Origin of the sequence: Erwinia sp. 198 (assembly GCF_003937915.1) — a bacterium.
GTDB lineage: Bacteria > Pseudomonadota > Gammaproteobacteria > Enterobacterales > Enterobacteriaceae > Erwinia > Erwinia aeris.
This window is the reverse complement of sequence record NZ_RHUM01000003.1, coordinates 9985-240670: the sequence shown is the minus strand read 5'-3', so window position 1 is coordinate 240670 and position 230686 is coordinate 9985. Positions and strand designations below refer to the sequence as shown.

General features: G+C 55.2%; 203 protein-coding genes, 4 tRNA genes, 3 pseudogenes, 1 riboswitch and 1 other annotated feature (1 of these 212 cut by a window edge). Of the genes and pseudogenes, 106 read left to right on the top strand and 104 right to left on the bottom strand.

What is annotated here, in order from left to right; translation table 11 throughout:
• From EGK14_RS06110 to EGK14_RS06095, 4 genes are all read right to left on the bottom strand, one after another.
• On the bottom strand, positions 1 to 1282 hold the 5' portion of the coding sequence (locus EGK14_RS06110; protein ID WP_125288198.1) for a cyclic di-GMP phosphodiesterase. Its footprint begins 293 nt before the window's first position; only the first 1282 of its 1575 coding nucleotides appear in the window; its start codon is at positions 1280 to 1282; its stop codon lies beyond the left edge, outside the window.
• A gap of 449 nt (positions 1283 to 1731) precedes the next feature.
• Entirely contained in the window at positions 1732 to 2307 is a 576-nt protein-coding gene (gene mepS / locus EGK14_RS06105; protein ID WP_125288197.1) for a bifunctional murein DD-endopeptidase/murein LD-carboxypeptidase, read from the bottom strand.
• Between the two features lie 513 nt (positions 2308 to 2820).
• The gene (locus EGK14_RS06100) at positions 2821 to 3528 is read right to left on the bottom strand and encodes a phosphatase PAP2 family protein (RefSeq protein WP_125288196.1); all 708 of its coding nucleotides are present in this window, start codon (positions 3526 to 3528) and stop codon (positions 2821 to 2823) included.
• A 38-nt stretch (positions 3529 to 3566) separates the two neighbouring features.
• Positions 3567 to 4547, bottom strand: a complete 981-nt coding sequence (locus tag EGK14_RS06095; RefSeq protein WP_125288195.1) for a GTP-binding protein — start codon at positions 4545 to 4547, stop codon at positions 3567 to 3569.
• Positions 4548 to 4644: 97 nt separating this feature from the next.
• On the opposite strand from EGK14_RS06095, the gene EGK14_RS06090 reads away from it, so the two are divergent.
• Positions 4645 to 4944 (top strand): type 1 fimbrial protein, encoded by a 300-nt coding sequence (locus EGK14_RS06090; protein WP_125288194.1) that lies wholly within the window; start codon positions 4645 to 4647, stop codon positions 4942 to 4944.
• Positions 4945 to 5037: 93 nt separating this feature from the next.
• On the opposite strand, the gene yeiP is transcribed toward EGK14_RS06090, so the two are convergent.
• Positions 5038 to 5610: an elongation factor P-like protein YeiP gene (yeiP, locus tag EGK14_RS06085; RefSeq protein ID WP_125288193.1), complete on the bottom strand. Its 573-nt coding sequence runs from the start codon at positions 5608 to 5610 to the stop codon at positions 5038 to 5040.
• 159 nt (positions 5611 to 5769) lie between these two features.
• Here yeiP and EGK14_RS06080 point away from each other — a divergent pair, with 159 nt between their 5' ends.
• From EGK14_RS06080 to fruA, 4 genes are all read left to right on the top strand, one after another.
• The gene (locus EGK14_RS06080; RefSeq protein WP_125288192.1) at positions 5770 to 6027 is read left to right on the top strand and encodes a YkgJ family cysteine cluster protein; all 258 of its coding nucleotides are present in this window, start codon (positions 5770 to 5772) and stop codon (positions 6025 to 6027) included.
• 252 nt (positions 6028 to 6279) lie between these two features.
• Positions 6280 to 7413, top strand: coding sequence for a fused PTS fructose transporter subunit IIA/HPr protein (gene fruB, locus EGK14_RS06075; protein WP_125288191.1), 1134 nt, complete (start codon positions 6280 to 6282; stop codon positions 7411 to 7413).
• Entirely contained in the window at positions 7410 to 8348 is a 939-nt protein-coding gene (gene fruK, locus EGK14_RS06070; RefSeq protein ID WP_125288190.1) for a 1-phosphofructokinase, read from the top strand. The genes fruB and fruK overlap by 4 nt, the downstream gene beginning before the upstream one ends.
• A 16-nt stretch (positions 8349 to 8364) precedes the next feature.
• Positions 8365 to 10071: a PTS fructose transporter subunit IIBC gene (fruA, locus tag EGK14_RS06065; RefSeq protein ID WP_125288189.1), complete on the top strand. Its 1707-nt coding sequence runs from the start codon at positions 8365 to 8367 to the stop codon at positions 10069 to 10071.
• A 56-nt stretch (positions 10072 to 10127) separates the two neighbouring features.
• On the opposite strand, the gene nfo is transcribed toward fruA, so the two are convergent.
• Together nfo and EGK14_RS06055 are read right to left on the bottom strand one after the other, a co-directional pair.
• Positions 10128 to 10970, bottom strand: a complete 843-nt coding sequence (gene nfo, locus EGK14_RS06060; RefSeq protein ID WP_125288188.1) for a deoxyribonuclease IV — start codon at positions 10968 to 10970, stop codon at positions 10128 to 10130.
• A 60-nt stretch (positions 10971 to 11030) separates the two neighbouring features.
• The gene (locus tag EGK14_RS06055) at positions 11031 to 12071 is read right to left on the bottom strand and encodes a YeiH family protein (RefSeq protein ID WP_125288187.1); all 1041 of its coding nucleotides are present in this window, start codon (positions 12069 to 12071) and stop codon (positions 11031 to 11033) included.
• Positions 12072 to 12176: 105 nt separating this feature from the next.
• On the opposite strand from EGK14_RS06055, the gene EGK14_RS06050 reads away from it, so the two are divergent.
• The 6 genes from EGK14_RS06050 to EGK14_RS06025 all read left to right on the top strand — a co-directional run bounded on the left by EGK14_RS06050 (position 12177) and on the right by EGK14_RS06025 (position 17476).
• Positions 12177 to 12548, top strand: a complete 372-nt coding sequence (locus tag EGK14_RS06050) for a YkvA family protein (RefSeq protein ID WP_125288186.1) — start codon at positions 12177 to 12179, stop codon at positions 12546 to 12548.
• A gap of 9 nt (positions 12549 to 12557) precedes the next feature.
• Positions 12558 to 13424, top strand: a complete 867-nt coding sequence (gene yieE / locus EGK14_RS06045; protein ID WP_125288185.1) for a DNA-binding transcriptional regulator YeiE — start codon at positions 12558 to 12560, stop codon at positions 13422 to 13424.
• Between the two features lie 154 nt (positions 13425 to 13578).
• Positions 13579 to 15045, top strand: a complete 1467-nt coding sequence (locus tag EGK14_RS06040; protein WP_125288184.1) for an amino acid permease — start codon at positions 13579 to 13581, stop codon at positions 15043 to 15045.
• A 173-nt stretch (positions 15046 to 15218) separates the two neighbouring features.
• Positions 15219 to 16301, top strand: a complete 1083-nt coding sequence (locus EGK14_RS06035) for an iron ABC transporter permease (protein WP_125288183.1) — start codon at positions 15219 to 15221, stop codon at positions 16299 to 16301.
• On the top strand, positions 16298 to 17086 hold the full coding sequence (locus EGK14_RS06030) for an ABC transporter ATP-binding protein (RefSeq protein ID WP_125288182.1): 789 nt from the start codon (positions 16298 to 16300) through the stop codon (positions 17084 to 17086). Before EGK14_RS06035 ends, EGK14_RS06030 begins: the two co-directional genes overlap by 4 nt.
• On the top strand, positions 17087 to 17476 hold the full coding sequence (locus tag EGK14_RS06025) for a hypothetical protein (RefSeq protein ID WP_125288181.1): 390 nt from the start codon (positions 17087 to 17089) through the stop codon (positions 17474 to 17476).
• Positions 17477 to 17620: 144 nt separating this feature from the next.
• Here the strand turns inward: EGK14_RS06025 and fghA are convergent, their stop codons facing one another.
• From fghA to EGK14_RS06010, 3 genes are all read right to left on the bottom strand, one after another.
• Positions 17621 to 18463: an S-formylglutathione hydrolase gene (gene fghA, locus EGK14_RS06020; RefSeq protein ID WP_125288180.1), complete on the bottom strand. Its 843-nt coding sequence runs from the start codon at positions 18461 to 18463 to the stop codon at positions 17621 to 17623.
• Between the two features lie 10 nt (positions 18464 to 18473).
• Positions 18474 to 19598 carry an S-(hydroxymethyl)glutathione dehydrogenase/class III alcohol dehydrogenase gene (locus EGK14_RS06015; RefSeq protein WP_125288179.1) on the bottom strand — a complete coding sequence of 375 codons (1125 nt, stop codon included), beginning with the start codon at positions 19596 to 19598 and terminating at the stop codon, positions 18474 to 18476.
• A 75-nt stretch (positions 19599 to 19673) separates the two neighbouring features.
• Positions 19674 to 20555, bottom strand: a complete 882-nt coding sequence (locus EGK14_RS06010; protein WP_125288178.1) for a LysR family transcriptional regulator — start codon at positions 20553 to 20555, stop codon at positions 19674 to 19676.
• Between the two features lie 115 nt (positions 20556 to 20670).
• Here EGK14_RS06010 and EGK14_RS06005 point away from each other — a divergent pair, with 115 nt between their 5' ends.
• From EGK14_RS06005 to mglC, 7 genes are all read left to right on the top strand, one after another.
• Positions 20671 to 21807, top strand: coding sequence for a YbfB/YjiJ family MFS transporter (locus EGK14_RS06005; RefSeq protein ID WP_125288177.1), 1137 nt, complete (start codon positions 20671 to 20673; stop codon positions 21805 to 21807).
• Between the two features lie 125 nt (positions 21808 to 21932).
• A complete protein-coding gene (folE, locus tag EGK14_RS06000) occupies positions 21933 to 22598 on the top strand; it encodes a GTP cyclohydrolase I FolE (RefSeq protein ID WP_125288176.1) in 666 nt (221 codons plus the stop codon).
• Between the two features lie 56 nt (positions 22599 to 22654).
• The gene (yeiB, locus tag EGK14_RS05995; RefSeq protein WP_125288175.1) at positions 22655 to 23806 is read left to right on the top strand and encodes a DUF418 domain-containing protein YeiB; all 1152 of its coding nucleotides are present in this window, start codon (positions 22655 to 22657) and stop codon (positions 23804 to 23806) included.
• A 151-nt stretch (positions 23807 to 23957) separates the two neighbouring features.
• Positions 23958 to 24998, top strand: coding sequence for an HTH-type transcriptional regulator GalS (galS, locus tag EGK14_RS05990; RefSeq protein ID WP_125288174.1), 1041 nt, complete (start codon positions 23958 to 23960; stop codon positions 24996 to 24998).
• Positions 24999 to 25133: 135 nt separating this feature from the next.
• Entirely contained in the window at positions 25134 to 26126 is a 993-nt protein-coding gene (mglB, locus tag EGK14_RS05985; RefSeq protein ID WP_125288173.1) for a galactose/glucose ABC transporter substrate-binding protein MglB, read from the top strand.
• Between the two features lie 81 nt (positions 26127 to 26207).
• Entirely contained in the window at positions 26208 to 27716 is a 1509-nt protein-coding gene (mglA, locus tag EGK14_RS05980; protein ID WP_125288172.1) for a galactose/methyl galactoside ABC transporter ATP-binding protein MglA, read from the top strand.
• 17 nt (positions 27717 to 27733) lie between these two features.
• On the top strand, positions 27734 to 28744 hold the full coding sequence (mglC, locus tag EGK14_RS05975) for a galactose/methyl galactoside ABC transporter permease MglC (protein WP_125288171.1): 1011 nt from the start codon (positions 27734 to 27736) through the stop codon (positions 28742 to 28744).
• A 46-nt stretch (positions 28745 to 28790) separates the two neighbouring features.
• Here mglC and EGK14_RS05970 read toward each other — a convergent pair whose 3' ends face one another.
• From EGK14_RS05970 to metG, 7 genes are all read right to left on the bottom strand, one after another.
• Complete coding sequence (locus EGK14_RS05970) at positions 28791 to 29543, bottom strand: SDR family NAD(P)-dependent oxidoreductase (protein ID WP_125288170.1); 753 nt, start codon at positions 29541 to 29543, stop codon at positions 28791 to 28793.
• Positions 29544 to 29639: 96 nt separating this feature from the next.
• Complete coding sequence (gene sanA, locus EGK14_RS05965) at positions 29640 to 30377, bottom strand: outer membrane permeability protein SanA (RefSeq protein WP_125288168.1); 738 nt, start codon at positions 30375 to 30377, stop codon at positions 29640 to 29642.
• A gap of 164 nt (positions 30378 to 30541) precedes the next feature.
• On the bottom strand, positions 30542 to 32239 hold the full coding sequence (locus tag EGK14_RS05960) for an NAD-dependent malic enzyme (protein ID WP_125288166.1): 1698 nt from the start codon (positions 32237 to 32239) through the stop codon (positions 30542 to 30544).
• 162 nt (positions 32240 to 32401) lie between these two features.
• Positions 32402 to 33283, bottom strand: coding sequence for a cytidine deaminase (gene cdd / locus EGK14_RS05955; protein ID WP_125288164.1), 882 nt, complete (start codon positions 33281 to 33283; stop codon positions 32402 to 32404).
• A 126-nt stretch (positions 33284 to 33409) separates the two neighbouring features.
• Entirely contained in the window at positions 33410 to 34102 is a 693-nt protein-coding gene (locus EGK14_RS05950; RefSeq protein WP_125288162.1) for a CidB/LrgB family autolysis modulator, read from the bottom strand.
• Positions 34095 to 34475: a CidA/LrgA family protein gene (locus EGK14_RS05945; RefSeq protein ID WP_125288160.1), complete on the bottom strand. Its 381-nt coding sequence runs from the start codon at positions 34473 to 34475 to the stop codon at positions 34095 to 34097. Before EGK14_RS05945 ends, EGK14_RS05950 begins: the two co-directional genes overlap by 8 nt.
• 111 nt (positions 34476 to 34586) lie before the next feature.
• Positions 34587 to 36620: a methionine--tRNA ligase gene (gene metG, locus EGK14_RS05940; protein WP_125288159.1), complete on the bottom strand. Its 2034-nt coding sequence runs from the start codon at positions 36618 to 36620 to the stop codon at positions 34587 to 34589.
• Between the two features lie 163 nt (positions 36621 to 36783).
• Here metG and apbC point away from each other — a divergent pair, with 163 nt between their 5' ends.
• The gene (apbC, locus tag EGK14_RS05935; protein WP_125288158.1) at positions 36784 to 37890 is read left to right on the top strand and encodes an iron-sulfur cluster carrier protein ApbC; all 1107 of its coding nucleotides are present in this window, start codon (positions 36784 to 36786) and stop codon (positions 37888 to 37890) included.
• 42 nt (positions 37891 to 37932) lie between these two features.
• Here apbC and EGK14_RS05930 read toward each other — a convergent pair whose 3' ends face one another.
• From EGK14_RS05930 to EGK14_RS05920, 3 genes are all read right to left on the bottom strand, one after another.
• Positions 37933 to 38355 (bottom strand): GNAT family N-acetyltransferase, encoded by a 423-nt coding sequence (locus tag EGK14_RS05930; protein WP_125288156.1) that lies wholly within the window; start codon positions 38353 to 38355, stop codon positions 37933 to 37935.
• A complete protein-coding gene (locus EGK14_RS05925; protein ID WP_125288154.1) occupies positions 38352 to 38612 on the bottom strand; it encodes a hypothetical protein in 261 nt (86 codons plus the stop codon). Before EGK14_RS05925 ends, EGK14_RS05930 begins: the two co-directional genes overlap by 4 nt.
• A gap of 127 nt (positions 38613 to 38739) precedes the next feature.
• Positions 38740 to 42714, bottom strand: coding sequence for a S6 family peptidase (locus EGK14_RS05920; RefSeq protein WP_125288153.1), 3975 nt, complete (start codon positions 42712 to 42714; stop codon positions 38740 to 38742).
• Positions 42715 to 43390: 676 nt separating this feature from the next.
• Positions 43391 to 43487, top strand: a riboswitch (TPP riboswitch).
• Between the two features lie 32 nt (positions 43488 to 43519).
• Between EGK14_RS05920 and thiM the strand changes: the two genes are divergently transcribed.
• Positions 43520 to 44305: a hydroxyethylthiazole kinase gene (gene thiM / locus EGK14_RS05915; protein ID WP_125288152.1), complete on the top strand. Its 786-nt coding sequence runs from the start codon at positions 43520 to 43522 to the stop codon at positions 44303 to 44305.
• Entirely contained in the window at positions 44302 to 45099 is a 798-nt protein-coding gene (gene thiD, locus EGK14_RS05910; protein WP_125288151.1) for a bifunctional hydroxymethylpyrimidine kinase/phosphomethylpyrimidine kinase, read from the top strand. Before thiM ends, thiD begins: the two co-directional genes overlap by 4 nt.
• Positions 45100 to 45341: 242 nt before the next feature.
• Here thiD and EGK14_RS05905 read toward each other — a convergent pair whose 3' ends face one another.
• The 13 genes and pseudogenes from EGK14_RS05905 to EGK14_RS05845 all read right to left on the bottom strand — a co-directional run bounded on the left by EGK14_RS05905 (position 45342) and on the right by EGK14_RS05845 (position 64084).
• Complete coding sequence (locus EGK14_RS05905) at positions 45342 to 46028, bottom strand: GntR family transcriptional regulator (RefSeq protein ID WP_125288150.1); 687 nt, start codon at positions 46026 to 46028, stop codon at positions 45342 to 45344.
• Between the two features lie 105 nt (positions 46029 to 46133).
• Positions 46134 to 47591, bottom strand: a complete 1458-nt coding sequence (locus EGK14_RS05900; protein WP_125288149.1) for a mannitol dehydrogenase family protein — start codon at positions 47589 to 47591, stop codon at positions 46134 to 46136.
• A 40-nt stretch (positions 47592 to 47631) separates the two neighbouring features.
• Positions 47632 to 48915, bottom strand: coding sequence for an MFS transporter (locus tag EGK14_RS05895; protein ID WP_125288148.1), 1284 nt, complete (start codon positions 48913 to 48915; stop codon positions 47632 to 47634).
• Between the two features lie 117 nt (positions 48916 to 49032).
• A complete protein-coding gene (locus tag EGK14_RS05890) occupies positions 49033 to 50043 on the bottom strand; it encodes a Zn-dependent oxidoreductase (RefSeq protein WP_125288147.1) in 1011 nt (336 codons plus the stop codon).
• 10 nt (positions 50044 to 50053) lie between these two features.
• Positions 50054 to 51268 carry a D-mannonate dehydratase ManD gene (gene manD / locus EGK14_RS05885; protein WP_125288146.1) on the bottom strand — a complete coding sequence of 405 codons (1215 nt, stop codon included), beginning with the start codon at positions 51266 to 51268 and terminating at the stop codon, positions 50054 to 50056.
• A gap of 389 nt (positions 51269 to 51657) precedes the next feature.
• Positions 51658 to 52560: a lipid kinase YegS gene (gene yegS / locus EGK14_RS05880; protein ID WP_125288145.1), complete on the bottom strand. Its 903-nt coding sequence runs from the start codon at positions 52558 to 52560 to the stop codon at positions 51658 to 51660.
• Positions 52561 to 52805: 245 nt separating this feature from the next.
• Positions 52806 to 54146 carry a tRNA 5-hydroxyuridine modification protein YegQ gene (gene yegQ / locus EGK14_RS05875; protein ID WP_125288144.1) on the bottom strand — a complete coding sequence of 447 codons (1341 nt, stop codon included), beginning with the start codon at positions 54144 to 54146 and terminating at the stop codon, positions 52806 to 52808.
• An 88-nt stretch (positions 54147 to 54234) separates the two neighbouring features.
• Entirely contained in the window at positions 54235 to 54942 is a 708-nt protein-coding gene (gene baeR / locus EGK14_RS05870) for a two-component system response regulator BaeR (RefSeq protein WP_125288143.1), read from the bottom strand.
• 26 nt (positions 54943 to 54968) lie between these two features.
• Positions 54969 to 56360, bottom strand: coding sequence for a two-component system sensor histidine kinase BaeS (gene baeS, locus EGK14_RS05865; RefSeq protein WP_125288142.1), 1392 nt, complete (start codon positions 56358 to 56360; stop codon positions 54969 to 54971).
• 95 nt (positions 56361 to 56455) lie between these two features.
• Positions 56456 to 56677, bottom strand: a pseudogene (locus EGK14_RS05860) (multidrug transporter subunit MdtD); the annotation flags it as partial.
• Positions 56677 to 59754: a multidrug efflux RND transporter permease subunit MdtC gene (gene mdtC / locus EGK14_RS05855; protein ID WP_125288141.1), complete on the bottom strand. Its 3078-nt coding sequence runs from the start codon at positions 59752 to 59754 to the stop codon at positions 56677 to 56679. The pseudogene EGK14_RS05860 and the gene mdtC, both read right to left, overlap by 1 nt.
• Positions 59751 to 62870 (bottom strand): MdtB/MuxB family multidrug efflux RND transporter permease subunit, encoded by a 3120-nt coding sequence (locus EGK14_RS05850; protein WP_125288140.1) that lies wholly within the window; start codon positions 62868 to 62870, stop codon positions 59751 to 59753. Before EGK14_RS05850 ends, mdtC begins: the two co-directional genes overlap by 4 nt.
• Entirely contained in the window at positions 62870 to 64084 is a 1215-nt protein-coding gene (locus EGK14_RS05845) for an MdtA/MuxA family multidrug efflux RND transporter periplasmic adaptor subunit (protein WP_125288139.1), read from the bottom strand. The genes EGK14_RS05850 and EGK14_RS05845 overlap by 1 nt, the downstream gene beginning before the upstream one ends.
• Positions 64085 to 64366: 282 nt before the next feature.
• Between EGK14_RS05845 and EGK14_RS05840 the strand changes: the two genes are divergently transcribed.
• Entirely contained in the window at positions 64367 to 65326 is a 960-nt protein-coding gene (locus tag EGK14_RS05840) for an aldo/keto reductase (protein WP_125288138.1), read from the top strand.
• Here the strand turns inward: EGK14_RS05840 and yegD are convergent, their stop codons facing one another.
• From yegD to EGK14_RS05825, 3 genes are all read right to left on the bottom strand, one after another.
• Entirely contained in the window at positions 65327 to 66679 is a 1353-nt protein-coding gene (gene yegD / locus EGK14_RS05835; RefSeq protein WP_125288137.1) for a molecular chaperone, read from the bottom strand.
• Positions 66680 to 66826: 147 nt separating this feature from the next.
• Positions 66827 to 69457: a diguanylate cyclase gene (locus EGK14_RS05830; protein ID WP_125288136.1), complete on the bottom strand. Its 2631-nt coding sequence runs from the start codon at positions 69455 to 69457 to the stop codon at positions 66827 to 66829.
• Positions 69458 to 69604: 147 nt separating this feature from the next.
• Positions 69605 to 70234, bottom strand: a complete 630-nt coding sequence (locus EGK14_RS05825) for a phosphatase PAP2 family protein (protein ID WP_125288135.1) — start codon at positions 70232 to 70234, stop codon at positions 69605 to 69607.
• A 241-nt stretch (positions 70235 to 70475) separates the two neighbouring features.
• On the opposite strand from EGK14_RS05825, the gene udk reads away from it, so the two are divergent.
• From udk to asmA, 3 genes are all read left to right on the top strand, one after another.
• Complete coding sequence (udk, locus tag EGK14_RS05820) at positions 70476 to 71117, top strand: uridine kinase (RefSeq protein WP_125288134.1); 642 nt, start codon at positions 70476 to 70478, stop codon at positions 71115 to 71117.
• 98 nt (positions 71118 to 71215) lie between these two features.
• A complete protein-coding gene (dcd, locus tag EGK14_RS05815; RefSeq protein WP_125288326.1) occupies positions 71216 to 71809 on the top strand; it encodes a dCTP deaminase in 594 nt (197 codons plus the stop codon).
• A gap of 64 nt (positions 71810 to 71873) precedes the next feature.
• Entirely contained in the window at positions 71874 to 73706 is a 1833-nt protein-coding gene (gene asmA, locus EGK14_RS05810) for an outer membrane assembly protein AsmA (protein WP_125288133.1), read from the top strand.
• 43 nt (positions 73707 to 73749) lie between these two features.
• Here asmA and EGK14_RS05805 read toward each other — a convergent pair whose 3' ends face one another.
• Positions 73750 to 75321, bottom strand: a complete 1572-nt coding sequence (locus EGK14_RS05805; RefSeq protein WP_125288325.1) for a TerC family protein — start codon at positions 75319 to 75321, stop codon at positions 73750 to 73752.
• Between the two features lie 788 nt (positions 75322 to 76109).
• On the opposite strand from EGK14_RS05805, the gene wbaP reads away from it, so the two are divergent.
• From wbaP to galE, 12 genes are all read left to right on the top strand, one after another.
• On the top strand, positions 76110 to 77543 hold the full coding sequence (wbaP, locus tag EGK14_RS05800) for an undecaprenyl-phosphate galactose phosphotransferase WbaP (RefSeq protein WP_125288132.1): 1434 nt from the start codon (positions 76110 to 76112) through the stop codon (positions 77541 to 77543).
• Positions 77544 to 77793: 250 nt separating this feature from the next.
• On the top strand, positions 77794 to 78936 hold the full coding sequence (locus EGK14_RS05795; RefSeq protein ID WP_125288131.1) for a polysaccharide export protein: 1143 nt from the start codon (positions 77794 to 77796) through the stop codon (positions 78934 to 78936).
• Between the two features lie 12 nt (positions 78937 to 78948).
• Positions 78949 to 79383, top strand: a complete 435-nt coding sequence (locus EGK14_RS05790; RefSeq protein WP_125288324.1) for a protein tyrosine phosphatase — start codon at positions 78949 to 78951, stop codon at positions 79381 to 79383.
• A 12-nt stretch (positions 79384 to 79395) separates the two neighbouring features.
• Positions 79396 to 81564: a tyrosine-protein kinase Wzc gene (wzc, locus tag EGK14_RS05785; RefSeq protein WP_125288130.1), complete on the top strand. Its 2169-nt coding sequence runs from the start codon at positions 79396 to 79398 to the stop codon at positions 81562 to 81564.
• Between the two features lie 96 nt (positions 81565 to 81660).
• The gene (locus EGK14_RS05780) at positions 81661 to 82566 is read left to right on the top strand and encodes a glycosyltransferase family 2 protein (RefSeq protein ID WP_125288129.1); all 906 of its coding nucleotides are present in this window, start codon (positions 81661 to 81663) and stop codon (positions 82564 to 82566) included.
• Between the two features lie 33 nt (positions 82567 to 82599).
• Positions 82600 to 83730: an EpsG family protein gene (locus EGK14_RS05775; protein WP_125288128.1), complete on the top strand. Its 1131-nt coding sequence runs from the start codon at positions 82600 to 82602 to the stop codon at positions 83728 to 83730.
• 48 nt (positions 83731 to 83778) lie between these two features.
• A complete protein-coding gene (locus tag EGK14_RS05770; protein WP_125288127.1) occupies positions 83779 to 84834 on the top strand; it encodes a glycosyltransferase family 4 protein in 1056 nt (351 codons plus the stop codon).
• 11 nt (positions 84835 to 84845) lie between these two features.
• Positions 84846 to 85646, top strand: coding sequence for a glycosyltransferase (locus EGK14_RS05765; RefSeq protein WP_125288126.1), 801 nt, complete (start codon positions 84846 to 84848; stop codon positions 85644 to 85646).
• A 69-nt stretch (positions 85647 to 85715) separates the two neighbouring features.
• Positions 85716 to 87932 (top strand): phage tailspike protein, encoded by a 2217-nt coding sequence (locus tag EGK14_RS05760; RefSeq protein WP_125288125.1) that lies wholly within the window; start codon positions 85716 to 85718, stop codon positions 87930 to 87932.
• 292 nt (positions 87933 to 88224) lie between these two features.
• On the top strand, positions 88225 to 89454 hold the full coding sequence (locus EGK14_RS05755) for a glycosyltransferase (protein WP_125288124.1): 1230 nt from the start codon (positions 88225 to 88227) through the stop codon (positions 89452 to 89454).
• Positions 89455 to 89879: 425 nt separating this feature from the next.
• Positions 89880 to 90776 carry a UTP--glucose-1-phosphate uridylyltransferase GalF gene (galF, locus tag EGK14_RS05750; protein ID WP_125288123.1) on the top strand — a complete coding sequence of 299 codons (897 nt, stop codon included), beginning with the start codon at positions 89880 to 89882 and terminating at the stop codon, positions 90774 to 90776.
• A gap of 48 nt (positions 90777 to 90824) precedes the next feature.
• Positions 90825 to 91838: a UDP-glucose 4-epimerase GalE gene (gene galE / locus EGK14_RS05745; protein WP_125288122.1), complete on the top strand. Its 1014-nt coding sequence runs from the start codon at positions 90825 to 90827 to the stop codon at positions 91836 to 91838.
• A 63-nt stretch (positions 91839 to 91901) separates the two neighbouring features.
• On the opposite strand, the gene rfbA is transcribed toward galE, so the two are convergent.
• Positions 91902 to 92774 carry a glucose-1-phosphate thymidylyltransferase RfbA gene (gene rfbA / locus EGK14_RS05740; RefSeq protein WP_125288121.1) on the bottom strand — a complete coding sequence of 291 codons (873 nt, stop codon included), beginning with the start codon at positions 92772 to 92774 and terminating at the stop codon, positions 91902 to 91904.
• Between the two features lie 10 nt (positions 92775 to 92784).
• A complete protein-coding gene (rfbB, locus tag EGK14_RS05735; protein WP_125288120.1) occupies positions 92785 to 93849 on the bottom strand; it encodes a dTDP-glucose 4,6-dehydratase in 1065 nt (354 codons plus the stop codon).
• A 477-nt stretch (positions 93850 to 94326) separates the two neighbouring features.
• Here rfbB and rfbC point away from each other — a divergent pair, with 477 nt between their 5' ends.
• From rfbC to gndA, 8 genes are all read left to right on the top strand, one after another.
• Positions 94327 to 94863 carry a dTDP-4-dehydrorhamnose 3,5-epimerase gene (rfbC, locus tag EGK14_RS05730; protein ID WP_125288119.1) on the top strand — a complete coding sequence of 179 codons (537 nt, stop codon included), beginning with the start codon at positions 94327 to 94329 and terminating at the stop codon, positions 94861 to 94863.
• Positions 94860 to 95738, top strand: a complete 879-nt coding sequence (gene rfbD, locus EGK14_RS05725; protein WP_125288118.1) for a dTDP-4-dehydrorhamnose reductase — start codon at positions 94860 to 94862, stop codon at positions 95736 to 95738. Before rfbC ends, rfbD begins: the two co-directional genes overlap by 4 nt.
• A gap of 82 nt (positions 95739 to 95820) precedes the next feature.
• Entirely contained in the window at positions 95821 to 96651 is an 831-nt protein-coding gene (locus EGK14_RS05720) for a glycosyltransferase (protein ID WP_125288117.1), read from the top strand.
• A gap of 67 nt (positions 96652 to 96718) precedes the next feature.
• The gene (locus tag EGK14_RS05715) at positions 96719 to 97552 is read left to right on the top strand and encodes an ABC transporter permease (RefSeq protein WP_125288116.1); all 834 of its coding nucleotides are present in this window, start codon (positions 96719 to 96721) and stop codon (positions 97550 to 97552) included.
• Positions 97542 to 98879, top strand: a complete 1338-nt coding sequence (locus EGK14_RS05710) for an ABC transporter ATP-binding protein (protein WP_125288115.1) — start codon at positions 97542 to 97544, stop codon at positions 98877 to 98879. The genes EGK14_RS05715 and EGK14_RS05710 overlap by 11 nt, the downstream gene beginning before the upstream one ends.
• On the top strand, positions 98876 to 100012 hold the full coding sequence (locus tag EGK14_RS05705) for a hypothetical protein (protein WP_125288114.1): 1137 nt from the start codon (positions 98876 to 98878) through the stop codon (positions 100010 to 100012). The genes EGK14_RS05710 and EGK14_RS05705 overlap by 4 nt, the downstream gene beginning before the upstream one ends.
• A complete protein-coding gene (locus EGK14_RS05700) occupies positions 100009 to 102528 on the top strand; it encodes a glycosyltransferase (protein ID WP_125288113.1) in 2520 nt (839 codons plus the stop codon). The genes EGK14_RS05705 and EGK14_RS05700 overlap by 4 nt, the downstream gene beginning before the upstream one ends.
• A gap of 269 nt (positions 102529 to 102797) precedes the next feature.
• On the top strand, positions 102798 to 104204 hold the full coding sequence (gene gndA, locus EGK14_RS05695) for an NADP-dependent phosphogluconate dehydrogenase (RefSeq protein ID WP_125288112.1): 1407 nt from the start codon (positions 102798 to 102800) through the stop codon (positions 104202 to 104204).
• A gap of 90 nt (positions 104205 to 104294) precedes the next feature.
• On the opposite strand, the gene EGK14_RS05690 is transcribed toward gndA, so the two are convergent.
• The 10 genes from EGK14_RS05690 to hisL form a co-directional block, all read right to left on the bottom strand.
• Positions 104295 to 104774 (bottom strand): YbaK/prolyl-tRNA synthetase associated domain-containing protein, encoded by a 480-nt coding sequence (locus EGK14_RS05690; protein ID WP_125288111.1) that lies wholly within the window; start codon positions 104772 to 104774, stop codon positions 104295 to 104297.
• A gap of 65 nt (positions 104775 to 104839) precedes the next feature.
• A complete protein-coding gene (hisIE, locus tag EGK14_RS05685; RefSeq protein ID WP_125288110.1) occupies positions 104840 to 105451 on the bottom strand; it encodes a bifunctional phosphoribosyl-AMP cyclohydrolase/phosphoribosyl-ATP diphosphatase HisIE in 612 nt (203 codons plus the stop codon).
• A complete protein-coding gene (gene hisF / locus EGK14_RS05680; RefSeq protein ID WP_125288109.1) occupies positions 105445 to 106221 on the bottom strand; it encodes an imidazole glycerol phosphate synthase subunit HisF in 777 nt (258 codons plus the stop codon). The genes hisIE and hisF overlap by 7 nt, the downstream gene beginning before the upstream one ends.
• Positions 106203 to 106940 carry a 1-(5-phosphoribosyl)-5-[(5-phosphoribosylamino)methylideneamino]imidazole-4-carboxamide isomerase gene (gene hisA / locus EGK14_RS05675; RefSeq protein WP_125288108.1) on the bottom strand — a complete coding sequence of 246 codons (738 nt, stop codon included), beginning with the start codon at positions 106938 to 106940 and terminating at the stop codon, positions 106203 to 106205. The genes hisF and hisA overlap by 19 nt, the downstream gene beginning before the upstream one ends.
• A complete protein-coding gene (gene hisH / locus EGK14_RS05670; protein WP_125288107.1) occupies positions 106941 to 107531 on the bottom strand; it encodes an imidazole glycerol phosphate synthase subunit HisH in 591 nt (196 codons plus the stop codon).
• Entirely contained in the window at positions 107531 to 108598 is a 1068-nt protein-coding gene (gene hisB / locus EGK14_RS05665) for a bifunctional histidinol-phosphatase/imidazoleglycerol-phosphate dehydratase HisB (protein WP_125288106.1), read from the bottom strand. Before hisB ends, hisH begins: the two co-directional genes overlap by 1 nt.
• Positions 108595 to 109683: a histidinol-phosphate transaminase gene (gene hisC / locus EGK14_RS05660; protein ID WP_125288105.1), complete on the bottom strand. Its 1089-nt coding sequence runs from the start codon at positions 109681 to 109683 to the stop codon at positions 108595 to 108597. Before hisC ends, hisB begins: the two co-directional genes overlap by 4 nt.
• The gene (gene hisD / locus EGK14_RS05655) at positions 109680 to 110978 is read right to left on the bottom strand and encodes a histidinol dehydrogenase (RefSeq protein ID WP_125288104.1); all 1299 of its coding nucleotides are present in this window, start codon (positions 110976 to 110978) and stop codon (positions 109680 to 109682) included. The genes hisC and hisD overlap by 4 nt, the downstream gene beginning before the upstream one ends.
• Before the next feature lie 3 nt (positions 110979 to 110981).
• Complete coding sequence (gene hisG / locus EGK14_RS05650) at positions 110982 to 111881, bottom strand: ATP phosphoribosyltransferase (protein WP_125288103.1); 900 nt, start codon at positions 111879 to 111881, stop codon at positions 110982 to 110984.
• A gap of 79 nt (positions 111882 to 111960) precedes the next feature.
• Positions 111961 to 112082, bottom strand: a sequence feature (His leader region).
• Complete coding sequence (hisL, locus tag EGK14_RS05645; protein WP_100396937.1) at positions 112058 to 112105, bottom strand: his operon leader peptide; 48 nt, start codon at positions 112103 to 112105, stop codon at positions 112058 to 112060. (Overlaps the previous feature by 25 nt.)
• A 176-nt stretch (positions 112106 to 112281) precedes the next feature.
• Here hisL and EGK14_RS05640 point away from each other — a divergent pair, with 176 nt between their 5' ends.
• Both EGK14_RS05640 and EGK14_RS05635 read left to right on the top strand, forming a co-directional pair.
• Positions 112282 to 113109, top strand: a complete 828-nt coding sequence (locus EGK14_RS05640; RefSeq protein ID WP_125288102.1) for an SDR family oxidoreductase — start codon at positions 112282 to 112284, stop codon at positions 113107 to 113109.
• Between the two features lie 352 nt (positions 113110 to 113461).
• Positions 113462 to 113749 (top strand): hypothetical protein, encoded by a 288-nt coding sequence (locus EGK14_RS05635; protein ID WP_125288101.1) that lies wholly within the window; start codon positions 113462 to 113464, stop codon positions 113747 to 113749.
• Positions 113750 to 114843: 1094 nt separating this feature from the next.
• Here the strand turns inward: EGK14_RS05635 and EGK14_RS05630 are convergent.
• The 5 genes from EGK14_RS05630 to puuR all read right to left on the bottom strand — a co-directional run bounded on the left by EGK14_RS05630 (position 114844) and on the right by puuR (position 119645).
• Positions 114844 to 116355, bottom strand: a complete 1512-nt coding sequence (locus EGK14_RS05630) for a glucosyltransferase domain-containing protein (RefSeq protein ID WP_125288100.1) — start codon at positions 116353 to 116355, stop codon at positions 114844 to 114846.
• A 2-nt stretch (positions 116356 to 116357) separates the two neighbouring features.
• Entirely contained in the window at positions 116358 to 117272 is a 915-nt protein-coding gene (locus EGK14_RS05625; protein WP_125288099.1) for a glycosyltransferase family 2 protein, read from the bottom strand.
• 121 nt (positions 117273 to 117393) lie between these two features.
• Positions 117394 to 117627, bottom strand: coding sequence for a GtrA family protein (locus tag EGK14_RS05620; protein WP_125288098.1), 234 nt, complete (start codon positions 117625 to 117627; stop codon positions 117394 to 117396).
• Positions 117628 to 117770: 143 nt separating this feature from the next.
• A complete protein-coding gene (locus EGK14_RS05615) occupies positions 117771 to 119048 on the bottom strand; it encodes an FAD-binding oxidoreductase (RefSeq protein ID WP_125288097.1) in 1278 nt (425 codons plus the stop codon).
• A gap of 42 nt (positions 119049 to 119090) precedes the next feature.
• A complete protein-coding gene (gene puuR / locus EGK14_RS05610) occupies positions 119091 to 119645 on the bottom strand; it encodes an HTH-type transcriptional regulator PuuR (RefSeq protein ID WP_125288096.1) in 555 nt (184 codons plus the stop codon).
• 418 nt (positions 119646 to 120063) lie between these two features.
• Here puuR and EGK14_RS05605 point away from each other — a divergent pair, with 418 nt between their 5' ends.
• Together EGK14_RS05605 and EGK14_RS05595 are read left to right on the top strand one after the other, a co-directional pair.
• Positions 120064 to 121476 carry a glutamine synthetase family protein gene (locus EGK14_RS05605; RefSeq protein ID WP_199746386.1) on the top strand — a complete coding sequence of 471 codons (1413 nt, stop codon included), beginning with the start codon at positions 120064 to 120066 and terminating at the stop codon, positions 121474 to 121476.
• 379 nt (positions 121477 to 121855) lie between these two features.
• Positions 121856 to 123217, top strand: a complete 1362-nt coding sequence (locus EGK14_RS05595) for an APC family permease (RefSeq protein WP_125288093.1) — start codon at positions 121856 to 121858, stop codon at positions 123215 to 123217.
• A gap of 94 nt (positions 123218 to 123311) precedes the next feature.
• Here the strand turns inward: EGK14_RS05595 and sbcB are convergent, their stop codons facing one another.
• From sbcB to EGK14_RS05560, 6 genes and pseudogenes are all read right to left on the bottom strand, one after another.
• Positions 123312 to 124739, bottom strand: a complete 1428-nt coding sequence (gene sbcB / locus EGK14_RS05590; protein WP_125288092.1) for an exodeoxyribonuclease I — start codon at positions 124737 to 124739, stop codon at positions 123312 to 123314.
• A gap of 613 nt (positions 124740 to 125352) precedes the next feature.
• Positions 125353 to 126432, bottom strand: coding sequence for an acyltransferase (locus tag EGK14_RS05580; RefSeq protein ID WP_125288090.1), 1080 nt, complete (start codon positions 126430 to 126432; stop codon positions 125353 to 125355).
• An 882-nt stretch (positions 126433 to 127314) separates the two neighbouring features.
• Positions 127315 to 128550, bottom strand: a complete 1236-nt coding sequence (locus tag EGK14_RS05575; protein ID WP_125288089.1) for a hypothetical protein — start codon at positions 128548 to 128550, stop codon at positions 127315 to 127317.
• The gene (locus tag EGK14_RS05570) at positions 128525 to 128977 is read right to left on the bottom strand and encodes a hypothetical protein (protein WP_125288088.1); all 453 of its coding nucleotides are present in this window, start codon (positions 128975 to 128977) and stop codon (positions 128525 to 128527) included. Before EGK14_RS05570 ends, EGK14_RS05575 begins: the two co-directional genes overlap by 26 nt.
• Positions 128967 to 129903: pseudogene (locus EGK14_RS05565) on the bottom strand (glycosyltransferase family 2 protein). Before EGK14_RS05565 ends, EGK14_RS05570 begins: the two are co-directional and overlap by 11 nt.
• Positions 129900 to 130262 (bottom strand): GtrA family protein, encoded by a 363-nt coding sequence (locus tag EGK14_RS05560; protein WP_125288087.1) that lies wholly within the window; start codon positions 130260 to 130262, stop codon positions 129900 to 129902. The pseudogene EGK14_RS05565 and the gene EGK14_RS05560 overlap by 4 nt, the downstream one beginning before the upstream one ends.
• Before the next feature lie 393 nt (positions 130263 to 130655).
• Between EGK14_RS05560 and dacD the strand changes: the two genes are divergently transcribed.
• The 18 genes from dacD to EGK14_RS05470 all read left to right on the top strand — a co-directional run bounded on the left by dacD (position 130656) and on the right by EGK14_RS05470 (position 152456).
• Positions 130656 to 131825, top strand: a complete 1170-nt coding sequence (dacD, locus tag EGK14_RS05555) for a serine-type D-Ala-D-Ala carboxypeptidase DacD (RefSeq protein ID WP_125288086.1) — start codon at positions 130656 to 130658, stop codon at positions 131823 to 131825.
• 156 nt (positions 131826 to 131981) lie between these two features.
• On the top strand, positions 131982 to 133040 hold the full coding sequence (locus EGK14_RS05550; RefSeq protein ID WP_125288085.1) for an FUSC family protein: 1059 nt from the start codon (positions 131982 to 131984) through the stop codon (positions 133038 to 133040).
• 153 nt (positions 133041 to 133193) lie between these two features.
• Positions 133194 to 133514 (top strand): DUF496 family protein, encoded by a 321-nt coding sequence (locus EGK14_RS05545; RefSeq protein WP_125288084.1) that lies wholly within the window; start codon positions 133194 to 133196, stop codon positions 133512 to 133514.
• Positions 133515 to 133681: 167 nt separating this feature from the next.
• The gene (locus EGK14_RS05540; RefSeq protein WP_125288083.1) at positions 133682 to 135139 is read left to right on the top strand and encodes an EmmdR/YeeO family multidrug/toxin efflux MATE transporter; all 1458 of its coding nucleotides are present in this window, start codon (positions 133682 to 133684) and stop codon (positions 135137 to 135139) included.
• Between the two features lie 12 nt (positions 135140 to 135151).
• A complete protein-coding gene (locus EGK14_RS05535; RefSeq protein ID WP_125288082.1) occupies positions 135152 to 136393 on the top strand; it encodes an MFS transporter in 1242 nt (413 codons plus the stop codon).
• 280 nt (positions 136394 to 136673) lie between these two features.
• A complete protein-coding gene (gene fes / locus EGK14_RS05530; protein WP_125288081.1) occupies positions 136674 to 137918 on the top strand; it encodes an enterochelin esterase in 1245 nt (414 codons plus the stop codon).
• Positions 137905 to 138114 carry an MbtH family protein gene (locus tag EGK14_RS05525; protein WP_125288080.1) on the top strand — a complete coding sequence of 70 codons (210 nt, stop codon included), beginning with the start codon at positions 137905 to 137907 and terminating at the stop codon, positions 138112 to 138114. Before fes ends, EGK14_RS05525 begins: the two co-directional genes overlap by 14 nt.
• An 8-nt stretch (positions 138115 to 138122) precedes the next feature.
• A complete protein-coding gene (locus EGK14_RS05520; protein WP_125288323.1) occupies positions 138123 to 142046 on the top strand; it encodes an enterobactin synthase subunit F in 3924 nt (1307 codons plus the stop codon).
• Positions 142043 to 143299: an enterobactin transporter EntS gene (entS, locus tag EGK14_RS05515; protein WP_125288079.1), complete on the top strand. Its 1257-nt coding sequence runs from the start codon at positions 142043 to 142045 to the stop codon at positions 143297 to 143299. Before EGK14_RS05520 ends, entS begins: the two co-directional genes overlap by 4 nt.
• Positions 143300 to 143521: 222 nt before the next feature.
• Positions 143522 to 144700, top strand: coding sequence for an isochorismate synthase (locus EGK14_RS05510; RefSeq protein ID WP_125288078.1), 1179 nt, complete (start codon positions 143522 to 143524; stop codon positions 144698 to 144700).
• A 9-nt stretch (positions 144701 to 144709) separates the two neighbouring features.
• On the top strand, positions 144710 to 146323 hold the full coding sequence (locus tag EGK14_RS05505) for a (2,3-dihydroxybenzoyl)adenylate synthase (protein WP_125288077.1): 1614 nt from the start codon (positions 144710 to 144712) through the stop codon (positions 146321 to 146323).
• A gap of 14 nt (positions 146324 to 146337) precedes the next feature.
• Complete coding sequence (locus EGK14_RS05500) at positions 146338 to 147189, top strand: isochorismatase (protein WP_125288076.1); 852 nt, start codon at positions 146338 to 146340, stop codon at positions 147187 to 147189.
• A complete protein-coding gene (gene dhbA, locus EGK14_RS05495; protein ID WP_125288075.1) occupies positions 147186 to 147938 on the top strand; it encodes a 2,3-dihydro-2,3-dihydroxybenzoate dehydrogenase in 753 nt (250 codons plus the stop codon). Before EGK14_RS05500 ends, dhbA begins: the two co-directional genes overlap by 4 nt.
• A complete protein-coding gene (locus EGK14_RS05490; protein WP_125288074.1) occupies positions 147938 to 148360 on the top strand; it encodes a hotdog fold thioesterase in 423 nt (140 codons plus the stop codon). The genes dhbA and EGK14_RS05490 overlap by 1 nt, the downstream gene beginning before the upstream one ends.
• 54 nt (positions 148361 to 148414) lie before the next feature.
• Complete coding sequence (locus tag EGK14_RS05485; protein ID WP_125288073.1) at positions 148415 to 149461, top strand: YncE family protein; 1047 nt, start codon at positions 148415 to 148417, stop codon at positions 149459 to 149461.
• A 120-nt stretch (positions 149462 to 149581) separates the two neighbouring features.
• Entirely contained in the window at positions 149582 to 150256 is a 675-nt protein-coding gene (locus EGK14_RS05480) for an antitoxin Xre/MbcA/ParS toxin-binding domain-containing protein (RefSeq protein ID WP_125288072.1), read from the top strand.
• Positions 150249 to 150914, top strand: coding sequence for an RES family NAD+ phosphorylase (locus EGK14_RS05475; protein ID WP_199746378.1), 666 nt, complete (start codon positions 150249 to 150251; stop codon positions 150912 to 150914). Before EGK14_RS05480 ends, EGK14_RS05475 begins: the two co-directional genes overlap by 8 nt.
• Before the next feature lie 108 nt (positions 150915 to 151022).
• Positions 151023 to 152456 carry a glycoside hydrolase family 1 protein gene (locus EGK14_RS05470; protein ID WP_125288070.1) on the top strand — a complete coding sequence of 478 codons (1434 nt, stop codon included), beginning with the start codon at positions 151023 to 151025 and terminating at the stop codon, positions 152454 to 152456.
• Here EGK14_RS05470 and EGK14_RS05465 read toward each other — a convergent pair.
• A pseudogene (locus tag EGK14_RS05465) lies at positions 152449 to 152637 on the bottom strand (GntR family transcriptional regulator); the annotation flags it as partial. The gene EGK14_RS05470 and the pseudogene EGK14_RS05465 overlap by 8 nt on opposite strands.
• Before the next feature lie 103 nt (positions 152638 to 152740).
• Positions 152741 to 152816, bottom strand: a tRNA-Asn gene (locus tag EGK14_RS05460).
• 290 nt (positions 152817 to 153106) lie between these two features.
• Here EGK14_RS05460 and EGK14_RS05455 point away from each other — a divergent pair.
• Entirely contained in the window at positions 153107 to 154246 is a 1140-nt protein-coding gene (locus EGK14_RS05455; RefSeq protein ID WP_125288069.1) for a Gfo/Idh/MocA family protein, read from the top strand.
• Between the two features lie 37 nt (positions 154247 to 154283).
• On the opposite strand, the gene EGK14_RS05450 is transcribed toward EGK14_RS05455, so the two are convergent.
• On the bottom strand, positions 154284 to 155738 hold the full coding sequence (locus tag EGK14_RS05450; protein WP_125288068.1) for an AMP nucleosidase: 1455 nt from the start codon (positions 155736 to 155738) through the stop codon (positions 154284 to 154286).
• Between the two features lie 145 nt (positions 155739 to 155883).
• Between EGK14_RS05450 and EGK14_RS05445 the strand changes: the two genes are divergently transcribed.
• A complete protein-coding gene (locus tag EGK14_RS05445) occupies positions 155884 to 156543 on the top strand; it encodes an NTP transferase domain-containing protein (RefSeq protein ID WP_125288067.1) in 660 nt (219 codons plus the stop codon).
• Complete coding sequence (locus EGK14_RS05440) at positions 156518 to 156670, top strand: XdhC family protein (RefSeq protein ID WP_233598453.1); 153 nt, start codon at positions 156518 to 156520, stop codon at positions 156668 to 156670. The genes EGK14_RS05445 and EGK14_RS05440 overlap by 26 nt, the downstream gene beginning before the upstream one ends.
• 83 nt (positions 156671 to 156753) lie before the next feature.
• On the opposite strand, the gene EGK14_RS05435 is transcribed toward EGK14_RS05440, so the two are convergent.
• Genes EGK14_RS05435 through EGK14_RS05425 form a run of 3 tightly spaced genes read right to left on the bottom strand, consistent with a single transcriptional unit; the run spans position 156754 to position 160519 of the window.
• Positions 156754 to 159036 carry a xanthine dehydrogenase family protein molybdopterin-binding subunit gene (locus tag EGK14_RS05435; RefSeq protein ID WP_125288065.1) on the bottom strand — a complete coding sequence of 761 codons (2283 nt, stop codon included), beginning with the start codon at positions 159034 to 159036 and terminating at the stop codon, positions 156754 to 156756.
• Positions 159033 to 160031, bottom strand: a complete 999-nt coding sequence (locus EGK14_RS05430) for a xanthine dehydrogenase family protein subunit M (RefSeq protein ID WP_125288064.1) — start codon at positions 160029 to 160031, stop codon at positions 159033 to 159035. Before EGK14_RS05430 ends, EGK14_RS05435 begins: the two co-directional genes overlap by 4 nt.
• Positions 160028 to 160519: a (2Fe-2S)-binding protein gene (locus tag EGK14_RS05425; RefSeq protein WP_125288063.1), complete on the bottom strand. Its 492-nt coding sequence runs from the start codon at positions 160517 to 160519 to the stop codon at positions 160028 to 160030. Before EGK14_RS05425 ends, EGK14_RS05430 begins: the two co-directional genes overlap by 4 nt.
• Before the next feature lie 275 nt (positions 160520 to 160794).
• Between EGK14_RS05425 and EGK14_RS05420 the strand changes: the two genes are divergently transcribed.
• Positions 160795 to 161295: a hypothetical protein gene (locus EGK14_RS05420; RefSeq protein WP_125288062.1), complete on the top strand. Its 501-nt coding sequence runs from the start codon at positions 160795 to 160797 to the stop codon at positions 161293 to 161295.
• A gap of 45 nt (positions 161296 to 161340) precedes the next feature.
• Here the strand turns inward: EGK14_RS05420 and EGK14_RS05415 are convergent, their stop codons facing one another.
• Positions 161341 to 161784: a type II toxin-antitoxin system RatA family toxin gene (locus tag EGK14_RS05415; RefSeq protein WP_158616031.1), complete on the bottom strand. Its 444-nt coding sequence runs from the start codon at positions 161782 to 161784 to the stop codon at positions 161341 to 161343.
• A 302-nt stretch (positions 161785 to 162086) separates the two neighbouring features.
• Here EGK14_RS05415 and EGK14_RS05410 point away from each other — a divergent pair, with 302 nt between their 5' ends.
• From EGK14_RS05410 to EGK14_RS05395, 4 genes are all read left to right on the top strand, one after another.
• A complete protein-coding gene (locus EGK14_RS05410) occupies positions 162087 to 162449 on the top strand; it encodes a type II toxin-antitoxin system RelE/ParE family toxin (RefSeq protein ID WP_125288060.1) in 363 nt (120 codons plus the stop codon).
• Positions 162437 to 162736 (top strand): XRE family transcriptional regulator, encoded by a 300-nt coding sequence (locus tag EGK14_RS05405; protein WP_125288059.1) that lies wholly within the window; start codon positions 162437 to 162439, stop codon positions 162734 to 162736. Before EGK14_RS05410 ends, EGK14_RS05405 begins: the two co-directional genes overlap by 13 nt.
• Before the next feature lie 236 nt (positions 162737 to 162972).
• Positions 162973 to 164184 (top strand): MFS transporter, encoded by a 1212-nt coding sequence (locus tag EGK14_RS05400; RefSeq protein WP_125288058.1) that lies wholly within the window; start codon positions 162973 to 162975, stop codon positions 164182 to 164184.
• 323 nt (positions 164185 to 164507) lie between these two features.
• Positions 164508 to 164936, top strand: coding sequence for a hypothetical protein (locus EGK14_RS05395; RefSeq protein ID WP_125288057.1), 429 nt, complete (start codon positions 164508 to 164510; stop codon positions 164934 to 164936).
• Positions 164937 to 164961: 25 nt separating this feature from the next.
• Here EGK14_RS05395 and xylE read toward each other — a convergent pair whose 3' ends face one another.
• On the bottom strand, positions 164962 to 166452 hold the full coding sequence (gene xylE / locus EGK14_RS05390) for a D-xylose transporter XylE (protein ID WP_233598452.1): 1491 nt from the start codon (positions 166450 to 166452) through the stop codon (positions 164962 to 164964).
• 360 nt (positions 166453 to 166812) lie between these two features.
• Between xylE and xylA the strand changes: the two genes are divergently transcribed.
• The 4 genes from xylA (at position 166813) to EGK14_RS05370 (ending at position 172897) form a co-directional block, all read left to right on the top strand.
• Positions 166813 to 168132, top strand: a complete 1320-nt coding sequence (gene xylA / locus EGK14_RS05385; protein WP_125288056.1) for a xylose isomerase — start codon at positions 166813 to 166815, stop codon at positions 168130 to 168132.
• Between the two features lie 33 nt (positions 168133 to 168165).
• A complete protein-coding gene (gene xylB / locus EGK14_RS05380; protein WP_125288055.1) occupies positions 168166 to 169617 on the top strand; it encodes a xylulokinase in 1452 nt (483 codons plus the stop codon).
• A 217-nt stretch (positions 169618 to 169834) separates the two neighbouring features.
• Positions 169835 to 171031: a XylR family transcriptional regulator gene (locus EGK14_RS05375; RefSeq protein ID WP_125288054.1), complete on the top strand. Its 1197-nt coding sequence runs from the start codon at positions 169835 to 169837 to the stop codon at positions 171029 to 171031.
• Positions 171032 to 171103: 72 nt separating this feature from the next.
• A complete protein-coding gene (locus EGK14_RS05370; RefSeq protein ID WP_233598451.1) occupies positions 171104 to 172897 on the top strand; it encodes a DNA/RNA non-specific endonuclease in 1794 nt (597 codons plus the stop codon).
• A 64-nt stretch (positions 172898 to 172961) separates the two neighbouring features.
• Here EGK14_RS05370 and EGK14_RS05365 read toward each other — a convergent pair whose 3' ends face one another.
• The gene (locus tag EGK14_RS05365; protein WP_125288052.1) at positions 172962 to 173522 is read right to left on the bottom strand and encodes a TetR/AcrR family transcriptional regulator; all 561 of its coding nucleotides are present in this window, start codon (positions 173520 to 173522) and stop codon (positions 172962 to 172964) included.
• 257 nt (positions 173523 to 173779) lie between these two features.
• On the opposite strand from EGK14_RS05365, the gene EGK14_RS05360 reads away from it, so the two are divergent.
• Positions 173780 to 174562: an SDR family oxidoreductase gene (locus EGK14_RS05360; RefSeq protein WP_125288051.1), complete on the top strand. Its 783-nt coding sequence runs from the start codon at positions 173780 to 173782 to the stop codon at positions 174560 to 174562.
• Positions 174563 to 174834: 272 nt separating this feature from the next.
• On the opposite strand, the gene EGK14_RS05355 is transcribed toward EGK14_RS05360, so the two are convergent.
• The 3 genes from EGK14_RS05355 to EGK14_RS05345 all read right to left on the bottom strand — a co-directional run bounded on the left by EGK14_RS05355 (position 174835) and on the right by EGK14_RS05345 (position 176588).
• Positions 174835 to 174910, bottom strand: a tRNA-Asn gene (locus tag EGK14_RS05355).
• Between the two features lie 287 nt (positions 174911 to 175197).
• Complete coding sequence (locus EGK14_RS05350; protein ID WP_125288050.1) at positions 175198 to 176157, bottom strand: hypothetical protein; 960 nt, start codon at positions 176155 to 176157, stop codon at positions 175198 to 175200.
• 2 nt (positions 176158 to 176159) lie between these two features.
• Positions 176160 to 176588, bottom strand: a complete 429-nt coding sequence (locus tag EGK14_RS05345) for a CesT family type III secretion system chaperone (protein WP_125288049.1) — start codon at positions 176586 to 176588, stop codon at positions 176160 to 176162.
• Positions 176589 to 177335: 747 nt separating this feature from the next.
• Between EGK14_RS05345 and EGK14_RS05340 the strand changes: the two genes are divergently transcribed.
• Entirely contained in the window at positions 177336 to 177956 is a 621-nt protein-coding gene (locus EGK14_RS05340; RefSeq protein ID WP_125288048.1) for a hypothetical protein, read from the top strand.
• A 122-nt stretch (positions 177957 to 178078) separates the two neighbouring features.
• Here the strand turns inward: EGK14_RS05340 and EGK14_RS05335 are convergent.
• Positions 178079 to 178154: transfer RNA gene (locus tag EGK14_RS05335), tRNA-Asn, on the bottom strand.
• Positions 178155 to 178651: 497 nt separating this feature from the next.
• On the opposite strand from EGK14_RS05335, the gene EGK14_RS05330 reads away from it, so the two are divergent.
• The 7 genes from EGK14_RS05330 to EGK14_RS05300 all read left to right on the top strand — a co-directional run bounded on the left by EGK14_RS05330 (position 178652) and on the right by EGK14_RS05300 (position 185823).
• The gene (locus tag EGK14_RS05330; protein ID WP_125288047.1) at positions 178652 to 179569 is read left to right on the top strand and encodes a sugar ABC transporter substrate-binding protein; all 918 of its coding nucleotides are present in this window, start codon (positions 178652 to 178654) and stop codon (positions 179567 to 179569) included.
• Positions 179570 to 179581: 12 nt separating this feature from the next.
• A complete protein-coding gene (locus tag EGK14_RS05325) occupies positions 179582 to 181066 on the top strand; it encodes a sugar ABC transporter ATP-binding protein (protein WP_125288046.1) in 1485 nt (494 codons plus the stop codon).
• A gap of 26 nt (positions 181067 to 181092) precedes the next feature.
• Positions 181093 to 182106, top strand: a complete 1014-nt coding sequence (locus EGK14_RS05320; RefSeq protein ID WP_370256043.1) for an ABC transporter permease — start codon at positions 181093 to 181095, stop codon at positions 182104 to 182106.
• Positions 182107 to 182423: 317 nt separating this feature from the next.
• Positions 182424 to 183341 carry a nitrogen assimilation transcriptional regulator NAC gene (gene nac, locus EGK14_RS05315; protein WP_125288044.1) on the top strand — a complete coding sequence of 306 codons (918 nt, stop codon included), beginning with the start codon at positions 182424 to 182426 and terminating at the stop codon, positions 183339 to 183341.
• A 140-nt stretch (positions 183342 to 183481) separates the two neighbouring features.
• Positions 183482 to 184441, top strand: a complete 960-nt coding sequence (gene cbl / locus EGK14_RS05310) for an HTH-type transcriptional regulator Cbl (protein WP_125288043.1) — start codon at positions 183482 to 183484, stop codon at positions 184439 to 184441.
• A gap of 47 nt (positions 184442 to 184488) precedes the next feature.
• Positions 184489 to 184674 carry a DUF3313 family protein gene (locus EGK14_RS05305; protein ID WP_233598450.1) on the top strand — a complete coding sequence of 62 codons (186 nt, stop codon included), beginning with the start codon at positions 184489 to 184491 and terminating at the stop codon, positions 184672 to 184674.
• A 315-nt stretch (positions 184675 to 184989) separates the two neighbouring features.
• On the top strand, positions 184990 to 185823 hold the full coding sequence (locus EGK14_RS05300; protein ID WP_233598449.1) for a GNAT family N-acetyltransferase: 834 nt from the start codon (positions 184990 to 184992) through the stop codon (positions 185821 to 185823).
• A gap of 640 nt (positions 185824 to 186463) precedes the next feature.
• On the opposite strand, the gene EGK14_RS05290 is transcribed toward EGK14_RS05300, so the two are convergent.
• Positions 186464 to 187342: a LysR family transcriptional regulator gene (locus EGK14_RS05290; RefSeq protein WP_125288041.1), complete on the bottom strand. Its 879-nt coding sequence runs from the start codon at positions 187340 to 187342 to the stop codon at positions 186464 to 186466.
• A gap of 398 nt (positions 187343 to 187740) precedes the next feature.
• On the opposite strand from EGK14_RS05290, the gene EGK14_RS05285 reads away from it, so the two are divergent.
• The 4 genes from EGK14_RS05285 to phnH all read left to right on the top strand — a co-directional run bounded on the left by EGK14_RS05285 (position 187741) and on the right by phnH (position 193991).
• Entirely contained in the window at positions 187741 to 189579 is a 1839-nt protein-coding gene (locus EGK14_RS05285; RefSeq protein WP_148101247.1) for a hypothetical protein, read from the top strand.
• A 507-nt stretch (positions 189580 to 190086) separates the two neighbouring features.
• Entirely contained in the window at positions 190087 to 192690 is a 2604-nt protein-coding gene (locus tag EGK14_RS21545) for a lytic polysaccharide monooxygenase (protein ID WP_233598448.1), read from the top strand.
• 137 nt (positions 192691 to 192827) lie between these two features.
• Positions 192828 to 193280 carry a lysozyme gene (locus tag EGK14_RS05270; protein WP_125288039.1) on the top strand — a complete coding sequence of 151 codons (453 nt, stop codon included), beginning with the start codon at positions 192828 to 192830 and terminating at the stop codon, positions 193278 to 193280.
• A gap of 153 nt (positions 193281 to 193433) precedes the next feature.
• A complete protein-coding gene (phnH, locus tag EGK14_RS05265; RefSeq protein ID WP_125288038.1) occupies positions 193434 to 193991 on the top strand; it encodes a phosphonate C-P lyase system protein PhnH in 558 nt (185 codons plus the stop codon).
• Here the strand turns inward: phnH and EGK14_RS05260 are convergent.
• The 3 genes from EGK14_RS05260 to EGK14_RS05250 form a co-directional block, all read right to left on the bottom strand.
• Positions 193988 to 194806, bottom strand: coding sequence for a glycosyltransferase family 8 protein (locus EGK14_RS05260; RefSeq protein ID WP_125288037.1), 819 nt, complete (start codon positions 194804 to 194806; stop codon positions 193988 to 193990). The genes phnH and EGK14_RS05260 overlap by 4 nt on opposite strands.
• 15 nt (positions 194807 to 194821) lie before the next feature.
• Entirely contained in the window at positions 194822 to 196198 is a 1377-nt protein-coding gene (locus EGK14_RS05255) for a D-arabinono-1,4-lactone oxidase (protein ID WP_125288036.1), read from the bottom strand.
• Positions 196199 to 196344: 146 nt separating this feature from the next.
• The gene (locus EGK14_RS05250; RefSeq protein ID WP_125288035.1) at positions 196345 to 196986 is read right to left on the bottom strand and encodes a TetR family transcriptional regulator; all 642 of its coding nucleotides are present in this window, start codon (positions 196984 to 196986) and stop codon (positions 196345 to 196347) included.
• 171 nt (positions 196987 to 197157) lie between these two features.
• Here EGK14_RS05250 and EGK14_RS21255 point away from each other — a divergent pair, with 171 nt between their 5' ends.
• A complete protein-coding gene (locus EGK14_RS21255; protein WP_158616030.1) occupies positions 197158 to 197328 on the top strand; it encodes a hypothetical protein in 171 nt (56 codons plus the stop codon).
• Positions 197329 to 197418: 90 nt separating this feature from the next.
• Here EGK14_RS21255 and EGK14_RS05245 read toward each other — a convergent pair whose 3' ends face one another.
• The 4 genes from EGK14_RS05245 to EGK14_RS05230 all read right to left on the bottom strand — a co-directional run bounded on the left by EGK14_RS05245 (position 197419) and on the right by EGK14_RS05230 (position 200163).
• On the bottom strand, positions 197419 to 197973 hold the full coding sequence (locus EGK14_RS05245) for a UPF0149 family protein (protein WP_125288034.1): 555 nt from the start codon (positions 197971 to 197973) through the stop codon (positions 197419 to 197421).
• Positions 197974 to 198362: 389 nt separating this feature from the next.
• Positions 198363 to 198438: transfer RNA gene (locus tag EGK14_RS05240), tRNA-Asn, on the bottom strand.
• A 101-nt stretch (positions 198439 to 198539) separates the two neighbouring features.
• Positions 198540 to 199307 (bottom strand): DgsA anti-repressor MtfA, encoded by a 768-nt coding sequence (gene mtfA / locus EGK14_RS05235; RefSeq protein WP_125288033.1) that lies wholly within the window; start codon positions 199305 to 199307, stop codon positions 198540 to 198542.
• Positions 199308 to 199503: 196 nt separating this feature from the next.
• Complete coding sequence (locus EGK14_RS05230; protein ID WP_125288032.1) at positions 199504 to 200163, bottom strand: hypothetical protein; 660 nt, start codon at positions 200161 to 200163, stop codon at positions 199504 to 199506.
• Between the two features lie 581 nt (positions 200164 to 200744).
• Between EGK14_RS05230 and EGK14_RS05225 the strand changes: the two genes are divergently transcribed.
• Both EGK14_RS05225 and EGK14_RS05220 read left to right on the top strand, forming a co-directional pair.
• Entirely contained in the window at positions 200745 to 201449 is a 705-nt protein-coding gene (locus tag EGK14_RS05225; RefSeq protein ID WP_125288031.1) for a phosphohydrolase, read from the top strand.
• Positions 201450 to 201522: 73 nt separating this feature from the next.
• A complete protein-coding gene (locus tag EGK14_RS05220; RefSeq protein ID WP_125288030.1) occupies positions 201523 to 201771 on the top strand; it encodes a hypothetical protein in 249 nt (82 codons plus the stop codon).
• 138 nt (positions 201772 to 201909) lie between these two features.
• Here EGK14_RS05220 and EGK14_RS05215 read toward each other — a convergent pair whose 3' ends face one another.
• Positions 201910 to 202566, bottom strand: coding sequence for an epoxyqueuosine reductase QueH (locus EGK14_RS05215; RefSeq protein ID WP_125288319.1), 657 nt, complete (start codon positions 202564 to 202566; stop codon positions 201910 to 201912).
• 146 nt (positions 202567 to 202712) lie between these two features.
• On the opposite strand from EGK14_RS05215, the gene EGK14_RS05210 reads away from it, so the two are divergent.
• Positions 202713 to 204089, top strand: coding sequence for a DNA cytosine methyltransferase (locus tag EGK14_RS05210; protein ID WP_125288029.1), 1377 nt, complete (start codon positions 202713 to 202715; stop codon positions 204087 to 204089).
• A 51-nt stretch (positions 204090 to 204140) separates the two neighbouring features.
• Positions 204141 to 204623 (top strand): very short patch repair endonuclease, encoded by a 483-nt coding sequence (locus EGK14_RS05205; RefSeq protein WP_125288028.1) that lies wholly within the window; start codon positions 204141 to 204143, stop codon positions 204621 to 204623.
• A 4-nt stretch (positions 204624 to 204627) separates the two neighbouring features.
• On the opposite strand, the gene yedA is transcribed toward EGK14_RS05205, so the two are convergent.
• Positions 204628 to 205545: a drug/metabolite exporter YedA gene (gene yedA, locus EGK14_RS05200; protein ID WP_125288027.1), complete on the bottom strand. Its 918-nt coding sequence runs from the start codon at positions 205543 to 205545 to the stop codon at positions 204628 to 204630.
• Between the two features lie 235 nt (positions 205546 to 205780).
• Entirely contained in the window at positions 205781 to 205864 is an 84-nt protein-coding gene (locus EGK14_RS21840; protein WP_370256041.1) for a Vmc-like lipoprotein signal peptide domain-containing protein, read from the bottom strand.
• 139 nt (positions 205865 to 206003) lie between these two features.
• Here EGK14_RS21840 and EGK14_RS05190 point away from each other — a divergent pair, with 139 nt between their 5' ends.
• From EGK14_RS05190 to EGK14_RS05185, 3 genes are all read left to right on the top strand, one after another.
• Positions 206004 to 206903 carry a DUF808 family protein gene (locus EGK14_RS05190; RefSeq protein WP_125288025.1) on the top strand — a complete coding sequence of 300 codons (900 nt, stop codon included), beginning with the start codon at positions 206004 to 206006 and terminating at the stop codon, positions 206901 to 206903.
• Positions 206904 to 206942: 39 nt separating this feature from the next.
• A complete protein-coding gene (locus EGK14_RS21730; RefSeq protein ID WP_255416512.1) occupies positions 206943 to 207074 on the top strand; it encodes a hypothetical protein in 132 nt (43 codons plus the stop codon).
• 168 nt (positions 207075 to 207242) lie between these two features.
• A complete protein-coding gene (locus tag EGK14_RS05185) occupies positions 207243 to 207422 on the top strand; it encodes a YodC family protein (protein WP_125288024.1) in 180 nt (59 codons plus the stop codon).
• Between the two features lie 311 nt (positions 207423 to 207733).
• On the opposite strand, the gene EGK14_RS05180 is transcribed toward EGK14_RS05185, so the two are convergent.
• Positions 207734 to 208954 (bottom strand): glycosyl transferase, encoded by a 1221-nt coding sequence (locus EGK14_RS05180; protein ID WP_125288023.1) that lies wholly within the window; start codon positions 208952 to 208954, stop codon positions 207734 to 207736.
• A gap of 52 nt (positions 208955 to 209006) precedes the next feature.
• Positions 209007 to 209801, bottom strand: coding sequence for a mannosyl-3-phosphoglycerate phosphatase-related protein (locus EGK14_RS05175; RefSeq protein ID WP_125288022.1), 795 nt, complete (start codon positions 209799 to 209801; stop codon positions 209007 to 209009).
• A gap of 607 nt (positions 209802 to 210408) precedes the next feature.
• Between EGK14_RS05175 and EGK14_RS05170 the strand changes: the two genes are divergently transcribed.
• Positions 210409 to 210567 (top strand): YqaE/Pmp3 family membrane protein, encoded by a 159-nt coding sequence (locus EGK14_RS05170; RefSeq protein WP_039385165.1) that lies wholly within the window; start codon positions 210409 to 210411, stop codon positions 210565 to 210567.
• Positions 210568 to 210629: 62 nt separating this feature from the next.
• Complete coding sequence (dsrB, locus tag EGK14_RS05165) at positions 210630 to 210821, top strand: protein DsrB (protein WP_125288021.1); 192 nt, start codon at positions 210630 to 210632, stop codon at positions 210819 to 210821.
• 50 nt (positions 210822 to 210871) lie between these two features.
• Here the strand turns inward: dsrB and EGK14_RS05160 are convergent, their stop codons facing one another.
• The 15 genes from EGK14_RS05160 to fliF all read right to left on the bottom strand — a co-directional run bounded on the left by EGK14_RS05160 (position 210872) and on the right by fliF (position 224878).
• Positions 210872 to 212557, bottom strand: coding sequence for a methyl-accepting chemotaxis protein (locus EGK14_RS05160; RefSeq protein ID WP_125288020.1), 1686 nt, complete (start codon positions 212555 to 212557; stop codon positions 210872 to 210874).
• Between the two features lie 152 nt (positions 212558 to 212709).
• Complete coding sequence (rcsA, locus tag EGK14_RS05155; protein WP_125288019.1) at positions 212710 to 213345, bottom strand: transcriptional regulator RcsA; 636 nt, start codon at positions 213343 to 213345, stop codon at positions 212710 to 212712.
• Between the two features lie 643 nt (positions 213346 to 213988).
• Positions 213989 to 214774 (bottom strand): flagellar biosynthetic protein FliR, encoded by a 786-nt coding sequence (gene fliR / locus EGK14_RS05150; protein WP_125288018.1) that lies wholly within the window; start codon positions 214772 to 214774, stop codon positions 213989 to 213991.
• Positions 214775 to 215044 carry a flagellar biosynthesis protein FliQ gene (fliQ, locus tag EGK14_RS05145; RefSeq protein ID WP_125288017.1) on the bottom strand — a complete coding sequence of 90 codons (270 nt, stop codon included), beginning with the start codon at positions 215042 to 215044 and terminating at the stop codon, positions 214775 to 214777.
• A gap of 83 nt (positions 215045 to 215127) precedes the next feature.
• A complete protein-coding gene (gene fliP / locus EGK14_RS05140; RefSeq protein ID WP_125288016.1) occupies positions 215128 to 215862 on the bottom strand; it encodes a flagellar type III secretion system pore protein FliP in 735 nt (244 codons plus the stop codon).
• On the bottom strand, positions 215859 to 216290 hold the full coding sequence (gene fliO, locus EGK14_RS05135) for a flagellar biosynthetic protein FliO (RefSeq protein ID WP_125288318.1): 432 nt from the start codon (positions 216288 to 216290) through the stop codon (positions 215859 to 215861). The genes fliP and fliO overlap by 4 nt, the downstream gene beginning before the upstream one ends.
• Positions 216291 to 216328: 38 nt before the next feature.
• A complete protein-coding gene (gene fliN, locus EGK14_RS05130; protein ID WP_125288015.1) occupies positions 216329 to 216736 on the bottom strand; it encodes a flagellar motor switch protein FliN in 408 nt (135 codons plus the stop codon).
• A complete protein-coding gene (fliM, locus tag EGK14_RS05125) occupies positions 216729 to 217736 on the bottom strand; it encodes a flagellar motor switch protein FliM (RefSeq protein ID WP_125288014.1) in 1008 nt (335 codons plus the stop codon). Before fliM ends, fliN begins: the two co-directional genes overlap by 8 nt.
• Before the next feature lie 6 nt (positions 217737 to 217742).
• Positions 217743 to 218222 (bottom strand): flagellar basal body-associated protein FliL, encoded by a 480-nt coding sequence (gene fliL / locus EGK14_RS05120; RefSeq protein WP_125288013.1) that lies wholly within the window; start codon positions 218220 to 218222, stop codon positions 217743 to 217745.
• Between the two features lie 144 nt (positions 218223 to 218366).
• Positions 218367 to 219674, bottom strand: a complete 1308-nt coding sequence (locus tag EGK14_RS05115; protein ID WP_125288012.1) for a flagellar hook-length control protein FliK — start codon at positions 219672 to 219674, stop codon at positions 218367 to 218369.
• Positions 219671 to 220117, bottom strand: a complete 447-nt coding sequence (gene fliJ / locus EGK14_RS05110; RefSeq protein WP_125288011.1) for a flagellar export protein FliJ — start codon at positions 220115 to 220117, stop codon at positions 219671 to 219673. Before fliJ ends, EGK14_RS05115 begins: the two co-directional genes overlap by 4 nt.
• Positions 220118 to 220127: 10 nt before the next feature.
• Positions 220128 to 221492, bottom strand: a complete 1365-nt coding sequence (gene fliI / locus EGK14_RS05105) for a flagellar protein export ATPase FliI (protein ID WP_125288010.1) — start codon at positions 221490 to 221492, stop codon at positions 220128 to 220130.
• Complete coding sequence (fliH, locus tag EGK14_RS05100; protein ID WP_125288009.1) at positions 221492 to 222196, bottom strand: flagellar assembly protein FliH; 705 nt, start codon at positions 222194 to 222196, stop codon at positions 221492 to 221494. Before fliH ends, fliI begins: the two co-directional genes overlap by 1 nt.
• Positions 222189 to 223181 carry a flagellar motor switch protein FliG gene (fliG, locus tag EGK14_RS05095; protein WP_125288008.1) on the bottom strand — a complete coding sequence of 331 codons (993 nt, stop codon included), beginning with the start codon at positions 223179 to 223181 and terminating at the stop codon, positions 222189 to 222191. The genes fliH and fliG overlap by 8 nt, the downstream gene beginning before the upstream one ends.
• Complete coding sequence (gene fliF / locus EGK14_RS05090) at positions 223178 to 224878, bottom strand: flagellar basal-body MS-ring/collar protein FliF (RefSeq protein ID WP_125288007.1); 1701 nt, start codon at positions 224876 to 224878, stop codon at positions 223178 to 223180. Before fliF ends, fliG begins: the two co-directional genes overlap by 4 nt.
• 244 nt (positions 224879 to 225122) lie before the next feature.
• Between fliF and fliE the strand changes: the two genes are divergently transcribed.
• Entirely contained in the window at positions 225123 to 225434 is a 312-nt protein-coding gene (gene fliE, locus EGK14_RS05085; protein WP_125288006.1) for a flagellar hook-basal body complex protein FliE, read from the top strand.
• 181 nt (positions 225435 to 225615) lie between these two features.
• On the opposite strand, the gene EGK14_RS05080 is transcribed toward fliE, so the two are convergent.
• The 3 genes from EGK14_RS05080 to EGK14_RS05070 all read right to left on the bottom strand — a co-directional run bounded on the left by EGK14_RS05080 (position 225616) and on the right by EGK14_RS05070 (position 228276).
• Positions 225616 to 225867: a hypothetical protein gene (locus EGK14_RS05080; RefSeq protein ID WP_125288005.1), complete on the bottom strand. Its 252-nt coding sequence runs from the start codon at positions 225865 to 225867 to the stop codon at positions 225616 to 225618.
• Positions 225868 to 227064: 1197 nt separating this feature from the next.
• Entirely contained in the window at positions 227065 to 227238 is a 174-nt protein-coding gene (locus EGK14_RS21250) for a hypothetical protein (RefSeq protein WP_158616029.1), read from the bottom strand.
• A 399-nt stretch (positions 227239 to 227637) separates the two neighbouring features.
• Positions 227638 to 228276: a LexA family transcriptional regulator gene (locus EGK14_RS05070; protein WP_233598447.1), complete on the bottom strand. Its 639-nt coding sequence runs from the start codon at positions 228274 to 228276 to the stop codon at positions 227638 to 227640.
• A gap of 288 nt (positions 228277 to 228564) precedes the next feature.
• Here EGK14_RS05070 and EGK14_RS05065 point away from each other — a divergent pair, with 288 nt between their 5' ends.
• The 3 genes from EGK14_RS05065 to EGK14_RS21835 all read left to right on the top strand — a co-directional run.
• Positions 228565 to 228930, top strand: coding sequence for an antiterminator Q family protein (locus tag EGK14_RS05065; protein ID WP_125288003.1), 366 nt, complete (start codon positions 228565 to 228567; stop codon positions 228928 to 228930).
• Between the two features lie 236 nt (positions 228931 to 229166).
• A complete protein-coding gene (locus EGK14_RS05060) occupies positions 229167 to 229634 on the top strand; it encodes a lysozyme (RefSeq protein ID WP_125288002.1) in 468 nt (155 codons plus the stop codon).
• A partial coding sequence (locus EGK14_RS21835; RefSeq protein ID WP_370255995.1) for a hypothetical protein occupies positions 229631 to 230686 on the top strand: 1056 nt, incomplete at its 3' end. The genes EGK14_RS05060 and EGK14_RS21835, both read left to right, overlap by 4 nt.

Genomic DNA, 230686 nt, shown 5'->3' with positions numbered 1-230686 from the left:
AGGCACTGTGCCCGGTGCCGAAATCATCCAGCGCGATACGAATATTTTGGCTGCGCAGCCAGTCGAACACCGACTGGGCGTTGCGGGTTTCTACCATAGTCCGTTCGGTAATTTCAAAAACGTAGCTGAAGTGATCCTGAGGCATCGCTTCCAGCCACGCTAAAACGTCCTGACAAAAGGTTTTATCACCAAGGTGAGCAGGCGAAAGGTTCAGGTTGAGATTGATGCCGGCCGGCACGGCATGTTGCAGCGTATGGCAATCACGCGCCACCAGTTCGAACAGATGCCGGGTTAAGGGCACAATCAGATTTTTATTTTCGGCGTAGCGGATAAAAACGTCGGGCGGAATGGCGCCAGCTTCGGGATGCGTCCAGCGCAGCAGCGCTTCCAGACCGCAGGCCTGGCCGGTCGCCGCGGCAATAACCGGCTGGTACTCTACGTGAAATTCGCCGCGCCGAATGCCCTGCAGGATCTCCTTGCCCGGCCGGATAAAGAGCGTGAGCAGGGCATAGCAGGCAAAGCCGCCGGTAAGACTCAGCAACAAACCGGCCAGCAGCACCAGCGTAATATCGTCCGTATTCAGCCTGCCGCCATAAAGCTTTAGCTGTAAAGGATAGCCGGGTAGCGTCAGGGTTTTTGACGGATCGTCGGGCAGCGAACTGGTTGCCGTTACGCGCTGTTCCCAGCTGGTTAACGCCCGCTTGCCGGTCACGATAGCTATACCTGACATCTCATGCTGCCGCTCGGTATACAGTAGCCAGGGCGTCAGATTAATCTTTAGCGTGACCAGCAGCCCGTTGCCTGCTTCGCCATTCTGCAACCAGAGGTGAAGGACCGGTTTATCAGGCGTCAGCGGCGCGGCGGCAAGCTGAATATCAAGCGGCTTGCGGGTGTCCGTCGTGGGGGAAAACTGGCGCATATCGATTTGGGTTTCTCCGGCCAGCGAAGAGCACCATGCCCGATTGTGCGTAACCATCAGGATAGCCTGAATATTATCATCCAGGGCGGCGCGCTCAATCAGGTCATTTTTTATGGCGGGGCAGGCAGGGCGAGGCGACGTTTGTAGCGGCAACAGTTTCCGCTTCAGGTCATCGAGCATCGTCAGCACATAGGCCTGGGTATTTTTGGCCATTTCATCGTGATTGTCCGCCCGGCGATGAAGCATAACGGCCAGCGCGATAATGATAAATGCCAGAAAAAGAAATAAGCCGAGGGTCGCGCTGAAGCAGGCAATCTTGCGAGGATTGAGAAGTGGCCGCGTAAGGCTTGATGAGAGTGGCATGGGGTTTATCTCCCGAAAGTGCCGGTTAAGTCATTGCGCTGTCCTGCACAACAGACGCCGTTTCAATCCGGCAGGATATACCGGGAAAGTGCCGTTTGTCTTCTTATTATTATGATTAGCTTCGGTTTTTTAACGCATTATGTCAGTTATTTCGCCTGTACGCGCGGCGAGGACGCAATTAAACAAACCACCAGAACGGTCGGTTTTGCCAAAAAGCTTTTGAATATAAATATTTGTGCGTCTGTAATTAGCAACAAGTTAGCGCCAGTTAATATTAAAGCCAGGCGTGTCAGGCTCAACGGAAAACAGGTTACTTTGTGTTGGCCTTTTTGGCGTTTTCCAACGGGCCAGGTGAAGAAGGAGAAGAGCCCGGGAGCAGCCAGCCTTTACCCATAAAAAACCCCGCTTATAGCGGGGTTCAGAACCGTTTTGCACAGACTTCAGGGGGATCAGCTTTGCGTTCGGCTTAGTACCCGGCGACCTTCGCGGTAGCGATTTTTCCAGTAGGCGTCGTTGAGATTGGAAATCATCACGCCGCTGCTGGTAGATGCATGCACGAAATTATCATTTCCCAGGTAGATGCCCACATGGCGTCCGGTGGAGCCGGCGCGGAACAGCACTAAATCACCCGGGCGCAGTTTACCGCGCTGGATGCTCTTGCCCGTGTCTTCCTGTTCGTAGGTTGAGCGGGGCAGATCCAGGCCAAACTGTTCGCGAAAGGTGGTCTGCACAAAGGCAGAACAGTCAATGCCGCGTTTACTGGTACCGCCAAGACGGTAACGAACGCCCTTCCAGTCCGAATATTGATCCATCAGGCGGGATTTAATATCCACATTCTGAACCATCTGTTCGAATTCATCCTGAGACGCCTGAAGTAAAAAGCCGTTATGGCCATTAACTGCATGCGTATCAGTTTGTGCATTGCTGTTGGTATTCGTCGAGCTACAGGCTGAAAGCAGCGTGGCTAAAGCCACTGCGGGCAATACCCGCCATATATATCTCAGAATCGGTTGAGACTTGACCATTATGTTTGTGATCCCTTGAAGTCCTTAACGACAAAAGTCGCTAGCCAGGCGAAACGGAACGAGATTAATTAGCGCACACGGGCAAAACAATTCCACAAAATTCAAATTGTGCGAAAGCGCACAGTTTAAAATGTAAATAATGGAAATATCTTACAGCTTTGTCCTAATCGGAAATGAGATTACCCGATTAACTGCGTGCTGGCGAGGGGTTTTCACGACTTTTTTATTGATTTTTGTCATAAGAAACAGAGAGGTCGTAGTCTGGCCACTTTATCGGCATAAACGCTGGAAACCTGAGGCGTGAAAGGCTAAAAGAGCGTTAAAAAATGCGTGTTACCCACAATTCAGTTTAATCCCGCTGTACCTTTCTTAAAGTCAGAAGATTCCGCTGGTGGTCAAACATCATGGCAGCTGTAGCATAAAGCGGGATTTTGAGAGCTACATCGCATAAAAAAGCAACGAAAGTGGCGTAAGCCGCTTTTCGCTGCTCTCTGAAAACGGTAAAAAAGTGTGTTAATTAGTCGGCTTATATTTACCTGGTAAAGCACGATATAAAATATTCACCAGCCAGTCGCTGCCCGGCGTAATTAACCACCAGCTCGTCCCTACCAGCACCACGGAAAGCGAGCCTACCGCGACATCGGTAAACCAGTGCGCGCCAATCATAATGCGCGGCGTAGCGAATATCAGCACAATTCCCACGGCAATTAAAAAAGCACGAACGCCAAAGTAGCGCAGCATAAAGCTGGCAAAAATCATCAGCATCATACCGTGATCGCCAGGAAAACTATCCGAAGAGGCATCTTTGGTAGGAATGCCGGTTAATGTCGTCACGTGATTAACGCCCGGGAAATATTTGGTCGGGCTGGGATGCGAAACCGGGATCAGATGACCAAGCTGGTTTAGCACGACCGCCGTCAGCAGCATAGCAATGCCGATCGCGAGCAGCCGCCTGCGCCCCTGGGGCGTTTCACGCCGCCAGAAACGGTAATAAAGCGCGCCCATCGCCAGCAGCGACACCGCGTCAAAAGGGCGAAAGTTGGTAATAGCAACCAGCCATAACAGCGCTTTATTGGTTGCCAGCCGCTCGTTAAACCAATAAAAAAGGTTTTTATCGAGCGTAAACCAGGCGCCGTGATTCTCCGGCAAATACCAGGAAAAAAAGAGCGCCAGTCCCAGCGCGTTAAGCACCAGGATAGTGATCAGTTGATTAGCACGCATTTTATTAAGATTAAGTTAAGAAGAAGTGACGGCGTACATTATACAACAGCAGTTAAACGAAGTTTCAACAAAGATGCCTGGAGGCTGTTCCAGTCGGCTTCTTCTTCATGAATAATTTCGATCCGGCTGTCTGGCGGCGCAGCCTGACGCGTTTCGATATTAAGATCCTCGCCCTGACGATTCACGCTTAGCAGGCCTTCCTGAATGCGCACCACGCCTTTTACCCGGCTAACCGGAGCGAGCCGCGCCCACTCCAACAGGCCAACCGTATCGAACACGGTTTCTGCATCAAACACCCAGCCGCAGGAATAGTAGCCCTGGCCCTGATTCAGCGAACGCCGCCAGCGCGTATTCTGCACGGGCGCCAGCGCCGCCAGTCGCGAAGCGGGCCTGGCATGATGGTGTGCCGCCTGCGGCAGCGGCTGCTGATTCAAACGTGGACGCGTCAGCAGTTCGCCAGCGATCTGGCCGAAACGCGCTGGAATAATGGGGCGCTGTAAAGCGTCCTGCGCGCGCCAGTCTTGCAGCGCTGCCAGCGTGGCCTCATCCCAGCGATCCTCTTTATTGGCCACGATAATATCGGCGGCGGCGAGCTGATCGCGGAAGTTTTCATTAGCCGTAATGCGGGCATCGCCTAGCTGACGTGGATCGAGCAGGCAGAGCGTGGCATCCAGCGTCAGCCAGGGCTGATAAACTTCCGCAGACAGCAGATCGAGGATCTGTTTGGGATGACCAAGGCCGGTCGGCTCAATCAGCAGACGGTCGGGCCTGGTTTGCTTCAGCAGCATATTCAGGCCCACCTGCATCGGCAGGCCGTTAACGCAGCACATGCAGCCGCCGGGGATCTCTTTTAGCACCGCGCCGCTTTCCGCCAGCAGCGCGCCGTCTATACCTACCTCGCCGAACTCATTAACCAGCACCGCCCACTTTTCTCCCTGTGGTTTCTGCGCCAGCAGATGCAGCAGCGTAGTGGTTTTGCCGCTGCCCAGAAAACCGGTAATCAGGTTTACGCGAGTCATTCTTTTCTCCTTGAGTTGTGGCCGGTTGTGCTTATCGGCTATCGGAAAGCGTATTGCCGACTATGTTAATTAAGAGACGCTAATAAATGAGGTAAGTATGAGCAAACTTAACTTTTCGCTGGCCCTTTTTTTGATGGTTCCGGCAGGTAGCGCGCTGGCAACGGTAGCCGCAGGCACCGGCGTTATCACTTTTTCCGGCGCGATCACGGAGCCGGGTTGCGCTGTGCAACAGGAACAGAATCAAATCAGCGCTACCTGTTACCGCGACGGCCAGCTAAAAGTATCGCCGATCTCGCTACAGACCCACGGCACGCAGCCGTCCGGCATCGCCCGTATCGGCGTTGAATGGCTGGACCAGGCGCGCCAACAGGGCGTGCTGACCATTAACTATCGGTAGTAGTGTAATGATATAACAATAACGGCGAGGCGTGGCGCGCTCGCCGTTTTATTATTCCGCGCGGCCCATAAGGGCAGGCGCGATTGCCTTTTATTAGTCTGCGCGACCCATATAGCGACGTTCAGCAATATGGATGCGGATGCGCTCGCCGCTGCTGAGGTATTCCGGCACCTGGATCACCAGGCCGGTACTCATGGTGGCAGGCTTGGTACGCGCGCTGGCGGAAGCGCCTTTAATGCCCGGCGTGGTTTCGATAATTTCCATATCCAGCGTTTGCGGCAGCTCAAGCGCCAGAATTTGACCGTCCATCGTCAGCACCTGAATGCCCGGAATGCCGCCTTCCGGGATAAACAGCAGCTCTTCTTCGATCTGATCTTTTTTGAAGACGTAAGGCGTGTAGTCCTCGTCATCCATAAAGACGTATTCGTCACCGTCTACGTAAGAGAAGGTAACCTGACGACGGCTCAGCGAGATCGCTTCCAGGATATCATCACCCTTAAAGCGCTCCTCGACTTTCATGCCGCTGCGAATATCGGTAAAACGCATTTTATAGAGGGTAGAAGCCCCGCGCGCGCTGGGGCTTTGGACATCAATGTCTTTGACTAACAGCAGCTTACCGTTATGGCTGACGGCCATGCCTTTTTTGATTTCGTTTGCTCTTGGCATTGTGTTATCTCGATGAAAGGGGCAATGAAAATGTTCGCGACAAATTACTCTTGCTGACGGCTTCAGGCAAGTGCTGAACGAGGAAGAAAAGCGGGGATGGCGGCCATAGTATTCCCGCGGCGCGCCTGCTATTGTCGCGTCTCTTAAAGGGGATAACCAATGCAATGTCGAGCTTCCTGCGGCGCCTGCTGTACCGCGCCGTCTATTTCCACACCAATCCCCGGAATGCCCGACGGCAAACCGGCCAACACCCCCTGCGTTCAGCTGGATGAGCAGCAGCGCTGCAAAATCTTTACCTCGCCGCTGCGGCCGTCGGTCTGCGGCAGCCTGAAACCCGATGCTGAAATGTGCCGTAACAGTCGGGAAGAGGCGATGGTCTGGCTACTGGATCTGGAAAAACAGACCGCCTGGTGTTAATAGCCTGTTGGCAAAACGTAAGGCATCAGCCATCCATCAGCTTATTGAGACCTTTTTCCCAAAAAGAAAAGTCGAAGTGTGCGTCGCTTCAAAAATCTGCTATGCCGTTGGCAGTAAAACTTGCCATAAGCGCGGGAACGGAGTCAAAATCATTGAAACGTTTCAGCGTCGTCTGCACAGGCGGTTAGCGGCCTGAAAGCTTGTTTTTTCGTCCGTCAGCTGAAACGATTCAATGAAGCAGTGAGGAGAACTATGTTCCAGCTTGAACTGAATGCAATCCACCCCGGCGCCAGGGCCGGAGATAAAGAAGAGGCCATCCGCCAGGTGGCAGCCGCTTTAACCTCAGCCGGCAACGTGGGTGAAGGATATGTTAACGGTATGCTGGCCCGCGAGCAGCAAACCTCGACCTATCTGGGTAACGGCATCGCTATTCCCCATGGCACGACCGACACGCGCGATCTGGTGTTGAAAACCGGCGTGCAGGTTTATCAGTTTCCGCAGGGTATCGCCTGGGGCGAAGACCAGACCGCCTATGTGGTGATCGGCATCGCCGCTAAATCGGACGAGCATCTGGCGCTGCTGCGTCAGCTGACGCACGTGCTGAGCGATGACAGCGTGGCGGAACAGCTGAAAACCACGGACTCCGCAGAAACGCTGCGCGGTTTGCTGATGGGGGAAAAGCAGGGAACGGAATTTAAATTCGACACCTCGCTGATTACAGTCGACGTGGCGGCCAGCGATCTGATGACGCTCCAGGCGCTGAACGCCGGTCGTCTGCAGCAGGCTGGCGCGGTAGATGCCCGCTTTGTCAGTCGCGTTATCGCTTCGCGTCCGCTGAATTTAGGGCAGGGCGTCTGGCTGAGCGACAGCACCGAAGGCAACCTGGGCAGCGCCGTCGCCGTAAGCCGCAGCGCGACGCCTTTTGAAGCAGACGGCGAAAAAGCCGCGCTGCTGGTGACGGTCGCCGTAGCCGACGAGCAGCCGCTGAACGTGCTGAACTATTTAAGCGATCTGCTGGTTAAGCAGAAAGCGGATCGCCTGCTGAGCGCCGATGCCGCAGGGATCCTGGCGCTGCTGACCAGCGAAGTCTCCGAACAGGCCGATACGCTGACGGAAGAATTTACTATTCGTAACGAGCACGGCCTGCATGCCCGTCCGGGCACGGCGCTGGTCAGCGTCATTAAAAAATTCAACTGCGACGTCACGGTGACCAATCTCGACGGCAGCGGCAAGCCGGCTAACGGCCGCAGCCTGATGAAAGTAGTGGCGCTGGGCGTGAAAAAAGGTCACCGCCTGCGCTTCACCGCCAGCGGCGAAGATGCCCGCGCGGCGCTGGATGCGATTGGCGAGGCTATCAGCGCTGGTTTAGGCGAGGGGGCGGCATGAGCAGACGCGTAGCAACCATCACGCTAAACCCCGCTTACGATCTGGTGGGCTATACGCCAGAAATCGAGCGCGGCGAAGTCAACCTGGTGAAAACCACCGGCCTGCACGCCGCCGGGAAAGGCATCAACGTTGCCAAAGTGCTGAAAGATTTGGGCATCGATGTCACCGTTGGCGGCTTCCTGGGCAAAGAGAATCAGGATGGCTTTCAGCATCTGTTCAGCGATCTGGGCATTGCTAACCGTTTTCAGGTGGTCGAAGGCCGCACCCGCATCAACGTTAAGCTGACTGAAAAAGATGGCGAGGTCACCGATCTTAACTTTTCCGGTTTTGACGTCACCCCGCAGGACTGGGAGCGCTTCACCACGGATTCTCTGACGTGGCTGGGCCAGTTCGATATGGTCTGCGTCAGCGGCAGCCTGCCCGCAGGCGTCAATCCCGATGCCTTTACAGAGTGGATGAGCGCGCTGCGCACGCACTGCCCGTGCATTATTTTCGACAGCAGCCGCGAAGCGCTGGTGGCGGGCCTGAAAGCCGCGCCCTGGCTGGTTAAGCCAAACCGTCGCGAGCTGGAAATCTGGGCCGGGCGCAAGCTGCCGACCCTGCAGGATGTGATTGAGGCGGCGCATGCGCTGCGTGAACAGGGGATCGCCCACGTGGTGATTTCGCTGGGCGCAGAAGGCGCGCTGTGGGTTAACGCTTCAGGCGAATGGATCGCCAAACCGCCGGCCTGTGAGGTGGTGAGTACCGTGGGGGCCGGAGATTCGATGGTGGGCGGGCTGATTTACGGCCTGCTGATGCGCGAATCCAGCGAGCATACCCTACGCCTGGCTACCGCCGTAGCAGCCCTGGCCGTAAGCCAGAGCAATGTGGGCGTAAGCGATCGTACCCAGTTGGCCGCGATGATGGCGCGCGTCGACCTGAAACCTTTTAACTGACAGCAGGAGAGGCATAATGAAAACGCTGCTGATACTTGATCCTTCGCTGGGACTGGCTACCGGTCATCTGGCAAAAAATATCACCAGAGCGAGCGCGGCCGCAAAAGGGCTGACGCTAACGGAAAATCTGGCCGAAGCGGACCAGGTGATCCTGGTGGGCGACACGCTGCCCGCCAACATCGACCTGACGGGTAAAACCGTTTATCAGACCACGGCGGAGCAGCTGCTGCGCCAGCCGGATGCAGAGCTGGCCCGCGCGCAAACCGAGGCGAAAGCCTGGCAGGCGCCTGCCGCCGTAGCTAAACCTGCCGCGGTGAACACGGCCGACGCGGTTGCCAGCGGGCCAAAACGCATTGTCGCCATCACCGCCTGTCCAACCGGCGTGGCGCACACCTTTATGGCGGCCGAAGCCATTGACGCCGAAGCGAAAAAACGCGGCTGGTGGGTGAAAGTCGAAACGCGCGGCTCTGTAGGCGCGGGCAATGCCATTACGCCGGAAGAAGTCGCCCAGGCTGACCTGGTTATCGTGGCGGCGGATATTGAAGTCGATCTGGCTAAGTTTGCCGGTAAGCCGATGTATCGCACCTCGACCGGCCTGGCGCTAAAGAAAACCGCACAGGAGTTTGATAAGGCGTTGGCGCAGGCCAAACCTTATCAGCCGCAGGGCGGCGGTCAGCCAGCGGCGCAGGGCGAGAAAAAAGAGGGCGCAGGTGCCTATCGTCATCTGCTGACCGGCGTTTCCTATATGCTGCCGATGGTGGTGGCGGGCGGCCTGAGCATCGCGCTCTCTTTCGCCTTCGGCATTACCGCTTTTAAAGAGCAGGGCACGCTGGCGGCGGCGCTGATGGAAATCGGCGGCGGCAGCGCCTTCAAACTGATGGTGCCGGTGCTGGCGGGCTTTATCGCTTTCTCGATTGCCGATCGTCCTGGCCTGACGCCTGGCCTGATTGGCGGCTGGCTGGCCAGCACCATCAACGCCGGTTTCCTTGGCGGCATTATCGCTGGTTTTATTGCCGGTTACGCCGCGAAGTTTATCAGCGCTAAGCTTAAGCTTCCGCAGAGTATGGAGGCGTTAAAACCGATCCTGATTATTCCGCTGGTCGCCAGTCTGATCACCGGCCTGCTGATGATTTATGTGGTTGGCGGCCCGGTTGCCCAGATTATGGCGGGGCTGACCCACTGGCTGAGCAATATGGGTACGGGTAACGCTGTTCTGCTGGGCGCGGTGCTGGGCGGCATGATGTGTACCGATATGGGCGGCCCGGTGAACAAAGTGGCCTATGCGTTTGGCGTCGGCCTGCTCAGTTCGCAAACCTACGCGCCGATGGCGGCCATTATGGCGGGCGGCATGGTGCCTCCGTTGGCGATGGGCGTTGCTACGCTGGTGGCGCGCCGGAAATTCAACAAAGGACAGCAGGAAGGTGGCAAAGCAGCGCTGGTGCTGGGCCTGTGCTTTATTTCCGAAGGCGCTATTCCGTTTGCGGCTCGTGACCCGATGCGCGTCCTGCCATGCTGTATCGTTGGCGGCGCGCTGACCGGCGCTATCTCTATGTGGGTAGGTGCGAAGCTGATGGCGCCGCACGGCGGGCTGTTTGTGCTGCTGATCCCTGGCGCTATTACGCCGGTGCTGGGCTATCTGATAGCGATTATCGTCGGCACGCTGGTTGCCGGACTCTCTTACGCGGTGCTGAAGCGCCCGGAAGCGGAAATGGCTAAAGCCTGATCCAGGCGGGCATAATAAAAAAGCGCGGGCAACCGCGCTTTTTTTACGTCTCGGGATCAGACCTGCTGAGACTTAAGCCAGGCGATTTCATCTTTCCAGATATCAGGATTGATGGTTTCCAGGATCAGCGGAATACCGTCGAAGCGAGCATCCTTCATCAGCCAGCTGAACACCGTTTTGCCGATATTGCCTTCGCCCAGGCTGTGATGACGGTCAACGCGGCTGGCAAATGCGCTTTTGGCATCGTTAAGATGCATCCCGCGCAGATACTCAAAGCCCACCACGCGACCAAACTCCTCAAAGGTTTTCACGCAATCTTCTTCAGTACGCAGATCGTAACCGCCCGCAAAGGCGTGGCAGGTGTCAATACAGACGCCGACGCGCGACTTATCCTCTACGCCATCGATAATCGCCGCCAGGTGCTCAAAGCGGAAGCCCAGATTGCTGCCCTGGCCGGCGGTATTTTCAATCACCGCGGTGACGCCCTGGGTTTTATCCAGCGCGACGTTAACCGATTCGGCGATGCGCTTCAGACAGGCATCCTCGTCAATCTGCTGCAAATGGCTGCCGGGATGGAAGTTCAACAGCGTCAGGCCCAGCTGCTCACAGCGCTGTAGTTCGTCGATAAACGCGGCGCGGGATTTCTCCAGCGCCTCTTCCTGTGGATGGCCCAGGTTAATTAAAAAGCTGTCGTGCGGCAGGATCTGGGCGGCGCTGTAGTGATATTTTTCGCAGGCGTTGCGGAAAGCGGCAATCACCTCTTTGCTCAGCGGGGCCGCGCGCCACTGACGCTGATTTTTAGTGAAAAGCGCAAAGGCCGTTGCCTCGATTTCATGGGCGCGAAGCACCGCCTGATCCACGCCGCCGGATGCGCTGACGTGGGCGCCGATATATTTCATGCCTGCTCTCCTGTTGGTTTTACTGTAAAGCGGGCCATGATAACCGGAAACGGCGCGGATTTATGCCAGCAAATGCTGGATAGCCAGGTTTATCGCGCCGCCGCCCAGCAGCAGCCAGACGAATAACAGCAGGCCCAGCAGTAATGGCCTTAGTCCCGCCTTTTTCAACAGGCTGAACTGCGTGGTTAAACCCAGCGCCGCCATCGCCACGGCCAGTAAAAAATTGTCCAGCTCGTTCAGGCCGCTAACCAGCGACGGCGGCAGCAGATGCAGCGAGTTAAACAGCGCCACGCCGATAAAACCCAGCGCGAACCAGGGAAAGCTTACCTCGCCGCCGCCGCTGTCGTCGGCACGCACGAAGCGGCTGAGCAGCAGCAGGAAGGGTGCCAGCATCATCACGCGCAGCATTTTAGTAATGACCGCCGCGTTCTCCGTTTCCGCGCTCACGGCGTGCCCGGCCGCCACTACCTGTGCCACTTCATGCAGCGTAGAGCCGGTAAAGATCCCCCATTGCGTCGGCGTCAGGCCCGGCAGCAGAGCGGCCAGCTCATGCCATAGCAGTGGATAAAGAAAGATGCCGAGCGTGCCGAACAGCACCACGGTAGCCACCGCTACCGCCACTTTTTGCGGCTCCGCTTTAATTACCGGCTCCGTCGCCATAATCGCCGCCGCGCCGCAAATGCTGCTGCCTGCGCCAATCAGCCAGGCGGTATCGCGATCCAGATGCAGCACGCGACGGCCCAGCCAGCAGGCCAGCAGAAAAGTGGAGGTCAGCAGCAGCAGATCGGTCAGCACGCCGCTTAAACCGATATCGGCAAGTTGCTGAAAGGTCAGGCGAAAACCGTACAGCATGATGCCAAGCCGCAGCAGCTGCTGTTTGGCAAAGTGTACGCCTGCGCCGCAGCGCGCAGCCAGGCGGCCATAAACCGTATTGCCTGCTACGATCCCCAACAGCATCGCCAGCGTTAAGGTGCCCAGCCCGGCCGTTTTCAGCACGGGCAGGTTGCCAGCCTGAAGGGCAACAGCGGCCAGCAGCATTGCCAGCCCGAGGCCTGCGCCATAGCGCAGCGGACGAGAAGAAGGAAATGCCAGTTCAGCCATATCAGCCTCCTTAGTTGACAGACGCAGCATGGCGCAGGCTGGCTTAAAAGAGAAATTGATTATATATTTATAATTAACCAGAATAAGTGATATGAGAGGGCCGGAATGTTCAGGCGATTAACAAGATGGGTAAGCGTAATCAGAAAGGATGGCGTCACGCTGTGGTATGCCTGTCGCGATCCGCGTACGCCGCTGTGGCAAAAGGGCATGGCCATCCTGCTGGCGGTTTATGCGCTAAGCCCCGTTGACTTTATTCCCGATGTTATTCCCTTTGTTGGGCTGCTGGACGACGCTATTATCGTGCCGTCGGGCATGATGTTGCTGCTGCGCCTGCTGCCGGCGGAGGTCAGGGTCGCCAGCCAACAGCGAACCGCCCGGCAGGCCCACAGGAAAAAGAAAATCGGCGGCTGGCTGGCGATAGTGCTGCTGGTATGGCTGGCGATTATTATCTGGCTGGTGAAGACATGGAGTCAGTGAGGAAGAACAATGCATATCACATTAAGGCAGCTTGAGGTCTTTGCCGAAGTGCTGAAAAGCGGCTCGACAACCCAGGCCTCGCAGGTGCTGTCGCTGTCGCAGTCAGCGGTCAGCGCGGCGCTGGCGGATCTGGAAAATCAGCTGGGCGTTCAGCTGTTCGACAGGGTCGGAAAACGGCTGGTGGTTAACGAGCACGGCCGCCTGCTTTTTCCACGGGCGGTGGCGCTGCTGGAGCAAACCACGGAAATTGAACAGCTGTTTCGCGAGGATAACGGCGCGCTGCGGGTCTACGCCAGCAGCACCATTGGTAACTACCTGTTGCCGGGCATGATTGCCGGCTGGCGGCGCGACTTTCCCGAGCTGCCGCTGGAGCTGAGCGTGGGCAACAGCCAGGATGTGATTAACGCCGTGGCCGATTTTCGCGTTGATGTGGGCTTTATCGAAGGGCCGTGCCACGTTAGCGAGCTGGTTGGCGAACCCTGGCTGGAAGACGAGCTGGTGGTTTTTGCCGCCGCCGACGCGGCTATTCTGCGGCAGCCGGTGACGCTGGAAAGCCTGGCGGCCGCATCGTGGATCCTGCGCGAACACGGCTCTGGCACGCGCGAAATCGTCGATTATCTGCTGCTTTCGCATCTGCCGCAGTTTAGCCTGGCGCTGGAGCTGGGCAACTCAGAGGCGATCAAGCATGCCGTGCGCCACGGAATGGGCATCAGCTGTCTGTCGCGGCGGGTTATTGCGGAACAGCTGGCGGTGGGCACGTTAAAAGAAGTGCCAATCCCGCTGCCCAAACTCAAACGCACGCTGTACCGTATTCATCATCGGCAGAAGCATCTCTCGAAGGCACTGCTGCGTTTTCTGAGCTACTGCGCTGAATAAAGCAGGGCGGTCAGAACAGAAAACAGGGCTTAATCAGGCGCTAATAATTCGCCGCAGATCATGAAGCTATCTTATAACGTCGCGGAATGACTTCTTCTGGCGAAGGAGTTTGTTACAATCGCGCCTCATTTTAGCCAGAGCACAGCATTTACCAATGGATCATGACACAAAAACAACACAACAGCCTGAATTACAGCGCAAACTAAAGGCGCGTCATTTGACGATGATCGCCATCGGCGGTTCCATAGGCACCGGCCTGTTTGTCGCTTCCGGCGCGACTATCTCCCAGGCAGGCCCGGGCGGCGCGCTGCTTTCCTATGCCCTGATCGGCCTGATGGTCTATTTCCTGATGACCAGTCTCGGCGAACTGGCTGCCTTTATGCCGGTATCCGGCTCCTTTTCCACCTACGGCTCCAACTTCGTTGAAGAAGGCTTCGGCTTTGCGCTGGGCTGGAACTACTGGTACAACTGGGCCGTGACCGTGGCGATTGAACTGGTTGCCGCGCAGCTGGTGATGACCTACTGGTTCCCCGATACCCCCGGCTGGATCTGGAGCGTACTCTTTCTGAGCGTTATCTTCCTGCTCAACTACATCTCGGTAAAGGGCTTTGGTGAGGCAGAATACTGGTTCTCCCTGATCAAAGTGGTCACAGTAGTGATTTTTATCGTAGTGGGCGTGATGATGATCCTCGGCATTCTGCGCGGCGACCAGCCTGTCGCGGGCTGGGGTAACTGGCAGATCGGCGATGCGCCTTTCTCCGGCGGTTTTTCCGCCATGATCGGCGTGGCGATGATTGCCGGCTTCTCCTTCCAGGGAACGGAACTGATTGGTATCGCCGCAGGTGAATCGGAAGATCCGGCCAAAAATATTCCGCGCTCGGTTCGTCAGGTCTTTTGGCGCATCCTGCTGTTTTATATCCTGGCGATCCTGGTGATCAGCCTGATTATTCCTTACACCGATCCAAGCCTGCTGCGCAACGACGTGAAAGACATCAGCGTCAGTCCGTTCACGCTGGTGTTTAAACATGCCGGGCTGCTTTCGGCGGCGGCGATCATGAACGCCGTGATCCTTACCGCTATCCTCTCGGCAGGCAACTCCGGCATGTATGCCTCGACCCGTATGCTGTTTACGCTGGCGCGCGAAGGCAAAGCGCCGCGTATGTTTGGCAAGCTGTCAAAAGGCGGCGTGCCGCGCAATGCGCTGTATGCCACCACCGTGGTTGCCGCGCTCTGTTTCCTGACCTCAATGTTCGGCAACCAGACGGTCTATCTCTGGCTGCTGAATACTTCCGGCATGACCGGCTTTATCGCCTGGCTGGGGATAGCCATCAGCCATTACCGTTTCCGTCGCGGCTTTGTCTCGCAGGGCTACGATATTAACGATCTGCCGTACCGCTCTAAGTTCTTCCCGCTGGGGCCGATCTTTGCTTTCGTGCTCTGCCTGATCATCACCCTGGGGCAAAACTACCAGGCGTTCCTGGCGGATCGCATTGACTGGTACGGTGCGGCGGCAACCTATATCGGCATCCCGCTGTTTCTGATTATCTGGTTCGGCTACAAGCTGACGAAGCGCACGCGCTTTGTGAAATACAGCGAAATGCAGTTCCCCAAATTTAAATAGAGATGAGGCAGATCAAGGCGCGGTTTCCGCGCCTTTTTCTTTGACATACTCTGTTACACATATGATTGATAACTATTATCATTTCCTTTATTGTTAGCGCCGTACGTTTTCCGCTTTGCTAATTTTCAGGGTTTGCAGCCGGCCTGGTGCGAACTCAATGACAGGTAGAAACCATGAGCGTGACCCACAACACCGACCGCTACGCCAGCGTCCAACAGCACGAAGGCGCGATGGATCGTTATCATCATCTGCTGCGCCGCCGCCTGTTTTTTATGGGCGTGCTGGTGTTGGCCATCCTCGCTTCGCTGCTGTTCGACTTTACTTTAGGCCCGTCGGGCCTGTCGCTGGAAACGCTGTGGCAGACGCTGCTGTCGCCGCAGAGCGTGGATGCCGGTTCGCGCGTTATTGTCTGGGATATTCGTTTACCTTACGCGCTGATGGCGGTGGTAGTCGGGCTGGCGCTGGGGCTGGCGGGGGCGGAAATGCAGACTATCCTGAATAACCCGCTGGCCAGTCCGTTTACGCTGGGCGTCTCTTCCGCCGCCGCCTTTGGCGCCGCGCTGGCTATCGTGCTGGGCATCGGTTTACCCGGTATCCCGGATCAGTGGTTTATCTCGGCTAACGCCTTTATTTTTGCGCTGCTGGCCGCGCTGATGCTGGACGGCGTTACCCGCTGGACGCGCGTAGCGACCTCCGGCGTGGTGCTGTTCGGCATCGCGCTGGTCTTTACCTTTAACGCGCTGGTATCCATGATGCAGTTTATCGCCAGCGAAGATACGCTGCAGGGCCTGGTGTTCTGGACGATGGGCAGCCTGGCGCGCGCTTCCTGGGAGAAACTGGGCGTGCTGACGCTGGCGCTGCTGTTGGTTCTGCCGTTCTCCATGATGAGCACCTGGAAGCTTACCGCGCTGCGCCTGGGGGAAGATCGCGCCGTCAGTTTTGGTATTGACGTACGCCGCCTGCGGCTGGGTACGCTGCTGCGTATCAGCGTGCTTTCCGCGCTGGCGGTGGCTTTTGTCGGCCCAATCGGGTTTATCGGCCTGGTGGCGCCGCATATCGCTCGCCTGATCTTTGGCGAGGATCACCGCTTTTACCTGCCAGCCAGTGCGCTGACCGGCGCGCTGGTGCTGTCAATGGCGTCGGTGGTGTCGAAAAACCTGGTGCCCGGCGTGATTATCCCGGTCGGCATCGTCACTTCTCTGGTCGGCGTACCGTTCTTCCTGAGCATTATTCTGCGTCATCGGGGGAGCGTCTGATGGACGGTTTAGTTATCAAAGATTTTCACGCCGGTTATCCTAAGCGTAAGATTATCGACGGCCTGAACGTGCCACTGCTGCCGCGAGGCAAAATCACCGTGCTGCTGGGACCGAACGGCTGCGGAAAATCCACGCTGCTGCGCTCGATGGCCGGACTGAATCAGGCGCAGGGCGAGCTGTGGCTGAACGGCACGGAGCTGCTGAGCCAGCCGTTTGCCCGCCGGGCGGAGAAAGTGGTGTATCTGCCGCAGTCGCTGCCCGCCGGCGTACATCTGCACGTGCTTGAATCCATTATCGTCGCCCAGCGCGCTTCCGGCGCACGCGGTAGCGCGACGAGCGAGGCGGAAGTAATGGCGCTGCTGGAAAGGTTGGGCATCGCGCATCTGGCGCTGAGCTATCTCGATCAGCTTTCCGGCGGCCAGAAGCAGCTGGTTGGCCTGGCGCAGTCGCTGATCCGTCGCCCGGAGCTGCTGCTGCTGGACGAACCGTTAAGCGCACTGGATCTTAACTATCAGTTCCACGTTATGGATTTAGTACGCCGTGAAACCAGCAAGCGGAATATCGTTACCGTGGTTGTGGTACACGATATCAATATCGCTCTGCGTCACGGTCAGCACGTGCTGATGCTGCAAAACGGCAGCCCGATCGCTGACGGCCTGCCGGAAGAGGTGATTACGCCGGAAAGCCTGGCGAAGGTATACGGCGTGCGGGGCCGTATTGAGCGCTGCTCGCAGGGGACGCCGCAGGTGCTGATTGACGGCCTGGTCAGCGAGCCGGTTTCCTGAATGGACGAGTCGGTTTTTTCCGGCTCTCTTTTGCATTCTTCCCTTTCTCTCTGGCGCATCATTGTTAACGCTCAGGCGCAGTTGTACGCTATTTGCACAGCTTGCTTTGTTACTGCGATGGGAGCAAACATGCCAACAAAATTAATTAATCTGGCGAAGGTTAATGAATTTTCCGCTTATCTCAATCAAAGCGAAGACAAGGCGGCGCTTTATTCTGCCCTGGCAAATGGTCAGGCTGTCCGGGTTAAAGGCGTGGCGCTTTCTCCGGGTTATCGCCTTATTCGTGTTGATGGTCGTCTTTTCCATTGCCTCAGCCAAAATCACCGTGAGCTGGCCTTAATCAATGATGTCTCAGAGGATGCCGCTTACTACAACCGTGCCCTGATCTAATCTGATGCCTTCCCTGTCATAACCATGACGGCTTTATTGCAAACGGTTGTGGCCATGTCGACAGAGGATATATTGCCATTGCCCGGGCGGGTTGTGAGGGGAGCGTAAGACAAAAAAGGCCGGGAAGATCCCGGCCATGAAGGGCTACGCCAGCAGATAGCGGGCATGGAAGCGCAAATGATCTTCCACAAAGCTGGCGATAAAGTAGTAGCTGTGATCGTAACCGGGCTGAATACGCACGGTCAGCGGATAGTTTTTCTCGCGGGCCACCGCTTCCAGCCGTTCCGGGCGCAGCTGATCGGCCAGAAACTGATCGCTGTCGCCCTGATCCAGCAGCATCGGTAGCGAATGCGTCGCCTGCTGCATCAGCAGACAGCTGTCCCAGGCATCCCACTGCGCGCGATCCTCGCCCAGATAGGCGGTAAAGGCTTTTTCGCCCCAGGGCACCTGCGTTGGATTAACGATCGGCGCAAAGGCGGAGGCCGAAACATAGCGCTGCGGATTACGCAGCGCCAGCATCAGCGCGCCGTGACCGCCCATAGAATGACCCATAATCGCCTGCTTATCACTGACGTTGAAGCTGCCGGCAATCAGCGCGGGCAGCTCTTCCGTCAGGTAGTCGTACATACGAAAATGCGCATCCCACGGCGCCCGGATCGCGTTCAGATAGAATCCGGCACCCTGGCCCAGATCGTAGGCTTCATCATTCGGCACCACTTCGCCGCGCGGGCTGGTATCCGGCATCACCAGCACCAGACCCAGCTCCGCCGCCACGCGCTGCGCGCCTGCTTTGGTCGAGAAATTCTCGTCGCTACAGGTCAGCCCGGCCAGAAACCAGAGCACCGGCGGGGCGGTATCGCCTTTCGGACCCGGCAAAAAAATGCTGAAGGTCATCGAGCAGTTCAGCGTGGTCGACTGATGGCGATAGCGCTGCTGCCAGCCGCCAAACATGCGGTGTTCTTCCAGTAACTCCAGGGTGGATACCATCCTTGTCTCCTTATTTAGAAAAATGCACCACGGAACGGATCGATTTCCCTTCGTGCATCAGATCGAACGCGTCGTTGATCTCTTCCAGCGGCATATTGTGGGTTATGAAATCATTCAGCTGGAATTCGCCGTCAAGGTAGCGCTGGACGATCCCCGGCAGCTCCGAGCGGCCTTTCACACCGCCAAACGCGGAGCCGCGCCAGACGCGTCCGGTCACCAGTTGGAACGGGCGGGTAGAAATTTCTTCGCCTGCGCCAGCCACGCCGATAATCACGGACTCGCCCCAGCCTTTGTGGCAGCACTCCAGCGCGGAACGCATCACGTTAACGTTGCCGATGCACTCAAAGGAGTAATCGACGCCGCCATCGGTCATTTCAACAATAACGTCCTGAATGGGCTTATCGTAATCTTTTGGATTAACCAGGTCGGTGGCACCCAGCTTTCTGGCGAGATCGAACTTGCTGGTGTTGAGATCGATACCGATAATCCGGCCCGCTTTCGCCATTTTCGCGCCAATAATTGCCGAAAGGCCGATGCCGCCTAAACCGAAGATCGCCACGGTATCGCCTTCTTTTACCTTGGCCGTGTTCATCACCGCGCCCATACCGGTGGTGACGCCGCAGCCCAGCAGGCAAACTTCTTCCAGCGGCGCTTCCTTACTGATTTTCGCCAGTGAAATTTCCGGAATTACGGTGTACTCAGAGAAGGTCGAGGTGCCCATATAGTGGAAAATCGGCTTGCCGTCCTTAAAGAAACGGGTGGTGCCGTCCGGCATTAACCCCTTGCCCTGGGTGGCGCGGATAGCCTGGCACAGGTTGGTTTTGCCGGAGAGGCAGAACTTACATTTGCCGCATTCCGGCGTGTACAGCGGAATAACGTGATCGCCGACCGCCACGCTGGTGACGCCTTCACCAACCGCTTCCACAATACCGCCCCCTTCGTGGCCCAGAATAGCCGGGAACACGCCCTCAGGATCTTTTCCTGAAAGGGTATAGGCATCGGTGTGGCAGACGCCGGTCGCGACGATGCGTACCAGCACTTCGCCTTTCTGCGGCGGCATCAGGTCGACTTCTTCAATCGACAGCGGCTCGCCGGCGGCCCAGGCCACGGCGGCGCGAGTTTTAATCATCTGCATATCAGTTTATTCCTTGTAAAGGTTGCCATTTGGCAGGGATCTGGCGAGCGGCCTGACGCCGCTCAAACCATTTAATTATGGCTGAATTTCATCGTTCGGCGATTGCTCTATAATCAGGTACTTCAGCGCCTTGACGTTAGGGGTGAACGCATCCCGACGCCACACCAGATAAGTAGTGGTCTCGCTGATATCCGCAGGCAGCGCATGTTTTTGCACCTGGCCCGGCGCGGCAATCCTTTCCAGCACCGATTCCGGCAGTATCGCCAGCCCGGCGCCGCTGGCTACGCAGGCCAGCATGGCGTGATAGGACTGGATCTCCATAAACGGGCCGGGAGAAATCCCCGCCTGACGAAACCAGTTTTCTAAACGCAGGCGGTAAGAGCAGCCCGGACGGAAGGCGAACAGCGTATCGCCTGCGGCATCTTCAGGACGCTGAATGGGCGCATGGTGCAGGTTGCTGATCAGCACCATGCGCTCGCTAAAGGTTTTGCAGCTGTTGAGCTCGTCGGCCACGACCGGGCCTTCGGCCAGCGCGGCGGCCAGCGTGCCTTTCCGCACCTGCTCGATAATTTCGCCTGAGGTACCGGTGGCCAGCGACAGCGTAACCTCAGGATAGCGCTGATGGTAGGTCGATAATAAAGAGGGCAGGTGGACGGCGGCGGTGCTCTCCATCGAGCCCAGCGCAAATATGCCGCCAGGCTCGCCGTTGTGCGTCATTGCCAGCGCTTCCTCGCTGAGCGCCAGGATCCGCTGCGCATAGCATAAAAAGTTGTGGCCCATCGGCGACAGCCGCAGGCGCTGCTTTTCGCGGATAAAAAGATCGATGCCCGTTTCCTGCTCCAGCTGACGCAGCCTGGTCGTCAGGTTGGACGGCACGCGATGCAGCTGTTCGGCGGCGCGCACCAGCGAACCGGTCTCCGCTACCGCGCAGAACATTTTAAGCTGGGTCAGATCCATTTATTCTCTTTTCGTAAGCAAGTTTGTTTGTATTATTCACTTTTTGTAAGTCTATCCATGATGCAGACTGACTGCAACACTTTATCAAGCCGGATAAAGCCGGAAGGGAGAACAAATGGCAATACGGGTAGCGCTAAGCGCTTTTATTTCGCTGATTGTCGCGATGGGCATCGGGCGATTTACTTTTACGCCGCAGGTGCCGTTGATGATTACGGAGCATCAGCTGACGCTGACCGGCGCGGCGGTGGTCGCGGCCTTCAACTATCTGGGCTACCTCTGCGGCTCCTGGAACGCGATGCGGACGACCACGTACGTGGAGGCCAGGCTTAAGGCAGGCATCGGCGGCGCGGTGCTCCTGACGCTGCTTTCCGCCTGCGTGTCCGACGCCTGGCTGCATGGCGTGGTGCGCTTTGCGATCGGCTGGGCCAGCGGCTGGGCGATGGTGCTGGTAGCGGCATGGAGTAACGAGCAGCTGCATAAGTATGGCCGTCCGGGCTTAAGCGCCGCCGTCTTCGCCGGGCCGGGCATGGGCATCTTTCTGAGCGGGCTGCTGGCCGTGTTTCTTCACGCACGTCAGGTCAGCGCCGCTCAGGCCTGGTGCGCCTATGGCGTGCTGGCGTTGGTGCTGGCTTCTCTAATTTTTCGTTTCCTGCCGCGCAAGGGTGAGCTGCACCGGCCCGAAACCACGCCGGAACCGCTGGTGCTGACCAGCGGGCTGAAAAAGTTGGTCTTGAGCTACAGCCTGGCAGGCTTTGGCTATATCATTCCCGCCACGTTTCTGTCGCAGATGGCGGCGGCCCGTTTTCCTGCCAGCGCTTTTGCGCAGTTTGTCTGGCCCATTTTCGGCGGCACGGCGGTGTTAGGCGTCGGGCTGGGCATTGTTATGCGGCATATCGGCTCCTCTAACACCCGGCTGGCGTGCAATTTATGGGCACAGGCGCTGGGTGTGCTGTGTGCCGCCGTAGTGCCGGGTTTGAGCGGGCTGGTGGTCGGTTCGATACTGATGGGCATCGGCTTTCTTAACCTGGTGTCGCTTTCCCTGCAATATGCCCGCGAGATGGCGCCGCGCCATAGCCGCTATATGGCGGGCCTGCTGACCACCGGTTACGCTATCGGCCAACTGGCCGGGCCGTTGGTTTCCGCACTTTCCACCACTTTTACGCATCGCCTTGAGCCAGCGCTTTACGTCGCGGGCGCGGGACTGCTGGTAGCCGGACTGTTGGTCTGGCGGCGCGATCCCGGCGCTGCATGAAACAGTTTCAGGGTGGTTTGGCTTGATTCGCTGGATTAACGACGCGTTGTGTACCAAAATACGCCCTCTGAAATTGTACCGGTCCCGTCGGGACTGGCGTCACACCTGCTGGAGAAAAGATCGCCATGGCTACGTTAAGTCAGGAAGCCACACTTGTTCACGAAGCGCTGCTTGCGCGTGGACTGGAAACCCCCCTACGCTCGCCTGCGCGTGATATGGATGACGAAACCCGCAGACGGTTGATCGCCGGTCACATGACTGAAGTCATGCAGCTGCTTAATCTTGATTTAGAAGATGACAGCCTGATGGAAACGCCGCATCGCATCGCTAAGATGTATGTAAATGAGGTGTTCTCCGGCCTGGACTACGCCAACTTTCCGAAAATCACCCTGATTGAAAACAAAATGAAGGTGGACGAAATGGTGACGGTACGCGATATCACGCTGACCAGCACCTGCGAGCACCACTTTGTGATCATCGATGGCAAAGCGACGGTGGCCTATATCCCGAAAGACAAAGTGATTGGCCTGTCGAAAATTAACCGCATCGTGCAGTTTTTCTCTTCCCGTCCACAGGTACAGGAAAGGCTGACCCAGCAGATCCTGGTTGCGCTGCAAACGCTGCTTGGCACCAATAACGTCGCGGTTTCTATCGACGCGGTGCACTATTGCGTAAAAGCGCGCGGCATCCGCGATGCGACCAGCGCCACCACCACCACTTCACTGGGCGGCCTGTTCAAATCCAGCCAGAACACCCGTCAGGAGTTTCTGCGCGCCGTTCGCCACAGCTAAGCCGCGGCGTGCCGTCGTAGCCAGCTGTTATCCTTTACCACAGTCAGGGCCTGCCGATGCCTCGTATTCAGACGCTGGATTTTATTCGGGGCATCGCCATTATGGGGATCCTGCTGCTCAACATTAACGCCTTCGGTCTGCCGGGCGCCGCCTATCTGAACCCGGCGTGGCAGGGCAGCGTTACGCCGGGCGATGCCTGGACGTGGGCGCTGATCGATTTCTTCGCCCAGCTGAAATTCCTCGCGCTATTTGCGCTGCTGTTCGGCGGCGGCTTGCAGCTGCTGCTTTCGCGCGGCAAGCGCTGGCTACAGGCACGCCTGAGCTGGCTGCTGCTGCTCGGTTTTGTGCACTGTCTGCTGTTCTGGGAAGGGGATATTCTGCTGGATTACGGGCTGATTGGGCTGGTAGCCTGGCGGATGATCCGCGATGTTTCATCGACGCGGCAGCTGTTTAATACCGGCGTGATGCTTTATATCGTGGGCTGCGGCGTGCTACTGGTGTTTGGCCTGCTGTCGGGCCATCAGCCTAATAATTCCTGGCTGGCGGGGGCGGCGGATATTCAGTATGAAACCTTCTGGAAAACCCACGGCGGCTGGGAAGCGGTGCGCAACCGTCTCGATCTGTTCTCGTCAGGCCTGCTGTCGCTTGCCGCGCAGTACGGCTGGCAGCTGGCCGGCCTGATGCTGATTGGCGGCGCCTTAATGCGCAGCGGCTGGCTACAGGGCCGCTGGAGCCTGACCCACTACCGGCGCACCGCGCTGATCCTGCTGGTGCTGGCGGCTATCATCGAAATACCGGGAATTTATCTGCAGTGGGCCTGCGGCTGGGCATTTTATCCGTCAGCGTTCTATTTACAGCTGCCGCGCGAGCTGAGCGCGCCGCTTCAGGCTATCGGCTATGCCGCACTCTGCTTTGGTTTCTGGCCTACGCTGGCCCGTTTTACTCTCACGCGGGCCATCAGCAGCGTAGGGCGGATGGCGCTGAGCAACTATTTACTGCAAACGCTTCTTTGCACTACGCTCTTTAACCATTTCGGCTGGTTCAACCGGCTCGATCGGCCGCAGCTGCTGGCGGTTGTGCTGCTGGTCTGGCTGATAAATCTCTTCTTTTCGCTGTGCTGGCTGCGCTATTTCCGCCAGGGGCCGGTTGAATGGTGCTGGCGTCAGCTCACCCGCCTGAGCAGCCGCGAGGTAATGTTACAAAAATGATAAGCGTCACAAATGTGACGGAAAGGGATGTAACCGTTTTCATCAGTGTGACCTGATTCACGCAGTCTTGCCTTGCCCTTTGTCAGAATAGCCCCGCAAACAACGCATCCGGGAGGGCTATGCAAACCTTATCTTCCACAGGCAGTCAGCCATGATCACCATTCGCGATGTAGCCCGTGAGGCTGGCGTGTCGGTGGCGACGGTTTCACGCGTGCTTAACCACAGCGCGGCGGTCACACAGGAAACGCGGGAAAAGGTGCTGGGCATCGTCGGCCAGCTGGGCTACCGACCCAACGCCAACGCGCAGGCGCTGGCTTCCCAGGTCAGCGATACCATCGGCGTGGTGGTAATGGACGTCTCCGATCCCTTCTTCGGCGCGCTGGTCAAAGCGGTGGATACCGTCGCTCAGCGTATGCAAAAACACGTACTTATCAACAACTCCTATCATCAGGCGGACAAAGAGCGGCACGCTATCGAGGTGCTGATCCGTCAGCGTTGCGGCGCGCTGATCGTTCATGCCAAAGCGCTGGCGGACGACGAGCTGGCTTCGCTGATGGATCAGGTGCCCGGCATGGTGCTGATCAACCGCGTCGTACCGGGCTACGCACACCGCTGCGTCTGCCTGGACAACGTCAGCGGCGCGCTGATGGCAATGCGCATGTTGCAACAGCAGGGCCACCGGCGCATTGGCTATCTGGGGTCGAGCCACACTATCGAAGATACCGATCAGCGACGCGCGGGCTGGCGGCAGGCGCTGGCCGAGCAGGCTACCCAGCCTGCCGAAAGCTGGATCGCCAGCGCCGAGCCGGATATGCAGGGCGGAGAGGCGGCGATGGTGGAACTGCTGGGGCGTAACCTCCAGCTCAGCGCCGTTTTCGCCTATAACGACAGCATGGCCGCCGGGGCGCTGACCGCGCTGAAAGATAACGGTATTGCGGTACCGCAGCAGCTGTCGGTGATTGGCTTCGACGATATCCCCATTTCCCGCTATACCGACCCGCAGCTGACGACCGTTCGCTATCCTATTGTTTCCATGGCTAAACTGGCCACCGAGCTGGCGCTGAAAGGCGCGGCGGGCCTGCTGGACGAGTCAACCGCACACTGCTTTATGCCAACGCTGGTGAGACGTCACTCCGTCGCGCCCTGCCAAAGTGTGGCGGCGATCACTATACGCAACGATACCGCCATGTAACCGTTTTCAATCCGTGAGTAAGTTCACAGTTAATTAACATTCGCTTCACTAAGATGGCCGTGCCTGGCCGGGACAGAATAACAACACGGTCCGGCCGCACACGCATACCGACCCTACAAAGAACCGGAGAGAACAATGAAGAAGGCATTCACCCTCACAGCCCTGGTTGCCAGCATGATGTTTGGCGCAACGGCGCAGGCGGCCGATACCCGCATTGGCGTAACCATTTATAAATATGACGATAACTTTATGTCCGTGGTGCGCAAGGATATCGAGAAAGAAGCGAAAAATAGCAGCGGCATTCAGCTGCTGATGAACGATTCGCAGAACAGCCAGTCAACGCAAAACGATCAGATTGACGTGATGGTGGCGAAGGGCGTGAAGGCGCTGGCGATTAACCTTGTCGATCCGGCGGCGGCGGCGGTGGTCATCAGTAAAGCCAAAGCCAACGATATTCCGATTGTCTTCTTCAACAAAGAGCCTTCTGCCAAAGCGCTGGCCAGCTACGACAAGGCTTACTATGTCGGTACCGATTCTAAAGAGTCCGGCGTCAAACAGGGCGAGCTGATTGAGAAACACTGGAAAGCCAATGCCAACTGGGATCTGAACAAAGACGGCGTGGTGCAGTTTGTGCTGCTGAAAGGCGAGCCGGGCCACCCGGATGCCGAAGCGCGTACCAAATACGTGATCGACACCCTGAATAAAGACGGCCTGAAAACGCAGCAGCTGCATCTGGATACCGCCATGTGGGATACCGCGCAGGCAAAAGACAAGATGGACGCGTGGCTCTCCGGCCCGAACGGCAACAAAATCGAAGTGGTGATCGCCAATAACGATGCGATGGCGATGGGCGCGGTAGAAGCGCTGAAAGCGCATAACAAAACGTCCGTACCGGTCTTTGGCGTGGATGCGTTGCCGGAAGCGATGGCGATGGTGAAATCCGGCGCGATGGAAGGCACCGTGCTGAACGATGCGGAAAACCAGGCCAGAGCCACTTTTGAAATGGCGAAAAACCTGGCGGCGGGCAAACCGGCGACCGAAGGCACCAACTACAAGCTGGAAGGCAAAGTGGTGCGCGTGGCCTATGTGCCGGTTGATAAAGAGAACCTCGCTCAGTTCAGTAAATAAGTCTTTCCGGGCGCACTCGCGTCCGTTACCGGGCCCGTGGCAGAACGGGCCCGATCGTAAAACGATCCGCCAGGTAGAATTATGAGCAGCGATCAGGGGCAGTATCTGCTGGAAATGACTAACGTCAGCAAGTCCTTTCCGGGCGTAAAGGCGTTAGATAACGTTAATTTAAAAATTCGTCCCCATTCGGTTCATGCGCTGATGGGAGAAAACGGCGCGGGCAAATCGACTTTATTAAAATGCCTGTTTGGTATTTATAGCAAAGACACGGGAAGCATTCTTTTTCAGGGCAAAGAAATCGACTTTAAAAGCTCCAAAGAGGCGCTGGAAAACGGCGTATCTATGGTGCATCAGGAATTAAACCTGGTTTTACAGCGCACGGTCATGGATAACATGTGGCTGGGCCGCTATCCGCGAAAAGGCTTTTTCGTCGACCAGGATAAAATGTATCGCGATACCAAAGCCATTTTTGAAGAGCTGGATATTGATATCGATCCGCGCGACAAGGTCATTAACCTTTCCGTTTCGCAGATGCAGATGATAGAGATTGCCAAAGCATTCTCTTACGATGCCAAAATCGTCATTATGGACGAGCCGACCTCTTCATTAACGGAAAAAGAAGTGAACCACCTGTTCACTATTATCCGTAAATTAAAAGATCGCGGCTGCGGCATAGTTTATATCTCCCACAAGATGGAAGAGATTTTCCAGCTGTGCGACGAAATTACCATTCTGCGCGACGGCCAGTGGATCGCTACCCAGCCGCTGGAAGGGCTGGATATGGATAAGATCATCGCCATGATGGTAGGGCGCTCGCTGAACCAGCGCTTCCCGGATAAGTCCAACGTGCCGGGCGAAACTATTCTGGAGGTACGTAACCTTACCTCGCTGCGCCAGCCGTCTATTCGCGATATTTCGTTCGATCTGCGCAAGGGCGAAATCCTTGGCGTGGCCGGGCTGGTGGGGGCTAAACGTACCGATATCGTGGAAACGCTGTTCGGCATCCGCGAAAAGTCCGGCGGCACCATTAAGCTGCACGGCAAAAAAATCAATAATAACTCGGCTAACGAAGCGATCAATCACGGCTTTGCGCTGGTGACGGAAGAGCGTCGCGCCACGGGGATTTATGCGTTTCTGGATATCGGTTTTAACTCGCTGATTTCAAATATTCGCAAATATAAAAACTCGATTGGCCTGCTGGATAATAACCGGATGAAAAGCGATACCCAATGGGTTATCGATGCCATGCGGGTAAAAACGCCGGGACACGCGACCTCCATCGGCTCGCTTTCGGGCGGCAACCAGCAGAAAGTCATTATTGGCCGCTGGCTGTTAACCCAGCCGGAAATATTAATGCTGGACGAACCGACGCGCGGCATTGACGTCGGCGCAAAGTTTGAAATTTACCAGCTGATTTCCGATCTGGCGAAAAAAGAGAAGGGCATAATTATTATCTCTTCCGAAATGCCGGAGCTGCTGGGCATTACCGACAGGATCCTGGTCATGAGCAACGGCATGGTCGCAGGTATTGTCGAAACCAAAACTACCACGCAAAACGAAATATTACGTTTAGCATCCAAGCACCTTTAATGAGGTAAGGGCTGTCCATGAATGCTGTGAATAAGAAGAATGCGCTCACCTGGCTGAAAGAAGGTGGCATCTATGTTGTGTTGCTGGTTCTGCTGGCAATTATTATTTTCCAGGATCCGACATTTTTAAGCCTGATGAACCTGAGTAATATCCTGACTCAGTCCTCCGTGCGCATTATTATTGCGCTTGGTGTGGCCGGGCTGATTGTGACCCAGGGCACCGATCTTTCCGCCGGTCGTCAGGTTGGTCTGGCAGCGGTAGTGGCGGCAACGCTGCTTCAGGCGATGGACAACGCCAACAAGGTGTTTCCACATATGGATACCGTACCGATCCCGCTGGTTATCCTGATTGTCTGCGTTGTCGGCGGCCTGATTGGCCTGATCAACGGTGTGATTATCGCCTATCTGAAGGTGACGCCTTTTATCACCACGCTGGGTACGATGATTATCGTTTACGGCATTAACTCGCTCTATTACGACTATGTAGGCGCTTCGCCGATCGCCGGGTTTGACGAGAAATTTTCGACTTTTGCACAGGGCTTTATTCGCCTGGGCGACTTCAAGCTCTCCTACATCACCTTCTATGCGGCTATTGCCATCTTCTTTGTCTGGATTTTGTGGAACAAGACCCGCTTCGGCAAAAACATCTTTGCTATCGGCGGCAACCCGGAAGCGGCAAAAGTGTCGGGCGTGAACGTTAACTTCAACCTGATCCTGATTTATGCGCTTTCCGGCGTGTTCTACGCCTTCGGCGGGATGCTGGAAGCGGGGCGTATCGGCTCAGCAACCAATAATCTGGGCTTTATGTACGAGCTGGATGCAATTGCGGCCTGTGTGGTGGGCGGCGTCTCCTTCGCTGGCGGCGTGGGCACCGTAGCCGGTGTGGTGACGGGCGTGTTGATTTTCACCGTTATCAACTACGGCCTGACCTATATCGGCGTCAACCCTTACTGGCAGTATATTATCAAAGGCGGCATCATTATTTTTGCCGTGGCGCTCGACTCCCTGAAATACGCCCGCAAGAAATAGTTTTCTCCTGTAGAGAAAGGCCAGCCCGGCCTTTCTCTTTCCTCTGTCAGAACTGCACGCCTTTAGTCAGCCCGCCGTCCACCAGCAGATTAGTGCCGGTGGTGAAACTGGCCGCCTCGCTGGCAAGGAAGACCGTGGCTTTCGCTACTTCCTGCGGCGTCGCCATTCTTCCCAGCGGATTCGCCGCCAGGCATTGAGCAAAGGTTTCCGGCTGGTTGCGTTCAATATCGCCCCATACGCCTTCACTGAAATAAACGTTGCCCGGCGAAACGGTATTCACGCGGATGCCATCTGCGGCGTGGCGTTCCGATAAGGTTTTGCCGTAATGGATCAGCGCCGCTTTCATGATGCCGTACGGCTCGGCAAACATATCGACCTCGCGTCCCGCCACGCTGGAGATCAGCACGATGGACGCCGCAGGGGATTTTTTCAGGTAAGGAAGGGCCGCCTGCACCATCGTTACGGTGCCCATCAGGTCGGTGTCGAACGCTTTACGCCACACGTCCGGATCGCTGCCTGCCGCCAGCGCGCTGACGTTAGGCACGATAATATCCAGCCCGCCAAGCCGGTTCGCTGCTTCCTGAATCCATGTTTGCATCCGATCTGGAGAGGTGACATCGACCGCCGTGCCGTTTGCGCGTGAACCCAGCACCTGTTGCGCTTCCTGCACGCCTTCAGGGCTGCGGGCGCAAAACTCCACCCGTGCGCCTTCGGCAAGAAAGCATTCCACAATTGCTCGTCCAATGCCGCGCGAGCCGCCGCTGACCAGTACGCGACGATCCTTCAAGTTCAGATCCATGTTTCTCTCCCGTTAACGTTTAGCGATCTATTCGGGAGACAGACTGACAGAAGAAGCGGGCAGGTTCATAACAATCAGTGCGTTAACGGCGGCATTTCACGCTGGCGGACGAGCGTCCGCCTTCATCTTTTGTTCCAGCTCCAGCAGCTGTTCAGGCGTGACCGCCGGATAGCTCTGCGCATCTTCCGGGACTTCGTGACGCGCCGGGATCGGCACCAGCGGCCCTAAAAAGCGCGGTTCGCGCTTCATCAGATACAGATCGGCCAGCGCGCCCAGGCGAGCCGCCACTTCCCTGATGCGGATATTCAGCATGTTTTTCGGCGAGGGTACCGCATAACACTGCGCCTGAATGCCCATATGCAGCGCAATAAACAGCGCGCGCTCGCAGTGGAAACGCTGGGTGATGATAATGAAATCATTGGTGTCGAATACCTTGCGCGTGCGCACGATAGAATCCAGCGTACGGAAACCGGCGTAATCCAGCACGATATCGGCAGGCGCCACGCCGGCAGCAATCAGATCCCGCCGCATGGTCATCGGCTCATTGTAGCTTTGTTGCGCATTATCGCCGCTCAGCAGCAGATAGTTAACCTTGCCGCTGTTATAGGCGTTGAGCGCGCCCTGCATCCGATAAAGGTAATACTGATTAATGACGCCGGTACGATAATATTTTGCCGTGCCCAGTACGACACCGACCTGACGATGGGGCAGGGATTTGAGGTTATCGTAGACGTAAGGCGCAGTTTTGACGCTTATCCAGCGATCCAGGCCGAGCGCGGTTATTACCATCAGGGTAACGATGATAATCAGGCCGTAGATCAAGCGTTTTATCATGCCGTACGGTACTCAGACTGAAGCCGAAAAGGTGGCTCAAGGCTACTGTACCCGACGAGGTGAAGCAAGCGGTAGCGCACCGGCTGGCGGCTTTTTGTACAAAATCGTCAGGCGCGGCGGAAAGGGAATAAAAACCGGGCGCACGGCGCGCCCGATCGGCATTATTAAATAGAAGTGCGCCGATAGTTACGGTACTGCGGCAGCCAGAAATTGGCGGCAATCGCTTTGGACAGCACATCTTCTGAGGTGACCACCGCCACGCCGGCCAGCTGCGCCGCCTTACCCACGGCCATCGCAATCACCTTCGATACGCCCTGGATATCTTTGACTTCCGGCAGCACCGGGCCAACGCCGTCGTTGACCAGCGGCGAACAGTCGGCCAGCGCGCGGCTGGCGGCCATCAGCATACTGTCGGTCACGCGGGTGGCGCCCGAAGCGATCACGCCCAGGCCAATGCCGGGAAAGATATAGGAGTTGTTGCACTGCGCGATCGGGAACGTCTGCTCTTTCCAGGTTACCGGCGCGAACGGGCTGCCGGTCGCGACCAGCGCGGCACCGTCGGTCCACGCCATAATATCCTGCGGCGTTGCTTCCACGCGGGAGGTCGGGTTGGAGAGCGGCATGACGATTGGGCGCGCGCAGTGCTTGTGCATCTCGCGGATAATCTCTTCGCTGAACAGACCGGGCTGGCCGGAAACGCCGATCAGAATATCCGGGCGCGCGTTACGCACCACATCCAGCAGCGACAGGGAATCGGAGCTGGAATCCCAGCCGGCCAGATCCTCGCTCTTCTGCACCAGCTTGCTCTGGAAGCTGAGCAGGTTTGGCTGCTTGTCGGTGAGCAGTCCGAAGCGATCCACCATAAAGACGCGCGCGCGGGCTTCTTCGTCGCTCAGGCCTTCCGATTTCATCTGCGCGATAATCTGCTCGGCGATGCCACAGCCGGCAGAGCCGGCGCCCAGGAACACTACTTTCTGCTCGCTCATTTTGCTGCCTGCCGCGCGGCTGGCGGCGATCAGCGTACCCAGCGTGACGGCGGCGGTACCCTGAATATCGTCGTTAAAGCAGCAGACTTCATCGCGGTAGCGCTCCAACAGCGGCATGGCGTTTTTCTGCGCGAAATCCTCAAACTGCAGCAGCACGTTTGGCCAGCGGCTTTTCACCGCCTGGATAAATTCATTAACGAAGTTATCGTATTCTTCACCGGTGATACGCGGATGACGCCAGCCCATATAGAGCGGATCGTTCAGCAGCTGCTGGTTGTTGGTGCCGACATCCAATACAACCGGAAGCGTATAGGCCGGGCTGATGCCGCCACAGGCGGTATACAGCGACAGCTTGCCGATAGGAATGCCCATGCCGCCGATACCCTGGTCACCCAGGCCAAGAATACGCTCGCCGTCGGTGACTACGATTACCTTCACGTTCTGCTTGGTGGCGTTTTGCAGCATATCTTCAATGCTGGCGCGGTTCGGATAGGAGATAAACAGCCCGCGCGCGCGGCGATAAATTTCAGAAAAGTGTTCACAGGCTGCGCCAACGGTCGGGGTATAGATAATCGGCATCATCTCTTCAAGATGATTATCCAGCAGGCGGTAGAACAGCGTTTCGTTGGTGTCCTGAATGTTGCGCAGGTAAACGTGCTTGTCGTTGGCGTTTTTGAAATCCTGAAACTGACGCCAGGCGCGCTGGGCCTGCTCTTCGATGGTTTCCACCGTCTCGGGCAGCAGGCCGTTCAGGTTAAAGTCATTGCGTTCTTCTATAGAGAAGGCGCTGCCCTTATTCAACAGCGGAAATTCCAGCAGGATAGGGCCAGCGTAGGGAATGTAGAGAGGGCGTTTACTTTCGTAGTCGAGTTCCATGTAATCAATACTCACTGGGATCGGTAGTGGCCCAATCCTAAAATAATTCATCCGAAAGTACAGCATTTGTTAACAGCTTATAACAAATGCGGGCACTTTTTTGGCAATAAAAAGCCAGCCGGCAGCGGGACTTGCGGGCTGGCGAAACGGCAACGAAGCGGATCAGCGCAGCGGCACGGTTTGCAAAGTCGCGCAGCCCAGTGCCTGCAGCGTCGCGGCGGTTGCCTGCCGCTGGATAAGGCGGGCATCGGGCGCTTCCGCCAGCACGGCGCGCTGAATTTGCAGCACGTCGTAGCCTGCAAGGTTTAACAGGATCAGCGCGGCCTGCAGCGGCGGCAGGCTTGGGTTAAAGGCGGCGTTTTCCGCATAGCTGCCGGCAAAAATTGCGCCGTCGGCCATTTGCAGCGCCACGCCGCTTAACGCCTGCGAGTAAGGTGCATGGCTGCGGTTAGCCGCCTCAAGCGCGGCCCTGACCAGCGCGTCGCCGGTGATGGTCAGGCCGTGATCGACCTCGTCCAGCAGCAGCGTCTCAATCGCTAAATCGCGCGGGCCGAACGCATCCGGCAGGTAATCGCCCAGCGTTGCCGGTTCGCGTCCCGGCAGATGAATGCGCAGCGCGGTGCCGCTGTTCAGCTCGTTCATAAACTGGCGGCAGTGGCCGCAGGGCGTGTAGTTGACGGTAATTGCCTCAAGGCCTTTTTCGCCGCGCAGCCAGGCGTGGGTGACTGCGCTTTGCTCGGCGTGGACGGTCTGCTGCATGGTCGCGCCGGAAAACTCCATGTTCGCGCCAAAATAGAGATGGCCGCTGCGGCCCAGCGCCAGCGCGCCAACGTTGAAGCGGGAAAGCGGCACCACGGCGCAGGCCGCCGCCAGCGGCAGCAGCGCAAAAGCCAGCTCGCGATTGTCCAGGCCGGTTTCGGTACGCACGGCGGCCAGTTGCTCAGGAGTGAAAAAAGCAGGAAAGGTGTCGGTCAGCAAAGGCTGCAGCGCCGCCTGCAGCGGGGAAGGCAGCGCGGCGAAAGCCGCTTGAAAACGTGGTTGCATAGTGGCTTCTCTTGCATAAGTGGCCGCTTATTCTGGCGGGCAGCCAGGCTAATGTATGTGATTATAATCACACAGATTATGCAATTTATGAAAGAGAACCACAAAATGCGCGACGCATCGCAAGTTTTAGCGCCAGAAATGCATCAGTAGCGGAAACAGAAACGGCGCCAGCAGCGAAGTGATAATGCCGCAGATCACCAGCGCCAGCGAGCTGTAGGCGCCTTCCTGGTAATCCAGCTCCGAGCAGCGCGCCGTACCCAGCGCGTGAGAAGCGTTGCCGATCGCCAGGCCGCGCGAGGCCTTGCTGCGGATTTTCAGCAGGTTAAGCAGCATATGACCGAAAACCGCGCCGAGTACGCCCGCAATCAGCACGCAAATGGCGCTGATGGCCGGAATGCCCCCCAGCGTGGCGGAAACCGCCATGGCAATCGGCGTGGTCACGGATTTGGGCATAATAGTTGCTGCTATCTGCGGCGTGGCGCCCATCCACAGCGCGATAGCCGTGCCGGAGATCATTGCCGTCATGCTGCCGATAAAGCAGACGCCGATAATTGACTTCCAGCGCGCACGGATCTGATGCATCTGTTCATACAGCGGCAGCGCCAGCGCCACCACGGCGGGCTGTAACAGCTGGTTCAGGATCGCGCTGCCCTGAAAATAGCGGGCGTAGGGCATTTGCATCAGCAGCAGCAGCGGAATGATGACCGCCATGGAGATCAGCAACGGATTGAGCAGGGAAATTTTCACCCTCGCCGCCACCCGGCGAGCGCCGAAAAAGACCAGCATGGTCAGCGGCAGAGACCACCAGATATCACTCATCGCCCGTTCCTTTGCCGTGCAGCTGGTGCGATGCCAGCCCCACGGTCAGTAAAACAATAAAGGTGCTGACCACGCAGGAAACCACTATCGGACCGAACTGCGCGCTGAGCAGGTCGGTATAGCCCATCACGCCGACGCTTATCGGCACAAACAGCAGCGCCATATAGCGGATCAGCAGCAGGCTGCCGGGCCTGATCCAGTCGGGCGGAACCAGTTGAAAAGCCAGCAGAAAAAACAGGATCAGCATACCGATAATGCTGCCCGGAATAGTGACCAGCAGCAGCAGCGCCAGCGCGTTTCCGGCATAGAGGCAGAGATAGATAATCAGGAAGGCGCGCAGATAGCGCCAGATGACCAACAGTACGGTACGCATGATAAGCTCCGGTTTTGCAACGCATTAATCATACGATCCACAAGAGATTTGTGCCAGAGATCACAGTGGGCCACAAAAAAACGGGCGAATCGCTTCGCCCGTCTCCGTCGCTTATTTTACCTGCATTCCCGGCTGAGCGCCGCTGTCCGGCGACAGCAGGAAAATCTCTTTGCCGCCGGGGCCAGCGGCCATCACCATGCCTTCCGACATGCCAAAGCGCATCTTGCGCGGCGCAAGGTTAGCTACCATCATGGTCAGTCGGCCTACCAGCACCGACGGATCCGGATAGGCGGTGCGAATGCCGGAGAAAATGTTGCGGGTTTCGCCGCCCAGATCCAGCGTCAGGCGCAGCAGCTTATCGGATCCTTCGACAAACTCGGCGTTCTGGATCAGCGCGATACGCATATCCACTTTGGCAAAGTCGTCAAAGGTGATGGTTTCCTGAATCGGATCGTCCGCCAGCGGGCCGGTCAGCGCCGGTTTGTTCGCCGCCGCCGCGTCCTCTTTCGAGGCCTCGATCAGCGCGTTGACCTTGTCCATCTCGACGCGGTTATATAGCGCTTTAAAGGTGGAAAGCGTGTGATCGCGCAGCGGCTGCGCAATACCGTCCCAGCTCAGCTCCTGGTTCAGGAAGGCTTCGGCGCGCTCGCTCAACGAAGGCAGCACCGGCTTCAGCCAGGTCATCAGTACGCGGAACATATTGATGCCCATTGAGCAGATCGCCTGCAGATCAGCATCACGGCCTTCCTGCTTCGCTACTACCCACGGGGCCTGCTCGTCAACGTAGCGGTTCGCCACGTCCGCCATCGCCATGATTTCACGCACCGCACGACCAAATTCGCGGCTCTGCCAGGCTTCCGCAATGCTGGCTGAGGCATCGACAAAGGATTGATACAGCGCCGGATCGGCCAGCTCGCCGGACAGCTTGCCGCCAAAGCGCTTGTTGATAAACCCGGCGTTACGGGAAGCCAGGTTAACCACTTTATTAACGATATCCGCATTCACGCGCTGGACGAAATCTTCCAGATTCAGGTCGATATCATCAATGCGAGAAGAGAGCTTGGCGGCATAGTAATAGCGCAGGCTGTCGGCATCCAGGTGCTGTAGCCAGGTGCTGGCCTTGATAAAGGTGCCGCGAGACTTGGACATTTTCGCGCCGTTAACCGTCACATAACCGTGTACAAACAGGTTGTTTGGCTTACGGAAGTTGCTGCCTTCCAGCATGGCTGGCCAGAACAGGCTGTGGAAATAGACGATGTCCTTGCCGATAAAGTGATACAGCTCGGCCTCAGAGTCTTTTTGCCAGAAGGCATCGAAATCAATGTCGCCGCGTTTGTCGCAGAGATTTTTAAACGAGCCCATATAGCCGATAGGCGCATCCAGCCAGACGTAGAAATATTTGCCCGGCGCGCCCGGAATTTCAAAGCCGAAGTAGGGCGCGTCGCGGGAGATATCCCACTGTTGCAGCCCCGACTCGAACCACTCCTGCATCTTATTGGCGACCTGCTCCTGCAGGGCGCCGGAACGGGTCCATGCCTGAAGCATGGCGCTGAACTCCGGCAGATCGAAGAAGAAGTGCTCGGAGTCGCGCAGCACCGGCGTCGCGCCGGATACCACGGATTTAGGATCGATCAGCTCGGTCGGGCTATAGGTGGCGCTGCACACTTCGCAGTTGTCGCCATACTGATCCGGCGATTTACATTTCGGGCAGGTGCCTTTAACAAAGCGATCCGGCAGGAACATGCCTTTTTCCGGGTCGTAAAGCTGCGAAATAGTCCGGTTCTTGATAAAACCGTTTTCTTTCAAACGGGTATAAATCAGCTCCGACAGCTCGCGGTTTTCATCGCTGTGCGTGGAGTGGTAGTTATCGTAGCTGATATTGAAACCGGCGAAGTCATTCTGATGTTCCTGACTCATCTCGGCAATCATCTGCTCGGGGGCAATGCCCATCTGCTGAGCTTTCAGCATGATCGGCGTACCGTGCGCATCGTCGGCGCAGATGAAGTAAACCTCGTTGCCGCGCATTCGCTGGTAACGGACCCAAATATCCGCCTGGATATGCTCGAGCATGTGGCCGAGATGAATAGAACCGTTGGCGTAAGGGAGTGCGCACGTTACCAATATTTTTTTCGCGACTTGAGTCATAGTGAGACTTGCTATACCTGTTTAAAATAGGGGGTTCCGATGTTACCCGAAAGGCCCGGCCTGCGTAAACAACGCCGCGCCGACCGTGCCGTTTTTTACTGCCTGCCGCCGACAGCCTTATCTGATATGCTCTGAATAACGTCACAGAAAAAAAGGAGCCGGGATGATGCCTCAATCCCAACATTCACCTGAAGCGCTGCGCGCGATAGTGATGGGCGTTTTAACCACGTTTGAACATCCGACGCTACAGCGTAACCTCACCGCGCTGAAGGCGCTGCACCATTGCGCAATGCTGGACAACACCCTGCATATTGAACTGCTGCTGCCTTTCGCCTGGCATAGCGGCTTTGAAGCCTTAAAGGAGAGCGCCAGTGCGGAGCTGCTGCGCCTGACTAACGCTACCGCCATCAGCTGGAAGCTGAACCTGGATATCTCCACCCTGAAAAGGGTGAAGAACCAGCCTGGCGTAAAGGGCGTAAAAAATATTGTTGCCGTCAGCTCCGGCAAGGGCGGCGTCGGCAAATCCAGCACGGCGGTCAACCTGGCGCTGGCGCTGATGGCCGAAGGCGCGAAAGTCGGCCTGCTGGATGCGGATATCTATGGCCCGTCGATCCCCGATATGCTCGGGACGCAAAACGAACGGCCTGGTTCGCCGGACGGCACGCATATGACACCTATTATGGCGCACGGGCTGGCGACCAACTCTATCGGCTATCTGGTGACCGACGACAACGCGATGGTGTGGCGCGGGCCAATGGCCAGCAAGGCGCTGATGCAGCTGCTGAATGAAACGCTGTGGCCGGATCTGGACTACCTGATCCTGGATATGCCGCCGGGCACGGGCGATATTCAGCTGACGCTGGCGCAAAACGTGCCGGTGACCGGCGCGCTGGTGGTGACCACGCCGCAGGATATCGCGCTGATCGACGCCCGTAAGGGTATCGTGATGTTTGAAAAGGTCAGCGTGCCGGTACTGGGCATCGTCGAAAACATGAGCGTGCACGTCTGCAGCAACTGCGGCCATCACGAACCGATTTTCGGCAGCGGCGGCGCGCTGGCGCTGGCGGAACAGTATCACACGCGCCTGCTGAGCCAGCTGCCGCTGCACATCACGCTGCGCGAAGATCTGGACGACGGGATGCCGACGGTTGTGCGCCGTCCCGACAGCGAGTTTACCGCGCTGTATCGCCAGCTGGCAGGCCAGGTTGCCGCACAGCTCTACTGGGATGGCGAGGTGATCCCGGACGATATTGCTTTCCGCGTCGTCTGACGGCAAATGTGTGATACGGGCGCACCTGGCGCCCGTTTTCTTTTACAGCACGTAGTGCAGCAGCAGATATTCTCCCTGGTCGCCTTCACCGCTGCTGATAACTTGCCAGCCGTGACGCTGATAAAAAGCCAGCGCCCGTTGGTTTGCCTTAAGACACTTTAGCGCGCCGGTCGACGTGAAGCCTGCCTGCACCACTTCCAGCAGCTCGCTGCCAATACCCTGACCCTGACACGCCGGGTCGACAAATAAACTGTGCAAAAAATTATCGGCGGGCAGCAGCGCGGCAAAGCCCGTGCGGTGGCCGTCGTGCTCGGCGACCAGAATGCGTTCGCCCAGCGTTACGCGGTCGAAATCCTCCAGCTGCCAGTCGCTGCCGTCAAGCCAGTGCCAGTTCGCCCTGCGGGCAGCCAAAAACAGCGTGCGCAGAAAAGGGCGGTCGGCTTCGGTAAAGGCGCGTACCGTCATCTGTTTTCTCCCCAGACGGGCTTTACGTGTCTTTCGCTCTCAATGCCCGTGCCGCGATAGTCATAATCGATTTTACCCGCTTCAAACAGCTGATCCAGCAGGCGGAAATTGTCCGGGGGCGTAACGTTACAGCGGCTGTTCAGCACGGTATCCCGAATGGTAAAGGCACGATCGCCGCGCGCTATCTGTTGCAGATAGTGCAGCATTTGCAGCGCCGCGACGCTGATGCCGTATTGTTCATTAAGCGGTCTTGTCATCTTACTTCTCGTCAGGACAGGGATGGCGTTCAGATTAGCGGATGGGCGGACTTTATCAAAAGTCGCTACGGGAGCGGAGAGTATGACGCAAAAAATCCGGGCGGCAAAAGAAGCCGCCGGAAAATAATCAGAAATTCACCGTCAAGCCGCCGGCCAGCAGCCAGTCGTTGGCGCCTTCCTGTTGCAGCCTGCGCTGATGGTTGAGGCGGGTAGAGAAAGAGATGTTGTCGGTAACGGCCAGCCTGGCCTCTGTTTGCACAGCCAGCGCATCGCCGCCGTTGCCGGTCCGAAAGGCGTCACGGTGGCGACCCTCGCTGACGGTTACTTTGCCCTGGCCTGCCGGACGATGCAGCCAGTGCACATCCATGCCCAGGTGCAGGGTGCCAGGGACTACCGGCAGCGTGTAATTCCAGGCCAGGCCACTAATCAATGCGCTACGCCGCTGCTGCTGATAGCTGACGCTGGCGCGATCGCTGTCGGTAAATTCCCTGACCTTCAGCTGCTGGTGGCGATAACCGAGATAGGGACGAAGCTGGTGCGCGCTGAAGCTCAGCGTTTTTCCCGCTTCGATTTCGCCAAAAATTTGCCTGGCGTGCGGCGAAGCGACGTTGCCGCGCGGGCGCGTGGCGATATTGCCCTTCAGCCAGCTATAGCCCGAAAGCAGGTTCAGATAATAATCATCAACGTGCCAGGCCAGCATCAGGTTCAGGGCGTTGCCGTCAAAGCTGCCCTGACTGTAACCATCTGCGGCAGCGGGTTTGAAGGTAAGATCGCCCCGCGACCATGCGCCACTGAGACTTAGCGACTGCTGATCGGTACGCCATGAGGCCAGCTTCGCGCCCAGCATCCAGCCTTGATAACGGCTTTTATAGCTGTAGCCGTAGTCAAGAAAACCGTTGGCCGAGCGGTAACGCTCTTCGCCGCGATAGCCGAACAGAAAGAAACCGGCGCTCTCTGCCCGGGCGCTTTGCAGCGCGCTTTCTTTAAACAACCCGGTGCGCTGTTCTTCAGCACGGAACAGGGCTGAGGGTAAAGAGATATACGCCGGGACCTGCGGCGTAACCGCACGGCGCACGGGGGCGGCTGGTGTTGAAGGCAGCGGTGGTTTCTCTTCTGGCGCGGCAGGCTGTTCGGCTGCGTTCTTGTCCGTCGCTTCAGAATCGGGTGCCGGCGCCGGAGCTTCATCGGCTGGCGCTTCAGGTGCTGGCGCCGGAACTTCATCAGCTGGCGCTTCGGGTGCCGGCGCCGGAGCTTCATCGGCTGGCGCTTCAGGTGCTGGCGCCGGAGCTTCATCGGCTGGCGCTTCAGGTGCTGGCGCCGGAGCTTCATCAGCTGGCGCTTCGGGTGCTGGCGCCGGGGATTCATCGGCTGGCGCTTCGGGTGCTGGCACCGGAGCTTCATCAGCTGGCGCTTCGGGTGCTGGCGCCGGAGCTTCATCAGTGGGCGCGTCAGGTGTCGGAACCGGATCTTCGTCGGCAGGAACTTCGGGGGCCGGGATCTCGTTGTTACCCGATTCGGATAATAAAATATTTTGCAGACGATAATCCCAGAACTCATTGCCGGAACCGCTGACCTCGCGCTCGCTTTCTGCTGCCTTACCCGGTGCAAAAGCGTAAAGGCCGTAAGCCCAGGCACCCTGGGCCACGTAGTCGCCCGCAAGACGGAAGCTGTTCTTTGTCGCCTGGCCGCCAACCTGAATAATCGACACGCCCTCTGTATTGTCAGCGCTGCCGTTTTGATTGCTGTCACTGTCCATCCACGCACTTTGGCTGTTCACGGTTACCAGCACAGGCTCGCTCTCACTGATATCGCCGTCTATTAACAGCTTATCGGTAGCGCCGGGGCGGAAGGCGCTGTTCAGCGACAGGCCGACCATCCCCGTGGTGGTTAGCGAACCCAGGCGTAGCGTGGCGTAATCTGCGCTATCGGTCAGCAGCGCGCCGGGATAGATGGTCGAACCGCTGGCCGCCTTTAGCGATTGCAGCATACCGTTACCCGCCAGCACCGTTTCGCTGGCTATCGTGACCGGGGAGGTGACGTTGCCGTTCAGCGCCAGCGTGCCCGCCAGAAGTTCGGTAACGCCGGTAGTGGTGATATCGCCATCTACCTGCAAAATGCCCGTGCCGTTTTTTATCAGCTGGCCTTTACCGCTGATGTCCGCCGTAACCGTCGAAAAAAGCCCCGGCACGCTGCTTGCTCGTTCGGAAATGTCCGCCTGTAGCAGGCTGTTTTCAGCCAGCTCGACGCTGCCCGACAGTAAGGTATGCGCGTACAGATCCAGCGTGGCCTGTTCCGCTACGGTTATCTCACCTTTGAGAACCGCGTGATCGCTTACCGTCAGCGTCGTGCCGGACTGCACCTCTACCGTTTCAGCCCGGTAAATTTGCTCGCGCCAGTCGTCGCTGTAGAGTGCACCGCCCGCGTGGGGCGTTTGCTCGCCCGACAGCACCAGTTCGCCGCGTTTAACTTTTAAAGCGGAAATATCGGCTCCGCCCGAGAGCGTTGCACAATAGGTGCTGTCGGAAGCGTAATAGCTCAGATTGAGGCGACCGCTGTCCTGCTCGCCAAAATGACCAGCGAAATTAAAACCGTTGCCGTACAGCGTCACCGTTCCGGTTTTACCCGCGTTGCGGTTTACAACTGTCGCGCCGCTGTCGTTATGCTCGATTTCGCGAAAACTCAGGCTGTTGCCATTGATATCCAGCGTGCCGCCGCGGTAGCCAAAGCGGATATTTTTCGTCGCTACCTGGGCCGCGTCCGCCAGCTTTACCACCGGGCGGCCGCTGACCAGCGTTACGGTAGAGAAAGCCTGTTTTAAGCCGTTTTCGTCGGCCTGCTGATCGAGAACAACCGTACCGTCGCCTACGTTAAGATCGCCCTCATTGAGGCCGGCAGCGTTAACATACAGCGTTCCTTCGCCGATTTTATGCAGCGCATCGCCCGCCAGGCCGTTCACCTGCCACAGCACTGATTTGCCCGCATCCACCTCGATGCCGCCGCCTGTCCAGGTATATTGCTGATTATCAGCCGATTTAATCTGATAATTATTAGAAAATTGCAGTTTACCCGCGCCCAGGTTAACCGACTGGTTAAGTACTAACGTGCCGCCTTCGCCGTTAAAGCGCAGATCCCTGCTACTGTCCAGTTCGGCATTGGTTGCGGCGGCAGGCGTCGACGCCTCAACGCCATGCCAGCTCCAGCGTTCTTCGCCCTGAATAATCGCCTCTTTATTCCAGTAAAGCGTGCCATTATTTTCAACGTCAGTGATCTCGGGATCGCTGCTGGCCGCCATTACCTGCGCGACGAAATTATCCTGAATAAAGAGAATATAGGAGCGCAGGGAGTAGGGGGCCGAGCCGGCGCCAGAGGTCAGAACGCCCGCCAGTTTCCAGATTTTTTCTTCATTATCGTAAACCAGCATCGGACTGCCGCTGTCTCCTCCCCGGGAGGCGCTGTCAAGCGGCTGTATGGCCGGATTGTCCGGGCTGTAGTTATACCAGCGCAGCCGCCAGTTTTCGAAGGTAGGATTAGTCATAGTGCCGCCCGATTTCCAGCTGTAGGCACCGGCAAGCTGGATGAGCGTCTGCGTGTCGGCATCGACCTGATATTGTGTGCCTGCGCCTGCACGCGCATACCAGGTATAACGTTCCGGATTAGCGCGCAGCTCGGTGCCGACTACCGAAGGCACGGGAGCGGCTTCGGTAACGACCTTATTTAAGCGAGGTAAATGGAAATCCTGCGCATCATATTCATTACGGTTAATTAATTTATAAATAGTTTTGTATTTTGCGTTGTTGCCAAAATTTACAGATTGATAGCCACCATTATGCTTGACGCTGGCAAGAAAGGAGGGGGAAAACAGCGTCGCATAGCCGCCTGACACCACGGCACCGAAATCAGGTATGGGGAAATTAAGTACGCCAGCCAGCGTGCCGTCCGTTTTATAGACCGAAACGTTTTCTTTCCCGATGCCATATTTCCCCAGGTTTTCAGCGAAATCCCGATAGTCCTGAACCGGGACATCCTCACGCATCACGCCTGCAAATAAAGATGGCGTTAAACAAAAATAGAAACATAAAAATGCATTTATTTTAAATTTCATCGATATCTCTTGTGGCTTATTATTGTCGTGTTTGTTTAATAGCAGAATATTGTTATATTTTTTTAACCAGCCCGTTACCCATGCCGCTGTTTTTAATGGGTTATCTGGTATAATAACAATAAATTATTATTGCAAAGGTTATTTTTAGGCCCGATTGGCAGAATGAGGCATAAGGTTGATCCTGATCAATTGATATTGCATGGCTCATTAGCTTTTTTCAAATTGCTGTTTATATCAATTAATCAGCTTTATCGTTTCATATGAAATATAATTAATATGAGGGGGTTAAATTATATATTGGCTCGGGCGGAGGGGCAGGTAGAGCGGCGGAGCTGCTGCGCTGGATGATTATTTATAATTATTGAAAAAATAAATGCGTAATTATCAATCGTTCGTTAAATGCTGTTGCAGGTATAGCTGCGGGCGTCTGCCTTTGTGGATCTTTCTGATGCCCAACTATCAACGTTATTATTGAATATTCCGCTTTAAACCCGACAGCCTGTTATATATTTTCGCTACGTCAAGGAAGCTATGCTGCGGGGCGGCAAGCAACCCGTACGCTGGAAACCATGATGGCGAATGCCTGACGCTGGCGGCAGAATAATCCTCAGGGCTATCTGCGTGAGCAAGCCGTGCCGCGCTTGCGTAAAACGGCGTGTTTCCCTATGCTGGCAAACACTACGACTCGGGGTGCCCTTCCTTGTGAAGGCTGAGAAATACCCGTTGAACCTGAACTGGATAATGCCAGCGGAGGGAAGTCAGATGCTTTATCGCATCGCCTTCTTGATCGCCGGTTGGGAGCGCTATGATCCAACCTACTCACTATACGGCCAGTCCGGCCGCGTCTCTTACTCTGTTCCGCCAGCGGTCGCCGCTGGTTCACTGCCTGACCAATGATGTGGTACAAAGCCTGACGGCTAACGTGCTGCTGGCGCTGGACGCGTCACCCGCGATGGTGACTGAACCTGCGGAAGCGGCACAGTTCAGCGCTATTGCGGATGCCGTGCTGATCAACGTCGGCACGCTGACCGCTGCGCGTAGCAAAGCGATGCTGGCCGCGGTGGAAGGCGCGACGGCGGCAGGCCGACCATGGACGCTGGATCCGGTTGCCGTTGGCGCGCTGACTTTTCGCAGCGATTTTTGCCAGCGGCTGTTGGCATTCCGCCCTGCTGCCGTTCGCGGCAACGCTTCTGAAATTATGGCGCTGGCCCGCCGGGCGGTTTCCGGTCGCGGCGTCGACAGCCAGCACGATCCTGCAGCCGCGCTGGAGGCCGCTATTCAGCTGGCGCAGTCCAGCGGCGCGGTGGTTGCCGTAACGGGCGAAACGGATTACGTCACCGATGGACGGCGGCTGCTGGCAGTGTCGGGCGGTTCGCCGCTGATGACGCGCGTGGTCGGCACGGGCTGCGCGCTCTCCGCCGTGGTGGCCGCATTTTGCGCACTGCCGGGCGACAGGCTGCTACATATCGCTGCCGCCTGTCGGGTAATGAGCCAGGCGGGTGAGCAGGCCGCGGCGGCGGCCAACGGGCCGGGCACCTTTGAACCACTGTTTCTTGATGCGCTCTACCGTCTGTACAAGGAGGCGGTATGAGAGTCAACGCATTGACCATCGCCGGCACGGATCCCAGCGGTGGCGCCGGGATCCAGGCCGATCTGAAAACGTTCTCTGCGCTTGAAGCCTACGGAACCAGCGTGATCACCGCGCTTGTGGCGCAGAACACCTGTGGCGTGCAGGCCGTCTACCCCGTGGCGGCCGATTTTGTTTCGGCTCAGCTAGCCTCGGTGTTAAGCGACGTGCGCATCGACAGCGTCAAAATCGGTATGTTGCAGGACAGCGATATTGTGGAGGCGGTAGCAGAAGGGCTGGCGACGGCAGCTATCCCCTGGCGAGTACTGGATACGGTAATGCTGGCGAAAAGCGGCGATCCGCTGCTTTCCAGGCGGGCCGTGGCGACGCTGCGGGAAAAACTGCTGCCGCAGGTTTCTATTATCACGCCGAATCTACCGGAAGCCGCTGCGCTGCTGGACTGCTCGCCGGCTCGCAACGAGCACGAAATGCTGCAACAGGGCAGGGCGCTGCTGGCGCTGGGCTGTCAGGCGGTGCTGATGAAAGGCGGCCACCTGAGCGACAGCGAAAGCCCGGACTGGCTGTTGACCCCGGAAGGGGAAGAGCGCTTTACCGCACCGCGCGTACCGACTAAAAATACACACGGCACCGGCTGCACGCTTTCTTCCGCGCTGGCTGCGCTGCGTCCACGTCATACCAGCTGGCAGAGTACGGTAAGCACAGCGAAACAGTGGCTGCAGGGCGCATTGCAGCACGCAGATACGCTGGAAGTGGGTAAAGGTATTGGCCCGGTGCACCATTTCTACCGCTGGTGGTAGACACGGTACGCTACCAACTTACAAAATGTTACAGGGGCAGACAGGGTTGATTCACTTCGGCCATGCACCGAGAGCGAAAACGTTACGGCTGAACCGGCGCCTGAAGCTTTCAGGATATCGCTGAAAAGGGGGTGGCGTTAATTTGTATCGTGCGGCATATGGCGCTAACTGATGCGGTGCGAGCCTGCGCTGCTCTGAGGCATGGCGCTGGCGACCGGATCGCGATCGCCAGCCCGGCAGGGTCACTCCTGTTCAAACCACGCGCCGTTTTGCTCTGCGATCGGCGTAATGGAAAAAATCATCTCCTGTAAATGATGCCGCAGCGCCCGTTCAGCGGCGTCGGCGTCTTTCGCCAGCAGCGCCTGCAGGATCTCTCCATGCTGATCGATCAGGCTTTCCGGCGGAGAAACCTTGCTGAGGGTCAGGAAGCGCACGCGATCCATCGTCGCCTTGATATTTTCTACCGTTTCCCATGCCAGCTCACAGTTGATGCTCTGAGCGATAAGGCGGTGGAACTCATCGTCCAGCAGCAGAAACGCCTGGCTGTCGTTGCGCTCCGCGGACAGCTTTTGCAGGCGCAAATTATGCTCCAGCCGCGCCAGCGCCTCTGCGGTCGCTTCCGTCGCCGCTCGCCGTATTACCGCCGTTTCAACCGCTTCCCGAATAAAACGGCCGTCGGCAACGCGTCGCGCGGAGATCTTGCGCACAAAGGTGCCACGCTGCGGCAGAATTTGTACCAGGCCAGCCTCGGCCAGCTTAATAAAGGCCTCGCGCACCGGCTGACGCGAGACGCTGAAGCGGGCAGAGACCTCTTTTTCAGACAATAAGGCGCCCGGTGAAATCACGCAGGTCACAATATCCTGGCGTAAAAAGCGATAGATTTGCTGATTAACGGGTTCGCTGGCGGTAATGATATAGGCAATAGACATGCGGCAATTTTCATTTCATTAGGGCGTCGTCAAGCCTGACGCCGGAAGCAGCCAGTCTAATCAGCCTGCTGCGCCAGCGCCAGCTCTTTTGCCATGAAACGGCGTTCAGCCAATAGTCTCTCTGACCGCGGCTTTTGCGCCTGCCCTCAATAACAGTCGATAGCAGTGGCTGACCTTTTCGCGGAACAGCGAGTTATTGGGCAGATCCTCGCCAAAAACAGCCCGCAGCGAGAGCAGAGCGGCAACGCGCTCATCGCCTTCCTGACTGTCGTTTACCCGCTGCGCCAGCTCCGCTGACAGCGGATCGTTAATGATGACTGGCTTGCCCTGCTCATCCACGCCGCCGACAAAGCGTATCCAGCCCGCCACGCCCAGCGCCAGCAGTGTAAAATCACTGCCGTTAGCCAGAAGCCAGCGGATGCTGTCCAGCCAGCGCTGCGGCAGTTTTTGCGTGCCGTCGGTTGCGATCTGATAAGTGCGGTGCCTGATCGCCCGGTTGCGATAACGAGCGATCAGCGAATCCGCATAGGCTGCCAGATCCACATTTTTAATGCTCAGGGTGGGCGCCTGTTCTTCCAGCATCAGGCTGCGGGCAGCCTTAAGATAGTAAGGATCGTCCATGCAGTCGCTGATATGTTCATAGCCGGCAAGGTAGCCGAGGTAAGCCAGCAGCGAATGGCTGCCGTTCAGCATCCGCAGCTTCATCTCTTCAAACGGCAGCACGTCCGCCACCAGTTCCGCGCCCGCTTTTTCCCATGCCGGGCGACCATTTACAAAATTATCTTCAATGACCCACTGGAAAAAAGGCTCGCATTCGACGCCCACAGGATCGGCGCAGCCCAGCTTGCGGCTCAGCTCGTCAAAGGCTTCCGGCGTCATGGCGGGCACGATACGGTCCACCATAGTGGAAGGGAAGGTAAGGTGTTTACTGATATAGTCGGCCAGCGCTGGCTCCTGCTGCTGCGCCAGCTGCGTAATGACGTTGCGCGTTACCCGCCCGTTTTCCGGCATATTGTCGCAGGACATCACGCTGAAGGGCGGCAGGCCGAGCACGCGCCGGCGTCTGATGGCCGCCAGCACGATCCCTGGAAAAGAAACAGGTTGCTCAGGATGGGCCAGGTCATGCGCAATCGATGGATGCGTCAGATTTAGCTCGCCGTTGGCAGGATGGTAGCAGTAGCCTTTTTCCGTGATAGTGGCGGAGACAATCGCCACGTCCGGCTGGCAGAGCGCAGCGATAACGCGCTCCACGCCGTCTTCGCGCGCAAAGAGCGCCTCTTTGACCACGCCAACCACGCGGGTGCGCAGCTCGTCAGCGGTTTTTTCCGTCACGCTGTAGAGACAATCCTGCTCGCGCAGCGCTTTAATCAGCTCGCCGCTGTTAAGCTGGCATTCGCAATAGCCCCAGTCGCTTTGCTGCTCAGCGGCCAGCCTGTCGGTACACACGGCCTGATGAGCGCGATGGAAAGCGCCGAAGCCAAAATGCACGATACGCGTACGCAGCGCGCTACGATCGTAACGCGGGAGGATCGTGCCTGCGGGCAACACATCGACAAGTAACATGATAAATCCTTATCAAACAAAAGGCGCCGCAATGCGCCAGTCAGACGGAAACTCGCGCCGCCGCGTTTTTCGGGCTTTTGATCACCAGCAGCACCAGCACAGCGCCCACGGCGGCAATCACGCCAGCCAGTACGAAAGCGCTGTCGAACTTGCCGGTGTGGTGCACGATATAGCCGGTAACGATGGGACCGATAATGCCGGAAAGGCTGCCGATCAGGTGGATAAAGCCACTGATGCTGCCGACGCGGCTTTTATGCACCACATCCTGAATAATTGCCCAGTAGATAGCCCCGGTGATATAGAGGAAGAAGATAGAGACCGACATCAGGATAACGGCGGGATAAACCCCTTTTACCGAGCCGGCGAAAGCGACGCAGATAGCGGCGGCCAGCAGCGACACCACCAGCACAATTTTTCTGGAGAGCAGGAGCTTACCGGTGATCTTAAAGATTTTGTCGGAGATCAAGCCGCCCAGCGCCAGCCCGACGAAGCCCACCACCCAGGGGATCACCGTAGTCATACTCATCGATTTGATATCCAGGCTGTGCGCCTGCACCAGATAGGCCGGAAACCAGCTCAGGAAGAAAAACAGAATATAGTTGTAGCAGAAGAAGGCGAAGGCGGTCACCAGGATAATCGGCTGACGCAGATAGTAGCCCAGTCCGTGCGACGCCTGCGCCAGCTCTTCGTCCGGCGTGGTTTGCTCCGCTTTCAGACTGGCGATCAGCTCACGCTCACGCGCGCTGACGAGGCGGCTTTTTAACGGGTTATCCGCGGCGATAAAGAACCATGCCACCATCCAGACAATACCAATAGAGCAGATAATCATAAACGCCGGCCGCCAGCCGAAGGCCAGCGCCAGATAGCCGATAATCGGGCCGGCTACCGCGCCGCCCAGTGGTGAACCGGCGCTGAGAAAGCCCATTGCGGTCGCGGCCTGCTTTTTAGGAAACCAGCCGTTGATCGCCTTATTCGCCGAGGCGCAGATCGGCCCTTCGGCCATTCCAAACAGCACCCGCAGGATCAGCATCGACCAGAAGCCGGTAGCCAGCGCGGTAAAGCCGCAGAACAGCGACCACAGGCCGACGGCAATCCCCAGCACCAGCGTCGGGCCATATTTGTCGGTGGCCAGGCCGCCAACAAAGTTGAAAATGGCATAGCCAAAGAAAAAGCTGCCGAAAATCAAACCAAACTGTTCGGCGTTCAGCAACAGATCTTTTTCAATCATCGGCACGGTCAGAGAGAGCGCCACACGATCGAGATAGTTGATCATGTAGACCAGAAACAGCAGGAGTACGATAGTCCAGCGGAGATGCTTGAACATATAAAATCCTTATTTCTTATGGTTTTAAGTAAGTCTCTTTACGACTCAGGGAGCCTGGTAACGGGAGGATGGCCCTCCCTTACCGACTACCGCCCTGACCGTTAAGCCCGGCGTTCGTTAACTGACTTTAAGGACAACTTTGCAGCAGCTGCGAGGATCTTTTTCAAACAGCGTCATCGCTGCTTCCACCTCGTTTAGCGGCAGATAATGCGTGACCAGCCTTTCTGGCTGGATCAGACGTTTTTCCATCCATTCGATCACCTGAGGGAAACGGTGGCTGTTAAGCCTTGAGGTAAACAGGGAAAGCTCTTTGCTGGTCAGGCTTTGCTGCGTCACGGTGCAGGGCTCGCCGGAAAAACCCAGCAGCCCAATGCGCGCCGCCGGCGAAGCCAGCGCGACGGCTTCGGCCAGAATAGCGGGATGGCAGGCGGCATCGATAATCAGCGTTGGCTTAACCCCTTCCAGCTGGGCAGCCAGTGGCACAGTACTGTTATCCAGCACGGTATCCGCGCCGTTTTCTTTTGCCATGGTCAGCCTTTCCGGCAGCCTGTCCGCGACGATAACGTTGCGCACGTTAAACACGCCTTTCAGCGCCTGGATAGCGGTCAAGCCCATTGGACCGGCCCCGAAGATCAGCGCGACATCGTCCGGCACGGGCTTCAGGAAAGCACAGATATTGGCGGCAATGGTAAAAGGCTCGATCAGGCTGGCGAGCTTATCGGGGATCGATGACGGCACCACGTAAGCGTTGCGCGCCGGCACCACGGCATAGTCGCTAAAGCCGCCATCGCGGTGGACACCGATCACCTGTAGCTCGCTACAAACGTTGGGGCGGCCAACGGAGCAGGGATAGCAGTGGCCGCAGCTGACCACCGGATCGACCGCCACGCGCTCGCCAACGCGCGGATCCTCTACGCCCGGGCCTGTCGCATCGACCACGCCAAAAAATTCGTGGCCGATTACGCGCGGATAGCGGGCGAAAGGATTGTGGCCGTGCCAGATATGCACGTCTGAGCCGCAAATGCTGGCATAGGCTATTTTTACCCTTACTTCGCCAGCGGCTGGCTGCGGTAAGGCGCGCTCCTCAATTACCAGCTCGCCTGGTTTAGCAATAACAACGCTTTTCATTTTATCTTCCTCACCAGTTCCATAAGGTACCGTCTTCAAGACGGGCTACCGGCAGGTAGGCAGGCTCATAGGGGTATTTCGCCGCCAGCTTCTCGTCAAACTCAATGCCCAGACCCGGCTTATCGCCCGGATGCATATAGCCGTCTTCAAAAGTCCAGCTGTGACGGAAGACTTCCATCATCTGTTCGGAATAGCCCATATATTCCTGTACGCCGAAGTTGGGCACCCAAAGGTCGAAATGCAGCGCGGCCGCCATGCAGACTGGCGACAGATCGGACGGGCCGTGCGAACCGGTACGCACCTGATAAAGCGAGGCGAAGTCGGCGATGCGGCGCATCCCGGTAATGCCCCCCGCATGGGTGATGGTGGTGCGGATATAGTCGATCAGCTGCTCTTCTATCAGCTGCTTGCAGTCCCAGATGCTGTTGAAGACTTCACCTACCGCAATCGGCGTGACGGTATGCTGACGGATCAGGCGGAAACACGCCTGATTTTCGGCAGGCGTCGGATCCTCCATCCAGAACAGACGGTAATCTTCAACGCTTTTACCGAAGCGGGCCGCTTCAATCGGCGTCAGGCGATGGTGCATGTCGTGCAGCAGATGCTCATTAAAACCAAACCTGTCGCGAATGGCGGCAAACAGTTTAGGGGTAAAATCGAGGTATTTTTCCGTAGACCAGAGCTGCTCTTCCGGCCAGTCGCCTTTGGTGGCAGGCTCGTAGGCCAGGCCTTTGCCTTTGGCCATCCCGTAGGTGGTTTTCATGCCCGGCACGCCACACTGCGCGCGGATAGCCTTAAAGCCCATCTCTTTATGCTTCGCGTAGTCGTCCATCACTTCATCAATGCTGTGACCGGTGGTATGACAGTAAACCATCACGCCCTCGCGCGAGGCGCCGCCCAGCAGCTGGTAGACCGGCATATTGGCCGCTTTGCCTTTGATGTCCCACAGCGCCTGATCGACCGCGGAAATCGCGGACATGGTCACCGGGCCGCGACGCCAGTAGGCGCCTTTATAGAAATACTGCCAGATGTCCTCGATCTGATGCGCGTTGCGACCGATCAGCTGCGGGCAAACGTGATCTTTCAAATAGGAGGCGACGGGCAGCTCGCGGCCGTTCAGCGTGGCGTCGCCGATGCCGGTCAGCCCCTGATCCGTGGTGATCTTAACCGTAACGAAGTTCCTACCGGGGCAGGTAACAAAGACTTCCGCTTTTACAATTTTCATTCTTGTCGTCCTGGTGAAGAGAATGAGGAGAAAATACGTTCTGGCGTACTACCATACAAGTTGCAGGCGACGAAACTCCGATAGCGATCACACTTGTGAAAGCATTGTTATGAGCAGAGAGGCATTTTTGCTGGCGAAAGCCGGGACCGGATCCACAGGCTGTGCGCTTTTCAGCATCAGGACGGAAGCGGCGCCGCTATGCGGCAGAAGATAAGTTCAGTAACGGCGGAAGAGGGCGCAAGCCGGTTCGCTCTGTACGCCAGGACTGACGGTCAGCGCCGGTTCGCCCTGAATGCTAAGGCTGGCGTCCTGCGGCGGGACAAGGCTAAAAGCGTTCCTTCGCCTTTATTCATCCGTGACCTAAATCGGGGCGCGATGGCCCCGGTCGGTCAGGCCAGAAGCTCGCAGGAAGGTGGCAGGCGACAGGCCAGCGCGGCGGGCAAAACTTCAATACGGAACGTGGTGCCGCGTAGCGGTTCGCCATCAAGATTAAAGGCCATCTCGTTTGGCGAAGTAATTTCCAGCCACGGCAGCGAGGCGCGAATGATGTTTGGATTTTCATCATCGCCGCCGGTCAGCGAGTTAAACAGCGTCGGCAAAATTTCTTTTGAGGTGACAATCGTCAGCTCCAGCCGGCCGTCGTTGATCAGCGCGGTAGGACAGAGCCGCTGGCCGCCGCCCGCCTGGCGTCCGTTGCCGATGCCGATCACCAGCGCGTCGCCCTGCCAGCTAAAGTCCGGGCCGCGCAGTTCGCAGCTGTCCGCCTTAAGCGTATCCATACGCAGCAGGCCATGGATCAGATAAGAGACGCCGCCCAGCGCTGATTTCAGCTTCTCTGGCGTTTCGGTAGTTATACGCGTGCCGAAACCGCCCGTCGCCATATTGATAAAGTAGCGATCCTGATTAACCCGCGCCAGATCGACAGAGGTGGCCTTGCCGACAATAGCCAGCCGCAGCGCGTGCTCCATCTCTTCAGGTATGCCCGCGCTGGTGGCGAAATCGTTGGCGGTGCCGAGGGGAATTATCCCCAATACCGGACGTAGCGGCGCATCCACGCCCGCCAGCGCGGTAGCGATTTCGTTAATCGTGCCGTCGCCACCGCCCGCAACCACGGTCGCGGCGCGCAGATCGACCGCCTCTTTGACGAAGCGTTCGCCATCGCCGTGTTCCCAGGTAACGCGGACTTCAATCTGCAGTCCTTCCTCGCGCAGCGACAGAATAGCTTCGCGCAGTTCCTCATTACCTGCACCTTTACCATTAAGGATTACCAGCGTAAGCGATTGTTGGTCCATCTTCTTTTCCTGTCAAAATGGCCTTAGCCAGACGAGCTTCTGTTATAGCACATCCGACCATCGGTGGAAAAAACCGTGGGCTAAAAGAAAGGCCCGCTCGGCGAGCCGGGCGGGCCAGGAGGTGGTTTTAAAAACCGCTATTTAGAATTTTTCATTCGAGGCCCGTGCATCATAACCGGAAACGGCGCGTCGGAATGTGATGGCATTCTAAAAGTCACGTCAGGAAACTTTCGGCGTCCTGAACGTTATGCCGACTCAGGAAAATTGCGCATCAGCAACGCGAAAGCAAGGTCGATCGCTTCCGGCACCGGCATCCAGACAAAGTGGCCGTTGCCCGGCGCAACGCTGGTCGGTTGGCCTTTTTGGTTTTCCATTTGCTCCAGGCGGAAATTGACGTTACCCGCCGGCGTCATCAGCTCCAGGCTGTCGCCCAGGCTGAACTTGTTTTTTACTTCGACCAGCGCCATATCGCCACGGCGTTCGCCGGTAAACTCGCCGACAAACTGCTGGCGCTCGGAAGCGGAGAAGCTGCGGTCGTAAGTCTGATAGCTGTCATGCGTGTGGCGGCGTAAAAAGCCTTCCGTATAGCCGCGATGAGCCAGGCCCTCCAGCGTTTCCAGCAGGGAAGGATCGAAAGGTTTGCCAGCGGCGGCGTCGTCGATGGCGCGACGATAAACCTGCGCGGTGCGGGCGCAGTAATAATGCGATTTGGTACGGCCTTCAATCTTCAGCGAGTGTACGCCCATTCTCGTCAGCTGCTCTACGTGTGCTACCGCGCGCAGATCTTTGGAGTTCATAATATAGGTGCCGTGCTCATCCTCAAAAGCGGTCATATACTCGCCGGGACGCATGGCTTCCTCAATCATAAAGACTTTATCGGTTGGCTGGCCCACGCCCAGCGTCGGCTCGACGTTTTTTACCGGAATGGGTTGATACTGGTGCACGATATTGCCGACTTCATCCTCTTTACCTTCCTGCACCTTATATTCCCAGCGGCAGGCGTTGGTGCAGGTACCCTGATTCGGGTCGCGCTTGTTGATATAGCCGGAAAGCAGACAGCGGCCGGAATAGGCCATGCAGAGCGCGCCGTGCACGAAAATTTCCAGTTCCATTTCCGGCACGCGCTCGCGGATTTCGGCAATCTCTTCCAGCGACAGCTCGCGCGAGAGGATAACGCGCGTCAGCCCCATCTGCTGCCAGAACTTAACCGTGGCCCAGTTGACCGCGTTGGCCTGTACGGAAAGGTGAACGTCCATCTCCGGGAAGGCATCGCGCACCATCATAATTAAACCGGGATCGGACATAATCAGCGCGTCCGGCCCCATCGCCACGACGGGCGTCAGATCGCGGATAAAGGTTTTCAGCTTGGCGTTATGCGGCGCGATATTCACCACGACGTAGAATCGCTTTCCCTGCGCGTGCGCTTCGCTGATGCCGATAGCCAGATTTTCGTGGTTAAACTCATTGTTGCGCACGCGCAGGCTGTAGCGAGGCTGACCGGCATAGACGGCGTCCGCGCCATAGGCAAAGGCGTAGCGCATGTTTTTCAACGAGCCGGCGGGAGAAAGCAGTTCTGGTTTAAACATAGAGGTCTCAATCCTGGCATAAGGCCGTATGACGGCCTTACAAAATGTGCGGGGATTGTAAAAGCTGGCGGCAGGAATGTAAATTGCGCTAGATCAACCGGCACACGTCCGCTTCCCAACGGTAGCCCATGCCGTAGACCGCGCGAATAAAGGGTTGATCGGCATCCAGCGCCTCCAGCTTACGGCGCAGATTCTTGATATGGCTGTCGATGGTGCGATCGGTCACGACGCGATAATCGTCATACAGATGGTTCAGCAGCATCTCGCGCGAAAAGACTTTGCCTGGCTCATGCGCCAGCGTTTTCAGCAGGCGAAACTCGGCGGGCGTCAGCTCCAGCGGCGTGCCGTTCCAGCTGGCCTGAAAACGCGCTTCATCCACTACCAGCAGCGACGCTTTTTGCGCCTCTTCCGGCGTGCGTTTACAGCGCTTGAGGATAGTTTTCACCCGGGCGACCACTTCACGCGGGCTGAAGGGCTTGCAGATATAGTCGTCGGCGCCAATCTCCAGCCCCAGCAGCCGGTCAATTTCTTCCGTTCTGGCCGTGACCATAATCACCGGCAGCTCGGTGAAGCGGCGCAGCTCGCGGCATAGCGTCAGGCCATCCACGCCCGGCAGCATTAAATCCAGCAGCATCAGATCCGGCGGCGACTGCTTAACCCACTCCAGCACCTCGTCGCCGCGCAGCAGGTGATGCGTACGGTAATTGGCGGCCTGCAAATAATCGACCAGCAGCTGGCCGAGCTTGGGTTCATCCTCAACCACCAGGATCAGTGGGCTAAGCGGTTCCTGATTCATGACACTCTTCTTTGCAAGAAGGCGAATTACGCCCGGGTTAGTCTTGCGGGTAAGTGTACCGTAATTTTAAGGCCACCGGCAGCAGAGTGATCCGCTTTGATAACGCCTTCGTGCGCCTCCACGATATTCTGACAGATGGCCAGCCCCAGCCCGGAGCCACCGCTGGCCCGGTTGCGCGAGCTTTCCGCCCGGTAGAAACGCTCAAAGATTTGCTCGCGCTGCTCGTCGGTAATGCCCGGCGCGCTGTCCTCAAAATCGATGATTTGCTGGCCCTGTTCCGCGCGCAGCGTCACCACCAGACCGCCGCCCGCATCGGTATAGCGCAGGCTGTTTTCCATCAGGTTGGTGAACAGCTGCATCAGGCGATCCGGATCGCCAAACAGCGGCGCGGAGTCGGGCAGGCGAAGCTGCAAAGTCAGATGTCGGCTCTGATAACGTCCCGCAAAATTCGCGGCGACCATGTCCAGCAGCGGCACCAGATCGATATCGCTGCGGCGATAGGCCAGCGCGCCTTCGTCAGAGAGTGAAAGCTGATGCACGTCATCCACCAGCTTGGTCAGCGTCGCGACTTCACCCTGTAGAGAGACAATCGACTCCGGCGTTAGTTTACGCACGCCGTCCTGAATGGCCTCCAGCTCGCCGCGCAGGATCGCCAGCGGCGTGCGCAGCTCGTGCGAGATATCCGCCATAAAAGCGCGCCGCATACGCTCGTTTTTCTCCAGCGTGCTGGCCAGACGGTTAAAATCCTGGCCGAGGCGGCCCAGTTCGTCGCGGCTGTCGGCCTTGACGCGCGTGGCGAAATCGCCGGCGGCCAGGTGATGCGTGCCCTCGACCAGCCTCTTTACCGGCGCGAGCAGGCCGCGCGACATCAGCCAGGTCACCAGCGCCGCCAGCAGCATGGTCAGGCCGACAATCATCCAGCTGGTGCGCTTCTGCTGCTGATCGAAATTAATATCCGCGCTGCGCGTCAGCCTTTCCGGCGGCGAGCCGATCACCCAGCCCACGATATGGCCGCTGCTGGTGGTAATGCTGCGGCGGCTGCCTTCCGGCGGCACCGGCGCGCGCGGCCCTATCATCACGCGATATTGCTGATCGATGACCCAAAACTGCGTGCGCCAGCCGTGCGGCGGCAGCTGATTATTCGCCTCCGGGTTTTGCTCCAGCGAATGCAGGATCTGAAACACCAGCTTGTTGTTATGGCGCAGAAAGTCCCAGTTGCCGTGCTGCTCGTACTGATCGGCCAGCGCGTCGCTCAGCAGCACCAGCCGCTGCTCATTGCCCTTTTTGATATAGTCGATAAAGCCGTGCTCAAAGCTGAGGCGCACGCCCCAGTGCATGGTGATCAGCACCAGCATACAGGTGGAAAAAATAGCGATAAACAGCTTGGCGGTGATGCCGATACGTAATTTTGCAAACATTCAGGGCTTTCTCCGACGACTCAGCACCACGTTTTTGTTAACGTCAGGCGGCACGTGGCGAAATACCAGCGCGGGCAGAACAACCACCGCCGCCATACAGATATGGGTTGATATAAAGGCCTGCTGACCGGCAGCATTACCGCCACGGTCAGCACACAGGAAACCCCCACCGAATACATCTGTAGCGGATCCTGATGCAGGCTGTGCGCCATCGCGGGCAGCGCGGCGTTGACGATAGTGGTGTCCAGCGTCTGCCTAAAGAAGCCGAACGCCACAATCCACAGCGGCCAGCGCGCGCTGGCCGAAAGCGTCTCCATCAGCCGGTTGCCTCTGCGCGTCTGCGCGCGGCCGGTTTTCTGCGTAGTTTATCCATATACAGATAAACCACCGGGGTGGTGTAGAGCGTCAGCAGCTGGCTCATCACCAGGCCACCGACGATGGTGATCCCCAGCGGCTGGCGCAGCTCCGCACCGTCGCCCGTGGTCAGCACCAGCGGCAGCGCGCCCAGCAGCGCCGCCAGCGTGGTCATCATAATAGGACGGAAGCGCAGCAGGCTGGCCTGGAAGATCGCCTCGCGCGCGCTCAGATTGCCGTTTCGCTGCGCGTCCAGCGCGAAGTCAACCATCATGATAGCGTTCTTTTTCACGATGCCGATCAGCAGCAAAATGCCGATCAGGGCAATCAGGCTAAAGGGCGCGCCAAACAGCTCCAGCGCCAGCAGCGCGCCCACGCCCGCAGAGGGCAGGGTGGAAAGGATTGTCAGCGGATGCACATAGCTCTCGTAAAGGATCCCCAGCACGATATAGACGGTGGCGATGGCGGCCAGCATCAGCCACAGCTGGCTGCTTTGCGTCTCCTGAAAGATCTGCGCCGTGCCGGCAAAGCTGCCGCGCACGCTGGACGGCACGCCCAGCGCGGTCATGCTGCGCTCGATAGCCTCGGATGCCTGAGAAAGCGAGACGCCTTCCGGTAGGTTAAACGACACCGTAGAGGCGGCAGAAAGCCCCTGATGATTCACCGACAGCGGCGCGTTGGCGGGCTGCCACTTCGCAAAGCCGGAAAGCGGGATCGCCTTGCCGTCGTTGTTGATCACGTACATCAAGTCCAGCGAGCTGACGTCCTGGGTATAGCGCGGGTCGACTTCCATGACCACCTTATACTGATTCAGCGGCTGGTAAATGGTAGAGATCTGCCGCTGGCCGAAAGCGTTATTCAGTAGGCTATTGGCGTCGGCGACGTTGATGCCCAGCTGCGCCATGCGGGTGCGATCGTAAACCAGCGCCATCTCGGCGCCTTTATCCTGCTGATCGGAGTTCACGTCCGCCAGCTCGGGCAGCTTAGAAAAAGCCTGGCGAATTTTCGGCTCCCAGCTGCGCAGATCGTCCAGATCGTCCGACAGTAGCGTGTACTGATAGCCTGCGTTCGACTCGCGCCCGCCCACCCTTAAATCCTGTACCGCCATTAAAAACAGGCTTGCGCCCGGTTCTTTCGCCAGCTTGCCGCGTAGCCGGGCGATCACCGCCTGGGCGCTGTCGCTGCGTTCACTGAGCGGCTTAAGCGAAATAAACATCGAGCCGCTGTTGGTGCGCGAGCCGCCGGTAAAGCCGACCACGCTTTCCACCGCCGGATCGTCGCGAACGATTTTCATAAAATCTTCCAGCTTGCCGCGCATCGACTGGAAAGAGATGCTTTGATCCGCCTGGATAAAGCCCATCAGCCGCCCGGTATCCTGTTCCGGCATAAAGGTTTTCGGCACCACAACGTACAGGTACATGGTCAGGCCGATAGTGGCGATAAACACCAGCAGCGTCCAGCGCGAGTGGTTCAGCACCCAGTTCAGCGAGCGGCCGTAGCCCTGCTGAATACCGGTCAGCACCCGGCCAAAACCGCGCAGGCGCGGCTGCTCGCGGCGGGGATGCGCTTTCAGCAGGCGGCCGCACATCATCGGCGTCAGCGTCACCGAGATCAGCAGCGAAATGATGATAGAAACGGAGAGGGTCACGGCGAACTCGCGGAAAAAGCGGCCAATCAGCCCGCCGAGCATCAGCAGCGGCAGGAATACCGCCACCAGCGACAGGCTCATTGACAGCACGGTAAAGCCCACCTCGCGGGTTCCCTGCAGCGCGGCCTGAATCGGCTTCATGCCCGCTTCTACGTGGCGGGAAATGTTTTCCAGCACCACGATGGCGTCATCCACCACAAACCCGGTCGCCACCGTCAGCGCCATCAGCGACAGGTTGTTGAGGCTGAAGCCGCAGAGATACATGGCGGCAAAGGTGCCGATCAGCGACACCGGTACGGCAACGGCGGGGATCAGCGTGGCGCGGCCCGAACGCAAAAAGGCGAATACCACCAGGATCACCAGCCCGACGGAAATTATCAGCGACTGTTCCACTTCGGCCAGCGAGGCGCGAATAGTCGGCGAGCGATCCTGCGCGACATCCAGCTGGATAGAGGCGGGAATGCTGTTGCGCAGCTCCGGCACCGCCGCACGAATACGATCGACGGTATCGATAATATTGGCTTCGGGCAGCTTGCGTACCAGCAGCAAAATCGCCGGTTTAGCGTTCGCCATCCCGGCGTTACGCACGTCCTGCACCGAGTCGGTGACGTTGGCGACATCCTGAAGCCGCACCGCCGCGCCGTTGCTGTAGTGTACGATCAGCGGCTGATACTCCGCCGCCGTTTTCAGCTCGTCGTTGGTTTTTATCTGCCAGCGTTGATGGCTGTCTTCAATCGCGCCCTGCGGCCTGCGCTGGTTAGCGTTGCTGATGGCCGTGCGCACCGCGTCCAGCGACACGCCCTGGTTAAACAGCGCCTGCGGATTCAGATCCACGCGCACCGCTGGCAGCGAGCTGCCGCCCACGGAGACGTCGCCCACGCCCTCGATCTGCGCCAGCTTCTGCGCCAGCTGGGTAGAGGCGTAGTCGTACAGATCGCCCTGCGACCAGGCGTCCGACGTCAGCGTCATAATCATAATCGGCGCGTCGGAGGGGTTGATTTTGCGCCAGGTTGGACGGCTCGGCATCCCGGTCGGCAGCAGGCTTTGCGCCGCGTTGATCGCACCCTGCACGTCGCGCGCCGCGCCGTTGATATCGCGATCGTAATCAAAAACCAGAATGATGCGTGTGCTGCCCAGCGAGCTGGTGGAAGTCATTTCGCTGACGCCCGCGATGCGCCCCAGCGACCGCTCCAGCGGCGTGGCCACTGACGAAGCCATTGTCTCCGGCGACGCGCCGGGCAGCGAAGCGGAGATTAAAATCACCGGGAAATCGACCTGCGGCAGCGGCGCGACGGGCAGCAGGCGAAAGCTCAGCGCGCCCGCCAGCGCGATGGCGATGGTCAACAGAATAGTGGCCACCGGACGGTGAATAAACAGCGCAAAAAATTTCACTGCGCCTCCTTCGACGGCAGACGACGACGGGCTGCCTGCGCCAGGCGGTCGAACAGCAGATAAATCACCGGCGTGGTGAACAGCGTCAGCACCTGGCTGACGATCAGGCCGCCTACCATCGCCACGCCCAGCGGATGCCGCAGCTCGGCACCGACGCCGGTGCTTAGCATCAGCGGCAGCGCGCCCAGCAGCGCCGCCAGCGTGGTCATCAGGATCGGTCGGAAGCGCAGCAGGCAGGCCTGATAGATCGCGTTATAAGGCGTCATGCCCTGTTCGCGCTCCGCCGCCAGCGCAAAGTCAATCATCATAATGGCGTTTTTCTTCACGATGCCGATCAGCAGGATAATGCCGATAATGGCGATCACATCCAGCTCGTTGCCGCTGAGCATCAGCGCCAGCAGCGCGCCGACGCCTGCCGTGGGCAGCGTGGAAAGAATGGTGATCGGATGGATAAAGCTTTCATACAGCACGCCCAGCACGATATACATCGCCACCACGGCGGCCACGATCAGCCAGACGGTGCTGGAGAGCGCCGCCTGAAACGCCAGCGTGCTGCCCTGGAACTTCGTGACGATCCCGGCAGGCATCGCCATAGCCTGCTCGGCCTGAGTAATGGCGTTCACCGCCTCTTCCAGCGAATAGCCGTCGCGGACGTTAAACGAGAAGGTGGTCGAAGGGAACTGATCCAGATGATTGATGCTTAACGCGCCGTGACGCTGCTCAACGCTGGCGATGGCGCTAAGCGGCACGCTGCCGCCGTCGGTGCTGGTCAGGCGAATGGACTCCAGCGCGGCCAGGCCCGGGGTGGCGGAAATATCGTTTTCCAGCACCACGCGATACTGGCTGGCCTGGGTATAAATAGTAGAGATTAGCCTTTGGCCAAAAGCGTTATAGAGCGCGTTATCCACGTCCGCCATGCTGATGCCGAGACGGCTGGCGTTATCGCGATCCACCTTGATGTAGGCTTCCAGCCCGCGATCTTGCCAGTCGCTGCTGACATCTTTCAGCTGCGGCAGCTGCTTCAGCGCCTCGGTGAGCTTCGGCACCCACAGGCTCAGCGAATCCAGCGAGCCGGTTTGCAGCGTAAACTGATACTGTGTGCGGCTAAGCTGGGTATCAATGGTGAGATCCTGCACCGGCTGGAGATAAAGATCGATGCCGGGCACAGCGGCGACCGCCTGCTGTAAACGGGTAATTACCGCCGGAATGCGATCCTCACGCTCGTCCAGCGGCTTGAGGTTGATTTGCAGCCGTCCGCTGTTCAGCGCCGGATTGGTGCCGTCCACGCCGACAAAGGAGGTCAGGCTTTGCACCGCCGGATCTTTCATAATAATCGATGCGACCTGCTGCTGGCGCTGCGCCATGCTGGCCCAGGAAACCGACTGCGGCGCCTGCACCGTGCCCTGGATAATGCCGTTATCCTGCAGCGGGAAAAAGCCTTTCGGGATTGCTACCCACAGCAGCACGGTAATGGCCAGCGTGCCGAGCGCCACGCCGAGCGTCAGCCACTGATGATCCAGCGCGCGCTTGAGAAAGCGGCCGTAGCCGGCGATGACGCGATCGAACATCGCCTCGCTGGCGCGCGAAAAGCGGTTCTGCTTGCGCAATGATTCCACGCTGAGCATCCGCGCGCACATCATTGGCGTCAGCGTCAGCGATACCACGGCGGAAATCAGGATCGAGACTGCCAGCGTAACGGCAAACTCGCGGAACAGCCTGCCGACGATATCGCCCATAAACAGCAGCGGGATCAGCACCGCTATCAGCGAGAAGGTCAGTGAGATAATGGTAAAGCCGATCTCGCCCGCGCCCTTCAGCGCCGCGTCCAGCGGCTTTTCGCCTTTTTCGATATAGCGGGAGATATTTTCAATCACCACGATAGCGTCATCGACCACAAAGCCGGTGGCGATGGTCAACGCCATCAGCGTCAGGTTATTGACGGAGAAGCCAAGGAAGTAGATTACGGCAAAGGTGCCGACCAGCGACAGCGGCACCGCGACCGCCGGAATAATCGTCGCCGGCACGTTGCGCAGAAACAGATAGATGATCATCACCACCAGCGCGATAGCCAGCATCAGCTCGAACTGCACGTCGTTGACCGAGGCGCGGATATTGGTGGTGCGGTCGGTCAGCACTTTGACCTCGACCGACTTCGGCAGCGAAGCGGTCAGCGCTGGCAGCATCTGGCGAATGCTGTCGGCAGTGGTGATAATGTTTGCGCCCGGCTGCCGCTGAATATTAAGCACGATAGCCTGCTGGCGGTTAGCCCAGGCGCCCAGCCAGCTGTTTTCCGCTCCCTGTTCCACGGTGGCGACGTCGCGCAGGCGCACTGGCGCACCGTTCTGCCAGCTGATAATCAGCTGACGATAGTCTTCCGCCGACTTCATCTGATCGTTGGCGGAAAGCGTAATCGAGCGCTCCGGGCCGTCCAGGCTGCCTTTAGCCGAATTGACGTTGGCGCTGCTGATAGCGGTGCGCACCGTTTCGCTGGTCAGTCCGAGCGAGGCCAGCGCCTGCGCGTTGAGCTTCACCCGCACCGCCGGCCGCTGGCCGCCGGCGAGCGTCACCAGCCCCACGCCGGAAACCTGCGAAATCTTCTGCGCCACGCGCGTTTCCACCATATCCTGCACCTGGGTCATTGGCATACTGGTAGTGGTAACGGCCAGCGTCATGATCGGCGGATCGGCGGGGTTCACCTTGCTGTAAACCGGCGGATTCGGCAGGTCGGACGGCAGCAGATTGGTCGCGGCGTTGATGGCGGCCTGCACTTCCTGCTCGGCCACGTCCAGCGGCAGCGTTAGCTGAAACTGCAGCGTCACCACCGACGCGCCGCCGGAACTCTGCGAAGCCATCTGCTTTAAGCCCGACATCTGGCCGAACTGGCGCTCCAGCGGTGCGGTAACGGCCGAGGTCATCACGTCCGGACTGGCGCCCGGATAGAGCGTCACCACCTGAATGGTGGGATAGTCAACCTCCGGCAGCGCCGAAACGGGTAGCGAGCGGTAGCCCAGAATACCGGCCAGCAGGATAGCGACCATCAGCAGCGTGGTCGCCACCGGACGCATAATAAACTGGCGGGAAGGGCCGCCGCCGGGGTTAGAAGGCATCACCTGCATTACTGGCGCGCTCCCTTAGCGGGCGGCGTACCGGTGCCCGCCAGCGGCATGGCCTGCGGCGCCACCACTTCTACCGTGGCGCCTTCCGTCAGCCGATCGATACCGTCGGTGACAACTTTTTCGCCTTCGTCCAGCCCGGCGTCCACAATCGCCTTCTCGCTGTCCTGCACGCTGACGGTGATAGTTTTTTTACTGACCTTGCCGTCGCTGTTAACCACCCAGACAAAATGCCCCTCGTTGCCCATTTGCAGCGCCGCTACCGGGATAACAATGGCGTCGTGCAGCGTGTTGACCTGTAAACGCGCGTTAACAAACTGATTAGGAAACAGGCGGTCGTCCTGATTAGTGAACTGCGCTTTGACTTTAATCGTACCGGTCGTGACGTCGATCTGATTATCCATGCTCAGCAGCGAACCGGTCGCCAGCAGCGTTTTGTTGCTGCGATCCCAGGCTTCTACCGGTACCGGCTGCCCGGCCTTTTGCGCCTTCATCAGGGTTTCGATCTGGTTTTCCGGCAGGCTGAACACCAGCTCGACCGGATGCGTTTGGGTGATCACCACGATGCCGTTGGTGTCGCCGCTGCTGATATAGTTGCCAATATCTACCTGACGCAGCCCGACGCGGCCGGAAACAGGCGAGATGATGCGGCTGTAGGTCAGGTTCAGCTGCGCGCTGGCAACGCTGCCCTCATCCGCCTGGATCGTTCCCAGGGTTTCACTGACCAGCGCACGCTGTGTATCCAGCTCCTGCTGCGAGACCAGGTTGGTTTTCACCAGCTTCTCCAGCCGCGCCAGATCGCGACGCGCGTTGGCAAGCGTCGCCCGATCTTTTGCCAGCTGGCCCTGCGCCTGCGTCAGCGCGACCTGAAAGGGACGAGGATCGATTTCCGCCAGCAGCTGGCCCGCCCTGACTTGCTGGCCTTCGGTAAAGTGAAGCGCCATCAGATCGCCATCGACGCGGCTGCGCAGCGTGACGGTATTGGCGGCGGCGACGGTGCCCAGCCCGGTAAGGTATTGCGGTACGCTCTGGCGCGCGGCGGCAGCAGCCTGCACCGGCGCCAGCGGCCCGCCTGCGGCTTTACGACCGCCGCCGGAAGCGTGCGGGCGCTCGGCGGTTTTTTGCTGCTCGCCGTGGCTGTGCCACCAGTAAAGTCCGCCCGCTGCGATAGCCGCGAGCACCACAAGTATGATTTTAAAACGGCGCCGGGTGTTCATCCTGTTATCAGCTCTCCAAAGGCAAAAGTTAGCGTCGGTAAAGCAATCTCGCCGGACGGGAAGGCTGGCTGCTTTCCTGAGGCCGGCGAGACTGAAGACGCTTAATATTTCAATTTTAACGGATTTATCAATTATAAAAATGAAGGAATTAAGAATAACCGTTCAGCAAGTGTAAGTATTCTCGCGTCGACGTGCCTGTACCGTTAATCAACAAACGTCTTGTATGGATATTTGCTACGCTAATAGTCACGTCAGAAACCCTTCCAATACAGGAGTATAAAGATGATCCAAACGCATCGCGAGCTGGGCCGTACCGGTATTCAGGTTCCCACGCTGACTTTTGGCGGCAACGTTTTCGGCTGGACGGTCGATCGGCAAACTTCTTTTTCTCTGCTGGACGCGCTGGTGGAAAAAGGCCTCTTCTTTATTGATACCGCCGACTGCTATTCGCGCTGGGCGCCGGGCAACAAGGGCGGTGAATCAGAAACCATTATCGGCGACTGGCTGAAGAAAACCGGCAAGCGCAACCAGATCGTGTTGGCCACCAAGGTCGGCATGGAAATGGGCGAAGGCAAAACCGGCCTGTCGCCTGCTTATATTCGCCAGGCGGTAGAGGCCTCGCTAAGCCGTCTGCAAACCGACTATATCGATCTCTATCAGGCGCACCGCGACGACAGCGACACCCCTTTGCAGCAGACGCTGGCGACCTTCGACGCGCTGATTAAAGAAGGCAAGGTGCGGGCTATCGGCGCCTCTAACTACGGTGCGGAAAGGCTGCAGGAAGCGCTGGATATCAGCAAAGAGCAGGGCCTGGCCCGCTATGAAACACTACAGCCGGAATACAATCTTTATGACCGCCAGGGTTACGAAAGCGGTCTGGAGCAGGTAGCGCGGGAACATGACCTGGGCGTAATCAACTACTATTCGCTGGCCAGCGGCTTTTTAAGCGGCAAATATCGCAGCAAGGCCGACGCGAATAAAAGCAAGCGCGGCGAAGGCGTGGTCGAGAAATACCTCAACGAGCGCGGCCTGCGCATTCTGAAAGCGTTAGACGAGGCGGCGGAAGAGAGCCAGGCCACGCCGACGCAGGTTGCGCTGGCGTGGCAGATTGCCCGTCCAGGCATCACCGCGCCGATTGTCAGTGTGACCTCGCTTCCTCAGCTGGAAGAGCTGAGCAAGGCTGCCAGCCTTCAGCTCAGCGAGGAAGCGACAGGCAAGCTTACCGAAGCGAGCCGCTATTAATTAGCGAAACAGCACCTGCGCCCAGCGCGCCAGGCCGGCGGTGACGGAACCAAAGTCATCGCCGCTGGCGAGCGGGATGTCGGGCAGCTGCTTTTGCAGCGCCTCGCGCAGCACCGGCGAGCGGGCGCTGCCTCCCGTCAGATAGATCACGTCCGGTCGGGTGCCGCTGCCGTCCAGCGCCAGCTTCACCTGTTCCTGAATGCGCTCCAGCGGCTGGGCGATAGCGCTTTTCAGCGCGTCCACGCTGATATCGGTCGCCAGCGACGGCTCAATAAAATCCAGCGTCGAGGTGGCCGAAGGCCGATCGGAAAGGGCGATTTTGCTCTCTTCCGCCGCGCGTACCAGCCGGTAGCCCAGCCGCTGCTGCCAGACTTTCAGCAGGCGCTGCACTTTTTCCGGCTCGCGGGCGTCGCGGATCAAATCCTGAAGCTGTTTGCGGCTGGCCGTGGCGTAAAAGTCGCTTTGCGCAGGCACGTCGTTGATAGCGATAGCGTTCCACCACGGCAGCGCAGGCAGCGCAATGCCTTTGTGCGTCTGGCCGCCGCTGCCCAGCAGCGGCATCAGCTCTTTAAAGGCCAGCATAATGTCCAGGTCGTTACCGCCGACGCGGCAGCCGCTGTGGCCCAGCAGGCTCTCCTGACGCTCGGCTCTGTCGTGCCATTGCGGGCCCATCAGCAGCACGGAGCAGTCGGTGGTGCCGCCGCCGATATCCACAATCAGCACGCGCGTTTCTTTTTTCAGCGTCGCTTCAAATTCCAGACCGGCCGCGACCGGCTCGAACTGGAACTCAACCTCTTTGAAACCGGCGCGGCTGGCGGCGCGCGCCAGTATGCCCTGTGCCTGACGGTTGGCCTCTTCGCCGCCCAGCCCCTGGAAGTTGACCGGACGGCCAATCACCGCCTGGGTAATGCTTTCCTGCGTCTGGGTTTCGGCCTGCTGGCGGATATGCAGCATCATCGCGCATACCAGATCTTCAAAGAAGGCGACCTGCTGCGGCTTCAGGCCGCTCGCGCCCAGGAAGGATTTGGGCGATTTAACAAACCAGGTATCTTCCGGCTCGGCCATATACTGCGCCAGCGAGGCCAGACCGAACTGCACGCTGGCGGGCGTGACTTCGATATCTTCTTCACGGTTGAACGCGAGGGCGCGCCGTAAAATCGCCTGATTTTCGGCTTCGGGCGTTGGCACCTGGTGATGGCGAAACAGCCATTCGCTGACCGTATCGCGCGTCGGCGCGCAGAGCATTGAGGGTAGCAGGCTGGAACCGTTTTCCAGCGGCAGCAGCGTGGGTACGCCCTCTTTCATGATGGCGACCGAGCAGTTTGCCGTCCCGTAATCAAAGCCGATAAACATTCCTTCCCTCCGCTAATAAAAAAAGGGGGCGACTTTAGCCCAGGGGCGGCAGGAGAGCAAGCGCCGGGTAAGCTTTAATTGCTGCTCGCGGCGCTGGTTGTGTACTAAGGCGGCCGAACGCCACCGCAGCGGGCCGCCGATATTGCCTTAAGAAGAGAGCTGCTGCGGTAAAATTTGTTGGTTTTCGCGCTGTGACAGCACGGGTTTAAGCGTATCTATCAGCTTTGCTTCATAAATGGAATACTGGCCGCGGCCGTTGTGCTTGGCGTTGTAGCAGGCCAAGTCGGCCTGAGCCATCACGTCGCTGGCGGAAGCGTTGTCCTTGCTGAGCTGGGTGATACCCGCGCTGGCGCCAATACGGTGCAGCTGGCCTTCCCACAGAAAAGGGTAATGATTTACCGCCTCCACCAGGCACTGCGCGATATCGCGCGCCTCACCAGGCGCGCAGTCCGGCAGCAGCACGCCAAACTCATCGCCGCCCAGGCGCGCCAGAAAATCGCCGCTGCGTAAATGCTGTTTCATCTGGCCCGATATCTCCCGCAGCAGCGCATCGCCGGCGGCATGACCGGCGCTGTCGTTGACCGCCTTAAAGCGATCGAGATCGATAAAGATCAGCGCGTGCTGACGCTGCTGCTGGCTGGCGCTGTGCAGCAGCTGTTTCAGACGCTGCTCGAAGCTGACGCGGTTAGGCAGGCGGGTCAGCATATCGTGCGAGGCGCCGTAGCTCAGCCGCCGCATCATCTCCCGCGATTCGCTGACGTCCTGGATCACCATCACGCTGCCGATATAGCCGCCTTCCAGCGTTTTCAGCGGCGTAATGCTGTAGTGAATATCAAAACAGTCGCCGGATCGGTTATGCAGCACCAGCTCTTCGGCCAGTTCCGGCGCCGATTTGCTGTGCGGCAGCCCGCATAACAGCAGGTTTTCCATTTCCGGGCCGTCGCTGCCGTGAGTGATGCGCAGCAGATCGCTGAGCCGTTTTCCTGCCGCCTCTTCCTGCGTCCAGCCGCTCATCACTTCCGCTACCGGGTTCATAAACGTCACCCGCATCTCTTCATCCGTACTGATCACCGCCTCGCCGATTGCGTCCAGCGTAATATGCATCCGCTCTTTTTCCTGGTAGAGCGCGTCGGTCAGCTGACGCATCGCGGTCACGTCCTGATTGATGCCAAGCATTCTTTCAACGTTGCCGTCGTCGCCAAAAACCAGCGTCGACTGACTGTGAATAAAGCGAATGCCGTCATCCGTAGCGATACGGAACACGATATCTACCGGCAGGGATTCTTTAATGCCCTTATCAAAGGCGTCGATGGCCATTTGACGATCGGCAGGCAGCAGGCTGTTAACCCACGTCAGATAGGTCGCCTGGCCTTCTTCCTTCAACCCGTAGAGCTGAAACATGCGCTTGTCCCAGTTCATTTTGCCGGTCTTCAGGCTCAGATCCCAGACGCCGATGCCGGCCGCCTCATTAGCCAGCGTAATACGCTGCATCAGGCGGCGGTTGGCGGCTTCGGTCTGCTTCAGATCGGAAATATCTTCAATTTGAGAAATAAAGTAGAGCGGTCGCCGCTCGCTGTCGCGTACCAGCGAGGTCGCCAGCAGCGCCCAGACGATCCTCCCGTCTTTGCGCAGATAGCGTTTTTCATGACTGTAGGTTTCGATCTCGCCTGCCAGCAGCTCGTTAAACTTGCTTTCATCAACCGCCAGGTCGTCAGGGTGCGTCAGCACCTGAAAGGTCATGGTGACCAGCTCGGTCTGAGCGTAGCCCAGCAGCCGACAAAGCGATTGATTCACCTGTAGAAAACGGCCTTCCGGTGACACCAGCGCCATGCCTATCACCGAATACTCCATGGCATGACGAAACCTGGCCTCGCTCTGGGAGATATGCTTTTTTTCCTCCCGGAACGAGTGCATCACCTGCGCCATAATATGGCTGGGGATGATCGCCAGCAAAAACGGCAGCCAGGGCGCGCTGTTCACGATAGTCACCGCGTTGGTATATTGCACCAGCTGGTTTAGCGCCAGCAGCAGGCTCATCATCAGCAGCGTGGCGAAAAAAACAATAAAGGCAGACAGGCGCGGCAGGCGCACGGCGCTGTAGAACAGCACCACCATCACAAAGGTAAAAGACCACGGCAGATAGCGTAACGCGCAGTAGCTCAGTGCCAGCGTAACGATCAGCGTCAACAACGTTTCCACCAGCGCGTGTGGGCTAAGGGATTTGCGCAGCTCTTCAGGTCGCCATAGCAGGCAGACCGGACCGAGCGCCAGCATCCCGATAGTTTCCGAAACCGTCCAGGTCGTAAAAAAATGGAAGTTGGCCTGCCCGGTAAAGTTCAGCGACCAGCAGGCGAGCAGCGCGCCGAGCAGCGGCGTAAAAATGCCGACCGATACCACCATCTTGCTCCAGCCGAGCAGCGAATCCAGCGGCGCTTCTCTGTCCAGCAGCCTGCGCAACAGCGCGCCGCCCAGCAGCGCCTGAAGCAAATTGATTAGCGGAAACGTCAACACGACGACGGCTGTGCCGACCATCAGCGTGTTGGCGGCGATAATGCCAATCATACAGCCGCCCAGCAGTCCCGGCAGCCTGCGCGGCGGATAGTGGAACACCAGCAGAGTCATCAAAGCGGTGGGCAGCCAAAGCGAAGAGATTTGAATGCTGACCTTAATCAGTTCCAGACAAAACAGCGTCAGAACAAAAGAAAGCACGCCAAACATCGCTCCCCTGAGCCAGGGGAGAGAGGAGCGGTCAGCGGGGGAAAACGTATCAGTCGTCATAAAAATCCAGCGAGGCAACGGAGAACGGTCAGCTCGAACCAGGTAACTTAAGGCATGCTAACACATTCGTTTTTGAATGCCTGCGCTAATTCAAAAGATCGCTTTATTCGGGCGATTGACCGCCGCGCGCCGCTGGTGGAAAGGGAATTACTGCCTGAGCTTCAGCAAATCGGCACGTGTCCAGGGATGGTCAATGCCCGCAATCTGTACGGAAAGACGCTGCAAAAACTGTTGCGTGGTGGCAAGACGACCGTGGCTCAGCAGCAGCAGAGGCAGCAGGAGCGCAATGCAAAGCTGCAGCGTGGAAAATCCCTGTACTCTGGCGCGCCGCTGGCTGACCAGGAAAGCCGTACTCAGGGTAAAGCCCAGGATCAGACCGGTAATCACTTCGCTGGTGGAGTGGTAGCTAAGCAGCAGTCGCGAGACGCCGACCAGAATGGGGATCAGGTAGCCGATACCGACGGCAAACAGGCGGCCCTTGTCCGACAGGCGGCCGCTGAGCAGCCAGAGCATCACCGGCCACAGCGTCGCCGACATGGCGGTGTGGCCGCTGAAGCCGGTAAAGTTCAGATGCGCGCTGCCAAGGCCAAAGCCCATAAAAGCCACTTTAGAGAGGCTGACCACGGCGCCGGCGGTGCAGAAAGCCAGTGCCCAATACCAGGCCGCGCGCCGATCGCTGTTTTTCCAGCTAATCAGTCCGGCCATCACGATAGCCGTAGGAATAAGCAACATGCTGTCGCCAAAATAGGTCAAAAAATGCAATGTACGCCAGTACACGGTGTTTCCTTATTATGCTGTGATAACCCGCTACGCTGTTGCAACAGGGTGCCCGCAACGGCCGGGCCGACATTGTGAATCTGACAGCCAACAGTTTAGCGAGCGCGACAGCAGAGGTATAACGGGAAAGTCTTAAAAGCCTTCCGCCGGTTTTTTCTGGCATCAACACCCCGAAATCCCTATAATTACGCGCGAATTCATCCTCTCCATCTGTCTCAGACACAAATCAGGTCTTTAATTTATGACTGACAAGTCGCATCAGTGCGTCATCGTAGGTATCGCCGGCGCATCTGCCTCGGGAAAAAGTCTTATCGCCAGTACGCTCTATCGTGAAGTTCGCGATCGGGTCGGCGATGAAAATATTGGTGTTATCCCTGAGGATGCTTATTACAAAGACCAAAGCCATCTGACCATGGATGAACGGGTTAAAACAAACTATGACCACCCCAGCGCCATGGATCATAACCTGCTGCTGCAGCATCTGCAGATGCTGAAAGCAGGGGAGGCGATCGATCTGCCGGTTTACAGCTATGTAGAACATACCCGTACCGCGCAGACTATTGAGCTGAAACCGAAGAAAGTCATTATCCTGGAAGGGATCCTGCTGCTGACGGACGCGCGGCTGCGCGCTGAAATGAACTTTTCGATCTTCGTGGATACGCCGCTGGATATCTGCCTGATGCGCCGCATGAAGCGCGACGTCAACGAACGAGGCCGCTCAATGGACTCCGTGATGGCGCAGTATCAGAAAACCGTGCGTCCGATGTTCCTGCAGTTTATCGAACCCTCCAAACAGTACGCTGACATTATTGTGCCTCGCGGCGGTAAAAACCGTATCGCGATCGATATCCTGAAGGCGAAGATAAATCAGTTCTTCGAGTAAACCTGACCCGGCGCCCCAAAGGGCCGGCCGGGTAGCCCGCGCAGGGAGCGCTCATGCTCCCGCCGCTCAGCCTGTTATTAATTTGGGAGTATCTGTCCATGCGTTTATGCGACCGTGATATAGAAGCCTGGCTCGACAGCGGCCAGCTTGATATCTCTCCGCGTCCACCGGTAGAGCGCATCAACGGTGCCACCGTTGACGTCCGCCTCGGCAATCAGTTCCGCACTTTCCGCGGCCATACCGCTGCCTTTATCGATCTCAGCGGCCCGAAAGACGAGGTCAGCGCGGCGCTTGACCGCGTGATGAGCGACGAAATCGTGCTGCCGGAAGGCGAAGCGTTCTTTTTACACCCTGGCGAGCTGGCGCTGGCGGTGACGTTTGAATCCGTGACCATTCCTGATAACCTGGTCGGCTGGCTGGACGGGCGGTCGTCGCTGGCCCGGCTGGGACTGATGGTGCACGTTACCGCGCACCGTATCGATCCGGGCTGGCAGGGACGTATCGTGCTGGAGTTCTATAATTCTGGTAAGCTGCCGCTGGCGTTACGGCCGGGGATGCTGATTGGCGCGCTGAGCTTTGAACCGCTTTCCGGGCCTGCAGCTCGTCCTTATAACCGCCGTCAGGATGCCAAATATAAAGGGCAACAGGGCGCGGACGCCAGCCGTATCGATAAAGATCAGGACGACGTATAGCGGCGGCGGGGCAGGGCCTGAGTCTGCGGCGTGCGTCAGGAAGTGGAAGCTATAAGGGGAAGGCATGAAAAGGTTTATCACCACGCTGGCCATTTTGCTGGTGGTTATCGTGGCCGGCATGACGGCGCTGGTTTTGCTGGTCAATCCCAATGATTTTCGCGCCTATATGGCCAGACAGGTCGAACAGCGCAGCGGCTATCAGCTGGCGCTGAACGGCGACTTGCGCTGGCACGTCTGGCCGCAGCTCAGCATTCTTTCCGGCCCGATGACCCTGACTGCGCCCGGCGCGCAGCAGCCTTTCGTCAGCGCCAGCAATATGCGGCTTGACGTCAAGCTCTTTCCTTTGCTTTCTCATCAGCTGGCGGTCAAACAGGTTCTGCTGAAAGGGGCGGTGATCCGCCTGACCCCGGACAGCGCGGCGCAGCGTCCGGCCAATGCGCCGCAGGGCCCGGCGGATACCGCACCGCCGCCGCCGCTGACCCAGCGCTGGACCTTTGATATCGACAACTTGCAGGTTGCCGACAGCCTGCTGATTTGGCAACAGAACAGCGGCGAGCAGCTTAACGTTCGCGATCTTAACCTGCAGCTGTCGCAGAACGCGCAGCGCCATGCCCATATTGAATTTGGCAGCCGCGTCAGCCGCGACCAGCGTGAACTGTTGGTGAATCTGAATGCGGATGTGGATCTCAGCCACTATCCACAGCATCTTGCAGCAACGGTAAATCAGCTGGATTACCAGCTGAGCGGCGCCGATCTGCCGCGTGAAGGCGTCAAAGGACGGGCGAGCCTGCAGGCGGAGTGGCGCGACAGCGATGCTTTCAGTCTGAAAAATCTGGCGCTGAGCCTTAACGACAGCCAGCTGAACGGTAGCGCCAGCGGGACGCTGGGTGACCGCCCGCAAATCGCACTGGATCTGCATGCCTCCGTGCTGAATCTGGATCCGCTGCTGGGGCTGGAAACCGAGGTCAACAGCGAAGGCCAGAATATCCAGACCCAGCGCGGCGGCCCTGCGCCCGTTATTGCTCAGCCTGCCCAGGATAACGCCAGCTCGCCGTTTAACCAGATGGACGGGCAGCTGGCGCTGTCGGCAGATAAGCTTAACTGGCGCGGTATGACTTTTGACGGGGTGAAGCTACAGGGCCACAGCAGTAATGGCCTGGTGACGCTGTCGACGCTGACTGGAAAAACGGGCAGCGGACAGTTTTCCCTGCCGGGCAGCCTTGATTTCCGCCATGCACAGACGCAGATCGCGCTGACGCCTTCCTTGCAGAATATCGCCGTGGCACCGTTGCTTAAAGCCTTTGAGCTGCCTGCTTCGCTGAGCGGCGATCTGACGCTGAACGGCAGCTTCAGCGGCGCAGGCCTGAGCGTGCCCGCCTTTAAACATGCCTGGCAGGGCAGTGCCGAAATCAGCCTGAACAATGCGCTGCTGTCCGGGCTGAACTTTCAGCGTATGATCCAGCGCGCCGTAGAGCGAAGCAGCAGTCGCATTCACGCCGCCGCCGGGCCGGAGAACGACTTCCAGCAAATCACGGGCAAGATGTCGCTGCAAAAAGGCCTGCTGGCTTTCGTCGACCTTCACGGACGCGCCTCAATGCTTAACTATATCGGTAAGGGCACGGTGAACATGGCGGACAAGCAGGCGGATATGAACTTTGGCGTAACGGTCACCGAGGGCTGGCAGGGCGACAGCGAGCTGATCGGACGGCTCCAGCAGACGCCGGTGCCGTTAAGGATCTATGGCCCGTGGGACGGCCTGAACTATTCGCTGCAAATCGATCAGGTACTGCGCCAGCAGCTACAGGATGAAGCGAAGAAGCGTCTGAAAGCGTGGTCGGAGAAAAATCCGCAAAGTGGTAAAAGCAGCTCGGTACAGAAACTGATTAACGATCTTTGACGGACGGCGCTGATAAAGCAGGATCGCTTTATCAGCGCCGGTGTTACCAGTCTTCTTCTTCCGTGACCAGAGGAATAATTTGCACTTTCTGCACGCGGTGGCTTTCCACTTTAAGCGTGCGGAACAGGCAGTCGTTAATCTGGATCTCTTCGCCTTCCTGTGGCACCCGCTGCATATGCTCCATCAGCAGTCCCGCCAGCGTGTGATACTCCCTTTTTTCGTCCAGCGGCAGCGGTACGTACATAATCAGGTCATCGAGCGGCATATGTCCGTTGGCCGTCCAGCTACCGTCTGCGTTTTGCTGGATATCGTAGCGGGGATCGATAGCTTCGCCTTCGTTAGGCAGGTTGCCCGCAATGGTTTCCATCACGTCGCTGAGCGTGACCACGCCTTCTACCGACCCAAATTCATCCACTACAAAGGCAAAATGCGTGCGCGCATTGCGGAACTGCTCCAGCGCCGGTAACAGCGACAGCTGCTCGGGGAAGACCAGCGGCTGACGGATCAGCGCGCGGATGTCCAGGCTGTCGCCGTGCAGCGCCTGCTTCAGCAGGTCGATAACGTGTACCACGCCGAGCGGATCCTCGCTGTTTTCCGTGACCACCAGCCGCGTATGCTGGTTCTGATCGAGCATCGCCATAATTTCCGTCGGCGACTCGCTGAGATCCACAGCAGCGATGTCCTGACGGGAGGTCATAATGCTGCTGACCGTGCGCTGCCCCATGCCAAGCACGCGCGCAATCATCATGCGCTCCTGCTTGTTAAATATTGCCTGGCTGCTGCTGTCGGCAACCAGTGAAGAGGTTTCCGCATCCAGCTCCGCCTGCTCGTGGCTGCCGCGCAGCAGGCGCAGCACGGCTTCGGCGGTACGTTTACGCAGGGGGGCTTTGGAAGAGAGGAAGCGGCGTCGGTTAAAATGCGCCAGCTGATTCAGCGCTTCGATAATCACCGAGAAGCCGATAGCGGCGTAAAGATAGCCTTTAGGAATATGATAGCCAAAGCCGTCCGCCACCAGGCTGAAACCAATCATCAGCAGGAAGCTCAGACAGAGGATAACGATCGTCGGGTGTTGATTAACGAAACGCGTCAGCGGCTTGCTGGCCAGCAACATTAAGCAAATTGCGATAATAACGGCCGCCATCATTACGGCCAGGTGGTCCACCATCCCCACGGCCGTGATCACGGAATCCAGGGAAAAGACAGCGTCCAGCACCACAATCTGCGCTACCACCGGCCAGAATTTAGCCCCACGCTTTTGTGGATTTTCATCCTCATCTTTACCTTCCAGCCGTTCGTTCAGCTCCACTGTCGCTTTAAACAACAGAAAAACGCCGCCCAATAGCATGATCACGTCGCGCGCGCTGAAGGCGTGTCCACCAACCGAGAAGAGGGCAGAGGTCAGCGAAGAGAGCCAGGAGATAGAGGCCAGCAGCAGCAGGCGCATAATCAGCGCCAGCGCCAGGCCCGTGACGCGGGCGCGGTCACGCTGCGCGGGCGGCAGCTTTTCCGCCAGGATAGCGATGAAGACAAGATTATCAATGCCCAGCACCAGTTCCAGCACGATCAGGGTGACAAGGCCAGCCCAGATTGACGGATCGACGATCCATTCAAACATCAGAAGTTCACTCATACAGATTAAGGAAATGCCATGATGATAGTGAACGTCGCCTGATTCAACAAATAATCCCCTGAAAGTCGCCGCAAGGTCGATAAACAGCCGAATAAATCGCCACTCATTCCTGGAATTGCCCGCGCAAAATTTGGCATACGGTTAAAAGGTTTTCAGGAATATTCGCATAGGTCTGCCTGTTGAAATAAGGGATACTTAAGGAATGAAGTAAAGTCAGACAGGAATATTCTGACTGTGACAGTAAAGCTAATCTGAATTTATCGTGAGGATAAAGATGAAAGGTATGGTTTAGCATGGCGCTGAAGGTAGTCTTAATCCTAAAAGCGCGCATGGGTAGCGGCAGGCTCTTGTAAACAGGCCAGTAATAACTAGTATAGCAATGTGTTAGTAAATGGCTGCGTTAATGTAGCAATTAGCACGGTCGCGTCTTAACGTTCTTTTTTATGTTCGGCTTTATGTAGACGCGCCAGTTAGTGCCTTTAGATGGCAGGATAAAACCAACACTTCAGGGCAAAATACAGCGCATTGGCAGCTACAAGCCAGGGGCGGTAGCGTGTCCGAAGCGGTGAAAAGACCACGCCTTTTGGCGATAAAATCACCGCAGTTGTTGATTTTACATGTCATTCTCTGATTGTACTGCCAGTTACCATGAGCTTTTACACAATTTCTGAATACGTCTCCTGTGTAATAAAGAGCGTGTCGATAAGATACGCAATCCTTAGCGGTGGGAATTATTAAATCACAGGCTTTTGAAGAAAAAATAAGAGTTAACTATGCGCGATATAGAATTTACATTTAAAGGACTGTTAATAAAAATATCACTGGCACTTTCAGATCTTATTTTCTTTAACGCCTCCTTATTTATTGCTGTTCTGCTGATGAAAACTTTTCCAAACAGTTTGTTGGAAAATATGTCAGAGCAGGATCTGCAATTAAAAATAAGTACACACATCATTCTCTCTGTGATTTGTATCGGCTGGTTCTGGGTTCGCCTGCGCCACTATACCTATCGCAAACCGTTCTGGTTTGAATTAAAAGAAATCTTCCGCAGCGTGCTGATCTTCTCCGTTATTGACCTGTCGATTACGGCACTGTCAAAATGGGAAATGTCCCGCTGGGTGTGGATTATTACCTGGCTGCTGGCGCTGATCCTTATTCCGGTCGGCCGCGCCATCGTTAAGCGCGTGCTGAACCGTAACGGCCTGTGGAAAAAGCAATCCATTATTATCGGCAGCGGTAAAAATGCGGAAGAAGCCTGGCTGGCGCTGCAAAGCGAAGAGGTAATGGGCTTTGACGTGGTGGCTTTCTACGATGTGGATGGCACTACGCCCGCGCCTGCGCTGTTCGGCATTCCGGTCATTCGTGACGAAACGTCGCTCTGGCAGCTGGTCAACAGCGAAACGCAATTTATTGTTGCCGTAGAATTTGAACAGAGTCAGTATCGTGACCTCTGGCTGAAAAATCTGGCAAAGCATAATTGCCGTTCCGTTTCCGTTATTCCTTCTCTGCGTGGCGTACCGCTATACGGTACTGATATGGCTTATATCTTCAGTCATGAAGTTATGATCCTGCGCGTCAGTAATAATTTGGCGAAGCGCACCTCGCGTTTCCTTAAGCGCACCTTCGATATTGTCGGCGCCTTAAGTATTATCACCATGCTGATGCCAGCACTGGCCTTCCTGATCTTTATGGTCGCTCGCGACGGCGGCAATCCTATTTATGGGCATGAGCGGGTAGGGCGCAACGGACGCAAATTTAAATGCCTTAAGTTCCGTTCAATGGTGGTGAATTCCAAAGAGGTGCTGGAAGAAGTGCTGCGCACCGATCCGGTAGCGCGTGCGGAATGGGATAAAGACTTCAAGCTAAAGAACGATCCGCGCATCACCCGCATCGGTCACTTTATCCGTAAAACCAGCCTTGATGAGCTGCCGCAGCTGTGGAACGTGGTTCGCGGCGAGATGAGCCTGGTTGGCCCGCGTCCGGTAATTGAAGACGAGCTGGAGCGCTATGCGGGCGACGTTGACTACTACTTTATGGCTAAGCCAGGGATGACCGGCCTGTGGCAGGTAAGCGGGCGTAACGATGTTGATTATGAAACCCGCGTCTATTTTGACTCCTGGTACGTAAAAAACTGGTCATTGTGGAACGATATCGCCATCCTGTTCAAAACCATCGGGGTGGTGCTTAAGCGCGACGGCGCCTATTAATTCGAGCTTTCGACGCGCTCTTCGGAGCGCGTCGCTGTTATAGCGTAGTTTGACTGTAACCGTCATGGACTCACGCGCTCACCACTTTCTTTGTTAAGCGTCGGTTCACAGCGAGCCGGCAAGGCATTAAAAAAGGATAGGGATCGGACGATAATGACTGACAGTTACAGCGATTGAAACGCTTATCTTTACTTTTGCAAGACGCTACACAGCGGCGGATCCGCCACTATCAATCAAATTACTGATAGCGATGAAACAGATGATTACAATCAAAACGAAGTTACTGCCCTTGTTGATATCGGCTACCCTCCTTTCCGGATGTACGGTAGTTCCGGGTTCAAAGCTTTCCACCAGCGGAAAAGACGTAATTAAGCAGCAGGACAACGATTTTGACATTGATAAATACGTCAATGTCTTCCCGATGACCCCAAGCCTGGTTGACCGTATGCGTCCAGCGCCCGTTGTGGCGCGCCAGAACGTCCAGCTACAAAATGAACTGCAAAACTATGAGTATCGTATCGGCGTCGGCGATGTGCTGACCGTTATCGTCTGGGATCACCCGGAGCTGACCACGCCAGCGGGCCAGTACCGTAGCGCCAGCGACACCGGTAACTGGGTTCACTCCGACGGCACCATTTTTTATCCTTATATCGGCCGCGTTCGCGTAGCCGGTCGTACCGTGCAGGAAGTACGTACCGAAGTTGCTGGCCGCCTGGCACAGTATATCGAAAGCCCTCAGGTTGACGTCAGCGTCGCCTCGTTCAAGTCGCAGAAAGCGTACGTGACGGGCGAAGTGACCACGTCTGGCCAGCAGCCGATTACCAACGTGCCGCTGACTATTCTGGATGCGATTAACGCCGCAGGCGGCCTGACCGCCAATGCCGACTGGCGCAACGTGGTGCTGACCCACAACGGCAGCGAAGTGCCGGTTTCTCTGCAGGCGCTGATGCAAAACGGCGATCTGTCGCAGAACCACCTGCTTTATCCGGGCGATATCCTGTTTGTACCGCGCAACGACGATCTGAAAGTCTTCGTGATGGGCGAAGTCAGACAGCAGACCACGCTGAAAATGGATCGCAGCGGCATGACGCTTTCTGAAGCACTGGGCAGCGCTCAGGGCATGGATCAGACCGCCTCTGACGCGACGGGCGTATTTGTTATCCGTCCAATCAAAGGGAAAAACCGCACCAAGATCGCCAACATTTATCAGCTTAACCTGAAGGATGCGTCGGCGATGGTGATGGGCTCCGAATTCCAGCTGGAACCGTATGACATTGTTTATGTAACCTCAACGCCGCTGACGCGTTGGAACCGTGTTATTTCGCAGCTGACCCCAACTATCACCGGTATCTATAACGCGAGCGAAAACGCACAGATCATTCACAGATGGTAACGGCGGGGCATGATGATTAATTCAATCTTAGTGGTCTGCGTCGGCAATATCTGCCGCTCTCCTACGGGAGAGCGGCTGCTGAAACAGGCGCTACCGGATAAAAAGATCGCCTCGGCGGGGCTGAGCGCGCTGGTCGACCATCCGGCCGACGAAACTGCCGGCAGCGTCGCCAGCGAACATGGGGTTTCGCTGGCGGGCCATCAGGCACGACAGCTGACCTCCGGCATGTGCCGGGATTACGATCTCATCCTGGTGATGGAAAAAAGGCATGTCGATCTGGTCAACCGCATTAACCCCTCCGTACGTGGCAAGACCATGTTATTTGGCCACTGGCTCAACCAGCAGGAAATAGCGGATCCCTATAAGAAAAGCCGCGATGCCTTTGAAGCCGTGTACGGATTACTCGAAAAAGCTGCCCAGAAATGGGTCACCGCATTAAGCCGATAGTTGGGATACTCGATGAATATGAAAAGTAAGGCGCCGACCGCGTCGAAAGAGGAAGCTGGCGGGTGGGATTTAGCGCACCTTGTCGGACAGCTGGTTGATCATCGCTGGATTATTGTGGCCGTTACGGCCTTCTTCCTGCTGCTCGGCACGCTCTATTCGCTGTTCGCCACGCCTATCTACAGTGCGGACGCGCTGGTGCAGGTAGAGCAGAAAAGCCCTAACACCGTGCTGACCGATCTGACCGAGGCGCCGGTGGAGCCCGCTTCCGCCACGGAGATCCAGATCATCCAGTCCCGTATGGTGATTGGCAAAACGGTAGACGATTTGGGCCTGAACATTCAGGTTGAGCAAAATCACTTCCCCTTAGTGGGTAAGGGCTTTGCACGCCTGCTGGGCGAAAAGCCGGCCAAAATCGCGGTATCCCGTCTTGAGATGCCGAAAAGCTGGAAAGATGCCAGCGTAAAGGTTGAGATCACCGGCGCCGACAGCTACACCGTCTCGAAAGACGGCGACGATCTGTTCAAAGGTAAAATCGGCCAGTTCCAGCAGCAGCATGGCGTATCAATGCTGGTCAGCGGCATTGACGCTGAGCCGGGCACCACTTTTACCGTCTCTAAGCTGTCCACGCTGGCGGCGATTGGCATGGTCACTAATAACCTTGCCGTGGCCGATAAGGGTAAAGATACCGGCGTGATGGGTCTGACCTATACCGGTGAAGATCCTGAGCTGATTAGCCAGGTACTGGATCGGGTCATGAGTAACTACCTGATGCAGAACGTGGAGCGTAAATCCGCTGAAGCGCAGAAGAGCCTGGAGTTCCTGCAGCATCAGCTGCCGCAGGTGCGCAGCAAGCTGGACGAAGCGGAAGACAAGCTTAACACCTATCGTCGCAATAACGATTCGGTCGATATGTCGCTGGAAGCCAAATCGGCGCTGGACTCCTCTGTCAGCGTACAGAGTCAGCTAAACGAGCTGACCTTCCGTGAAGCAGAAGTTTCCCAGCTGTTTACCAAGGATCACCCGACCTATCGCGCATTGCTGGAAAAACGTAAAACGCTGGAAGACGAGCAGAAAAAACTGAACCAGAAAATCGGTCAGATGCCGCAGACCCAGCAGGAAATTTTACGTCTGACCCGCGACGTGCAGGCCGGTCAGGAAATCTACATGCAGCTGCTCAACCGTCAGCAGGAGCTGAGCATCAGCAAAGCCAGTACGGTTGGCGACGTGCGCATCATCGACCATGCGGAAACCGCCTCCAAGCCTGTTGCGCCGAAGAAAATGCTGATTATGCTGGCCAGCCTGATTGCAGGTCTGGTGATCTCCGTTGGCATCATCCTGCTGAAAGCGCTGTTCCACCACGGCATCACCGCGCCGGACCAGCTGGAAGAAGCCGGCATGAACGTTTATGCCAGCGTGCCGCTTTCCGAATGGCAGCGTAAGAAAGACGTCGAGGCGCTGAACAAGCGCGGCGTGAAGGTCGATCCGCACAACAGCCTGCTGGCGTTGGGCAACCCGACCGACCTCTCTATTGAAGCGATCCGTAGCCTGCGTACCAGCCTGCACTTCGCGATGATGGAAGCCCGTAACAACGTGCTAATGATCACCGGCGCCAGCCCTGGCATTGGTAAAACCTTTATCAGCGCCAACCTGGCGACGCTGGTTGCGCAGGCGGGGCAGAAAGTGCTGTTTATCGATGGCGATATGCGCCGTGGCTATACGCACGAACTGCTGGGCGCGGCCAATAAGTCCGGGCTGTCTACCATCCTGTCGGGCAAAACCGCCTTCACGCAGGATCTGATCCAGCGCGGCGAATACGGCTTTGACTTTATTCCGCGCGGGCAGGTGCCACCAAATCCTTCCGAGCTGTTGATGCACAGCCGCATGAACGAGCTGCTGGAATGGGCGAGCAAAAATTACGATCTGGTGCTGATCGATACGCCGCCGGTGCTGGCCGTGACCGACGCAACCATTATCGGCAAGCTGGCTGGCACCGCGCTGATGGTAGCGCGCTTTGAAACCAACACGCTGAAAGAAGTAGAGTTCAGCTACAAGCGCTTTGCGCAAAACGGTATCGATATTAAAGGCGTCATTCTTAACGCCGTCGTGCGGAAAGCCGCCAATGCGTACGGCTACGGCTACGACTATTACGATTACAGCTACAAAGGCAACGCAAAAAGCTAACGCTTAAAAGGATCCGCCGCGAGGCGGATCCTTTCGCCTCTGGAATCAGGCCTGTTTCCGGCTGTTTTATGTATAACGTTTAAAAGGTGCCTTGTGATGAAGGATATTTTCTTCTCGATCGTTATCCCTGCCTATAACGCCTCCGAATCGATCGTCACCACGCTGGACTGCGTTAAAGCGCAAAGCTATAAGCATTTTGAAGTGATTATCGTCGACGACAAATCGGCCGATGCGGCAAAGCTGGCCGAGGTCGTTAACAGCGCTCGCTACAGCGACCTGAAAATTAATCTGGTGCTGTCAGAGGTTAAACTCAACGGCGCGGGCGCACGCAACCGGGGCATTGACCTGGCGACGGGCGACTATGTCTGCTTCCTGGACGCCGACGATGAGTGGCATGAAGACAAGCTGCTGGAAAACGTCAAAAAAATCCAGGAGCTGACCGCCAGAGGCAAAGACCGCTTTGTGATCTACAGCCAGGTCAACATTATTCAGGACGGCGCCTTTTTAAAGGTTATGCCGATCAATTTGCCTGCGCACAATGAAAGCATCGCCGAATATCTGTTTGGCTGCTACGGCTTTATCCAGACCAGTACTATTGTGCTGAAGCGCGAGCACGCGGCGGAAATTAAGTTTGATGAGCGGTTTATCCGTCATCAGGACTACGACTTCTGCATTCGCGCGGATAAAAACGATTTTGAATTCGTGATGATTGCGAAACCGCTGGCTAACTACCATATGGTGAGCAAATTCAACTCCAGCCATAAAGGCGAGTCCGTAAAGTACTCCACCTTCTGGCTGAAAAGCATGAGCCCGTATCTGAGCAAGCGGGATGTTTATACCTATAAAGCGTATAAGCTGCCGATCCGCTATAAAATGGATGGCAAGGTGCTGCATGCCAGCCTGAGCTTCGCGCAATATTTCTTTTTAACCAACAAAGGCAATCGCGATTATTTTCTCGGCCGTTTAAAACAGAAGTTCTCAGAACGTATTGCAAAAAAATAGCCCTGATTAAAATAATAAGACGGCGGAACAACAATGGCCATATATTGGATAATCAGTTACAGCATTCTGGCGTGCTGTATTTTTGAGTTGGCAGCAATCAACCAGCTTAACGACCCCAGGATTAAACGCGTCATTATGTGGCTGGCGTTTATCTGCACGATGGCGCTGATCTGTTTCGGCGGCTCGCGCGGTCTGCACTCCGGCATGGATGACAGCCAGTACCTGGACTTTTTCGCGGATTTTTCGGCACAGCTTCACGTCAATACCTATGACGCGATCACCGACACCTATCGCTATGAAAAACTCTTTATGCTGCTGGCCTGGCTGTTTTCACTGGTCACCAGCCAGAGCTACTATTTTCTCTTTTTTATCTGCTTTATTGCGGTTTCGACTAACGCTTACTGCTACAAAAAGTATTCTCCGCTGATCCTCTGTTCGCTTTGTTTATATTCAACTCACCTGTTTATCAACAAAGATATGAACCAGATCCGCTTTGGTTTATCCAGCGCCTTTGCTATCGCCTTTATCTGCTCGCTGGCGACAAAGCGAAACGTGCTGGCACTGGTGTTTCTGGTGCTCAGTACGCAGTCGCACGCCACGGGTTATACCATCCTGCTGGCGGTGCCGTTCTTTTTCCTGCGCGAGCGCAAGTATCTGCCGCTGATTATCGTCTTCGCCTGTATTCCGTTGGGAATTATCGGGGGGAAAAAGCTCTTTCTCGACTCGTTGGGCATCGTGCCTGGCCTGGGTGAACGAGCGGCGGGCTATAGCGGCACCGACTTCGATACCGCCTCGCCGGTGTTTGGCCTGGCAAACCTGAAAAATATCTTCTTTATTGCCGCCTTTACCCTTTATTACTTCCGTAACGGCATCCAGAAAGGCGATCGCCTGGTTTATATCCTGCTGGTTTCGTACGCGGTTGGCGCGGGCGTGCGCATTACGTTCTCCGACTTCAGTATCTTTGGCGGCAGGGTGGGCAACCTGTTCCTTCACGCCGAACCGATACTTTTCTCTTTCTTGCTGCTGCGAATACGCAATCTGCTGGTAAACGTCGCCTTGTTAGCGGGGATCTGTTCTTACTACCTCGCCTATAACACGATACTTTCCGCGCAGTCGATTACCGGCTATAGCGTAGCGCCACTGTTCCGTATGTTCAGCGGCTAGGCGGCTCAGAGCCGCGCTTTTTGCTCAATTTCAACAGGATGATTGAATATGTACAAATTGCTGATCCTTATTGACGGCATTTCCAACAGCGGCGGTACGGATCGCGTTGCCAGCACCTTATCCAGCCTGCTCAGCAATAATGATTACGACGTCACGCTCTATTCGTTGAACAAAGGCGATCCTTACTATCCGACCGATGCGAAGGTTAAAATTCGCTACCCCGAAGCGACCGCGCGCCTGCTTAAGATCCGCGAGTTTATCCGCTTCGCGAAATCGCAGCCTTTTGACGGCATTATGATTATCTCTATGGGCAAGCTTTCCGTGCAGGCGCTGCTGGCCATGAAGCTGTTCGGCGTGAAGTCAAAAATTATCTGCTGCGATCACGTCTCGATTGAAACCTTTAAGACCCCGATCCGCCGCCTGAAAGTGTTCTGTTACGGCCTGGCAGATAAAATTGCCGTGCTCACCGATCACGACAAAAGCTACCTGGAAAAAAATTACGGCGTAAAAAACGTGCACGTAATGCGAAATATCTCGCCTTTCCACGCGGAAAGCAGCGCCAGCAGCTTTGATGAGGTTTTTGCCGGCAAGCAGAATCGGGTACTGGCCGTAGGGCGTCTGACCTACCAGAAAAATTTCGATCGGATGCTCGACGTCTGGCAACGCGTGGATAAGCAGGGCTGGACGCTGCAAATCGTCGGCGACGGCGAAGACAAACCCGCGCTGCTGGCAAAAATTAAAAGCTACGGCATGGAAGCGAGCACGGAAATCATCACGCCCAGCAAAAAGATCAACGATTACTACCGCGCCGCCGGCATCATCATCATGACCTCCCGTTATGAAGGCCTGCCGATGGTGCTGATCGAGGCGAAAAACTTTGCGCTGCCCGCCGTCGCCTTCGACTGCAAAACCGGCCCGGCGGAAATTATCAAAGACGACGGGTTCGTTATCGATTACGACAACGACGACGCCTTTGTGGCGCAGCTCAACATGCTGATCGCCGACGAGCAAAAGCGCAAAATCTTTGCCCACGCGGCCTGGCGCAACGCCGAAAACTACGGGCCGACGCTGATCTTACAAAAGTGGAATGAACTTCTGAATTAACGGGTGATGTTATGTTTTCAGTTCTTATGTCTCTCTATCACAGAGAGAAACCGGAAAATGTTGAGCAGTGTATGCAGAGCCTGTACGAGCAGACGCTGCCTGCTGACGAGATCGTGCTGGTCTACGATGGCCCGCTGGGCGACGATCTGAAAGCTGCGGTCAACAACTGGATGGACAAGCTGCCGATCGTTATCGTGCCGCTGGAAAAAAACGTCGGTCTGGGCAAGGCGCTTAACGCGGGTCTGGATCGCTGCTCGCATAATATCGTGGCGCGCATGGACACCGACGATATCTGCCTGCCGGAGCGCTTTGAAAAACAGATCCCCTATATGGAAGCGCATCCTGATATGGCGCTGCTGGGCGCGGCGGTAATTGAATTTGATGAATTTGGCAACGAACGTCTGAAGCGCCTGCCGCTGAACAACGCAGAGATCCGCCATTTCGCCCGCATGAAGAACCCGTTCAACCATATGTGCGTGGTGTTCCGCAAGGATAAGGTGTTGGCGGCGGGCAGCTACCAGCACCACCTGTTTATGGAAGACTACAATTTGTGGCTGCGTATGCTCTCGCAGGGCTATGACGTTGCCAACCTGCACGATGTGCTGATGCGCGTGCGCTCGGGCAGCGAGATGGTCAGCAAGCGCCGCGGCATGACCTATATCAAAAGCGAGGTGCAGCTGTGGTCGTTAAAGAACCGCCTGCGCCAGACCAACTTCGTGAACGGCACGCTCTATTTTCTGATCCGCACCTCAACGCGGGTGATGCCGGTAAGCGTAATGAAGTTCCTGTACGAGCGGGATCGCAAAGGATAAAAAAGCCTGCACCGGACTATACCTCTGGATGAAACAGCATCGACACTTACCTGATTAACGGAATTTTGTATGAAGCGCAGAGAATTAATCCGAACAGCATTTTCCTCTATCGTGGCAACCGCAGCACTGAGTTCGCTACCCGCAGCCGCCCGCAGTGAAGAAGCGGGCCTTAAGCTGAAGAAAGTGCCGGCCGATGCCATTCCCAAAAATGACGTTCCGATTTTTTCGCCTGACGACGTCTTCACCATGCCCGCCGAATTCTGGCATGACTTTAACGGCAAGCTCTATATCGGCAAGGCGGGTACCGACCCCGCTCAGCACCCGATCGACGTTTTTGTTAAAAGCGCTAACGGCGAGGTTTCGCTGCTGTCGCAGCCCGTGTCGCTGAACAGCGATACCTTAAAACGCTTTGTGGCGGCCAAAGGCGCGCTGTGGTCAAACAGCGAATATTCGATGGCGCTCTATAACGATCGCGACGAGCAGCTGTTCTACGTGCCGGACGTGAAAAACAGCGGCGCTTCCGAATTCAGCCGCCGCCTGGCGCAGCCTTCCGGCTACCAGCTGATTGGTGAAATCGGCTCTTACGAGGAATTACGCCACACGCGACCGCTGTTCAACGGCGCAAAAGTGCGGCTTAAGGGGTGGCACGCCGGGACGGAAACGGGCGGCGGTGCCTTTGTCGGTGAGCTGACCAAAGCACAGGATGACGGTGGCTATATCGCCTCGTCCGGTCAGGATTACCACTGGCGTCGCATCTCTGACGATCTGAACGCGCTGACCATCTTTGACTTTGGCGCGGTGGCCGACGGCCGCACCGACTCGCTGCCCGCCATTCAGGCAATGTTCCACTGGGCGCAGGATAACAACAGAATGTTGTCCGTGCAGTTCCCGGCCGGGCGCTTTTTCGTCTCCTCGTTTGATATTTCCGCTAACTACGTCAGCTATTTCCGCGTATCGGGCGCGCCAATCAACTTTGGCTATTTCCCCTCGACCACGATTGTCTCCGATGGCAAATCGGACTTTGCCTTTAAGGTGAACGCGCGTTGGGTAGAGATCAGCAACCTGAGCTTTGAAGGCCGCAATAAAGAGCTGCCGAATACGCAGGGCTTTTATCACAATGCGTGTCCGGCGGGGCAGTACTTCCGCGGTTCCTGCCTGCGCTTTATCGGCGTTGGCGGCACGTCGCTGAGCCTGGTTGATACGCTGGATTGTAAAATCGACCAGTGGTATGCCAATAACTGTACCGGCGATGTGATCAAAGCGACCTGGTCCTGGACTAAAAAAGGCAACTGGGACCACAGCACCGCTATCGAACTGTCGAACTTCAACGTGCAGCACTGCTCTAAAGGCATGGCGCTGAACCTGCCGCGCTGTACGCAGTCGATTATTCACAACGGCTGGATTGAGCATACCGAGTTCCCGGGCGATCTCTCCAACGGTCAGTGGATCGTTGACGCGTTAAGCATTGAAACCTGCCCGAACCCGCTGATTGCCCACCACTCGCGGCTGAATATGCGGCAAATCAACCTGCAGGCGAAAAGCTGGATTGATAACTCGTTGCAGGGCGATGAGTGGCTTGGCCCTTACGAGCGCGGTTCCACTCGCGTAGAGTCTTACGGTATCGCCGCCGACGGCAGCATGAAGTACAACTATCTGACTTCACGCTTTCGTATTCAGAACAACAGCAACCAGGAAAAATGGTATTTGTTGGGCAACATCCATACGCCGGATGTGGGTGACAGCTGGGAAATTGAGATCCTCGGGCAGTCGCAGTTCAGCAACGGCACTACGTCGGAGCCGCTGCATAATCTGCTGAACGATCGCAACACCGGCGGTAAAGCCGTTATCACCCTGCAACGCAAGGTTCACGGTTTTGAAGGAAGCTGGCACATTGAGGGCAGCAGCCCGATTGTTGACGTGATGTATACCACTACGCACGATGCCGATACGCAGGTCTTTGTGAAGCTGGCTGGCTGGGTAGGCTCGTCCGGCGTGATGATGAAAACCACGGCGCGCGATCGCTTCCTGACCGGCCAGTGCGCCCGCTTCGATGCAGAGATGGATTTCAAAAATCCACCGCAGGGCGCGCGTCAGGCCGTGCGTCGCTTCTCGCTGCATAATGGTAAAGCGGGGGTGGGCGCCAACGAGCAGGGCGATCTGCTGGTGCAGTCGCGGCAGCTGGATGCGGCCGAGGTCGACACCACTAAACCCGGCGGTTTTGTTTCCATGGTAATCAACGGTCAGCAGGTTGCGGTGCCCTGGTATGCGCTAAAAAATCAGGGTTAACGGCTGCTTTCGGCGGCCAGCCCGCTTTTAATCGTAAAAAAGCAGGCTAGCCGGTTGATTTTTAGGATAATTACGCTTGTCTACCCGCACAGGTTAGCTGCTAGTATTAGATAAATTGATCGAGCTGTTCGGGGCAGGGCGAAACGTTCCTGCCTCGCTGCTAAAACCGCCTCTTGGTGGATACGACGCTGCGAATATTATGTCTTTCGCCCCGGGCGATCCGCCAGTCTGCGCAGGAGCGCGTTCCCGGGACTTACTACCGAAGACGTCGTCAGTATTTTAGGGTAAATCGATGAAACTAACTTTTTTCACCATGCGTTTTCCGGTAGCGTCAGAAACCTTTGTGCTCAACCAGGTAACCCATTTTATTGATAGTGGGTATGACGTAGAGATCATCTCGGTTTTTCCGGGCGATCATGTTAACCGACACGCGGCTTTCGATCGCTACAACCTGGCGGAACGTATTCATTACCTGCTGCCGGAAGAGCAAAAAAGCAATGCGGAAAAGCTGAAGCAGCGCCTGAAAATGATCCTGCCGAAGCTCTTCAAGCCTGGGGTTATTAAAGCCATGAACGTGGGGCGCTATGGCGATCAGTCCATGAAGCTGCTGCTGCCGGCTATCGTCGCCTGGGCCAAAAAACCTATTACGTCAGATGTGTTTCTGGTGCATTTCGGCTATGCGGGCGCGCTGGCTAACAAGCTGCGCGAGCTGAACGTGCTGCGCGGCAAACAGGCGACGGTTTTTCACGGTGCGGATATTTCCCGTCGCTTTATCCTCAACGAGCACCGTAAAGATTATCCCATCCTTTTCCGCGATACCGAGCTGCTGCTGCCTATCAGCCATCTGTGGGAAAGAAAGCTGATTGCCATGGGCTGCCCGCCGGAGAAAATCCAGGTCACGCGGATGGGTATTGAACCTGAAAAATTCAATATGAAAGCGCGTGAAGCGCTGCATCAGCCGTTACGGATCCTTACCGTGGCGCGTCTGACCGAGAAAAAAGGGCTGGGCGTGGCGGTAGAAGCCTGTAAGTATCTGAAAGAGAAAGGCGCTAATTTCCAGTACACCATTATCGGCAATGGCGATATGGAAGATCAGATGCGTGACACCATTCGGCAGGCCCGGCTGGAAGACTGCGTGCAGATGGTCGGCTTTAAGCCTCAGGAAGAGATTAAGCGTTACCTGGACGAAGCCGACATCTTCCTGCTGCCTTCGCTGACTGCCGCCGATGGCGATATGGAAGGTATTCCCGTCGCGCTGATGGAAGCCATGGCCGTAGGGCTACCGGTGGTTTCCAGCGATCACAGTGGCATTCCGGAGCTGATTGAAAACAATGTGTCCGGCTGGCTGGCACCGGAAGGCGACGCGCAGGCGCTGAGCGATATCCTGTTCCGGTTGTCCAAAGGCGATGTGGACGTCGCGCCCGTGGTCGCCGCCGCCCGCCAAAAAGTGGAAACGGAGTTTAACCAGCATATTGCCTATCAGGAACTGGCGGAAACGCTGGAAAAGCTGGCTAAGCGTTAATAAATCGCACTATTAGTTTCAGATAATCTTTATTAAAGCGGCAGAGTAAATTTGCCGCTGAGTGCAGCGTAATTATATTTTTGTGCGGACTTATCGAATAGCCCACAATTAATTCAGCGCTAAGCTAAAACAGGTAAAGGCGATTGCTGCGGCAATGGCCTTTTTTTATTTAAGCCCGATAAGTTACCGAAACTGAACGCGTTCAGTGCAAAGTCTGGCAAAGCCGCGCCGCCTGCGTTTGCAGGCCCGCAGCACAAGGGCCGTTTGCCGCGTGCATTTATGAAAAGTCTTGAGCTGAGCATTAAAATGCCGCGCCCTTATATGGGCCAGCCGCAGCTAAATTTTCAGATTAAGATTATACTTGCTGAATATCACTTTAATGCATACTTGCTGAACGTTTTTTACTTCATTTATATGGAAAAAATATGACCAAGCTTAAAGCAGTTATCCCCGTTGCGGGTCTGGGTATGCACATGCTCCCTGCTACAAAAGCCATTCCTAAAGAGATGCTGCCCGTTGTCGACAAGCCGATGATCCAGTACATCATCGACGAGTGCGTAGCGGCAGGCATCAAGGAAATTGTTCTGGTCACCCACGCGTCCAAGAATGCGGTTGAAAACCATTTCGATACCTCTTATGAGCTGGAAGCCCTGCTGGAAGCGCGCGTGAAGCGTTCGCTGCTGAGTGAAGTGCAGTCAATCTGTCCGCCAGGCGTGACCATCATGAACGTGCGTCAGCCACAGCCGCTGGGCCTGGCTAACTCTATTCTGTGCGCTCGTCCTATGCTGCACGACGAAGCTTTTGTGGTCGTCCTGCCGGACGTGCTGCTGGACGATTCTACTGCCGATCCGCTGCGCTATAACCTGGCCGCGATGGTTGCGCGTTTTGAAGAAACCGGCCACAGCCAGGTGTTGGCGCACCATATGCCTGAAGCCGACCTTTCCGAATACTCCGTGATTAAAACAAAAGAAGTCATGGATAACCCGGGCCAGACCAGCCAGATCCTGGAGTTCGTCGAGAAACCGGATCAGCCGCAGACGCTGCAATCCGATCTGGCTGCGGTAGGCCGCTACGTGCTGTCCGCCGATATCTGGGCCGAGCTGGAAAATCTGGAACCGGGCGCATGGGGCCGCTACCAGCTGACTGACGCTATTGCCAGCCTGGCGAAAAAGCAGCGTGTTGACGCACAACAGCTGACCGGTACCAGCTTCGACTGCGGCCGTAAATTAGGCTACATGAAAGCTTTTGTCTCCTGGGGACTGAGAAACAACGCGCAGGGCCGCGAGTTCCGCGAAGAAATCAAAAAGATCCTGGCTAAGTAATTTCCCATTATTTAATGGTCGCGCCAGCGCGGCCATAAAGGAGTCAATATGGCTATTTTGGTAACGGGCGGAGCGGGCTACATCGGTTCGCACACGGTGCTGACGCTTCTGGAGCGCGGCGACGACGTGGTGGTTCTGGATAACCTGAGCAACGCTTCCCGCGAATCTATCGTTCGGGTAGAAAAGCTGACCGGTAAAAAGGCCGTTTTTTGCGAAGGCGATATCCTGGATCGCGCCTGTCTGCGCGACCTTTTCGCTCAGCACAATATCACTGCGGTTATTCACTTTGCTGGTCTGAAGGCGGTGGGGGAATCTACCCGTATGCCGCTGGAGTATTATCAGAATAATGTGACCGGCACGCTGGTGCTGTTGGAAGAGATGCGCGCTGCCGGCGTAAATCAGTTTATTTTCAGCTCTTCCGCCACCGTTTACGGCGCGGATGCGCCGGTACCTTACGTTGAGACTACGCCAATCGGCGGCACGACCAGCCCTTACGGCACCTCTAAGCTGATGGTTGAACTGATCCTGCGTGACTATGCCAAAGCCAATCCGGAGCTGAAAGCCATCGCGCTGCGTTACTTTAACCCGGTAGGCGCGCATGAATCCGGCCAGATTGGCGAGGATCCAAACGGTATCCCTAACAACCTGCTGCCTTATATCGCGCAGGTTGCGATTGGCCGCCTGGAGAAGCTGGGGATCTTCGGCGACGACTATCCGACTAAAGACGGTACCGGCGTACGTGACTATATTCACGTGATGGATCTGGCAGAAGGCCACCTGAAAGCGCTGGATCATCTGTCGGCTATCAACGGTTATAAAGCTTATAACCTGGGCGCGGGCGAAGGCTATTCCGTACTGGAAATGGTGAAGGCGTTCGAGAAGGCTTCCGGACGCCCGGTGCCTTATCAGGTCTCGCCTCGTCGCGATGGCGATCTGGCGGCGTTCTGGGCCGACGCCTCGCTGGCGGACAAAGAGCTGAACTGGCGCGTCTCACGCGGCATCGATGAGATGATGCGCGACACCTGGAACTGGCAGAGCAATAACCCTAACGGTTATAAGTAAAAAAAAGCACAGCGAAAGCTGTGCTTCAGGTAGGACGTCGAGCACAGCTTCCGCTGTGCTTTTTTAAATCTTTTCGTCGATCAGATTTTGCAAATACTGACCATAGGAAGTTTTTGACAGCAGTTTTGCCTGTACTGCTACTTCCTCATAATTCAGCCAGCCTTTACGCCAGGCTATCTCTTCCAGACAGGCAACCTTCATGCCCTGACGTTTCTCGATAGTATGGATAAACTGCGACGCTTCAATAAGGCTGTCGTGCGTGCCCGTATCCAGCCAGGCGAAGCCGCGCCCCAGCAGTTCAACGTTCAGCTGACCTTTTTCCATATACATTTCGTTCAGCGTGGTGATTTCAAGCTCTCCACGATGGGAAGGTTTAACCTGCTTAGCCATTTCTACTACGCTGTTATCGTAGAAATAGAGGCCGGTGACGGCCCAATGCGATTTCGGCTTCAACGGTTTTTCTTCAATAGAAAGCGCTCGGAAGTTTTCATCGAATTCCACTACGCCAAAACGTTCCGGATCCATTACCTGGTAACCAAACACGGTCGCGCCGCTTTTTAACTGCGCGGCGGTTTCCAGTTTTTTCCCAAAACTCTGACCAAAGAAAATATTGTCGCCCAGCACCAGCGCGCAGGAATCACCAGCGATAAATTCCTCACCGATAATAAAAGCCTGTGCCAGACCATCCGGAGAAGGCTGGACCGCATATTCCAGCTGAATGCCAAACTGGCTGCCGTCACCCAGCAAACGCTGAAAAGAGGGCATATCGTCTGGCGTGGTGATAATCAAAATTTCTTTGATCCCTGACAGCATGAGCACGGAAAGCGGATGATAGATCATCGGCTTATCGTAAATGGGCAGCAGCTGTTTTGAAATGCCGCGAGTGATAGGGTACAGACGCGTTCCGGAGCCTCCGGCTAAAACGATGCCTTTCATAAAATACCTTTTATTTATTTAAACCCAGACGTTCGCCTGCATAGGCGCCGCTCTGCACACGCTGCCACCATTCGCTATTATTCAGATACCACTCAACGGTTTTACGAATACCGGTTTCAAAAGTTTCCTGCGGCTTCCAACCCAGCTCGCGCGCGATTTTGCCGGCATCAATGGCGTAGCGCATATCATGGCCAGGGCGATCGGTAACGTGCGTGATTAGCTCGGCAAAGTGGGTGACACCGTTCGGTTTATCAGCGATCAGCTCATCCAGGATCGTACAAATAGTTTTTACCACTTCAATATTTTTACGCTCGTTGTGGCCGCCAATATTGTAGGTTTCGCCCACTTCACCTTCTGAGACGACTTTATACAACGCGCGCGCGTGATCTTCGACATAGAGCCAGTCGCGGATCTGTAGCCCTTCGCCGTAAACGGGCAGCGGCTTACCGGCCAGCGCGTTCAGGATCACCAGAGGGATCAGTTTTTCTGGAAAGTGATAAGGACCATAGTTATTTGAACAATTGGTAATAATGACCGGTAGGCCGTAGGTACGGTGCCACGCGCGCACCAGATGATCGCTGGAAGCTTTAGAGGCAGAGTAAGGGCTGCTTGGCGCATAAGGTGTGGTTTCCACAAAAAGGTCGTTCGTACCGTGCAGGTCGCCATAAACTTCATCGGTGGAGATATGGTGGAAACGGAAAGCGGCCTTTTTTTCAGCGCCAAGCGCAGACCAGTAAGCACGAGCCGCTTCTAACAGTGTATAGGTGCCTACAATGTTGGTTTCGATAAATGCAGCAGGCCCATCGATAGAGCGGTCAACATGACTTTCTGCTGCCAGATGCATCACGGCATCCGGTTGGAATTCAGTAAAGGCTTTTTCCATGGCGGCCGCATCGCAAATGTCAGCCTGCATAAACTGATAGCCTGAATTTTGTGACACGACAGCTAAAGATTCCAGATTTCCAGCATAGGTCAGGCTATCCACCACCAGTACCGTCGCCTGAATATCATTAATCAGATGCCTGACGACGGCTGAACCGATAAAACCCGCACCGCCTGTTACAAGAATTTTCATGAATTAAAGCTCACTCATTTGCTATCGCGAAGTTATCCAGCATATTAAGCCGCAGGATCAGAGAGATAACCAGACCACAGGTTAAGAAAGCAAATTATACCTGTAACCACAATCGCCTCAACCATAGAAGAGCAAAAAACACGCAGTCAGCAACAGTTTTTTCTGATATCACTCTTATTTATAATTTTCAATTGAAGCTACAAAAAACGTCTGAAGGGAAAGGTGCCAGCTTCAGGGAACCATCAAGTTTGTTACGGTTAAAGTTATTGTAAGTCAAGATAGACTGTGTTTTTTTTACGAAAATCCTTTCCAAATGCATATGTGGAATTGGAAAAAGAATTACCGGTACAGGGTTCAGCGACTATCGAGTTAATGTTAAGATCGGACTTTTGAAACTGTAGGCTTCGACTTTATTAAATGGCTTGACAGTACGAGCCCGCGTTCGAAGCAAGTTTTAACAGATGAAACGGTGTGCGAATGAAAGTAACTGAGACGCGTGTACAGGGTGTAAAACTCATTGAACCGAAGGTTTTTGGCGATGAGCGAGGTTTTTTCCTCGAAACTTTCCAGAAAGAGCGTTATCAAACGCTACTGGACATAGATTTAGATTTTGTACAGGACAATCACTCTCGTTCGTCTCAGGGCGTTTTAAGAGGCCTACATTTTCAGACCTCAAAGCCGCAGGGCAAGCTGGTACGCGTTGTACGTGGCGAAGTTTTTGATGTGGCAGTAGATATTCGCCCGCAGTCGCCTACGTTTGGTCAGTGGACTGGGGTATATCTCTCTGAAACAAATAAAAATCAATTCTGGGTTCCGCCCGGTCTGGCGCACGGGTTCGTCGTAATTTCAGAATTTGCCGATTTTGAATACAAATGTACTGATTACTATGACCCGCAAAACGAAGGTTGCCTGTTGTGGAACGATCCGGATCTGAGTATCGAGTGGCCTGTCGCTGAGCCATTACTGTCCGGTAAAGATGCCCAAGGCAAACTGTTCAGAGAGCTGTTTAAATGAAAGTGCTGCTAACGGGCGCATCCGGGCAGGTTGGCTCCTGCTTTCAGGATCTTGCCAAAGAGAAATTCCCCCAGGTTGAATTGCTGGCGACCGATCGTTCACAGCTTGATATCACTGATGCGGCGGCGGTCGATCGTCTTGTCGCTCAGTTTCAGCCGAACGTCATTTTTAATGCCGCTGCTTATACCGCGGTCGATCGCGCTGAATCCGATCCCGAGGGTGCCTGGAATGTAAACGTGCAGGCCGTGGAAAACATTGCGCTCGCCGCTCAGCGCTACCATGCGTTTTTTGTCCATATTTCCACCGATTACGTCTTTAATGGCGAGTCAGACACGCCCTGGCTTGAAGATCACCCCTGCGATCCACAAAGCGTTTATGGGTCGACCAAGCTGGCTGGTGAAAAAGCTGCATTGTCCTGTGAACAGTCCATAGTGCTGAGAACATCCTGGGTATTCAGTGAGTATGGAAATAACTTCCTGAAAACGATGCTGCGTCTGGGTAAAGAACGGCCTGGCCTGAGCATTATTGACGATCAGCGCGGCTGTCCTACCTACGCAGGCGATATAGCCAGTGCCGTAATGGAGATAATATTCGCCGTCTCGCGGCCTACAGGTATTTATCATTACAGCGGCGTGGGCGAAGTAAGCTGGTATGGGTTCGCAAACGCTATTTTTCAAAAGGCTTTCACTATTGGACTGCTGGAAAAAATGCCTGAGCTGTCGCCTATTCCTACGGCTCAGTTTCCTACACCAGCGAAAAGGCCAAAGTATTCAGTTATGTCTACAGATAAAATCGCTGCCGCAGGTATTAAGCCCGTTAGCTGGCCGCCGCGCGTTGATTACGTATTGCAAAAGCTGAAGACCAGTCTAACCTGAAAAACCTGACGTTCACGCAACATGCAAATCAGAACAACGGACCGGCACCCGGGACGGGTGCTAATTTCAGACAGGTTTAACGATGGATGATAACCCATATATGCAAATAGTCGCCTCAATCGTTCTGTATCGTCATACTCAGACAGACATTGAGCCAACGCTGGCTTCTCTGTTAAGCGAGGAAACGATAGAAAAGATCGTGTTGGTGGACAATGGCGGTGCTGATTGGGCTGCAAAGTTGCATCATCCGCGAGTCGACTATATCCGGGCTGGAAGCAACCGTGGGTTTGGCGCGGGACACAACATTGCAATAAAAAAATATCTCAAACAGTCTGAGTATTTTTTAATCTGCAATCCTGATATACGCTTTCATGAAGGATCTGTTTCCGCCTTATATCACGTAGCCAAACAGAAGAAATATAAATTTGTTTCTCCCTCGATTGTTTATTCGGACGGATCAAAACAGTTTAGCTGCCGGCTGTTACCTACGCCGGTAAACCTGTTTGCTCGTCGGTTTATCCCGGCACTGGCAAAAGATCTCGATAATAAATATGAGCTGCGAAACGCAGATTTTTCGAAAATTTTCACCGTACCTTCAGTGTCCGGCTGTTTTATGTTTTTAGAATCCGAACTACTTGCCAAACTGGAAGGTTTTGATGACAGATACTTTATGTATATGGAAGATATTGATCTTTGCCGCCGAGCCTTAAAGTATACTGATATTATTTACTATTCAGATGTCACTATTACACATCTTTTTAAGAAAGGATCTTATAAAAGCAAATACCTCTTATTGCAACATATTTTATCATCGATAAGATATTTCAATAAATGGGGCTGGTTTTTCGATCCGCTAAGACGTTCAAAAAATAAAGAGTGTTTGAAGTCGGTACCCACCAGGGTCGATACATAAATACTGTTTGAGGTATTAATAATATGTTCAAAGGATTTATTATGGCAGGTTCAGAGAGGGGAGAGAAATGAGCAACCCTCATTTAAAGCAGCGCATTTCCGTCAGGGCGATGCTGGCTTCAATTTTTCGTCATAAACAGTTGATTTATCAAATGACCAAGCGAGAAGTTGTTGGCCGTTATAAAGGGTCCAGTATGGGGCTGGCCTGGTCTTTTCTGAATCCTTTATTTATGCTCGCGGTTTATACCTTTGTCTTTTCCGTGGCGTTTAAAGCCCGCTGGTCCGTGGGCGGTGATGAAAGTAAAACGCAATTTGCATTGATACTGTTTGTGGGCATGATTGTGCATGGTCTGTTTGCCGAGGTGGTAAATAAAGCCCCAACAATTATTTTGGGCAATATCAACTATGTCAAAAAAGTTGTTTATCCTCTCGAAACATTATCCGTTATCAGTCTACTTTCCGCTATTTTTCATAGCGTAATTAGCCTGTTTGTTCTAATGCTCGCTTTCTTTACTTTTAACGGCTATTTGCACTGGACAAGCGTCTTTCTACCTGCTGTGTTTATACCTTTGATAATTTTTTGCCTGGGCTTATCCTGGATCCTTTCTTCACTAGGTGTATATATCCGTGATGTAGGGCAAACCACCATGATCATTACTACCATCATGATGTTTCTCTCTCCGGTATTCTTCCCCATTACGGCTATTCCTGAAAAGTTCCGTATCTGGATTATGCTTAATCCTCTCACTTTTATCATTGAGCAAGCACGTGAAGTTCTAATTTGGGGGCATGTACCAAACTGGAAAGGATTATTAATCTACACTGGCTGTGCCTCTGTTATTGCCTGGCTCGGCTTTGCTTTCTTCCAGAAAACCAGAAAGGGATTCGCTGATGTCCTCTAATGAATTTGCTGTCCGCATTGAAGGGCTGAGTAAGTGCTATCATATCTACGATCGTCCAAGGGATCGCCTGAAACAATTCGTCCTTCCGCACGCGCGCCGCTTCGCGGGGAAAAGTACCCAAAATTATTTTAAAGAGTTTTGGGCGTTAAGGAATGTTTCTTTTACTATTAACCGTGGTGAAACCGTAGGCATTATTGGCCGCAACGGCGCAGGAAAATCGACGCTGCTACAGATGATCTGTGGGACATTGTCGCCTACTGCAGGGAACGTAGAAATCAATGGACGCGTTGCCGCTCTGCTGGAACTGGGCGCAGGATTTAATCCCGAATTCACCGGACGCGAAAATGTCTACCTCAACGCCAGTGTATTAGGCATGAGTAGAAGCGAAACTGACGCTAAGCTTGACGAAATTTTAAGCTTTGCCGATATCGGTAACTTTATCGACCAGCCCGTAAAGACTTATTCCAGCGGCATGTATGTGCGACTTGCTTTTGCTGTGCAGGCCTGTGTAGATCCAGAAATATTGATTGTCGACGAAGCCCTGGCGGTAGGCGACATTGGATTCCAATATAAATGTTTTAAACGTATGGAAGCCTTGAAGAAAAAAGGCACAACCATCCTGATGGTGACCCATTCGACCGGCAGTATCCTGGAATATGCCGATCGCTGCATCGTGATGAAAAACGGCGAGCTTATTGCCGACACTACGGATGTACTGGCCGCCGTACTTGCCTACGAAAAAGGGATGATTCTTTCACAAGCGGAAGCGGTGGAAAACATTAAGCCACAGAATGAAAACCATGCTGTTACGGATTTCAGCGTAGCTGACCTGCAGCGCATTCAGCAGGGTGGTATCCATCGTGAAGTTGACGAAAAACGCTTCGGCAGCGCTCGCGCCATTATAGAAAAAATGACCGTCATCAAATCCGATGGTACGCCTCTGGAAGAGAAGCCGATGGTAAAAGCCGGTGAAGCGCTTACTTTTAGCTTTACCTTACTGGTTGCAGAGGAAATCAAAGAAGCGGTATTGGGTATTTCTCTGTCCAGATCGCAGGGTGGGGACGTATGGGGTGATAATAATATTGCAGCGGGTCAGCCTTTTCACCTTAAACCAGGTAAATATTTTGTTGACTATAAAGTGACCCTACCGCTCAATGCAGGTGACTATTTAATCCATTGTGGCCTGGCTTCACTGGATAAAGGACAGCGTGAAGAATTGGATCAACGCCGCCCGATGCACAAAATTAAATATTGGGCTCCCCGTGAACAGGGGGGGGTACTTTACGCTCCGGTAAAAGTTTCCTTTAATGGGGGAGTCGACAAATGATTGTCGCTTTTTTCCCTTCTTTTCCATTCAGGGGACGATCGGCCCCCTATCTATGGATATTTTATAAACTTTTAACAACATATGGCGACAAGCTACATTTTCTGACTGACGATCTGTATCGCAGAGATATCGACGTCTGGCGTCAGTACGATCGTTGGGAGCTGCTGGAAGATTCGCAAGCGCGACAGGGGTATCGTCTTCCGACCTCGGCTGAATTGGCCTCCATGAGTTTTACTCCTTTCAATAGCGACTTTTTCGTGCGGAAGTTAGCTGAACATGACGGTAATCCTACTCGTGCTTTCCACGACTACCTCACTACGGAAGATGCTTCGCTCGAAAAAGATTTTTATGATGCTATTTTGTCAATCGGAAAGGTGGAAGTTGTACTAAACTGGTGTAATTGTCCTTCTTTGTCCCTGGCTTGTAACAAGTTGAATATACCAGTAATGAATATGGAGTTAGGTCCACTAAGGCATCCTGAATACCTTTCAACAGGCTATCTCGACTTCAGTGGCGTTAACGGCAATACTGAGGCAGCGGCACGTTATGCGGCTGTTGCAGACGAGTGTCAAATTGACCTGACGCTCGCAGACTTACGCGATTTCTTTGCCGCCTCGCCGTTACCTGCGCCGATAAAAGAATACGAATCAGGCATAGTGCTCCAGGTTGAAAATGATTCCAACCTTATTGCTTATGCTAATGGATTTAATAACCAGGCGCTGCTTGATTATGCGCACCTGAATTATGACAGTAAATTCCTTGTGCGTAGTCACCCAGGCAGCGCTTTCAGGTTAAATGAAAAAATTTTTAATGTTGATCAATCGGCTACCAGCATCGATTTTATCGCCCGCTGTAAGAAAATCGTGACTATTAATTCCAGCGTCGGCCTTGAAGCGCTTCTGATGGGGGTGCCGGTTGTTGCCTTTGGAGATTCCTCATTCCGCTTCATTTTAGAGGCGGAACAGGAAAAGGAACGTATTAATCGCCTGGGATTTTACCTGTTTGCTTATCTTGTGCCTTATGCCCTTATCTTTGATTTAGACTATATACGCTTCAGGCTCGCTAAGCCTGATGAACAGGCAATTATAAAAAAACATCTTCAATTTTATGAAAGTTCAGGAAATAAAAAATGAATGATAACGACAAGGGATCACTGGCATCCGATATCGAAAACGGCGTCAAGGACCGTAAGATAAGGGAATTAACCGCCAGCATCGCTGCGTTGCAAAATACTATAGCCGAGCTGGAAGCAAGTTGTGTTGAAAGCCAGGCTGGCCGTATTGCTTCAACTAGTGACCATTCGTCGCTGGAAGCGGAAAAACAGGCGCTGGAAGCGGAAAATCAGGCGCTGAAGCAGCAGGCGACAGCCCTGAGTAACCAGCTGGAGTTTATTCAGACCAGTCACCGCAAGGCGCTGGCACGCAACGAAATTGATCTGTCGAAAACGGTTGACGTCATTGTCCCTGTCTATGCTGGTCTGGAAGAAACCCAGGAGTGTATTGAATCTACCTTGGCTTCAATTCCGGACTGGGCGCAGCTGGTCGTTATTAACGATTGCTCACCGGAGCCGGAGCTGACGGAGTGGTTGCGCGCGCGTAGCAGCAATGATGAGTTTATCCTGCTGGAAAACGAAACCAACCTGGGCTTTGTGGCTACAGTCAACCGCGGAATGCAGCTTCATCTGCGCAATGACGTGCTGTTACTTAACAGCGACGTTGAGGTAGCGAACAATTGGCTTGAAAGAATCAAAGATGCCGCCTATAGCAAAGAGCGCGTAGGCAGCATTACGCCGTTTTCAAATAACGCCACTATTTGCAGCTTCCCTAACTTCTGTGAAGATAACGAGCTGTTGCTCGGACTGGACGTTAAGGCATTGGACGACCATTTCTCCAGTTATGGCACCCAGAATAATCTGGTTGAGATCCCAACAGGGATCGGTTTCTGCATGTATATTCGTCGTGACTGTTTAAATCAGGTGGGCTATTTCGATGTCGAAACTTTTGGCCGCGGCTACGGTGAAGAAAATGACTGGTGCCAGCGTGCAGATAAGCTGGGTTGGAAAAACTATCATCAGCTGAACGTATTTGCCTACCATAAAGGCGGCGTCAGTTTTGCCGGCGAGCAAAGCCCACGTAAGATCAAAGCCATGGAGCTTTTGTCCGAACTACACCCGAATTATACTGCTGACGTTATGTCTTTTATCGCAGCCGATCCGGCTAAAAAAGCTCGTCAGCAAATGATGGCGCGTATTATCGCTACCACGCCGGTCCCTAAAGTGCTGCTGGTCAGCCATAAAATGGGCGGCGGCGTAGTTACCCATTTAAATGAGCTTATTGCGCATTATAAGAATAAAGTGCATTTTTTACTGCTGTCGCCAGGTGAAAAAGAGAATACCTATGCACTGGCGCTAACGGCGGAAGGCGCGGCTAATAAAGACCGGATCATTTTCGATCTCGATCAGGGTACGGATAAATTAACAGACTTGCTGACGTTTGTAGGTGTAGGGAATATTCACTATCACCATATCATGGGATTCAGCAAAGAGATCCTGACGCTGCATGAAAAGCTTAAATGCAGTTATGATATAACGGTACATGACTACTTTTTAATTAACGGCAACCCAACGCTGACCGACCGAAACGGACGCTTCTGTGGGGATGATTTAACCACTATGGATCAGCTCTGCATTGAGCACTATCCAGTGCCAATGTATATGCCGTTAGAAGACTACCGCAAGCACGTCGCCGCCTGGCTACGGGGCGCACAGCGCGTGATTTTCCCATCAATTGATACGCAGGCGCGCTATGCCAACGTATACGATGCGAAAACTTACAACGCGGTTAGCGCGTGGCATATTGACCACCATGTTAAACAGCATGATATGCCGGTTAAAGCGCCGCAGCCCTCCCGCGATCTGAATGTCCTCATTATTGGCGCTATCAGCAAAGAAAAGGGGGCTGTTCTTCTGGAAGAAACTGCCGTTGCCCTGAGTGGACATCCGGTAAAATTTACACTGATGGGATATGCTTTCCGTCCGTTACACAGTGCAATTAATACGCTGGGCGGCTATTCAGATGCCGATATCGATAAAATCATTGAGGAAGTGAAGCCTGACGTGGTCTGGTATCCTGCTCAATGGCCGGAAACCTATAGCTATACGCTTAGCATCGCCCTGGAGAATGGCTTGCCTGTGATCGTGCCTAACATTGGCGCATTTCCGGAGCGGGTCAACGAGCGTCAATATAGTAGAGTTATCCAGTGGGATATGGCGATTCCGGCGCTGAAGGAATTCTTCCTCTCGCTGGCGGCCGATCCGGCACGGCTGAATAATGGTGAAAATAAGCGCAATATACTTGACGATAAAGGCATCAAGCTAAATAAAGAATTTTATCAGGCTGAATATCTTAATCCGGAATGGCAGCGCAAGGGGAAACTTGGCATTATTGATTACAAAACATTGATCAATCATGTTGAGGTTACCCGGGTAATTAGCGAACAGCTTTCGCAAAAAGAGGTCTATCTGGCGAAACTATGGAGGCTCATTCAGCTTCCTGGCGTTAAAGTTGTTGCGCGGTTTATCCCTTATCGTTTTCAGCGTTATGTGAAACGGCGATTATCAAATCGTGCTATTCACGAGATTGTTAAATAGTGCCTTAGCCCCCGCATCGCGGGGGCTTTTTATTTCAGAGTGTAAATAATTCCGTCACGGATACTATTAGTGGCTGATTTTTATTCATTGACATGCTTTATAGATGGTTATTACTTAAGCATTAATCTGAAAAGAGTAATAGCTACGATAGCTTTGAATGTTAATTTTGCTATGTACAATAGAATAGATAGTCTCTAAGGTAGAGAGACAGTTCAAGCACTAAAACGAAGGCGAAGTAAGCCATTGTTTTTACATGACAGGAGTATGTAATGTCCAAGCAACAGATCGGCGTTGTAGGTATGGCGGTAATGGGTCGTAACCTGGCTCTTAACATTGAAAGCCGCGGCTATACCGTATCCATCTTTAACCGCTCTCGCGAAAAGACTGATGAAGTCATCGCCGAGAACGAAGGCAAAAAGCTGGCGCCTTACTACACCATCGAAGAGTTTGTTGAATCCCTTGAGAAACCTCGCCGTATTCTGCTGATGGTGCAGGCAGGCGAAGCGACCGACAAAACCATCGCTTCTCTGACGCCACACCTCGATAAAGGCGATATCCTGATCGACGGCGGCAACACTTTCTATAAAGACACTATTCGCCGTAACCGCGAACTGTCTGAGCAGGGCTTCAACTTTATCGGTACCGGTGTTTCCGGCGGCGAAGAGGGCGCTCTGAAAGGCCCATCTATCATGCCTGGCGGCCAGAAAGAAGCTTACGAGCTGGTTGCGCCAATCCTGGATAAAATCGCCGCGCGCGCCGAAGGCGAAGCCTGTGTTGCCTACATCGGTCCGGACGGCGCTGGTCACTATGTGAAAATGGTGCACAACGGTATCGAATATGGCGATATGCAGCTGATTGCAGAAGCCTACTCCCTGCTGAAAAATGCCCTGAACCTGAGCAACGAAGATCTGGCTAAGACCTTCAGCGACTGGAACGAAGGCGAGCTGAGCAGCTACCTGATCGACATCACCAAAGACATCTTCACCAAGAAAGACGAAGAGGGCAACTACCTGGTTGATGTGATCCTGGATGAAGCGGCCAACAAAGGCACCGGTAAATGGACCAGCCAGAGCTCTCTGGATCTGGGCGAGCCGCTGTCGCTGATCACCGAATCCGTATTCGCACGCTACCTCTCCTCGCTGAAAACTCAGCGCGTAGCGGCTTCCAAAGTTCTGAGCGGCCCGACCGTGCAGACCGTTTCCGGCGATAAAGCAGAGTTCGTTGAGAAAGTGCGCCGCGCGCTTTACCTGGGCAAAATCGTTTCCTATGCACAGGGCTTCTCTCAGCTGAAAGCGGCTTCCACCGAAAACAACTGGGATCTGAACTACGGCGAGATTGCTAAAATCTTCCGCGCTGGCTGCATTATCCGCGCGCAGTTCCTGCAAAAAATTACCGATGCCTATGCGGATGACGCCGACATCGCTAACCTGCTGCTGGCACCGTACTTCAAAAATATCGCGGACGAATACCAGCAGGCGCTGCGTGACGTTGTGGCCTATGCCGTACAGAACGGCATCCCAACACCAACCTTCTCCGCTGCTATCGCCTACTACGACAGCTACCGTTCAGCGGTGCTGCCAGCGAACCTGATCCAGGCGCAGCGTGACTACTTCGGCGCGCATACCTACAAGCGTACCGATAAAGAAGGTGTGTTCCACACCGAGTGGCTGGATTAATTCCGCCGTCTCCGGGCTTTAAAGCCCGATAATAAAAAACCCCAGGCGTTGCGCTGGGGTTTTTTTTCGTCTGTAGAGACTCAATCGTTTTTACTCTTTCAAAATATCAGCTGACTGTGTGCTTGCGATACGCTGATAATCCTGCGCGTTCAGCACCACTGATTTCTCCAGCAGTCCGGCGTTAAACGCGATCTCGCTGTTGCGCTCGCACAGCGTGGGATCGACGACAACTTTCAGCTCATCATGAAAGCTGAAGGGCGGTATCGCACCAAACACACAGCCGGTCAGCCGATCCACTTCCGCCGGGCTGGCCAGCGAGGCGCGCAGGCCGCCGACCGCTTTGGCTACCTTGCTCAGGTCAGCCTGCTGGTCGGCAGGCAATATTGCCAGAACGTACTGTTTAACGCCGTTGCCTTTGACGTGGCACACCAGCGCCTTGGCCCCCTGACCGACAGCGGTGCCGCGGATTGCCGCAACTTCTTCACATTTGCCGGTCGGCTCATGCGTCATGATCTTATAACGCGCCTGCTGGCCGTCCAGCAGAGCGATTAACTTGTCAAACGTGCTCATCCTGCTCCCTTAATTAAGAAGGCCGGTTGCCCGACCTTGTTATTTGTTGCTATACCCCGGCTCTGTTACTTATGCCGCTGGCGCAGGTTTTCGATTACCGCACTCAGATTAAGATCCTGATCCTGAAGCAGCACCAGCAGGTGATACACCAGGTCGGAAGCCTCGTTAGTCAGCTCATCGCGATCGTTAACGGTGGCCGCCAGCGCGGTTTCCACGCCTTCTTCACCGACCTTCTGCGCGATGCGCTTGGTGCCGCTGGCGTAAAGGCTGGCGGTATAGGAACTGGCCGGATCGGCGTGCTTGCGTTCGGCCAGCAGCTGTTCGAGCTGATACAGGAAAGTCCAGTCGGCGGCGGCAGGCGAGAAGCAGCTGCTGGTGCCGCGATGACAGGTTGGCCCAACCGGGTTGACCAGCAGCAGCAGCGTATCGTTATCGCAGTCAGGCGTGATGCTGACGACGTTAAGAAAATGCGCCGAGGTTTCGCCCTTGGTCCACAAACGCTGTTTGGTACGCGACCAGAAGGTCACTTTACCGGTCTCGAGCGTTTTCGCCAGCGCTTCCTGATTCATATAGCCGTGCATCAATACTTCGCCGGAGACGGCGTGCTGCACGATAGCCGGCATCATGCCGTCGGTTTTTGCCCAGTCAAGTTGGGCAAGCTGTTGTTCTGTTAACACGCGCGGATCTCCACACCCTGGTCGAGCAGAAAAGCTTTCAGCTCGCCAATATTAATAATTTGCTTATGGAATACGCTGGCTGCCAGCGCACCATCGACGTTGGCGTCGCGGAAAGCCTCAAGGAAATGTTCCATGGTGCCCGCGCCGCCGGAGGCAATTAACGGCACCTTGCAGACCTCGCGGACTTTTTGCAGCTGGATCAGATCGTAGCCGTTACGCACGCCGTCCTGATTCATCATATTCAGCACGATTTCGCCCGCGCCGCGCTTCTGTACTTCCTGTACCCAATCCAGCGTTTCCCACGTCGTGACCTGCGTACGCGCTTCGTCGCCGGTGTACTGATTCACGTGGTATTTGCCGCTTTCGCTGTCGTACCAGGTATCGATACCGACTACAATGCACTGCACGCCAAAGCGATCTGCCAGCCGCGTGATCAGCTCAGGATCGGCCAGCGCCGGTGAGTTAATCGAGATTTTGTCGGCACCGAAAGAGAGGATCTGCGCCGCGTCTTCCGCCGATTTAATACCGCCCGCCACGCAGAAAGGAATATCGATCACCTCCGCCACGCGAGCCACCCAGCTTTTATCCACCACGCGACCGGCGGAGGAAGCGGTAATATCATAAAACACCAGCTCGTCCGCGCCTTCCTGCGCGTAGCGCTGCGCCAGCGGGACGATATCGCCGATGATCTCATGATTGCGGAACTGCACGCCTTTGACGACCTGGCCGTCACGCACGTCCAGGCAGGGGATTATCCGTTTTGCCAGCATGTTATCGCCTCCGATACGTTGAATTTACCTTCCAGCAGAGCACGGCCGACAATCACGCCCGCAGCACCACAGCCGCGCAGGGCGCGAATATCCTCCAGCGAGCCAATGCCGCCGGAAGACTGGAAAGCGATCTGCGGATAGCGCGCCGAGACTTCACGATACAGCGCCACGTTAGAGCCGCTGAGCGTGCCGTCGCGGGAGATATCGGTGCAAAGCACGTGTTGCAGGCCATAAGGCCGGAACTGTTCAATAACTTCTTCCAGCGTCACGCCAGCCGCTTCCTGCCAGCCGCTGATCGCGACTTCTTTGCGGTTGGCCTCGTCGATACGCACATCCAGCGCCAGCACGATCGCCCCGGCGCCGTACTGCTTAAACCAGCGCTGTACTTCTTCCGGATCTTTTACCGCCGTAGAGCCAACCACCACGCGTGTGGCGCCCGCCTCCAGCAGCGCCTCCACATCTTCCCGCGTGCGGATGCCGCCGCCAACCTGTACCGGCACGGCGACGCCCGCCAGCAGGGTTTTCAGCAGCGGGATCTGCCGCGCCGCCGGATCTTTCGCGCCGGTCAAATCGACCAGGTGCAGTACCTGTGCGCCCTGAGCCTCGTATTCCTGCAGGCGCGGCAAAGGATCGCTGCCGTAATCGCGCCGCTGACCGTAATCGCCCTGATGCAGCCGCACCACTTTTCCTTCAATTAAATCCAATGCGGGAATAATCACTTACATCTCCAGGAAGTTTTTCAGCAGCTGCGCGCCAGCCGCGCCGGAACGTTCCGGATGGAACTGGACGCCGAAGAAGTTGTCTTTCTGCACCGCGGCGGTAAAAGGCTCACCGTAGTTGCACTGCGCGATGGTGCAGGCATTCACCGGCATGGCGTAGCTGTGCACAAAATAGAAGTACGCGCCGTCGGGAATGTCGCGAAACAGATGGTTGCCCGCCTGAGCGGTAATCTGGTTCCAGCCCATATGCGGTAGCGGCAGCCCGCAGTCGTTCATCTGCTCAACCGCCTGGTCGATAATCCCCAGCGTGGTGACGCCGTTGCTCTCCTCGCTGTGCGAGCCAAGCAGCTGCATTCCCAGGCAGATCCCCAGCACCGGCTGGGTACAGGCTTTAATCAGCTCGATTAGCTCGCGCTCGCGCAGCTGATCCATCGCCGCCTGCGCCGTACCGACGCCCGGCAGCAGCAGCTTATCGGCCTGCAGCACGACGTCGGCCTCGCGGCTGACCACCGGCTCATAGCCCAGGCGCTGGATAGCCCATTTAACTGAGGAAAGGTTGGCGCAACCGGTATCCAGGATCACCACGTTCATTACAGCACTCCTTTCGAGCTGGGCAGGGTATTGCCTTCCACGCGGATCGCCTGGCGCAGCGTGCGGCCAAAGGCTTTAAACAGGCTCTCCACGCGGTGGTGATCGTTCTTGCCTTTGGTTTTCAGGTGCAGCGTGCTGGCCATGGTATAGGAAAGCGAACGGAAGAAGTGCTCCACCATCTCGGTGCTGAGATCGCCCACGCGCTGATAGCTGAACTCGGCTTTATATTCCAGATGCGGACGGCCAGAGATATCCAGCGCGCAGCGCGCCAGGCACTCGTCCATCGGCAGCACAAAGCCGAAACGGCCGATGCCGCGCTTGTCGCCCAGTGCTTTCAGCAGCGCCTCGCCCAGCGCCAGGCCGGTATCTTCTACCGTGTGGTGATCGTCGATATAGAGATCGCCTTTCACCTCAATATTCATGCGGAAGCCGCCGTGGGTGGCTATCTGATCCAGCATATGGTCAAAGAAGCCTACGCCGGTATTGAACTGGCTGTTGCCTTCGCGATCCAGCCAGACCTCCACTTTAATCTGCGTCTCTTTGGTGTTGCGGTTCACCAGCGCATGACGATCGCGTTTGGTCAACTGCTGCCCAATACCCTGCCAGTTAAGGCCTTCCTTAGAGTAGTGCAGCCCCTGAATGCCCATATTGCTTGCCAGCTGCAGATCGGTGGTGCGATCGCCAATAACATAGCTGTTGGCGGTATCCAGCACGCCTTCCGCCAGCCACGCCGTGACCAGTTTGGTTTTCGGCTTGCGGCAGTCGCAGCCGTCTTCCGGCAGATGCGGACAGATCAGCACGTCGTCAAAGCGAATGCCCTGCGAGCTTAAGACCTGCATCATCAGCTGGTGCGGGCCGTCAAAATCCGCCTGCGGGAAGCTTGCGGTACCCAGCCCGTCCTGATTGGTGATCATCACCAATCGATAACCGGCATTTTGCAGTGCCAACAGGGCAGGAATAACGTCCGGCTCGAAAGCCAGCTTCTCCATGCGGTCAACCTGATAATCTTCCGGCGGTTCGGCAATAATCGTTCCGTCGCGATCGATAAAAAGAACTTTCTGGCTCATGCTTGCTCCATGGATGCGGATGCGCCGGATAACTTTTGCAGCGCGAAGATAACGCGGTCACACTCTTCAGCCGTGCCGACGGAGATACGCAGGCAGCCCGCCAGTCCCGGCTGTTTGTTCTGGTCACGCAGAATAATGCCCTGATCCCACAAGGTTTTAAAGACCAATGCGGAGTCAGTAAAGCGGGCCAGCACGTAGTTGGTCTCGCTGGGAAATACTTTTTCCACGCAGCGGCAGTCGCGCAAATCGCTAATCAGCTTTTCACGCGTCGCCAGCAGTTCGCCGACGTGCTCCTTCATCAGGGCGACGCCCTGTTCGCTCAGCGCCTGGGCAGCGATATCGGCTACCGGCGTGGAAAGCGGATAAGGCGCGATAACTTTCAATAGCAGCGCAATAACTTCGGCGTTGGCCAGCGTAAAGCCGCAGCGCAGTCCGGCCAGCGCAAACGCCTTGGAGAGCGTACGCAGGATCACCAGGTGCGGATATTCCTTCATCCAGCCGGTCAGCGTCGCCGTCGGGCAGAACTCTATATAGGCTTCGTCTGCTATCACCAGCGCCTTGCCGCGCGTCATTTCCAGCAGCTGGCGAATAGCCTCCGGCTTCACCAGGTTGCCGGTAGGATTGTTCGGGCTGCACACGTAAACCAGTTTCACGCCGTCAAGCTTGTCGGCGATGGCGGACAGGTTGAGCTGCCAGCCATCCTGCGCGGGCACTGTGCGGTATTCCACGCCCAGCGTTTCGGCGCTGACGCTGTACATGCCGTAGGTCGGCGGACAGAACAGCACGGCGTCTTTGCCCGGCTCGCAAAACGCGCGTATCAGCAGCTCGATGCCTTCGTCCGCGCCACGGCTGACCAGCACCTGCTCCGGCGACAAGCCCGCATAGGCTGCATAGCGCTCAATTACGGCTTTCGGCTGGCACTCGGGATAGCGGTTCAGCGTCTGCTGGCGGAGGTCGAACGGCACCGCCAGCGGATACTCGTTGGCGTTTAGCCACACATCGCCGCTGCCGCCAAGACGACGAGCGGACTGATAGGGCGTCAGCTGGCGCACGTTGGCGCGGGCGAGATCTTCAATCTTGCTCATTGCTTCTCCTTCAGCGCGGCGACGCGCAGCGTCACGGCGTTTTTGTGGGCGGTCAGCTGCTCGGCGGCGGCCAGGGTTTCAATGGTCGGCGCCAGATTCAAAAAGCCTCGGGGCGTCAGCTCCTGCACCGTCATCCGCTTCTGGAAATCGGCCAGGCCCAGGCTGGAGCAGGTTGCCGTAAAGCCGTAGGTCGGCAGCACGTGATTGGTGCCGGAGGCGTAATCGCCGGCGGATTCCGGCGACCAGTCGCCCAGAAACACGGAGCCGGCGCTGGTGATGTCTGCGACCAGATCGCGCGCCTGGCGCGTCTGGATAATCAAATGCTCCGGCCCGTAGCGGTTGCTGATTGCAACGCACTGCGCCAAATCTTTCGCCACGATCAGGCGGCTGGCGGCCAGCGCCTGACGGGCCGTTTCGGCGCGCGGCAGGCTGGCCAGCTGCTTTTCCACCGCGTCGGCGACCGCTTCGGCCATTTGACGATCGGGCGTCAGCAGGATCACCTGCGAATCGGGACCGTGCTCCGCCTGAGAAAGCAAATCGGAGGCGACAAAATCCGGCGTGGCTTCACCATCCGCAATCACCAGCACCTCGGAAGGGCCGGCTGGCATATCGATCGCCGCGCCGTCAAGACGCTGGCTGACCTGACGTTTCGCTTCGGTTACCCAGGCGTTGCCCGGCCCGAAGATTTTATCGACCTTCGGCACGGATGCAGTACCCAGCGCCATGGCGGCAATAGCCTGCGCGCCGCCGACCTGAAATACCTCCTGCACGCCGCACAGCCTGGCGGCATATAAAATTTCGTCGGCGATCGGCGGTGGCGAGCAGAGCACCACGCGCTTGCATCCGGCGATGCGGGCGGGTGTCGCCAGCATCAGCACGGTAGAGAAGAGCGGGGCGGAGCCGCCGGGAATATACAGGCCGACGGACGACACGGGGCGGGTGATCTGCTGGCAGCGCACGCCGGGCTGGGTTTCGATATCCACTTCCGGCAGCTTTTGTGCCTGATGAAATTTATCGATATTGGCCACCGCAACCGCCATCGCCTGTTTGACCTCATCACCAAGCCGCGCTGATGCCGCATCTATCTCTTCACCGGTGACGCGCAGCGCCCCGACATCAGTCTTGTCAAAAGCGGCGCTGTAATAGCGCAACGCCTCGTCGCCTTCCGCCTTTACCTTTTCCAGGATTGTGCGAACGCTGGCGGTAATATTTTCAGAAGCGGAGATAGCCGGACGAGTCAGCAGTGCCTGCTGTTCTTCGGCACTGCACGCCTGCCAGTCAATCGGGGTCATCATCGCTTACTCCATCATCTTCTCAATAGGCAGCACGAGGATGGAGCTGGCGCCCAGCGCTTTCAGTTTCTCCATCGTTTCCCAGAACAGCGTTTCGCTGCTCACCATGTGCATGGCGACGCGGCTCTTGTCGCCCGCCAGCGGCAGAACGGTTGGACGCTCCGCGCCCGGCAGCAGAGCGATGATATCTTCCAGACGCTCGCTCGGCGCGTGCAGCATGATGTACTTGGATTCACGTGCCTGGATGACGCCCTGGATACGGGTCATCAGCTTGTCGATTAGCTCCTGCTTGGCGGCAGGCATTTCGCCATCGCGTTGGATCAGACAGGCTTTAGAGCGGTAAATAACCTCGACTTCGCGCAGGCCGTTGGCTTCCAGCGTCGCGCCGGTGGAAACCAGGTCGCAAATGGCGTCGGCCAGGCCGGCGCGAGGCGCCACTTCGACGGAACCGTTCAGCAGGCAGGATTTAAAAGCAACGCCCTGTTTGTCGAGATACTTTTTCAGCAGGTGAGGATAGGAGGTGGCGATACGGGCATTTTGCAAACACTGCGGGCCGGTATATTCATCATCAACCGACATCGCCAACGACAGGCGGCAGCCGCCAAAATCAAGACGGCGCAGCAGGGCATAACGAGGATCTTCGCCCTGCGCGCGGCGGGTCAGCAGCTCTTCTTCCAGCACGTTTTCGCCGATAATGCCCAGGTCCACGACGCCATCCATCACCAGCCCCGGAATATCGTCATCACGTACGCGCAGGATGTCGATCGGCATGTTCTCGGCAAAGGCGATCAGACGCTGCTGCTGCAGGTTGATTTTGATGCCGCAGCGGGCCAGCAGCTCGCGTGATTCATCGCTTAAACGGCCTGATTTCTGCATAGCTATGCGTAAACGTTTGTTATCTAACATCGGTACTTATCCTCTTTTCCTGTCTACCCGATTTAACCGGCCAGCGTTGTTCATTCCTTCAGGCCCGGATCTGCGCCCATAAAAAAAGCCCCCGGAAGACGATCTTCCGGGGGCTTTTTTTGCGTTCTGCACCGCTGGAAGATCTGAATGTCTCCCAGCACACATCGCCTGAAAGACTAGTCAGGATGATGGTGATGATGGTGGTTGAACTGAACGCGTGTCATAGTCTTCTCAAATAGGGGTGAATGATTATTCATTTCGTGACCAATAACCTAACTCAGGACAAATGTCGGGCGCAACACTTTTTTATCATTGATGACAGATAAAAAGGCTTAAGCGATTGTTGTTGACGAAAGGCTGGCGTAGTTTTAGGGCATGGTTGAGAAAGCAGGGAACAAAGATGAAAAAAGTGGCGATTGTAGGACTGGGCTGGCTGGGTATGCCGCTGGGGCTGGCGATGACGGCGCGAGGCTGGCAGGTCACCGGCAGCAAAACCACGGCTGATGGCGTGGAGGCGGCGCGCATGTGCGGGCTGGAAAGCGTGCTGCTGACGCTGACGCCGGAACTGGAGTGCGATTCTGACGATCTCGACGCGCTGCTGGCCGTGGATGCGCTGGTCATCACTTTACCAGCCAGCCGCACGGCGGAGGGCGGCGAAAATTATCTGCTGGCGGTTCAGCAAATTGTGGACAGCGCGCTGGCGGCAAACGTGCCGCGCATTGTTTTTACCAGTTCCACCTCTGTTTACGGCAGCGGAAACGGCGAGATGAATGAGGACAGCCCGCTGGAGCCGGTTACGGTAGCGGGCAAAACGCTGAAGGAGCTGGAAACCTGGCTACATAACCTGCCGGGAACCTCGGTAGATATTCTGCGTCTGTCCGGGCTGGTGGGGCCGCAGCGGCATCCGGGCCGCTTTCTGGCGGGTAAAGCCGATCTAAGCGACGGCTCACACGGGGTTAATCTGGTGCATCTGGAGGACGTGGTTGCCGCTATTATCCTGCTGCTGGAAAACGGTGAAGGTGGAAGAACCTACAATCTGAGCGCGCCGCATCATCCTGCCCGCAAAGATTTTTATCCGGCGGTAGCGCGACAGCTGGGACTGACGCCGCCAACGTTTCGTGAAGAAGCGGACGAGGCAACGGGCAAAATCATTAACGGCGAGCGTATTTGTCAGGAAATCGGGTTCAACTACCGCTACCCGGATCCGGGGAAAATGCCGGTTAGTTGATAAAAACCTGATTATTGAATCATATTAGTAAGACAGGAGTAAGTAGCTTCGTAAACTTACTCTATTACTTAATTTATCTTCGCTATGAATTGAATTTTGGATACTATCATTAATTAAACTAAGTAGCGAAGATTTTTTATTTCCCACATACCAGAACCAAAAAAATCATAAAGTCATATCCGCACCTATCAAATAGATAATTATATCCCTATTGTGAACCAGTATCCGTTTTTTTATAAGGAGTAAATGTATTATCCGGCGTGAGAAGTGCAATCTAAAATAATACTCGCTAACTTTTTAAATAAATTTACGAATGATACCAGAGGAAAAATTAAGATCAAGGATCATTGTTGTGTTAAAAATGAATGTTGGAATAAAGGAGGAAATAGCAGTAAAGTCGTATGTTAATTTACTAGGTGCGCTGAAAACGGCCGATATTTTACGTTTGGGTGGAGGTTTAAAAATAGAGCTTAAATATATGACGAAACCTATCTTTTTCTTTATGTTCATCAAAGAAAATTTTTTAGGGCGGGTAGGAAAAAGTGTGGTCAATACGTGTCGGGATAAACCACAAGCGGAATGTTGTGTTCGCCTAATTTATATCTATAGTGAAGAAAAAAAAATATTCCCTCCCGAGTGAAATAGTAAAGGTATGAGTACATTACATAAGTAATGCTAATCATTGTAAGCTTCTGCTTTCAATTTTTTTGGGATTTTTATTACATACGATGTGAGTAGTGATAATAAAACAGGTGGGCAAAATCGGGATGAAGCATAATGAATTTTATTAAAATACGAGAAATACTGAGTTGTCATTAAGTCAATGTCATAGGGATGCGACGATGGTATATTGATAAAATAACGATAGTAATAGCAATAACGTGTAATTATTCAATGTCTAATTTTTTAGATTTATTTATTCAGGTACCTCCTTATTCTCACGTCCATAGCCCAAAACAGAATCGCGTAACCAACTAATATTCTTGTCCTTTCTTCGCTATTACAGCGATGCAAATGTTTTTAAAGTTGTTAGTCAAACCTCTCAGTTTGAGAAAACAATAAAAATTTTATATGATTTTTGTGGTATGTAACACACCAGAAGTCCCGCTTTTTAATTTTAACATCATGAGAACAGTAGATAAAGATTGATTAGGAAAGATAGAATAGTTTAGTTTAAGGGGGGCTTAGCGTCCCTTATAACAGCAGAAATCGCAAAATGATCGAATACAGAAAAAAAATTCTTTTCGCTGTAGAATAAAACTCTAAAAGAACCGGAGAATTTGTTTTATAAGTCGCCGGGAAATTTTAAGGGTGTTACGCTGCTTTCCGCATTGGTAAGGTATTAGCAACACCCAAGATACCTACTGACTGGTAAAGCCGATGTGTACAACGGTTCAAACGACGTGACTTGGTGTACCCAGACGAGATCGCCAAAGCTATTATTCTGTGATAGAAAAGCGGAAAATCGGAAATAATTATAACCTCAGCCCCGGAACGACCTGTACACCACGACTTTATCTGACCGTGGCTTGCCAACTAATCCTGACGCCGCTGAGGTTTTGCAAAAAAAGCAAGGTTCGGAAAATATATGATTGTCGAAGGTAATCATATCTTTATAATTCCGTTTTTCCGCTGTCATTATATGCATCCAATAAAGAGAGATTTATTATAATAACTTTGCAGAGTAATGAATTATATCATAAAAATAAAAGCGGGGAGCCCCGCTTTTATCGGTTAGCATTTGGTATAACTGAAGTCAATTACGGCAAGGTCATCATTTCTATAAATTGAATAAATACTATTAGAAGAAACTTTTTTCATGGTGCATATTTTTGAGCGGCCAGTCTCCGAAGGTAAGTAGTTTTTATCAAAATAATATTGATTAAGTTGTACATTTCCCCAAAGTAAATCCTGCCCAATATTATTAGCGTTTAGGAATTTTATGATTGGAAAGTTTTTTTCCGCCAAGTCAGATTGGTAACTGGTGGGAGCATTGCCAAGTATACTAATATTCTTTATATCATTCATGTTGTGACTGGAAAAGTCACTTTGAATACGAGTGATTAGTGATAATTCGAGTTTTTCTGTGGTTTTTTGAGCGTTATATAAGGAATATGCTAATGTAAACAAACCAAAAACAGGAAGTAGAATCCAAAGCTGTAATTTGTTATGTTTTCTAAAAAGGATAAACGAAAATGCAAAAAGACTACAGATTAATCCTGAAGCTCCTAACAGGGTTCTTGCAGAAGTTATAGGGTTAATTAGCAAAAGCATTGGACCATATACAGCTATATACAATAAGAAAGGAGAAAGCAAAACAATAATGCAAGAGATGGTTTTTGGTATGAACGATATACTTTGATTCAGAGTTTTCTTTAAAAGAATAGTTATAGCTGCAGGGACTATGATAGCAAGGGGTGAAAAGAATACCCATAAATTACCTTTAAAAGCGCTAAGAAATATATCGCCTAGTAAATAATGATTTCTTGTAATAGTTGATAAGATTAGGGGCAGGTTGCTGGTTGCAATTTCGCCATGCGTAATATTGTATTCACCATAAATTACAAACTTTTTGATGATCAAAATATACATTATGTTTGCTAGCAAATAAGCGATAAGCTGATACTTTATTTGCTCCAATGCTTTTATGTTTTTCCCATCATTGATATTTAACAGGGCGAACAAAATAGAAAGGCTAACGAATATGTTTAAGGCCGCCTGATAGAAGCATAAAGAGGAAAATAATAAAAAGGTAGAGATGAAGATTTTTTTTCGAAAGGAATTATTCTCGTTAAGAACAAAGGGTAGAGCAGCCAAGAAAACAGAAAGAGACATTGTTAATGAATCATACTTATATGACCAGTTTTCCAGATAGTAGGGAGAGATAGCCAGAGGCAGAAAAGTAAATAAGGGAATAAATATTCGGCCTTCATCGATTTTACCTGATAAAAAGCTAATGGTGCTCGCCAATACCACAGCGGCCAGTAACTGTGGTAGTGGCGAAATATCATTAAAAAAGCCACCAGCCATCATAATCTTAAACATTAACACCGAAAGGGGACGGCCATTAGATAACCAACCTGTTACACCAACCATTGAATGAACAAGGTCGTCAGAATAGTAATGTTCAGATACAATAAGAGGTAGAGTATATAATATTATTATGCCTAAGCTTATGTAAAAAACCTTGTTAAAATCTTTTCTAAAGGAGAAGCTTTTTGAAATTAATTCTCTTAAGTGCAACATTTTTAGTTTTTACCTTTTGATTTAATATATTTCGGTCTTCTTTTTACCTCTGTATAGATTCGACCTATATATTCACCTAGCACACCAATACCAATAAGTTGAACTCCACCGAGGAAAAGGATTGAAACCATAATAGAAGGATAACCCCTGACCGCATTCCCCCAAATAATCTTTTCAATTATCATCCATGAACCGTATAAAAAGGAAAGTGCAGCAACTAACAGGCCTAAATATGTCCAAACACGCAAAGGGAATGTGGAAAAGGAGGTGATACCTTCTAAAGCAAGATTCCATAGTTTCCAGCCGTTAAACTTAGTAACGCCTGCTACTCGTTCTTCTCTGACATACTCAACAATAGCTGTTTTTCCCCCAACCCAACTCAGGATGCCTTTCATAAAAAGGTTTCGTTCCTCTAGTTGCTTGATGTTATCCACAATTTCCCGTGAAAGCAGACGGAAATCACCAACGTTTTCCTCTATCTTTGGTGTGCTTATTTTATTATGTAAGCGGTAGAACCATTCAGCTGTCTTTCTTTTTAGATGGCCATCAGAACTACGATCTATTCTTTTGGCTAAGACAACATCTGCGCCGCTTAGCCATTTTTCAATAAGTTTTGGAATAACTGATATAGGATCTTGTAAATCGACATCAATAGGTATTACAGCGTCGCCCGTAGCATTCTCAAGTCCTGCAAAAAGGGCTGGTTCTTTACCAAAGTTTCGAGTGAAGTTGATTAGACGGACGGCATCGTCCCGGGCAGCCAATTCCTGTGCAATAGTACTAGTGCTATCTGTGCTACCATCATTAATGAAAATAATCTCTAGTGTGTATTGCGTTAGTTCACTTTTAACCGTGTTATAAAAAATAGGTATAGCTTCTTCTTCGTTGTATACAGGTACGATTAGCGATATTTTCATTAAATTTTCTCCCTGAGCACCACTAATTTTGAGTCGATAAATTCGGTTGTAAATTTTACAAATGAGAAGGTAACAAGCGTAACTATTAATGGGAAATGTAATTTATCAGCACCTTTTCCGGTTAACCATGCCAATATCCCCATAAAAATAAAAAATAGCGTTTTTTTGTCGCTTCATTTTTAAAAGCCCATCTAGCATTGGCTATGAAACCAAAGCTTACGGCAATAAGGAACGCCAATAAATTATCAAAGGATTGTGAGCAGGCGAGAGCATAAACAAAAAATGAGAAGCTAATCCAATGAAACAGTGTATTAACTATGCTAACAGAAATGTATTTTTCAAATGGTTTCCACATGATCGCATTCTTTTTTTTGAGTTATGGCAATCTTAACATTTGCAAAGAGCTAAGCAAAGGGAGTACTAACGTAAAATATTACGTTATGATTAATCATAGTTCATTTATTTCCCGCATAGCGCCCGGTAGCAAAGGTAAAAGCTTCAAACGCCCAGCCTGTCCCTCAGCGCATACCATGCGGCGCCCAGCGCCGTTAAGGGTACACGTAGACGGCGACCGCCAGGAAAAGGCAGATGCGGCAGGCGGGCGAATGCATCGAAGCGTTTTGGCTCGCCCTGCAACGCTTCACAAACCAGCTTGCCCGCCAGATGGGTCCAGGTCACGCCGTGTCCGCTGTCGCCCTGCATATAGTAAACGCCGTTTTCCAGCCTGCCAATTTGCGGCATGCGGGATAGCGTCAGCAGAAAGTTTCCACTCCAGGCATAATCAAATTTTATTCCTTCCAGCTGTGGAAAAGTCTTTAGCAGCCTCGGCCGGATCAGCTCGTGAATGTTGCCCGGCTCGCGCGCGCCATAGCTTACGCCACCGCCATACAGCAGGCGATTGTCGGCCGTGAGGCGATAGTAATCCAGCAGATAGTTACGATCTTCTACGCAGTAGTTATCCGGCAGCAGCGCCAGCGCCTTATCGCGGGAGAGCGGTTCCGTGACGACGATCTGCGAGCTACAGGGCAGGCTCTTGCTTGCCAGTCTGGGTTCCAGCTGCGGCGCCAGATAGGCATTACCGGCAAAAATAATGTATTTAGCCAATACGCTACCCTGAGCCGTCCTGACGCGATGCGGCGTGCCGTAGGTCACGGCGATTGCCTCTGACTCCTCATAAATCCTGCCGCCGTGACGGCGAACCGCCTCCGCTTCGCCCAGCGCAAGATTCAGAGGATGCAGATGACCGCCGCTGCGATCCAGCAGGCCGCCGACATAGCGTTCGCTGGCGATTTTACGCCGAATGCCCAGCTCATCCAGCAGCTCCAGCTGATGATTGCCATAGTGCTGCCAGCGTTGGTGCTGCTGCTTTAGCTGGCTGAACTGACGGCTGTTAAGCGCGGCAAAAACGCCGCCGGGCCGGTAGTCGCAGCGAATAGCGTAGCGATCGATACGATCGCGGATCGCCGCAGCGCCTTCAAACATCATGCTGCCCAGCAGCCGTGCGCTTTCTTTGCCGTAGCGGCGCTCAATAACGTCAATATCACGGCTGTAAGAGTTAACTACCTGCCCACCGTTGCGGCCGCTGGCGCCAAAGCCAACCCTGGCCGCTTCCAGCACCACCACGTCATAACCCGCTTCGGTAAGGTATAGCGCCGAGGAAAGGCCGGTAAAACCGCCGCCGATGATGCAGACGTCGCAGAGAATATCATCCGCAAGCCGCGGCCAGCGGTCATGAGGATTGGCCGTAGCGGTATAATAGCTCTGCACATGTTCCATAGCTTTCTCCAACAAAAAGCGCGATGCGGCGGCAACTGGCGATCAAAAGGTGGTTGGGGTATGCGCGCTGACGATCCGGCAGGGCTGCGCAGAGGTGTTATTAAAGCTGTGGGGATGGCCGGTATCGATAACGTAGCTTTGGCCAGCCCGAAGCTGATAGCGCTGGCCGTCGACGGTTAAGGTAATTTCGCCTTCCAGCAACGTGCCGATCTCTTCGCCCTGATGACGAATTTTTTCGGTTGTCGCGCCAGGTTCATAGGTTTCTAACATCATCGCCAGCGTCCGCTCCGGGTTGCCGTTATGGATCAACCGCAGCGACACTCCCTGGCTGCCGATATCAATCAGCTCGTTTGCCTCTATTACTACCTTTGGCCTGGCAGGCTGGACCGGCTCGGAAAAAAATTCGGAAAGGGAAAGGCCATATACTTTTAACAGCTTCTGTAATGTACCAATGGCGGGACTGACCTTGTCCTGCTCAATAGTGCTGATGGCGCTGTGCGTCAGGCCGGAAAGCTCGGCCACGCGACGCTGTGACAGGCCCTGCTGCTGGCGGATTTCAGCCAGGCGACGGCCGGGGGCCAGAGAAATATCGCTCATCGAAGAATTTCCTTTTGCTGCCAAAAAAACGCACGTAAAGGCGTTAATAAATAGTCTTCCTTAACGTCAAAGCCAGCATGCCTGGTTGGGTTTTGCCATACCGTGCAGGTATCGGTAAGCGCCTTATGCCAGGCCAGTCTTATGAGGCTTGCCTGACACATTATTACGTCAATCAAGGGGTTGTTCGAAATAATGCCCATCCCAACTCTCCGTCCGGTTTTAGTGAGCGCGGAAAGGCAGGTCGGATCCATGCCTTATCCAGCCAATCTGGCACTCTGCAGGGCAATATGCAAAAGATTTTGCCTGGAAAATAAACTCTGTCATAACATTTGCCGCGCTGAATAGTTGACGCTATGTTAAGAAGGCGGCGCTTATTTTGAGCGGCACGCAAACATCAGACTTAGCGAAGGCGGGTGGCATCATGACCAATATCGTCGAAGTGGAAGATTTTACGCGGCATAGTGAGCGAACCAGCGCGTTCCAGCTTGAAGTAGAAACTTATCTGGAACGCTATCCTGAAACACAGCATGTTGATGTTCTGCTTAATGATTTAAACGGTGTTTTTCGCGGCAAACGCCTCCCGATCGGGAATTTGCTCAGGCTGGAAAAAGGCTGTTATTTTCCCGCTTCCGTCTATGCCATGGATATTCTCGGCAACACGGTGGAAGAGGCCGGACTTGGCCAGGCGCTGGGTGAACCTGATAATATCTGCTTTCCTGTTGAAGGCACGCTGACTCCCTCCGCAACCGATCCGCAGCGGCTGGCGCAGGTTTTGCTGACCATGCGTAATCAAGATGGTACTCCCTTTGACGTTGAACCCCGAAATGTTCTGAATCACCTTTGGCAGCAGTTGCGCAATCGGGGATTATTTCCGGTGGTAGCGGTAGAGCTGGAGTTCTATCTCGTCGATAAAAAACGCGATGCGGAAGGCGCAATTCAGCCGCCTTGCTCGCCGGGCAGCGACGATCGTCACCGGCAAAGCCAGGTTTATTCGGTTGATAATCTGGACTGTTTTGCCGCCGTGCTCAATGATATCGACAGGCTGGCCAGGCTGCAGGGCATTCCTGCCGACGGCGCGCTGGCGGAAGCGTCGCCAGGCCAGTTTGAAATCAATCTGCGCCATACCCGCAACGTGCTCAGCGCTTGCGATCATGCCGTGCAGCTGAAGCGGCTAATCCGTCAGGTGGCAGAAAATCACGGCATGAACGCTACCTTTATGGCAAAACCCTACGAGGCCTGGGCCGGTAGCGGGATGCACGTTCATATCAGCCTGCTGGACGCCGCCGATCATAATGCCTTTATCACCGATGACGGCAGCGATTCGCCCCTGCTGAAGCGCGCGCTGGCCGGGATGATCGACCTGATGCCCGCCTCTATGGCGCTGCTGGCGCCTAACGTTAATGCCTATCGACGCTTTTTACCGGAAGCCTTTGTGCCTCTACAGGCATCCTGGGGGCACAACAACCGTACGGTAGCGTTGCGTATTCCCTGTGGCGAAGCGGAAAACCATCGCGTGGAGTACCGAGTGGCAGGCGCGGATGCCAATCCTTACCTGGTGGTCGCCGCGGTGCTGGCGGGCATTCTGCACGGCATCGATAATCAACTGCCGCTGCCGTCGGCCATTACCGGCAACGGCCATGAAGCCGACGGCAGACCCTTGCCGGTCAGGCAAAGCGATGCGCTGGACGAGTTTGCACAAAGCTTTCCGCTGCAAAAGCTGCTGGGCGAGCGCTTTGGTTTTGTCTGGCACAGCTGCAAGCATCATGAACTGATGCATTTTGAGCGGCTGATCACCGCCACCGAAATCGACTGGATGTTAAAAAATGCCTGAGGTTTCCTGTAAAGAAATGGCGCAGAAAGGCTTTAAAAACTTGTATTCTTTCTTACAGCCTGGCAAAATATACGCACTGTAAATGAATAACCGACGCTTAACGCGCCGGTTATTTTTTTTGCACAAAAAAACGAAGCCAAAGAGGCCGGCTCAGCCGGACTGATACACACTGACAGTGTTTTTGAGGAAATAAAGATGGGGCAACACTTCATTACGCCGGCCGCAGCCGGTAAACATCTGCGCGACGACTACGGCGCAGCGGCAGCCGTCACCTTCACGCCTGCCTGCTTTACCTTCCCAAATCAGAACAACGCTCGCATAAAGCGAAGTTTCCCTGTGGTTCAACCCAGAAAGGTTGATGCTATAGGGAGGCTGAATCATGTCGCATAATTCACAGACCTCCGCGCCGCGCGCGCACCTGAAAAAAACGCTGACTCTGATGCCTGTAGTGATGATGGGCCTGGCTTATATGCAGCCAATGACCCTGTTCGATACGTTCGGCATCGTTTCCGGTCTTACAGACGGTCACGTAGCAACCGCCTACGCCTTCGCGTTGATCGCGATCCTGTTTACTGCGCTGAGCTATGGCAAGCTGGTTCGCCGCTTCCCGTCCGCCGGCTCGGCCTATACCTATGCCCAAAAAGCCATCAGCCCGCACGTCGGCTTTATGGTGGGCTGGTCCTCGCTGCTGGATTACCTGATCATGCCGATGATCAATATTCTGCTGGCGAAAATCTATTTTGAAGCGCTGGTGCCGGGTGTCCCGTCATGGATATTCGTGGTGCTGCTGGTTGGTTTTATGACCCTTTCTAACCTCAAGGGCATTAAAACCGTCGCCAATTTCAACAGCATTATTGTGGTGCTGCAAATGGCGGTCATGGTGGCGATTACCGGTATGGTAATTTACGGCGTGTCCCATGGGGAAGGGGCCGGCACCCTGACCAGCAGCAAGCCGTTCTGGTCCGAGCAGGCGCACGTGGTGCCTATGATCACCGGCGCGACCATTCTGTGCTTCTCGTTCCTGGGCTTTGACGGCATCAGTTCGCTGTCGGAAGAAACCAAGGATGCGGGACGAGTGATCCCGAAAGCGATCTTTTTGACCGCCCTGATTGGCGGCGTGATCTTTATCGTGGTTTCTTACTTCCTGCAGCTTTATTTCCCGGATATCTCGCGCTTTAAAGATCCGGACGCGTCGCAGCCGGAAATCATGCTCTACGTGGCGGGTAAAACCTTCCAGTTCGGCATTCTGATTTTCTCCTGCATCACCGTGCTGGCTTCCGGCATGGCGGCGCACGCGGGCGTTTCCCGTTTGATGTATGTGATGGGGCGTGACGGCGTGTTCCCGGAGCGCTTCTTCGGCTATATTCATCCGAAGCTGCATACGCCAGCGCTGAACGTATTGTTGGTAGGCGCTATCGCGCTCTCCGCCATTACCTTCGATCTGGTGACGGCGACGGCGCTGATCAACTTCGGCGCGCTGGTGGCCTTCACCTTTGTTAACCTTTCGGTGATCTCGCAGTTCTGGATCCGTGAAGGGCGCAACAAGACGCTGAAGGACAACATCAACTTCCTGGTGTTGCCAACGTGCGGCGCTCTGACGGTCGGCGCGCTGTGGATTAACCTGGAAGAAAGCTCGATGATCCTCGGCCTGGTCTGGGGCGCAATTGGCCTGGTCTATCTGGCCGTGGTGACGCAGCGCTTCCGCAAACCGGTGCCGCAGTATACCGAAGAGCCGATGTAACCAAGGCCGCATTTAGCGTGGCGATGGGCTAAAAAGAAGGGCGCGGTTCTGTGAACCGCGCCCTTTTTAATTGCCGCTGCCCGCAGCCGAAAAATCAGGAAACCAGCTCGCGAGCGTAATCAAACAGCGCTTTCAGCTGCGTCATTTTCGCCTTATCGCCGTCGTACTGATTAAACAGCATCTCCAGCTCCTGAACATAATCCTGCACGCGTTCCGGACTCAGCGCCTCACGGCGATGCTGTAACCAGCGCTTTTGCTCGGCCTCATCCAGCGTGCCGGGGAAGTTGCGCGCCCGATAGCGGAACAGCAGCTTTTCGATTCGCTTATCGTTAAAGGTCAGATCCAGCGCTGGCAGGTTTTCCGGCGTCGTTTGCCGGATGATATTCATGGCGCTGCGATCGGCATCGCTGAAAAAGCCGTCGTAGAGCTGGGCATCCACATCGTCAGAAGCCACAAACGGCTCCGCTTCCGCATAGAGCGCCACCACTTTTTCACGCGCCTCCGGGTGCTGACGCAGCAGCGCCAGATTATCCAGGCAGCGCTGACGATCGATCCCCAGACGCTCGGCATCCTCCGGGCGTAACGTATTGGCCGGTGCGACGACCGGACATTTATTAATATGCACCAGCTTAATAGGCACGGGCACGGCATCGCCCAAATCTTCCCGGCGCGTGTAGAGTCTCTCGCGCAGCGCATCGGCATCCAGCGCCAGGAGCGGAGAAATATCCTGGGCCAGATCGCAGGTAATCAGCGCATTTTTATTGGTGGGATGCCAGGCGAGCGGGGCGATCCAGCTGGTATTGCCGCGCTGGGCGCCAAACATGCCGGAAATATGCATCAGCGGCTTCATCTGCGGAATATCGATTAGCGTCATAATTTTCTGCTTGTTGCGATGGCTGAACAGAAAATCATACAGGCGCGGCTGCTTCTCTTTTACCAGCTTTGCCATAGCAATGGTCGCGTAAACATCGGACATCGCATCGTGCGCGTTTTCGTGCGCCACGCCGTTGGCTTTGGTCAGATGTTCCAGACGAAAGCTGGGAAAACCATCGTCGTTTTCCGGCCACTCAATGCCTTCCGGCCTCAGCGCGTAGCAGGCGCGCATCACGTCCAGCAAATCCCAGCGGCTGTTGCCGTTCTGCCAGCTCCAGCCGTAAGGATCGTAAAAGTTGCGGTAGAGCAGATTGCGCGTGACCTCGTCGTCGAAGCGGATATTGTTATAGCCGACGATGCAGGTATTGGGCTCGCTAAACAGCTGGTGAATACGCTGGGTGAAAGCGACCTCGTTAATGCCTTTGGCTTTCGCCAGCTGCGGCGTAATGCCGGTGATCATCACGGCTTCCGGCTGCGGCAGATAGTCGTCCGCAGGCTGGCAGTAGAAAACTTCCGGCTCGCCAATAATGTTAAAATCCATATCGGTGCGGATGCCGGCAAACTGCGCGGGGCGGTCCAGTGATGGGCTTTTCCCAAACGTTTCATAGTCGTGGAAAAGGAACGTAGGTTGATTGCTTTCGTTTTTCACTGTTGGTATCTGTCCACTTCTGTTCGTTAACTTCCTGAAAACGCAGCGCTCATTCTCATTGATTCGGCCTTCTACGTTTACTTGTGTTCATTTGCGGTTATTGATGTTCGCATTGTCTATGCACTACTGCGTACATAGTGGGTATAGAATCCCTGAAACCATGCGTACAGAATATTTTAATGGCCCTCAGCGATACAAAATTGTGTTCCTTACATGGTAAACCATATTCGGGAAGTCCAGAAGGGGTAGATGGCGATGGATGGGTTGGTGCTGGCAACGATTATGGAGGCAATAAGGTAAAAGAAAGGGTGAGAGAAAGGTCGGGAAAGAGTTCGGATTGGATAACGGAGAAGGGGTGTTTTTAAATAGAGTGCCAGCTACTTAATACAATGATGGCTTACCTGATATTAGCCTTTTCTGTAATTTTATGTAATGAGTGATAATGTATTGCTCGCTGGTGTGGTCTGATTGATGATGTTAATTATTGATATAACGAAGCTGGTTATAACCTGCTAAGGAGAAATAATGCTATTAAGAGAAGTGCCGCATTCTTATACGGCATCATCTAAAAAAGTGAGGGGATACTCTCCTGCTGACATCAAATAACAAGTCATTAGCGAGGAACTATTTTATCTCTAATTAATAATATCTTTTTCTCTACTTTTTCATGCAGAAATACAGAAATTAATAGTGTGGAAGATAAGTAGATCATCCATAAGGCAACTCCTTGTGTCTTAGTGATGTGAGAAGGCGTGTAGGTATGCATAATATATATTATAGGTAAGTTAATCAGGTAGGATATGTATGAACCTCTCGCTATGCCTTTTATTATTTTGTTTAAATATTCAGGTATGTTGGCATGTAATCCGCACACAACCACAGCGGAGCATACTAAACCAGATATGTTAAATAAAATAACCCTGAGGATAGGGTGGCTATTTATGTCTGCATCTGAAAAATGCGCTAGATAAGCGAGGGCCGGGAATAGGAAAGCAATTTTTTTGGATAAAGAGATAATCTTATCTTTCCATACTGGATAGAAATGAATAGCCCAAGAAAAAAATACTCCATACATAATGGAATCCAGCCTTGCAAAAGAAATAGTCCGAATTTCATTAAAGGAGAAACTTGTTAAAGTTGTGAGATAGACTCGATAAGCTGTGGGCATCATGACCATTATTATCAGGCAAAACAAAAGGGTTTTCTGTGAATTTTTAAAGTAAAAAAATAAAAACAGATAAAGTAATGGTGTGGTAAAATAGAAAACTTCTTCAATTGCCAGACTCCATGCTTCCCCAAAAAATAATGGGTGAGGTGCTGTTAAAGCTTGAGTGAACGTAAAATATGAAACTATATGACTATGTGGGGCTAATCTTATCCCTGATAGCAAAATTACGTTAATTATCAGGAAGGCTATATATATGGGATATGTCCGCGCCCATCTTCTGAACCAAAAAGCAGGGATCCAAGATAATGGATTTTTACAGTTAATTGATTTATTTATTATTATTTTTCCAATCAGAAATCCGGATAGCGCAAAAAAAAGTTCTACACCTAAAAAACCGCCAAATTTAAAACCGTTAAATGGTTCCCATAAAGGAATTAAATAGCCTCTTCCATGTGAGAGTAAAACCATTAAAATAGCAATTGCTCTACAAAGATCTAACCAATGGTTGTTTTCATTTTTATCCATACAAAACTCACAATAAAAGAACAATTACTTACATGAATTTAACCATAATATTGTGCTTAAATCCAGCGGCCTCGCCGACATTAGTTTAATTGCTGCATATAAAAAAAGCAATTGTAAAGGCTATACGGCCTGTTACTAAAGTACATAGGCAAATTAAACAAAGACAGTATCAAAATCGGACCACACATATGCTCCATATATGCATGTCAGGAGATGCTTTGCAAAATCTGGAGCGCTACAGATCACATCTGGACTCTATGCGAAGCGAGAAAGTACAACAAAATCGGTCAACGTCGTTTAAGGACGGATTTATATAAAAGGATAACCGGCGGTCTTACCTGTTAGTCTAAATAACCGCAAACCTACGGGGGGAAGTTGTCTCAGAATTTCTTTAAAGAATAGTTTGCCTGAATAGTAAGCTGTTTTTCTCCCATTGTCTATGATATGGATGCATTGCAATCTAAGTTACTATGCCAAATCTTTGCCGGATTTCATATCAGATGACAAAATCAACTGTAAGATTTTTGGCGGATAAGTGATCAGCAAATAGTCTGCTGCATAATTATTACCTCATACAGTAGCGCTTGTATATTTGGTTTCGTCCAAAATATGTAGAGGTTGCGTAGTGTTGGGAGCATGAAACCCATAAAAATCGCTGGTTACCTTGGTGGTTTTGATCATATGCAGAATCGATTAAAGAATCAAAATCAGCGATTAACCTTTCGCTACAGCTATTTAAAGTAACCAGTGCTTACAGTTTAATTTAATTTTAGTCTGTACCTCCTTTTTTAATATATTTGTAATATACCTAAAAATAACTAAAGAGTTTTGATAACTTACATGGCTATTTCCGCATTAGGAATCCCTGATGCGGAAAGATATTTACATTTTGATAAATAGCACTCTGATATATACGCACAAAACAGATAGTGAGCAAATTTCAAATAAGAATAATACTCGTTGAGATGATGCATAAACGGTAGGCGAGAACCCTATCATCATCACAGTCGCGCAGGCTGTTAACAGCGAAATTAAAACGAAGATTGCCATGTTTCGATTATGTATATGGCGGTAAGAAAGCAGTATTAGAGAAAAAATAGCGGCTAGCGTAAAGAAGTACGAGCTGTAGATTTTAAAACCAAACCAAGATTGCGCACTTATGTAATTCTTATTGTAAATAAAGTCACGTACACCATCCTGAAAATGTGCTAACAGAAAGCCGATCAGCTTTATAGTGACGAGTACAACGGCTAAAAAATCCGAACCGGCTAGGTTTTTTTTTTGAAATGTATTAGCTAATGCCAGTATGAACAATGCGTTTATAAGCAAGTTTTCTGGATCACTAATATGGTGATTTAAGCGATCGATACCTAACGTCAACTTGTCGATGAAGCTATAGCCAGAAAATTCAGGAAAAGAATTTTTTATCTCAAAGAGATATCGGCAAGTGTTTCCCGGTGCCGTTAGCAAAATGGCGCTGAAAATGAACGCAATGACTATGAAGAGGGCATCATAGCGTTCTTTGTGCTGCTTAGAGCAGTAAATGGAAATGGCACCTATAAGCAGAACCAGTGCTACTTGCTCGCTAAAACAGCTAACTAATAATGTCAAAAGTGCCGCTGTTTTTGCCATTGGTGATGCTGTTGCCGAATTTTTTAAAATAAGCAGTGCCCAGCTTGCTAGCGTTACAGGGAGCAGATAATTATAAAATCCAGTAACCCACCATGCAGCGTCTATATTGACGCTGGGAGTGATTAACATAAAAATGGCAATACCGGCAGGAATAGCATAAGCAGCCTTTAATGTGTCGAAGAACGTTTTCCAGGCGCAGTAGGAGAGCAGGGTTATGGAGCTGATGATACCTAATCTCCAGAATAAGCTGAAATTAATGGTCTTTATTAACAAAGCTTCTATAGTTATTCGCCCACTCCATTCAAGGTAACGCTGCTGTAAGAGAGGGAAAAGTGCTTTTCCATTTAAAATATGAATAAACATTCTGTCATCGCCGTTGTTAAGCAGTTTAACCGACAGAAAGATACCAGTGAGCAAAACAAAAGCGGATCCCCAAGCGAGCACAGGCATCAGCGATTTTTTATTTACATTCATGATAGATAACACTGCGTTTCCCCTGATGAGTTAATTCGATAGCAAATTTACCTGTCATTAAGTAGGCTTCGCCCACGGCAACGGATGCTACAAAACCAGACTTTTTAAAAGCGGTGTTTTTGTGAAATTTTTTCACGATATCATTCCGTTCAGTCGTGGTTTTTCTTATTTTATGAAACTGATTCCCTTGGTCAATAAGATAAATGTTGGTGATAACATCACGCCCGCCATCTGTTAGCCCGGCCCAGCCTGCGACCAAGAAAAATCTCGGTGTAGATTTACAGTATTCAATTTTATAATAAACCTGATTTAGGCTGGTCTCTGCCAGAGGGGGAGTTGCGCTGCCATAATTATTAAATGAATATCGAGAAATGATAATAAATACAGCACTAAAAAAAAGCGCTGCGGAAAAAAGAAGGGTGCTGCCCTTAATAGTCATTTTTCAGCTCCGTATTTTTGGTCTCTTTAACCAGATATCTTGGACGACCTTTAGATTCAAGGTAAATACGACCTACATACTCGTTTAAGACATCGATGTTAATCAGCTGTACGCCGCCTAGGAAAAGGATAGAAACGATGATGGAAAGGTAACCCTGAACGTTATTTTCCCAGATGATTTTGTTGATAATCATCCAGCCACCATAGGCAAAGGAGAAAAATGCGACAAATAGGCCTATATAAGTCCAAATCCTGAGCGGGAAGGTAGAAAACGAGGTAATGCCTTCAAGTGCCAGATTCCACAGCTTCCAGCCGTTGAATTTTGACGTACCTATGACTCTTTTCACACGTCGATATTCAACGATTTCAGTTTTACCGCCAACCCAGCTAAGTACGCCTTTCATAAACAGATCCATTTCAGAAAGCTTTTTTTATGTCAACCGTCGTTTTATTCATCAGGCGGAAATCGCCTACATTCTCTACGATTTTTGAATGACTGATAGCGTTGTGAAATTTGTAAAACCACTCTGCGTTTTTTTTGAGGATGGAATCGCATGATCTTTCTGCGCGCTTAGCCAGCACGACATCTGCTCCTCCGCGCCATTTTTGTAGCATTGTGGGGATAACGTCTAGGGGATTCTGGAGATCAACATCTATAGGGATAACTACATCGCCGTTAGCATAGTCTAAACCGGCACAAAGGGCCGATTTCTTGCCGAAATTTCGGGTCAGACCAATCAGGACCACCAAAGGATCGGTATGAGAAAGCACCTCTACAATAGCTTTTTTTCCATCAGTACTACCGTCATCGATAAAAATTATTTCAACGCTATATTCTTTCAGTGGCTGAAAATTTCTGACCGTATTATAAAAAACAGGAATAGCTTCCTGTTCATTTAACAAGGGTACAACCAGTGATATTTTCAATATTCCTCCCTGAAGACAACATATTTACTGTAAGCAAAACCGAGGATAAAGCTTATCAAAGAAAAAATAATTAAGGTAACAACCGGCATCAGGTGGATCCGATCAGCTGTATAGCCGGTAAGAAGCGCTATCCCCCCCATAAAAGAGGTAAAGGAAAAGTAGCGAAGCAGGCTTGTCTTGGCTTTGAAGGTCCAGCGCGCATTTGCGATAAAACTAAAGGTAACCGCACTACAAAAAGCCAGAAAATTAGCCAGCATTTGGTTGAGATGCAGCAGCCCAAAGCAGAAAGCGAAAATAAGCCAGTGGATCATGGTGTTAACTACACCTACTGAAGCGTAGCGGGTAAAGAGGGTTAACATGGGAAAATCCTTTTTAATCAATATATTAAAATTTGCCCTGTGGCTTCGGTCGAGTATCTTATAACAGGGGAGTTTATTATTCGATAAGATAATTCCAGGGCGAACGGATCGATCATGCAGATCTTATAAGCGATTATTTTATCCTTTTGTTGTTTTGCTTTCCCGCTCTAAATACTATTGTTCAGTAAGTATATTGGTTTTATATAAGCTCGTTAGTTGGTTACACAGGGGTAGGTGATTGGGAAGCCGAAGTATGAGTTGTCTGCCGCCCGTGCACCAGAAGAATGGCATAAATCCCAAGAAAGTTAATATTTTCTTGCAATTTTTTAACACGTTACGACAGCAAATCCCGTACAACAGGCTGTTTTTTTCCAGTTTACAGAGGATTTACCGTTGAAGAAGCGTCAGCTTGCAAGTATCAGCCTGGTTCTGGCCGTGGTCGCCGTGGCCCATGCTGAAGATAACCCCTTAGCTTTCCCCCTGACCGCGCCCGCCATCGACGCCGCTTCCTGGGTGCTGATGGACGCCACGACCGGTCAGGTGCTGACGCAGGGCAATGCCGACGAACGCCGAAATCCGGCCAGCCTGACCAAGCTGATGACGGGCTACGTGGTGGATCGCGCTATCGACAGCAAACGCATCAGCCGCGACGATATGGTCACCGTGGGTAAGGATGCCTGGGCCGCCGGCAATCCCGTGTTTAAAGGGTCTTCGCTGATGTTTCTTAAACCCGGCGAGAAAGTCTCGGTACGCGATCTGAGCCGCGGCGTCATCATCGATTCCGGCAACGACGCCTGCGTGGCGCTGGCGGATTATGTGGCGGGTAGCCAGGCCGCTTTTGTCGAGCAGATGAATCAGTATGTGGTTAAGCTTGGCCTTAAAAACACCCATTTTGAAACGGTTCACGGCCTGGATGCGCCGGGACAGTACACCACGGCTGGCGATCTGGCTAAGCTGTCGCGAGCCATTATCTCCGGCGAGCCGGATTTTTATCAGATGTACAGCGAGAAATCGCTAACGTGGAACGGCATTACCCAGCAGAATCGTAACGGTTTGTTATGGGATAAAACGCTGCACGTCGACGGCCTTAAGACCGGCCACACCGAAAGCGCGGGTTTCAACATCATTGCCTCCAGCGTGGACGGCCAGCGCCGACTGATCGCCGTGATCATGGGCGGCAAAAGCCCTAAAGGGCGCGAAGAGCAGGCGCGCAAGCTGCTGATCTGGGGACAGAACACCTTTGATACCGTGCAGCTGTTCCATGCTGGTAAAGAGATTGGTCATGAGAATGTCTGGTACGGCAATCCGCATCAGGTAGCCGTAGGTAGCGATAAGGATGTTTATCTCTCCTTGCCGCGTGAAGACGTCAAAAAGATCAAGGCCAGGTACGTCATCGACCGCAAGGATCTTGAGGCGCCGCTGAAGCTGCATGAGCAGGTAGGCACTATCCAGCTGGTGGATGGCGACAAAGAGCTGGCCTCTTACCCGTTGGTGACGCTGAAACCAGTGGAAAAAGCGGGCATGATTACTCGCATTACCGATTACATCAAACGTAAGCTGTAACCCCTGATGGCGATCCGCAACGGGTCGCCGTTTTGCCTGTTTGTTGTGCTGCTGTTGCACCACTGTTATCGTGAGACGGCAATACGCAAAAAAGCGGGCGAAGCCCCGTAGGGCAGGGTATGATGCCAGGAAAATAGCCCGCGCCTGGAGTAAGTTTTGCGTCCCGACAAGCCGCTATCGGCCTTTGAATTCACCCTCTATCGTAACTACCGCACGGTGCACGGCATTCGCATCGCGCTGGCGTTCGTGCTGACGTTTCTGCTGATCCGCCTGTTCTCTATCCCGGAAGGTAGCTGGCCGCTGATTACGCTGGTGGTGGTGATGGGGCCAATTTCCTCCTGGGGCAACGTCTTTCCGCGTGCGATCCAGCGCATCGGCGGCACGATATTTGGCTCGGTTTCCGGGCTGATTGCGCTCTGGCTGGAGCTGTGGTCGCTGCCGGTGATGCTGGCGTGGTGCACGCTGGTAATGTTTTTATGCGGTTTTCTGACGCTGGGCAAGCACCCTTATATGGCGCTGCTGATTGGTATTACCCTGGCGGTGATCTGCGGCGGCGCGCCCGGCGATATGACTATGGCGCTGTGGCGAGGCGGCGACGTGATCCTGGGATCGGTGCTGGCGCTGTTGTTTACCAGCATTTATCCGCAAAAGGCCTATACCCACTGGCGCATCAAGCTTTCCGACTCCCTGCTGGAAACCGCTAAAATTTACCATGCCGGCTGTTCGCCTAACCTGGTGGATAAGCCCCGCCTGACGCGCCCCCTGCAGCGGCTGCTGACCGGCGTGGTGAAAATGCGCTCGCTGATCGATCCCGCCAGCAAGGAAACGCGTATTCCGCGTTCGGTTTTTGAAGGCATTCAGACGCTGAACCGCAATATGGTCTGTACGCTGGAGCTGCAGCTGAATGCCTGGTGGTCCTCTCGCGAAAGCCACCTGATAATGCTGAACGCGCCCACGCTGAAGCGCACCCAGCTGATGACGGAAAACACCCTGCGCGCGCTGTCAAAGGCGATAGTGGCGGGCAGCACGGAGCAAATCTCCGCCAACAGCGCGGAGCTGGCGGAAATCACCCGCGAGCTGCGGCAGCTGATCAAAGCCTCCAACAGCGACGAGCTGGTGGAAACACCGATCCACGGCTACGTCTGGCTGAGTCTGGAGATGGCCGCGCAGCTGGAAAGGCTGTCGGATCTGATGCGTCTGGTGCTGCGTAAATAAACGATTAATAACAACTTACTGCGAAAAGCGCTGGTTCGCGCTAAGATAACGCCAGTCCGACTCTACAACTAATCGCCTCGACAGCGGTTCGCCGCTACGCTGAGCGCAATGATAATAATGCCTGCCTTGCAGGCCTGAACAGAAGGTGTTTCCATGGAAAATGCAAAGCAATCCTTTCAGGACGTACTGGAGTTTGTGCGGATGTTCCGTCGTAAGAACAAGCTGCAGCGTGAAATCCACGATATTGAAAAGAAAATCCGCGACAACCAGAAACGCGTGCTGCTGCTGGATAACCTGAGTGAATATATCAAGCCTGGCATGAGCGTCGAAGCCATTCAGGAAATTATCAGCAGCATGCGCAGCGATTACGAAGATCGCGTTGACGACTACATCATCAAAAACGCCGATCTTTCCAAAGAGCGCCGCGAGCTTTCCAAAAGGCTCAAGGCGATGGGCGAGCCTAAAGCGCAGTAGCCAGGGCTGGAGAACTAAAAAAGGCGATCGACGATCGCCTTTTTCGATCGTACAGGGCACGGCGCCATCCGCAGGGGAAAATCACTTTTCTCCGGAAAAGACTTTGCATATCAGAGCGCCTTTTACCATCATCAGTAGAGTCTTCTCCATTTCTGGCAGGCAGCACTTTGCAAATATTCCGTATTTCTCCGTTAGAGGCCATCAGGCGTACGCCCTGGTATCCTAAAAGACGTTCTTATCGGGTTCTGTTCTGGCGAGAAATTACGCCGCTGGCGGTACCGATCTTTTTTGAGAACCTTTGCGTGCTGTTGATGGGCGTGCTGAGCACTTTCCTGGTGAGCTGGCTGGGCAAGGAGGCGATGGCGGGCGTCGGGCTGGCCGACAGTTTTAATATGGTCATCATCGCTTTTTTCGCCGCTATCGATCTGGGTACCACGGTGGTGGTCGCCTTCAGCCTGGGCAAGCTTAACCGCGAACGGGCCCAGGCGGCCGCGCGCCAGTCGCTGGTGCTGATGACTATTTTTGCCGTGCTGCTGGCACTAGGCATTGAGTTTTACGGCGAGTGGATCATCAATCTTATCGCCGGTAACGCAGAGCCGCAGGTAAAAGAGATGGCGCTGATCTATCTCAACATTACTGCATGGAGCTATCCGGCCGCCGCGATTGCGCTGATCGGCTGCGGCGCGCTGCGTGGAGCGGGCAATACCAAAATCCCCATGCTGATTAACGGCGGCATGAATATCCTGAATATTATATTCAGTACGGTGCTGATCTACGGCTGTTTCTCCTGGAAAGGGATGGGCTTTGTCGGTGCCGGACTGGGATTGACCATCGCCCGCTATATCGGCGCGGCGGCGGTTATTTATGTGCTGGCGATCGGGTTTAATCCGCGCCTGAAAATCACGCTGAAAAGCTATTTCACCCGCCTCAACACCAATATTCTGATGGAGGTGCTGAGCATCGGGGTGCCCGCCAGTATCGAATCGGTGCTGTTCAATGGCGGCAAGCTGCTGACGCAGATTTTTGTCGCCGGAATGGGCACCGACGTGATTGCCGGTAACTTTATCGCCTTTTCCATTGCCTCAATGATCAACCTGCCGGGCAACTCCCTTGGCTCCGCCTCAACCATTATTGTCGGTACCCGACTGGGCAAGGGACAGCTGAAGCAGCCGGAAAGGCAGCTGCGGCATATTTTTTGGCTTTCGACCATCGGGCTGTGCGCGCTGGCGGCGCTGACGGTGCCTTTTGCCGGTATACTGGCTTCGTTTTATACCCGTGATGAGGAGGTTATTCACGTGGTCAAAATCCTGATTTGGCTGAACGCGCTGTTTATGCCGTTCTGGGCCGCGTCCTGGGTTTTACCTGCGGGGCTGAAGGGCGCGCGCGATGCCAGATTTACCATGTGGGTTTCGCTGTTGGGCATGTGGGGATGCCGCATTGTGGCAGGCTACGGACTGGGCGTGGTGCTGGGCTTTGGCGTGGTAGGGATCTGGCTGGGCATGTTTCTGGACTGGATTGTCCGTGGTCTCTTTTTCTATCGCCGCATGACCAGCGGACGCTGGCTGTGGAAATACGCGCCCCGGCAGGAGCCGGCCGCTCAGGATTTGGCGCTGTCAAAAAAATAACCGGAAAACACCATGCAATCGCCCACTTCCGCCGGAGCGGAATCGCTGTTTCACCATCGCTCTTTTGTCGCTTTCTGGCTGGCCCGCACCAGCTCAAGTTTCGGTTTTCAGATGCTCTCTATCGCGGTCGGCTGGCAAATTTATGCGCTTACCGGCCGCGCCTTCGATCTGGGCTTGATCGGGCTGGCGCAGTTTCTGCCGGCGGTCTTACTGGCTTTGCCGGCAGGGCATGTTGCCGACCAGTTTGACCGACGTCGCGTCGTGCTGCTGGGGCAGTTCACCGAGCTGCTGGCGATTGCCGCGCTGGCGGTGCTGACGCTGATGCACCTGACCAACGAGCTGGTGATCCTGGCGCTGATTTTCGTGCTCTCTATCGCCAAAACGTTAGAGGCGCCGTCTCTGCAGTCCATGCTGCCCGCGCTGGTGCCGCCCTCGATACTGGCGCGAGCGACGGCCGCAAACGCCGCATCGATGCAAACAGCCTCGATGCTTGGCCCGGCGCTCGGCGGCTTTTTATACGTTGCCGGGCCGCAGGCGGTCTATATCACCACCGGCGTGCTCTACCTTATCTCCGTCGTGATGGTCAGTCGCCTGCGCTACGATCATACGCCGCCGCCGCGTACGCCAGCTACCTTCGCCAGCGTCTTTGCCGGGGTGAAATTTATCCGTAACCGGCCGGACGTGCTGGGCGTAATTTCGCTGGATCTGTTTGCGGTACTGCTGGGCGGCGCGACGGCGCTGTTGCCCATTTTCGCCAAAGATATTCTGCATACCGGGCCGTGGGGCCTGGGCCTGCTGCGCGGCGCGCCAGCGGTTGGCGGCCTGCTGGTCGGCCTGTGGCTCAGCCGTCGTTCGCTGGAGCGTAACGTCGGTAAGATTATGTTCGCCTCCGTAGCCGGCTTCGGCGTGGCGACGCTGGTGTTTGCCCTTTCTGAAGAACTGTGGCTTTCGCTGCTGGCGCTGTTTGCGCTGGGCGGGTTTGATATGGTCAGCATGGTGATCCGCGGCTCGCTGGTGCAGCTGGATACGCCGGATGAGATGCGCGGGCGCGTTAGCGCCGTCAATTCCATTTTTATTAATACCTCTAATCAGCTTGGCGAATTTGAGTCGGGGATGCTGGCGGCCTGGCTGGGTGCGGCGCCAGCGGCGGCAGTCGGCGGTATTGGCACGCTGATCGTGGTCGGCCTGTGGATGGCCTGGTTCCCGAGCCTGCGCAGGCGCCAGCGGCTGCACGATCCCGTTTCTTCTTCCTGATCCCGCCGTTAATAAGCGCCGTTAATGATTAGCGGCGTCGCTGACGCTTTTCTCTGCCTCTTTTTACCTACAGAATGACCGGGCCGCGACGTTGTCGACGGCCTTTTTTACCCGTGACCATTTCCTTTTTTGCTCATCTTTTCCGTCGGTTAAGCTGGTGTCGCGCCTCTCGCGGGTCTGAATATCGCTTTGATTTCTTATTGCAAATGAAAACCATTATCAATAAAATCGGCGGCCTGCGGTTCCCGTTTTCTTGGCAGTAATGATGGAAGGTTATGATATGACAGGCGGTTGGGATAGTGACGCGCAGGCGGACTGGCAGCACAAGCTGAGACTGGGGTCGCCAGCGGTCATAACGGAAGGTGACATCTGCACCGTCACCTTTTACTGGCGGGATCCCGCCGGAACGGAACGGACTTCGCCGGTACGCCGGGTATGGATTTATATCACTGGCGTAACCGATCATCATCAGCAGCGCGCGCCGCAAAGCCTGCAGCGCATCAGCGGCACGGCTATCTGGCAGTGGCAGGTTCGGCTAAATGCGGGCTGGCGAGGCAGCTACTGCTTTATCCCTTCCGTAAACGAAAATGATTTCTCCCCCGAGGCGCTGCAAAGTCCGCCGGATCGTGCGGCGCTGCGCGAAGGCTGGCGCAGACTGCTGCCGCAGGCGATAGCCGATCCGCTTAATCCCCATACCAGCTGGCGAGGCGGGCGCGGTCATCCCGTCTCCGCGCTGCATCTGCCGCAGGCGCCTGTGCAGCCGGGCTGGACAGAGAGCGTTGAGTTTGCCGCGCCGCGCTGCCTGACGTGGCAGAGCAAACGGCTGGGCAATCAGCGTCGGGTATGGCTTTTCAACACTGGCGAAACCCAGCCGGAACAGCGCCCGCTGGCCGTGCTGCTGGATGGCCAGTTCTGGGCGGAGCAGATGCCGGTCTGGCCCGTACTGCAGGCGCAAACCAATCGGGGCCAGCTTCCGCAGGCGGTTTATCTGCTGATTGATGCGATCGACACGCAGCATCGCGGCGAGGAGCTGACCTGCAATCCCGACTTCTGGCTGGCGGTACAGGAAGAGCTGCTGCCGCTGATTGCGCAGCACGCGCGCTGGCGCGACGATCCGGCGACCACCGTGGTGGCCGGACAGAGCTTCGGCGGTCTTTCCGCCCTCTATGCCGCGCTGCACTGGCCGCAGCGTTTCGGCTGCGCGCTCAGCCAGTCCGGCTCTTTCTGGTGGCCGCATCGCCAGCGTACCGGCGAGCACGGCTGGCTGACAGAGCAGCTGATGCAGGGCCGGCTCAGCGCCGCGCCGCTGCGCATTTATCTGGAGGCGGGCCTGCGCGAACCTGTCGTTTTACAGGCTAACCAGCGCATTTATCCTCTGCTGCAACGGGCCTGCCCGGCGCTGCACTATCGCCTTGTTGACGGCGGCCACGACGCTCTGTGCTGGCGAGGCGGCCTGATTAACGGGCTGACCACGCTGTGGCAGTCTGTCCCTGCTAAATCCGGAGTTTCCGATGGAACAGAGTAATCCTTTCGATCGCCCTGAGGGGCCGTTTTTCGTGCTGCAAAATCATCTGGGCTACAGCCTGTGGCCAGCCCACTGCGCCCGACCCGCAGGCTGGCAGCCGGCATATGGCCCGGCGACGCAGCACGAATGTAACGACTGGCTGGCGCGCTGGCAAACGCTGACCCCGGCCCACTTCGCGGCAGGAGTCACAGCGTGAAAAGTGAAATGAGCGGGACGCTGATAAATAAAGTGCAGCAGCAAATGATGCCGCTGGTAGCGGCGCAGTCCGGTATCTGGATGGCGGAACAGCTGTCGCCACAGGTAAACGCCTGGAGCGTGGCGCACTATGTGGAGCTGAACGGCGCGTTGAATGAGCCGCTGCTGCGCCAGGCCGTGGTGCGCGGGATGCAGGAGGCGGACACGCTGCGGATGCGCTTTACCGAAAGGGACGGCGTGCCGATGCAGTGGGTCGATGTCGACGCTGACTTTACCCTGCCGGAATGCGTCGATCTGCGCCTCGAGGCCGATCCCGCAGCGGCGGCGCTGGCGCATATGCAGCAGGATCTGGACCAGGATTTGCGCATCAGCAGCGGCAGCCCGATCTACCGTCATATTCTTTTTCGCCTGAGCGAAAGCCGCTGGTACTGGTATCAGCGTTTTCATCATCTGGTGGTGGACGGCTTCAGCTTTACCGCCATCACCCGTCGCATTGCGGAGATTTATACCGCGCTTTGCACCGGCAGCGAGCCGAAGCCTTCGCCTTTCGTCCCTTTCAGCGATGTGGTGGAGGAGTACGAACGCTATAGCGCCTCCGCGACCCGCCAGCGCGATGCCGCCTTCTGGAAAGAGCAGGCGAGCCAGCTGCCGATGCCCGCCAGCCTGTCGCCGCTGCCGCTGAACGGACAAAGCGCCACCACGCATCTTATTCGTCAGCATTTGCAGCTGAGCCGCGAAGATTTCCGCGAGCTGAAGGCGCAAAGCCAGCTCAGCGCGTCGGAACTGGCGCTGGCGCTGGTTGCGGTGTGGCTGGGCCGCCTCAGCGCGCGGGCGGAATACAGCGCGGGCTTTATCTTTATGCGCCGCCTGGGATCGGCCGCGCTGAGCGCCACCGGGCCGGTGCTCAACGTGCTGCCAATGGCGATACGGCTCGATCCTCAGGCCACGTTGCCACAGCTGGCGGAGGCGCTGCAGCAGCAGTTGAAAAAAGCGCGCCGCCATCAGCGCTACGACGCGGAGCAAATCCAAAGGGATATCGGCCAGCTGAGCGAGCCGCTGTTCGGCCCGGTCATCAACCTGAAAATGTTTGACTACCGGCTGGATTTTGCCGGTATCGAAGGCGTGACCCACCAGCTGGCTTCCGGCCCGGTACGCGATCTGGAAATCGCGCTCTACCCGGACGAAGAGGGCAACGTCTCGCTGGAAATCCTGGCGAACGCGGAGCGCTATCGGGCGGAAACGCTGCATGAGCATCTAGCCCGCCTGCCGCTGCTGCTTAGCCAGTTCGCGGGCCATCCGACGCTGACCTGCGCGCAGGCGACGCTGCTGCATCCGCATGAGGAAGAGCGGCTGCGGCAGATTAACAACACCGCGGTCGCGGTGCCGCAAACCACGCTGAGCAGCCTGATTATGGCGCAGGCGCAGCGCACCCCGGACGCGGACGCGCTGGCGGATGACCAGCATAGTTTTACCTACCGCGAGATGCGTCAGCAGGTAACGGCGCTGGCTCAGGCGCTGCAAAAGCGAGGCGTGCAGGCGGGCGACATCGTGGCCGTGGCGCTGCCGCGTTCGGTGTTTTTGTCGCTTGCCCTACAGGCCATTGTGGAGCTGGGCGCCGCCTGGCTGCCGCTGGATACCGGCTATCCGACCGACCGGCTGAGCATGATGCTGGAAGATGCTAACCCGCGTCTGTTAATCACCACCGAAGCACAGCTGGGCCGCTTTGCGCAGCTCGAAAATCTGCAAAGCTTCTGCTACCACCAGCCGCTGCCGACGGTGGATCTTCCGCCAGCTCAGGATCGCTCGCGCCCGCATCATACCGCCTATGTGATCTATACCTCCGGTTCTACCGGACGGCCAAAAGGCGTCATGGTCGGCCAGCAGGCGATCGTAAACCGTCTGCTGTGGATGCAGGATCATTATCGATTAGCTACCGACGATGTCGTGCTGCAAAAGACGCCGTGCAGTTTTGACGTCTCGGTCTGGGAATTTTTCTGGCCGTTTCTGACCGGTGCGCAGCTGGTGATGGCGCCGCCGGAAGCGCATCGCGATCCTCAGGCGCTCCGGGCGCTGTTCAGTCGTTACGGTGTCACAACCACGCACTTTGTTCCTTCCATGCTGGCGGCGTTTGTCACCGCGTTAACCGATGACGAGGCCGTGGCCCACTGTGCTTCTTTGCGGCGGGTATTCTGTAGCGGCGAGGCGCTGCCGACCGATCTCTGTCACCAGTGGCAGAACAAAACGGCCGTGCCGCTGCACAATCTTTATGGCCCGACCGAAGCGGCGGTGGATGTGAGCTGGTATCCGGCCTACGGCGAAGCGTTGGCAAACGTAACGGGCGCAAGCGTGCCGATTGGCTATCCGGTCTGGAATACCGGGCTGCGCATCCTGGATGGCAATATGCAGCCGGTACCGCCGGGTATTGCGGGCGATCTCTATCTGACCGGCGTGCAGCTGGCGCAGGGCTATCTGGCGCGGGCCGATTTGACCGCCAGCCGTTTTATTGCCGATCCGGAAGGCGAGGGCGCAAGAATGTACCGCACCGGCGACGTGGCGCGCTGGCTGGAGAACGGCGCGGTGGAATACCTGGGCCGCAGCGACGATCAGCTTAAGATCCGTGGGCAGAGGATCGAGCTGGGCGAGATCGATCAGGCGCTGCTGGCGCTGGATAACGTGGCGCAGGCGGTTACCCATGCCTGCGTGCTCGGCAATGCCAGCGCGGGCGGCGGCGATCAACGGCAGCTGGTGGGCTACGTGGTGGCCGCGTCCGGCGAACTGGATACGGCCGCGCTACGCGAACAGCTGAGCGATCGCCTGCCCGCGCATATGGTGCCGGTGGTGCTGATGCAGCTGGCGGCTTTTCCGCTAAGCGCCAACGGCAAGCTGGATCGCAAGGCGCTGCCGCTGCCACAGCTGGCAAACGCCACAGGGCGCGCGCCGGCTGAAGGCGTGGAAACCGTGGTGGCCGAAGCCTTTGCCCGCCTGCTGGAATGCGAGATCCGCTCGGTTAATGATGACTTCTTTGCCCTCGGCGGCCATTCGCTGCTGGCGATGCGGCTGGCGGTCGATCTGCGTCGCCGTCTCGACAGGCCGGTGACGCCGGGGCTGATCATGGTGGCGTCCACCGTCGGCGCGCTGGCGGAAAAGCTGACGCGGCAGAGCGAAGAAGAGGCGAGCCGCGCGGGCATGGAAACCATCCTGCCGCTGCGGCGTTCGCACGGCCCCACGCTGTTTTGCTTCCACCCGGCCTCCGGCTTCGCCTGGCAGTTCAGCATTCTGCAACGCTATCTGGACGCGCGCTGGTCGCTGATCGGCATTCAGTCGCCGCGCCCGAACGGGCCAATGCAGCAGGCGGAAAATCTGGACGCGCTTTGCGAGCGGCATCTGGCCACGCTGCGCGAGCAGCAGCCGCACGGCCCTTACTATCTGCTGGGCTATTCGCTGGGCGGCACGCTGGCGCACGCCGTCGCCGCGCGCCTGCAAGCGCAGGGAGAAAATGTCGCCTTTTTGGGGCTGCTGGATACCTGGCCGCCGGAAACGCAAAACTGGTCGCAGAACAACCAGCTGGATGCCGAAGTGCTGGCGGAAATCGACCGCGAGCGCGAAGCCTTTATGGCCGCGCAGGCGTCGTTGCGCGAGTCGCTGGCGGCCTCGGCCAGCCAGGCGCTTTTCGGCGCTATCGAAGGCAACTACGGCGATGCGGTCAGGCTATTGGCGACCGCGAAAAGCCGCCGTTTTGCCGGGGAAGCCACGCTGTTCGTCGCGCAGAAAACGCTGAAGCCGGGGCAGGATGCGCACACCGCGTGGGCGCCGTGGCTCGACGCGCTGCAAACCTTCCCGGTGGAATGCGCGCATGTGGATATTATTTCGGCAGAGGCGTTTACCCATATCGGCCCACGCCTTAACCAACTGCTGGATCGGGCAACTAAATGAAAAAACAGACTTTTATGCTCAGCCTCAGCCTGCTGAAGACGCACCCCGATTTTCGGGCGGTATTTATTGCGCGCTTTATCTCTATTCTGGCGCTGGGCCTGCTTGGCGTCGGCGTGCCGGTGCAGATCCAGCAGCTGACCGGTTCTGCCTGGCAGGTAAGCATGGCGGTCACGCTGACCGGTGCGGCTCTGTTTACCGGTCTGATGCTGGGCGGCGTGCTGGCGGATCGCCACGAGCGTCGGCGGCTGATCCTGTTTGCGCGGTCGACCTGCGGGCTGGGCTTTGTTGGCCTGTGCGTCAATGCCGCCATGCCGTCCCCGTCGCTGACCGCCATCTACCTGCTGGGCATCTGGGACGGCTTTTTCGGCGCCATCGGCGTGACGGCGCTGCTTGCCGCCACGCCCGCGCTGGTGGGCCGTGAAAACCTGATGCAGGCCGGGGCGATCACCATGCTCACGGTCAGGCTGGGCGCGGTGATTTCGCCAATGGTGGGCGGCGTACTGCTCGCGGCGGGCGGCGTATTCTGGAACTTCGCGCTGGCGGCGGCGGGCACCTTTATTACACTGATCCCGCTGCTGCGGCTGCCGTCGTTGCCGCCGCCGCCGCAGTCGCACGCCAGGCCGCTACGGTCGCTGGCGGAAGGCTTTACCTTTCTGCTCGGCCATCGTCTGATCGGCGGCGTGGCGCTGGTAGGCGCGCTGCTGACCATGGCGACGGCGGTGCGCGTGCTTTATCCGGCGCTGGCCATTCGTTGGGCGCTGAGCGCGCAGCAAATTGGCTTTCTCTATGCTGCCGTACCGCTCGGCGCGGCCGCAGGCGCGCTGACCAGCGGTAATCTGGCACAGCATCCGCGTCCGGGAAAGGTGATGCTTTTTACCGCCGTCGCCGCTTTCGTCGCGGTAGGGCTGTGCGGCCTGATGCCTTACTGGGAGGCGGGTGCGCTCTGTCTGATGCTGTTTGGCTACCTGAGTGCCCTGAGCGCACTGCTGCAATACACGCTAATCCAGACGCTGACGCCGGACGCGATGCTGGGCCGTATCAACGGCCTGTGGACGGCGCAAAACGTGATGGGTGACTCGCTGGGCGCGCTGCTGCTGGGCGCGATGACCACGGTTATGCTGCCCGCCACCGCCGCCAGCAGCAGCGGCCTGGGGCTGGCCATCGTCAGCCTGGTGCTGGCCGCCGCCTTCGGTTCGCTCCGACGCTATCGCCAGCCCGCGCCCGCTTCGCCGGGAGAAAGCGTAACTGAATAACATCGGGTTTTAGTCCTTCCTTGCCTGCCCTGGCGGCAGGTAATGCTGCCAAATGATGCTAATAACGGCGCAAACGTTGCGCCCGGTCGCGGCGTGGTGTTTTGCACTGTTTTAAACTGCGAAACGTTGCTTGACATCACAAAGAATTTACTTAAAGTTACGCGGTAATAATGCAAATGATAATCATTATTATACTTTTTATCGTTGTGGCTGGAGGCCGTTATGGAGACGCTTTGCGCTGATGCAGTTAAACCATCAGTTTCTCTCTCATCTGAGAGCTTTTTCTTCGCATCGCCGTGGAAAAGCTTTATCACCACTGGTCGCTTTGCCGAAATTACCTGTCCTGCCGCCGATGGCGACAACCTGCACGGCGCTTTCCAGCAGCAGGTACGCAGCGCCTTTGCTGCGGCCAGGGCCAAAGGGATTACGCGCCCGGTGATGGTTGGCGCGATCCCCTTTGATACGCGCCAGCCTTCCGCGCTATTTATTCCTGAGCGTCATGAGGCGTTCTCCCGCCAGCAGCCGCTACAGGCGGCGCAGCAGGCAAAATCCGCCGTAGAGCCGGTAATTACTGCGCGCCGGAATATCCCGGAGCAGGCCGAATTTATGGAGATGGTGGCGAAAGCGGCGGAAGCGACCGCCCAGCCCGGCCTGGATAAAGTCGTGCTCTCACGTCTGATTGATATCACTACCGCCGAGCCGGTGCAGGCTACGGCGTTAATGGATCGCCTGATTGCGCTCAACCCTGGCAGCTACCACTTCCATGTGCCGCTGGCCGACGGCAGCACGCTGCTGGGCGCCAGCCCGGAGCTGCTGCTGCGTAAGTCGGGCGAAACCTACACTTCGCTGCCGCTGGCGGGCTCGGCCAGACGCGATCGCAGCGACAAAGCGCGCGATCTTGCGGTAGGCGAAAAGCTGATGTACTCGCAAAAAGATCGCTACGAGCACCGCCTGGTGACCAGCGCCATGTACGACGTGCTGAAACCGCGCAGCCGCTCTCTGGCGGTGCCGGACAAGCCGGAGCCGATCACTACTTCGACGCTGTGGCACCTTGCTACCGCGATTGAAGGCAAAGCCGCAGCGGCTGAGGAAACGGCGCTGTCGCTCGCCTGCCTGCTGCATCCTACGCCCGCGCTGAGCGGTTATCCGCACGTCGCCGCTTGCGAGTGGATTGAAAAGCTGGAGCCGTTTAACCGCGAGCTGTTTGGCGGCATCGTCGGCTGGTGCGACGACGAAGGCAACGGCGAATGGGTAGTGACCATTCGCTGCGGCACCCTGGCCGGGAAAAACATTCGCTTGTTCGCTGGCGCGGGCATCGTTCCGGCCTCTTCGCCGGAATCGGAATGGCGTGAAACCGGCGTCAAGCTCAGCACCATGCTGCACGTATTTGGACTGCAATAAGGCTACTTTATGACGATTTGCTATTCCCGCTGGCCCGACGATTTTGCGGCCCGCTACCGTGAAAAAGGCTACTGGCTGGATCTGCCCTTAACGGATATTTTAACTCGCCGTGCCGGCAGCACGGAAACGGCGCTGATCGACGGCGACCGCGAATACAGCTACCGGCAGCTGGAGAGCGCCAGCACCCGTCTGGCGGCGGCCTTACAGCGTCGTGGCCTGAAGTGCGGCGATACCGCGCTGGTGCAGCTGGGCAACGTGGCTGAATTCTATATCGTGCTGTTTGCACTGCTGAAGCTCGGCGTGGCACCGGTCAACGCGTTGTTCAGCCATCAGCGCCAGGAGCTGGACGCCTACGCCAGCCAGATTGAGCCTGCTTTGCTGATCGCCGATCGTCAGCACGCGCTGTTCGCCACCGACGACTATCTGCAACCGCTGCGTCAGCGCTATCCGTCGCTGCGTGAGGTGGTGCTGCGCAACGCTCGTGAGGACGATACCTCGCTTGCAGCCTTAATCGACGAGGCGCAGGGCGAGTTTGTCGCTGCCCCTTCCGCCGCTGACGAAGTCGCGTTTTTCCAGCTTTCCGGCGGCAGTACCGGCACGCCCAAGCTGATCCCGCGTACCCATAACGACTACTACTACAGCATCCGCCGCAGCGTGGAAGTCTGTTGTTTTAACGAAAAAACCCGCTATCTCTGCGCTTTGCCCGCCGCCCACAACTATCCGCTCAGTTCGCCAGGTGCCTTCGGCGTGTTTTATGGCGGCGGCCTGGTGGTGCTGGCAGGCGATCCGAGCGCCAACCTTTGTTTCCCGCTGATTGAAAAACATCAGATTACGGCGACGGCGCTGGTGCCGCCGGCGGTCAGCCTCTGGCTACAGGCTATTCAGGAGTGGGGCAGCAGCCGGGCGCTTAACTCGCTCCAGCTGTTGCAGGTTGGCGGTGCGCGCTTAAGCGAAGCGCTGGCGGCGCGCATTCCGGCAGAAATTGGCTGCCAGCTGCAGCAGGTCTTCGGTATGGCGGAAGGGCTGGTCAACTATACGCAGCTGACCGATGACGAGCGGCACATCTTCTCGACGCAGGGCACACCGATGAGCCCGGACGATGAGGTTTGGGTCGCGGACGAGCAGGGCAATCCGCTGCCGCAGGGCGAAACCGGACGGCTGATGACGCGCGGCCCGTACACCTTCCGCGGCTATTACCGCAGCCCGGAGCACAACGCGCAGGCCTTTGACGCCAACGGCTTCTACTGTTCCGGCGACTTAGTCTCCATTACGCCGGACGGCTATATCTGCGTGCAGGGCCGCGAAAAAGATCAGATCAATCGCGGCGGCGAGAAAATTGCCGCTGAAGAGATCGAAAACCTGCTGTTACGCCACGAGGCCATTCTACACGTTGCGCTGGTCTCGATGGAGGACAGCCTGCTGGGTGAAAAAAGCTGCGCCTTTATCGTGGGCAAACGTCCCTTGCGCGCCGTAGAGATCCGCCGCTATCTGCGCGAGCTTGGCGTGGCGGACTACAAGCTGCCCGATCGTATTGAAACCGTTGACGAACTGCCGCTGACGCCCGTCGGTAAAGTGGATAAAAAACGCCTGCGTCAACAGCTGGCCGCCAGCCAGACCAACTGAATTCCGGAGAAAAAATGACTATCCCTGCACTGAAAGCCTATGCGCTGCCTGCCGCCGCTGACCTGCCAGAAAACAAGGTCAAATGGACGTTTGAACCCGCCAGGGGCGCGCTGCTGATCCACGATATGCAGAACTATTTTATTAATTTCTGGGGCGAAGACTGCCCGATGATCAAACAGGTCATCAGCAATATCGCCGCGCTGCGTGAATACTGCCGCCAGAACGGCATTCCGGTTTACTACACGGCGCAGCCGAACCAGCAAAGCGATAAAGACCGCGCGCTGCTGAACGATATGTGGGGGCCGGGGCTGAATAAACATCCGGAGCAGCAGAAAGTCGTAGCCGAACTGGCGCCGGAAGAGGGCGACGAGGTGCTGGTGAAATGGCGCTACAGCGCCTTCCATCGCTCGCCGCTGGAGCAGCACCTGAAAGAGACCGGCCGCGACCAGCTGATTATCTGCGGCGTGTACGCGCATATCGGCTGCCTGACCACCGCTATCGATGCCTTTATGCGGGATATCCAGCCCTTTATGGTGGCGGATGCGCTGGCTGACTTCAGCCGCGACGAGCACCTGATGGCGCTGAAATATACCGCCGGCCGTGCCGGGAAAGTGGTGCTGACGGAAGATCTGCTGCCGGTGCCGCTGAGCATGGCGCAGCTGCGCGCGCTGGTGCAGCCGATGCTGGATGAGGACGAAACGCCGGAAGAGGATGAGAACCTGATCGATTACGGGCTGGATTCGGTGCGCATGATGGCGCTGGCGGCGCGCTGGCGTAAAGTTTACGGCGATATCGATTTTGTGATGCTGGCGAAAGAGCCGACGCTGGCGGCCTGGTGGCGTCTGCTGTCGCGGGAGCGCGCATGAGCCTCGATTTTACCAATAAACATATCTGGGTAACCGGCGCCGGTAAAGGCATTGGCTATGCCACCGCGCTGGCCTTTCACGAGGCGGGCGCGACGGTAGTCGGGCTGGATCTCGCTTTCCCGCAGGCCGATTACCCGTTTCAGACCGTGGAACTGAACGTGGCCGACGCGCAGCAGGTGAAGGCGGTATGCCAGCGGCTGCGGCCGGAAACGCCGCGACTGGACGTGCTGGTCAACGGCGCGGGCATTCTGCGGATGGGCGCGACGGATGAGCTGGACGTGGCGGACTGGGAAGCGGTGATGGCCGTCAACGTCGGCGGCGCGTTTAACCTTTTCCAGCAGACCATGCCGTGGTTCCGCGAGCAGCGTGGCGGGGCTATCGTCACCGTGGCGTCGGACGCCGCCCACTGTCCGCGTATCGGTATGTCGGCCTACGGCGCGTCGAAAGCGGCGCTGCGCAGCCTCAGCCTCACGGTCGGCCTGGAGCTGGCCTCCTTCGGCGTGCGCTGCAACCTGGTGTCGCCAGGCTCGACCGATACCGATATGCAGCGCACGCTGTGGAAAAGCCCGGATGCCGAGCAGCAGCGCATTCGCGGCTTTGCGGAGCAGTTTAAAGTCGGTATTCCGCTGGGCAAAATCGCCCGGCCAGGGGAGGTCGCCAGCACCATCCTGTTCCTTGCGTCCGATCAAGCCAGCCATATCACGATGCAGGATATTGTGATCGACGGTGGCAGCACGCTGGGGGCGTAATGACAAAATCTATCTGGAAGCGTCAGCTGAGTCTGGATGAGCTTAACCGCATGGGCGACGGATCGATGGTCGCCCATCTGGGCATGACCTTTACTCTGCTGGAAGAGACCAGGCTGGAAGCGACCATGCCGGTCGATGCCCGCACGCAGCAGCCTTTTGGCCTGCTGCACGGCGGCGCGTCGGTCGCACTGGCGGAAACGTTAGGATCGATGGCCGGCTTTTTGACCAGCCAGGAAGGGCAGTGCGTGGTCGGCACGGAGATTAATGCCAGCCACCATCGCGCCGTGACCGGCGGCCTGGTGCGCGGCGTTTGTCAGCCGCTGCATCTGGGCAGAAGCCAGCAGGTCTGGGAAATCGCTATCTATGACGACAGGGACAGGCGCTGCTGTACCGCAAGATTGACCACGGCGCTGCTGGGCTAATTTTCGGCGCGTCGGGCCGCTTTACCTCTGATCATTCAGTTACATGGAGAGAATATGAACGCTACCTTCAGCCGTGGAAAAGGCTACCTGTTAACGCTGGCGCTGTTTGCCGCCGCGATCCCCGCCCACAGTGAAACCGCTGAACCGCTGCGCCAGCCCGTTGCCAAAGGCGCTTATGAAATGGCTTACAGCCCGTCGCAGCAGGCGCTGTATCTGGCCACTTCCGGCAGCCGCCAGCTGGATAAGGGCGGCGTGGTTTACCGCCTCGATCCGCAGACCCTGGCCATTACTCAGGCAATCCACAACGACCTTAAGCCCTTTGGTGTGGCAATCAACAATAAAACCGACACGCTTTTTGTCGGCAACACGCTGGACAGCACGGTCACCGCGATCGATGTAAAAAGCGGTAAGGTAAAAGGGCGTCTGGTGCTGGATGCGCGTTCGCGCAGCGAAAATTTCCGTCCGCTGGCGCCGCGTGAGCTGGCAGTAGATGAAAATACCAATACGGTTTATATCGGCGGCGTGGGCGAAGAGAGCCGCATCTGGGTGGTGGATGGTGATAAGCTGACGCTGCGCCATACGCTGGAAGGATTAGGCAAGCACGCTACCGGCCTGACGCTGGACACCACCGCACATCGCCTTTACGCCACCGGCGGCGATAATGAACTCTTCACTTTCGACACCGCCAGCAACAGGCTGCTTGCAAAAGTAAAGCTGGCGGAAGGCGAGCACTTCTTTCTGAATATCAGCCTGGATCCGGCCACGCATCGCGCCTTTATCAGCGACGCTAAGCAGCCTGAGCTGCTGGTGGTAAACACCGAGGACGGCAAGGTTATACAGAAAATCGCCGTGCCAAAATCGCTGGCAGTGCTGTTTAACCCACAGCGTAATGAAATTTATGTGACCCACCGTGAGGCGGGCGAAGTCAGCATTATTGATGGCAAAACCTATAAAGTCGTCAAAACCCTTAAGGCGCCGACCCATCCAAACAGCCTTGCGCTGTCGCCGGATGGCCAGACGCTCTATATCTCCGTCAAGCAGGCTTCTTCCCGCAAACAGGAAGCCATCGTGCCTGACGAGGTGATGCGCGTCGCGCTGTAATCTGATGCCCCGATCGCCGACATCGGGGTTTTATCGTTACGTTCCTGTTTAAAAAGTGACCTTGTTAGTGATGGTGGTTATGCTATATTGCTCATAACTACCATCACCAAGGATAAAGCTATGAGCGCCATTCCGGATTCTTCAGGTATCGCGACGCTGGTAGGCACCCCCAAAGAGATCCAGGCCCGATTAAATAAGTCTCAGGCCGATCGTGTATTGGCCATGACCTTTGTTCATCAACAGCCGGGCGTGGTCGAAACGTTAACGGAAAACATTATGAACATGACCGTTTCTTTGCTTGAGGTGCTGCGGGAGCGTCAGGAGCAGTCATCGCTGGAGCGACTGGCGGAAATCATGCTGCCGTCGGCGCCGGTCTCGCCAACGCTGCTGAAAGAAGCCGCTATGCTGATCCAGGCCCGTAAGGCCGTACTGGAAAGTGGAGACTGGCTGACGGCGACAGAAGTGGCCGGGCTGGCCGGGTTCAGCGCGCGCAACCCCAGCGCGCAGCCGCATAAGTGGAAAAAACAGCAGCAGATTTTTACCATCCAGCATCACGGTATTGATTATTATCCCGCCTGGGCCTTAGCGGCGGACAACGGGTTCCGGCCCTGTAAGGCGCTGATGGAAATCATAAAAATCTTCACCGATAGCAAGGACGGTTGGGGGATGGCCTACTGGTTTCGGGCCGACAACAGCGCCCTGGGCGGCAGGCGTCCGCAGGATTTGCTGCTCAGCAGCCCGGAACAGGTAATAGAAGCAGCGAAAGATGAGGTGGAAGGCGTTGAACATGGCTAGCTCTGCCGATGCTTTATGGCTTCCCGCTCCTACGGCAGAGCTTGCTGTTACCCTGACACTTCTCAACGCCGGTGAAAAGCTACACCGTATCCATCTGGATAAATATCAAGCGACGCAGTTTAATCCGGGCCTTAAAGGCAACGCGCGATTCAGCCCCATTAAAGATGAGAAAGATCGCGCTATTCCCACGTTGTATGCCGGGACGACATTTTCCTGCGCGCTGATGGAAACGCTGTTTCACGACGTTCCGCATACCGCCGGGTTCAAAAGCATGGACAAGGCAAAGTTTACCGGCCAGCAGCACTCGGTTATTGAGGTAACGGAAGCGCTGAGGCTGGTGGATTTACGCAGCCTGGCTTTACACAAGCTCGGCCTGAAGCGTAGCCAGCTAATCGATACCGAAAAAGATTGCTATCCGGCCACCCGAAAATGGGCCGAAGCTATTTATTGTCAGTGTCCGCAGGCGCAGGGATTGCTCTGGATATCCAGACAGGATGACGCGGCGCGCGCCATCGTGCTTTTTGGCGATCGCCTCGGCGTAAAAACGCTACGGCCCACGGGCGTTTCCCGTTCTCTGCTACAGGATCACGGCACCTGGTTTAAAGTGCTGGCGCTGGCAGAACGCATAGCGCTAACCATTGTGCCCGCACGGTATTAATCGGCTTCTTTCCTGTCTGCCATCCTGCTTTTGCTTTAAAATCGTCGCTGGTACAAATCTTGTCATCAATTGCCGTTAAAACTTGCCGTTTTAAAAAGGATGAATGCAATGAAAGAAAGATTTCCGCAAGGCTTTATGTGGGGCGGCGCGACCGCCGCGAATCAGGTAGAAGGCGCTTACAACGAGGATGGCAAAGGGCTTTCCATCGTGGACGCCATTCCCGGCGGCAAGTCCCGCCTGGCTATCGTTTCCTCGCCTGATTTTGATTTCACCCTCGACCCTTCCCGCTACACCTATCCCAACCATAAAGGCATCGATCACTATCACCGCTTCCGCGAGGATATTGCGCTGTTTAAGGAGATGGGCTTCAAGTGCTATCGCTTTTCCATCGCCTGGACCCGCATCTATCCAAACGGCGTTGAGCAGCAGCCCAACGAAGCGGGCCTGCGTCATTATGATGAGGTGATTGCTACCTGTCTTGCGCACGGCATCGAGCCGGTTATCACCCTTTCCCATTATGAAATGCCGCTGCATCTCGCCACCGAATTCGGCGGCTGGAAAAATCGTGAAGTCATTGGGCATTTTGAACGCTTTGCCCGGACGGTGCTGGAACGCTACGGCCAGAAAGTAAAGTACTGGATGACCTTTAACGAGATCAACAGCGCGGTACATTTCCCGATGATGAGCCAGAGCCTGACGGTAAAAACCGGCGCGCTGGATCCGCAGGCGAAGTTCCAGGCGTGGCATAACCAGTTTGTCGCCAGCAGCATGGCGGTGAAAATCGCGCACGAAACCAATCCCGCCATTCAGATTGGCTGCATGATTATCTACGCTACCGCCTATGCCTTTGACTGTAACCCGCTTAACCAGCTGGCCACGCTGAAAGAGATGCAATCGTTTAACTTCTACTGCGCCGACGTGCAGGCAAAAGGCGACTACCCATATTACGCCAAAAGCCTGTGGAAATCGTTGGGCGTGACGCTGGATATCCAGCCGGGCGACATGGCGTTAATCAAAGCGCATACCGTGGATTACATCGGCTTCAGCTACTACATGTCCACTACCATCAATAAAACCGCGGAAGCGGAGTCTGCTCAGGGCAACCTGCTGGGCGGCGCGCGTAATCCGTTTTTGGAGGCCAGCGACTGGGGCTGGGAAATCGATCCTGTCGGCCTGCGCATTGGACTAAATCAGCTCTACGATCGCTACCAGAAACCGCTGTTTATTGTCGAAAACGGCCTGGGCGCCATCGACCGGCCGGATGAAAACTTCCGGGTGGAAGACGACTACCGCATCAACTATTTGCGCCAGCATATTGAAGCGATGGCGGAAGCGATTGACGACGGCGTCGAGCTAATGGGCTATACGCCCTGGGGCTGCATTGACCTGGTCAGCATGTCCACTGGCGAAATGAGCAAGCGCTACGGCTTTATCTATGTCGATCTGGACGACACTATCTCCGGCACCGGCAACCGCTATAAGAAAAAATCGTTCTACTGGTATCAGAAGGCGATCGCCAGCAACGGCAGCGATCTCAGCTAAGATCGTCCTGACCGTTGGCCGTATCCAGCGGCCAGGAACCAAACAGATAGCCGTCAAAATCAAGGTCGGCCACGTCAGAGAACTGCAGCAGGCGGCGTTTGACGTTTTCCGGATGCTGCCACATGGCCAGCTTCGCCGCGCGGGTATCCTTTTCAATCAGCGCTACCAGGATCTTTTTATGATAGCGCTGGGCCGCATAGCGCGAGAGACGTGGCAGGGACCGGCGCTGGCCCGGAAAAAAGCAAAAAGCCCGCTCAGGTAACCCTGAGCGGGCTTTTTAAATCTGGCTCCTCTGACTGGACTCGAACCAGTGACATACGGATTAACAGTCCGCCGTTCTACCGACTGAACTACAGAGGAATTGTTGGAACGGGGCGCATAATATCTATAGCGATTGGCTATGTCAAAGCCTGTTTGCACTTTTTTTACTGACTGCTGCATTAATCGGCAATTCAGCGGCGGGGCTCGCCCGGCGGGAAAAACGCCGTCGGCCAGGCTTTGCGTAGCGTCTCGCAATCCGTGAATGTAACCGCTGAATAACGCAGCGATTTTCGTCAGCATGATCACGTTTATTTCATTTTCATATTGTTCAGGCTAGTTTTGAAATATACATTCCACTGAAGCGCCTCGTTCACCCCTAAGGAACCCCAATGAAAAAGGTCAGGATAGGTTTGATCGGCACCGGCTATATTGGACGCTGCCACGCGATTGCTTATGCGCAGGCGGCCACCGTCTTTGCGCTGAAAGGCGAGATCGTGCGCGAGATGGTGGCGGAGGTCAGCCCGGAGGTCGCCAAAGCGCAGGCCGCAGCGCTGGGTTTTGCCCGCTGGACAGGCGACTGGCGCGAGCTGGCGGCGGACCCGGCGATCGACGTGGTGGACATCTGCGCGCCCAACTTTCTGCACAAGGAAATGGCGCTGGAGGCTATTCGCCACGGCAAGCACGTCTATTCTGAAAAGCCGCTGGCGCTGAGCGTGGCGGATGCCGAGGAGATGACGCAGGCTGCCGCACAGGCCGGGGTAAAAACGCTGGTGGGCTTTAATTATATGAAAAATCCTACCAGCCAGCTGGCGAAAGAGATTATCGCCAGCGGCGAGATAGGCGAGGTGGTGCATTTTTACGGCACGCACAATGAAGATTATCTCGCCAGCCCGCAGGCGCCGCTGGACTGGCACTGTCAGAAGGCGCTGGCCGGTTTGGGCGCGCTTGGCGACCTTGGCGCGCATATCGTCAATATGGCGCATTATCTGGTAGGTGAAATCCGCGAGGTTTCCGGCGATATGCAGACGGTTATCAGGCAGCGTCCCGATGCGAAAAATCCCGCCTTGCTGCGCGAAGTAGAAAACGAAGATCAGGCCAGCGCGCTGCTGCGCTTTGCCAACGGCGCGCACGGCGTGATTGAAACGTCGCGTATTGCCTGCGGCAGCAAAATGGGGCTGACCTATGTGGTAACCGGCACGAAAGGAGCGATCCGCTACAGCCAGGAAAGAATGGCGGAACTGGCACTTTATCGACATGAGGACGACGCCGGACGACAGGGGTTTAAAACCATTCTGACCGGCCCGGCGCATCCTGATTATGCCGCTTTTTGCATTTCTGCCGGACACGGTATCGGCTTTAACGATCAAAAAACGGTGGAAATCCGGGATCTCATTAACGGTATCGCGGCGGGCGATCCGATGTGGCCGGACTTTGCCGAAGGACTACAGGTGTCGAAAGTGCTGGAGGCGATAGCCGTCTCTGCGCTGGAGCGTCGCTGGATCCAGCTGCAGGCTACGGCCCGGTTTTAATGCCATCAGGCGGAGGCTTTCACCTCCGCCCTGTTAATCAGCGGAACGGTGGCTCGTTAAAGGTGCGAAGCTTACGCGAATGCAGCTTATCGCCCTCAGCGCGCAGCAGATCTATCGCGCAGATACCGATCTGCAAATGTTCGGAGATCGCGCCTTCGTAAAAACGGTTAGCCTGGCCGGGCAGCTTGATCTCACCGTGGATCGGCTTATCGGAGACGCAGAGCAGCGTGCCGTAAGGTACCCGGAAGCGATAGCCCTGGGCCGCAATGGTGGCGCTTTCCATATCTACCGCTACCGCGCGGCTGAGGTTAAAACGCAGAGCGGAAGCGGAATAGCGCAGCTCCCAGTTGCGATCGTCCGTCGTCACCACCGTGCCGGTACGCAGGCGCTGTTTAACCTCTTCGCCCGGCATGCCGCTAACCTGTTTGGTTGCGTCAAACAGGGCACGCTGCACTTCGGCGATGCTCGGTACCGGAATATCCGGCGGCAGTACCGCGTCCAGCACGTGATCGTCGCGCAGGTAAGCGTGAGCCAGCACGTAGTCGCCAATTGTCTGGCTTTCACGCAGGCCGCCGCAGTGGCCAATCATCAGCCAGGCATGGGGACGCAGCACCGCCAGATGATCGCAGATGGTTTTCGCATTGGAAGGGCCGACACCGATATTAATCAGCGTAATGCCCTGGCCCTCTTTGGCGATTAAATGCCAGGCCGGCATCTGATGGTTTTTCCAGGCCAGGCCGGAAATGGTGGTCTGGGGATCCGGCGTTTCGGCGGTCACGCAGATATTGCCCGCGCAGGAAAGAGCCTCGTAAGGCGAATCCGGATCTGCTATCTGCTCGCAGCTCCAACGCACGAATTCGTCAACGTAGCGGGTGTAGTTGGTAAACAGCACCCACGACTGAAAATGCTCGACCGGCGTGCCGGTGTAGTGACGCAGCCGCGCCAGCGAAAAGTCGGTGCGCAACGCGTCAAAATGCGACAAAGGAAACTTTTCGCCCGGCTGATAAAGACCGTCCGCGTTCTCATCGCCAATTTGCGCCAGCTCGGTCGTTGGGAAGTGCTGTGCCAGCCCGGCGCTCATGCTGCGATCCAGCCCCAGGTTGGAGCCGTCGATAACGTAAGGGAAAGGGATCTCCTGCTGCGAAGGCCTGACTTCCAGCGTTACCGGATACTCGCTGCAAAGCATGGAAAGCTGTTCGGAAAGATAGTGGCGAAACAGCGCGGGCCGGGTAATGGTGGTGGCATAGCTGCCGGGGCGGGTAAAACGGCCAAAGGCGCGCGACAGCTTGTGGCCCGCCGCATCACCCTGCCAGCTGACGCGCAGCTCCGGGTAAACAAACAGGCCGGCGGTGCGGCTGGCCGCATCCGGCAACGTGCCGTCGCTGACATAAGTAGTAATCGCCTGGCGCAGCGCGCTGACCGCTGCTTCGTACAGGGCATCCAGCTTATCCAGCGCCTCGTCTACGGTTAATCCTGATGGTGGCCGCGTCATAAGTCTCTCCTGGGCGGTTATTGTTTTCTTAACAGCATGTTAGCTGAAATAAAGCGTGTGTGCTCAGGCGCAGTCTGAATTCATACCCGCAGAGGATAATTTGCGCTACGCTGGTAGCCCCGAACGTTAATAAGGGTAATGGGATATGGATAAGCATGAGCACAGGGAAAAAACGATCGGCGTTCTGGTTATCGCGGCCGGTCTTGGACAGCGATTTACCGAAGCGGGTGGCGTAACCGATAAGCTACAGGCGGCGTTCGCTGATGCGTCAGGGCAGCTGAAATCGGTCTTTGTTCACAGCTGCCAGGCGGCGCAGCAAAGCGGCCTGCCGGTATGCGTGGTGACGCGGCCCGCGCAGCAGGCCATTCGCGACTACTGTGAGCAGCAGGCCATCCCAACGGTGCTGGTGGAAAATACCCGCATGGGCGAATCGATCGCCGCCGGCGTTCGCCAGACCGCAGCATGGGACGGCTGGTTGATCCACCTGGCGGATATGCCCTTTATTTCTGCGGCCACGCTGCAGCTGGTAGCCAGTAAAGTGGTTGAGGAGGGGATCGTGCGTCCCGTTTTTCGCGCCAGTCCGGGGCATCCGGTGGGGTTTGGCCGCTGCGCTTTCAGGGCGCTCAGCGCGCTGACCGATGAGCAGGGCGCACGCAGCCTGCTGATGCAGTTTCCCCTGTATACGATTGAGCTACAGGATGCATCAATTTTGCAGGATATCGATCTGCCTTCACAGCTGCCGGCAGCAGAGAGCCATGCAGTCGCGCAACGATCGCGTTATGCGCCAGGCGCTGAACTGGATTAAAGACCAGCCCGTCTGGCTTTATACCGTCATCAAAACCTGGGGTGCTTCGCCTCGGGCAGTGGGATCGCCGCTAATCGCTAACGGAGACGGCGTGGTTTGCGCCTGTGGGGCCGGCGCACGACAGTAAAACGCCAGCCGAAACAGCGCTGGCGGTGATGGCGGACGTGCTGCTGCATAAAGATCGCGGGCCGTTTGCCAGCCCGCCTGCGGTTATAACAGCTTGTCCTGAGTAACAGGCAAATCACGGATACGTTTGCCGGTAGCGTGCCAGACCGCATTGGATATGGCGGCCGCCACGCCGACGATCCCCAGCTCGCCGACCGCTTTGCCGCCCAGTACGGTAGCCAGGTAATCCGGCTTGCCAACGTCAATTGTGGTCAGTTCAGGGATATCCGCGTTGACCGCTATCAGATATTCGGCCAGGTTGGCGTTGGCTATCCAGCCATCGCGATCGTCAATCTGCCCCTGCTCCAGCAGCGCCTGGCCGATTCCCATTACCATGCCGCCAATCCACTGGCTTTCTGCCAGCTTAGGATTGTAAACCCGGCCGGAATCAAAGGCGCCGACCATCCTTTTGACCCGCACCGTGCCGAAGTCTTCATCGACCGCGACTTCGACAAAGATAGCGCTCCAGCTGTGGGCCGACACGCCGCCATCGGTAGGCGGCAGCATCATGGTGGAGGTACGATCCGCTTTGTTGCGATCTTCCTCGCTGGCGGTTTTATCGAAGGTGTCCTGATACGCCACCAGCTTTTCGCGGCCGCTAAGCTTCAGCAGCTCGGCAAAGCTAATCCGTAATCCCGGGCTGTTGCTCAGCCAGAGATAACCGTCGGCCAGCGAGAGAGCGGAAGGCGGCTGCTGCCACAGCGGCGATTTCTCTGTGGCAATTGCCAGCGTTATCAGCATATCGCGTAGCGCCTGCGCGGTCTTATGCACCGCGCCGGTCAGCAAATTCGCCAGCTGCGAACCGCCCGCAACCGGTGCACGGGGCAGCAGCGTATCGCCAAGCGATACGGTGATGCTTTCCGGCGCGACCAGCAGCACGTCCGCCGCCGTCTGCGCCAGAATAGTGTAGGTGCCCGTGCCGATATCCACGCCGCTGCTCTGCACCTCAATACTGCCGTCCGCGGACAAAACAATCTGCGCCTCGCCGGGCGTACGGCGTACCGGATAGGTACCGGAAGCCATTCCCCAACCAATCAGCTGACGGCCTTCGCGCAGGCTGCGCGGCTCAAGTGGACGTTTGCTCCAGCCAAACGCGTCGGCGCCCTGCTGATAAGCCTCGCGCAGCTGGCGCGAGCTCCAGGGGATCCTGGCCTGCGGATCCTGCTCCGCATAGTTTTTCAGGCGCAGCGTCAGCGGATCCATTTTTAGCGCCCACGCCAGCTCGTCCATTGCCACTTCCAGCGCAAAAGCGCTCGGGTTTTCGCCCGGCGCGCGCATCCAGCTTGGGTTGACGGTATTCAGGTGAATCAGCTTGTGGTGCGATAAGAAGTTTGGCGAGGCGTACATCAGCGCGGTCACGGAATTACAAGGCTCCTTGTGCACATCGTTCAGCGCGGTTTCGTTCCAGCTGTCGTGCACGATAGCCTGTAACAGCCCGTCGCGGTTGGCACCCAGCGCCAGCTGCTGATGCGTGCGCGGCCTGCCGCCGAAAGCGGTAAAAGTCTGCGGCCGGGTCAGCGCCAGTTTAATCGGCCGGTTAAGCTCGCGTGAGGCCGCGCAGGCCAGCGCGCTATGCGGCTGTATCCCGCCTTTGCAGCCGAAACCGCCGCCGACAAAGGGCGAAATAACACGCACTTTTCCATGATCGATCGCCATCCATTCCGACACCACCTGACGCGCGCCGCCCGGCCACTGGCTCGGTTCCCACAGCGTCAGGCTGCCGTTTTGCCAATGCGCGATACAGCCATGCGGCTCAATGGGCGAGTTATATTCTCTTGGCGTGGTATAGATGCCGCCTACCTGCACCTCCGCCTGGGCCAGCGCGGGGATGGCGTCGCCCCAGTCAATCGTTAAAGCATCCACCGTTTCTGGTTTAGCGTTGGGGTGGGTCGGATGCACCACCGGCGGCTGCTGTTCATATTCCGTCTCGATTAGCGCGGCGGCCTCGGTGGCCTGCTCCAGCGTCTCGGCCACGACCAGCGCAATATGCTGACCGTTCCACAAAACCTTATCGTCCTGCAACGGCAGAAAAGCCTGCGCCGCCGCGCCGCCTTCGCCAAAGGTTTTGGCCGAATGAATGGTTAATCCGCTTTCGTGGTTATACACCGCCAACACGCCGGGCGACCGGCGCGCGCGCTCGGTGTGCATCGCGGTAATACGACCATAGGGGATGGTTGACTGAACCACTACCGCGTATGCGAGATTATCCAGCGACTTTTCGACAGCGTAGGTCGCCAGCCCCTGAATTTTCAGCCTGCCGTCGGCGCGATCCAGCGGGCTGCCTAAAGCCTGCTGACGACCGTTCGATGACGTTTCAAGCGTGCTCATACCAGACCTCCCACGGTCATCAAAGCCCTGGCGATAACGCGAGGCGCGAGAATAATTTTGTGCCCGTTATGCTGGCGGGCAATGGCGCCTTCCGTCACTTTTTCCGCCGCTTTGCGCAGCGTTTTCTCCTCCAGCCGCTGGCCTTTAAGCGCCTGCTCTACCTGGTAAGCGCGCCAGGGTTTGGTTGCCACGCCGCCCAGCGCGACGCGTACCTCTTTGATGGTCAGGTTATCTTCTTCCATCTCCAGCCCTACGGCCGCGCTGGCAGCGGCGAATTCGTAGGAGCTACGATCGCGCACTTTAAGGTAGTGCGAGCGGGCCAGCGCGGCGCTACGCGGCACCGTCAGGCTGACGATCATCTCGCCAGGCGCCAGCTGGTGCTCGAGATCGGGACGATCGGACGGCAGGCGGAAAAAATCGGTAACGGGAACGGAACGCAGTTCGCCCGCGCTGTTTTGCAGGTTCAGCACCGCGTCGAAAGCGGTGAGCGCTACCGCAAAATCGCCGGGATAGAGCGCGATGCAGCTGTCGCTGGTGCCCAGTACCGCATGATTATAATTCAGGCCGTTCAGCGCGGCGCAGCCGGAACCGGGGTTGCGCTTGTTGCAGGCCGACCAGGCCAGCGGATCGCGAAAATAGCTGCAGCGGGTGCGCTGTAGAATATTGCCACCCAGCGAGGCCATATTGCGCAGCTGCGCCGAGGCGGCGAGCGAAAGGCTTTCTGCCAGCGCGGGCGCAAAAGTTTTTACCGTTTTGCTGTCGGCCGCCTGGCTCATCTTTACCAGGGTGCCGAGCGTCAGCTCACCGTCGCTGAGCGTAATATCATGCAGATCCTGCAAATGCGTAATATCCACCAGCGTGGCGGGACGCTCGACGCCGCACTTCATCAGATCCAGCTGCGTCGTGCCGCCGGCGAGAATGCGCGCCTCTGGCTGGCTGGCCAGCGTCGTGGCCTGGCTGACGTCGGTCGCGCGTTGATAGTTGAACGATCTCATGATGTGGCCTCCTGGCTCAGGCTGGCCGCCGCGTCCTTCACGGCTTTGACGATATTGGGATAGGCACCGCAGCGGCATAAATTCCCGCTCATATATTCGCGGATTTCATCATCGGAACGGGCATGGCCTTCTTTGATGCAGGCAACGGCCGACATGATTTGGCCGGAGGTACAATAACCGCACTGGAAGGCATCGTGGCGCAGGAAAGCGGCCTGCACCGCATGCAGCGTTCCGTCCGGCGCGGCCAGACCTTCAATGGTGGTAATGTCTCTGCCTGCCGCCTGGGCCGCCAGCGTCAGGCAGCTCAGCACGCGTTCGCCGTCGATATGCACGGTACAGGCGCCGCACTGCCCCTGGTCGCAGCCCTTTTTCGAGCCGGTCAAACCAATATGCTCCCGCAGCGCATCCAGCAGGGTAGTGCGCGGATCGACCATCAGCTGACAGCTTTCACCGTTGACGGTGAGCTGCAAAGGATAAAGTTGAGTCATTGTCGTCTCCAGATTGGGGAGGTCACTGACAGTGTGCGCAGCGCTTACTCATGTCGACACTGCCTCATTGCTCGGAATACAGGCACGCCTGAAAAGATGAATGCGATCGCTCTTTTTAGAGGAGCGTATCGGAAAGATAAGGATAGTCAGATTTGGGAAAAAGGGGACGCGACAGTTTGCAGGCGCACCGGCTGCATCGTTGATCCCGGCGTACGGGGATTAGCGTTTAATGGTATGATAGGTAAATCATTTCTTTTTCCTGTACAGGGATTAACATGGAAAAATATGGCTACCCTCGGCTGTTCTTATGGACTTGTTTTTTTGTAGCGGTGCTGTTTCTGTTCTGCTTATGGAAATACATCGTCTGGCAAAATACGTGGGGCAATCCGCGTTCGCTGCGGCTGCTTTGCCTGCTTTCCGCGCTGGCTACCGTCGTGCTGTTTAGCTGGCTCAGGTTTAAAAATGTCGTTAAGGATCTGCGTAACGGCCTGCGAGTGCTGCCAGGGCTGTTTATTTTCTCTTTAGTTATTGTCACCGTTCCTTTGTATACGGCTATCTACTTAACGGCACACCATGAAAGCCGCTATACAATCGCCGCCCATTGGGTCGCTGGCGGTCGCCATAGTTGCTCCGGTATGGAAATTCAGGAGCCTGCGTTAAAGCAAAAGATTACGGTCTGTCATGCTTATGGCGATACGCAGTCTGCGGAAAACCTTATCGTTTATAAAAGAAGCAACGGCTATGGCATGGTTATCCAGGCAGCCTGGGCTTTCTGACTTTTGTCGCAGTGACGAATGTGCGGATGTCGATGGCGACGTTATTCAGGCGCGCGAATAAATTTCCTCCGCCCGCTGAATAAATATCCCCGGCAGCATTCTGACCATCAGGCTGAAAAAAGGGGCGAGGGTCAAACGCAGCAGGCCGTTAGCGAAGCGATATTTCACTGTGAAAGTTACGGTACAGGTTTTTTCTCCCGTGGCTTCAAAAAACCAGTTGCCCTCAAACTGCGACAGAAAGGAACCGCTCACCAGCCGCAGATGCAGCGAGGAGGGGGGATGGAAAGTCGCGCGGGTTGTCAGGCTAAGTTCAGGGAACTGCTGAAAGCGCAAACCGATGCGCACCATTTTTGTTTCCGGTTGGCTGGCAAGGATCTCAACCTGCCGACACCAGGGCAAGAAGTCGGGATAAGCGGCGACGTCGGCGACAAGGTTATACATCTGGCTCTGGCTGAAATTAACCTGAATGCGTTTTTCAAAAGTTGTCATCTTAACCCTTAGCCTGTTTGGCATCGCGCGCAGCCAACATAGCCGCTGCTCAAGGCTAATAAGTTACTTTCTGACGCTTATTGATCGGCCGCAAAAGAATTCGTTACAGGCAGAAAACTGCGCTTTTCGATACGCGGTTTTGCGAACTGCGCTGCATTCACATTGTAAGCAAGGCATAGGTGCACGCTTTCTCAGGAAAGCGCTTCTGGTTTTAGCAAACAGGCAGCGGCACCTTACAAAAAAATCCGTCATTATAGTTTTACACCTATATAGGTCTGGAGCTATATTAACGGAGGCCGCATATGTGGTTGCTCAAAACAACGGACAGGTTTGACTGGTGGTTTAGCTCGCTTCAGGATCATGAACGGGCAGCCGTGCTGGGTTCGCTGCTGGTGCTGCGCGCAAGAGGGCCGGAGCTGCCACGCCCCGGGGCCGACAGCATTCAGGGTTCGCGCTACAGCAATATGAAAGAGCTTCGCGTGCAGTGCCGTGGCAAACCGATACGGATCTTTTTCGCTTTTGACCCACAGAGAACCGGCGTGCTGCTTTGCGCAGGCGGCAAAACAGGCAATGAAAAACGTTTTTATCGCGTGATGATCCCGATAGCCGATCGGGAGCTTACTGACTATCTGAACAGGACCAGAGGTAACGTATGCGTACATTAGAACAGATGCTGGCGGAAGAAGAACCGCATGTCGTGGCAGAAGCAGAAAAGCTGGCCGCAGAGATACAGTTGGATATTCAGCTTGCTGAACTGCGTGAGCGGGTGCAGAAAACCCAGAGCGAGATGGCGCAGGCGCTGGGTGTAAAACAGCCTACCGTGGCGGGCATGGAAAAGCCGGGGCGCGATATCAAACTTTCCACGCTAAAACGCTATATCGAAGCGGCGGGCGGCAAGTTGCAGCTGAATATTGAGCTGCCGGACGGCTCGCACTATGGATTCAAGGTGTAAGGCCGCAGGTAAAAGGACGTAGGCAACGGGCCAGCCAGCCGTTATTATTTTACCCTCTTTTTTCAGGGTTAAAGGCAAAAGCAGGGAGGCGATAGCCGGCGGCATGAGCAGAAAAACCACGGGGCGCACGGCGTCAAACCACAGCCCGTATCAAGGCTGCGCACGGAGAGGCGGGGATCGCACCAGTCCGTGCCTGAGCCGGAATCATTCTCAGGGCGGTGCGCAGGAAGGTTGGTGTGAACGCTAAAGCCGCACTCCCGCACCGACAACATGCGTTCCGCTATGCGCCGTTCAGAAATCTTTTTCTGGCCCGTTTCCTTACCGTACTGGGCAACAGCATTGCGCCCGTTGCGCTGGCTTTCGCCGTGCTGGATATGGGCGGCTCCGCAGCGGATTTGGGCCTGGTGGTGGCGGCGCGCTCTATTTTCAACGTTGCCTTTCTGCTGTTCGGCGGCGTGCTGGCGGATCGCTATTCGCGCAGCCTGGTGCTTTTTTCCTCCTCTGCCGTGGCTGCTTTGTCGCAGGGCGTGGTGGCATGGCTGGTGCTGGAAGGGATGGCGACTATCCCGCTGCTGGTTCTGCTCGGCACGGTGAACGGCGCGGCGGCCGGTATTGCGCTGCCTGCCTCCTCAGCACTTGTACCGCAAACCGTCCCCCCGCCAACGCTGCGTCAGGCTAACGCCTTTATTCAGGTCGGCATCTATATCGGGACGGTGCTTGGCGCGTCGTTCGGCGGCGTGCTGACCAGCGCGGTCGGGCCGGGCTGGGGGCTTGCTGTCGATGCGTTGGGGTTCGCTGCCGCTGCGCCGCGCTATCTGTTCATCCGTATTAGCTATCAGCCTGTCGATGCGCCGGGTAATCTCTGGCTGGATCTGCGCGACGGCTGGCGCGAGTTTACGGCGCGCGCCTGGGTCTGGGCGGTGGTGGCGCAGTTTGCGGTGGTGAACGCCGCTTTTACCGGCATGGTCATGGTACTGGGGCCGGTTATCGCCGACGCCTCTTTTGGCCGCACCCGCTGGGGCATGATGATTGCCGCGCAAAGCATCGGACTGATCCTCGGCTCGTGCGTCGCGCTGCGCTGGCGACCACAGCGCGCGATGTTTATCGGCGTCATGCTGGTGGCGCTTTGTGCCGTTCCTGTTTTGCAACTGGCGACCGGCGCGACGGCGCTGGCATTGATGGGCGGGTTTTGCCTGGCGGGCATGGGATTCGGGCAGTTTGGCGTGGTCTGGGCGCATGCGCTACAAACGCATATTCCGCGTGACAAGCTGGCGCGCGTTTACGCTTATGACGCTATGGGATCGTTTGTCGCTATCCCCGTTGGCGAGCTGGCCGCCGGGCCGCTGGTGATGCACTTTGGCAACGCCAGGGTTTTGTGGGTGTGTGCCGTCGCGGTAATGATAGCGACCGCTGTCACCAGCCGGATACGCGCTGTTCGCCAGCTGTAAAAAGGCGGCGACCCCAAAAATATCTATCTTCTGCGCGTCTCCAGCCAGGTGCTGATGAGCCTGAAAACCTCGGCGGGATTTTCATATAAAAAGAGGTGGCCGCCTGCAACAGCTTTCATTTCAATATTGTCGGCCTCGCCGGATTTAAGGCTGTAGGCCGGCCTGATAACCAGATCCTGCAGGGCATAGATGGAAAGACAGGGGACAGTGGAGAAAAACGGCGGCTGTCGTATCAGGTGCGCCATCGCGCCCAGCTGGTTTAGGCAGGCGGCTGCAGAAGGCGGATCGCGTAAAACGCTTCCCTTAACGTTGCCACGCTTGCGATGGGAATAGCGCCCGGATTGATTGCGGGCAGGATTGCCTGCGGCGATGCCGTCGTGCCGAAAAAAAATCTCAATGCGGCGATTAACTTTAAATATCCGGAATTCGATATGACGGCGGATGGGGTTACGCTGCCAGGGCCGGAAATTACCCGGGATGCGCAAACTTATTGCGTACAGCTGGCTTATCCGGGCGATAAACTGGCGCTGCCGCCGTCCGGCTACGTTGCCCGCGCGGCTTATTCATTGTCTGTTTTTAACGAGAGCGTAGAGGGTGACAGGCTGTGCCGACAGCTGCTGGAGGCGGTGACGGTTACCGGCTCGCCGCTTACCGAACCCGTACTGAACGGAAAGCCTGCTTTTGCCGGCAGGCTTGCCAAATCGGTTTTTCACCGACGCCGCGCCGGTGAAAAACCGCCGACAAAGCCTTAAGCGATGGCCTGTTCCGGCAACCGCATCAGTCCGCCAGTTTCTCACTCAGCCCGGCTGAAGCGGATTTTTTCCATTGGGATTCCAGCTCTTCCAGCGATTTGCCTTTGGTTTCCGGCACGAACTTCCACATAAACAGCGCCGCCAGCAGCCCCATCACGCCATACAGCCAGTAGGCGAAACCGTTGTTGAAATGCGCATTGAGCGTGCTGTTTTTATCCATCATCGGGAAGGTCCAGGAAACCAGATAGTTTGCCACCCACTGCGCCGCCACGGCCAGCGACATCGCTTTACTGCGGATGCGGTTGGGGAAAATTTCCGCCAACAGCACCCAGCAGACCGGCCCCCACGAGATGGCAAAGGACGCCACGTAAAACAGCATTGCGCCCAGCGCCACCACGCCGGACATTTTGCTGTAGAAAGCGGTGCCGAGCGTAAACATGCCGATCGCCATGCCCAGCGCGCCGATAATTTGTAGCGGCTTACGGCCAAAATTATCCACCGTCATAATGGCAATAGTGGTAAAAATTAAATTAATGACGCCCACAATGATAGTTTGTAACAGAGCAACATCCGTACTGGAGCCAACAGAGCGAAAGACCTCCGGCGCATAATATAAAACCACATTAATACCAACGAACTGCTGAAAAACGGAAAGCATAATGCCAATAACAATGACGCCAGCGCCAAAAGAAAACAGCGGAGCGCTTTTTCTGGTACGGGTATTAACCGACTGTAAAATATTCTGTAGCTCTTTCTGGCTTTGCGCTTTACCAAAAAGCTTCTCCAGAATGGCAGCGGCTTTATCATTCATACCTTTGGCTGCCAGCCAGCGCGGACTTTCCGGGACGGCAAATAATAAAATGAAAAATAATAAAGAAGGAATGGCGCCGGAAAGAAACATGAGCCGCCATCCCATCGTATCCAGCCAGTCGGCATTGCCGGACAGCGCAATGCTGTAATTCACGCAATAAACTAACAGCTGCCCTAAAATAATAGCGAACTGATTACAGGCAACCATACGGCCACGAATTTTCGCCGGCGTAATTTCCGCAATATACATAGGGGAAACCATAGAGGCCAGGCCTACGCCAATCCCGCCGACGATACGGTAGATCACAAATTCGCTGAGATAGCCCGACAGATAATAAGGCACGCCGCTGTCAGTACCAACGGCGCGGTGGCCGATTTCAGGGAAAGCTGAACCCAGCGCCGATAAAAAGAACAGCACGGCAGCCACCAGCAGCGTTTTCTTTCTGCCAAAGCGGGCGCTTAACGGGCCGCCCAGTACGCCGCCGATAATACAGCCGATCAGCGCGCTGGCGACGCAAAAGCCCAGCAGGGAATTGGCCGCCGACTCGCTTAATCCTCTGGGCGAAATAAAGACTTTATCCAGTGAGGAAACGGTGCCGGAGATCACCGCCGTATCATAACCAAATAATAATCCGCCTAATGTCGCCACCAGCGTGACAGAGATTATATAACGATTGTTGGCTTTCATCTCGGATGCTATTGCCATAACAAACCTCTTGGGTAGAAAGGAACAGGATAAAACGCGTTTATATTTGGAGGTAAGACGGATGCTTTTTATAAACTTTCACGCGTTTATTTTTTGAACTCCCTATGTCGCGAGGTAAACATAATCTCCCTGACTTGCCAAAGAAATTACAATTTTTTGTAATCGCTATGCCCGTTTTGCTTTTTATGAGAGGGATCACGGGTGTCTTCGTTCACGCCGGTAGCAACTTTGTGACTAAGGTCATGGTTGGGATATTACAGTGCCGCTTTGTGAAATTTTATAATTGAGTGTCGCGCTTTGTTGTTTGCATAGTGATGGGGTTCCCGCTAATTCCTGAATATCTCTTTAAGGATAATGACCATGGCAGACTATTTCGACCGTATTACCAAAATTGCTTATGAAGGCAGCGACAGCCAGAACGATTTGGCCTTTCATTTTTATAATCCGGATGAAGTCATTCTGGGTAAAACCATGAAAGAACACCTGCGGTTTGCCGCCTGCTACTGGCACACCTTCTGCTGGGCCGGCACCGATATGTTCGGCACGGGCGCTTTCGATCGGCCCTGGTTTAAGGGCGGTGACGAGCTGGAACAGGCGAAAGCGAAAGCGGACATCGCCTTTGAGTTTTTCGATAAGCTCAACGTGCCGTTTTACTGCTTTCACGATGCCGATGTGGCGCCGCAGGGCCATTCCGTCAAAGACTATCTGCATAACTTTGCGGTGATGACGGATATCCTGGCGGAAAAACAGCAGCAGACCGGGGTGAAATTGCTGTGGGGCACGGCGAACTGTTTTACCCATCCACGCTACGGTGCGGGCGCGGCGACCAGTCCGGACCCGGAAATCTTTGCCTGGGCCGCTTTGCAGGTTAATGCGGCAATGGCCGCCACGCAAAAGCTGGGCGGTGAAAATTATGTGTTGTGGGGCGGTCGTGAAGGGTATGAAACCCTGTTAAATACCGATCTTAAACAGGAACGAGCGCAGATTGGCCGGTTTATGCAGATGGTGGTGGAGAACAAGCATCGCATCGGTTTTACCGGCACCTTGCTCATCGAGCCAAAGCCGCAGGAGCCGACCAAACACCAGTATGATTATGATGTGGCAACCGTTTATGGCTTCCTGAAGGAGTTCGGGCTGGAAAACGAAATTAAGGTCAACGTAGAGGCTAACCACGCGACGCTGGCCGGGCACTCCTTCCAGCATGAAATTGCCACGGCGGCAGCGCTGGGCATTTTTGGCTCTGTGGATGCCAATCGGGGTGATTTGCAGCTGGGCTGGGATACCGATCAGTTCCCGAACAGCGTGGAGGAAAACGCGCTGATTATGTATGAGATCCTGAAAGCGGGCGGCTTCACCACGGGCGGGCTGAACTTCGATGCCAAAGTTCGTCGTCAGAGCACCGATCCTTACGATCTGTTCTACGGCCATATTGGCGGGATGGATGTGATGGCACAGGGCCTGCGGATTGCCGCTCGTCTGATCGAAGAAGGACGGCTTGAACAGGCTCGCGAAGCACGCTACGCGGGCTGGAAGGGCCCGCTGGGCCAGGACATTCTTGCCGGGAAATACTCTTTGCAGGAGCTGGCGCGCTATACGGAAAAATCAGCGTTCTTTCCGGAGCACCATAGCGGCCATCAGGAGCGGCTGGAAAATATTGTCAACCAGGCGCTCTACCGCTAGTGTCTTTTAGCCTCACGCCAGAGGAAGCGACGCATGTATATAGGAATCGATCTGGGTACGTCCGGCGTAAAAGCCGTATTGCTGGACGAAAACAACGCGGTACTGGCCAGCCACACGGAGAAGCTGACCGTCTCACGGCCTCATCCTTTGTGGTCGGAGCAGGATCCGCAGGCATGGTGGCAGGCCACCGATCGGGTGATGCTGGCGCTGGCCGCACAGCGGTCGCTGAAGGCGGTTCGGGCTGTCGGGCTGACCGGGCAAATGCACGGCGCCGTGCTGATGGGACGACAGCAGGAGGTGCTGCGGCCCGCTATTTTGTGGAACGACGGCCGCAGCGCGCGGGCCTGCCAGCAGCTGGAGGCAAGCGTACCGGATGCGCGAAAGATCACCGGCAATCTGATGATGCCGGGCTTCACCGCGCCAAAGCTGCTGTGGGTAAAAGAGCATGAGCCGGCGATCTTTAATCAGATAGCGCATGTTCTGCTGCCGAAGGATTATCTACGCTGGCGGATGACCGGCGATTTCGCCAGCGATATGTCCGACGCGGCGGGCACGATGTGGCTGGATGTCGGCAAGCGCGCCTGGAGCGATAAGCTGCTGGCCGCCTGTGGACTGACGCGCGACCAGATGCCGACGCTATTTGAAGGCAACGAAGTCACGGGACAGATAACCGCAGAGCTGAGTCAGCGCTGGTCGCTGCCCTCTGAGCTGCCGGTGGTGGCGGGCGGGGGAGATAACGCCGCCGGTGCGATTGGCGCCGGGATCTGGCAGCCTGGCCAGGCGATGCTGTCGCTGGGCACTTCCGGCGTCTGTTTTGCGGTCAGCGAGCGCTTTCTCAGCAACCCGGACCTGGCGGTGCACAGCTTCTGCCATGCGTTGCCCGATACCTGGCACCTGATGTCGGTGATGCTCAGCGCCGCTTCCTGTCTGGACTGGGCGGCGCGGCTGACCGGGCAGCCTTCGGTAGCGGCGCTACTGGCGCTGGCCGAAAAAGCGAAGCCGGGAGATAAATCGCCCTGTTTTCTGCCTTATCTGTCCGGTGAGCGCACGCCGCATAATAATCCTGACGCGACCGGCGTGTTCTGGGGGTTCACCCATCAGCACGGCCCGGAAGATCTGGCGATGGCGGTGCTGGAAGGCGTCAGTCTGGGGCTGGCGGAAGGAATGGCCGCGCTACAGGCGACGGGCGTCAGGCCGGCGGCCGTCACGCTGATTGGCGGCGGGGCGCGCAGCGCCTTCTGGCGGCAGCTGCTGGCTGATATCTCCGGCGTAACCATGGAATACCGCACGGGCGGCGATGTCGGCCCGGCGCTGGGTGCTGCCAGGCTTGCCCGCATGAGCTGTCATCCGGGCGTTTCACCGGCGGAGCTGTTGCCGGTACTGCCGCTGGAGTCCCGCTATACGGCCCGTGCCGATCGCCATGATTTCTACCGCCAGCGACAAAGGCTGTTCAGCGCGCTTTATCAACAAACCGCCTCGCTTTAAGGGGCAGGCACAGCTTGTCGACAAGCCTGCCGTTTTGGCAGCAACGCCACCGCTTTGCGTTAAGCGGTAGTCAGCGGCTTCTTCGCGGTAACGGGAGGAAGCCGCGCCGCATTTTTTTGATCGCCCCAGCAGGCCTGACGGTTGCTCGCCCCAATCCCTTGTCTTTACAAAAAAACTCTTCATATTGAAGCGGTCGCTTTAGTTTCAGGGTCAGAATATGAAGAAAAATGAGGCTCCCGCCAGGCACGCCAGAATTTCGCTGCTGTTCAACGCTAACAAAGCGTATGACCGCCAGATTATTGAGGGGATAGGCGAGTATTTTTACGCCTCGCAGTGCGACTGGGATATCTACATAGAAGAAGATTTCAGCGTTCATCACCTGAACGAGAACATTCTTTCCGGCAGCGGCATCATTGCGGACTTCGACGACGCGCAGCTGGCCGAGCAGCTTAGTCAGATCGCCATGCCTGTTGTAGGCGTGGGCGGCTCCTACACTAATCGGGAAGACTATCCCGGCGTCAGCTATGTTGCCACGGACAACGAGGCGCTGGTGGCTGCGGCTTTGCATCATCTCACCGAGAAAGGCATTGAGCGCTTCGCTTTTTTCGGCCTGCCCGCCGAGGCAGGAAAACGCTGGGCGCAGGAGCGGGCTGCGGCGTTCCGGCGTTTGACCTGCGATATGGCTTTTCCCGGCATGCTTTATGAAGGCATGGTCACGGACAGCAACACCTGGGAAACGGCCCAGCAAAAGCTGGCCGAGTGGCTGCATTCGCTGCCCGCCCATACCGGCATCGTCGCCGTCACGGATGCCCGTGCCAGGCACATCCTGCAAACCTGTGAGCATATTGGCATTGCGGTGCCGGAAAGCCTGTGCGTGATCGGCATTGATAATGAAGAATTAACTCGTTACCTGTCGCGAATTTCGCTCTCTTCGGTAGTACAGGGCACACGCAGGATGGGGTTCGAAGCGGCCAGGCTGCTGGACAATTTGCTTTCAGGCCGTCGCGTAAGTAGTGAACCGGTGATAGTTGCCCCGGAAAGCGTGATTGCCCGGCAGTCTACCGATTACCGATCGATTATCGACGCTATGGTGGTGAAGGCGATGGGGTTTATCCGTAAAAACGCCTGCCGGGGCGCCACCGTTGAACAAGTTCTGGAAGCGGTCGGCACCTCTCGTTCCAATCTGGATAAAAAATTTATGACCGAGCTGGGCACCACGATCCATAAGGTGATCCAGGATGAGAAATTTGCCAGAGCGAAGGAGCTGCTGGAAACCACCTCGCTGCCGGTGGCCGAAATCAGCCGTCTGTGCGGTTACAGCACGCCGCAATATTTTTGCACCGTTTCACGGCAAAACCTGGCCATGACGCCGATAAAATATCGCAGCAGCCGGAACGGCATGACGAGGGCGTAACAGCGTAGCGCTTGTTCCGTCACAGGCAGCAGCTATGGTTAAAAGGCACATATCCCTGGCATGGAGAGGCGAATGAAAATTAACGAGCTGATTGCTGCAAGACTGGCGCTGACCGCAGAGCAACGAGAACAAACCCGCGCGGCCCTGGCGCAGGGTGAGCAGGCCGAGCCGGATCGGCGACGCGCGCAGCGCTATGCTTTTCAGCAGCGAACCCGGCAGAGCCTGATTATTGGCGAGTGCGATCTGCTGCCGGTTTCTTTTTTGCAGCAGGGCCTGAGTTCGGCGCGGGCGGTAGGGCTGATCCGCAAAGACGGCATTCCTGAGGGCAGCGGCTTTCTGACCCACGGCGGCCTGTTTATCACCAACCATCACGTGCTGCCTGAACCGCCTGCTTCAGGCACGGTGACGGTACAGTTCGGCTTCCGTCAGAGCGAGACCGGCGAAATTAGCGACGGGCGGCTTTACACGCTGGATGCAGAGCGTTTCTGGCTGACCAGTCCAACAGAGGCGTTTGACTGCACGCTGATTGCGCTGGGCGAAGCCCTTAGCGGCAGCGGGGAGACGCCGTTGCCGCTGGCGCTTAACGATCGCAACGATAAACATGCGCTGGGCATCAGCCTGAACCTTATCCACCATCCGGGCGGCGCGCCACAGCAGCTCACGCTGCGTAATAATGCGCTGCTGGCGCGGCACGAGCAGTTTCTGCATTACGAAGCCGACAGCGAGGGCGGATCGTCCGGCGCGCCCGTTTTCAACGACGGCTGGCAGCTGGTGGCGCTACACCACGGTGCCGTTGAGGACGGCGAAAAATGGGTTAATGAAGGCATACGCCTCAGCGCCTTAACCGACTGGCTGAAAGGCGAGCTGCCGCAGCTGTCCGCCGATATGCAGGCACAGCTGATGCAGGCGTTAACTTCGGACGCCACGCCGCTGCGTCCCGTCGCCAGCGCCGCCGCGCCGGAGAGCAATTATGGTAATCGTGATGGTTATCAGGCCGACTTTCTTGCCGGTACGCATATTGATATGGCGGAGATTATCGCTCCGCGCGCGGCGGAAGTCGCCCCATTGCGCGACGGCAGCAAAGGCGCAGAGGCCAGGCTCGACTATCAGCATTTTTCTCTGCTGATGAGCGGCGAGCGGCGGCTGGCCTTTTTTACCGCCACCAACATTGATGGCGCGAGCTATATCAATATCGATCGCGACAGTGGACAGCCTTCGCTGCTGCCGGAGGGCGACCGCTGGTATGAAGACAGCCGTATCGACAGCCGTTTCGTCACCGGTCAGGCGTTTTACAGCGAGTTCAGCCGCTGGTTCGATCGGGGTCATCTGACCCGCCGCAGCGATCCCACCTGGGGCAGCGCGGCCGAAGCGGTTCGCGCCAATAAAGATACTTTTCACTTTACCAACTGCTCACCGCAGCATTTCCGCTTTAATCAGAGTTTGCAGTACTGGCAGGGCGTTGAGCGCTACATCCTTGAGTCTGGCGTCCTGCAGTCAAAGCAGCGGATCAGCGTGCTGACCGGGCCGGTGCTTAACGATCAGAGCAGGCAATATGCGGATGTAGCGGTGCCGCTGATGTTCTGGAAGGTCGTTTTGCGCATCGGACCGCAGGGCAAGCCGCAGGCTACGGCACTGCTGGTGAGCCAGGATAAATTGCTGGACGAACCGCGCCGCGTATTGCCGCAGGCGCAGCCGGAAGCGGTGCCCAATGTGGATGAATACCGCGTTGCCGTCAGCGCGCTGGAAACCCTGACCGGGCTTGATTTCAGCGCTTTCCGTGCCTGGGACAGCTGGCAGCCGGACGCCGCGCTGCTGGCGGAACCCTTGCCGGCAAAGCTGATTATGACCTGGCAGGATCTCCTGTAGCTGATGGCGGCTTGCCGCAAGGCACAAAGCCCGCTGTAAAAGCGGGCTTTTTTAAATCGGAAAATTATTTCGCCTCGTCTTCCCGAGCAAGAATACGCGAGCGGCAAACAGCCAGAATCTCATCGGCCAGGGCAGAATCATCAGGACAGGCACGTGACAGCACCAGTGCGCCGACAAGCTGTGCAAGGGTAGCAAGCAGGTCGGCACGCGTTTCGGCGCTTGCCTGCTCTTTATGAGCTAAACGGGCCAAATGGTTTTCAATACCCGCCGCAAATACTGTCTTGATTGATTCAGGCTGACGCGCCGTATCGGCCGCCAGCGCCGAAATCACACACCCTTTTCCCATCGTATCCCGATGCTGCCTTGACAGGTAGTGTTCAACAAATTGTTCCCTACCGGCACCTGAAGCATTCTCGGCGGAGCGCGCAAAACCGCAGCCCAGCGCCTCTGCCATCAAATCAGCTTTGGAACCAAAGTGCTTGTAGAACCCACCGTGGGTTAAACCGGCGGCTGACATCAGCTCCGCCACGCCCACACCGTCGTAGCCCCGCTCGCGAAACAGCTCCGAAGCCGTTTCGACAATGCGCCTGCGGTTTTCACGAACCTGCTCTTTCGACACCTTCATCGGTCTACCCTTTCCACCTGTTATTTCCACACTCAGTATACATTGATGATGATCGTAATCAAACCCATTGACTTTTTAGATTACGATCACCATCATTAATTTGCGTCATCGGACGTTTATTGGCAGGGGAAGCGCCAGCACTTGTTTCCCCCTTACGGCCTTGATGGCGCCGTTAACGCATAACCTTGCCCGCGCCCCGATGCTGTCTGTATCGCCAGGTGCCGCTCTCATTTATTTTTTAACAGAGAAGAATAATTATGACTCAATCGACAGTTCTTATTACCGGCGCTTCTACAGGGATTGGCGCTGTATACGCGGAACGATTCGCCTCACGGGGCCACAACCTTGTGCTGGTCGCTCGCGACAGGATAAAACTGGAGAGCCTTGCAGAACGTTTGCGGCACGAAAGGGGGATTTCCGTCGACGTTCTGCCTGCTGACCTAACTCAGGCGGAAGATTTAACGGCCGTCGAAGCTCGTCTGCGTGATGATGCGCGGATTGGTATTCTTATCAACAACGCGGGAGTCGGCCAGTCGGGTAACTTTATCGGTCAGGAGCCTGATGCGATCGAGCAGCTTATAGCGCTTAACATAACGGCGCTGACGCGACTGGCGAGGGCGGCGGCGGCACGCTTTGTCGAAGCTGGTGACGGCGCGATCGTCAACATCGGCTCCGTTGTCGGCCTGGCCCCTGAATTTGGCATGTCGGTCTATGGCGCGACCAAAGCCTTTGTTCTCTTTTTATCGCAGGGGATGGAGCACGAGCTCTCTTCCAAAGGCATTTACGTGCAGGCGGTGCTTCCTGCCGGAACCTATACGGAAATCTGGCAGCGGACAGGCATTGATACCCGCACCTTGCCCCAAATGATGGAAGTGGGCGAGCTGGTCGATGCCGCGCTGGTTGGCTTTGACCGCCGGGAACGCGTGACCATTCCGCCTTTACATGATGCGGCACGCTGGGATGCCCTTGATGCTGCTCGTCAGGCTCTGCTTGCGGATATCAGACAGGCGGAAGCGGCAGCGCGCTATAAAGCGCTTTAGCCAGAACAGGAGAGCCAGCAGGACAAGGCAATATCGCTTGAGTTGTTCAGCCAGCGCATGGCCTTTCTCTTTTCACGGAAAAGCTGTGCGTCGGCGAATTTACCCGGCGAAGCCGAAATAGACCCGGCCTGCTAAGAAAGAATATTTTCGCAACGGGCCGTTGCAGGTAAATAATAAATGCACAAAACGATAAAAGCCTTCACGTTTAAACGCTATGGTAAACATCAATGCAAAAAGCCCGCTTAAATTTCTTTAAGCGGGCTTCTTAAATCTGGCTCCTCTGACTGGACTCGAACCAGTGACATACGGATTAACAGTCCGCCGTTCTACCGACTGAACTACAGAGGAATTGTTGGAACGGGCGCATAATATCCAGAGGGCAGAAGGATGTCAAAGCCTGATTGCACCTTTTTAACTGGCTGCTGAATAAATCAGCATTTTGTTGAAAATTCCGCAGGTTAGAAGGCGTTCCTCATCACTGATCCTGAGATAAGACCAAAAACATTTCTTCTGCCATGCTGCAGGTTGCTACAAGTGTGTCGTAAACGACCGGCCGACGAGTAAATTTTTACTCAGACAAGGTCGGATGCAGGCGCACTTACGCAGGCGTAAAGCGCCGTTCACTGATACCGTATTCAGAAACGCTTTGCCTTGCCATAGCCTCCGGGATCGGCAGCTGCAGCCTGTTCATATTTCTCAATCGTTCGTCGGGCACTGGACAGGGATGACGCAGACATGACGTCAAAAGGCTTCGCCGCCCGGGCGGGATCGTCAGTGAAGCGGGTACTGGGATCTTTCGCCAGCGAGCGTACGTCATAACGTCCTGGTTCGTTTGCTCGCGCGCTTTCTACCATATGTTTGACAAACTTTTTCCCCACCGGCGGATAGGTAGTCGAGGTTAATATATCCTCAATCTCCGCCATTGGCATGGTACGGACATGGCGCAGCGCCCACTGGGCGTGCGGATCGGGGCGGGGATCGTTTCGCTGTTGGATAACGTCAAGCCTGCCTGGATCGAGCTTGCTGTTATCCAGCGTGGTCACAATAGGCAGATGTTGCCAGGCATCAAGCACTACCGGATCTTCCTGACGTTTGTCACCTAACAGCACCAGCACATGGTCATTATTGTAGAGAGTATTAAACACGGGCTTATTGGCTCCTCTGGCTGCCACATGCGTGTAGGCCAGATCGGCAAATCCCTGACAATGTGCTCCCTGTACTTTCAGGACGCTGTGTCCACTTGCATAAGCACGATCCAGGCCTGTCGCCGCGTCAGGAAACCGTTGTATAAAGCGCTCACTGGCTTCATGACTAAAACGGTCCGTAGCGCGCACGGCCATAATACCGCGCATTGCACTTTCTCCCTTATCGGCAACAAGCGGCAACCACTGATTACCACCGCGCCCTAATTGCGTACGCACTTCCTGTTGAACTTGCGCCGCCAGATCCATGCTTTGCAGCGTTTGTGGTGAAACTACCCTGACCTGATGCTGAAAGGGGCCGGATGCCTGCATTTGTGTCGCGCTGAGGCTCTGATGAGCGGGCTGGCTCTGCTGAGTCTGGCGGCTGCTGCCAGAAGAAAATATACGCATCATAATCAGGCTCCCACTTCATCAGGAAGGCGCTGGCTGATGATGCCCAGACGCTGTCCCAGCGCATGAGTATAAAAAGCGATATTTTCGTATAGCGCAATCAGGGCCTGAGGATCTGCCGCGTTCATTGGCAAACGTGACCATACCACTATCTCGTTACTGTTTGCCGAAGCCGCCAGCACAATGGGAGGGAAATCTTCATTCATCAAATTTGCCTGCAGAAATTCCCAGAGAAGCTCAGTGGTGATGTCATCAGCCGTTCTGAAAGGTAGCAGGCAGCTAAAGGTGATGTGGTTACCGGGATAATGCAAAAGCCGCAGCGATAAATCCGACCACATCACTAACTCAAAGGCTTCTTCATCGCCCCGTACCTCAGGCGTTAGCCTGAGGTAATTGAACAAGGGAATAAGAGCACTGCTTAAGGATGTTGACATAAATCTTCCTTTTTATTTGCTTCGGGTAGCAAACCGGCAAGGCAAGGGCAGCCCGGTCCGGCTTTACTGCAAGGTAAGAAAGAGTAAGTGAACGGAAAAACCGCCTGGTTCCTTAAGCTATGGAACAATAGCGAGCAGATGTGATGAGGTTAAAATAGTCGCGTTGATAAAGGGGCGTTGTCTGGCCCGGCTCTGCCAGTTTGCCGGTTAACTTTCCGGCAGCGTCACTGCCAGCCAGCGTCCCATCAACGGCTACTTGCCAGAGGAATATCGGGATGAACAACACTGAACAGTATAAATTCATTCAGGAGCGGCATACTGGGCGCGAAACCAGGTTTATAAATCATCCAGTCTGCAAGCCAGCTATCACTCTGCTAACGAGAGAATGCTTAACCTCTTACCTTCCTGCCGCTGGGCTTACCGATTTTTGAGCAACACAAGCAGATGCCAAAGAACCGGTCACTATCTGGAATAGCTATCCATAACGAAGACGCAGCAGACTATCAAAGGAGAAATGTGATTTTTAGATGCAGCTAATTCAAATATAAGCAAAAAAATAAGTTCACCGTTCGGGTGCCAAAAATAAATAAAAAACACAGCGCTGGCTAAAGAATAGGCATTATGACAAAATTTCCCGTAAAGGTTTATCTTTAAGCTTCGAACTAAGGTTAATAATTAACGTTATTAAGGGCATAGAAATCGGCTCTGCGGTATAGGCTTATCCTTTTTTTTAATAAGGATGACCAAATGGCTGTCGTTTCAACTGAAACAATTAGTGGCGCTATCATTTCAGGTATAGAAAAAGCGCATGAAGATTATCGCCAAATGTCCGGTGGATACTGGGTCTGGACAGCTGCGGAATATATGCTCACTACCTATATTGCCAAAGCGCTAAGCGACATGCCGGGCGCTAAATTCGTGACGCTTGAAAGCAATGGGTTTAGCTCAATGGATCACGCTGGCGCGGTAGCGCCGGGGCCAAAGCCGGTTAAGGCGCGTTTGAGCGGCCGTTTCGATCTTCTGCTGTGGTGGGGAAAAGCCCAGCCGCGAGCGGTAATCGAAGTCAAAAACCAGCCGGGCGGCCCGTCGGGCTGGTATCACGATATTGAAAGGATAACCTCAGTACTTTCTATTAACCGCGACGCCTCATCCATAAAATTTGGCGTATTTGCTTACTATTATTCGGCAGCAGATGGCGAATTGCTCAGCGGGGCGCAGAAAGTACTGAATAAATTCGAACGAGTAGAAACCTATGTCAGCGAAAATATCTCCGATCGTTACCGGGTCGAACAGATTATTTCCGATATCCATGATGAAGGCAGTGAGGGCGCCTGGGGTGCGGCCTGTTTAATTATCAGACCTTGCTGAAAAAAACGCAGCGCGTAGAAAAATGGTGCGCTAAGGTGTCAACCCACAGTTCTGCGAAAGCCTGATGGGGTTTAATCCAGCAAAAAGCCCGCTTAAGTTTCCTTAAGCGGGCTTCTTAAATATGGCTCCTCTGACTGGACTCGAACCAGTGACATACGGATTAACAGTCCGCCGTTCTACCGACTGAACTACAGAGGAATCGGTTTCGATGGGGCGCATAGTAACGGCCGCATCCGGGCGTGTCAAAGGCCGAATGCGATTTTCCCGCGCGTTCGACCGCAAAATCAGCAACCCGCTCTGTTTCTCGCCCGTTCGGGCAAAATTCAATCTCTTGCGCCAGATCGCACTTTACGGCGAATGCCTTGCTGATGTTAGAGGTGTGTCAAAATTTTATTATTTGGCATTTTTAAAACGTGCGTTTCGGTGCTTTTATGTAAAAAGTTTCAAAAATTTTAATTATGGAACAATTGCACTGATAAATAAGCCGACCGCTATGTGTCGGCAAGGTAAACGCTGGAAAATTAAATTAATACTTTGATAATTATCATGAATCCCCGGGAGGGATCTGGCCGAGTAATTGCCTTATTACCGCTTAAATATGTTCTCCAGGCGCCGGTGAAGTTGTGTGAATGTAAAAGATATCTTTCATTCGAGGTCCAGCCAGCCGCACAAGCTAATCACAAAAGGGCTCTATCATGAAAAAATTCGTTGCAGGGTTACTGTTGGTCTGTTCGCTGCCCGCTGTCGCGCTGGCAAAAGATCTCCAGATTGGGATCTCAATGGCGCTGTTTGACGACAACTTTCTCACCATCGTTCGCAACTCTATGCAAAAAGAACTTCAAAAAGAAAACGTTAAAGGACAGGTAGAAGACGCCAAAAACGATGTTTCCCAGCAGCTACAGCAGGTGCAGAACTTTATCGGGCAGGACGTGGACGCCATTATCGTCAATCCGGTCGACACCAATGCGGTTAAACCGATCATGGATCAGGCCAGCAAAGCGGGCATCCCGCTGATATTTATCAACCGCCGTCCCGCAGCCGAACTGACGGGAAAAATGGCCTATGTGGGTTCCAATTCGCAGCTGGCGGGACGTTTGCAGATGGAAGCACTGGCTAAGCAAATGAATTATCGAGGCAACGTCGCCATCCTGTTAGGCGATTTGGCCAATGAATCGACGCGTGAACGGACTAAAGGCGTAAAGGAGATTGTCGCGAAATATCCCGGTTTGAAAATCGTTCAGGAGCAAACCGCGAAGTTTATGCGTAACGATGCGGTAGATGTGGTCAGCAACTGGCTCACTGCCGGTGACGATATTCAGGCGATCGCTGCCAATAACGACGAAATGGCGATTGGCGCGCTTCAGGCGCTGGGCAAAAATAGCAGCCATGTGCTGGTAGCGGGCGTTGACGGCACGCCGGACGCGCTGCAAATGATCAAAAACGGCAAAATGGTTGCCACCGTCTTTCAGGATGCGAAAGGCCAGGGTGAGGGCGCGGTACAGGCGGCGGTGAAGCTGGCGAAAGGCGAAAGCGTGGAATCAGACGTCGATATCCCTTTCCAGCTGATCACCAAAGAAAACATGGCGAAGTTTACCAGCCTGAACCAGAAATAGCCGGGGTGCATCATGACCGCATATGCACTTGAAGCCGAAGGCATCAGCAAGTTTTTCCCTGGCGTAAAGGCACTGAGCAACGTCTCTTTACGGGTCAGGCCCGGCAGCGTTCACGCGCTGATGGGCGAAAACGGCGCCGGAAAATCCACGCTGATGAAATGCCTGATAGGGATTTATCGTCCGGATGAAGGCTTAATCCGCGTCAGGGGCGAGGCGGTAGCGTTTCAGGACACGCTGGACGCGCTGCGCGCAGGCATTTCGATGATCCACCAGGAGCTTAACCTGGTGCCCTGTATGACGGTGGCGGAAAACATCTGGCTGGGCCGCGAGCCGATGAAATACGGCTTTGTCGATCACGGCAGCCTTAATCGCCAGACTCGCGAGCTGTTAACCAGACTAAACATTCGTCTTGCGCCTGAGGCGCTGGTAGGCGAGCTGAGCATCGCCTCGCAGCAAATGGTAGAGATCGCTAAAGCCGTATCCTGGAATGCGGATGTGGTGATTATGGATGAGCCAACCTCCGCGCTGACCGAAACCGAGGTTTCGCATCTTTTCGCTATCATCCGCGATCTCAGAGAGCAGGGTAAAGCCATCATCTATATCAGCCATAAAATGGATGAAATCTTTGCGATTACCGATGAGGTCAGCGTATTTCGCGACGGTGCCTGGGTCGGCAGCAGCGCAACGGCGGACTATACGCGGCAGTCGCTGATTACCCAGATGGTCGGACGCGAGCTGACCCAGCTTTTTCCTAAGTTCAACACGGCCATTGGTGAAGAGGTGCTGACGGTACGCCATTTACAGCGTAAAGGTGTGTTTCACGACGTCAGCTTCGGCGTGCGCCGTGGTGAAATTCTGGGCGTGGCAGGGCTGGTCGGCGCGGGCCGCAGCGAGGTGATGGAAAGCCTGTTTGGCATGACAAGCCCCGACGGCGGCGAAATCCTGATTGACGGCGTGCCGGTAAAGATAGATTCGCCTGCCACGGCGATAGAAAAGGGGCTGGCTTTTCTTACCGAAGATCGTAAAAAGTCCGGTCTGTTTCTGGTGCTGTCGGTAATGGAAAACATGAGCATCGTCAATATGCCGGAATATAGCAGCCGGGCGGGTTTCGTCAGCCATATCCAGATGGCTAAGGACTGCATGGAGCAGATCCGCCGCCTGAACATCAAAACGCCCACTATGGATCAAATTATCAATAACCTCAGCGGCGGCAACCAGCAAAAGGTGCTGATCGCCCGCTGGCTGCTGGCCCAGCCCAAAGTCCTGATCCTGGACGAGCCGACGCGCGGCATCGATGTGGGCGCGAAAGCGGAAATTTACCGGCTAATCAGCGAACTGGCGAATCGCGGCGTCGCCATCATTATGGTTTCTTCTGAGCTGCCGGAAATACTCGGCATGAGCGATCGGGTAATGGTCATGCACGGCGGCCGCATCACCGGCATCCTCAATAAAGAAGAGGCCGATCAGGAATCCATTTTGTCACTGGCGTCTGAATAAGGGCTGAAACCATGAGCGACGTAAAAATGAGTGGCCAACAGCCGTCTTCGGCAACGTTTTTAAGCACTTTTAAGGGGAGGATGCCAAAGGATACCGGCATTTTTATCGTTATGGTCGCCATCGCGCTGATATTTGAAGCGGCGGGCTGGTACGTGCGCGATCAATCGTTTTTACTCAATCCAAACCGGCTGGTGCTGATTATTTTGCAGGTCGCCATCATCGGCATTATCGCGGTTGGCGTGACCCAGGTGATTATCACTACGGGGATCGATCTCTCATCCGGCTCGGTCATTGCTTTAACCGCCGTAGTGGCGGCAAGCCTGGCGCAAACCTCCGACAGCCTCTCCCCGATGTTCCCGTCGCTGGTGAACATGCCTGCTGCGGTGCCGATTGTAGCCGGGGTCGGCGTAGGATTGCTTTGCGGGGTGGTCAACGGCGCGCTGATCACTAAAACCGGTATTCCGCCTTTTATCGCCACGCTGGGAATGATGGTTTCTGCGCGGGGGCTGGCGCAATACTACACGCAGGGCAACCCGATTAGCTTCCTTTCCGACAGTTTTACCGCCATCGGCCAGGGCGCAATGCCGGTGGTTATCTTCCTGGTGGTCGCGGTCATCTTCCATATCGCGCTGAAACACACCCGCTACGGCAAGTACGTTTACGCCATTGGCGGCAATATGACCTCGGCGAAAGTTTCCGGGATTAACGTCAATAAATATCTGGTGATTGTTTATACCCTCGCGGGCGGGCTGTCCGGCCTGGCTGGCGTGGTGCTGGCGGCGCGCGTCAGCAGCGGCCAGTCCAGCATGGGGATGTCCTACGAGCTGGATGCGATTGCCGCGGCGGTCATTGGCGGCAGCAGCCTGATGGGCGGCGTCGGGCGGATTACAGGTACGCTGATCGGCGCGGTGATTTTAGGGCTGATTAAGAGCGGCTTTACCTTTGTTGGCGTGGACGCCTACATTCAGGACATTATCAAAGGCATTATTATTGTCAGCGCCGTGTCGGTGGATATGTACCGCAATCGTAAAAAGCGCTAGTCAGCAGGGGCCAGGCCGGCTCCTGTACTTCGCCCGGTCGCCGTCTTTTTATGCTATGTAAACGTTACCATGCACAGCCTGACAGCATATTTTGCACCTCATCGGTGCAGGCAAGGCGGCCGGTGAAGGCATTAAAAAAAGTGTTACTCCTTTAGGGGTAATCAGATTCTCTTATTTTACCTGCGGTTAGCCTGAAACAAATGGGCTGAAAGCGCAGCCGGAAGTTTCTGGCACGTCACTTGCAATTATTAACCCGCACCAGAGTAAAAACTTATCTTTTAGCGCCAGTAACAATGACGTTCCGTGACGGAGGCAAAATGAACTTAAGACGACTGAAATATTTTGTAAAAATCGTCGATATCGGTAGCCTGACCCAGGCCGCAGAGGTGCTGCATATTGCGCAGCCTGCGCTCAGTCAGCAGGTTGCCACGCTGGAGAACGAGCTGGACCAGCAGCTGCTTATCCGCACCAAACGCGGCGTGACGCCTACGGAAGCCGGGAAGATTTTATACGCCCACGCCCGTACCATTTTACGGCAGTGTGAACAGGCGCAAACGGCAGTGATCAATGCCGGACAGACGCTGACCGGCCAGGTTTCGATTGGTCTGGCACCGGGTACCGCAGCCTCTTCGCTGACCATGCCTTTATTGCAAACCGTGCGCGAACAGTTTCCGGAAGTGCTGGTTTATCTGCACGAAAACAGCGGCGCATCGCTAAACGAAAAAGTGATGGATGGTCAGCTTGATATGGCCGTACTTTACGACCGCGCGCCGTCCGCCGGCATCACCAGCCTGCCGTTGATGAAAGAAGAACTTTATCTGGTTGGCGCAACCGACTGCCCGGGACAAAACGTCGATTTAGCCGACGTGGCCAAAATGAACCTGTTTCTGCCGCGCGACTACAGCGCCGTGCGCAAACGCGTCGATGAAGCATTTTCGCTTCGCCGCCTGAGCGCCCGCATCATCGGTGAAATTGAATCGATCGCCACGCTGACCGCCGCCGTCTCCAGCGGTATGGGCGTCACCGTGCTGCCGGAATCCGCAGCGCGTGCGCTGGTCAGCTCCGCCGATGCGTGGATGGCGCGCATCAACAGCCCGACGCTGAATTTGCCGCTGTCGCTGAACGTTTCGGCGCGCTCGCCGCTTTCTCCTTCTGCGCAGGCGGTAAAAAATATCCTGCTGTCGCTGCTCAATAAGCCAACGATTGAAGATCGTGAACTGATGCTGGTGAGCTAAAGCCTTTCTGCGGGCGCGCGTCAGCGCGCCTCACTGCTATATCGCTAAAAAGCATATAAAACCTCTTTTTATTATTTGTTGCTATCAATGTGCCTTATTAACATGGCTGAAACCAACAGATAACAGAGGGAGAGGCGCACGTGAATTTTCAGCAACTTAAAATCATCCGGGAAGCGGCACGCTGCGAGTTTAACCTGACCGAAGTGGCTAATGCGCTCTTTACCTCCCAGTCCGGCGTCAGCCGCCATATACGCGATCTGGAAGATGAGCTGGGCGTGGAGATCTTTATCCGTCGCGGCAAGCGGCTGCTCGGTATGACCGAGCCGGGCAAGGCATTGCTGAGTATTGCCGAACGCATCCTGGATGAAGCCGGAAAGGTGCGCCGCCTGGCCGATGTCTTTACCAACGAATCCAGCGGCGTGCTGACCATCGCTACCACGCATACCCAGGCGCGCTATAGTCTGCCGAAGGTGATCAAAGCGTTTCGCGCGCTCTATCCCGGTGTTCGCCTGGAGTTAAATCAGGGCACGCCGCAGGAGATTGTCGCCATGCTGATGGCGGGCGAAGCCGATATCGGTATTGCCAGCGAACAGGTCGTCAATAATCCGTCGCTGGCGGCTTTTCCCTGGTTCAGCTGGCATCATGCGCTGCTGGTGCCAAAAGGGCATCCGCTGGAGCAGGAGCAGCCGGTTTCGCTGGCGGCGCTCAGCCGCTATCCCTTAATTACCTATCGCCAGGGCATTACCGGCCGTTCCCGCGTTGACCGCGCCTTTTATGCCGCCGGGCTGACGCCGGATATTGTGCTCAGCGCGCAGGATTCTGACGTGGTAAAAACCTATGTCGAGCTGGGGCTGGGCGTGGGCGTGCTGGCGGATCAGGCCTGCCAGCTGGATGCGCAGGCCGCGCTGACCCGGCTGGAAGCCAAACACCTGTTTGAATCCAATACCGTCTGGCTGGGGCTGAAGCGCGGACAGCTACAGCGCAACTATGTCTGGCAGTTCCTGGAACTGTGCAACGCCAACCTGTCGCTGGAAGAGATTAAGCGCAAGGCGCTTTCCACGCATGACGCGGTGGAGCCGGTGCTGGATTTTCAGATTTAAGATTACAGCGACGCTCCGAAGAACAGCAATGAAAGCCGATTGCCGCGGTGCTGGCCGCCACCGGACACCGCAGCCAGAATGCCGGGCTGTTTATCGAGGCGGAAGCGATTGACGCCGCTACCGGTAAGACGGCTATTAAGGTGCCTCGCAAAGGCTACGGCAAAAGCGTGGCAAACGGCAGCGCGCCGATAACAATGGCGTATGTAATAAGCTTCCCCTTATTCACCGCATAAATTTCTGTTATGCAATTTCTGGCATTATCCGGCCGCGTTATAATTTTTCTGGTCTCACTTATGCATTGTTATCTCCGTCCACACCTGCGCCGTACAAGGGCTGCGCTATGCAGCGGTAGTTTTATCCCACGTTTAAAGTCCGGCGCAAATACTTCAGGCTGAACCGGGCCTGACGCTTTCCTGCGAGAAACAGGTGCCGGGGAGCTGATTTAGCGGCCGATTTTTTTCCGGTGGTCGATCCTGTGCCGTTCCGCTATGCCAGACTGACAGACGGCAGCATCCTGCAACAGCCTGGCATGACTTAAGGAGAAAAGCATGAACATAGCAACGATGAACGAGCATCACCTTGATGCCGCTTATGCGCTGACGCAGCGGCTAAATTGGCCGCACCGTCGTGAAGATTGGCAGCAGGCGCTGGCACTGGGTGAAGGCCTGGCAGCGATGGAAAACGGCGAGCTGATCGGTACCGTGCTTTACTGGCGCTGGGGCGACTATGCCACCCTTGGTCTGGTGATTGTCGCTAAAAAAGCGCAGGGCAAAGGTATCGGCACACGGCTTATGCAGACGGCGCTGGCCTTGCTGGAAGGGCATCAGCTGCGCCTGCACGCCACGAAAATGGGCAAAGAGCTGTATGAAAAGCTGGGGTTTGTGGTCACGGGAACGATTGAGCAGCATCAATGTGGCGCGTTGGCACCGGGTGAACGCGCTTTATCACAGGCGTCGCAAAGTCTGCGCCCCGCTCGCCGCGAAGAGCTGACGGCGCTGAGCGAGCTGGAAGCCAGGGCTCACGGGCAGCATCGCCCGGCACTGATCGCCGAGCTTTTTGCCAGCGCAGACCGCTTTCTGGTACTGGAAGAACAGGATGAAACGGTGGGATTCGCCTGCCTGCGCCGCTTCGGACACGGTTTCGCCATCGGCCCGATTATCTGTGCCAATCTACAGCAGGCAAAAGTATTGGTCAGCGAGCTGCTTGCCGGCCTGGAAGGCACCTTCGTCCGTATCGACACCGACAGCGCCTGCGGGCTGGGTGAGTGGCTCGCTGCCCTGGGTATGGCTCAGGTTGACGAACCCGTTACCATGTATAAAGGCATCCCCTGGCAGCCGCAGGACGTACGGGCGTTTGGGCTGATGAGTCAGGCGATGGCATGAACATCCTCTACAGTAATGTAAACCTTGCCGATGCTGTCGGCTTTCACCCGGTGCCTGTTTACAGCGGGTAAGGCATCCGGAAACCGCAGGGATTATTACCGGTACAAGGCGCACGTAAGTTTATCTAAAATTACCGATTCTATGACCGTGTGCACCGTAGTCACGCCGATCGATCGCCGGCGCAAAGACTTTATGCGCTTTGAAAACGCGCCTGGGGAAGTGGACGAACTGATGGCGTGTCCGGATACGCTTATCTGCTGCGTTTTATTAATCGAGCATCGAACATTAACAGGAATTTACTGAAAGCGTACTGCACGTTAAAGTCGGGCCAGATAATATATCGTTATCAAATCGTCGCTCCTGAAAACAGCGTGCCGTTGCGTTCTTTTATCTCTCGTTAAGCGATGGCTGTCGGTCATAATGACGGTAGAAATGTTATGAAGGGTTTTATCCTTTCTTATTCTTCCTGGATGATAATACGCCAGGGATAGTCCGCTTTTCGCCGTCGCGGTTGATAGCCGTCATTAACTCTGCCACCCTGCTTTATCACACCAGACAAGGACAAAGTCTTCTCCTGATGCGTTTCCCGTTGGCCCTCACCCTGTAAGAGTGTTAAAAGAGAGACATCCTGTCTCTGTAATCACGCATTTACCTGTGCGGCATCAACGGTATCCAACGCATATTTCAAAGAGAACTCACGCTCTTTCAGATAGTAGATGTAGGTTTTGAGCTCCGGGAATAACTTTTCGACCCTGTAACTTAACTCATTGAAATTAGTTGTTTTCCTTTGATAAAACGATACCATTGATTCACTGATTAGCCCGACGGCTTCGCCATTAGCGATCAAAGAAATATAATCATAAATATCATCCACGATAATAACCTGGGCCGTGGGGCACATAGTGAGGATTTTGGCGTGTGCGTTTTTCACATAGTGTTCGTAAAAGCCGTTGGTAGGAATGATAACGGGGGTGTTTTTTATATCGCTAAGCTGAGAGTCAGGGAACTTTTTAGAATAAAGATAGCATGCGGGTTCGCTGAAAAAATTCATCGACATGATGCCGTTATCGTTGATTTCCCGATGGGAAATAACGCCGTGTATCTCGCCAGAAAGGAGCGATTCCACCGAGGTTTTAGTATCGCAGGAACAATAAGAGACACTTTCAGTCTTCTTACGGGTTTTTACCAGCAGGTTGAATAAAAAGGGGTTGAGGTTTTCTACGCCAATCATCAGGCCTCGACGGATATTAACGTTGGTTCTTTTTCGTGAAAAATAGTCTTCCAGCTCGGTCATCTTATCGTAATGCGGCATTATTTTATCGTAGAGTTCCAACCCTTTTTTGGTCAGGGTAAAATCATGATCCGTGCGTGAAAATAGTTTAAATCCCAGCTCATCTTCTAATATTTTTATCCGTCGGGAAATAGGGGAGGAGGTAACAAATAATATCTCAGAAGCCTTCTTTAATGACTTCTCTTTCGCCAGCACAATAAAGCATTTCAGATTAGATGACAGAAACATAAAACCTCCAGATCGTTTAACAACTGTTAACTTGGCGTAAATTTATGAAAAATATAGCATACTTACGAAAGCTCTGAACGGGGGTGATTTACAAAATTAGACTGTTTTTATTTTGCTAATCATAGAGATGCTAATTTTTACGCGTGAGCCACATTTTTTAAAATTGTATGAGTTGACCTCAGTTATTATTCTGCCAATCCAAAAAAACATAGATATAAATATGGGTAAAACCGCCTTTTCCGGGGTTAACCTAAACAAAAGCTAAATGCAAGCCTGCAACCCATCAGAAAATGAAACCGTCAGGTAATATATTCTTAATAAAGAGGCTTTAAATGAGGATTGTTGATGATAACAGCCAGGATAATTTAACATCACGCCAGGCTAAGTTAAATGAAAGGGTGAGTAACTTAAACGTACTTGATAAAGATGGCAAAGCTATTGACTTCGACAGAATTGTATACCTTGCGAATTCAGCTGATAAGAAAAATAACTTCTCGATGCTGAACTCGGTTGATGAATTACGAGCGTACGAGCCTGCCGCCCACGGCGAACTGGCTATTGTGCTTTCCTATAGTGCAGGAACCGGCTACGGCGGCGGTATTTTTATCAGCGACTTTAACGACAAGACGGCGCCGGAAGATGGCGGGATGACTATCGTTACCGGCCAGGGCATCCGCTGGAAGCGTCATATTACCGATAACGCGGGCGTAACCGTGGTCGATTTCGGCGCTATCCCGGATGGCAAAACGGATTGCCTGGATGCCGTTACCCGCATGTGGCACTGGACACGCATTGTTGATCGTGAAACCAACATTCGTATGCACGAAAACGTCGGCATACGCTTTCCGGCAGGCAATTTCTTTATCTCTAAATTTGACGTCTCCGATCAGGAAGTCAGCCGCTTCCGCCTTTCTGGCACGCACGTTAACTTTGGCTATTTCCCTAACACCCGTCTTTTTTCCGATCGTAAAAACGGCGAATATATGTTTACCGTCAACGCCCGCTGGACTTATATCAGCGGCATTATCGTGAACGGTCAGGACAACAGCAGCACCAAAGGTTTCTTTAAAAATATTATCCACGGCGGCCAGTATCTGCGCGTGACCGGAATGCATTTCCTGGATCTGGGCGGACGCGCGCTGGATTTGCTCGATACGCTGGATTGTAAGATCGACCAATGGTACGCCAACCGCTGCGCCGGCACCGTCATCTATGGCCGCTGGTCCGATCGCGCTGCCGGATCCTGGGATCACCTTACCGCTATCGAGCTAAGCAACTTTAATATTCAGTACGGCGTGAGATCTGAGATGATCGATCTGCCACGCGCGACCCAGTGCGTTTTGCATAACGGCTGGATTGAGCATACCGAATTTCCCGGCAACCTTTCCAACGGCCAGTGGAAAATTAATGCGCTGAATCTGGAAGGCAATAAAAACCCGCTTAAGTGTCACCACACGCGTATTATTTCTACCATGCTGAACGTGCATAACGGCGAGGGGCTGGATCTCTCCGACAGCGGCGAGCGCTGGCTGCCTGTTTATGAAGAAGGGCAGGTATTTATTGAAAACCACGGCGCGCGCATCGGAGGGTCGCTGAACTACGAGTACATCACTTCTCAGGAACGCATGGATAACCGTCAGGATCGGGAAACCTGGTTTAAAGTGGGCGAGATTGAGATGCCAGAATGGACCACGCAGATGCAGATGCGTATTATCGGTTCCTCTCAGTTTAATGCGATGCCGGAAACACAAATCGACTACACGTCACGCACGCCGGAGGGCGAAGCGATAATCTCTGTTCAGAATGTGAACGGCAGCTTTAACGCCTCCTGGGCAGCGGAAGGGTCCTGTCCGGTGACGCAGGTCAGGGTAAGATCGCTGGGCGGCAGCAGAGGGGAGATCTTTGTGAAGCTTGCCAAATACACCGGCTTCTGTATCGCTTTGATCACCACTAACTGCCACGACCGCTTTTCGCGCGGCGTCCATTTTCGTTTTATTAAGTCCTATACCCAGGTTTCCGCTGTGGAAGCAGCCGTGCTGGATGCCGAGCCGGTAACGGCATTTTTGCAGCACTGGGAAGGCACGGATCGGGTCGGCTACGGTTACAACAACAATAACGACCTGATTATGCGTGGCCGGGTGGTCAGCACCGCGTCGGTTGGCACGGCCAGAGAATGCCTGCGGGTAAAGGTAAACGGTCTTGACTACGCGATTGAACTAAAACCCATAAACGGCTAATGCCCATGAGTGAAAAACCGGCCTTGATACGGCCGGTTTTTTTCATGTTACCTTTGCATTAAATAGAAGAAAATTTATTTTTATTTTATTTACCCACCTGAATATCTGGCTGAATCTGCTGCTCCTTCTCTAATAAAACACCCAAACCAAATTAAACGGCGATGTAATGAAATGCTTTGCTGGTGTTTGCACAGGGTTATAAAATCAAATAATAAACAGGTGTAAAAATTGCTCTACTGTAATTTAAACATTAAATATAATAATCAAAAGTGTCTATTTTGTGTTTTGATAAAATTAAATTAAAAATTTTTCCTGTAGTTAATTCATGTGAAACAAGGGTCTTTTAATTATTAATGGCTAATCTTAATTATTGAGTTTGTCTGTTTTTGTCGGCTGGATAAAATACAACGCATGCAGTAAGGGCATTGTTTTTCTTGCAGGCTGCATAATAAAAAGAATATTTTACATAATGAAATATGCATCATGGCAGATGCATATGGAGGAATTATGCCATTTTATAAAAATTTATCGGCAGGTCAGATTGCCGAAAACCGTTCCGCGCAAAATAAAATCGTTATGGGCTTCTGGCACAACTGGCCAGCCGTAGGCGCCCAGGGTTATAAACAGGGCCGCTTCACGGAAATGACCCTGTCCGAAATTCCTGTGCAATATAACATTATCGCCGTTGCTTTTATGAAGGTGCTGGATGACAGCGACCGCATCCCTGATTTCAAACCCTATAAAGGAACGGATGCCGAATTCCGTAGCGAAATCGCAAAAGTGCAGGCTCAGGGCCGTAAGGTTCTGATCTCTATGGGCGGCGCCGATGCGCATATCGAAATGCATGCCGGGGACGAAGCGGCGCTGGCCGAGCGTATCATCGCGCTGAGCGACAAATATGGCTTTGACGGCCTGGATATCGATCTGGAGCAGTCTGCGATTACCGCCGCCGATAACCAGACGGTGATCCCTGCCGCGCTGCGCGTAGTGAAAGATCACTACCGCAAGTTCGGTAAGAACTTCATCATCAGCATGGCGCCAGAATTCCCTTACCTGACCAATGGCGGCCATTACAGCCCTTATATCATCGGTCTTGAAGGCTATTACGATTACGTTGCACCGCAGTTCTATAACCAGGGCGGCGACGGCGTCTGGGTTGATGAAATCAACCAATGGGTGTCGCAAAGCAACGACGCGATTAAAGAGGATTTTCTCTATTACCTGACTGAGAGCCTGGTCACCGGTACCCGTAACTTCCTGAAGATCCCGAGCGAAAAATTCATTATCGGCCTGCCAACCAATAACGATGCGGCAGCGACCGGTTATGTCATTAATCCACAGGATGTAAAAAATGCTCTGGCTCGCCTTGAAGCCGCTGGTCTGTCTGTGGCGGGTCTGATGACCTGGTCCGTTAACTGGGATGCCGGTTTTACCAGCGATAACGTACCTTACGACTGGGAATTTATCCGTCGCTATGGCTACCTGGCGGGCGATGGCGTGGTGCCTGCACCGCAGCCAAACCCGGAACCAACCCCGGAACCCACCCCGGAACCCACGCCAGAGCCGCAGTTTGAACAGTGGCGCGCGGGCGTGCGTTATATTGATGGTGCCCACGTGAGCTGGCAGTCACGTAACTATCTCTGCGTCATGCAGCATGACTCTAACCTTTTCTGGACGCCCGAGCTGGCTACCTCGCTCTGGCAGCCAATTACCACCAATAAAATCCCTACAGAATATAGAACAATGTCTGATAATCCCGATCCGGCACTGCGCCACGGTCATATCGCCACGCCAGCTTCACGCGCTTACTTTGCCTGGCAGGAAGGTAAACTCAACGCCGGTCAGCTGAACCAGCGTGAGGCGGGTAAATTCTTCCCGGCCACCCAGAGCGGTCTGACTGATGCGGTCGCGCCAACTGACAGCCCTAACGCCGTGCCGCCGCGCGATGGCGAAATTGCCAGCGCCAACCAGGGCGACGGCCGTTTCCTGGATGAGCCAGGCACCCACTGGAAAAAACATACGGTCACATCAGGCGAAATCATGAAATTCGTCTGGACCTTTACCGCGCCGCATTCCACTCGTCGTTATAACTACTTTATTACCCGCGAAGACTGGAATCCAAACCTGCCGCTGAGCCGCGCGCAGTTTGAATCCACGCCGTTCTTTAAAGCGGAATTTACCGAGCAGCCTTTCTGGAGTCACGGCGCGACGCTGCGTCCGACCGGCCCAACCACGCATGAAATCCAGCTGCCACAGCGTCGCGGCTACCATGTGCTGCTGGCGGTATGGGAAGTGGCCGATACCGGTAACGCGTTCTACCAGGTTATCGATCTCGATTTTGTGGGCAACGGCGGCGAAACCGCGCCTGCAATACCACCGAGCCTGCACGCGACCGATATCACCACCAGCAGCATTACGCTGGCGTGGAATGCATCTTCAACCGCAGGCGTTTCTTACCGTCTGTATCGTGACAACAATATGATCTTCCATGGTTCCCAGCTGAGCTTTGTGGATAACCGCCTGGAGGCAAACACTGCTTACCGCTACACCATCAGCGCGGTCAGCGCCACAGGCAGAGAATCCGTTCGCAGCGAGGCTATTACCGTGACCACTCAAAATCCTGCCGCCTCCACCACGCCACCCACGGCACCAGTACGGCTGCACAGCATGGGCGTAACCGCAGACAGCGTTGCGCTGATGTGGGGCTCTTCTCAAGGCAGCAACGCCATTGCCGGCTACATCGTTTACCGCGAAGGCGATGAAATCGCTCGCGTGGCGGCTTCTCAGCTCAGCTATACCGACAGCGGCCTGCGTGCAGAAACCACTTATCGTTACTTTGTTGCCGCTGTGGATTCTCAGGACCTGCTTTCCGTGCCGGGTAACGTACTGAGCGTCACCACGCTGGCTGCCGGCTCCGACGACAACGGTAATGGCGACAACGATAATGACGATAACGGTCAGTACCCTGCATGGGTGCTGGGCGGCTCTTACACCACTGGCGATATTGTTACCAGTCAGGGTAACAACTGGGTTTGCTTGCAGACGCATATTGCCTACACCGTTGACTGGGCGCCGGGTCTGGCAGACACCCTGTGGCGTCAGGCACGTTAATTTATCATTGCGGGCCAAAGGGAAGCGGCCCGTTCATCTGACATAAATTAAAGCAAATACGTCGGTTTATCCGGCATGAATCAACCAGCCGATCGCTGCATATGGGCAACAGCGTTAATTAGCGAACAGGAAGCAGAATGAACATTAGCGAAAAAGGTATCCGCTTTATTAAAGAAGAAGAGGGCGAGAAGCTGAGTGGCTATCTGGATCCTGTAGGAATAGCGACGATTGGCGTAGGCCATACCGGCCACGTCGATGGCGTTGCGGTTAACAAAGAGATGATTATCAGCGCGGAAAAATCCACCGAGCTGCTGCGCAAAGATTTAGCGGTCGTCGAGCAGGCTATTGCAAAACACGTCACCGTGCCGCTTAGCCAGAATCAATATGACGCGCTTTGCAGCCTGATTTTTAATATTGGCGTAACGGCTTTCGTTAATTCCACGGTCAGAAAAAAACTGAATGAAGAACAATATCAGGAAGCCGCAGAGGCTTTCCTGCTGTGGAAAAAAGCGGGGAAAATGGTCAATCTGCTGCTGCCGCGCAGAAAGCGCGAAAGAGTGCTGTTTTTGACGCCGGATGTTTGGGACTGAGCGACTTCCGTCAACCCGGCTTGCTTTCACTATAACGACACATATTTTTAACGCCATTGTCACTTTTTTCTGCCATGCTTAATGTCTTAACGGCCATCCCGATGCTCTTTTTTAGCGTCGCCGAACGGGCCTATGACTTCTACAGGAAAATTTATGACTTTGATTGCCAGCTTCAGCCATTCTTTTGCCGATTCGCAGCGCGCCTTCCGCCTTATTCTCAAAGCGATAAGTAAACCCGGCGTAAAAGTGACGCTGCCGCAAATCCCGGTATGGGGCAACGCTTCGCCTGCGGCAACGGCTATTTTAATGACGCTGGTGGATCGGGAAACGCCGTTCTGGCTGGACAGCTCGCTCGGCGACGAGGCGATGCTGGAAAACCTACAGCGTTTTGGCGCCAGAACGACGGCTAAAGCGGAAGCGTCGGTCGCGCTGCTTCATGCTGCTTCCGACATGGCCATTGCGGAATTTTCGCCAGGCGACGCGCCCGCCACGGTGATTATTGAGGTGCCTGCGCTAAGCGGCGGCCTGACGCTGCGCCTGAGCGGTCCGGCCCTGCGTGAGTCTCGTGCCGTTGCGCCAAAGCTGCCGAAAGCGGTTCTGCATTACCTGCGTGAGCGGGTACACTCTTTCCCTCAGCCGATCGACCTGATTTTTACCTGCGGCGATCAGATGATGGCGCTGCCCCACACTACCAATGTCGTGGTCTGTTAACCGGCAATCTCCCACCACATTTTATTCAGCGAGTAGTAGCGATCCTCAGGGTTGGGCTGACGCTCCCACGGTTTATCGATAATGTAATGAATATTCTTCACTTCAGGCAGGTGCCACATGGCGCTGTGCTGGAAGGGAAGGGTTTTCAGCGCATTATAGATATAGGGCAGCGGTCGCCAGCGTTGATGATAGTAGTCGTTAAGAAAGTCCTGCTCGGCGAACAGATAGCGCGATAAATCCTTCACCTCCGCCAGCTTTTGCAGCATATCGTCATAGACGGCGCGATCCGGCGTCAGCACCAGAAAACCCCCGTTCAGATAGTTATCCACTTCGTCAGGCTGCTCCGTATGATCCACGCCCCTGCAGTAGCTATAGAAGCAGTTTTCCGGCGTCCAGTTTTTCGGGTAGCTCGGGATCTTGTTAGGATTGCAGCGGCAGGCGTGGCACGCGGCGATACTCTCTTTTGCCAGCGTCAGGGCAAAGAGCTCATCCATGTTCTGCACCACCAGCATATCCGCATCCAGAAAAACGATACGCTTAAATTCCGTCAGCTGCCAGACGGCCAGCTTGGTCCACACTTCGGAGAAGCGCGCGTTGGCGTAGTGCTGCTCCAGGCTGCTGTCGGGGCTGATCGGCTGCACTTCCCGCACCAGGCAGCCTTCCTGCTCCAGGATCTGCCGGCTTTGGGCGTCGATGTTTTCCGTGACCATTACCACCAGCGGATAGCGGCTACCGCTTTTTTTCAGCGAGCGATTCAACGCGCTGACGCCCACCAGATAGCCCGGCTGCGTCAGCAGGGTTGCCCATGCCTTCATTGGCATTCTCCTTAATTAATCAAACAGTGCTGCGGTAAACGCATTATCAAATTTATGCTGCGGATCCAGCGTTTCACGGACCTGCCGAAACGCCTGCCACTGCGGGTAAATTTCCGGCCAGTGGTAAAGCGACTCGTCAAAGTATTTGCCCCAGTGTGGCCTGCCGCCTTCCGCCGCCAGCACCCGCTCGATGGCCTGTAAAAAGCTGACGCCCTCTTCAGAAAGCGAACCGTCTTCGGCGTAATAAACCACAAAGCCAAAGAAACAGGTATCGACGCCGTAAGCCGGGCTGAGCCAGCTGTCTGAAGGGCCGGTACAGCGCAAGATAATTGGGTAGTGCATATGCGGCTGCGTTTCGCTGTGCCAGTCTTTAATCTTACGGATGACGTCACCCACGCGCGACATGGGAATACCGATTTCAACGTTGATCTGCGGCGTAGCGATACCGCGACAGAACACCTGGTAAACGTCGCCGGTTACGTCGGAGAAATCTTTAAAACGCGTGACGGTGCGGAACGGCTTGCCGTTTTCATCCACGATTTTGGTGTCGCTGCGCATATGTTCCAGCGTCTGGTCGATGGTTTCGTTCATCGCATCGCTGGTTTGTTCCTGCTTCACCAGATCGTTATTATTGGCGCGATACTGCGCAATCTCTTCGCTATCGGCTTCGCGAGCCGTCCAGACGTGCACCTGATTTTCGTTAGGGAACCACCAGGCTTTACTCAGCGCATAGTTATGGTTCCAGTCAAAGATATCCTGCTCCAGCGTATCGCCGCTGACCGCATTTTTATAACAGGTGTAGACCAGCGAAGATCGCGTGCGCAGGGTTACCTGGGTCACAATGCCCAGCGCGCCCACGCCCAGCTGCACGGCGTGAAAGAACGGATGATCGCGATCGAAATCCGCCGCGGTGCCGTCGGCCAGCACCATACGAATGCTTAGCGCCTCGTCGGCGATAGAGCTTTGCTGCAGGCCCTGACCGTGCGTACCGGTCGCCAGCGCGCCCGCCAGCGTTTGCGCGGCGATAACGCCGGGGGAGGCGGGCAGCATTTTGCCTTCGGCGCTCAGTATTTCATAAATCTCATGCATGGGCGTGCTGCCCGCAAAGGTCGCACTGTGCTCATCCATCGCGATTAATCCTCGCAGATGACGCAGATCCAGCAGCGTATCGCCTGCGGCGGCCAGTTTCAGCACGCGGCCCGGCGACATTTTATTGCCCATTACGCGGATTTTACCGCGGCTGGACGCAATCAGGCGACACAGCTCTTCTTCCGTTTTGGGGGTGCTGACGGCGTGGCTGTCGGCCAGCGTCGCATTCTGCGCCCAGTTCATTATTTTGCCTTCTTCGGCATCCGGCTTACGGCGTGGATAACCGGAATTTTCGCTTGCCATTGGCAACTCCTGGCGTGAGGCCTTTCAATAGATAAAATGCGGGACGAACTAAAGGGGTTAACTTCAGTAAGCGTAGCTGAAACACCCTGGAACAACAGCGGTTCAGGAGAAAAAAGTTGTACAACATATTTGTAAGTTGTACAACCTTATGCGGCACCGGGCCGCAGATAGCGCAGCGTGGCATCCACTACCAGCTGGCGATTGCGGGCAACACTTTGCTGTTCACTTTCGTTATCGCCAAACAGCGTATTGAAGGTGTAGCGGTTAGAGACATTGTGCGTACAGATGCTGCTAATCAGGCGGTGCACGTCTACCGTATTGACGTCTGGATCGAAAACGCCGTCGGCTTTGCCGCGCGTTAAGATCTCTTCCAACACGTTAAGCGCGCTCTGATTTAACGCCTTAATGCGTGCAGACTGGCTGATATAACGGCCGCGCATCAGGTTCTCGCTGCACACCAGACGCATAAAGTCGGGATGGGAGAGATGGTAGTCGAAACTCGCTTCCGCCAGCTTTTGCATCGCCAGCTGCGGCGGCAGTTCGGTCAGGTTCAGCTCGGTTTCGTGCTGGCGAATAGCCTGGTAGACCTGTTCCAGCACCGCCATGTACAGCTTTTCTTTATTGGTAAAGTGATAGACCACCATACGTTTAGTGGTCCCGGCGTGGTCGGCGATCTGCTCCATGCGCGCGCCCTGTAAACCAAATTCGGCAAAAGTAGCCAGCGCGCCGGCAAGAATACGTTTCTTTAACCCTTCCGGGTCGTTTTTTCGTTTGGCAAGTGCGGGCATAGCAAATCAGTTAATCCGTGATCCAGAGCCTTAGCGGCTGAAGCGGACAAGAATACCATAAAAACCCTAAGCTGATTTTTGGGAAAGGTTGGAAGAAGAGGATATTTCCCTGCTAAGCGCGCCTGCGGTTAAATCCGCTTAACGCATCCAGTCGCTTTACAGGAGAAATTTATGTCGCGTCTGAAAAAGTATTTTGCCGCCTTCTCCGGCTGGCTTACGCCATCGGTTACGCCCGAAGAGAGCATCGATTCGTCAAGGCTGAGCGAATCGCTGTTGCCGATCGGCCAGCTGTACGGCTTTGAAATGAGCTGGCTGCGCGCAAGGGGCTACGGTGAAAAATAATCGCTATCGGCTGACGCTGCGCTACAGCTACTGGAACGAGCTGTGCGCTTTGCCGTGCCGCGTACTCAGCAACGCGGCACGTCTTCGCTTTTAGTGCAGCGGCCAGTTGCCGGCCAGTTCCAGCGCGGCGTGACTAATAGCCTCCACGCTTTGCTCAAACTCCTCCGCCGTCATTTTTTCCAGCTCGCTGAAATGTTCTTCCTTGCCGTGTAGCGCAATCGCATGAAGCGCAGGCTGAAGGTGATCCGGCAGCGCCGACCAGTCGCTCAGCGCCACGCCTTTCATATAGCCGATGCACCACTCTTCCACGATGGTGACTTCCAGATCTTCCTCGCTGCTGGTGCCGAATAGCGGCTCAAACTGCTCGGGATACTCTTTTAGCCGCTCGGCAATATCGTTCTGATGCTGCGTCACCAGTTCGGTGAAACGCTGCTGGTCTGTTTCGTTCCAAAGCGGAAGATTGTTTTCGCCACCCCAGATAATGGCCTGCAGACGCTCGTCGGAGACAGGTTCCGGCGAAGAGAGCAGGGCGGTCAGCAAACCATCCAGTTCTGAAGCATCAAGCACCGCGTCGTCAGTGCCATACTGCGCCAGAATATTATCAAGCCATTCCAGCTCTTCAGCCGTTAAGGGTCCTTGTTGCATGTTATAACCTCTTTTTTTCATGGATTACCGCGTGGGCGCTATTCTCAATGCCGGGGGCGCAAAAAGCCATCTCACCAGCCCGTTGCCGTTAAAAAAACGGCGGCTGGCGAAGCTGGTTGTGTTCTGACAGCAATTATGGCCCTTCTGCTGAATAGGCGTGGCTGAATTTATTACCTGCTCAATGGGTAAAGCAGCCCATAGCCGGCGTTTGGATGGTAGAGAGCTGACAATGCTGCTACCCCATGCCTGGTGTAATTGTATGACATAGCACAATAAAATGAGGGCCGGGTAGACGCTTAAAACGGCTGGGAGCAGGCGTCATGCTAAAAGCGGCCTGGGCCAGGAAGCAAAAAGCCCGCTCAAGTTTCCTTAAGCGGGCTTCTTAAATATGGCTCCTCTGACTGGACTCGAACCAGTGACATACGGATTAACAGTCCGCCGTTCTACCGACTGAACTACAGAGGAATCGGTTTCGATGGGGCGCATAGTAGCGAGGGCGGGCTGGCGTGTCAACAGGAAAAAAGTCCAGACCTTTCAACTGGCTATCTTTAAAACAGGGCGCGCAGCTAATGTACCGCGCCCGCGCCGTTGCGCAAAAGCGGATCCTGGCGATAGAAGCGGCAAAAATGCGGATAAAGCGAAGGAAAGCGTTCGTTCAGCAGCTCAGGGGCGCTGAAGAAATATTCCGACAGAACCGCAAAGCACTCCGCCGGATCGCTGGCCGCATAGGCATCAATCGTCGCGGCATTTTCGCCGACCAGTTCGATTTCTTCTGCAATACTGGCCATCGCGGCATCCAGCTCGTGCTCCCAGGCCGCGACGTGACGCAGCGGCATAGTCGGCACGCCGTTGGCATGGTCGCTGCCCCGGCTGTCGAGCTTGTGGGCAACCTCGTGAACAATCAGGTTATAGCCGGAAAGATCGAACGAATCCTGCACGTCCAGCCAGTTGAGCACCACCGGACCCTGCTGCCAGCTTTGACCCGACTGCACCATACTCTCGCGATGCACCAGGCCAAACTCATCCTGCCATTCGTCGTCAACAATAAAAGGCGCGGGATAGATCAACACCTCGTGAAAGCCATCCAGCCAGTCATAACCCAGGTTAAGTACCGGCAGACAGAACAACAGGGCCAGCCGGGCCGACTTCAGCTCATCCAGCGCGAAATCCTGTAGTGCCACCAGCCGTTTCTGCTGCAGGAAGCGTGTGGCGAGCTGGATAAGCTTTTGCCGCTCGGCGTCATTTAGCGCGCCAAGCAGTGGAATAGCTAACGCCTGCTGCCAGGGCAGCGCCTCAAAGACAGCATCGTTGGATTTCCGGAACCATTTAATCATGATGCAACCCACAGCAGAAAAACCTCACCCTGCCTCGGCGGACCGTTTGGCGCAGTCTCCGGCGAGCAGGCCATATAAAAGGGCATAGCAGCATGGAACAGCAGGGCGAACTTAAGCAAGCGTTTCAGTGATTTTCTGTGATGAAGCGATATATACAGGCCCCGGCGGCCCAGACCAGCCGGAGCCTGAGCCAGCGTTATATACGCTCGAATTCAATAACCCACACCCAGGGGTTCACTTCCCAGCTGGTGCCGCCATACTGCAATGCCCACTGTTTGCGATAGGCATCCTTGGGAGAAATGACCTCGTTGTGCATGGTGAAGAAGTTATTCAGAAAATGGGAGTCTGTCTGCACGCCTTCGGCCAGCACATCATCGTCGCTGATATCCTGAATTTTCTCTGCCCGAACGGCGGTCACCATTAAATCAATTCGGCTCGCCCAGCGCGGCATATGGATGCCGGCCTGCCAGCCAAAATGCTCATCTTCTTCGCCTGCGCTGGAAAACTCGCTGGTATCGGCACGATAGCGGCACCAGGCGGAAGATTTAAACAGCGCCGGATTGCGCTCGTAGTTGGCCATCTCCTCTACGGGAACCACCGGGCCGCGCCAGGTCTCTCTCACCCACAGGCGATCGCCAGGCTGACCGTAAGGGCAGTGGTAGCTCAGGTTATCCATACCCATCACGCGGTTGCCCTGCAAATGATTGTTCAGAACATCAATCCCGTAGCATCCTTCATGGTTATCCTGGCCTGGACCAAAAAGTTGTGACTTCATAATGCGTCGGGTCTGGCGCTGCTGGCCTGAGAGCAGTGCTCGCACCCGTTGATCGCTAAACAAAATCGGGCGTTCTTTCATGGTTTGACCCCTGTTTCTTATTAGTTAAGACCCGCTCACCGCCGTCAGGCGAAAAGGGATCCGGCATATGCTGTTAGCCTGTAGTGAAAAGTGTATACAAAAAGTATGCAAACATTAGCCGTGCTTGTTTATTTTTGAACCCGTTCTCCGCTCTCGCTTTCTGTGGGCGACGGGTGGCGAAGATCGGGTTCAGACGGCCGGTTAGCGCCTGTTTATGCGGGCCATCATAAATTTGACATATACCGTCTTTACAATACCTTACAGTAGACGCAAGGGGGTATTATCGGAGCTTTCTGATGATGGCGCGCACTAAAAAAGACGGCAGACCGGCATTGATTCTAACTTACTGCGCAACAAAATGCTGGTAACTTATTGCAAAAACAACATTATAAGCGTTTATCTTTTTGGTTAAAAACACACCATCTGACAATGGCGGGCGATGAAGGTAACGGGAAAGTGGTTGTGGAAGCGTTAAGACAAACGTTATAAACATGAAGTAGTTCGCATTTTTATCGCCGGTGGCGCCGCGGTGAAGCAAAGCCGCTGACGTCTCTGCAATTTTACATTACAGGGAGAAGGCTATGACACTAACCCACTGGCAAACCCGCTTTGAAAGCTGGCTGTTTGAGACCTGGCCGCAGGATGATAAAGCGCACGACATCGCCCATTTACGGCGGGTCTGGCTGACTGCACAGCGTATTATGAAAGGGATGACGGTTGATGAACTGGTTGTGCTCACCAGCTGCTATTTCCACGATATTGTTAACCTGCCCAAAAACCATCCTGAAAGACACCTGGCTTCAGCAAAGGCTGCGGTTGAAACGCGGCGAATTTTGTCGGAAGTTTTTCCTGATTTTCCTGCCGATAAGCGTGAGGCGGTAGCGCATGCGGTACATGCCCACAGCTTTAGCGCCGACGTAACGGCGGAAACGCTGGAGGCGAAAATTGTTCAGGACGCCGACCGGCTGGAATCGCTGGGTGCTATTGGACTGGCCCGGGTGTTTTATGTTTCCGGCGCGCTGGGCCGTTCGCTGTTCGACAGCGCCGATCCGCTGGGTCGCCATCGCCCGCTAAATGATGCGGAATGGGCGCTCGATCACTTCCAGAAGAAGTTGCTTAAGCTGCCGCAAACCATGCAGACGGCGGAAGGGCGTCGGCTTGCCGAACACAATGCGGATTTCCTGATTACCTATATGGCCAAACTCTGCGCCGAACTGAAAGGGGAATTTTGCGAGCTGGATCCGGATGTGCTGCGTGAATTTGTCGCGGCGCGGGAGAAATATTAAATTTTTGTGACAGTATGGTTAAGCAGATCTTTTCAGGCTACCGTGTTGCTAACATTTATCAGGAGATTCAGGCATGACCGACGCTGTTAGCTTAACGTTAAAAATTGACCCCGCCTTGAAAGAAACGCTGAAAAACCTGGCGCAGGAAAACCAGATTTCGCTCAGCCAGGAAGTCAGCCAGCGTTTACAGCTCAGTCTGACCACTCAGCAGCATCCGGCCGTGGACAACCAGAGCGTGCTCGAAGATGTCGATCCCCAGCTGAACGCCAGCGAGCTGAAACAGGTACGAGCCTTACTGAAAAAAACGAAAAAGAAGAAGTAACAGCCTTTCCGTCCCTGACTGCCCGGTCAGGGACGGCCGTCAGCCGCTACGCTTTTTCGCCGCCGCGGTAAATTCGTCTGTAGCTACTCGTCTTCATCGCCGTAACAGATCACGCCAGGCTTACTCAACGGTTAGCCGCTACTCGTTTTCATCGCCGTAATAGAGTACGCCAAGCTTGATCAATGAGCGCCCCTGGCTTTTGCGGTGCAGGTTGCTGTCGCGCAGTGAATAAACGCAGCCGCAATATTCTTGCTGATAAAAACGTTCGCGCTTGCTGATTTCAATCATGCGCGCCGATCCGCCTTTTTTCCGCCAGTTGTAATCCCAATAGACCAGCCCCGGATAGGGCGCAGCAGCCCGCTCGCCGCACTCGTTTATTTGCTGCATATTTTTCCAGCGCGAGATACCAAGGCAGCTGGTAATAACGGGGAAGCCGTTTTCATGCGCATAAAGCGCGGTGCGTTCAAAACGCATATCAAAACACATAGTGCAGCGCGCGCCGCGCTCCGGCTCCCATTCCATGCCCTTAGCCCGCTCAAACCAGTTATCGGTATCGTAATCGGCATCGATAAAAGGCACGCCGTGCTTCTCGGCAAAGCGAATATTCTCTTCTTTGCGCAGCAGATACTCTTTTTGTGGATGTATGTTGGGGTTATAGAAAAAGATGGTGTAATCAATGCCGGCCGCCGCGATGGCCTCCATAACCTCGCCAGAGCAGGGCGCGCAGCAGGAGTGCAGCAGCAGTTTGTCGGCGCCGTTCGGCAGAGTTAACGGCGGTCGCGTAATATCGCTCATCATTTCAGCTCCATTGTTTTAAACAGGGCAAGTTTAGGCTGATGGCCGGCCGATGTCACGGATCGCGGCCCCCAGTAAAAGGCGGTTGCCCCTGGTTTTAGCGTGATGAAGTGGTAGACTGGCAGGCGTTAATTTCCGGAGAGACTATGAGCGAGTTCGACACTATTGCCAGGGCGCAGCCTGAACTGGAAGATCGCCAGCTGGCTGCCCGCCTGCTGGCCGTTTACGATACCAAAACCCTTCTGGCTACGCTGCAGCAGGTTGGTCACGCTAAGTGGACGCGGGAATCGTTAAGCCGCTGGCTGAAAGGCACAGGCGGAACGTTAAGCCAGGCGGAAGCGGACGCGCTGGCAGGCTTACTGCCCCAGCCGCCCGCGCACCATCCGCATTACGCTTTCCGCTTTATCGATCTGTTTGCCGGTATCGGCGGTATCCGCAGCGGCTTTGAGGCGATTGGCGGGCAGTGCGTGTTTACCAGCGAATGGAATAAATACTCGGTCAGAACCTATAAGGCGAACTGGTACTGCGATCCGCAGGCACACGTTTTCAATCAGGATATCCGCGACGTGACGCTAAGCGCGCAGCCGGTCAGCGAGCAGGAAGCCTATCGGCATATTGACCAGCAGGTGCCGGATCACGACGTGCTGCTGGCCGGTTTTCCCTGCCAGCCGTTTTCGCTGGCGGGCGTATCGAAAAAAAATGCGCTGGGCCGGGCTCACGGTTTTGAGTGCGAAGCGCAGGGCACGCTGTTTTTCGACGTGGCGCGCATTATCACCGCGAAGAAACCGGCGATCTTCGTACTGGAAAACGTTAAAAACCTGAAGAGCCACGACAAAGGCAAAACCTTCCGCATCATTATGCAAACGCTGGACGAGCTGGGCTACGACGTGGCCGATGCGGATCTTAACGGCGCCGCCGATCCGAAAATCGTCGACGGCAGGCATTTTCTGCCACAGCACCGCGAACGTATCGTGCTGGTAGGGTTTCGGCGCGATTTAAACCTGCCCAAATTCACGCTTTCCGCGCTCGCTCAGCACTATCCACAGCAAAGGATCCCACTGCGCCAGCTGCTGGATAGCCAGGTCGAAACCAAATATATTCTGACGCCGTCGCTGTGGAAATATCTTTATAACTACGCGAAAAAGCATCAGGCGAAGGGCAACGGCTTTGGTTACGGGCTGGTTGACCCGGATAAAGAGCACGGCGTGGTGCGCACGCTCTCCGCGCGCTACTACAAAGACGGCTCGGAAATCCTGATCGATCGCGGCTGGGACAAAGAGCAGGGCGAGGCGGATTTCGACCATCCGCAAAACCAGCAGCGCCGTCCACGCCGCCTGACGCCAAGAGAGTGCGCCCGCCTGATGGGTTTTGAGGCGCCGGGCGAAACGCGTTTTCGCATCCCGGTTTCAGACAGCCAGGCCTATCGCCAGTTTGGCAATTCAGTGGTGGTGCCCGCCTTTGCCGCCGTCGCCAGACTGTTGCAGCCCTGGATAGCGCAGGCGGTGAAGCAGGCGGAGAAGTAGGCGTCGGCCTGCGGGAGGCGTCTATACTTAAGCCACCTCAAGGAGGATGCTATGGCCGACGTTCACACTTCCGCAATCCGCAGTAAAAATATGCGCGCTATCCGTACCCAGGATACCGCCATTGAAACCCGCCTGGCCGAACTGCTGGCAGAGTGCGGATTCAGCTATCGCGTGCAGGATAAGGCGCTGCCGGGAAAGCCGGATTTCGTGCTGGAAAACCCGCAGGCCATTATTTTTGTACACGGCTGCTTCTGGCATCATCACGACTGCTATCTGTTTAAGGTGCCCGCTACCCGAACCGAATTCTGGATGAACAAAATCGGCGGCAACGTGACGCGCGATAAGCGTTTTATTAAGGAGCTGAGCGCCAGCGGCTGGCGGGTGCTGGTGGTGTGGGAGTGCGCGCTGCGCGGTAAACACAAGCTGGCGGACGAGGCGATAAGCTCAAGGCTGGAAGAGTGGCTTTTTGCCGGCGAGGGTAACGCCGAAATCGACTGGCAGGGCATTCACCTGATGCGCGAACGCCCTGCATAGGATTTTAATCTGAACGAGGCACCGATTTAATCACCGGCCTGCCGGGAAAAAGATATTTGCCCAGTGTGACCAGCACCACTGCAAAAAGGATCACCCCCAGCGCCAGCCATTCGCGCGGCGACAGGCTCTCACCGGCGAAGCTAATCCCCAGCAGCACCGCCACTACCGGATTAACATAGGCATAGCTGGTGGCGACCGCCGGGCTAACGTTGCGGATTAAAAACATATAGGCGTTGATGGCGATAATCGAACCGAACAGCGTCAGGTAGCCCAGCGCCAGCAGGCCGGACAGACCCGGCGCGGCAAGCAGCTTTTCGCCGCTAAGCTGGCTGCCTGCCAGCAGAACCATACCCGCCGCCAGCATTTCTATCGCGCCCGCCATCATGCCTGTCGGGAGCGTGATGCGTGAACCCCATACGGAGCCAAACGCCCAGCTGATCGAGCCAATCAGAATGATCAGCGCCCCCCAGGGGTTTCCACCCAGGTGGCCGCCGCTGTTCAGCAGAATAATGCCGACCAGGCCAACTGCAATACCCAGCCACTCTATCCAGCGGGTTGCCATGCCGAACAGGCGGCTGAAGCACATCGCAAACAGCGGCACGGTAGCGACCATCACGGCGGCGATACCGGAAGGCACCCGCTGATGCTCCGCAATCGTCACCGCGCCGTTGCCGACGGTCAGCAGCATAATCCCTACCAGCGCGGCGTTGCCAGCCGCTCGCCAGCCGGGGAGCCGCTCGCCGCGCAGCAGCAGAAAGACCAGCAGGACGATGCCTGCCAGCACAAAACGCACGCCAGCCAGCATCATCGGCGGCCAGCTTTCCACGCCGATACGAATAACGAAATAGGTCGATCCCCAGATAAAGTAAAGGGCGAACAAAGCGGCCAGAAGCGGAAGCAGAGCGGGCGCACGACGTAACATAAGGTTTCTCACAGCGGGTTGGGGTCGTTAAGTTACCGTTAAAAAAAGTTTTCAACCAGATGAAATAGCCTCTTTTTTACGGTCGGAAAGCGATTCAGTCCACATAATTTGCATCTCTCGTGCATACTTGCTTAGATCACACTCTTTAACATCCTGTAGCAGGACAGACGATGGCCAGTATCAAACTCACAGTCAGACGGCTGTACAAAATCAGCGGCGAGCGCATGGTCAACACTCAGGCTACCGCACGCATTTTTGTCGGCGAGCAGCTGGTGGCGACGGAGGAGATCGCCGGGATGACCGAAAGCCCGGTCAGCAAATTTGTGCATCACAACCTGGACGCGGGCCAGCCGGTGCGGGTTGAGTGGGATTGTGAAGGCATAGCCGATATGACGGTAGCGGAAGTCAACGTCTGTCCCTGCTGTCAGCATGATGAACATTAAATAAGGAAGGAAATTTTGGCGGGTAGTAGCTTACTGACTTTACTGGATGATATCGCCACGCTGATGGACGATATCTCGATCATGGGCAAGGTGGCGGCAAAGAAGACCGTCGGCGTGCTGGGTGACGATCTGTCGCTGAACGCGCAGCAGGTCAGCGGCGTCAAAGCCAACCGGGAGCTGCCCGTTGTCTGGGGCGTGGCGAAAGGTTCTTTTCTTAACAAGCTGATCCTGGTGCCGCTGGCGCTGGCCATCAGCGCGTGGATACCCTGGGCGATCACCCCGCTGCTGATGCTGGGTGGCGCTTACCTTAGCTATGAGGGCGTGGAAAAAGTGCTGCATAGCCTGCACGGTAAAGAGAAAAACAGCGATGCGGCTCGCGAACAGCGGCTGCGCAATCTCTCGCAGCAGGAAGCCGCCGCCTTCGAGAAGAAAAAGGTTAAAGGTGCAGTGCGCACGGACTTTATTCTGTCGGCAGAAATTGTGGCCATTACGCTGGGTATCGTTTCCGAAGCGCCGTTGCTGAGTCAGGTGATGATCCTGGCAGGTATCGCCATCCTGGTCACCGTTGGCGTGTACGGCATCGTCGCCTGCATTGTGAAAATCGACGATCTGGGCCTGTGGCTGCAACAGAAAACCTCATCGCTGGCCAAAGGCATCGGCAGCGTGCTGTTGACCCTGGCGCCAAAAATGATGAAGGTGCTGACGGTGGTCGGCACGATAGCGATGTTTTTGGTCGGCGGCGGCATCATCGCGCACGGCGTGCCTTTCATCCACCACTATATTGAACATCTGGCCGCAGGCCACAGCGGTTTTATCAGCTCGCTTATCAGCAACGGGGCAAATCTGGTGATTGGTTTTATCGTCGGATCGATCGTGCTGTGCGGGGTAAATCTGGCTGGCAAACTGCGGTCATAATCAGTATAAAGACACCCCTTCACCAAACCGGGAGCGACGATGAAAGACGATATTTTTGAATTTGATATTGATGCCGAGCTGGAGCAGGCAGAAGCCAACGCCGAGAAAAAGGCCAGCGAAGTCCCGACTGACCTGAGCGATGAAGCGGACTGCGAAGGCTGCAAAATCTGAGTTCGACCCTTCTTTGAAGCGAGTAATCCTTACTCGCTTTTTTTAATTTTCGCTTTTTTAACTGCTTATTCCTTTTTAACAAAACTTTTACCTACCATTAACGGCGCGCCGCGTGATTGCCTGCTATACCTGAATTTCCCCCGAAGTTTCCAGCTCAGGAGAAACGGCATGATCATGGTCAGTGAGGCAGTGCAGCTTAAAGAAGGCGGTCCGGCAATGGTGGTTACCGGCTATGCCAGCGGTATGGTCGAGTGTCGCTGGTATGACGGCTACAGCGTGCGGCGCGAAGCGTTTCGGGAAGAGGAGCTTTGCGCGCTGAGCGCGGGGCAAAACCGGCTTGCCAGCTAGCGTTGACTGAACGGGACGAGAAATTTCGTCCTGTTATTATTTACTTCCCGCGGCGCTGTCACAGCAAAACTAAAAGCTCTTTCCCGCGCCATCGTATGAAGCTGGCCCGTACCCATCCTGAGACGATTCTTCACGTCTGCCTATCTTTTCTCCCCGACACTAACCTGACGGCATCTTAAAAGAAACCGGTGAGCCTGGCCAGCCATGACGGGCAGAGCAGGCGACTACCATTCTGAAAGCCTGCGCTCGATTGCCGACCGCAGGCTCTCTGTAGCCAAAACGTCAGAACGTAATCGCGTCTGCGATCGGGACTAAACGTTGCCCTTGTTGTCCTCTTCCACCGCCTGATAGATACGCTGCATAATGTCGGGGAAAGCGGACTGCACACGGCTCCAGCTTGGAATAAACGGTTTTTCGTTCGGCCGCTCGATAAAGGACTGTCCCGCTTCCAGGATCGACTGAGTAAACATTTCCACCGCTGCCTCTTCCGCGTGCTGATCGAATTTCAGCCCGTTCATCGCCGCTTCATGGCTATAAATCTCCATCATATCCAGCGCGTTGCGGTAATAGGTCGCCTTTAACACGCGGAACGAGTCGCTGGTCAAATCCACGCCCATTGTCGCCATCTTACGCAGTAAAGACTGGACGATATCGTTACTCATGCGGCGCAGGCCGCCGGTGCCGTCCTCTTCCGACAGCGGCTGGTGCTTGTGATCGTAATTATGCGCGATCTCAACCTGGCAGCTCTGGCGCGTAGTGTAGTTGCGATAGATTTCAGACAGCACGCCGATTTCCAGCCCCCAGTCACCGGGGATCTTTATATTGTTCAGCACGTGCGTGCGCATTGCGAACTCGCCGGAAAGCGGATAGCGGAAGCTGGTCAGATAGTCCAGATATTCCGAATGGCCGTACACTTTCTGCAGCGAACGCAGCAGCGGCCCGACCAGCAGGCGGCCAACGCGACCGTTTAGCTTGTTGTCGGCCACGCGGGCGTAAAAACCCTTACAGAACTCATACTGAAAAGACGGGTTCGCCAGCGGATAGAGCAGCCTTGCCAGCATTCCGCGTTCATACGTCACGATATCGCAGTCGTGCAGCGCCACGCAGCTGGTACTTTCCGAAGCGAGCGTATAGCCGGTACAGAACCAGACGTTACGCCCCTTGCCCGGTTGAGAAGGGGAAAGGCCTTCTTTATCCAGCTCGGCATCAATCGCCTTCAGGCGTGGCCCATCATTCCACAAAATACGATGGCGCTGCGGCAGGCGGGAAAAAAAATCGCGGGCGTAAAGAAACTGCTCGCGATCGGCGCGATCCAGGCCGATAACTATCTCTTCGAGATAGGGCACCTTAGCCAGCTCGTCAACGATATGGCCGAGCGCCGGGCCTTCCAGTTCGGAAAAAAGCGAAGGCAGGATCAGTCCCATCTTGCGCCGTGTGGCGAACTGCACCAGCTCCTGCTCCAGTTCCTCAACTGGACGTGCGGTGAGATTATGAAAGTTGGTGATAACGCCGTTCTGGAAAAAATCACTCATCGCGTGTTCCTTAAGCCGGGCCCGTTAGTTGGGCTGCATGGGAAATCTGTTATCAGGTAATGTAGTGCGTCAGGCCCTCGCTCCAGCCCTCCGGGCCAAAGCCTGCGCTGTAAAAAACATGTTGCTGACGCTTCAGCGTTACGCCGATTTTGCTATAGCCTTTGATCACGACGGCATAATCTACTTTGTCCAGCATGGGCGCATCGTTGGGACCGTCGCCCAGGCCGATAGTGATCCAGCGGCCGCTGCCCGGAGGCGGGTAGTGCGTCAGCAGCCAGTCGAGCGCCGCACCCTTACCGCGTCCCTGATCCATGACGTGCCAAAAACGCCCGCCCTGAACCAGCTCCAGCTGTTGCGCCGCCAGCGCCTGTTGGAAAGCGGTAAACTGCTCGCTGGTATCTCGCCAGATCAAACTTTCCGACCCTTCCCGCGTTTTTGCCAGGGCGGCGTCGTGCGGCGTCAGGCCTGTCCAGTCCGCCACCTCTTTTTCCGTCACGTCGGCGAACCCGGTAAATTTAAAGCCATCCTGCTCACGCAATTGCCGCAGCGTCTTGCAGATCGCAGCGTAATTTTTTCCGGAAGCCCGATCGGCAGCGGCAGGCGTTTGCTGCTGCCATTTCACAATGGCTCCGTTTTCTGCAATAAAAGGCGCGCCGACAATATCCAGCGCCCGTTGCAAAGGCTCGATTTCCGCCGCCGTCTTGCTTGAACAGATCACGATGGGAATATCGGCCGCCTTCAGACGCGCCAGCCAGGCCTCGGCAGCCTCCCAGCTATAGGTATGATGATCCAGCAGGGAACCATCTAAATCCGTAACTATCATCAGGGGATCATGCAGCGCCGGCATCGTTGTTTCTCCATAGCCTGAGGCAAGTGACTCAAGTATAGCGGTATCCATCAAAGGCGCAGAAAAGGCGAGCAAACAAACGAAGCGGGTCACCCAGGAATTTTCTTAAAAAACAGCAATAACTCACGTAAGCAACTACTTACAGGCGAGCAGGCGAGACGACGGGGCTTCAGACAAAAAAGGTGGATAAATTCACAGGGGAAAAAAAGTATGTGCTGACAAGTTAAGAAAATTCTTAGCAGGGGCAATCGGTAGGCTACGCGGGTCAGAGATTTTTCTCTGTAGCGAATTTTAAGTTTTACCCGGCCGTCGGCCGGGTTTTTTTTGCCTTTAACCGACGCAACGCCTGAAAAAAAGCAAAAAAAAAGCCCGCGCTGCGCGGGCAAAAATCCTTGTTACTTTTTAGGTTGGCTGCGCCTTTGGGGTTGGTGCAGTGGGAACAGTGTATGTCGGGTCGTTGTCAGAAGTCTCACCGTAAAACGTTAAAAAAGTGAAAAATACACGTTCATTACGTTGTTTTACATGCGGCGGCAGGCGTAACGGCAGATCCTGGCTATACTGAACAAACGATTACAAAACAAGCTGTTATCCGCGCTATGGAGGCGACATGGATCTTTTACGTATTATTATTGCTATTCTTCTGCCCCCGCTGGGTGTTTTTATGCAGGTCGGTTTTGGCGGTGCCTTCTGGCTGAATATCCTGCTGACGCTCTGCGGCTACATTCCGGGTATTGTGCACGCCGTTTGGGTGATTGCCCGTCGTTAAACGCGCCGATTTCCGGGTAAGATGCGCTATCTTAGTTGTAGCGCACCTACCAGGAGAAAAAAATGAAGGTAAACGATCGGGTCACGGTAAAGACCGACGGCGGGCCGCGCCGCGCCGGCACGGTACTGGCGGTGGAGGACTTTAGCGAAGGCACCATGTATCTGGTTTCGCTGGAGGATTATCCGCAGGGGATCTGGTTTTTTAACGAGCTGGGGCAGCGGGACGGCATTTTTGTAGAACCGCATGACGAGTAGCTATGCAGCATAAAAAAGGGCGATGCGTTCGCCCTTTTTTTGTGCCTGTTTTAAAATTTTTCCCAGTTATCGCCATCCGCCAGCGCCGGACGCAACGGCGGCGCTTTGGTTTTCAGTACCGGCGCGGCTGGCGGCGGCGTGCTGCTAAGATTGAAGGCCGCCACCGCCCGGGTCAGACGCGAGGCCTGCTCTTCCAGCGATGAGGCGGCGGCGGAGGCCTGTTCCACCAGCGAGGCGTTCTGCTGGGTAACGTTATCCATTTCCGATACGGCCTGGCTCACCTGCTGGATGCCCCGGCTTTGTTCATCAGAGGCAGAAGCGATCTCGGCCATAATCTCCGTGACGCTGTGTACGGCCTGGACGATATCCGTCATTCTCTCGCCCGCATGGCTGACCTGAGTCGATCCCTGATCGATCAGGCTGACCGACTCGGCAATTAGCCCTTCAATTTCTTTCGCCGCGCCCGCGCTGCGCTGCGCCAGATTCCGCACCTCGCTGGCCACCACGGCGAAACCGCGACCCTGTTCACCCGCCCGCGCCGCTTCAACGGCGGCATTCAGCGCCAGAATGTTGGTCTGGAAAGCGATACTGTTGATAACCGTAGTAATTTCAGCAATTTTCTTTGAGCTGGCGGAAATATTGTTCATGGTGCCGATCACGCCGGAAACGATATCCCCGCCCTGACGGGCTTTCCCGGAGGCGTCGCCCGCCAGCTGGCTGGCATGGTGCGCATTTTCCGCATTCTGCTTCACGGTCGCGGTCAGCTGTTCCATGCTGGCTGCCGTTTCTTCCAGCGCCGCGGCCTGCTGTTCGGTACGGGAGGAAAGATCGGTATTGCCCGCCGAAATCTCGGTCGAGCCCTGATAGATAGCTACCGCACCTTCACGTACCGTGCCGACCGTCTTCACCAGCGCCTGCTGCATCGTTTGCAGATTGCTGCCCAAGGCGCCGATTTCACTGCGCCCCCAGGCCTGCGGCGGCGCGGTCAGATCGCCATGCGAAATACGCTCAATTCGCTGCACCGCCTGGCGTAGTGGGGCAATGATTACACGACGCAGGAAGATAAAGGTAGCCAGCGTCAGCAGCAGCGCGGCGGCAAAAGCACCGGCCATCATAATAAAGCCCATGCGGGTTTGCGCCTCCGCGCCCGCGTTAATGGCGGTGGCGCGCTGGGTACGAATGGCGATGGCTTTCAGCAGTACGGCGTTATAATCATTATCCAGGCCGCGCGTGAAATCTGTTTCTCGCGTTATCACGTTTTCAAAGCTGCCGTCTTTGGCGCTTTTTACCATTGGCAGCAGGCCCTGGTTGACATAGGCCGTAAAGCGGGTAGCCAATTCACCGTCCAACGCTTCGTCCGCCGGGGTTTTAATGCGCCGTTGCGTGTAGGCTTTAAAATTCTCGCCAGCCAGCTGAATACGCTTTTCCGCCTGTTTAAGGTTCTCGTTAAACAGATCCATATCGCCAATGCGTACCGCCGCGCCCGCGTGGATGATATTCAGCCGGGCCGTGCGCAGGTGGTTGGAGCTGTTAGAGATAGCCATACGTACCTGGATCTCCTCGGTAACGTCCTTAAGCGACTGGTTACTCTGGATTAGGTAGTAGCTCGCCAGGCCGATGCACAAGGCGAACAGAAAGAGGATGGCACCGAGAATAGTGGTGAACAGGGGAACGAGGCGTAAGTGTTGCCAGAAACTTAAGTGAGAAGAACCTTCAGGTTGGGGGAGTGATGTCATGTCCTTTTGCTCTCTGTCTGGGTAAACGAAGCGACAGGCTTCGCGTTGTTTACAACTCATCGGCAGAGAAAGGCGAAAGGTTAACGGTAAAGTGTGATCCCGTTAACAGTTGTGGATAAAAAAAAGCCGGCACAGGCCGGCTTTTTTAACGCTTAGCGTACGTTGACGTAGATACCGCTGGTGACGTTATCAGTCAGGCGCACCACATGATAGATGACCTGTTTATTATGGGTTTTAATCTTGCGTTTAATATTGCCTTTATGTGAAGAAACCGTTTTGGCTTTAATTTGCATTTTGTCCGAGATCTGAATGGTATCGTGACCGGACATCCACATTTTAAGCATGTTCGACTCGGTTTGGCTTAGCGTCAATGGGTGAACATCGAAACCAGCGGAATAGCGAGGCGACACGTTGAGTTTCTTCTGGAAATAGGACAGAAGTAAGTTATCGAGTGTAGCAGGCTTAATCGATTTTGACGTAATAATCAGGTTCTTACGAACGTAGAGGTATTCCTCAAAATGGATGTTAGAGATAGCCATAAAGATGAAAAACAGCGTGTCAGGATGCTGCGTAATAATGTCTTTTATCCGCTGGCTGGCATCTGCTTCATAAATAAAACAATCTTCGTTAATAAATACAACGCCCGGTTGGAGCTGCTGGCATTTAATTTGAAGCTGATCGATATCGGTAACGGAAGCTATGTTTTTCTTTTTAACTCCCTTGACTGACATATAATCAGTAAGACCTAAGCGTGTGTAGCTGCATGAATCCATTATAATTGTTGGCATAACTGCGACCCTCACCAAATTGTTATTCGTTTAAACTAACGATGAATTACGCGTTGTGTAAGTTACGAGAGTAATATGTTCTGTTTTCAATTTTATTATTTGTACTCAGCATTAAGTCTGTTAGCGGACGCTGAACAAACCTGTCCATGCTCGATGTAACCGTTTAGTTTAGGCAAACCACCCACTACCAACGCGGTAAAACATCCGTAGACAGATGGAGGATCTGACAGAAGTTTGCCGCACTGCTTTGTGAACTTCGCCACTATCGCGCAGAACGCGGAGAAATCTGATAGGACGAATCCTAAAAAACATTCATCACGCGAATGTGTGCCGCTGTATAGGGCACTAAACCTGCTGTGAGATACGATTTGCTACAAGAATAGCGGTAAAAAATAAAATTTCCAGTAAAAACAGACGTTTTTATTCACTCCGGTGCTTAACATTTAAGCAACATTGCATCCGTTTCGTTAAACAAAATACGCTAACTGCCATTTAATAAGAATAATTTTCATTGGGTGAAGCGATTAATCAGATTTTCCTTAAGAATTTTCTGGTGTTGGTGGTTTGAAAATTGCGCAAAAACATTCTACACGCTTAACATTACCCCCAGGGCCTGTCTTAGGGGGGTTATGAATACTTAAGTTTATTTGGCAGGAAGTTCGCTAAGGATCTGTGAGAGTAAATCAAATACTTCGCTGAATAAATGCTCACAAAACGGGGCCAGGAGCGGCATCATCAGGCTCAGGAAGATAAGACCGATTGATAAGGTGATAGGAAAGCCGATGGCAAAAACCGACAGCTGAGGTGAAACACGGTTTAACAAACCCAGTGCCAGGTTAATGATGAGCAGCAGCGTTATAAGGGGTAACGCTAATCGCATTCCATTAAGGAAAATCAGACTGGCTGCTTTCGTTAACGCCAGGAACGCGTTGCCGTTAATCAGCTCTCCGCCAACAGGCAGCGTATGAAAGCTGTCGGCGACCATAGAAATTAACCACAGGTGACCGTTAAAGGATAAAAACAGCAGCATGGCCAGCATATCCATAAAGCGGGCCAGCACCGGCATATTCAGACGGCTGGAAGGATCGAAAAAGGTGGCAAAAGAGATACCCATCTGCAAACCAATTACTTCACCTGCGGTTCTGACTGCCGCAAAGGCAAATTGCATCGTAAAACCGATAGCCACGCCAATCAGAATCTGCTGAATCAGCAGCCAGAAGCCGCCAATTGAGAATAAGGTCACGTTAACCGGCGGCAGCGTGGGGATCAAAACCCAGGTAATCATCAGGCCTAAGCCGAGCTTAACCTTTTTGCTAATCGATTTTTCACTGAGGATTGGGGCGGTCATGATTAACGCCAGCACGCGGGCGAGGGGCCAAAAAAGTTGCCCCATCCATAACACCAGCTGGCTGCTGTCGAAGTTAATCATTTAACCGATCATATTAGGCAGGTTGGTAAACAGGGTGCGCATATAGTCCAGCACCAGGCTCAGCATCCACGGGCCAGCCACGACGATGGTCGCAACGACGGCGAGGATTTTTGGAATAAAAGAGAGCGTTTGTTCGTTGATCTGCGTCGCCGCCTGCAGCAGGCTAATCAGCAGACCGCTGACCAGCGCCGCCAGCAGCAGAGGTGCGGCCAGGATCAGCCCAACGTGCAGCGCATCATGACCAATTGACATAACCGATTCTGGTGTCATCACGACTCCGGGAAAATTGAGGGCCGATATCGTCGCGGCAGGCAGCGCCGCGATTTTTGCCGGGCGACGTGGTCGCCCGATTATTATGAATAGAAGCTTTGCGCCAGCGAGCTAATCAGCAGCTGCCAGCCGTCTACCAGTACGAACAGCATTAGCTTAAAGGGCAGCGCGATGGTCGCGGGCGGCACCATCATCATCCCCAACGCCATCAGCACGCTGGCGACGACAAGGTCGATGATCAGAAACGGAATAAACACGGTAAAGCCAATCTGGAACGCCGTTTTCAGCTCGCTGGTCACGTAGGCCGGCAGCAGGATGCGCATCGGCACCGCTTCCGGGCCTTGCAAAGGCGGGGAGTTGGCCAGGCGAGCAAACAGGGCCAGATCCGCTTCGCGAGTCTGCCGCAGCATAAATTCACGCAGCGGCTGCGCGCCTTTATCCAGCGCGTCCTGCATACTGATCTTGTCTTCGCTGAACGGCAGATAGGCGTTCTGATAAATCTTGTCCAATACCGGACTCATAATAAAGAAGGTCAGAAACAGCGCCAGGCCGAGCAGCACCTGGTTTGGCGGCGCGGACGGCGTGCCCAGCGCGTTACGCAGCAGGCCGAAAACAATGATGATGCGCGTAAAGCTGGTCATCATCAGCAAAATAGCGGGCAGGAAAGTCAGCGAGGTGATAAACACCAGCGTCTGCACCGGCAGCGACCAGCTCTGACCGCCGTTAGCCGTCGGACGGCTGACCAGGCCCGGCAACTGGGCGTGAACTTCAGGCGCCAGCAGCAGCAGCAGCGCTAAGAAAGGAAGAATGCGTTTCATTTTGGTTTTCCGGCGCGTTTAATAAGCTCTAACACCTGACGGAAATCGCCAGCGGGCTGCGGCTCTTCCGGATTTTCCTGCACCGGTGAGGGCGGCAGGGTATGCAGATGGGTGATCTGCTGTGCGGTCACGCCCAGCACCAGCCGGGCATCCTGCACGTCAACGATAACCACGCGCTCGCGCTGCCCAACCTGGCAGCTGGCGCTGATCGAGATATCCCGCTGGCCGCGCTTGCCCGTTTTGGGCGCGAAGCCAAATCGTTTCGCCAGCCAGGCGCAGGCCAGAATCAACAGAATAATCACGGCCAACACGCTGCTGACCTGCGTCAACACTGAACCGGTGGAAGCGGCCGGCTGGCCTGGCGGCTGTTGCGTTTGTCCGACGTTGACCGGCGAATGCGCCGCCGGTTGCTGCTGGCCCGTGCTCATTGGCGCTTGCTCCTGCTGCGTTTGGCTGGCGGTCGTCATTAACGGCTCAGTCGACGCATACGTTCAGATGGCGTAATGATGTCGGTGATGCGCACGCCGTATTTATCGGCAACCACCACGACTTCGCCCTGGGCAATCAGATAACCGTTGATCAGAATATCCAGCGGCTCGCCGGCCAGGCCTTCCAGCGCCACCACGGAACCCTGCGTCAGACGCAGCAGCTCTTTAATGGTCATCTTGGTGCGGCCCAGTTCCACGGTCAGCTTGACCGGGATATCCATAATCAGGTCGATATCCTGGAGCGAACCGGCGATATCATTACTTTCCAGAGATTTAAACACCCCTTCGGACGCGGTGCTGGTTGAGTTTGACTGCTCGTTCAGCGCGTCAGCCCAAAGGTCGTCCGCAGAGAGGTCGTCAACGGACGGCTTATTGGTGTCACTCATGGGGCTGTTCCTCATTCATCGAGTTCAAAATCGGGTTAATCAGATGTTCCACACGCAGCGCGTACTGCCCATTCAGGGTGCCGTACTGGCTGGTTAAGACCGGCACGCCATCGACATGAGCGATAATGCGATCCGGTTTTTCTATCGGTAATACATCGCCGGGCTTCAGGGCCAGCAGGCGTGAAATCCGCATCGAGACGTCGGCAAAGTTCGCAATCAGCTCCAGTTCGGAGTGCTGAACCTGCTTCACCAGCGTCTCGCGCCAGTTGTGATCTTCCTGACGCGAGTTCTCCAGCGGCGGGTTGACCAGGGTTTCACGCAGCGGTTCAATCATGCTGAACGGAATGCAGATATTGAACTCGCCAATCAGGTTGCCAATCTCCACCTGGAACGGCGTGGTAATCACGATATCGTTAGGTGAAGTAGTAATATTAGTAAACTTTACCTGCATTTCGGAGCGAACATACTCCACGTCCAGCGGATAAATCGGTTTCCACGCTTCGCCGTAGCCTTCCAGCGCCAGTTTTAGCATCTTGCGAATGACGCGCTGTTCGGTTGCCGTAAACTCGCGTCCTTCTACTTTAGTAGGGAAGCGACCGTCTCCGCCAAACAGGTTATCCACGGCGATAAACACCAGGCTTGGCGAAAACACCACCAGCGCCGTACCGCGCAGCGGCTTCAGGTGGATCAGGTTCAGGTTCGTCGGCACCGGCAGGTTGCGAGCAAATTCATGATACGGCTGAATTTTAATCGCGCCTACCGTGATATCCGGGCTACGACGCAGCAGGTTAAACAGCGCCATCCTGTATGAACGCGCAAAGCGTTCGTTAATGATCTCCAGCGCCTGCAGACGTTCGCGAACCATGCGACGCTGGGTATTGGGATCGTAAGGACGAATATCACTGTCGCCCGCGCTGCTGACGTTTTCTTCCGCCGCGCTGTCGCTGTCGCCGTTAAGCAGCGCGTCAATTTCCGCTTGTGAGAGAATGCTGTCGGCCATTTTGCCCTACCTCAGGATAAAGGCGGTGAACAGAACGTCCGTCACCTTTTGCGGAGGTTGTCCCGGTACCAGCGGTGGCGCAAGCGTGGCTTTAATCTGTTTGACCAGCTCCTGCTTGCCCTGTTCGTTGCCCAGCGACGCGGCGTTCTGGTTAGAGAGCAGCAGCAGCAGACGGCTGCGAACTTCCGGCAGATAATCATTTACGCGCTGCAGCGTTTCCTGATCGGGCAGACGCAGCGTGAAGCCGACGTAAAGCACACGGTCGGGATCGTTATCCGGGTTGATCAGGTTAACGGTAAACGTATCCAGCGCCAGGAATACCGGTGCAGGCGGCGGCGCAGGCTTTTCAGCTTTCGCCGTGTCGGCAGACCCGTGCATTTTATGCCAGACCAGATAGCCTCCTGCGCCACAAGCGGCCAGAACCACCAGTGCTATCAGGATAATCAAGAGTTTACGTTTGCCGCTTTTGGCTTTCTTCTCAGTCATACGGGCGATAATTCCTGTGAGTATGTTCAAGAGCCGGGAGTGCCTGCTCTCTGACGACGTTATGGGCAGATTATCCCGCATCGCTCGCTAAACAATAGGGCGAAAAGACGCGGGTTTTGCCGTTAGCTTTGGCGTTTGTGATCGTCAGGCGAAGATATCAACGGCATTACTGCCCGAAGCGCGTGCCTGCAGGGAGGCAGGAACGGCGATAGGGGTGATATCGCTGTCGGCGTCGGCAGCAAGACTAAAAGTGTTGCCACGGCTGTTATTACGCTGCTCCTGCTGTCCGCTAAAGCTCTGGCTCTGTGCCTGGGCATCGCTGCTGACGTTGGTCTGTCCAAGGTTGATGCCGCTCTGCGCCAGCGCCTCTTTCAGCTGCGGCATGGCGGCCTCCAGCGCGGCACGCACCTGGCTGTGGTTCGACACCATGCTCAGCTGAGCCTGATCGCTGTCCAGCTTCAGACTGATCTGGATGCTGCCCAGATCCAGCGGATGCAGATGCAGCTCGGCGGTCTGCTGACCGTTGCGGCTGAACATCACAATCTGCTGGCCCAGCGCCTGCTGCCATTCCGGGCTGCCCAACTGAGAGCTCAGCTGCGGCGTAGCCGGCGCGCTAACCAGCGAGGTGGTCGCTGGCGTCACGGCGGCGGAAGCCGCGCTGATAACGGCAGGTGTGACCGTTGTCTGACTGGCGCCACTGTCTTTATCGCTGTCTTTAGTCACCTGGCCCAGCACCTGCTGGAAGGCGCTGTTCAGCGTAGCGATATCGCCTTTCTGCGTGCCGGCCGCAGTGCCAGGGGTAGTAGTGCTGCCGAGCGGCATGCTGCTGTCGCTGTCTTTTACGGTTTCATCGCCGTCGACGGCCGTTGTCCTGGCTCCGCCCGCGCTGGCTAACAGCGAGGCAAGGGTAGCGTTAGCGTTGCCGCCTTTAATATTGCCTTCGGTCAGGCTATCGTCGCCTTTGGCAAGGACTGCGGTCGGCTGCTGCTGCGCCTGCGGCAGCATGGCGAACAGCGCCTGAAGCGCCTGCATATCGCTGCTGCTCAGGGGCGGCGTGGCGGCGGTTTCGCTGCCGTCCTGGGTTTCAGTCAGCGCGATCGCGTTGTCTTCCGACGGCGTTTTCGCGGGCTGTAGCAGCGAGTTCAGCGTTTCCGGTTTATCCAGCGCGGCCAACAGCGCGTTCAGTTTCGCCTTCGGCGAGGCGGCATTTTTATCGTCGGTAGCGGCAACGGCCGCCGTCGCCGAGGCGGGCAGGGCTGTTTGCCCCTGCTGCGCCAGCGTCAGCAGTTTATTGCCAAGCAGCGTCAGAAAGCCCGCGCCGCCGGCTGGCGCCCCGTCGACACCTGCCGCGCCGCCTGTGTCCGTGCCGATATCGGTAGCATCCACCACTGCGCCGTTAGTGGAAGCGGTCGCGGTTTTCGCCGCCGTGTTAACCAGTGGCAAAGTCATCATTCGCCTTTCCTCAATGATGCCCGTTGGGCAAATTCATCCATCCGTTTCTGATCGAGACGGTTTTCCTGTAATAGTGCGGTTGCTGCCGCGCGAGCCTGCAGGGTTTCATAAGCATGAAGCCGCTGCTGCTTGTCGCGCCACAGGCGCAATGCGTTTTCTACCCGGCCATTCCAGTTCGCCAGCTGCTGGCGATGCTGTTCGATCGCTTTTTCCAGCGTCTCGATAAACTGGTGGTAGTTGTACCAGCGGGTGCTGTTAATCCCTTCCGCCATGGTGGTGTTCAGCGTTTTGCGATATTCGTCCTGATAGTTCAGCAGCATATGTAGCTGCTCATCAGCCTGTTTTTGACCGCGACGAACGTCGCCCAGCTGGATGGCGGCCTTTTCCAGATCTTTCTGCGCCAGGCCGCACAAGGTTTCAATTGGCGATGCGTGTTTTGCCATCAGTCAGCCCTTAACCAAAAATTGCCTGCAGATGCAGACAGGCGTCGTCAAACGTACTGCGCTCAAACATGCCCTGCTGTAAGAAGGTTTCCAGTTCCGGATAGAGCTTGATTGCTTTATCCAGCGTCGGATCGCTGCCTGCGGCATAGGCGCCCACGCTCACCAGATCGCGGTTGCGCTGATAGCTGGAAAGCAGCTGTTTGAACTGGCGAACCCGCGCATAGTGCGTGTCATCGATCAGATGCGACATCACGCGGCTGATCGAGGCTTCAATATCAATGGCCGGATAGTGGCCCGACTCCGCCAGGCGACGTGACAGCACGATGTGACCGTCAAGAATGGCACGCGCGGAGTCCGCAATCGGATCCTGCTGGTCATCGCCTTCGGTCAGCACCGTATAAAAAGCGGTGATGGAGCCGCCGCCGTCAATGCCGTTACCGGCACGTTCCACCAGCGCGGGCAGCTTGGCGAAAACGGAAGGCGGGTAGCCTTTGGTCGCAGGCGGCTCACCGATAGCCAGGGCGATTTCACGCTGGGCCATGGCGTAACGGGTCAGGGAATCCATAATCAACAGCACGTGCTGACCACGATCGCGAAAATCTTCTGCGATACGCGTGGCGTAGGCGGCGCCCTGCATACGCAGCAGCGGAGAAACATCCGCTGGCGCCGCGATCACTACCGAGCGCGCGCGGCCCTCGGCGCCCAGGATATTTTCAATAAAATCTTTTACTTCACGGCCACGCTCGCCAATCAGCCCAACCACAATTACGTCGGCTTTGGTGTAGCGCGCCATCATGCCCAGCAGCACGCTTTTACCCACGCCGGACCCGGCGAACAGACCCATACGCTGGCCGCGCCCCACGGTCAGCAGGGCGTTAATGGCCCGCACGCCGGTGTCCAGCACGTCGGTAATCGGCGTACGCTGCAACGGGTTAAACGGCGGCGTAATCAAGGGCGCGCGATAGCCGGTTTCCGGCGAAGGCAGCCCGTCCAGCGGTCGACCGCTGCCGTCGAGTACGCGCCCCAGCAGCTCCGGGCCGAGCATAAGCTGTTTGCCGCTGTGCTGGCTGTCACCGGCCACGCGCGCATACACGCGCGCGCCTGGCAAAATGCCTTCTACTTCTTCCAGCGGCATCAAAAACAGCCTCTGGCCGTTAAAACCGACGACTTCGCTCTCGACTTCGCTGACGCCGTTGCCGTCCATGCGCTCGATCACGCAGGTCGCGCCCAGCGGCAGCTGCAGGCCGGTCGCCTCCAGTACCAGGCCGGTGGCGCGGGTCAGGCGACCATAGCGGCGAACGTCCGGCACATTGGCCAGACGCTGTTCGAAAGAGTCAAGCGCGCCAAGCCAGCGCGATAAGCGAGAGGTGGTCATTACAGTTCTCCCGGCGCGGCAAGGCGGCAGAGTTCGTGCCAGCGGGTAGCAATGCTGGCGTCAAGGTCGCCATCTTCGGCGCTGACTTTACAGCCGCCGGGATGGATAGTGCTGTCAGCCATCAGGCGCCAGCCGTGCAGGCTGAGCGTGGCGCCCAGCGACTGCTCAATACGCTGTAAATCGTCCGGATGCACGCGCAGCGTGGGTTTACCGCTGAACATCGGCTCCTGCTGGATCATGCCCTGGATCTGACGGAGCAGGGCAGTGCCGTCGACGTGCGGCGCCTGGCCAATCACCTGGCGAGCAGCCTCCAGCGCCAGCTGCATCAGACGGGCGGCGATCACGCTGTCCAACGCTTCCAGCGTGTGGGAAAACTCGGAGACCAGCTGCTGCATACGGGCCTGAAGCGGCGCCTGCTGCTGCTGCGCCTCGGCCAGCCCCTGCTGAAAGCCGGCTTCATAACCCGCTTTCTGTCCTTCACTGAACCCCTGCTGATGCCCTTCGGCATAGCCCTGGCCCTGCGCTTCGCTGCGCGCCTGGTTTTGCATCAGCTCCAGCTCAGACTGCTGCTGGCTGAACGGATCGTCTGTCAGATCCGCCAGCGGCGCTTCCGGCTCGTCGAACGAGGCCATCAGCGGCTTATTCGGCTGCCCAAGATCGTTGGGCTGCCAGCGCTGCCAGGGGAGTGAAGATTTATCAGACATACTGTTCCTCGCCGCCGCCAATCACCATCTCGCCGCTTTCCGCCAGACGACGAACGATAAGCAGGATGGCTTTCTGTTCGCTTTCCACTGCCGACATACGCATCGGGCCACGGTTCGCCAGGTCGTCGCGCAGAATATCTGCCGCGCGCTGCGACATGTTGCGCAGGAACTTCTCGCGCAGCGGCTGTTCGGAGCCTTTCAGTGCCACCAGCAGCGATTCCGATTCCACTTCCTGCAACAGACGCTGGATGCTGCGGTCGTCGACCTCCACCAGGTTTTCGAACAGGAACATTTCGTCGATAATTTTCTGCGCAAGTTCGCCGTCGAAGTCGCGTACCGCTTCGATAACCGCCTCTTCCTGCTGCGTCTTCATCAGGTTGATGATTTCCGCTGCGGTTCTCACGCCGCCCATCTTCGCACGCTTGAGGTTCTGGCCATCGAGCAGGCCGTTCAGGACCTCGGTCAGCTCGGCCAGCGCCGCTGGCTGCACGCCGCCGAAAGTGGCGATACGCAGCATCACGTCGTGACGCAGACGCTCGTCGAACTGGGCCAGGATATCGGCCGCCTGCGAACGCTTCAGGTGTACCATAATGGTAGCAATAATCTGCGGATGCTCGTCGCGGATCAGGTCTGCCGCCGCCTGTGGCTCCATAAAGTTGAGCGTTTCCATGCCCGTAGTGGTTTCTCGGGTTTCCAGAATATCTTCCAGCAGGCTGGCTGCGCGCTCTTCGCCCAGCGCTTTAGTCAGCACGGAGCGCAGGTAGTCATTAGAGTTAACGCTCAGCGCCGCAAACTGTTCGGCATCGGTTTCAAACTCATGCAGCACTTCGGTCAGCTGCTTGTGAGAAACCTGACGCATATTTGAAATCGCGGCGCTCAGGTGCTGCACCTCGCGGGCGCCAAGGTGTTTGAACACCTCAGCTGCGCGGTCTTCGCCAATCGTCATCATCAGAATGGCGCTTTTTTCGGTACCGGTGAGACTCATAGTTCGTCCTTCATCCACTGGCGAATGACCAGAGCCACCACGCGTGGGTCGTTTTCCGACATCTCACGAATACGCTGGCTCATTACCTCAGCACTCATGCGGTGCTGAGACTTACGTTCTTGATCAAGCTCGTCTTTCGACAGCTTCACGGAGACGGCATCGTCGTCGCTGCCCGCTCTTGCCTGGGTCGCGGCATCCACCATCGCTTTCTCCTGAAGCGCTTTACGCTGCAGCTGTGGACGAACCAGCTTGCGGTAAAGGATCCAGGCCACAATCAGTACCAGCAACCAGCGTCCGGCTTCCATTATCTGGTCGATAAAGGACTGCTGCTGCCAGAATGGCAGGTCGCCACCGATTTCCTGCGTATCGTTGAACTGGGAGTTCACCACGTTCAGCGTATCGCCGCGCTGCTCTGAATAACCCATCGCCTCACGCGTCAGGTTGTCGATCTGCTTCAGCTGCGCATCGGTCAGCGCTACCGGCTTACCGGCCGCGTCAGTTTTGTAGTTCACCACTACGGCTACAGAAAGACGCTGTACTTCACCTACATTCATCTTGGTATGCAGGATGGTGCGGTCTACTTCGTAGTTCGTGGTGTCATCATTACGGCTACTTAACGGCCCGGTTTTTGTCGTGCTGCTGTTCTGGTTCGCCGTGGCGTTGTTCGCCGTCGTGCTGTTCGCACCGTTCGCACCGTTAGCTGGCGTCGTCACCGGCGCGCTGTTGGCAGGCGCTGGCTGATTAGAGAGTGCGCCGGGTACGCCGCCGGACTGGCCGCCGGACTGCTCGCTATTGCTGCTCTGCCGTGAACGGATCGCCTGTTTAGAAGGATCGGTGTTGGGCTGATACTTCTCGTCGGTCTGCTCACGAGCATTAAAATCAATCTGCGCCGTTACCTGAGCGTGTACGTTGCCGTTACCCAAAATTGGGTTCAGGATCGCTTCGATACGCTGCTGGTAGCGGGTTTCCACATCGGTGGCGTATTTCAGCTGCGCGTCATTCAGATCGCGGTCGGCATTATCGGACTGCGTCAGCAGATGACCGGCCTGGTCGACCACGGTCACGTTGCCCGGCGGCAGGCCGGCAACGCTGCTGGATACCATATGCACGATGGCGCTGATTTGACCCTGGTCCAGCGCACGGCCGGGCTGTAGCGTCAGGGTAACCGATGCGGTTGGCGCTTTCTGTTCACGCACAAACAGCGACGGTTTCGGCATGGCAAGATGTACGCGTACGTTCTTGACCGGGCCTAACGTTTCGATAGTACGGGACAGCTCGCCTTCCAGCGCGCGCTGGTAGTTAACCTGCTCGCTAAACTGGCTGATGCCAAACTTTTCCTGATCCAGCAGCTCGAAGCCGACCGCGCCGCCTTTCGGCAGGCCCTGTTGGGCCAGGCGCAGACGCAGCTCGTGCACTTTCTCAGCGGGCACCATCAGCGCGCCGCCCTTATCATCGAACTGATAAGGGATGTTCATCTGGGTCAGCTGAGTGACGATGGCGCCGCCATCTTCATCGCTGAGGTTGTTGTAAAGCACACGGTACTCAGGCTGTTTGGCCCACAGCACCATGGCGATTACAATGGCAACGGCAGCCGCCGCAGCGATGATAATCGGGATGCGAGGATTTGCCTTTAAACGAGCAAAAAGGTCGTTCAAACCTTTCTTCTCTGGTTGATCCTGCGTGACAGTTGCATTCATGACTCTTTCCCGCCTGACAGTTGACCGGACTGTTTCGTGTAGTGTCGTAACAAATCTGACTCCCTGATGTGCTGGCTAAACAAATTAATCCACCTCTTATGGGGTGCCATTATTTTCTGAAATGAAAAATTCGATGGCTGGATAAGCTATGACTTTTGCTCTTATTTACGGGCTTTGTCTTATTGACATTGTGGTAAGTTTTCACACAGCAAAAATCTTCTCCCTTTTCTAACCGAGGTAAATCATGGCAATTCAGGGTATTGAGAGCGTAATGCAGCAGCTGCAGACCGCAGCGATTCAGGCAAGCGGTAAGCAGACCGATGCGGCCAGCCACGCAGATTTTGCAGACGCGATGAAAGTTGCGCTGAACAAAATCAGCGATACGCAAACTGAAGCACGCACGCAGGCGCAGGATTTTGAGCTGGGTAAACCTGGCGTAAACCTGAACGACGTCATGATCGATATGCAGAAGGCATCGCTCTCTATGCAGATGGGCATTCAGGTACGTAACAAGCTGGTCAACGCCTACTCCGAAGTGATGAATATGCAGGTGTAGTCCGCCTGCCTTCGGGTTTAAAACCGCTTATTACCGCCGTATTTCGCGCCAGGGCTATGCATACGCAAGCCTGGGCGCCAACGTTTCTGGAGTATGACCTTGGCGCCATTGCACATCTGGCTGGCTTACGAATGGAGGTACCAGCAGCCGTTTTGCCGGGCGAATACCGTGGCTTGCCGGCTTACGGGCTGAAGTAGTGAATAAGAGCAGGTAAAAGCTGCACCGGAAAAATGGCGCTTACAATCCATAAAATAATGCTTTGTTGCGCTTCGCTGACGTTTGCCCGGGTGGCATAGCTGGCCTTGACGATCGCTACGTCTGTCCTGACGATGTGCATATCTTCTTTCTGCTTGTTGTATCCGTTGTAACAGCCTGTCCTGACTTTTCCCTGACTCCGATTGGTATCCTGAGCCTGCTGCCTAAAAGCTGTCACCGACAACTTCTTTCAGCTCCGATGTTTATTCCAAAAAATAAAACCGCTTACCGCCAACTTGCAGAAGAATGCATAACCGTTCGCAAAACGGGGGCAAAAAAGCGTTATACCGACCTCAGATAGCGCTTACCAGAAGAGCAGAACAGGACATTTATGCAGTATGTTGGCAAAGCGTTTAGCGGCGTCGGGCAAAAATAGAGGCCTCGTTAAATCATTAAGGCAGGCTTTGAATGGAAACGTTGATTGGCTCAGCTTTGACTTTTTTTACCTTGCTTCTGGTTATGTACGGCAGCCGGAAACGGGTCGCAAGAAACGCAACGGTAAAATCCTCCGCAAAGAATTGATAAACAGGATTTGACTGTTTCAGTAGGTTAAAGGCGTAAAGCTTGACAAGGGGATGGTACGACTATGCTAACCGGATTATGTCGACAAGGATAAATACCTCTTGAGTTTAGTCTCAATATCGGCAAAAGGCCTTAAAGATAACAAGGATCCTCAGGATCCGGGCTGATATAACGACAGCCCGCTTCAGAGTCGCTGGCGAGCGACTGGCAGCGTCATGACAGGCAAACAGGGTTAAGGGGACGTTAATTAATAAAATGCTGTGACAGCGCTGTGATGGCGTTTTAGCAGGAGTATCCATATCAGAAAGGGCCAGGGAGCTTTACTAACCTTAATGAAGCAGGCTAACAGAATAAATAATTGGATTTATCGATATGAAACGGACGTTAGATTCGACAGAGAGGGCGGGGAGTGTTAGGCTGGAACTTCAATTTCGTAAAACTAAGGCTACTTATTCCTCCTATCAAATTCAGATGTCCGACATGCCACGGATGTCAGTACCGCTTCTCGCTGCACAGTATCACGCCTAAAAATCCTCACGGCGCTAACTGCATCTTCTGCAAAGCCACCATGACGGTTAGCTACAAAGCCTTCGCCAGTTAGTCCACTGCCCCAAAAAAATTTTCCCGGCCTGTCACGCTGCTAACGCCGATCGGGCCTGATTTTTCCGTCGGCCTGCGCGCATTTTACTGCGCAGAGCTGTACTGGTGCGCCCTGCAACAGTCCGGGGAACGGTGGAAAGGGGGAAATGACCTTTAAAACCGTACCAGCCGCTATGAAAAAAACTTGCCTGCCCGGTAAAAGAAATAATACTGTATATAAAACCAGTAAAAATTACAGGAGCAGGCCGTTGTGTCACTTGTTTACCGCCTTCAACACCCGCAAACTACAGCCCGCCAACGCTCGCGTTATCCGCCGGGCAAGCTGTTCTTCCTGCGCCAACACCTTCTGCATCTCGGCACGTCTGGCCTTATAACGGCTTTTGCTGGTGCCGGCAGGACGGGACTTTTTCCAGATGATAATGGTCATAAACAACCCTCCGGTTACGGGCAAATTAGTCGATTTCCCAGCGACTTAAACCAGGCGATGGGGAATGTTAAGTGGGGAGAATTTGTCCACCTTAAAAAACAATAGCCATAGTTATTATTAATATCAATAGGTATTGCAAGTATAACTTTTGTTATTGAGTTAAGTCATTGTTTTTAATGGTTTAATTATTTTCCTGACGCTTTTTTTACGTATTATTCTGGCGATGTTATTAAAAGCTTTACTAATCTATTCAGTTGAATCAATGCGCCAAAGCCTCTGCGCAGATTAACTGTTACAGAGGATGGGTTTTCGCGAGGATAAGCTGATGATATCTGTGCTGCACAGAGTGTCTGGGGGGCGTTACAAAGAAACCATTCTGCCAGGGCAGGATGTCAGTAACTATCGCCTTAAATCACGGATTAGAAAGATCGCTACGCCAATCAGTTCTGACTCATCGGAGAGTTCTACGGCGGGCAATCGGGTATCGTCCACGGTTAAAAAACCATTGGAGGGGCCTTCCAGATAGCGATAAACCGAGATGCGTGAACTTACCCTGGCCATGACCAAATCTCCAGATTCGGGTGGTACGTCGGTATCGATAATAACGATGCTGCCGGCAGTGCCTTCCGCGCAGCCACTGTTTCTGTCAAGAATGTAGGCGCGCCAGGTCCTCTTCGCCTTTACTCCGTTGGGCGAAGAGACTATTTCCCCTGTTTTCCCTTCCGGTCCCCAGACCGGAATCGTCGATCCAGTTTTTACTTTATCAATAGCGCTTAGCCCTGCGTTGCCGCGCATCTCTCCTTCGCCGCTGGCCAGCCATTGCACATTAACATCCAGCGCTCTGGCAATATCGACCAGTTTGCGCGACCCTTCGGCCTCTCCCTTGGTCAGACGCCAGATCGTAGGTTGTGATACGCCCGATGCTTTAGCTAAAGCACCCTGGGTGATCCCCATCATGGTCATAGCCATGTTCAGTCGGTAGGCGAGTGTATTCGGTTTCATATACCAGAATTTATAGCGACGCGTATTTTTCGTCAAACACGCTTTGCTATTGGCAGGTTTAATAACCTATGCTATTAATTAAGGTGTGTTGATACTTAAGCGGATAAAAATTCTTCCTTCAGGCTATCAGTTTCAGCACGCCCGCTCTTTGACAATCAGGCCGTCCAGCCTAACCGCTGGCAACCCATTTGACCCAGGGAATACAAGCGAAGCGGCAACGCCGCACGCAAAAAAAACAGTACCGTTTTGAAATTAGCAGGTGTTAAGAGAAAGTGTGGGAAACTTCATTTTTTCTTCTGCTTTACTCACTCTGAGGGGGTCAAGATGCGAGACATAAAACGCTTGCTGGAAAAATGGGGGGGCTGGGCGGCGACGGAACGGAGCGGCGTCAGCTATTCACATATCGCCGCCGGATTCCGCGGATTAATCACCGCCGCGTCTTCCGATCGTCCTACCTGTAGTGATAACGACGGCATGATCCTTGATAGCTGCATCAGCAGACTGAAAATTAATCATCCTGACGAACATGCGCTGCTGGTGGCGCACTATCACTATCGTATTTCACTGCGCTCCATCGCGCGCCGCCGTCGCTGTGCGGACGGCACCATTCGTAAACAGCTACAAACCGCCGAGGGCTTTGTTGAAGGTGTGCTGAGCGCGCTGGAGGTCGAGCTGGAGTGCGAAAAATAATTTTCGCCTCGTTACGGACCTAAATATTTTATTTCCTTTAAAAAAAACCTTTAACTTTAAATATCTTTTCCTGCAGCTTGAAAAATTTTTAAGAAAAATTGGTTGCGTACGCAATTTCGGTTCTAGTGTGTTAGAAAGGCAATTTAAACCGCCTGCATAAATATAAATTTCATTTTCACCGGGGAAAGGTCCTTATCCATTCCGCTACGGCGGCTTATTCGATGAAGGGGTGAAAAATGAGCAAGATAATTCAAATTCTGGCCTATGAAGAAGGCTATAAAGAGAAGCCATATATCGATACTGAAGGCTACCCGACGGTGGGTTGCGGTATTCTTATTGGTCCCAAAGAGGCGCCGCTGAAATATTATTCATTTACCGTTCCGCGTGAAGTCGGCGATGTATGGATGCAAAAAATCATTAACGACAAAATAAAGGAAATGAATAACAGGCCGGTATTAGTAGCCGCGCTCAAAGAATGCAACGAAGCTCGCGCTGATGTGCTTTACAGTATGGCTTATCAGCTTGGCATCGACGGGCTGGCCGCGTTTAAAAATACGCTGGTCATGATTTCCAATAAAAACTTTTCAGGCGCGGCGGAAGGAATGCTGAGCAGTCTCTGGGCGAAACAGACGCCTGCCCGAGCGAAGCGTCATGCAGAGGCTATGCGCAGCGGAACTTATGATGCGTGGCAGGGGGCGTTATGAAATTTATCCTCTTTATTCTTATTGTGGTGGCGATCGGGTCTGTCGTGTGGTGGAGCAGTAAAAACGGCATCATCCAGCTGGTAACCCACGCTAAGCTTCTGTTCAAAACCTGGTCCGTCTGGCTGGCCTCCGCCGGCTCGGCTATGGGGGCCTGGGTGCAGTCCTTCCCGGATTCCGCTTCCAGCGCGTGGAACGGCCTGCCTGAGGATGTAAAAACGGTTATTCCGCAGCATTTTCTGGGCTTCCTGGCCTCCTTTATGGTCGCGATGGCGGTGATCGCCCAGTTTATCCGCCAGAAAAAATTAGCGGCGGAAAAAGAGCAGCTGTCCGCCGCGCCAACGGCGGAAATAAGGCCGATTCGGGTGCCCTTCGCTACCGCGCTAACCGCGGTTACGGCACCGGCTATGGCTTCCGGCTCGGTGATACCAGAAATACTATCAATGCCAATGGCTGCGGGGGCGGGATCTTCCTCACCCATGATGTCAGTCGTGACGTCGGAGCAAACCCCGGAGCCCGGCAGGCCGGCCATGTCGGAAACGACAACGCCGCCTGACGCAACGATGATGCCCGACCCGGCAGCTGCTGAGTCTGACGCAACGCCTGCGGCACCGGTATCAACGCCCGTGGCGCCTGAGGTGTCAGTCGTGACGTCGGAGCAAACCGCGGTACCCGGCAGGCCGGCCATGTCAGAAACGACAACGCCGCCCGAACCGCCACCTACGGGATCTGACGCAACGCCTGCGGCACCGGTATCAACGTCCGTGGCCCCTGAGGTATCAGTCGTGACGTCGGAGCAAACCCCGGAGCCCGGCAGGCCGGCCACGTCGGAAACGACAACGCCGCCTGACGCAACGATGACGCCCGACCCGGCAGCTGCTGAGTCTGACGCAACGCCTGCGGCACCGGTATCAACGCCCGTGGCGCCTGAGGTGTCAGTCGTAACGTCGGAGCAAACCGCGGTACCCGGCAGGCCGGCCATGTCAGAAACGACAACGCCGCCCGAACCGCCACCTACGGGATCTGACGCAACGCCTGCGGCACCGGTATCAACG

Excerpts from the sequence above, each read along its gene's own strand:
- mepS (WP_125288197.1), bottom strand. The coding sequence starts at position 2,307 with ATGGTCAAGTCTCAACCGATTCTGAGATATATATGGCGGGTATTGCCC.
- EGK14_RS06100 (WP_125288196.1), bottom strand. The coding sequence starts at position 3,528 with ATGCGTGCTAATCAACTGATCACTATCCTGGTGCTTAACGCGCTGGGA.
- EGK14_RS06095 (WP_125288195.1), bottom strand. The coding sequence starts at position 4,547 with ATGACTCGCGTAAACCTGATTACCGGTTTTCTGGGCAGCGGCAAAACC.
- EGK14_RS06090 (WP_125288194.1), top strand. The coding sequence starts at position 4,645 with ATGAGCAAACTTAACTTTTCGCTGGCCCTTTTTTTGATGGTTCCGGCA.
- yeiP (WP_125288193.1), bottom strand. The coding sequence starts at position 5,610 with ATGCCAAGAGCAAACGAAATCAAAAAAGGCATGGCCGTCAGCCATAAC.
- EGK14_RS06080 (WP_125288192.1), top strand. The coding sequence starts at position 5,770 with ATGCAATGTCGAGCTTCCTGCGGCGCCTGCTGTACCGCGCCGTCTATT.
- fruB (WP_125288191.1), top strand. The coding sequence starts at position 6,280 with ATGTTCCAGCTTGAACTGAATGCAATCCACCCCGGCGCCAGGGCCGGA.
- fruK (WP_125288190.1), top strand. The coding sequence starts at position 7,410 with ATGAGCAGACGCGTAGCAACCATCACGCTAAACCCCGCTTACGATCTG.
- fruA (WP_125288189.1), top strand. The coding sequence starts at position 8,365 with ATGAAAACGCTGCTGATACTTGATCCTTCGCTGGGACTGGCTACCGGT.
- nfo (WP_125288188.1), bottom strand. The coding sequence starts at position 10,970 with ATGAAATATATCGGCGCCCACGTCAGCGCATCCGGCGGCGTGGATCAG.
- EGK14_RS06055 (WP_125288187.1), bottom strand. The coding sequence starts at position 12,071 with ATGGCTGAACTGGCATTTCCTTCTTCTCGTCCGCTGCGCTATGGCGCA.
- EGK14_RS06050 (WP_125288186.1), top strand. The coding sequence starts at position 12,177 with ATGTTCAGGCGATTAACAAGATGGGTAAGCGTAATCAGAAAGGATGGC.
- yieE (WP_125288185.1), top strand. The coding sequence starts at position 12,558 with ATGCATATCACATTAAGGCAGCTTGAGGTCTTTGCCGAAGTGCTGAAA.
- EGK14_RS06040 (WP_125288184.1), top strand. The coding sequence starts at position 13,579 with ATGGATCATGACACAAAAACAACACAACAGCCTGAATTACAGCGCAAA.
- EGK14_RS06035 (WP_125288183.1), top strand. The coding sequence starts at position 15,219 with ATGAGCGTGACCCACAACACCGACCGCTACGCCAGCGTCCAACAGCAC.
- EGK14_RS06025 (WP_125288181.1), top strand. The coding sequence starts at position 17,087 with ATGGACGAGTCGGTTTTTTCCGGCTCTCTTTTGCATTCTTCCCTTTCT.
- fghA (WP_125288180.1), bottom strand. The coding sequence starts at position 18,463 with ATGGTATCCACCCTGGAGTTACTGGAAGAACACCGCATGTTTGGCGGC.
- EGK14_RS06015 (WP_125288179.1), bottom strand. The coding sequence starts at position 19,598 with ATGCAGATGATTAAAACTCGCGCCGCCGTGGCCTGGGCCGCCGGCGAG.
- EGK14_RS06010 (WP_125288178.1), bottom strand. The coding sequence starts at position 20,555 with ATGGATCTGACCCAGCTTAAAATGTTCTGCGCGGTAGCGGAGACCGGT.
- EGK14_RS06005 (WP_125288177.1), top strand. The coding sequence starts at position 20,671 with ATGGCAATACGGGTAGCGCTAAGCGCTTTTATTTCGCTGATTGTCGCG.
- folE (WP_125288176.1), top strand. The coding sequence starts at position 21,933 with ATGGCTACGTTAAGTCAGGAAGCCACACTTGTTCACGAAGCGCTGCTT.
- yeiB (WP_125288175.1), top strand. The coding sequence starts at position 22,655 with ATGCCTCGTATTCAGACGCTGGATTTTATTCGGGGCATCGCCATTATG.
- galS (WP_125288174.1), top strand. The coding sequence starts at position 23,958 with ATGATCACCATTCGCGATGTAGCCCGTGAGGCTGGCGTGTCGGTGGCG.
- mglB (WP_125288173.1), top strand. The coding sequence starts at position 25,134 with ATGAAGAAGGCATTCACCCTCACAGCCCTGGTTGCCAGCATGATGTTT.
- mglA (WP_125288172.1), top strand. The coding sequence starts at position 26,208 with ATGAGCAGCGATCAGGGGCAGTATCTGCTGGAAATGACTAACGTCAGC.
- mglC (WP_125288171.1), top strand. The coding sequence starts at position 27,734 with ATGAATGCTGTGAATAAGAAGAATGCGCTCACCTGGCTGAAAGAAGGT.
- EGK14_RS05970 (WP_125288170.1), bottom strand. The coding sequence starts at position 29,543 with ATGGATCTGAACTTGAAGGATCGTCGCGTACTGGTCAGCGGCGGCTCG.
- sanA (WP_125288168.1), bottom strand. The coding sequence starts at position 30,377 with ATGATAAAACGCTTGATCTACGGCCTGATTATCATCGTTACCCTGATG.
- EGK14_RS05960 (WP_125288166.1), bottom strand. The coding sequence starts at position 32,239 with ATGGAACTCGACTACGAAAGTAAACGCCCTCTCTACATTCCCTACGCT.
- cdd (WP_125288164.1), bottom strand. The coding sequence starts at position 33,283 with ATGCAACCACGTTTTCAAGCGGCTTTCGCCGCGCTGCCTTCCCCGCTG.
- EGK14_RS05950 (WP_125288162.1), bottom strand. The coding sequence starts at position 34,102 with ATGAGTGATATCTGGTGGTCTCTGCCGCTGACCATGCTGGTCTTTTTC.
- EGK14_RS05945 (WP_125288160.1), bottom strand. The coding sequence starts at position 34,475 with ATGCGTACCGTACTGTTGGTCATCTGGCGCTATCTGCGCGCCTTCCTG.
- metG (WP_125288159.1), bottom strand. The coding sequence starts at position 36,620 with ATGACTCAAGTCGCGAAAAAAATATTGGTAACGTGCGCACTCCCTTAC.
- apbC (WP_125288158.1), top strand. The coding sequence starts at position 36,784 with ATGATGCCTCAATCCCAACATTCACCTGAAGCGCTGCGCGCGATAGTG.
- EGK14_RS05930 (WP_125288156.1), bottom strand. The coding sequence starts at position 38,355 with ATGACGGTACGCGCCTTTACCGAAGCCGACCGCCCTTTTCTGCGCACG.
- EGK14_RS05925 (WP_125288154.1), bottom strand. The coding sequence starts at position 38,612 with ATGACAAGACCGCTTAATGAACAATACGGCATCAGCGTCGCGGCGCTG.
- EGK14_RS05920 (WP_125288153.1), bottom strand. The coding sequence starts at position 42,714 with ATGAAATTTAAAATAAATGCATTTTTATGTTTCTATTTTTGTTTAACG.
- thiM (WP_125288152.1), top strand. The coding sequence starts at position 43,520 with ATGATCCAACCTACTCACTATACGGCCAGTCCGGCCGCGTCTCTTACT.
- thiD (WP_125288151.1), top strand. The coding sequence starts at position 44,302 with ATGAGAGTCAACGCATTGACCATCGCCGGCACGGATCCCAGCGGTGGC.
- EGK14_RS05905 (WP_125288150.1), bottom strand. The coding sequence starts at position 46,028 with ATGTCTATTGCCTATATCATTACCGCCAGCGAACCCGTTAATCAGCAA.
- EGK14_RS05900 (WP_125288149.1), bottom strand. The coding sequence starts at position 47,591 with ATGTTACTTGTCGATGTGTTGCCCGCAGGCACGATCCTCCCGCGTTAC.
- EGK14_RS05895 (WP_125288148.1), bottom strand. The coding sequence starts at position 48,915 with ATGTTCAAGCATCTCCGCTGGACTATCGTACTCCTGCTGTTTCTGGTC.
- EGK14_RS05890 (WP_125288147.1), bottom strand. The coding sequence starts at position 50,043 with ATGAAAAGCGTTGTTATTGCTAAACCAGGCGAGCTGGTAATTGAGGAG.
- manD (WP_125288146.1), bottom strand. The coding sequence starts at position 51,268 with ATGAAAATTGTAAAAGCGGAAGTCTTTGTTACCTGCCCCGGTAGGAAC.
- yegS (WP_125288145.1), bottom strand. The coding sequence starts at position 52,560 with ATGGACCAACAATCGCTTACGCTGGTAATCCTTAATGGTAAAGGTGCA.
- yegQ (WP_125288144.1), bottom strand. The coding sequence starts at position 54,146 with ATGTTTAAACCAGAACTGCTTTCTCCCGCCGGCTCGTTGAAAAACATG.
- baeR (WP_125288143.1), bottom strand. The coding sequence starts at position 54,942 with ATGAATCAGGAACCGCTTAGCCCACTGATCCTGGTGGTTGAGGATGAA.
- baeS (WP_125288142.1), bottom strand. The coding sequence starts at position 56,360 with ATGTTTGCAAAATTACGTATCGGCATCACCGCCAAGCTGTTTATCGCT.
- EGK14_RS05850 (WP_125288140.1), bottom strand. The coding sequence starts at position 62,870 with ATGCAGGTGATGCCTTCTAACCCCGGCGGCGGCCCTTCCCGCCAGTTT.
- EGK14_RS05845 (WP_125288139.1), bottom strand. The coding sequence starts at position 64,084 with ATGAACACCCGGCGCCGTTTTAAAATCATACTTGTGGTGCTCGCGGCT.
- EGK14_RS05840 (WP_125288138.1), top strand. The coding sequence starts at position 64,367 with ATGATCCAAACGCATCGCGAGCTGGGCCGTACCGGTATTCAGGTTCCC.
- yegD (WP_125288137.1), bottom strand. The coding sequence starts at position 66,679 with ATGTTTATCGGCTTTGATTACGGGACGGCAAACTGCTCGGTCGCCATC.
- EGK14_RS05830 (WP_125288136.1), bottom strand. The coding sequence starts at position 69,457 with ATGACGACTGATACGTTTTCCCCCGCTGACCGCTCCTCTCTCCCCTGG.
- udk (WP_125288134.1), top strand. The coding sequence starts at position 70,476 with ATGACTGACAAGTCGCATCAGTGCGTCATCGTAGGTATCGCCGGCGCA.
- dcd (WP_125288326.1), top strand. The coding sequence starts at position 71,216 with ATGCGTTTATGCGACCGTGATATAGAAGCCTGGCTCGACAGCGGCCAG.
- asmA (WP_125288133.1), top strand. The coding sequence starts at position 71,874 with ATGAAAAGGTTTATCACCACGCTGGCCATTTTGCTGGTGGTTATCGTG.
- EGK14_RS05805 (WP_125288325.1), bottom strand. The coding sequence starts at position 75,321 with ATGTTTGAATGGATCGTCGATCCGTCAATCTGGGCTGGCCTTGTCACC.
- wbaP (WP_125288132.1), top strand. The coding sequence starts at position 76,110 with ATGCGCGATATAGAATTTACATTTAAAGGACTGTTAATAAAAATATCA.
- EGK14_RS05795 (WP_125288131.1), top strand. The coding sequence starts at position 77,794 with ATGAAACAGATGATTACAATCAAAACGAAGTTACTGCCCTTGTTGATA.
- EGK14_RS05790 (WP_125288324.1), top strand. The coding sequence starts at position 78,949 with ATGATTAATTCAATCTTAGTGGTCTGCGTCGGCAATATCTGCCGCTCT.
- wzc (WP_125288130.1), top strand. The coding sequence starts at position 79,396 with ATGAATATGAAAAGTAAGGCGCCGACCGCGTCGAAAGAGGAAGCTGGC.
- EGK14_RS05780 (WP_125288129.1), top strand. The coding sequence starts at position 81,661 with ATGAAGGATATTTTCTTCTCGATCGTTATCCCTGCCTATAACGCCTCC.
- EGK14_RS05775 (WP_125288128.1), top strand. The coding sequence starts at position 82,600 with ATGGCCATATATTGGATAATCAGTTACAGCATTCTGGCGTGCTGTATT.
- EGK14_RS05770 (WP_125288127.1), top strand. The coding sequence starts at position 83,779 with ATGTACAAATTGCTGATCCTTATTGACGGCATTTCCAACAGCGGCGGT.
- EGK14_RS05765 (WP_125288126.1), top strand. The coding sequence starts at position 84,846 with ATGTTTTCAGTTCTTATGTCTCTCTATCACAGAGAGAAACCGGAAAAT.
- EGK14_RS05760 (WP_125288125.1), top strand. The coding sequence starts at position 85,716 with ATGAAGCGCAGAGAATTAATCCGAACAGCATTTTCCTCTATCGTGGCA.
- EGK14_RS05755 (WP_125288124.1), top strand. The coding sequence starts at position 88,225 with ATGAAACTAACTTTTTTCACCATGCGTTTTCCGGTAGCGTCAGAAACC.
- galF (WP_125288123.1), top strand. The coding sequence starts at position 89,880 with ATGACCAAGCTTAAAGCAGTTATCCCCGTTGCGGGTCTGGGTATGCAC.
- galE (WP_125288122.1), top strand. The coding sequence starts at position 90,825 with ATGGCTATTTTGGTAACGGGCGGAGCGGGCTACATCGGTTCGCACACG.
- rfbA (WP_125288121.1), bottom strand. The coding sequence starts at position 92,774 with ATGAAAGGCATCGTTTTAGCCGGAGGCTCCGGAACGCGTCTGTACCCT.
- rfbB (WP_125288120.1), bottom strand. The coding sequence starts at position 93,849 with ATGAAAATTCTTGTAACAGGCGGTGCGGGTTTTATCGGTTCAGCCGTC.
- rfbC (WP_125288119.1), top strand. The coding sequence starts at position 94,327 with ATGAAAGTAACTGAGACGCGTGTACAGGGTGTAAAACTCATTGAACCG.
- rfbD (WP_125288118.1), top strand. The coding sequence starts at position 94,860 with ATGAAAGTGCTGCTAACGGGCGCATCCGGGCAGGTTGGCTCCTGCTTT.
- EGK14_RS05720 (WP_125288117.1), top strand. The coding sequence starts at position 95,821 with ATGGATGATAACCCATATATGCAAATAGTCGCCTCAATCGTTCTGTAT.
- EGK14_RS05715 (WP_125288116.1), top strand. The coding sequence starts at position 96,719 with ATGAGCAACCCTCATTTAAAGCAGCGCATTTCCGTCAGGGCGATGCTG.
- EGK14_RS05710 (WP_125288115.1), top strand. The coding sequence starts at position 97,542 with ATGTCCTCTAATGAATTTGCTGTCCGCATTGAAGGGCTGAGTAAGTGC.
- EGK14_RS05705 (WP_125288114.1), top strand. The coding sequence starts at position 98,876 with ATGATTGTCGCTTTTTTCCCTTCTTTTCCATTCAGGGGACGATCGGCC.
- EGK14_RS05700 (WP_125288113.1), top strand. The coding sequence starts at position 100,009 with ATGAATGATAACGACAAGGGATCACTGGCATCCGATATCGAAAACGGC.
- gndA (WP_125288112.1), top strand. The coding sequence starts at position 102,798 with ATGTCCAAGCAACAGATCGGCGTTGTAGGTATGGCGGTAATGGGTCGT.
- EGK14_RS05690 (WP_125288111.1), bottom strand. The coding sequence starts at position 104,774 with ATGAGCACGTTTGACAAGTTAATCGCTCTGCTGGACGGCCAGCAGGCG.
- hisF (WP_125288109.1), bottom strand. The coding sequence starts at position 106,221 with ATGCTGGCAAAACGGATAATCCCCTGCCTGGACGTGCGTGACGGCCAG.
- hisH (WP_125288107.1), bottom strand. The coding sequence starts at position 107,531 with ATGAACGTGGTGATCCTGGATACCGGTTGCGCCAACCTTTCCTCAGTT.
- hisB (WP_125288106.1), bottom strand. The coding sequence starts at position 108,598 with ATGAGCCAGAAAGTTCTTTTTATCGATCGCGACGGAACGATTATTGCC.
- hisC (WP_125288105.1), bottom strand. The coding sequence starts at position 109,683 with ATGAGCAAGATTGAAGATCTCGCCCGCGCCAACGTGCGCCAGCTGACG.
- hisD (WP_125288104.1), bottom strand. The coding sequence starts at position 110,978 with ATGATGACCCCGATTGACTGGCAGGCGTGCAGTGCCGAAGAACAGCAG.
- hisG (WP_125288103.1), bottom strand. The coding sequence starts at position 111,881 with ATGTTAGATAACAAACGTTTACGCATAGCTATGCAGAAATCAGGCCGT.
- EGK14_RS05640 (WP_125288102.1), top strand. The coding sequence starts at position 112,282 with ATGAAAAAAGTGGCGATTGTAGGACTGGGCTGGCTGGGTATGCCGCTG.
- EGK14_RS05630 (WP_125288100.1), bottom strand. The coding sequence starts at position 116,355 with ATGTTGCACTTAAGAGAATTAATTTCAAAAAGCTTCTCCTTTAGAAAA.
- EGK14_RS05625 (WP_125288099.1), bottom strand. The coding sequence starts at position 117,272 with ATGAAAATATCGCTAATCGTACCTGTATACAACGAAGAAGAAGCTATA.
- EGK14_RS05620 (WP_125288098.1), bottom strand. The coding sequence starts at position 117,627 with ATGTGGAAACCATTTGAAAAATACATTTCTGTTAGCATAGTTAATACA.
- EGK14_RS05615 (WP_125288097.1), bottom strand. The coding sequence starts at position 119,048 with ATGGAACATGTGCAGAGCTATTATACCGCTACGGCCAATCCTCATGAC.
- puuR (WP_125288096.1), bottom strand. The coding sequence starts at position 119,645 with ATGAGCGATATTTCTCTGGCCCCCGGCCGTCGCCTGGCTGAAATCCGC.
- EGK14_RS05595 (WP_125288093.1), top strand. The coding sequence starts at position 121,856 with ATGTCGCATAATTCACAGACCTCCGCGCCGCGCGCGCACCTGAAAAAA.
- EGK14_RS05580 (WP_125288090.1), bottom strand. The coding sequence starts at position 126,432 with ATGGATAAAAATGAAAACAACCATTGGTTAGATCTTTGTAGAGCAATT.
- EGK14_RS05570 (WP_125288088.1), bottom strand. The coding sequence starts at position 128,977 with ATGACTATTAAGGGCAGCACCCTTCTTTTTTCCGCAGCGCTTTTTTTT.
- EGK14_RS05560 (WP_125288087.1), bottom strand. The coding sequence starts at position 130,262 with ATGTTAACCCTCTTTACCCGCTACGCTTCAGTAGGTGTAGTTAACACC.
- EGK14_RS05545 (WP_125288084.1), top strand. The coding sequence starts at position 133,194 with ATGGAAAATGCAAAGCAATCCTTTCAGGACGTACTGGAGTTTGTGCGG.
- EGK14_RS05535 (WP_125288082.1), top strand. The coding sequence starts at position 135,152 with ATGCAATCGCCCACTTCCGCCGGAGCGGAATCGCTGTTTCACCATCGC.
- fes (WP_125288081.1), top strand. The coding sequence starts at position 136,674 with ATGACAGGCGGTTGGGATAGTGACGCGCAGGCGGACTGGCAGCACAAG.
- EGK14_RS05525 (WP_125288080.1), top strand. The coding sequence starts at position 137,905 with ATGGAACAGAGTAATCCTTTCGATCGCCCTGAGGGGCCGTTTTTCGTG.
- EGK14_RS05520 (WP_125288323.1), top strand. The coding sequence starts at position 138,123 with ATGAGCGGGACGCTGATAAATAAAGTGCAGCAGCAAATGATGCCGCTG.
- entS (WP_125288079.1), top strand. The coding sequence starts at position 142,043 with ATGAAAAAACAGACTTTTATGCTCAGCCTCAGCCTGCTGAAGACGCAC.
- EGK14_RS05510 (WP_125288078.1), top strand. The coding sequence starts at position 143,522 with ATGGAGACGCTTTGCGCTGATGCAGTTAAACCATCAGTTTCTCTCTCA.
- EGK14_RS05505 (WP_125288077.1), top strand. The coding sequence starts at position 144,710 with ATGACGATTTGCTATTCCCGCTGGCCCGACGATTTTGCGGCCCGCTAC.
- EGK14_RS05500 (WP_125288076.1), top strand. The coding sequence starts at position 146,338 with ATGACTATCCCTGCACTGAAAGCCTATGCGCTGCCTGCCGCCGCTGAC.
- dhbA (WP_125288075.1), top strand. The coding sequence starts at position 147,186 with ATGAGCCTCGATTTTACCAATAAACATATCTGGGTAACCGGCGCCGGT.
- EGK14_RS05490 (WP_125288074.1), top strand. The coding sequence starts at position 147,938 with ATGACAAAATCTATCTGGAAGCGTCAGCTGAGTCTGGATGAGCTTAAC.
- EGK14_RS05485 (WP_125288073.1), top strand. The coding sequence starts at position 148,415 with ATGAACGCTACCTTCAGCCGTGGAAAAGGCTACCTGTTAACGCTGGCG.
- EGK14_RS05480 (WP_125288072.1), top strand. The coding sequence starts at position 149,582 with ATGAGCGCCATTCCGGATTCTTCAGGTATCGCGACGCTGGTAGGCACC.
- EGK14_RS05475 (WP_199746378.1), top strand. The coding sequence starts at position 150,249 with ATGGCTAGCTCTGCCGATGCTTTATGGCTTCCCGCTCCTACGGCAGAG.
- EGK14_RS05470 (WP_125288070.1), top strand. The coding sequence starts at position 151,023 with ATGAAAGAAAGATTTCCGCAAGGCTTTATGTGGGGCGGCGCGACCGCC.
- EGK14_RS05455 (WP_125288069.1), top strand. The coding sequence starts at position 153,107 with ATGAAAAAGGTCAGGATAGGTTTGATCGGCACCGGCTATATTGGACGC.
- EGK14_RS05450 (WP_125288068.1), bottom strand. The coding sequence starts at position 155,738 with ATGACGCGGCCACCATCAGGATTAACCGTAGACGAGGCGCTGGATAAG.
- EGK14_RS05445 (WP_125288067.1), top strand. The coding sequence starts at position 155,884 with ATGGATAAGCATGAGCACAGGGAAAAAACGATCGGCGTTCTGGTTATC.
- EGK14_RS05440 (WP_233598453.1), top strand. The coding sequence starts at position 156,518 with ATGCGCCAGGCGCTGAACTGGATTAAAGACCAGCCCGTCTGGCTTTAT.
- EGK14_RS05435 (WP_125288065.1), bottom strand. The coding sequence starts at position 159,036 with ATGAGCACGCTTGAAACGTCATCGAACGGTCGTCAGCAGGCTTTAGGC.
- EGK14_RS05430 (WP_125288064.1), bottom strand. The coding sequence starts at position 160,031 with ATGAGATCGTTCAACTATCAACGCGCGACCGACGTCAGCCAGGCCACG.
- EGK14_RS05425 (WP_125288063.1), bottom strand. The coding sequence starts at position 160,519 with ATGACTCAACTTTATCCTTTGCAGCTCACCGTCAACGGTGAAAGCTGT.
- EGK14_RS05420 (WP_125288062.1), top strand. The coding sequence starts at position 160,795 with ATGGAAAAATATGGCTACCCTCGGCTGTTCTTATGGACTTGTTTTTTT.
- EGK14_RS05415 (WP_158616031.1), bottom strand. The coding sequence starts at position 161,784 with ATGACAACTTTTGAAAAACGCATTCAGGTTAATTTCAGCCAGAGCCAG.
- EGK14_RS05410 (WP_125288060.1), top strand. The coding sequence starts at position 162,087 with ATGTGGTTGCTCAAAACAACGGACAGGTTTGACTGGTGGTTTAGCTCG.
- EGK14_RS05405 (WP_125288059.1), top strand. The coding sequence starts at position 162,437 with ATGCGTACATTAGAACAGATGCTGGCGGAAGAAGAACCGCATGTCGTG.
- EGK14_RS05395 (WP_125288057.1), top strand. The coding sequence starts at position 164,508 with ATGGGAATAGCGCCCGGATTGATTGCGGGCAGGATTGCCTGCGGCGAT.
- xylE (WP_233598452.1), bottom strand. The coding sequence starts at position 166,452 with ATGGCAATAGCATCCGAGATGAAAGCCAACAATCGTTATATAATCTCT.
- xylA (WP_125288056.1), top strand. The coding sequence starts at position 166,813 with ATGGCAGACTATTTCGACCGTATTACCAAAATTGCTTATGAAGGCAGC.
- xylB (WP_125288055.1), top strand. The coding sequence starts at position 168,166 with ATGTATATAGGAATCGATCTGGGTACGTCCGGCGTAAAAGCCGTATTG.
- EGK14_RS05375 (WP_125288054.1), top strand. The coding sequence starts at position 169,835 with ATGAAGAAAAATGAGGCTCCCGCCAGGCACGCCAGAATTTCGCTGCTG.
- EGK14_RS05370 (WP_233598451.1), top strand. The coding sequence starts at position 171,104 with ATGAAAATTAACGAGCTGATTGCTGCAAGACTGGCGCTGACCGCAGAG.
- EGK14_RS05365 (WP_125288052.1), bottom strand. The coding sequence starts at position 173,522 with ATGAAGGTGTCGAAAGAGCAGGTTCGTGAAAACCGCAGGCGCATTGTC.
- EGK14_RS05360 (WP_125288051.1), top strand. The coding sequence starts at position 173,780 with ATGACTCAATCGACAGTTCTTATTACCGGCGCTTCTACAGGGATTGGC.
- EGK14_RS05350 (WP_125288050.1), bottom strand. The coding sequence starts at position 176,157 with ATGATGCGTATATTTTCTTCTGGCAGCAGCCGCCAGACTCAGCAGAGC.
- EGK14_RS05345 (WP_125288049.1), bottom strand. The coding sequence starts at position 176,588 with ATGTCAACATCCTTAAGCAGTGCTCTTATTCCCTTGTTCAATTACCTC.
- EGK14_RS05340 (WP_125288048.1), top strand. The coding sequence starts at position 177,336 with ATGGCTGTCGTTTCAACTGAAACAATTAGTGGCGCTATCATTTCAGGT.
- EGK14_RS05330 (WP_125288047.1), top strand. The coding sequence starts at position 178,652 with ATGAAAAAATTCGTTGCAGGGTTACTGTTGGTCTGTTCGCTGCCCGCT.
- EGK14_RS05325 (WP_125288046.1), top strand. The coding sequence starts at position 179,582 with ATGACCGCATATGCACTTGAAGCCGAAGGCATCAGCAAGTTTTTCCCT.
- EGK14_RS05320 (WP_370256043.1), top strand. The coding sequence starts at position 181,093 with ATGAGTGGCCAACAGCCGTCTTCGGCAACGTTTTTAAGCACTTTTAAG.
- nac (WP_125288044.1), top strand. The coding sequence starts at position 182,424 with ATGAACTTAAGACGACTGAAATATTTTGTAAAAATCGTCGATATCGGT.
- EGK14_RS05300 (WP_233598449.1), top strand. The coding sequence starts at position 184,990 with ATGAACATAGCAACGATGAACGAGCATCACCTTGATGCCGCTTATGCG.
- EGK14_RS05290 (WP_125288041.1), bottom strand. The coding sequence starts at position 187,342 with ATGTTTCTGTCATCTAATCTGAAATGCTTTATTGTGCTGGCGAAAGAG.
- EGK14_RS21545 (WP_233598448.1), top strand. The coding sequence starts at position 190,087 with ATGCCATTTTATAAAAATTTATCGGCAGGTCAGATTGCCGAAAACCGT.
- EGK14_RS05270 (WP_125288039.1), top strand. The coding sequence starts at position 192,828 with ATGAACATTAGCGAAAAAGGTATCCGCTTTATTAAAGAAGAAGAGGGC.
- phnH (WP_125288038.1), top strand. The coding sequence starts at position 193,434 with ATGACTTTGATTGCCAGCTTCAGCCATTCTTTTGCCGATTCGCAGCGC.
- EGK14_RS05260 (WP_125288037.1), bottom strand. The coding sequence starts at position 194,806 with ATGAAGGCATGGGCAACCCTGCTGACGCAGCCGGGCTATCTGGTGGGC.
- EGK14_RS05255 (WP_125288036.1), bottom strand. The coding sequence starts at position 196,198 with ATGGCAAGCGAAAATTCCGGTTATCCACGCCGTAAGCCGGATGCCGAA.
- EGK14_RS05250 (WP_125288035.1), bottom strand. The coding sequence starts at position 196,986 with ATGCCCGCACTTGCCAAACGAAAAAACGACCCGGAAGGGTTAAAGAAA.
- EGK14_RS21255 (WP_158616030.1), top strand. The coding sequence starts at position 197,158 with ATGTCGCGTCTGAAAAAGTATTTTGCCGCCTTCTCCGGCTGGCTTACG.
- EGK14_RS05245 (WP_125288034.1), bottom strand. The coding sequence starts at position 197,973 with ATGCAACAAGGACCCTTAACGGCTGAAGAGCTGGAATGGCTTGATAAT.
- mtfA (WP_125288033.1), bottom strand. The coding sequence starts at position 199,307 with ATGATTAAATGGTTCCGGAAATCCAACGATGCTGTCTTTGAGGCGCTG.
- EGK14_RS05230 (WP_125288032.1), bottom strand. The coding sequence starts at position 200,163 with ATGAAAGAACGCCCGATTTTGTTTAGCGATCAACGGGTGCGAGCACTG.
- EGK14_RS05225 (WP_125288031.1), top strand. The coding sequence starts at position 200,745 with ATGACACTAACCCACTGGCAAACCCGCTTTGAAAGCTGGCTGTTTGAG.
- EGK14_RS05220 (WP_125288030.1), top strand. The coding sequence starts at position 201,523 with ATGACCGACGCTGTTAGCTTAACGTTAAAAATTGACCCCGCCTTGAAA.
- EGK14_RS05215 (WP_125288319.1), bottom strand. The coding sequence starts at position 202,566 with ATGAGCGATATTACGCGACCGCCGTTAACTCTGCCGAACGGCGCCGAC.
- EGK14_RS05210 (WP_125288029.1), top strand. The coding sequence starts at position 202,713 with ATGAGCGAGTTCGACACTATTGCCAGGGCGCAGCCTGAACTGGAAGAT.
- EGK14_RS05205 (WP_125288028.1), top strand. The coding sequence starts at position 204,141 with ATGGCCGACGTTCACACTTCCGCAATCCGCAGTAAAAATATGCGCGCT.
- yedA (WP_125288027.1), bottom strand. The coding sequence starts at position 205,545 with ATGTTACGTCGTGCGCCCGCTCTGCTTCCGCTTCTGGCCGCTTTGTTC.
- EGK14_RS21730 (WP_255416512.1), top strand. The coding sequence starts at position 206,943 with ATGAAAGACGATATTTTTGAATTTGATATTGATGCCGAGCTGGAGCAG.
- EGK14_RS05185 (WP_125288024.1), top strand. The coding sequence starts at position 207,243 with ATGATCATGGTCAGTGAGGCAGTGCAGCTTAAAGAAGGCGGTCCGGCA.
- EGK14_RS05180 (WP_125288023.1), bottom strand. The coding sequence starts at position 208,954 with ATGAGTGATTTTTTCCAGAACGGCGTTATCACCAACTTTCATAATCTC.
- EGK14_RS05175 (WP_125288022.1), bottom strand. The coding sequence starts at position 209,801 with ATGCCGGCGCTGCATGATCCCCTGATGATAGTTACGGATTTAGATGGT.
- EGK14_RS05170 (WP_039385165.1), top strand. The coding sequence starts at position 210,409 with ATGGATCTTTTACGTATTATTATTGCTATTCTTCTGCCCCCGCTGGGT.
- dsrB (WP_125288021.1), top strand. The coding sequence starts at position 210,630 with ATGAAGGTAAACGATCGGGTCACGGTAAAGACCGACGGCGGGCCGCGC.
- EGK14_RS05160 (WP_125288020.1), bottom strand. The coding sequence starts at position 212,557 with ATGACATCACTCCCCCAACCTGAAGGTTCTTCTCACTTAAGTTTCTGG.
- rcsA (WP_125288019.1), bottom strand. The coding sequence starts at position 213,345 with ATGCCAACAATTATAATGGATTCATGCAGCTACACACGCTTAGGTCTT.
- fliR (WP_125288018.1), bottom strand. The coding sequence starts at position 214,774 with ATGATTAACTTCGACAGCAGCCAGCTGGTGTTATGGATGGGGCAACTT.
- fliQ (WP_125288017.1), bottom strand. The coding sequence starts at position 215,044 with ATGACACCAGAATCGGTTATGTCAATTGGTCATGATGCGCTGCACGTT.
- fliP (WP_125288016.1), bottom strand. The coding sequence starts at position 215,862 with ATGAAACGCATTCTTCCTTTCTTAGCGCTGCTGCTGCTGCTGGCGCCT.
- fliO (WP_125288318.1), bottom strand. The coding sequence starts at position 216,290 with ATGAGCACGGGCCAGCAGCAACCGGCGGCGCATTCGCCGGTCAACGTC.
- fliN (WP_125288015.1), bottom strand. The coding sequence starts at position 216,736 with ATGAGTGACACCAATAAGCCGTCCGTTGACGACCTCTCTGCGGACGAC.
- fliM (WP_125288014.1), bottom strand. The coding sequence starts at position 217,736 with ATGGCCGACAGCATTCTCTCACAAGCGGAAATTGACGCGCTGCTTAAC.
- fliL (WP_125288013.1), bottom strand. The coding sequence starts at position 218,222 with ATGACTGAGAAGAAAGCCAAAAGCGGCAAACGTAAACTCTTGATTATC.
- EGK14_RS05115 (WP_125288012.1), bottom strand. The coding sequence starts at position 219,674 with ATGATGACTTTGCCACTGGTTAACACGGCGGCGAAAACCGCGACCGCT.
- fliJ (WP_125288011.1), bottom strand. The coding sequence starts at position 220,117 with ATGGCAAAACACGCATCGCCAATTGAAACCTTGTGCGGCCTGGCGCAG.
- fliI (WP_125288010.1), bottom strand. The coding sequence starts at position 221,492 with ATGACCACCTCTCGCTTATCGCGCTGGCTTGGCGCGCTTGACTCTTTC.
- fliH (WP_125288009.1), bottom strand. The coding sequence starts at position 222,196 with ATGTCTGATAAATCTTCACTCCCCTGGCAGCGCTGGCAGCCCAACGAT.
- fliG (WP_125288008.1), bottom strand. The coding sequence starts at position 223,181 with ATGAGTCTCACCGGTACCGAAAAAAGCGCCATTCTGATGATGACGATT.
- fliF (WP_125288007.1), bottom strand. The coding sequence starts at position 224,878 with ATGAATGCAACTGTCACGCAGGATCAACCAGAGAAGAAAGGTTTGAAC.
- fliE (WP_125288006.1), top strand. The coding sequence starts at position 225,123 with ATGGCAATTCAGGGTATTGAGAGCGTAATGCAGCAGCTGCAGACCGCA.
- EGK14_RS21250 (WP_158616029.1), bottom strand. The coding sequence starts at position 227,238 with ATGACCATTATCATCTGGAAAAAGTCCCGTCCTGCCGGCACCAGCAAA.
- EGK14_RS05065 (WP_125288003.1), top strand. The coding sequence starts at position 228,565 with ATGCGAGACATAAAACGCTTGCTGGAAAAATGGGGGGGCTGGGCGGCG.
- EGK14_RS05060 (WP_125288002.1), top strand. The coding sequence starts at position 229,167 with ATGAGCAAGATAATTCAAATTCTGGCCTATGAAGAAGGCTATAAAGAG.